At 56.3% G+C, this 206,675-nt stretch carries 188 protein-coding genes and 4 tRNA genes (1 of these 192 cut by a window edge); 112 read left to right on the forward strand and 80 right to left on the reverse strand.

Annotated elements, in window-relative coordinates; translation table 11 throughout:
• From hypF to GRX64_RS07625, 11 genes are all read right to left on the reverse strand, one after another.
• Window positions 1-2,123, reverse strand: partial view of a carbamoyltransferase HypF gene (hypF, locus tag GRX64_RS07580; RefSeq protein ID WP_235937561.1) — the 5' portion only. Its footprint begins 301 nt before the window's first position; the window shows 2,123 of its 2,424 coding nt (coding positions 1-2,123); it begins with the start codon at window positions 2,121-2,123; its stop codon lies beyond the left edge, outside the window.
• Between the two features lie 75 nt (window positions 2,124-2,198).
• Window positions 2,199-2,306, reverse strand: a complete 108-nt coding sequence (locus GRX64_RS19780) for a DUF6893 family small protein (protein ID WP_427901648.1) — start codon at window positions 2,304-2,306, stop codon at window positions 2,199-2,201.
• Window positions 2,307-2,379: 73 nt separating this feature from the next.
• Window positions 2,380-2,904 carry a hydrogenase maturation protease gene (locus tag GRX64_RS07585; RefSeq protein ID WP_166265503.1) on the reverse strand — a complete coding sequence of 175 codons (525 nt, stop codon included), beginning with the start codon at window positions 2,902-2,904 and terminating at the stop codon, window positions 2,380-2,382.
• On the reverse strand, window positions 2,901-4,328 hold the full coding sequence (locus GRX64_RS07590) for a hypothetical protein (protein ID WP_166265506.1): 1,428 nt from the start codon (window positions 4,326-4,328) through the stop codon (window positions 2,901-2,903). The genes GRX64_RS07585 and GRX64_RS07590 overlap by 4 nt, the downstream gene beginning before the upstream one ends.
• A complete protein-coding gene (locus tag GRX64_RS07595; RefSeq protein WP_166265509.1) occupies window positions 4,325-4,975 on the reverse strand; it encodes a DUF6084 family protein in 651 nt (216 codons plus the stop codon). The genes GRX64_RS07590 and GRX64_RS07595 overlap by 4 nt, the downstream gene beginning before the upstream one ends.
• Complete coding sequence (locus tag GRX64_RS07600; protein ID WP_207308752.1) at window positions 4,968-5,624, reverse strand: DUF5947 family protein; 657 nt, start codon at window positions 5,622-5,624, stop codon at window positions 4,968-4,970. The genes GRX64_RS07595 and GRX64_RS07600 overlap by 8 nt, the downstream gene beginning before the upstream one ends.
• 51 nt (window positions 5,625-5,675) lie before the next feature.
• Window positions 5,676-6,245, reverse strand: coding sequence for a hypothetical protein (locus GRX64_RS07605; RefSeq protein ID WP_166265512.1), 570 nt, complete (start codon window positions 6,243-6,245; stop codon window positions 5,676-5,678).
• Window positions 6,242-8,119 (reverse strand): nickel-dependent hydrogenase large subunit, encoded by a 1,878-nt coding sequence (locus GRX64_RS07610; protein ID WP_166265515.1) that lies wholly within the window; start codon window positions 8,117-8,119, stop codon window positions 6,242-6,244. Before GRX64_RS07610 ends, GRX64_RS07605 begins: the two co-directional genes overlap by 4 nt.
• 39 nt (window positions 8,120-8,158) lie before the next feature.
• Entirely contained in the window at window positions 8,159-9,226 is a 1,068-nt protein-coding gene (locus tag GRX64_RS07615) for an NADH-quinone oxidoreductase subunit B family protein (protein WP_166265518.1), read from the reverse strand.
• Window positions 9,227-9,477: 251 nt separating this feature from the next.
• The gene (locus GRX64_RS07620) at window positions 9,478-10,101 is read right to left on the reverse strand and encodes a response regulator transcription factor (protein WP_166265521.1); all 624 of its coding nucleotides are present in this window, start codon (window positions 10,099-10,101) and stop codon (window positions 9,478-9,480) included.
• Window positions 10,091-11,227: a sensor histidine kinase gene (locus GRX64_RS07625; protein WP_166265524.1), complete on the reverse strand. Its 1,137-nt coding sequence runs from the start codon at window positions 11,225-11,227 to the stop codon at window positions 10,091-10,093. Before GRX64_RS07625 ends, GRX64_RS07620 begins: the two co-directional genes overlap by 11 nt.
• Window positions 11,228-11,505: 278 nt before the next feature.
• Between GRX64_RS07625 and GRX64_RS07630 the strand changes: the two genes are divergently transcribed.
• The 22 genes from GRX64_RS07630 (at window position 11,506) to GRX64_RS07735 (ending at window position 37,313) form a co-directional block, all read left to right on the forward strand.
• The gene (locus GRX64_RS07630; RefSeq protein WP_166265527.1) at window positions 11,506-11,952 is read left to right on the forward strand and encodes a DUF2231 domain-containing protein; all 447 of its coding nucleotides are present in this window, start codon (window positions 11,506-11,508) and stop codon (window positions 11,950-11,952) included.
• A 144-nt stretch (window positions 11,953-12,096) separates the two neighbouring features.
• On the forward strand, window positions 12,097-13,104 hold the full coding sequence (locus GRX64_RS07635; protein ID WP_166265530.1) for a TAXI family TRAP transporter solute-binding subunit: 1,008 nt from the start codon (window positions 12,097-12,099) through the stop codon (window positions 13,102-13,104).
• Window positions 13,105-13,200: 96 nt separating this feature from the next.
• The gene (locus tag GRX64_RS07640) at window positions 13,201-15,366 is read left to right on the forward strand and encodes a TRAP transporter permease (protein WP_235937562.1); all 2,166 of its coding nucleotides are present in this window, start codon (window positions 13,201-13,203) and stop codon (window positions 15,364-15,366) included.
• Window positions 15,363-16,109, forward strand: a complete 747-nt coding sequence (locus GRX64_RS07645) for a sulfite exporter TauE/SafE family protein (protein ID WP_166265533.1) — start codon at window positions 15,363-15,365, stop codon at window positions 16,107-16,109. Before GRX64_RS07640 ends, GRX64_RS07645 begins: the two co-directional genes overlap by 4 nt.
• A complete protein-coding gene (locus GRX64_RS07650; RefSeq protein WP_207308753.1) occupies window positions 16,055-17,152 on the forward strand; it encodes a zinc-dependent alcohol dehydrogenase family protein in 1,098 nt (365 codons plus the stop codon). Before GRX64_RS07645 ends, GRX64_RS07650 begins: the two co-directional genes overlap by 55 nt.
• Before the next feature lie 119 nt (window positions 17,153-17,271).
• Window positions 17,272-17,751: a hypothetical protein gene (locus tag GRX64_RS07655; RefSeq protein ID WP_166265536.1), complete on the forward strand. Its 480-nt coding sequence runs from the start codon at window positions 17,272-17,274 to the stop codon at window positions 17,749-17,751.
• 686 nt (window positions 17,752-18,437) lie between these two features.
• Window positions 18,438-18,842 (forward strand): NADH-quinone oxidoreductase subunit A, encoded by a 405-nt coding sequence (gene ndhC, locus GRX64_RS07660; protein WP_166265539.1) that lies wholly within the window; start codon window positions 18,438-18,440, stop codon window positions 18,840-18,842.
• Window positions 18,843-18,936: 94 nt separating this feature from the next.
• Window positions 18,937-19,617, forward strand: coding sequence for a NuoB/complex I 20 kDa subunit family protein (locus GRX64_RS07665; RefSeq protein WP_166265542.1), 681 nt, complete (start codon window positions 18,937-18,939; stop codon window positions 19,615-19,617).
• Window positions 19,618-19,716: 99 nt separating this feature from the next.
• Window positions 19,717-21,516 carry an NADH-quinone oxidoreductase subunit C/D gene (gene nuoC / locus GRX64_RS07670; RefSeq protein ID WP_166265545.1) on the forward strand — a complete coding sequence of 600 codons (1,800 nt, stop codon included), beginning with the start codon at window positions 19,717-19,719 and terminating at the stop codon, window positions 21,514-21,516.
• A gap of 2 nt (window positions 21,517-21,518) precedes the next feature.
• Window positions 21,519-22,043 carry an NADH-quinone oxidoreductase subunit NuoE gene (nuoE, locus tag GRX64_RS07675; protein WP_235937578.1) on the forward strand — a complete coding sequence of 175 codons (525 nt, stop codon included), beginning with the start codon at window positions 21,519-21,521 and terminating at the stop codon, window positions 22,041-22,043.
• The gene (gene nuoF / locus GRX64_RS07680) at window positions 22,040-23,407 is read left to right on the forward strand and encodes an NADH-quinone oxidoreductase subunit NuoF (protein ID WP_166265551.1); all 1,368 of its coding nucleotides are present in this window, start codon (window positions 22,040-22,042) and stop codon (window positions 23,405-23,407) included. The genes nuoE and nuoF overlap by 4 nt, the downstream gene beginning before the upstream one ends.
• A 4-nt stretch (window positions 23,408-23,411) precedes the next feature.
• Window positions 23,412-26,186 (forward strand): NADH-quinone oxidoreductase subunit NuoG, encoded by a 2,775-nt coding sequence (gene nuoG, locus GRX64_RS07685; protein ID WP_166265554.1) that lies wholly within the window; start codon window positions 23,412-23,414, stop codon window positions 26,184-26,186.
• Window positions 26,183-27,163, forward strand: coding sequence for an NADH-quinone oxidoreductase subunit NuoH (gene nuoH, locus GRX64_RS07690; RefSeq protein ID WP_166265557.1), 981 nt, complete (start codon window positions 26,183-26,185; stop codon window positions 27,161-27,163). The genes nuoG and nuoH overlap by 4 nt, the downstream gene beginning before the upstream one ends.
• A gap of 13 nt (window positions 27,164-27,176) precedes the next feature.
• A complete protein-coding gene (gene nuoI, locus GRX64_RS07695) occupies window positions 27,177-27,716 on the forward strand; it encodes an NADH-quinone oxidoreductase subunit NuoI (RefSeq protein ID WP_166265560.1) in 540 nt (179 codons plus the stop codon).
• A 37-nt stretch (window positions 27,717-27,753) separates the two neighbouring features.
• Window positions 27,754-28,281: an NADH-quinone oxidoreductase subunit J gene (gene nuoJ, locus GRX64_RS07700; RefSeq protein WP_166265563.1), complete on the forward strand. Its 528-nt coding sequence runs from the start codon at window positions 27,754-27,756 to the stop codon at window positions 28,279-28,281.
• A gap of 5 nt (window positions 28,282-28,286) precedes the next feature.
• Window positions 28,287-28,601, forward strand: a complete 315-nt coding sequence (gene nuoK / locus GRX64_RS07705; protein ID WP_166266040.1) for an NADH-quinone oxidoreductase subunit NuoK — start codon at window positions 28,287-28,289, stop codon at window positions 28,599-28,601.
• A gap of 29 nt (window positions 28,602-28,630) precedes the next feature.
• Window positions 28,631-30,487: an NADH-quinone oxidoreductase subunit L gene (nuoL, locus tag GRX64_RS07710; protein ID WP_166266043.1), complete on the forward strand. Its 1,857-nt coding sequence runs from the start codon at window positions 28,631-28,633 to the stop codon at window positions 30,485-30,487.
• An 86-nt stretch (window positions 30,488-30,573) separates the two neighbouring features.
• Window positions 30,574-32,121 (forward strand): NADH-quinone oxidoreductase subunit M, encoded by a 1,548-nt coding sequence (nuoM, locus tag GRX64_RS07715; RefSeq protein ID WP_166265566.1) that lies wholly within the window; start codon window positions 30,574-30,576, stop codon window positions 32,119-32,121.
• Window positions 32,121-33,563: an NADH-quinone oxidoreductase subunit NuoN gene (gene nuoN, locus GRX64_RS07720; protein ID WP_166265569.1), complete on the forward strand. Its 1,443-nt coding sequence runs from the start codon at window positions 32,121-32,123 to the stop codon at window positions 33,561-33,563. Before nuoM ends, nuoN begins: the two co-directional genes overlap by 1 nt.
• A gap of 341 nt (window positions 33,564-33,904) precedes the next feature.
• Window positions 33,905-34,366 (forward strand): (2Fe-2S)-binding protein, encoded by a 462-nt coding sequence (locus GRX64_RS07725; protein WP_166265572.1) that lies wholly within the window; start codon window positions 33,905-33,907, stop codon window positions 34,364-34,366.
• 3 nt (window positions 34,367-34,369) lie between these two features.
• Window positions 34,370-36,664 carry a xanthine dehydrogenase family protein molybdopterin-binding subunit gene (locus GRX64_RS07730; protein WP_166265575.1) on the forward strand — a complete coding sequence of 765 codons (2,295 nt, stop codon included), beginning with the start codon at window positions 34,370-34,372 and terminating at the stop codon, window positions 36,662-36,664.
• A 13-nt stretch (window positions 36,665-36,677) separates the two neighbouring features.
• Complete coding sequence (locus GRX64_RS07735) at window positions 36,678-37,313, forward strand: Isoquinoline 1-oxidoreductase subunit (protein ID WP_166265577.1); 636 nt, start codon at window positions 36,678-36,680, stop codon at window positions 37,311-37,313.
• A gap of 33 nt (window positions 37,314-37,346) precedes the next feature.
• On the opposite strand, the gene GRX64_RS07740 is transcribed toward GRX64_RS07735, so the two are convergent.
• Together GRX64_RS07740 and acnB are read right to left on the reverse strand one after the other, a co-directional pair.
• A complete protein-coding gene (locus GRX64_RS07740) occupies window positions 37,347-37,799 on the reverse strand; it encodes a YchJ family protein (RefSeq protein WP_166265580.1) in 453 nt (150 codons plus the stop codon).
• Window positions 37,800-37,964: 165 nt separating this feature from the next.
• Entirely contained in the window at window positions 37,965-40,559 is a 2,595-nt protein-coding gene (acnB, locus tag GRX64_RS07745; RefSeq protein WP_166266046.1) for a bifunctional aconitate hydratase 2/2-methylisocitrate dehydratase, read from the reverse strand.
• 348 nt (window positions 40,560-40,907) lie between these two features.
• On the opposite strand from acnB, the gene GRX64_RS07750 reads away from it, so the two are divergent.
• Complete coding sequence (locus tag GRX64_RS07750; RefSeq protein WP_166265583.1) at window positions 40,908-41,513, forward strand: MiaE family protein; 606 nt, start codon at window positions 40,908-40,910, stop codon at window positions 41,511-41,513.
• A 23-nt stretch (window positions 41,514-41,536) separates the two neighbouring features.
• On the opposite strand, the gene GRX64_RS07755 is transcribed toward GRX64_RS07750, so the two are convergent.
• Window positions 41,537-42,418: a LysR family transcriptional regulator gene (locus tag GRX64_RS07755; RefSeq protein WP_166265586.1), complete on the reverse strand. Its 882-nt coding sequence runs from the start codon at window positions 42,416-42,418 to the stop codon at window positions 41,537-41,539.
• A gap of 121 nt (window positions 42,419-42,539) precedes the next feature.
• Between GRX64_RS07755 and GRX64_RS07760 the strand changes: the two genes are divergently transcribed.
• The 5 genes from GRX64_RS07760 (at window position 42,540) to GRX64_RS07780 (ending at window position 49,097) form a co-directional block, all read left to right on the forward strand.
• The gene (locus GRX64_RS07760) at window positions 42,540-43,310 is read left to right on the forward strand and encodes a ferredoxin--NADP reductase (protein ID WP_166265589.1); all 771 of its coding nucleotides are present in this window, start codon (window positions 42,540-42,542) and stop codon (window positions 43,308-43,310) included.
• Window positions 43,311-43,693: 383 nt separating this feature from the next.
• Window positions 43,694-44,137: a cupin domain-containing protein gene (locus GRX64_RS07765; protein WP_166265592.1), complete on the forward strand. Its 444-nt coding sequence runs from the start codon at window positions 43,694-43,696 to the stop codon at window positions 44,135-44,137.
• Between the two features lie 130 nt (window positions 44,138-44,267).
• Window positions 44,268-44,702: a hypothetical protein gene (locus tag GRX64_RS07770; protein WP_166265595.1), complete on the forward strand. Its 435-nt coding sequence runs from the start codon at window positions 44,268-44,270 to the stop codon at window positions 44,700-44,702.
• 78 nt (window positions 44,703-44,780) lie between these two features.
• Window positions 44,781-47,468 (forward strand): HAD-IC family P-type ATPase, encoded by a 2,688-nt coding sequence (locus GRX64_RS07775; protein ID WP_166265597.1) that lies wholly within the window; start codon window positions 44,781-44,783, stop codon window positions 47,466-47,468.
• Window positions 47,469-47,594: 126 nt separating this feature from the next.
• On the forward strand, window positions 47,595-49,097 hold the full coding sequence (locus tag GRX64_RS07780; protein WP_166265600.1) for a nitrilase-related carbon-nitrogen hydrolase: 1,503 nt from the start codon (window positions 47,595-47,597) through the stop codon (window positions 49,095-49,097).
• Here GRX64_RS07780 and GRX64_RS07785 read toward each other — a convergent pair.
• Window positions 49,075-49,650, reverse strand: a complete 576-nt coding sequence (locus GRX64_RS07785; protein ID WP_166265603.1) for a demethoxyubiquinone hydroxylase family protein — start codon at window positions 49,648-49,650, stop codon at window positions 49,075-49,077. The genes GRX64_RS07780 and GRX64_RS07785 overlap by 23 nt on opposite strands.
• Between GRX64_RS07785 and GRX64_RS07790 the strand changes: the two genes are divergently transcribed.
• The 3 genes from GRX64_RS07790 to GRX64_RS07800 all read left to right on the forward strand — a co-directional run bounded on the left by GRX64_RS07790 (window position 49,649) and on the right by GRX64_RS07800 (window position 51,558).
• Window positions 49,649-49,834, forward strand: a complete 186-nt coding sequence (locus GRX64_RS07790; RefSeq protein WP_166265606.1) for a hypothetical protein — start codon at window positions 49,649-49,651, stop codon at window positions 49,832-49,834. The genes GRX64_RS07785 and GRX64_RS07790 overlap by 2 nt on opposite strands.
• A gap of 71 nt (window positions 49,835-49,905) precedes the next feature.
• Window positions 49,906-50,412, forward strand: coding sequence for a pseudoazurin (locus GRX64_RS07795; protein ID WP_235937579.1), 507 nt, complete (start codon window positions 49,906-49,908; stop codon window positions 50,410-50,412).
• 231 nt (window positions 50,413-50,643) lie between these two features.
• On the forward strand, window positions 50,644-51,558 hold the full coding sequence (locus GRX64_RS07800; RefSeq protein WP_166265609.1) for a homocysteine S-methyltransferase family protein: 915 nt from the start codon (window positions 50,644-50,646) through the stop codon (window positions 51,556-51,558).
• Window positions 51,559-51,880: 322 nt separating this feature from the next.
• Here GRX64_RS07800 and GRX64_RS07805 read toward each other — a convergent pair whose 3' ends face one another.
• From GRX64_RS07805 to GRX64_RS07825, 5 genes are all read right to left on the reverse strand, one after another.
• On the reverse strand, window positions 51,881-53,089 hold the full coding sequence (locus tag GRX64_RS07805) for an efflux RND transporter periplasmic adaptor subunit (protein WP_166265612.1): 1,209 nt from the start codon (window positions 53,087-53,089) through the stop codon (window positions 51,881-51,883).
• A gap of 25 nt (window positions 53,090-53,114) precedes the next feature.
• A complete protein-coding gene (locus GRX64_RS07810) occupies window positions 53,115-55,493 on the reverse strand; it encodes an ABC transporter permease (RefSeq protein WP_166265615.1) in 2,379 nt (792 codons plus the stop codon).
• 4 nt (window positions 55,494-55,497) lie between these two features.
• Window positions 55,498-56,220, reverse strand: a complete 723-nt coding sequence (locus tag GRX64_RS07815) for an ABC transporter ATP-binding protein (RefSeq protein ID WP_166265618.1) — start codon at window positions 56,218-56,220, stop codon at window positions 55,498-55,500.
• Window positions 56,221-56,509: 289 nt separating this feature from the next.
• Window positions 56,510-58,141, reverse strand: a complete 1,632-nt coding sequence (gene groL, locus GRX64_RS07820; protein WP_166265621.1) for a chaperonin GroEL — start codon at window positions 58,139-58,141, stop codon at window positions 56,510-56,512.
• Window positions 58,138-58,443 (reverse strand): co-chaperone GroES, encoded by a 306-nt coding sequence (locus tag GRX64_RS07825; protein WP_166265624.1) that lies wholly within the window; start codon window positions 58,441-58,443, stop codon window positions 58,138-58,140. The genes groL and GRX64_RS07825 overlap by 4 nt, the downstream gene beginning before the upstream one ends.
• A gap of 221 nt (window positions 58,444-58,664) precedes the next feature.
• Between GRX64_RS07825 and GRX64_RS07830 the strand changes: the two genes are divergently transcribed.
• The 5 genes from GRX64_RS07830 to GRX64_RS07850 all read left to right on the forward strand — a co-directional run bounded on the left by GRX64_RS07830 (window position 58,665) and on the right by GRX64_RS07850 (window position 62,989).
• Complete coding sequence (locus GRX64_RS07830) at window positions 58,665-59,261, forward strand: hypothetical protein (protein ID WP_166265627.1); 597 nt, start codon at window positions 58,665-58,667, stop codon at window positions 59,259-59,261.
• 465 nt (window positions 59,262-59,726) lie between these two features.
• Window positions 59,727-60,998: a cyclic di-GMP phosphodiesterase gene (locus GRX64_RS07835; RefSeq protein ID WP_166265630.1), complete on the forward strand. Its 1,272-nt coding sequence runs from the start codon at window positions 59,727-59,729 to the stop codon at window positions 60,996-60,998.
• An 11-nt stretch (window positions 60,999-61,009) separates the two neighbouring features.
• Window positions 61,010-62,314 (forward strand): GGDEF domain-containing phosphodiesterase, encoded by a 1,305-nt coding sequence (locus tag GRX64_RS07840; RefSeq protein WP_166265633.1) that lies wholly within the window; start codon window positions 61,010-61,012, stop codon window positions 62,312-62,314.
• A 57-nt stretch (window positions 62,315-62,371) separates the two neighbouring features.
• Window positions 62,372-62,608, forward strand: a complete 237-nt coding sequence (locus tag GRX64_RS07845) for a hypothetical protein (RefSeq protein WP_166265636.1) — start codon at window positions 62,372-62,374, stop codon at window positions 62,606-62,608.
• A 105-nt stretch (window positions 62,609-62,713) separates the two neighbouring features.
• On the forward strand, window positions 62,714-62,989 hold the full coding sequence (locus GRX64_RS07850; RefSeq protein ID WP_166265639.1) for a hypothetical protein: 276 nt from the start codon (window positions 62,714-62,716) through the stop codon (window positions 62,987-62,989).
• Window positions 62,990-63,098: 109 nt separating this feature from the next.
• Here the strand turns inward: GRX64_RS07850 and GRX64_RS07855 are convergent, their stop codons facing one another.
• Window positions 63,099-63,293 (reverse strand): hypothetical protein, encoded by a 195-nt coding sequence (locus GRX64_RS07855; protein WP_166265642.1) that lies wholly within the window; start codon window positions 63,291-63,293, stop codon window positions 63,099-63,101.
• A 107-nt stretch (window positions 63,294-63,400) separates the two neighbouring features.
• Between GRX64_RS07855 and GRX64_RS07860 the strand changes: the two genes are divergently transcribed.
• Window positions 63,401-64,309 (forward strand): LysR family transcriptional regulator, encoded by a 909-nt coding sequence (locus tag GRX64_RS07860; protein WP_166265645.1) that lies wholly within the window; start codon window positions 63,401-63,403, stop codon window positions 64,307-64,309.
• A 106-nt stretch (window positions 64,310-64,415) separates the two neighbouring features.
• On the opposite strand, the gene GRX64_RS07865 is transcribed toward GRX64_RS07860, so the two are convergent.
• Complete coding sequence (locus tag GRX64_RS07865) at window positions 64,416-65,141, reverse strand: UDP-2,3-diacylglucosamine diphosphatase (protein ID WP_166265648.1); 726 nt, start codon at window positions 65,139-65,141, stop codon at window positions 64,416-64,418.
• A complete protein-coding gene (locus GRX64_RS07870; protein WP_166265651.1) occupies window positions 65,138-65,647 on the reverse strand; it encodes a peptidylprolyl isomerase in 510 nt (169 codons plus the stop codon). Before GRX64_RS07870 ends, GRX64_RS07865 begins: the two co-directional genes overlap by 4 nt.
• Window positions 65,648-65,795: 148 nt before the next feature.
• Between GRX64_RS07870 and GRX64_RS07875 the strand changes: the two genes are divergently transcribed.
• The 3 genes from GRX64_RS07875 (at window position 65,796) to GRX64_RS07885 (ending at window position 71,219) form a co-directional block, all read left to right on the forward strand.
• The gene (locus GRX64_RS07875) at window positions 65,796-67,472 is read left to right on the forward strand and encodes a glutamine--tRNA ligase/YqeY domain fusion protein (protein ID WP_166265654.1); all 1,677 of its coding nucleotides are present in this window, start codon (window positions 65,796-65,798) and stop codon (window positions 67,470-67,472) included.
• Window positions 67,473-67,495: 23 nt separating this feature from the next.
• On the forward strand, window positions 67,496-68,878 hold the full coding sequence (cysS, locus tag GRX64_RS07880; RefSeq protein WP_166265657.1) for a cysteine--tRNA ligase: 1,383 nt from the start codon (window positions 67,496-67,498) through the stop codon (window positions 68,876-68,878).
• 160 nt (window positions 68,879-69,038) lie between these two features.
• Window positions 69,039-71,219, forward strand: coding sequence for a malate synthase G (locus tag GRX64_RS07885; protein WP_166265660.1), 2,181 nt, complete (start codon window positions 69,039-69,041; stop codon window positions 71,217-71,219).
• 305 nt (window positions 71,220-71,524) lie between these two features.
• On the opposite strand, the gene folD is transcribed toward GRX64_RS07885, so the two are convergent.
• On the reverse strand, window positions 71,525-72,382 hold the full coding sequence (gene folD, locus GRX64_RS07890) for a bifunctional methylenetetrahydrofolate dehydrogenase/methenyltetrahydrofolate cyclohydrolase FolD (RefSeq protein WP_166265663.1): 858 nt from the start codon (window positions 72,380-72,382) through the stop codon (window positions 71,525-71,527).
• A 276-nt stretch (window positions 72,383-72,658) separates the two neighbouring features.
• On the opposite strand from folD, the gene GRX64_RS07895 reads away from it, so the two are divergent.
• From GRX64_RS07895 to GRX64_RS07940, 10 genes are all read left to right on the forward strand, one after another.
• A tRNA-Pro gene (locus GRX64_RS07895) sits at window positions 72,659-72,735 on the forward strand.
• Between the two features lie 36 nt (window positions 72,736-72,771).
• A tRNA-Arg gene (locus GRX64_RS07900) sits at window positions 72,772-72,848 on the forward strand.
• A gap of 154 nt (window positions 72,849-73,002) precedes the next feature.
• Window positions 73,003-73,078, forward strand: a tRNA-His gene (locus GRX64_RS07905).
• 166 nt (window positions 73,079-73,244) lie between these two features.
• Window positions 73,245-73,329 (forward strand) — tRNA-Leu (locus GRX64_RS07910).
• Between the two features lie 357 nt (window positions 73,330-73,686).
• Window positions 73,687-74,991, forward strand: a complete 1,305-nt coding sequence (tig, locus tag GRX64_RS07915) for a trigger factor (RefSeq protein WP_166265666.1) — start codon at window positions 73,687-73,689, stop codon at window positions 74,989-74,991.
• A gap of 164 nt (window positions 74,992-75,155) precedes the next feature.
• Window positions 75,156-75,791, forward strand: coding sequence for an ATP-dependent Clp endopeptidase proteolytic subunit ClpP (gene clpP, locus GRX64_RS07920; protein ID WP_166265669.1), 636 nt, complete (start codon window positions 75,156-75,158; stop codon window positions 75,789-75,791).
• Window positions 75,792-75,871: 80 nt separating this feature from the next.
• Window positions 75,872-77,155 (forward strand): ATP-dependent Clp protease ATP-binding subunit ClpX, encoded by a 1,284-nt coding sequence (gene clpX / locus GRX64_RS07925; RefSeq protein WP_166265672.1) that lies wholly within the window; start codon window positions 75,872-75,874, stop codon window positions 77,153-77,155.
• A 173-nt stretch (window positions 77,156-77,328) separates the two neighbouring features.
• A complete protein-coding gene (gene lon, locus GRX64_RS07930; protein WP_166265675.1) occupies window positions 77,329-79,746 on the forward strand; it encodes an endopeptidase La in 2,418 nt (805 codons plus the stop codon).
• A gap of 238 nt (window positions 79,747-79,984) precedes the next feature.
• Window positions 79,985-80,257, forward strand: a complete 273-nt coding sequence (locus tag GRX64_RS07935; protein WP_166266052.1) for an HU family DNA-binding protein — start codon at window positions 79,985-79,987, stop codon at window positions 80,255-80,257.
• Window positions 80,258-80,560: 303 nt separating this feature from the next.
• Window positions 80,561-82,420, forward strand: a complete 1,860-nt coding sequence (locus GRX64_RS07940) for a SurA N-terminal domain-containing protein (RefSeq protein ID WP_166265678.1) — start codon at window positions 80,561-80,563, stop codon at window positions 82,418-82,420.
• Window positions 82,421-82,830: 410 nt separating this feature from the next.
• Here the strand turns inward: GRX64_RS07940 and hexR are convergent, their stop codons facing one another.
• Window positions 82,831-83,703 (reverse strand): transcriptional regulator HexR, encoded by an 873-nt coding sequence (gene hexR / locus GRX64_RS07945; protein ID WP_166265681.1) that lies wholly within the window; start codon window positions 83,701-83,703, stop codon window positions 82,831-82,833.
• A gap of 206 nt (window positions 83,704-83,909) precedes the next feature.
• On the opposite strand from hexR, the gene zwf reads away from it, so the two are divergent.
• The 3 genes from zwf to GRX64_RS07960 are packed head-to-tail and all read left to right on the forward strand — an operon-like array spanning window position 83,910 to window position 86,810.
• Window positions 83,910-85,385, forward strand: a complete 1,476-nt coding sequence (gene zwf, locus GRX64_RS07950) for a glucose-6-phosphate dehydrogenase (RefSeq protein WP_166265684.1) — start codon at window positions 83,910-83,912, stop codon at window positions 85,383-85,385.
• Window positions 85,372-86,091: a 6-phosphogluconolactonase gene (gene pgl / locus GRX64_RS07955; RefSeq protein ID WP_235937563.1), complete on the forward strand. Its 720-nt coding sequence runs from the start codon at window positions 85,372-85,374 to the stop codon at window positions 86,089-86,091. Before zwf ends, pgl begins: the two co-directional genes overlap by 14 nt.
• A gap of 56 nt (window positions 86,092-86,147) precedes the next feature.
• The gene (locus tag GRX64_RS07960; RefSeq protein ID WP_235937564.1) at window positions 86,148-86,810 is read left to right on the forward strand and encodes a bifunctional 4-hydroxy-2-oxoglutarate aldolase/2-dehydro-3-deoxy-phosphogluconate aldolase; all 663 of its coding nucleotides are present in this window, start codon (window positions 86,148-86,150) and stop codon (window positions 86,808-86,810) included.
• Window positions 86,811-86,836: 26 nt separating this feature from the next.
• Here the strand turns inward: GRX64_RS07960 and GRX64_RS07965 are convergent, their stop codons facing one another.
• The 3 genes from GRX64_RS07965 to gap all read right to left on the reverse strand — a co-directional run bounded on the left by GRX64_RS07965 (window position 86,837) and on the right by gap (window position 91,252).
• Window positions 86,837-88,639 carry a monovalent cation:proton antiporter-2 (CPA2) family protein gene (locus tag GRX64_RS07965; RefSeq protein ID WP_166265687.1) on the reverse strand — a complete coding sequence of 601 codons (1,803 nt, stop codon included), beginning with the start codon at window positions 88,637-88,639 and terminating at the stop codon, window positions 86,837-86,839.
• A 100-nt stretch (window positions 88,640-88,739) separates the two neighbouring features.
• Window positions 88,740-90,188 carry a pyruvate kinase gene (gene pyk / locus GRX64_RS07970; protein ID WP_166265690.1) on the reverse strand — a complete coding sequence of 483 codons (1,449 nt, stop codon included), beginning with the start codon at window positions 90,186-90,188 and terminating at the stop codon, window positions 88,740-88,742.
• A 59-nt stretch (window positions 90,189-90,247) separates the two neighbouring features.
• Window positions 90,248-91,252, reverse strand: a complete 1,005-nt coding sequence (gene gap, locus GRX64_RS07975) for a type I glyceraldehyde-3-phosphate dehydrogenase (RefSeq protein WP_166265693.1) — start codon at window positions 91,250-91,252, stop codon at window positions 90,248-90,250.
• 305 nt (window positions 91,253-91,557) lie between these two features.
• Here gap and edd point away from each other — a divergent pair, with 305 nt between their 5' ends.
• Together edd and GRX64_RS07985 are read left to right on the forward strand one after the other, a co-directional pair.
• Entirely contained in the window at window positions 91,558-93,378 is a 1,821-nt protein-coding gene (edd, locus tag GRX64_RS07980; protein ID WP_166265696.1) for a phosphogluconate dehydratase, read from the forward strand.
• A complete protein-coding gene (locus GRX64_RS07985; RefSeq protein ID WP_166265699.1) occupies window positions 93,375-94,343 on the forward strand; it encodes a glucokinase in 969 nt (322 codons plus the stop codon). Before edd ends, GRX64_RS07985 begins: the two co-directional genes overlap by 4 nt.
• A gap of 286 nt (window positions 94,344-94,629) precedes the next feature.
• Here the strand turns inward: GRX64_RS07985 and GRX64_RS07990 are convergent, their stop codons facing one another.
• Both GRX64_RS07990 and GRX64_RS07995 read right to left on the reverse strand, forming a co-directional pair.
• Window positions 94,630-95,376, reverse strand: a complete 747-nt coding sequence (locus GRX64_RS07990; protein ID WP_166265702.1) for a nitroreductase family protein — start codon at window positions 95,374-95,376, stop codon at window positions 94,630-94,632.
• 17 nt (window positions 95,377-95,393) lie between these two features.
• On the reverse strand, window positions 95,394-96,560 hold the full coding sequence (locus GRX64_RS07995; RefSeq protein WP_166265705.1) for a mechanosensitive ion channel family protein: 1,167 nt from the start codon (window positions 96,558-96,560) through the stop codon (window positions 95,394-95,396).
• 118 nt (window positions 96,561-96,678) lie between these two features.
• Here GRX64_RS07995 and GRX64_RS08000 point away from each other — a divergent pair, with 118 nt between their 5' ends.
• Window positions 96,679-97,269: a uracil-DNA glycosylase family protein gene (locus tag GRX64_RS08000; protein WP_235937565.1), complete on the forward strand. Its 591-nt coding sequence runs from the start codon at window positions 96,679-96,681 to the stop codon at window positions 97,267-97,269.
• Window positions 97,270-97,319: 50 nt separating this feature from the next.
• Here GRX64_RS08000 and glpD read toward each other — a convergent pair whose 3' ends face one another.
• Both glpD and GRX64_RS08010 read right to left on the reverse strand, forming a co-directional pair.
• Window positions 97,320-98,810 carry a glycerol-3-phosphate dehydrogenase gene (gene glpD, locus GRX64_RS08005; RefSeq protein ID WP_166265708.1) on the reverse strand — a complete coding sequence of 497 codons (1,491 nt, stop codon included), beginning with the start codon at window positions 98,808-98,810 and terminating at the stop codon, window positions 97,320-97,322.
• Window positions 98,811-99,302: 492 nt separating this feature from the next.
• A complete protein-coding gene (locus GRX64_RS08010) occupies window positions 99,303-100,061 on the reverse strand; it encodes a DeoR/GlpR family transcriptional regulator (RefSeq protein ID WP_166265711.1) in 759 nt (252 codons plus the stop codon).
• 296 nt (window positions 100,062-100,357) lie between these two features.
• Here GRX64_RS08010 and glpK point away from each other — a divergent pair, with 296 nt between their 5' ends.
• On the forward strand, window positions 100,358-101,839 hold the full coding sequence (gene glpK / locus GRX64_RS08015) for a glycerol kinase GlpK (RefSeq protein ID WP_166265714.1): 1,482 nt from the start codon (window positions 100,358-100,360) through the stop codon (window positions 101,837-101,839).
• A gap of 46 nt (window positions 101,840-101,885) precedes the next feature.
• Here the strand turns inward: glpK and GRX64_RS08020 are convergent, their stop codons facing one another.
• Complete coding sequence (locus tag GRX64_RS08020) at window positions 101,886-103,772, reverse strand: sigma-54-dependent Fis family transcriptional regulator (protein WP_235937566.1); 1,887 nt, start codon at window positions 103,770-103,772, stop codon at window positions 101,886-101,888.
• A gap of 335 nt (window positions 103,773-104,107) precedes the next feature.
• On the opposite strand from GRX64_RS08020, the gene GRX64_RS08025 reads away from it, so the two are divergent.
• From GRX64_RS08025 to GRX64_RS08055, 7 genes are all read left to right on the forward strand, one after another.
• Window positions 104,108-105,196 carry an ABC transporter ATP-binding protein gene (locus tag GRX64_RS08025; protein WP_166265720.1) on the forward strand — a complete coding sequence of 363 codons (1,089 nt, stop codon included), beginning with the start codon at window positions 104,108-104,110 and terminating at the stop codon, window positions 105,194-105,196.
• 6 nt (window positions 105,197-105,202) lie between these two features.
• Window positions 105,203-106,303: an ABC transporter ATP-binding protein gene (locus GRX64_RS08030; RefSeq protein WP_166265723.1), complete on the forward strand. Its 1,101-nt coding sequence runs from the start codon at window positions 105,203-105,205 to the stop codon at window positions 106,301-106,303.
• Window positions 106,300-107,166: a carbohydrate ABC transporter permease gene (locus GRX64_RS08035; protein ID WP_166265726.1), complete on the forward strand. Its 867-nt coding sequence runs from the start codon at window positions 106,300-106,302 to the stop codon at window positions 107,164-107,166. Before GRX64_RS08030 ends, GRX64_RS08035 begins: the two co-directional genes overlap by 4 nt.
• 16 nt (window positions 107,167-107,182) lie before the next feature.
• Window positions 107,183-107,983 carry a carbohydrate ABC transporter permease gene (locus GRX64_RS08040; protein WP_207308754.1) on the forward strand — a complete coding sequence of 267 codons (801 nt, stop codon included), beginning with the start codon at window positions 107,183-107,185 and terminating at the stop codon, window positions 107,981-107,983.
• A 12-nt stretch (window positions 107,984-107,995) separates the two neighbouring features.
• Window positions 107,996-108,271: a DUF2160 domain-containing protein gene (locus GRX64_RS08045; protein ID WP_166265732.1), complete on the forward strand. Its 276-nt coding sequence runs from the start codon at window positions 107,996-107,998 to the stop codon at window positions 108,269-108,271.
• Between the two features lie 223 nt (window positions 108,272-108,494).
• Window positions 108,495-110,243, forward strand: coding sequence for an ABC transporter substrate-binding protein (locus GRX64_RS08050; RefSeq protein WP_166265735.1), 1,749 nt, complete (start codon window positions 108,495-108,497; stop codon window positions 110,241-110,243).
• 282 nt (window positions 110,244-110,525) lie between these two features.
• Window positions 110,526-111,734 carry an iron-containing alcohol dehydrogenase gene (locus tag GRX64_RS08055; protein WP_166265738.1) on the forward strand — a complete coding sequence of 403 codons (1,209 nt, stop codon included), beginning with the start codon at window positions 110,526-110,528 and terminating at the stop codon, window positions 111,732-111,734.
• 461 nt (window positions 111,735-112,195) lie between these two features.
• Here the strand turns inward: GRX64_RS08055 and GRX64_RS08060 are convergent, their stop codons facing one another.
• Window positions 112,196-112,678: a hypothetical protein gene (locus GRX64_RS08060; RefSeq protein WP_166265741.1), complete on the reverse strand. Its 483-nt coding sequence runs from the start codon at window positions 112,676-112,678 to the stop codon at window positions 112,196-112,198.
• An 11-nt stretch (window positions 112,679-112,689) separates the two neighbouring features.
• On the reverse strand, window positions 112,690-112,962 hold the full coding sequence (locus GRX64_RS08065; RefSeq protein WP_166265744.1) for a DUF883 domain-containing protein: 273 nt from the start codon (window positions 112,960-112,962) through the stop codon (window positions 112,690-112,692).
• 388 nt (window positions 112,963-113,350) lie between these two features.
• On the opposite strand from GRX64_RS08065, the gene GRX64_RS08070 reads away from it, so the two are divergent.
• From GRX64_RS08070 to GRX64_RS08085, 4 genes are all read left to right on the forward strand, one after another.
• A complete protein-coding gene (locus GRX64_RS08070) occupies window positions 113,351-114,151 on the forward strand; it encodes a C39 family peptidase (protein WP_166265747.1) in 801 nt (266 codons plus the stop codon).
• A gap of 244 nt (window positions 114,152-114,395) precedes the next feature.
• Entirely contained in the window at window positions 114,396-115,403 is a 1,008-nt protein-coding gene (locus tag GRX64_RS08075) for a transporter (protein WP_166265750.1), read from the forward strand.
• A 38-nt stretch (window positions 115,404-115,441) separates the two neighbouring features.
• Window positions 115,442-117,067 carry an OmpP1/FadL family transporter gene (locus GRX64_RS08080; RefSeq protein ID WP_166265753.1) on the forward strand — a complete coding sequence of 542 codons (1,626 nt, stop codon included), beginning with the start codon at window positions 115,442-115,444 and terminating at the stop codon, window positions 117,065-117,067.
• A gap of 68 nt (window positions 117,068-117,135) precedes the next feature.
• A complete protein-coding gene (locus GRX64_RS08085; protein ID WP_235937567.1) occupies window positions 117,136-118,206 on the forward strand; it encodes a MalM family protein in 1,071 nt (356 codons plus the stop codon).
• 48 nt (window positions 118,207-118,254) lie between these two features.
• Here GRX64_RS08085 and GRX64_RS08090 read toward each other — a convergent pair whose 3' ends face one another.
• From GRX64_RS08090 to GRX64_RS08100, 3 genes are read right to left on the reverse strand one after another with little or no spacing between them, the layout of a single operon-like run.
• A complete protein-coding gene (locus GRX64_RS08090; protein ID WP_166265759.1) occupies window positions 118,255-119,289 on the reverse strand; it encodes a polysaccharide deacetylase family protein in 1,035 nt (344 codons plus the stop codon).
• An 8-nt stretch (window positions 119,290-119,297) separates the two neighbouring features.
• Window positions 119,298-119,969, reverse strand: a complete 672-nt coding sequence (locus GRX64_RS08095) for a DNA-J related domain-containing protein (protein WP_166265762.1) — start codon at window positions 119,967-119,969, stop codon at window positions 119,298-119,300.
• A gap of 27 nt (window positions 119,970-119,996) precedes the next feature.
• A complete protein-coding gene (locus tag GRX64_RS08100; RefSeq protein ID WP_166265765.1) occupies window positions 119,997-120,641 on the reverse strand; it encodes a TetR/AcrR family transcriptional regulator in 645 nt (214 codons plus the stop codon).
• Between the two features lie 102 nt (window positions 120,642-120,743).
• Here GRX64_RS08100 and ttcA point away from each other — a divergent pair, with 102 nt between their 5' ends.
• Window positions 120,744-121,634 carry a tRNA 2-thiocytidine(32) synthetase TtcA gene (ttcA, locus tag GRX64_RS08105; protein ID WP_235937568.1) on the forward strand — a complete coding sequence of 297 codons (891 nt, stop codon included), beginning with the start codon at window positions 120,744-120,746 and terminating at the stop codon, window positions 121,632-121,634.
• On the opposite strand, the gene GRX64_RS08110 is transcribed toward ttcA, so the two are convergent.
• The 9 genes from GRX64_RS08110 to ccoN form a co-directional block, all read right to left on the reverse strand.
• A complete protein-coding gene (locus tag GRX64_RS08110; RefSeq protein ID WP_166265770.1) occupies window positions 121,631-122,317 on the reverse strand; it encodes a sulfite exporter TauE/SafE family protein in 687 nt (228 codons plus the stop codon). The two genes, ttcA and GRX64_RS08110, sit on opposite strands and share 4 nt — an antisense overlap.
• Entirely contained in the window at window positions 122,317-122,565 is a 249-nt protein-coding gene (gene ccoS / locus GRX64_RS08115) for a cbb3-type cytochrome oxidase assembly protein CcoS (protein WP_166265773.1), read from the reverse strand. The genes GRX64_RS08110 and ccoS overlap by 1 nt, the downstream gene beginning before the upstream one ends.
• Before the next feature lie 39 nt (window positions 122,566-122,604).
• Window positions 122,605-125,061, reverse strand: coding sequence for a heavy metal translocating P-type ATPase (locus GRX64_RS08120; protein ID WP_166266063.1), 2,457 nt, complete (start codon window positions 125,059-125,061; stop codon window positions 122,605-122,607).
• Between the two features lie 2 nt (window positions 125,062-125,063).
• Complete coding sequence (locus GRX64_RS08125) at window positions 125,064-125,585, reverse strand: FixH family protein (protein WP_235937569.1); 522 nt, start codon at window positions 125,583-125,585, stop codon at window positions 125,064-125,066.
• A gap of 36 nt (window positions 125,586-125,621) precedes the next feature.
• Window positions 125,622-127,055, reverse strand: coding sequence for a cytochrome c oxidase accessory protein CcoG (gene ccoG / locus GRX64_RS08130; protein ID WP_166265776.1), 1,434 nt, complete (start codon window positions 127,053-127,055; stop codon window positions 125,622-125,624).
• 110 nt (window positions 127,056-127,165) lie between these two features.
• Window positions 127,166-128,056: a cytochrome-c oxidase, cbb3-type subunit III gene (gene ccoP / locus GRX64_RS08135; RefSeq protein ID WP_166265779.1), complete on the reverse strand. Its 891-nt coding sequence runs from the start codon at window positions 128,054-128,056 to the stop codon at window positions 127,166-127,168.
• Complete coding sequence (locus GRX64_RS08140; RefSeq protein ID WP_166265782.1) at window positions 128,053-128,238, reverse strand: cbb3-type cytochrome oxidase subunit 3; 186 nt, start codon at window positions 128,236-128,238, stop codon at window positions 128,053-128,055. Before GRX64_RS08140 ends, ccoP begins: the two co-directional genes overlap by 4 nt.
• A gap of 5 nt (window positions 128,239-128,243) precedes the next feature.
• Window positions 128,244-128,852 (reverse strand): cytochrome-c oxidase, cbb3-type subunit II, encoded by a 609-nt coding sequence (ccoO, locus tag GRX64_RS08145; protein WP_166265785.1) that lies wholly within the window; start codon window positions 128,850-128,852, stop codon window positions 128,244-128,246.
• Between the two features lie 14 nt (window positions 128,853-128,866).
• Window positions 128,867-130,297 carry a cytochrome-c oxidase, cbb3-type subunit I gene (gene ccoN / locus GRX64_RS08150; RefSeq protein ID WP_166265788.1) on the reverse strand — a complete coding sequence of 477 codons (1,431 nt, stop codon included), beginning with the start codon at window positions 130,295-130,297 and terminating at the stop codon, window positions 128,867-128,869.
• Between the two features lie 223 nt (window positions 130,298-130,520).
• Here ccoN and GRX64_RS08155 point away from each other — a divergent pair, with 223 nt between their 5' ends.
• Window positions 130,521-131,177, forward strand: coding sequence for an alpha/beta family hydrolase (locus GRX64_RS08155; RefSeq protein WP_166265791.1), 657 nt, complete (start codon window positions 130,521-130,523; stop codon window positions 131,175-131,177).
• On the opposite strand, the gene GRX64_RS08160 is transcribed toward GRX64_RS08155, so the two are convergent.
• Window positions 131,174-133,027: a sensor domain-containing diguanylate cyclase gene (locus tag GRX64_RS08160; protein ID WP_166265794.1), complete on the reverse strand. Its 1,854-nt coding sequence runs from the start codon at window positions 133,025-133,027 to the stop codon at window positions 131,174-131,176. The genes GRX64_RS08155 and GRX64_RS08160 overlap by 4 nt on opposite strands.
• A 93-nt stretch (window positions 133,028-133,120) precedes the next feature.
• Here GRX64_RS08160 and rlmM point away from each other — a divergent pair, with 93 nt between their 5' ends.
• Window positions 133,121-134,200, forward strand: a complete 1,080-nt coding sequence (rlmM, locus tag GRX64_RS08165; protein ID WP_166265797.1) for a 23S rRNA (cytidine(2498)-2'-O)-methyltransferase RlmM — start codon at window positions 133,121-133,123, stop codon at window positions 134,198-134,200.
• 160 nt (window positions 134,201-134,360) lie between these two features.
• On the opposite strand, the gene GRX64_RS08170 is transcribed toward rlmM, so the two are convergent.
• Window positions 134,361-134,654: an antibiotic biosynthesis monooxygenase family protein gene (locus tag GRX64_RS08170; protein ID WP_166265800.1), complete on the reverse strand. Its 294-nt coding sequence runs from the start codon at window positions 134,652-134,654 to the stop codon at window positions 134,361-134,363.
• A 194-nt stretch (window positions 134,655-134,848) separates the two neighbouring features.
• Between GRX64_RS08170 and tusA the strand changes: the two genes are divergently transcribed.
• Window positions 134,849-135,088 carry a sulfurtransferase TusA gene (gene tusA / locus GRX64_RS08175; protein ID WP_166266069.1) on the forward strand — a complete coding sequence of 80 codons (240 nt, stop codon included), beginning with the start codon at window positions 134,849-134,851 and terminating at the stop codon, window positions 135,086-135,088.
• Window positions 135,089-135,113: 25 nt separating this feature from the next.
• Here the strand turns inward: tusA and dsbD are convergent, their stop codons facing one another.
• The gene (dsbD, locus tag GRX64_RS08180) at window positions 135,114-137,003 is read right to left on the reverse strand and encodes a protein-disulfide reductase DsbD (RefSeq protein ID WP_166266072.1); all 1,890 of its coding nucleotides are present in this window, start codon (window positions 137,001-137,003) and stop codon (window positions 135,114-135,116) included.
• A 239-nt stretch (window positions 137,004-137,242) separates the two neighbouring features.
• Between dsbD and GRX64_RS08185 the strand changes: the two genes are divergently transcribed.
• The 3 genes from GRX64_RS08185 to pdxB all read left to right on the forward strand — a co-directional run bounded on the left by GRX64_RS08185 (window position 137,243) and on the right by pdxB (window position 140,325).
• A complete protein-coding gene (locus tag GRX64_RS08185) occupies window positions 137,243-137,761 on the forward strand; it encodes an elongation factor P hydroxylase (RefSeq protein WP_282433942.1) in 519 nt (172 codons plus the stop codon).
• 117 nt (window positions 137,762-137,878) lie between these two features.
• Window positions 137,879-139,150 carry a DEAD/DEAH box helicase gene (locus GRX64_RS08190; RefSeq protein WP_166266078.1) on the forward strand — a complete coding sequence of 424 codons (1,272 nt, stop codon included), beginning with the start codon at window positions 137,879-137,881 and terminating at the stop codon, window positions 139,148-139,150.
• 20 nt (window positions 139,151-139,170) lie between these two features.
• Window positions 139,171-140,325 carry a 4-phosphoerythronate dehydrogenase PdxB gene (pdxB, locus tag GRX64_RS08195; RefSeq protein WP_166265803.1) on the forward strand — a complete coding sequence of 385 codons (1,155 nt, stop codon included), beginning with the start codon at window positions 139,171-139,173 and terminating at the stop codon, window positions 140,323-140,325.
• 16 nt (window positions 140,326-140,341) lie between these two features.
• Here the strand turns inward: pdxB and GRX64_RS08200 are convergent, their stop codons facing one another.
• From GRX64_RS08200 to GRX64_RS08215, 4 genes are all read right to left on the reverse strand, one after another.
• The gene (locus tag GRX64_RS08200; protein WP_166265806.1) at window positions 140,342-140,521 is read right to left on the reverse strand and encodes a PA1571 family protein; all 180 of its coding nucleotides are present in this window, start codon (window positions 140,519-140,521) and stop codon (window positions 140,342-140,344) included.
• A 215-nt stretch (window positions 140,522-140,736) separates the two neighbouring features.
• Window positions 140,737-141,621, reverse strand: coding sequence for a protease HtpX (gene htpX, locus GRX64_RS08205; RefSeq protein WP_166265809.1), 885 nt, complete (start codon window positions 141,619-141,621; stop codon window positions 140,737-140,739).
• Between the two features lie 95 nt (window positions 141,622-141,716).
• Entirely contained in the window at window positions 141,717-142,199 is a 483-nt protein-coding gene (locus tag GRX64_RS08210) for a hypothetical protein (protein ID WP_166265812.1), read from the reverse strand.
• A 16-nt stretch (window positions 142,200-142,215) separates the two neighbouring features.
• The gene (locus GRX64_RS08215) at window positions 142,216-143,430 is read right to left on the reverse strand and encodes a pyridoxal phosphate-dependent aminotransferase (RefSeq protein WP_166265815.1); all 1,215 of its coding nucleotides are present in this window, start codon (window positions 143,428-143,430) and stop codon (window positions 142,216-142,218) included.
• Between the two features lie 204 nt (window positions 143,431-143,634).
• On the opposite strand from GRX64_RS08215, the gene GRX64_RS08220 reads away from it, so the two are divergent.
• Both GRX64_RS08220 and GRX64_RS08225 read left to right on the forward strand, forming a co-directional pair.
• A complete protein-coding gene (locus tag GRX64_RS08220; protein WP_166265818.1) occupies window positions 143,635-144,120 on the forward strand; it encodes a glutathione peroxidase in 486 nt (161 codons plus the stop codon).
• A 3-nt stretch (window positions 144,121-144,123) separates the two neighbouring features.
• Window positions 144,124-144,591 (forward strand): MarR family winged helix-turn-helix transcriptional regulator, encoded by a 468-nt coding sequence (locus tag GRX64_RS08225; RefSeq protein ID WP_166265821.1) that lies wholly within the window; start codon window positions 144,124-144,126, stop codon window positions 144,589-144,591.
• Here the strand turns inward: GRX64_RS08225 and GRX64_RS08230 are convergent.
• Both GRX64_RS08230 and GRX64_RS08235 read right to left on the reverse strand, forming a co-directional pair.
• Window positions 144,539-146,821 (reverse strand): hybrid sensor histidine kinase/response regulator, encoded by a 2,283-nt coding sequence (locus tag GRX64_RS08230; RefSeq protein WP_166265824.1) that lies wholly within the window; start codon window positions 146,819-146,821, stop codon window positions 144,539-144,541. The genes GRX64_RS08225 and GRX64_RS08230 overlap by 53 nt on opposite strands.
• Before the next feature lie 124 nt (window positions 146,822-146,945).
• Window positions 146,946-147,722, reverse strand: a complete 777-nt coding sequence (locus GRX64_RS08235; protein WP_166265827.1) for a hypothetical protein — start codon at window positions 147,720-147,722, stop codon at window positions 146,946-146,948.
• Between the two features lie 240 nt (window positions 147,723-147,962).
• Between GRX64_RS08235 and GRX64_RS08240 the strand changes: the two genes are divergently transcribed.
• On the forward strand, window positions 147,963-148,955 hold the full coding sequence (locus GRX64_RS08240) for a LysR family transcriptional regulator (RefSeq protein WP_166265830.1): 993 nt from the start codon (window positions 147,963-147,965) through the stop codon (window positions 148,953-148,955).
• A 6-nt stretch (window positions 148,956-148,961) separates the two neighbouring features.
• Here the strand turns inward: GRX64_RS08240 and GRX64_RS08245 are convergent, their stop codons facing one another.
• From GRX64_RS08245 to GRX64_RS08275, 7 genes are all read right to left on the reverse strand, one after another.
• On the reverse strand, window positions 148,962-149,930 hold the full coding sequence (locus GRX64_RS08245; protein WP_166265833.1) for a GNAT family N-acetyltransferase: 969 nt from the start codon (window positions 149,928-149,930) through the stop codon (window positions 148,962-148,964).
• Window positions 149,927-151,078, reverse strand: a complete 1,152-nt coding sequence (locus tag GRX64_RS08250; RefSeq protein WP_166265836.1) for a cupin domain-containing protein — start codon at window positions 151,076-151,078, stop codon at window positions 149,927-149,929. The genes GRX64_RS08245 and GRX64_RS08250 overlap by 4 nt, the downstream gene beginning before the upstream one ends.
• Window positions 151,079-151,081: 3 nt before the next feature.
• Window positions 151,082-152,449: an adenylosuccinate lyase gene (gene purB / locus GRX64_RS08255; RefSeq protein WP_166265839.1), complete on the reverse strand. Its 1,368-nt coding sequence runs from the start codon at window positions 152,447-152,449 to the stop codon at window positions 151,082-151,084.
• A 112-nt stretch (window positions 152,450-152,561) separates the two neighbouring features.
• Window positions 152,562-153,203, reverse strand: a complete 642-nt coding sequence (gene hflD / locus GRX64_RS08260; protein WP_166265842.1) for a high frequency lysogenization protein HflD — start codon at window positions 153,201-153,203, stop codon at window positions 152,562-152,564.
• Window positions 153,200-154,369, reverse strand: a complete 1,170-nt coding sequence (gene mnmA, locus GRX64_RS08265) for a tRNA 2-thiouridine(34) synthase MnmA (protein WP_427901649.1) — start codon at window positions 154,367-154,369, stop codon at window positions 153,200-153,202. Before mnmA ends, hflD begins: the two co-directional genes overlap by 4 nt.
• Before the next feature lie 256 nt (window positions 154,370-154,625).
• A complete protein-coding gene (locus GRX64_RS08270; RefSeq protein ID WP_166265845.1) occupies window positions 154,626-155,075 on the reverse strand; it encodes an NUDIX hydrolase in 450 nt (149 codons plus the stop codon).
• Window positions 155,072-155,695 (reverse strand): pseudouridine synthase, encoded by a 624-nt coding sequence (locus tag GRX64_RS08275; RefSeq protein ID WP_166265848.1) that lies wholly within the window; start codon window positions 155,693-155,695, stop codon window positions 155,072-155,074. Before GRX64_RS08275 ends, GRX64_RS08270 begins: the two co-directional genes overlap by 4 nt.
• A 202-nt stretch (window positions 155,696-155,897) precedes the next feature.
• Here GRX64_RS08275 and icd point away from each other — a divergent pair, with 202 nt between their 5' ends.
• Window positions 155,898-157,160, forward strand: coding sequence for an NADP-dependent isocitrate dehydrogenase (icd, locus tag GRX64_RS08280; RefSeq protein WP_166265851.1), 1,263 nt, complete (start codon window positions 155,898-155,900; stop codon window positions 157,158-157,160).
• Window positions 157,161-157,373: 213 nt separating this feature from the next.
• On the opposite strand, the gene cspD is transcribed toward icd, so the two are convergent.
• Complete coding sequence (gene cspD, locus GRX64_RS19705) at window positions 157,374-157,676, reverse strand: cold shock domain-containing protein CspD (RefSeq protein WP_166265854.1); 303 nt, start codon at window positions 157,674-157,676, stop codon at window positions 157,374-157,376.
• A gap of 326 nt (window positions 157,677-158,002) precedes the next feature.
• Between cspD and clpS the strand changes: the two genes are divergently transcribed.
• Together clpS and clpA are read left to right on the forward strand one after the other, a co-directional pair.
• Window positions 158,003-158,362, forward strand: a complete 360-nt coding sequence (gene clpS, locus GRX64_RS08290) for an ATP-dependent Clp protease adapter ClpS (protein ID WP_166265857.1) — start codon at window positions 158,003-158,005, stop codon at window positions 158,360-158,362.
• Window positions 158,363-158,380: 18 nt separating this feature from the next.
• Window positions 158,381-160,654 carry an ATP-dependent Clp protease ATP-binding subunit ClpA gene (gene clpA / locus GRX64_RS08295; protein WP_166265859.1) on the forward strand — a complete coding sequence of 758 codons (2,274 nt, stop codon included), beginning with the start codon at window positions 158,381-158,383 and terminating at the stop codon, window positions 160,652-160,654.
• 158 nt (window positions 160,655-160,812) lie between these two features.
• Here clpA and infA read toward each other — a convergent pair whose 3' ends face one another.
• From infA to GRX64_RS08340, 9 genes are all read right to left on the reverse strand, one after another.
• Window positions 160,813-161,031: a translation initiation factor IF-1 gene (infA, locus tag GRX64_RS08300; protein ID WP_014421226.1), complete on the reverse strand. Its 219-nt coding sequence runs from the start codon at window positions 161,029-161,031 to the stop codon at window positions 160,813-160,815.
• A 254-nt stretch (window positions 161,032-161,285) separates the two neighbouring features.
• Window positions 161,286-162,002: an arginyltransferase gene (locus GRX64_RS08305; RefSeq protein ID WP_166265861.1), complete on the reverse strand. Its 717-nt coding sequence runs from the start codon at window positions 162,000-162,002 to the stop codon at window positions 161,286-161,288.
• A 21-nt stretch (window positions 162,003-162,023) separates the two neighbouring features.
• A complete protein-coding gene (gene aat, locus GRX64_RS08310; RefSeq protein ID WP_166265864.1) occupies window positions 162,024-162,746 on the reverse strand; it encodes a leucyl/phenylalanyl-tRNA--protein transferase in 723 nt (240 codons plus the stop codon).
• A gap of 78 nt (window positions 162,747-162,824) precedes the next feature.
• Complete coding sequence (trxB, locus tag GRX64_RS08315) at window positions 162,825-163,778, reverse strand: thioredoxin-disulfide reductase (RefSeq protein WP_166265867.1); 954 nt, start codon at window positions 163,776-163,778, stop codon at window positions 162,825-162,827.
• A 161-nt stretch (window positions 163,779-163,939) separates the two neighbouring features.
• On the reverse strand, window positions 163,940-164,851 hold the full coding sequence (locus tag GRX64_RS08320) for an AAA family ATPase (protein WP_166265870.1): 912 nt from the start codon (window positions 164,849-164,851) through the stop codon (window positions 163,940-163,942).
• Window positions 164,852-164,858: 7 nt separating this feature from the next.
• A complete protein-coding gene (locus GRX64_RS08325) occupies window positions 164,859-165,773 on the reverse strand; it encodes a carbon-nitrogen hydrolase (protein ID WP_166265873.1) in 915 nt (304 codons plus the stop codon).
• Complete coding sequence (locus GRX64_RS08330; protein WP_166266084.1) at window positions 165,770-166,807, reverse strand: agmatine deiminase family protein; 1,038 nt, start codon at window positions 166,805-166,807, stop codon at window positions 165,770-165,772. The genes GRX64_RS08325 and GRX64_RS08330 overlap by 4 nt, the downstream gene beginning before the upstream one ends.
• A 206-nt stretch (window positions 166,808-167,013) precedes the next feature.
• Window positions 167,014-167,322: a hypothetical protein gene (locus GRX64_RS08335; protein ID WP_166265876.1), complete on the reverse strand. Its 309-nt coding sequence runs from the start codon at window positions 167,320-167,322 to the stop codon at window positions 167,014-167,016.
• 141 nt (window positions 167,323-167,463) lie between these two features.
• A complete protein-coding gene (locus GRX64_RS08340; protein WP_166265879.1) occupies window positions 167,464-168,039 on the reverse strand; it encodes a PilZ domain-containing protein in 576 nt (191 codons plus the stop codon).
• Between the two features lie 118 nt (window positions 168,040-168,157).
• On the opposite strand from GRX64_RS08340, the gene GRX64_RS08345 reads away from it, so the two are divergent.
• Together GRX64_RS08345 and lolD are read left to right on the forward strand one after the other, a co-directional pair.
• Entirely contained in the window at window positions 168,158-169,399 is a 1,242-nt protein-coding gene (locus GRX64_RS08345; protein ID WP_166265882.1) for a lipoprotein-releasing ABC transporter permease subunit, read from the forward strand.
• Complete coding sequence (gene lolD, locus GRX64_RS08350; RefSeq protein ID WP_166265885.1) at window positions 169,392-170,105, forward strand: lipoprotein-releasing ABC transporter ATP-binding protein LolD; 714 nt, start codon at window positions 169,392-169,394, stop codon at window positions 170,103-170,105. Before GRX64_RS08345 ends, lolD begins: the two co-directional genes overlap by 8 nt.
• A gap of 8 nt (window positions 170,106-170,113) precedes the next feature.
• On the opposite strand, the gene GRX64_RS08355 is transcribed toward lolD, so the two are convergent.
• Complete coding sequence (locus GRX64_RS08355; protein ID WP_166265888.1) at window positions 170,114-170,635, reverse strand: DUF2062 domain-containing protein; 522 nt, start codon at window positions 170,633-170,635, stop codon at window positions 170,114-170,116.
• Between the two features lie 96 nt (window positions 170,636-170,731).
• Here GRX64_RS08355 and GRX64_RS08360 point away from each other — a divergent pair, with 96 nt between their 5' ends.
• From GRX64_RS08360 to murB, 9 genes are all read left to right on the forward strand, one after another.
• Window positions 170,732-173,113: a DNA internalization-related competence protein ComEC/Rec2 gene (locus tag GRX64_RS08360; RefSeq protein WP_282433943.1), complete on the forward strand. Its 2,382-nt coding sequence runs from the start codon at window positions 170,732-170,734 to the stop codon at window positions 173,111-173,113.
• Window positions 173,114-173,179: 66 nt separating this feature from the next.
• Complete coding sequence (locus GRX64_RS08365; protein WP_166265894.1) at window positions 173,180-173,806, forward strand: MotA/TolQ/ExbB proton channel family protein; 627 nt, start codon at window positions 173,180-173,182, stop codon at window positions 173,804-173,806.
• 5 nt (window positions 173,807-173,811) lie between these two features.
• On the forward strand, window positions 173,812-174,234 hold the full coding sequence (locus tag GRX64_RS08370) for an ExbD/TolR family protein (protein ID WP_166265896.1): 423 nt from the start codon (window positions 173,812-173,814) through the stop codon (window positions 174,232-174,234).
• Entirely contained in the window at window positions 174,224-175,999 is a 1,776-nt protein-coding gene (msbA, locus tag GRX64_RS08375; RefSeq protein ID WP_166265899.1) for a lipid A export permease/ATP-binding protein MsbA, read from the forward strand. The genes GRX64_RS08370 and msbA overlap by 11 nt, the downstream gene beginning before the upstream one ends.
• Window positions 175,996-177,006 (forward strand): tetraacyldisaccharide 4'-kinase, encoded by a 1,011-nt coding sequence (gene lpxK / locus GRX64_RS08380; protein WP_166265902.1) that lies wholly within the window; start codon window positions 175,996-175,998, stop codon window positions 177,004-177,006. The genes msbA and lpxK overlap by 4 nt, the downstream gene beginning before the upstream one ends.
• A 52-nt stretch (window positions 177,007-177,058) precedes the next feature.
• Entirely contained in the window at window positions 177,059-177,247 is a 189-nt protein-coding gene (locus GRX64_RS08385; protein WP_166265905.1) for a Trm112 family protein, read from the forward strand.
• Between the two features lie 37 nt (window positions 177,248-177,284).
• Window positions 177,285-178,049, forward strand: coding sequence for a 3-deoxy-manno-octulosonate cytidylyltransferase (gene kdsB / locus GRX64_RS08390; protein ID WP_166265909.1), 765 nt, complete (start codon window positions 177,285-177,287; stop codon window positions 178,047-178,049).
• Between the two features lie 76 nt (window positions 178,050-178,125).
• Entirely contained in the window at window positions 178,126-178,617 is a 492-nt protein-coding gene (locus GRX64_RS08395) for a low molecular weight protein-tyrosine-phosphatase (RefSeq protein ID WP_166265912.1), read from the forward strand.
• Window positions 178,604-179,650: a UDP-N-acetylmuramate dehydrogenase gene (murB, locus tag GRX64_RS08400; protein WP_166265915.1), complete on the forward strand. Its 1,047-nt coding sequence runs from the start codon at window positions 178,604-178,606 to the stop codon at window positions 179,648-179,650. Before GRX64_RS08395 ends, murB begins: the two co-directional genes overlap by 14 nt.
• A gap of 46 nt (window positions 179,651-179,696) precedes the next feature.
• Here murB and GRX64_RS08405 read toward each other — a convergent pair whose 3' ends face one another.
• Window positions 179,697-181,430 (reverse strand): proline--tRNA ligase, encoded by a 1,734-nt coding sequence (locus GRX64_RS08405; protein WP_166265918.1) that lies wholly within the window; start codon window positions 181,428-181,430, stop codon window positions 179,697-179,699.
• A gap of 263 nt (window positions 181,431-181,693) precedes the next feature.
• Complete coding sequence (locus GRX64_RS08410) at window positions 181,694-182,170, reverse strand: Lrp/AsnC family transcriptional regulator (RefSeq protein WP_207308755.1); 477 nt, start codon at window positions 182,168-182,170, stop codon at window positions 181,694-181,696.
• Window positions 182,171-182,324: 154 nt separating this feature from the next.
• On the opposite strand from GRX64_RS08410, the gene leuA reads away from it, so the two are divergent.
• Window positions 182,325-184,025, forward strand: coding sequence for a 2-isopropylmalate synthase (gene leuA, locus GRX64_RS08415; RefSeq protein ID WP_166265924.1), 1,701 nt, complete (start codon window positions 182,325-182,327; stop codon window positions 184,023-184,025).
• A gap of 95 nt (window positions 184,026-184,120) precedes the next feature.
• Here leuA and GRX64_RS08420 read toward each other — a convergent pair whose 3' ends face one another.
• The 3 genes from GRX64_RS08420 to xseA form a co-directional block, all read right to left on the reverse strand.
• Complete coding sequence (locus GRX64_RS08420; RefSeq protein ID WP_008169155.1) at window positions 184,121-184,330, reverse strand: cold-shock protein; 210 nt, start codon at window positions 184,328-184,330, stop codon at window positions 184,121-184,123.
• Window positions 184,331-184,718: 388 nt separating this feature from the next.
• Window positions 184,719-186,593 carry a propionyl-CoA synthetase gene (locus tag GRX64_RS08425; RefSeq protein ID WP_166265927.1) on the reverse strand — a complete coding sequence of 625 codons (1,875 nt, stop codon included), beginning with the start codon at window positions 186,591-186,593 and terminating at the stop codon, window positions 184,719-184,721.
• A 233-nt stretch (window positions 186,594-186,826) separates the two neighbouring features.
• The gene (xseA, locus tag GRX64_RS08430; RefSeq protein WP_166265930.1) at window positions 186,827-188,203 is read right to left on the reverse strand and encodes an exodeoxyribonuclease VII large subunit; all 1,377 of its coding nucleotides are present in this window, start codon (window positions 188,201-188,203) and stop codon (window positions 186,827-186,829) included.
• 154 nt (window positions 188,204-188,357) lie between these two features.
• Between xseA and guaB the strand changes: the two genes are divergently transcribed.
• From guaB to GRX64_RS08460, 6 genes are all read left to right on the forward strand, one after another.
• Window positions 188,358-189,821 (forward strand): IMP dehydrogenase, encoded by a 1,464-nt coding sequence (gene guaB / locus GRX64_RS08435; RefSeq protein ID WP_166265933.1) that lies wholly within the window; start codon window positions 188,358-188,360, stop codon window positions 189,819-189,821.
• A 69-nt stretch (window positions 189,822-189,890) separates the two neighbouring features.
• Window positions 189,891-191,468 (forward strand): glutamine-hydrolyzing GMP synthase, encoded by a 1,578-nt coding sequence (guaA, locus tag GRX64_RS08440; RefSeq protein ID WP_166265936.1) that lies wholly within the window; start codon window positions 189,891-189,893, stop codon window positions 191,466-191,468.
• A gap of 16 nt (window positions 191,469-191,484) precedes the next feature.
• Complete coding sequence (tadA, locus tag GRX64_RS08445) at window positions 191,485-191,988, forward strand: tRNA adenosine(34) deaminase TadA (RefSeq protein WP_166265939.1); 504 nt, start codon at window positions 191,485-191,487, stop codon at window positions 191,986-191,988.
• Between the two features lie 3 nt (window positions 191,989-191,991).
• Window positions 191,992-192,984 (forward strand): UDP-glucose 4-epimerase GalE, encoded by a 993-nt coding sequence (gene galE, locus GRX64_RS08450; RefSeq protein ID WP_166265942.1) that lies wholly within the window; start codon window positions 191,992-191,994, stop codon window positions 192,982-192,984.
• Between the two features lie 89 nt (window positions 192,985-193,073).
• Window positions 193,074-194,417, forward strand: a complete 1,344-nt coding sequence (locus GRX64_RS08455) for a UDP-glucose dehydrogenase family protein (RefSeq protein WP_166265945.1) — start codon at window positions 193,074-193,076, stop codon at window positions 194,415-194,417.
• A gap of 8 nt (window positions 194,418-194,425) precedes the next feature.
• Window positions 194,426-194,845 (forward strand): HIT domain-containing protein, encoded by a 420-nt coding sequence (locus tag GRX64_RS08460; RefSeq protein ID WP_166265948.1) that lies wholly within the window; start codon window positions 194,426-194,428, stop codon window positions 194,843-194,845.
• Between the two features lies 1 nt (window position 194,846).
• Here GRX64_RS08460 and fabR read toward each other — a convergent pair whose 3' ends face one another.
• Complete coding sequence (fabR, locus tag GRX64_RS08465) at window positions 194,847-195,479, reverse strand: HTH-type transcriptional repressor FabR (RefSeq protein ID WP_166265953.1); 633 nt, start codon at window positions 195,477-195,479, stop codon at window positions 194,847-194,849.
• Between the two features lie 305 nt (window positions 195,480-195,784).
• Between fabR and GRX64_RS08470 the strand changes: the two genes are divergently transcribed.
• The 13 genes from GRX64_RS08470 (at window position 195,785) to ybgF (ending at window position 206,549) form a co-directional block, all read left to right on the forward strand.
• A complete protein-coding gene (locus tag GRX64_RS08470; protein WP_166265956.1) occupies window positions 195,785-196,030 on the forward strand; it encodes an FmdB family zinc ribbon protein in 246 nt (81 codons plus the stop codon).
• 39 nt (window positions 196,031-196,069) lie between these two features.
• Entirely contained in the window at window positions 196,070-197,893 is a 1,824-nt protein-coding gene (aspS, locus tag GRX64_RS08475) for an aspartate--tRNA ligase (protein ID WP_166265959.1), read from the forward strand.
• A 34-nt stretch (window positions 197,894-197,927) separates the two neighbouring features.
• Window positions 197,928-198,677, forward strand: a complete 750-nt coding sequence (locus tag GRX64_RS08480; RefSeq protein WP_166265962.1) for a YebC/PmpR family DNA-binding transcriptional regulator — start codon at window positions 197,928-197,930, stop codon at window positions 198,675-198,677.
• Between the two features lie 34 nt (window positions 198,678-198,711).
• A complete protein-coding gene (ruvC, locus tag GRX64_RS08485; protein WP_166265965.1) occupies window positions 198,712-199,230 on the forward strand; it encodes a crossover junction endodeoxyribonuclease RuvC in 519 nt (172 codons plus the stop codon).
• Window positions 199,231-199,283: 53 nt separating this feature from the next.
• A complete protein-coding gene (gene ruvA / locus GRX64_RS08490; protein WP_166265967.1) occupies window positions 199,284-199,904 on the forward strand; it encodes a Holliday junction branch migration protein RuvA in 621 nt (206 codons plus the stop codon).
• A gap of 122 nt (window positions 199,905-200,026) precedes the next feature.
• Window positions 200,027-201,049 carry a Holliday junction branch migration DNA helicase RuvB gene (gene ruvB / locus GRX64_RS08495; RefSeq protein WP_166265970.1) on the forward strand — a complete coding sequence of 341 codons (1,023 nt, stop codon included), beginning with the start codon at window positions 200,027-200,029 and terminating at the stop codon, window positions 201,047-201,049.
• Window positions 201,042-201,464, forward strand: a complete 423-nt coding sequence (locus GRX64_RS08500) for a YbgC/FadM family acyl-CoA thioesterase (protein WP_235937572.1) — start codon at window positions 201,042-201,044, stop codon at window positions 201,462-201,464. Before ruvB ends, GRX64_RS08500 begins: the two co-directional genes overlap by 8 nt.
• 48 nt (window positions 201,465-201,512) lie before the next feature.
• On the forward strand, window positions 201,513-202,205 hold the full coding sequence (tolQ, locus tag GRX64_RS08505; RefSeq protein WP_166265976.1) for a protein TolQ: 693 nt from the start codon (window positions 201,513-201,515) through the stop codon (window positions 202,203-202,205).
• Between the two features lie 33 nt (window positions 202,206-202,238).
• The gene (tolR, locus tag GRX64_RS08510) at window positions 202,239-202,682 is read left to right on the forward strand and encodes a protein TolR (RefSeq protein WP_166266087.1); all 444 of its coding nucleotides are present in this window, start codon (window positions 202,239-202,241) and stop codon (window positions 202,680-202,682) included.
• Window positions 202,683-202,758: 76 nt separating this feature from the next.
• Complete coding sequence (gene tolA / locus GRX64_RS08515; protein ID WP_345790069.1) at window positions 202,759-203,739, forward strand: cell envelope integrity protein TolA; 981 nt, start codon at window positions 202,759-202,761, stop codon at window positions 203,737-203,739.
• Between the two features lie 17 nt (window positions 203,740-203,756).
• Window positions 203,757-205,106: a Tol-Pal system beta propeller repeat protein TolB gene (gene tolB, locus GRX64_RS08520; RefSeq protein WP_166265979.1), complete on the forward strand. Its 1,350-nt coding sequence runs from the start codon at window positions 203,757-203,759 to the stop codon at window positions 205,104-205,106.
• Between the two features lie 78 nt (window positions 205,107-205,184).
• Window positions 205,185-205,763 carry a peptidoglycan-associated lipoprotein Pal gene (pal, locus tag GRX64_RS08525; RefSeq protein WP_166265982.1) on the forward strand — a complete coding sequence of 193 codons (579 nt, stop codon included), beginning with the start codon at window positions 205,185-205,187 and terminating at the stop codon, window positions 205,761-205,763.
• Window positions 205,764-205,793: 30 nt separating this feature from the next.
• A complete protein-coding gene (gene ybgF, locus GRX64_RS08530; protein WP_166265985.1) occupies window positions 205,794-206,549 on the forward strand; it encodes a tol-pal system protein YbgF in 756 nt (251 codons plus the stop codon).
• The last annotated feature ends 126 nt before the right edge of the window (window positions 206,550-206,675 follow it).

A 206,675-nucleotide genomic window follows, 5' to 3' on the forward strand; every position in this document is an offset into this window, starting at 1 on the left:
ATCCCGGCGTCCAGGTCCCGCAGTAACGCCCGCCACATGGGCGCGGGCTCAAGCAAGGGCAAAGGCCCCGTAGTGTTCAGCGTGAACGGATAAGCATGGCCGTCGTGCAGTGCTTGCCGGTGGACGATGGCCTCCAGTTCCATCGCGGCCTGACCTTCGTAGCTGACGGTCTGGCGACCTTGGGTAACCGCGGCCACGGCATCGAACAGGCGCCCGCACGAGCTGGTCATGGGGCAGTTGAAACCGGCCGTCATCATGCGGTCCAGCATGGCAACAGGGTGGCTTGCCAGCGCCTGGAAAAAGGGCAGGCCACAATACCTGGCCTTCAGGGTTTGCCAGCCGAGGAGGCGACGAAGATGGGCATAAGCCATGCGCCAGGGCTGATGGACGGCCTGCTCGCCTCCCGGCATCGCAACCGGGGTAAACGTCGCAATCCGCCGAGCGCTGCGGTAATCCGCCAGTAAGAATTCACCGCCCCAGAGCGTGCCGTCATCGCCGTACCCACTGCCATCGAGGACAATGCCAAGTACTGGAGCCGCATCGGGCTCAATGCCGTTGTCCACCAGACAGGCGGCGATGTGGGCATGATGGTGCTGAACTTCCGTGAGCGGCAAGTGGTTCGAGTCGGCCCATTCGCGGCCTAATTGGCTTGACCGGTAACCGTAGTGCCGGTCGATGGCCAACCGTTGTGGCCAGTGGTCGAGCAGCTCGGTATACAGCGCCAGGCCCTTGCAATAGGCCTGATGAGCCTTGGCATTGGCCAGATCCCCCAGGTACTGGGACACGATCGCCTCACCGTCACGCAGCAGAGTAAAGGTATTTTTGGATTCGCCACCGAAGGCGAGAATGTCCGGTGCACCACGGAAGCCGGCCGGCAGCATCAGGGGCGCCGGGGCCAGACCCCGGCCCCGGCGCAGGACGACCGGACGCTCGGCAACCAACCGGATGACTGAATCGTCCAGGCGATTGACGATGTCCCGGTTATTGAGCAGCAGCACATCGGCAATATCGGCCAACTGTGTCCGGGCTTCGTCATTACCAATGCATTGCGGTTCCCCTGACCGATTGGCACTGGTCAGCACAATGGGGGCGTCGAGTTTGGCCATCAGCAGGTGGTGCAATGGTGAATAAGGCAGCATAACGCCGTGGCAACGTTGCCCTGGCGCCACGGCATGGGCCAGGCGCTCTGCGCCAGAGGCCTCGAGCAATACGATGGGCGCTGCCGGATCCTCCAGCAGTTGGGTCTCGTTGTCGTTCACTCGGCAATACCGACGCACCATCTCGACATGGCCCGCCATCACGGCAAACGGTTTGTGATGCCGCCGCTTGCGTTCGCGCAGCCGGCTCACCGCCGTATCGTTGCGGCTGTCGCAGGCCAGGTGAATACCTCCCATGCCTTTGACGGCGATAATGTGTCCGGCTTTCAGCAAGCACTGGGCAGCGGCAATGGCGTCGCCGCTGATTGCGCTGATATCGATGGCCGCACCCGTGGTGATTTCGAGCCACAGGTGCGGCCCACAGTCGGGGCAGGCAACAGGCTGGGCGTGGAAACGCCGGTTGGCCGGATCGTTATACTCCACAAGGCAGGCCGGACACAGGGCAAAGTCGGTCATGCTGGTGTTGGTCCGGTCATAGGGTATGCGGTGAACAATGCTCAGTCGCGGTCCACAATGAGTGCAGTTGTTGAAAGCATAACCAAACCGCCGATTGCGCGGGTCAAACACCTCTGCCACGCAGTCCGGGCAACTGGCGGTATCGGGGGGCACATGGGTGCGAACGGCCCCGGGAATACTGGTGACAATATGAAAGCCCGGCCGCTGCGCTTTGCCCTCCAGCGGGCTGTGTTCCATTGCCTCAATGCGGGCCAGTGGCGGTGTCTCGGTGCACAAGCGATCTATGAAGGTTCGCTGCGCAGACGGTGACCCCCATATGTGGATCAGTACCCCTTCAGCATCGTTGCCAACGTCTCCGCTCAGGCCGCAGGCATGGGCCAGCCGCCACACTGTGGGCCGAAATCCCACGCCTTGCACCAAACCTCGCACCCGAATAGTCGAACCGGGCGCCATGGCCAGCTCGGCTATACGCTGGCTGTCTGTATTGCTGTCGAACGCCATGATCGTCATGTTTATTACCCACAGGGGAATGTGCCGACCGTTACATCCTGCTGTTTCGAGTAGCCGCATCCGGTGCCGCAATGATCACATTGATCGTATTTTCAGATAACGTTTGATGTCTTTCAGGTTCAGTAGAATGCACCCAACAATCGCCACCAGTACAAGAAACCAGAAAACTCCCCATCCACTCATGTCCGTCCTCCCGGAGCAGGCTCGCTCCTCAGCATGTTGTTCCTGTCCTGGCGCTGCCTTTCAGTTCCTGCGGTCAGGCCTGGAGTTTCATCGGTGACACAGGTCTGAGCCTCTGGGTGGACCATTCTGCGGCAATGCGCTGGACCTCAGTAATGACCACGGGAATAGCCGCCTCAACCGGTTCACTCAAATCCATCCTGCCCTCGTCGTCGTTCAGGGTCTCCGGCTGGCACCCGATCAACAGTACCCGTGGGCATACCGTGCCGAGTGAGGCCGCAAAGCGCAGTACGGTGACCGGATCCATGGCGTGCGGGCTGAACATTGGCCGGTAGGTGTTGGCGGTGGTCGGGCTGTCGAGGTCGGGTTCAATCCGATAGACCGTGCCCGGCACGCCACCGCGGTCGACGGCGTCAATCAGGATGACACCGTGGTAGCCGTCCACCAGGGCATAACTCAGGTCCAGGCCGCGAATACCGAAGTCCACCACGTCGATTTCGGGCGCAAGAGTCCGTTGACTTAACCGTTGCGCCACTACCGAACCAAAGCCATCATCGCCCATAAAAATATTGCCGATGCCGCCAATCAGTATGCGTGTCATCGTGTCGTCTCCTGTCGGGCGCGGGGCGCCAGGGGTTCCAGTTCCTCGGGCGCAAAGAAAAAACGGTGACCGGGCATGCGTTCCAGTCCCCATTCGCGACCGGGGTCATCATCGACCGTTACCGCCACGTAGACCCGGTCCTCAAAGTCGCGCTCAATGGCTTCGATGACCGCGGTTTTGCCGGCCAATACCAGATCCATGACATCGCTTCGGTTGCCGGGGCGCAGACGCACTGGATCGCCCACTTGCAGCTCGCGATTGCCGAGCCGGCAAGACGCCGACTGCGGTTTGTCGGTGGGCGGCTCGAGTGGGTTAGGGGGGGCTGAGGTGTGGTCGGTCACCGCCGGATCGTGCTCAGGCGCGGGGTCGCGCACTGGGTCGCGAAGGGTACCGTGCAGGCGCATGAAAGCGTTGGCATCCAGCGCTTCAGTCCGTGCCAGCAGCTCGGCGGCTCGCGGTTCTGTGGCGGCCATTTCCTGCTTTTCGGCGTCGGTCATGGCGAGAATGCGCAAGCTCAGGATCTCGTCGATCTCGGTGGCGTCAAAAAAGTCTCCGGGACTTTCCGGCGCCACCTCGGGGTAGTCGTAAAGGATGATGGGCGACGATAGCAGGGTGTCGTGACTGCCGGGCCGACCCACGAGTACTGGGTACGTGCCTTGGTTTTCGCATTCGGCCGCCGCCTGTGCCAAATGTGAGGGCGGGTCCAGCAGGGACATAAAACGACCGCCACCTAGACCCAGAAGGGTGTGGGTGGAGGCAAAGGAGTAAAGGCTGGCTTCGTCACGATCGTCCACCACTGACGGGTCCATCGGTGTCCGGTTCTCGATTTTGACAGTGAGTCGGTAGGTGGTGTCAGTGAGGGTTGTCAGGCGGACGTCCACAGTCCCCTGGATAGCGTTTTGACGGCGCAGCAGCACACCCAGGATCAACCCGGACGAATCTGCGACCGGCTCCGATTCACACTGCCCCGGAAAGGCAAATGGTTGGGACACTGGCTGTTCAAACAACTCGGCCAATGAGCATTCGGCAATCACCAGGTCCCGTTCGACAACTTCCTGCCAGCTACAATACTGGCGGTCGCCCAGAGTTAAAGAGGGCACCCGTTTGAACTCCGGGGCCCAGGTCCGCGCCTGATGGGTTGGCCACGTGGTAAAGGGTGTGGTCAGTTTGCCCACCTCCCTGGCTAGCGGGTGCAGAAACCGTACCCGTACTTCCAGCCGGGTGTGGAGATCACCTTCCACAAGGCATTGGGTCTGCATGTGCCAGGGTTCGCTGGCGTCAGTGGCGTTGGCATAAGCCTTCGGGTAAATGCCGCCGAAAGTCCAGCGTTGACGATTCTTTGCCGCAGTGGGGCGGTAGGGATAAAGGATATAGCCTTCGTACAGCACCGCGTCGATCAACGGTTGTGCGTGTTCAAAGTTCATGACAGGGCCTCCGCAACGTTCTGAAGCAGACCGTTCAATGCCTCGTCGAAATTGGTATAGCCTTGCCGAACCTTGTAGCTATTGATGGCATCAAACACTTTGCGGTTGACGCACAGCCAGTTCTGGTTGGGGTAATAGAGGTCCATCATGTTGCGCCAAACCTGCACGGGCAGGTTGTAGCGGGATTCTTCGTGCCAGGAAATCAGGTCCATCGCCAACGCACCCTCGTCGTCGCGGTAAAATACGCTGCCGGAATAGAGCAACAATAACGGCACTTCGCCGTCTGCCAGACCGTAGAAGTATTTGGTGGCGGCGAGGTTGAAATCAAAACTGCACGGCACCGGCAGGTCCACCGCTGTGTGAAGGGTGTCGAATGCAGGAACCACCACGCCGGTGTGGGTCCATAGCATCGAATGCAGTGTCTGGTGCCAGCGTTCCGGGGCCCCGAACAGGTCCTTCAGATGGGCTTGTTCGGCGGGCGCATAGTGGCGCCGGGTGGTATCGATACGAATTTGGCACTGCAGTGAAATGCACTGTATGGCCAGCGCCTCGCCGCGCTGGTTGACCGAAAGCCTTAAATTCAGGGCCGGCGCTGCAGTGTGTCTGGCGGGATGGGCGCTCTCGACGTTGAAATGGATGTCAGGCATGGATGCGGTTCCTGTTAATGGTTGCTCCATCGGTCTCACTCCTCAGGCGGCTGAAAAACTGTTGAATGGCGTCCCGCGCTTCTTCACCACCGGACAAGCCCTGCCAGCGTTGGCGAATCAAGCCGACCAGCCCATAACAGCGGTCGATGGGGGTTCGGAAGTACTCACGTGCGCCATCCATACGATTGACCAGCAAGGCCTCAACATCGGCCTGCAATTCATTGAGAACAGGGTTGGCAATTGCCAGCTCGGCCCAGGCGGTCAGCGTCAGGGTGGATTCTGTTGCCCCGGCTGGACCCGGGTAGAAAGCCACCACACGGCCGGTTGGCGAGTTGTGAAAGAAAAATGCGATGTTGATAGGAATCAACAGGGCATCCCACTGAGCATCGGCCAGGTCGAATTCGGGCAGTCGTGTCACCCGTCCTGGGACGCGCCGATAACGCCGGGCCTCGGGATTGTCGAATAACAGTGCACACGCCTGACAGACACACGACAACTGTCGGGTTGCCGGTTCAATCAGATGGGGGTGGTCGCGCCCAATCTCTGTGCTGCAGAGCTCGCATCGTTCGGTGATCCGGGCACCGGCGTCCATAAAATTTTTCAGTGCGGCAACCCAGTCTTTCGGCTGCGTTCTGGTTCTCCCTTCCATTGGTTCTCGTCCTTGGTTGTAGCGCTGTTTGTAAGGTCTTTGTTGGTTCCATTATTTGGTGACGGCTCTGGAGCTGGTCACCCACACCAGGGGCTCCGCTAGCGTCAGTGCTCTGGTGGCGTCCAAGCCTTCGATCTCAATACCGCCAGCGTCGGGCGCCATCTCAAGCACGGTGGCTTCAATCTCCGCGCGCAGGGACGCCACCGGTGCGGTGCGGCCCTTTTGAGTGTCCTCACTGATACGAATGCGCACGACGTTATCCTCAACCCCCATTAATTCTGCACGAACCCCTTTCACCCCCAGATGAGGGCGCAGGCGCTCCACTGCGTTGCGGGCTCGGGTTGCCAGGTCGTCGGGGTGCAGGTCATGCAGCAGCAACAATCCCCGGACCCGGGGGTTGGCGGTAAATCGGGGTACCAGCGTGTCGGCGGGTTGCAAGCCCGCTTCCCGCACAATCGCTAACATATCCGCCAGTCCCAAGTGGTGCAGGCGCAGAACCACTTGCACCAACTCACGGGTGGCGGATTTGGCAGCCGGATCCTGCAGGGTCTCGAGGTTGGACATAAGACCCTGCAGGCGAGCGACCTCAGCATCCAGCTCGCGCTGGCTTTGCTCGCTCATGGCTGCTTTCCTGGTTTGGGTGCGTCTGCGTCACCCTTGTCTGGCGTCTTTGTTGCCTGGTGTACGCCACCGTTACCGGGAGCGTGAATAACGTCGAGGGTCTTGCCATTCCCGAGGTACATATGCACCCCGCACGGCAGGCAAGGGTCAAAGCTGCGCACCGCCCGCATGATGTCGATGCCCTTGAAGTTGTCGGGGCCGTTCTCCTCGAATATGGGCGTGTTCTGCACAGCATCTTCGTAGGGTCCAGGGGTGCCATACACGTCACGCGGGCTGGCATTCCAGGGGGTGGGTGGGTACGGGTGATAGTTGGCGATCTTGCCATTGCGAATCACCAGGTGGTGCGACAATACCCCCCGGACGGCTTCGTGGAAGCCGCAGCCAATCGCTTCGTCGGGCACGGTAAACTCGGTCCAGGTCTTGGTGTTGCCGGCCTGCAGTTCACCCAGCGCTTTCTCTACGAAGTGCAGGGCACAGCATGCGGCGTATACCTGGAAGTAGGTTCGGGCCCGGTTGCGCTCAATGGCGTTGCTCCATTTTGGCACGTGCCATTCGAATTCGACCTCGGGTTTGAGTGCGGTTTCCGGCAGGTACATTTTGATGCTTTCGCCGGTCGCCTTGATGTAGCCGATGTCGACCAGCCCCGCCAGTGCCGTGGACCAAAGCCGGGCCAGCGCGCCGCCGCCGGTATCCAGGGCCAGATGATCGCCGCTGCGCTTATCCAGCCAACGCGGTGACATCACCCAGGAGTATTTGTCGTCGAAGTTGCGTTTCTGTGGCCGCGGCACTGTGGTTTGATTCCACGGATGGTTGATATCCACGTCGTTGCCCAGAGGATCTTTGTCCACCAGCTTGGCGCGTTTTTCCCAACTCTCGTAGAAGGAACTGCCCAGCAGGATGCGCATCTGCAGATTGATCTCCACCAGGTCAGTGGTGACCAGCTCGCCATCAACCACAACTCCGGGCGTGACAAACATGGCCCGACCCCAATCGGTCATGTGCTTGTACTGGTAGTTGCACCGGTCGGGGTCATTGAACGCACCCCAACAGCCCAGCAAAATGCGCCGACGGCCCACTTCCTCGTAGCCGGGCAGTGCTTCGTAAAAGAAATCGTAGATGTCGTCGTGCAAGGGCAGGCACCGTTTCATGAACTCGCAATACTTCATCAGTCGGGTCAGGTAGTCGGTGAACAGCTGCACCGTGGGCACTGTGCCGACGCCGCCAGGGTAAATGGTTGAGGGGTGCACGTGGCGGCCTTCCATCAGGCAGATCATCTCGCGGGTGTACCGGGATACCTCCAGGGTCTCCCGGTAAAAGTCGCCCTCAAAAGGGTTGAGCGCGGTCATGATGTCGGCAATGGTTCTGTAGCCGTGTATGTCGGCGTTGGGGGATCCCGTGCGCTGGGCCTGCTCCCAGACACCGGGGTTGGTCTCCTGAACCATCTTGGCGCAGAAGTCTACCATCAGTAGGTTGTCCTGGAAGATGTTGTGATCAAACATGTATTCGGCGGCTTCGCCCAGGTTGATGATCCATTCCGCGATCGGTGGAGGTTTTATGCCATAGGCCATGTTCTGGGCGTAAACCGAACACACACAGTGATTGTCACCGCAAATGCCGCAGATACGGCTGGTAATGAAATGAGCGTCCCGCGGGTCCTTGTTCTTCATGAACACCGAATAGCCACGGAAGATAGAAGAGGTGCTGTGACATTCGGCCACTTCCCGGTTATCGAAATCGATCTTGGTGTAGATCCCCAGGCTGCCGACGATCCGGGTGATAGGGTCCCAGTTCATGTCGATGAGGTTGCCGCGAGGTTTTTGGGCGGCGTCGCGGTTCTGCTCTCCGACATCGGGTGCTTCTGTGGTGTTGGCCATGACAAGGCTCCTTCCTGACAGGTCCGTTGCGTCCGGTGCCTAACGTCGTACTTCCGAGGGCGGATTGGTGGTTAACTCGGCCCGGTTGTGGCGCCAGCGGGGTTCTTTGTTAAGGGTGTCGTTGGTAAAGCCCCGCAACCACTTGATCAACTTGCCATATGGCTTGACCAGGTTTGACGACAACACCGCACCAGGAGGCTCGTCCATAAACGGCATGAATTTGTCGGGGAAACCCGGCATGGTACAGCCAATGCAGATGCCGCCGACGTTTGGGCAGCCGCCAAGACCGTCCATCCACCCACGTTTGGGTACGTTGCACTGAACCACCGGACCCCAGCACCCGAGTTTGACGATGCACTCGGGCCGGCCGTATTCGGTGGCGAAAAGGCCCTGCTCGTAATAACCCGCCCGGTCGCACCCCTCGTGCACGGTTTTACCGAACAGCCACGTCGGGCGCCCCGCCGCGTCGAGTGGAATCATGGGGGCAACACCCGCCAGCTGGCGTAGCAGGTAGAGCAAGGTTTCCATAAAATTGTCCGGCTGTACCGGGCAACCCGGCACATTCACGACGGGCAAGCCGGCTTTGGATTTCCAATGCCAGCCGAGGTAATCATTTACCCCCATGCAACCGGTAACATTGCCCTGCATCGCGTGGATGCCGCCATAGGTGGCACAGGTGCCGCAAGCCACAACAGCCAGCGCCTTGGGAGTTAGTCGGTCAAGCCATTGCGGGATGGTGATGGGCTCGCCGGTATCGGGATCATTGCCCATATACGCCCAATAGCCCTCGCCACTGAGGTGCTCATTGGGGATCGAGCCTTCCATCACCAACACAAAATCGATTTCACCGCGAGCGGCCTGATGCCAATACGCCATCAACTCGTCGCCGACCTCGTAGCACAGATCGGGGTTGTGCAGGTGAACCTTGGGCAAACCGGGAATCGCGCCCAGCACAACATCTTCAATGCTGGGTAGGGTGGCGGCGGTGATCGAAATCGAGTCGCCATCGCAACTCATGCCGTCGTTGATCCAGATGATGTGCACTTCTTTCAGGTCGGGTTTGCGTTGCGTCTTACGCCCATAGGGGACAGTGGTCGTTTCGTCCATGGCTTGCCTCCTCCGCGAATCCCTCGCATCGTTCCGTGTGACATAGCCGCAAAAACAACAGGGGTATGGGCGGATGACAGCTCGGTTGTCAGACCGCAAGTCACAGATGATGTTAGTGATAACCCAGCCGGGAGAACAAAAACAGGGGGAAGGCTACCTAGGTAATACTCCTAAAGGGTTGGGGTTGACCATAATAAACAGGGGATTAAGTGCTTTATTGACGCATGTCGGTCCGCATTCAGGGCGTGGGACTAAAGATGCAGTTCTCGGATACCGCACAGCATGGCCATGGTTAACAGTTCGGTCGCGGAATGGGCCTGCATCTTGTGCATGACGTGTTCCCGGTGGTGCTCCACAGTGCGCGGACTGATTTTGAGCTGGCGGGCAATGAGTTTGTTGGGGAGATCCGATACCACCAGGCGAAAGACCTGCTGCTCCCTCGGGGTGAGGTTGGTATAACGTTCCCTGACGACCGCCTGTTCACCCGCCAGCCGGCGATCGATGAGGTTTTTTTGCAGGGCCTGGGCGACGCAGTTCAGTAAGTCTTTTTCGCTGAATGGTTTGGTCAGGAAATCCATGGCGCCGCCTTTTAACGCAATCACCGCTGTGGTGGCATCGCCGTGGCCGGTAATAAAGATGATGGGCAAGTGGCAGTGTCGCTTGTCGAGCGCTTGCTGTAATTCCAGCCCGTTCATGTCCGGCATACGCAGGTCGGTCACGATGCAACCGGGCTGGTTCAGATCAATCTCATCGAGCAGGGCACGGGCACAAGTATATCCCCGGACCGTTAAGCCGGTCGAACGCAAAGTGCGCTCGATGGCCGCCAGGAATGGCAGGTCATCGTCGACCACGTGAATAACCTGTTCAGTCAGCATGGGGTTCACCGACCGATGTTGGCGGGGTTGGCAGCGTGAACTCGACGGTAGCGCCGTGCAACATTCCTTGGGTAGCCCATAATTTGCCGCCGTGTGCCTCGATGATCGATCGGCTGATCGACAACCCCAGGCCCATGCCATGATTTTTGGTGGTGTAAAACGGACTGAAAATCTGCTCAATATCGTGGGGGTGAATGCCCGGTCCCGTATCCGTCACACTGACCCATATCCGGTCCGGAGGCAGCCGTTTCACGGCAATGACAACCCGTTTATTGGTGCAAGTCCGCTCATTGAAAGCTTCGATGCTATTGTGCGCAAGGTTGACCAGCACCTGGCCGATTTGCACAGGGTCGGCACAGATCGGCGGCAAATCGGGATCGATATCGATCTCAAGTTCAATGTCGTTATCTTTGGCTTCGGCTTCGATCAGTACGGAAACATCCTTGATCAACCCCGAAAACTCGCAGGCGCTGCTTTGTTCGTCCTCGTCGCGCAAAAAACTCCGCAGGTGGCGAACGATATCGCTGGCAAAGGTCGCCGCGCTTTTAGCTTGCGACAGCACTTCCATGACCTCATCCGTGCGGTAAGGGTCTGTGCCCAGCAGGCGCAGAGCGGCGTCACAGTTGAGCACAACAGTACCCAACGGCTGGTTGAGTTCGTGGGCAAGGCTGGCGGCCAGTTCACCTGCGGTATTCAGGCGCGAAAGGTGGGCCAGTTGCGATTGCAGGCTGCGCAGTTTTCGTGCGGACGCCTGTTCACCGGAAATATCGACCATGATGGTACGAATGATTGTATTGGCGTTGGTCTGTCCCATTACAACCTGGCTTTGTAGCCACAGTGTCAGGAGACGCCCTTGTCGGTTCTTAATCCTTAGCGTCGCGCTGTGGCCGCCGGCGCTGCTGCCCAGTTGGCGAAGGTGCGCAATGAAGGGTTCCCGGTCGCTATTGACCAGCCACCTGGAGAATGGCTGGCCGACCAGCCAATTGGCCTGCCAGCCAAGAAGTGCCGCACCGACATGATTGATTTTTTCAATGCAGCCGACGCCGTCAAGCACCGCGTAACCGGTGGGTGCATGCTCAAACAGATCAACGTAATCGAGTGTCTTATCTGACGGTTTGCTGTCCATATCCTTTGGCCTAGACGAAAGGCGCCTGATCCATATGCGGCCGGTGTCGCAAACAATACTGCCGTGAGGTCACTCATCTGAGTTAAGCAGTGGAACGGTTGAATGACAATATGCCGAGTGTCCGGATTGGTTCCTTGCGTCACGGTTCCGAGATTGTCACAGATGGTCGCCGAAGGTGTGGAAAGTTTTATAGGATGAGGAGGCGGCCGAATCGGCACCGACCTGAAGATACCGGTCGCTGTCACGGCTTGAGAAATTTCTAAGGAGGGCATGGACGCATGGGTAAGTTCCTGCCAAGACGCTTTCTTGGTTTGCCCCTTCACCCGATGCTGGTGCATTTTCCTCTGGCGTTCTGGCTCAGCGTGCCGGTGTTTGATGCGCTGGCACTGAGTCTGTCGCTGTGGCCATGGTGGGGTCTGGCGTTAGGGGCGACAGCGGTGGGTGTGATCTTTGGTGCCTTTGCCCTGATTACGGGCCTGTTGGATTATATTGAGCTGTCAGAGACCGACAGCAACGACGTCAGGCTGGCCGCCCGGCACGGGGTGCGGACTTCTGTAGTCTGGACTGTCATGACGATGAAACTGATGGTCGCCGGTCTGACCGAAACCCAGCCGTTGCTGGTGGCCGGCAGTCTGGTGATCGATGTACTGGTCAGCGCCCTGTTACTGCAGGGCGCCTTTTTCGGCACGAAAATAACCTATGGCCATTACCGGGACAAACCCTGATCAGCCCGGGGCGCTGATTCCGGCGGATAGCATGCGTAATTATAACGGTTCAGTTTGGCACCCCGGGTTATAAACGACTACTCTCAAGGGGGACCAGCTCGTGCCCGACACCGAACAATGACAACAAAAACGATGAGGGAAATCATGTATAAGCATCCACTAATAAAGTCAGCCGTTGGACTCGCGACAGCCGTTGCACTCGGGTTTTCAGGGCTTGCTCAGGCCGAAGGCAATTATGTTATGGGCACCGCCACCACGGGTGGCACTTATTATCCGGTCGGTGTCGCATTGTCGACCCTGATCAAGGTTCGTCTCGAACCCACCAGCAGCATTTCCGTTTCGGCCATCAGCTCGGCGGGTTCCGGAGAGAACCTGAAACTGATGGATGAAGATCAGATTCAGTTCGGCATCCTGCAAGGGCTGTATGGCGCCTGGGCCTGGAAAGGCAGCGGTCCCGTACCCAAGGCGTATAAAAACCTGCGTTCCGTGACGATGCTGTGGCAAAACGTTGAGCACTTTGTGGTGCGCAGCTCGCTGGCTAAAACCGGCACCATGGAAGACATGACCAATTTATACGGCAAGAGCTTTTCCATTGGTGCCCGCAATTCCGGCACCGAGGGGTCGGGTCGCTTTATCCTGGGTCAGCTGGGTGTTGACCTGGAAAAAGTGGACATCGCATACCTGGGTTATGGCCCTAGCGCCGATTCTATGCAAAATGGCAACATCGATGGCATGAACATTCCCGCCGGTGTGCCGGCCTCGGCGGTTACCCGGGCATACGCGAATATGGGCAAGGACATCACCACGCTGGATGTGACGGAAGATCAACTGGCCAAGATCAACAGCGAATTTGAGCTTTGGACGCCGTACGATATTCCGGCCGACACCTACCCCAATCAGGCCAAGGACATCCATACGATTGCCCAGCCCAACATTCTGTCGGTTCGGGCCGATGTGCCGGAAGAGGATGTCTATCAAATTACCAAGACAATCTACGCCAATCTCCCGTTCTTGAACAATATCCACCCGGCCACCAAGGCAATGGCGTTGGAAAAGGCCATTGCTGGCCTACCGATGCCGTTGCATCCGGGCGCTGCGCGCTTTTACCGCGAACAAGGGTTGGACATTCCCGAGCGCCTAATCGCCAAGTAAGCCGAATAACAGGCTAAATGGCCGTTGGTATACGAACCGGGGTTGGCAGCCGCCAACCCCCCATTCTGTGTCATTCCTTTTGGTCTGGAGCGTGTCGTGAGTTCCACTGAAACTCAAACCAGCCGTCCCGATGCAAACGCGTCGCTGGACAAGGTCCGGGATGAAAGTTCGTCGGCGTCGCCGGAGCGCCTGGATCACCCGGTCCTGGGCCGCTGCATCTTCGCTTTGGCCATTGTGATTGCCGTCAGTCACCTATACTTCAACACCTTGTCGACGCTTTCGGAGCTTTGGACCTCGGCGCTACATTTCGGATTATTCGGATTACTCTGTGCCCTCACCATGCCTATGATCCGGACCCGCAGCGCCGGTGGCCGGCGACTGATCCTGGGCGTAGACCTGGTTTTGGGGCTGGCGGCGCTGGGTTGCGCGTTGTACCTCATTGGGTTTGAAAATGCGCTTTACGCCCGTGGCGTCAACTTTTCCACCGCCGACTGGGTGGTGTCGGTCACCGCCGTATGTCTGATACTGGAGTTTGCGCGCCGCACGACGGGGTGGTTCATCCCCGTGTTGTGCATAGTGGCGCTGACGTACGTCGCCTGGTGGGGCCAGTATGTGGAGGGCCTGTTCAACTTCCCGGGGCTGACCTGGGAGACGGTGTTGTTCCGATCTTACATCGGTGGGCAGGGCATGCTCGGCTCAATTGCTCGTATTTCCTGGACCTACGTGTTCATGTTCATTCTGTTCGGCGCGTTCCTGGTCAAATCCGGGGCCGGCGACTTCATTGTCGAACTGGCCCGATGTGCCGCCGGGCGTTTCGTTGGCGGGCCGGGGTTTGTGGCGGTGTTCGCCTCCGGATTGATGGGTTCGGTGTCCGGGTCCAGTGTGGCCAATACCGTGTCCACAGGCGTGATCACCATTCCGCTGATGCGGAAGGCCGGGTTTCCGGCCCGCTTTGCCGCCGGAGTCGAGGCTGCCGCCAGCACTGGTGGCCAGTTGATGCCGCCAGTGATGGGCGCGGGTGCGTTTATCATGGCGTCTTACACCCAGGTGTCCTACCTCACCATCATCGGTGTTGCCGCGCTGCCGGCGTTACTGTATTTCCTTTCGGTGGCCATGTTCGTGCGCATTGAGGCCAAACGCAGCCATGCGGTCAGGCTGGACGATGACAGCACGCCAACACTGAAAGACGTGCTCAAGGGCGGCTGGCATTACCTGCTTCCGCTGATTGTGCTGGTGGCAGCCCTGATTTACGGGTTTACACCCACCTATGCGGCCGGTATTGCCATAGTCTCGGTGATTGTGGCGTCCTGGCTGTCGAAGAAGCCGATGATGCCCAGGGACATTCTGGATGCCATGGTGCAGGGCACTCGCAACATCATGACCACCGCGATTCTGCTCATTACCGTCGGTTTGATCGTGAATGTGGTGTCCACCACCGGCATTGGCAATACCTTCTCCCTGATGATCACCGACTGGGCCGGTGGTAGTCTGCTGATCACCATCGTGCTGGTGGCGTTGGCCTCACTGATACTGGGGATGGGTTTACCGGTAACGGCGGCCTATATCGTGCTGGCGACGCTTTCCGCGCCGGCAATTTACAATTTGATTGCCCAGAGCCAGCTGCTGGAGCTGCTGACCACCGGCCAGTTGCCGGAACAGGCCAAGGCTATCTTCATGCTGGCTGCGCCGGACAAACTGGCGCTACTCAACAGTCCGATGGAGATGGCGACGGCACAGCAGTTGCTGGCTCTGGTGCCGGAGAGTTTCAGTAGCCAGTTGCTGGAACAGGCGTTAACGCCCCATGCAATTTCCATGGCACTGGTGTCCGCCCACATGATAATTTTCTGGCTGTCCCAGGACTCTAACGTTACGCCACCGGTATGCCTGACGGCATTCGCCGCTGCGGCGATCGCCGGGACGCCTCCGATGCGTACCGGGTTTACCGCCTGGAAAATCGCCAAGGGGCTCTATATCGTGCCATTGCTGTTCGCGTATTCGCCGCTGATCTCCGGGGATTTCTCCGAAATGCTTCGGGTGTTTGTGTTTGGCCTCTTCGGGGTCTACGCCATTATCGCCGGGCTGGAAGGGTTTCTGGAACACCGGCTGGCCTGGTGGCTGCGCTTGCTGATGTTCCCCGTCGGGGCTCTGATGCTGTGGCCACACGGCACCTTATGGCTGGATTTGGCCGGGCTGGCGATCTTTATCTTGCTACTGGCGTGGAGCAGTAAACAGGGCAGGGGCGTTCAGCCGATCACCGTATGAGCCCAACCGATATCATCGCTTTACTGGTGCTGGGTGGGCTCGCCGGCTTTATTAACGTACTGTCGGCCGGTGGCTCGATGCTGACGCTGCCATTGCTGATGTTTCTCGGCTTGCCACCGCAAGTCGCCAATGGCACCAACCGGGTGGCCATCACGTTGCAGAGCATTACCGCCGTTGGTGGTTTTTTCCGCGGTGGTCATGGCAATCTGGCTATCAGCCTGCGGCTGGCGGTGCCTGCAATTGTGGGCTCCATGGTCGGAGCCTGGATGGCGACCGGGGTCTCCGATGCGGTGTTTGAATGGGTACTGGTGGCAGCCATGGTCGGGGCCTCGCTGTTTATGGTGTTGCCACAGCCCAAACTCGATACCCGGCCATTAACACCCGAGCGCCTGGGGACTGCCATCTACACCGGCATGTTCCTGATCGGGCTCTATGGCGGCTTTATCCAGGTCGGCGTCGGGGCGTTATTTATTGTGGTGCTGTATCGGGTACTGAAGATCGACCTGCGGCAGGTCAACGTGCTCAAAGTGGCGATTGTGTTGCTGTATACCTTGCCGGCACTGCTGATATTCGCACTCAATGACCAGGTGCGCTGGATCATGGGACTGACCCTTGCCGCCGGTAACATTGCGGGTGCAATCGTAGCGGTAAGAGTCAATATGAGTGCTCGTGGAGCCCAGTGGGTGAAATGGCTGACATTGGTGATGGTGGCGGCGATTCTGATTCGGCTTATCGGGTACTGACCCCCACCAATCCGGAGCGGCGGGTAGGGAAACGAAAGGAGTTCATCGTGAAAGCAATGGTAATTGAAGCATTTGGTGGCCCCGAGGTCTTTGTCGAACGGGAAATAACGACCCCTGAGCCGGGCCCGGGTCAGGTTAGGATTCGTGTAATGGCCTCCAGTGTGAATCCGATCGAAACCAAGATTCGTTCTGGACTGGTGCGCTCGGGCCCCGACATGCCCGCGATTCTCAACGGCGATGTGGCGGGAGAGATCGATAAAGTCGGCCCCGGTGTCAGTCGGTTTGCGGAGGGCGACAAAGTCTTTGGCTGCGCCGGTGGAGTGAAAGGATGGCAGGGTGCACTGGCGGATTTTATGGTGGCCGACGAACGGGTGCTAGCCAAGTACAGTCGTGAGATTCAACTGCCGCTGGCCGAATGCGCCGCTCTGCCGCTGGTCTTCCTGACCAGTTGGGCTGCATTGGTGGACCGGGCCGACCTTCGGTCCGGTGAGCATGTGCTGATACATGGCGGTGCCGGGGGCGTCGGCCATGTTGCCATTCAGATCGCCAAGGCCCTCGGAGCGCGAGTGGCTACCACGGTCTCGTCGCCCGAAAAAGCACGGGTGGCCGAGGCGCTGGGGGCTGACGACATCATTTATTATCGCGACGAAGCAGTCGCCGGTTATGTTGAACGGGTGACCGGCGGTCAAGGGTTTAACCTGGTGTTCGACACCGTCGGTGGAGACAACCTCGACCGGTCCATTGAGGCCACGGCGATTTCTGGCCGGCTGTGCTCGATCAACACCCGTTCCACCCATGACCTGACCCAGTTACACGCCAAAAATCTCAGCCTCCACGTGATTTTCCGATCGGTGCCCCTGCTGTATGGCATTGGCATGGACGACCAGCCCCGGTTGCTGGAAGCGCTGCGAACAATGCTGTTAAAACACCAGGTGCGTCCGCTATTGGACGACCAGCGTTTTGACTTCAACGACGTCGGCGACGCCCATCGCCGCCTGGAAGCCGGTGAGGCCACAGGGAAGATTCTCTTGCTGCACGGTTAATCGATCGAACACGGCAAATTTTTAGGCGCCTTAGGGCGAGGAGCAAGACAAGGTTTTCAGTCCGATTTAGAACGATGGTGAAAGTAATTGTTCCCAGGGAAGTGGATTGAAGTGGATTAATGAAAAAAGATAAATCTGATCTGATTGTCCCAGATTATACCCGAGCCATTTTTCCAAAGGGGTGGGCTCATTTTCTAGGTGCAGTGATGTCGATGATGCCGGCGCTGGTGCTTGTGTTTATGTCTTTTTCGACGCTTTTTTTGGAGGGGCAGAACGTAAGCGTCAGGGCCGGTGTCATTCTTGGTGGCATCCTTTTACTGGCGGTAATGCTTTCTCACTCGACTTTTTTGCTGACCCGAGGGAAGCGGTGGGCGAGACCTTTTGTGAGGTGGTATCACAATGCCTGTATTTTATTACTGCTCTTGGGCTTAGTAATACAGTTTTTTCAAGGGAATCAATCGCAGCATTATCCGGGACTGGTTGGATTGACTTTTGCCCTGGTCAGTTTCGCACTTTACCGCTCCAATGGCTTTGCCTTGTTTTGCGATCACTATTGCGAGTTATGGGAAGACTATCGCCAAAGACAGAAATCTGTTTGATGATGAATCCTTTGGCACACCTCCTGTCTAAGCGAACCATCAGGAATTAAGGACCATTGTCTACTGCAACAAACGCTCTCCTGGTATTGTCAGTTGCCGGTTCCAGAATATTTGCGACAGTGGCAGATAGGATTTCTCTGCTAAGCATGTCTGCACTGATCCTGGTTTTACGCCGGTTGTAAGGATTGCGGGCTGAAACGCAATCCTTTTATGTGTAACGGCCTCATAGTCCGCATTGATTGGGGAAAAGTCATAGGTCGGCGGGCACAATTTTTCCTTGAGTACGTCGTCCAAACCGACTGAGGGCATTTTAGATCGGATACGAACGGTCAATATTCCATTCAGGACAAAAGCGCCCTGACATTGAGCGTATCCATTGTCCTGACAATTCCCAGCCCACAAAAACCAATCCACTGCGTGTTTTACCCATCGCTCATCGATCCATGTACTTCTTTGCTCAATGGCGCAAATCCAGATGCCATAATAACCGAATATGAACATCCCTTTTTACCAAGGCAGAGGGGCTACTTTTCGGGGCCAGTGCAAGATTCTCACAACACATTCGCGCCAAGTCAGACTCGCTGCTAGTCTTTCAAGGAGCGTGCGGGTAATCCAAAAAGCACGGGATATTATCGCGAGAGAATTCTGGCACACAGGGAGAGGGTCGTCGTTGCCCTGGAGAACCTATGGAGCAGAATGTCACTGAGGTAGTCGCGCAACATTGGGCTGTCGGGCTCTTTGTGTTGGCGGTTATTGCGTTATGCGTTTTCATGATCGCAGTGTCCAGTTTGCTCGGTGGCCGAAGCCAGGGCCGCAGTAAAACCCTTCCATTCGAGTCCGGTGTTGTTGGCACCGGGCACCCGCGCCAACGTTTTTCTGTGAAGTTCTATTTAGTCGCAATGCTGTTCGTGATCTTTGATATCGAAGCGGTTTTTCTGTTTGCCTGGGCGGTGTCCGTTCGCGACGTCGGTTGGGCGGGGTTCTGGGGCGCTGCGGTGTTTATCGTTATTCTATTGGCGGGGCTGCTTTACGACAGTCGTGTCGGGGCGTTGGAATGGGCGCCGAAACCGCGCACGAAGCCAAAGCCGTGATCGGTTCCAAAGGTCTCCGGGCCCTGGCGGAAGCCAGGGTGCGGATATCCGATGAGACTGGGGTTTGAATCTGATCGTCTGAGGGAGGTTTGGTATGTCGTATACCTTGACCAGGGCCGATGATGCGTCAGCGTCCGGCACCGACCGTTACCCACTGGGTGACCACCGCTCGGCTGATGATCCCGTCAAGCAGCAACTCGACCGAAACGTGTTCACCGGCAAGCTCGATCAGGTCCTCAACTCGGCCGTAAACTGGGGCCGCAAGAATTCCCTCTGGCCCTACAATTTCGGGTTGTCCTGCTGCTATGTGGAGATGACCACCGCGTTCACCTCGCCCCACGACATTGCCCGCTTTGGCTCCGAAGTCATTCGGGCCTCGCCCCGCCAAGCCGATTTCATGGTGATTGCGGGCACCTGCTTTATCAAGATGGCGCCGGTTATTCAGCAGTTGTACGACCAGATGCTGGAGCCAAAGTGGGTGATTTCCATGGGCTCCTGCGCCAACTCGGGTGGCATGTACGACATTTACTCCGTGGTTCAGGGGGTCGATAAGTTTCTGCCGGTTGACGTTTACATTCCCGGGTGTCCGCCCCGGCCGGAAGCGTTTTTACAGGGGCTGCAGCTGTTGCAGGAATCGATCCAGGCGGAGCGTCGCCCGTTGTCCTGGGTGGTGGGTGATCAGGGCGTTTATCGCGCCAAGATGCCCTCCCAGCGTGAGAAGCACCGCGCGAACCGGATTGCGGCCACCGAGTTGCGCAGCCCGGACAGTCTTTAAAACGGATGAGTGTTGTTGTCGACCTCTTCGCAAAGCCAGGCAATTCAGTGTCGACAGCAAGTGAAGTAAGCCATTAAGGCAAGACAGTGAGGCAAGTCCATGACTGTTGTTACCCCGCCGGGCGGGTTGTCGAACGAGGCCGCCAAGGCCACAGACCGATACCGTGAGCCAGTGCTGGAGGCACTGCGGGAGCGCTTTGACACACTGAATCTGGTCGAGCAATCAACCCTGACGGGCATGCCTATACTGTGGATACCCCGTGAATCCTTGACCGAGGTGTTGGTGTTCCTGCGGGAACTGCCGGACCCATTCTCCTTGTTGTACGACTTGTCCGCCGTCGATGAGCGCTTGCGCAGCCACCGCAATGGTCTGCCCGATGCCGACTTTACAGTGTTCTACCATCTGCTATCGGTGACCCGAAACCGGGATGTGATGCTCAAGGTGCCATTGACGGAGGCCGATCTGAAACTGCCCACCTGCATCGCCGTGTTTTCCAACGCCAACTGGTATGAGCGCGAAGTGTGGGACATGTTCGGCATTGAATTCTCCGGCCACCCACACCTGACCCGGTTGTTGATGCCACCCACCTGGACCGGCCACCCGCTGCGAAAGGATTATCCGGCCCGGGCGACCGAATTTGACCCCTACACCCTGACCGTAGCGGGCCAGGAGCATGAGCAGCAGGCACTGAAATTTGATCCCGAAGCCTGGGGTATGAAACGGGAGCGAAGCGGCAACGAGTTCATGTTCCTCAATCTGGGACCGAATCACCCCTCGGCCCACGGCGCATTCCGTCTGATTCTGCAACTGGATGGTGAGGAAATCGTCGATTGCGTACCTGACATTGGTTACCACCACCGGGGCGCGGAAAAAATGGCCGAGCGTCAGTCGTGGCACAGTTTTATTCCTTACACGGATCGTATCGATTACACCGGCGGCGTAATGAACAACCTGCCGTATGTACTGGCCGTGGAGAAGCTCGCCGGCATCCGGGTGCCGCCGCGGGTCGAGGTGATTCGGGTGATGATGGCCGAGATGTTTCGCATCACCAGCCACCTGCTGTTTCTGGGCACCTACCTGCAGGATCTCGGTGCCATGACGCCGGTGTTTTTCACCTTCAGTGACCGGCAGCGGGCCTACAAAGTGATTGAGGGCATTACTGGTTTTCGCATGCACCCGGCCTGGTATCGCATCGGCGGGGTGATGCAGGACTTACCCTCCGGCTGGCAGGGACTGGTTCAGGAATTCCTCGACTGGATGCCCAAACGGTTGCGGGAATACGAACGCGCGATGATGCACAACGCCATTGTGCGTGAACGCACCCGCCACATTGCCGCATTCAATACCCGAGAGGCGCTGGCCTGGGGCGTGACCGGGCCCAACCTCCGGGCAACTGGGTGTGATTTCGATTTGCGTAAGAAACGCCCCTATTCCGGCTATGACCAGTTCGATTTTGAGGTGCCTCTGGCGGCCAACGGCGACGTATTTGACCGCGGTCAAATCCGTATTGAAGAGATGCGCCAGAGCCTGAGGATCATCCAGCAATGCGTGAACACTATGCCGACTGGGGATTACAAGGCGGACCACCCGCTGACTACGCCGCCGCCCCGGGAACGTATGCTGCAGCACATCGAAACGCTGATTACTCATTTTCTCCAGGTGTCCTGGGGGCCGGTGCTCAAACCCAATGAATCGGTACAAATGATTGAGGCCACTAAGGGCATCAACAGCTATTACCTGACCAGTGACGGTAACACCATGAGTTATCGCACACGAATTCGTACCCCCAGCTTTCCTCATCTGCAACAGATACCATCGTTGATGCGGGGCGGGTTTGTGCCGGACCTGATTGCGCACCTGGGCAGCATTGATTTCGTAATGGCGGATGTGGATCGCTGATGATGGCCAAGACAACCAGACGCAACGAGGCAAACGTGATCACCCGGGAGGGCGATGGCTTTCACCTGCACGGTGACGACCGCGAGGCGATCCTGCAGATTGTGGCGCATTACGAGCAGCCCCAGGCCGCCTGCATCGATGCCCTGAAAATCGTGCAGCGTCGCCATGGCTGGGTGCCGGACGGAGCCATTCCTGCCATTGCGGAGGTGCTCGGCGTGGGTGCCGCCAGTGTCGAAGGTGTGGCCACTTTCTACAGCCTGATTTTTCGCCAGCCGGTGGGCCGCCACGTGATCCTTGTGTGCGATAGCAGCTCGTGTTTCCTCACCGGCTACGACGCCCTGCGGGATGCGCTCTCCATTCATTTAGGTATTGGCTTCGGTGAGACCACCCCTGATAACCGCTTTACGCTGCTGCCGGTGTGCTGCCTGGGTGCGTGCGACAGCGGGCCGGCGTTGATGATCGGTGAGGATACCTATGCCCCGGTGACCCCCGACGACATCTCTGCACTGTTGGAGGCTTACCCATGATGCCTAAACTCGACCAGCTCCGCTATCGGTGTCAGCTCCATCAAAGTGCCACTGAGCGGCGAGAGGAAACCCACCCGCTCACCTGGCGGTTAAGAGACGACGGTATCTGGATTGATCTGGACGATTACCGGGCGATGGATGGCTACACCGCGGTCACCAAGGTCCTGGCGAATAGCAGCCCGGACGACGTAATCGAAGTGATGAAAGACGCCAATGTACGCGGCCGTGGCGGCGGTGGTTTTTCCGCCGGGGTCAAGTGGGGGCTGACCCTGAAAGGGCAGGGCCAGCCCCGGGGCTATCTGGTGTGCAACGCCGATGAAATGGAGCCTGGCACGTTCAAGGATCGTCTGCTGCTGGAACAGCAACCGCATTTGCTGATCGAGGGCATGATCCTGGCGGCCTATGCCAACCATTCCCGGTTTGGCTACGTGTTCCTGCGGGGGGAGTACGTGGCAGCGGCAAAGGCGGTCACCGCTGCACTGGGGGAGGCCCGGCACGCCGGGTGGCTGGGCGACAACATTGCCGGCTCGGGCTTCGATTTCGACATTGCCCTGCACACCGGCGCCGGCCGCTACATCTGTGGCGAAGAAACCGCCCTGATCAATTCGCTGGAAGGCTATCGTGCCAATCCCCGCGCCAAACCGCCGTTTCCCGGCCAGTCCGGGGCCTGGGGCAAACCCACCGTGGTCAACAATGTTGAGACCCTGTGCAACGTGCCTGCGGTTATGCGCCATGGCGCGTCGTGGTATCAGGGTTTGTCCGGCCAGCTCAGCGACGACGGCGGCACCAAATTGTATGGCGTCTCCGGGCTGGTCAATCGGCCGGGCCTGTGGGAGATGCCCATCGGCACCTCGGGTGAGGAACTGATGGACCGGGCCGGTGGGGTGCAGTCGGGCCATGCCCTCAAAGCCTGGTTGCCCGGCGGGGGCAGTACCGGTTTCCTGTTGCCCGAGCATCTGGCGTGTGCACTGGATTTTGACACCATCGGCAAGCAGGGCAGCCGGTTGGGCACCGGGCTGATCGCTGTGGTCACGGACCAGCAGAGTATGGTGGCGCTGGTGCGAAATCTGGAGGCTTTCTTTGCCCGCGAGTCCTGTGGCTGGTGTACGCCCTGCCGGGACGGGTTGCCTTGGACCGTCAAGTTGCTTCAGGCATTGGAGCGGGGTGAGGGCGAGCCGGAGGACATCGAACTGTTGGACAAGCTGGCGGACGACCTGGGGCCCGGCAAGACTTTTTGTGCCCACGCCCCTGGGGCCTCGATGCCACTGGCCAGCGCGATCCGGTATTTCCGGGCTGAATTTGATCAGGGTGTGCGACGCTCGCGCACGCCATCCGATGTTGATTCCGTCGGGGCGGGGGGGTAGCGGCATGACAACGATTCATGTGGACGGCCAGTCGTACCAGGTCGTTGGTGCCGACAATCTGTTGCACGCCTGCCTGTCGCTGGGATTGGATGTGCCTTACTTCTGTTGGCACCCGGCCATGGGCAGCGTTGGCGCGTGTCGCCAGTGTGCGGTTAAGCAGTACCGTGATGCAGACGACACCCAAGGCACGTTGGTGATGTCGTGCATGGCACCGGTCACCGACAATGCCCGCATCGCCATCAGCGACGAAGAGGCGGTTACCTTCCGCCAGAGCGTCATTGAATGGTTGATGATCAACCATCCCCACGACTGTCCGGTTTGTGAGGAGGGCGGCCACTGCCACCTGCAGGACATGACCGTAATGACTGGTCATGACCGGCGACGCTACCGCTTCCACAAACGCACTCACCGCAACCAGGACCTGGGCCCGTTCGTGGCCCATGAGATGAACCGCTGCATCACCTGCTACCGCTGCGTGCGGTTTTATAACGACTACGCCGGTGGGCAGGATCTGGGTGCGTTTGGCGCCAATGACAACGTCTATTTTGGCCGCTACAAAGACGGCACTCTGGAGAGTGAGTTTGCCGGTAACCTGACTGAGGTATGCCCCACCGGGGTCTTTACCGACCAGACCCACAGCGAACGCTACACCCGCAAATGGGACCTGCAATTCGCCCCCAGTATCTGCCACCAGTGCGCGGTTGGCTGCAACATCAGCCCGGGCGAACGCTACGGTGACATCCGCCGTATCGAGAACCGGTACCACGGTGAAGTGAACCGTTACTTCCTCTGTGATCGGGGCCGTTTCGGTTACGGCTACGTCAATCGAGAGGACCGGCCCCGGCAACCGGAATGGCATGGCCACAGTGGCGATGAACGGTTGACACTGGAAGTGGACGCCGCGCTCGACCGGGGCAGTGACGCCCTGCGGGATGCCTACCGGATAATTGGCATCGGTTCACCCCGCGCCAGCCTGGAAAGCAATCACGCCCTCAAGTTATTGGTGGGCGCGAACAACTTTGCCACTGGTATGACGGCGGCCGAGCAGGCCTGCGTCAGCTACATGGTCACGCTCAACCGAACCTGCGGGTTGCCCACCCCGACTCTGCGTGAGGTTGAGAGCCATGATGCCGTGTTGGTGCTGGGTGAGGACCTGATCCAGAGTGCGGCCCGGCTCGGGTTGGCGGTGCGTCAGGCGGCTCTGGGCAAGCGCGAGGAATTAGCCGTCGAGCGGGGCATCCCGGTCTGGAACGCCGAAGCGGTGAAGACCCTGGGGCAGGATCACTACCATCCCCTGTACACCGCATACCCCATCGCCACCGGGCTGGACGCAGTGGCAACCGGGCATTGGTCGCTGGCGCCCAGTGACATTGCCCGGCTGGGCTTTGCCATTGCCCACGCCATTGATCCATCAGCGCCGGCGGTCACCGATCTGGATGCCACCATGCAAGCCGACGCCACCCGCATTGCCGTCTCGCTCATGCAGGCCCGCCGGCCATTGGTGGTCAGCGGAGGGTCCCTCGGTTCGATGGCGATTCTCGAAGCCGCTGGCAATGTCGCGCGGGCGTTGGCCCGGCGCGCCCACGCCGGCGGTCTGGTGCTGGTCCGGCGGGAGGTCAACAGCACCGGCGTGGACCTGCTCGGGGGCGAGACGCTTGAGTGGGCGCTGGCGGAAGTGCGCGAGCACCGGGCCGATGCGGTGGTGGTTCTGGAGAACGATCTTTACCAACGGTTGCCGCCGGAGCTGGTCGATACCGCACTGCACCATGCCCGGACCCTGGTGGTGCTGGACCATCAGCGAACACCAACGCTGGCCCGCGCCCACCTGTCGTTGCCGGCGGCCAGCTTCGCCGAAGGCGATGGCACGCTGGTCAGCCTGGAAGGCCGGGCGCAGCGGTTTTTCCAGGTGTTTGATCCGCGTTACATTCGCCCGGAAACCCGCATCCATGAAAGTTGGCGCTGGCTCCACGCCTTGCGGGCCGGCCTGCGGCGCGAATCGGGTTCGGAAATCACATTGGACGCCATCACCTTGTCATGCGCACAACACAACCCGGCACTGGCAAAGATTGTTGATGTCGCCGAGCCGGCGGATTTTCGCGTCAGTGGGGTAAAGCTGGCTCGGGAGCCCCACCGCTACAGTGGCCGTACCTCAATGCGGGCCAATCTGAACGTCAGTGAACCGCGGACACCGCAGGATGTGGATACCGCTTTTGCGTTTTCCATGGAAGGCTACAACGGCTTTGAGCGGCCCCGTCGGGATGTCGCTTTTGCCTGGGCTCCCGGTTGGAATTCACCCCAGGCCTGGAATAAATTCACCGATGAGGTCGGTGGTCACCTGCGAGCCGGGGATCCGGGCGTGCGGTTGCTATCGCCACAGCCCGGGGCGTATCGGTATGGCAACGCGGTGCCGTCGGTGTATACGGCGAAGGATAATCACTGGCAACTGGTGGTTTTGCCACGGCTGTTTGGGGGAGAGGAAACCTCTGCCCGGGCGGCGCCCATTATTGAGCGGTCCGCCCCGGTGGTGATCAGCGTGCCCGCCAGTGATGCCGATCGCTTTGGGTTTCGTGACGGCGAACCGGTCACCCTGGTGACGGATGTCGGCGACTGGGTCTTGCCGGTCCAGGTCTCGCCGACGTTGGCCTCAGGATTGGTGGCGGTGGCCATGGGGGTCGCGCCGGCCTTGACATCGGGCCAGTGGGTTCGTCTGCGCCGGAGCGACAGCCCCGGAACTGCGTCGGATGCTGCCGGACAACCGTCGGGCGGGGCGTCATCATGAGCTGGCTGAGCCCACAGGTCATGGCCATCGTGATCGCAGTGGCCCAGGCCGTGATCATACTGCTGGCGGCCGTATTGCTGGGCGCCATTATGACGGTGGTCGAGCGCCGCCTGCTGGGCTTGTGGCAGGATCGCTACGGGCCGAACCGGGTGGGGCCGTTCGGGTCGTTGCAGGTGGTGGCGGACATGATCAAGATCTTTTTCAAGGAGGACTGGATTCCACCCTTCGCCGATCGCACATTGTTCGTGCTGGCCCCCGCCATTGCCATGGCCTCGTTACTGCTGTCGTTCATGATCATCCCGATTACGCCCGGCTGGGGCATTGCCGACCTTCACATCGGCTTGCTGTTTTTCTTCGCAATGGCGGGCATCAACGTCTATGCCGTGTTGTTCGGTGGCTGGGCCAGCGGCAACAAGTACGCCCTGATTGGCGCCATGCGGGCGTCGGCGCAAACCCTGTCGTACGAAGTGTTTATGGGGCTGGCACTGATGGGCGTGGTGGCCATTGCCGGGTCGTTCAATATGCGCGACATCGTGGCGGCGCAAGAGGGCCTGTGGTTCATCGTGCCGCAGTTTTTCGGATTCTGTACCTTCCTGATCGCTGGTATTGCGGTCACCCACCGTCACCCGTTTGATCAGCCGGAGGCTGAGCAGGAACTGGCCGACGGTTACCACATTGAATATTCCAGCATGAAGTTCGGCATGTTTTTTATCGGCGAGTACGTTGGCATGGTGTTGGTGTCGGCGCTGATCGTGACGCTGTTTTTTGGCGGCTGGCAGGGTCCCTGGCTGCCGCCGATTCTCTGGTTTTCGCTCAAGACCGGCGCGTTTCTGGTGTTTTTTGTGCTGCTTCGGGCTTCGCTACCGAGGCCCCGCTATGACCGGGTCATGAGTTTCGGCTGGCGCGTCTGCCTGCCATTGACGTTAATCAATCTGCTGGTGACCGGGGGCGTGATTCTGCTCTCGTCACCTCAGTAGAAGGAGGCCCTGCATGCTGAAGTGGCTGTTTGTCGGCACCTGGTCCCAGTTGCGCACGCTGGGCCTAGTGTTCATGCACACCTTTCACAAGCGCGAAACGCTCAATTACCCGGAGCAGGCGGTCGAGCTGCCGCCCCGGTATCGGGGCCGCATTGTGCTGACCCGGGACCCGGACGGGGAGGAGCGTTGCGTGGCGTGCAACCTGTGTGCGGTTGCGTGTCCGGTGGACTGTATTTCATTGCAGAAAGGTGAGCAGGATGACGGGCGCTGGTATCCGGAGTTCTTCCGGATCAACTTTTCACGCTGCATTTTCTGCGGCATGTGTGAAGAGGCGTGTCCGACCTCTGCGATTCAGTTGACACCGGATTTTGAGTTGGGAGAGTTCGACCGGCAGGAACTGGTGTATGAGAAAGAAGACCTGCTGATTAACGGGCCGGGCAAGGACCATGAGTACCATTTTTACCGGGTCGCCGGGCTATCAATCGCGGGCAAGGGCAAGGGGCAGGCCCAGAATGAAGCGCCACCCATCGACGTCAAAACGTTGTTGCCATAAGCCATACCACCTCGCAGAGCGGCACAAGGAGCATTGCATGACGTTGGCATTCTATCTCAGTGGTTTGGTCGCGGTGTTGGCCACCCTCGGTGTTATTGCGGGCACCAACGCCGTGCACGCGTTGCTGAACCTGATCGTCTCGCTGATTGCCGTCGCCATGGTGTTTTTTGCCTTGGGGGCCCCCTTTGCCGGGGCGCTGGAGATCATCGTGTACGCCGGCGCCATCATGGTGCTGTTTGTCTTCGTGGTGATGATTCTCAACTTGGGCGAGGGCGCGGCCGAGCAGGAACGGTTGTGGCTCCAGGCCCGCACCTGGGTGGCGCCGTCGCTGCTGTCGGCGGTGTTGCTGGTGACGATGGTGATGATGTTGTGGGGGCAGGACGGCGGTCGCCACATTACCGGCGACCTGCTGACTGCCAAAGCCGTTGGCATCACCTTGTTCGGGCCCTGGCTATTGGTGGTTGAACTGGCGGCCATGCTGCTGTTGGCGGCGCTGGTGACCGCATCCCACGTTGGCCGGATGGCGGAGGCCGGGACGACCAAAAGCGTGGGGAGCAAACCATGAGTGCCATGGCGGCGCAGGGTATCCCGATGGAGCACGGCCTCATTCTGGCGGCAATTCTGTTTGTCCTGGGCCTGACCGGATTGATGTTCCGGCGCAATATGGTGTTTGTGCTGATGAGCCTGGAGGTCATGCTCAACGCCGCTGGCCTGGCCTTTATTGTGGCCGGCACCGCCTGGGGCCAACCGGAGGGGCAAGCGATGTTCCTGCTGGTGATTACGCTGGCGGCCGCCGAGGCCAGTGTCGGGCTGGCGCTGCTGATCCAGCTGTATCAGCGCTTCCGCACGCTGGATACCGACGCAGTTAGCAGGATGCGAGGATAATGGACCATTCGCTGTCTGTGCCATGGGCGATGCTGCTGTTGCCGCTAACCTTTCTGCTGCCTCTGGCGGGCACCCTGGTCCTGGCGTTGTCGCGGGGGCGGCTGGGCCCCGGGGTCAGTGTTTGGATCGGCACCGCCAGTGTCGGGTTGGCGGCGGTGGTGACGGCACTGCTGGCGGCAGAGTACGCCGCCAGCGATGGCACTGCGATCAATCTCACGTGGTGGCGCTGGATTTCAGTCGGGGCGTTCGCGCCCACAATCGGGTTGAGGCTGGACGGCCTGGCGCTGACCATGCTGGGTGTCATTACCGGTGTTGGCTTTCTGATCCATCTGTTTGCCGGTTGGTACATGCGCGGAGAATTGGGTATTACCCGTTTTTACGCGTACATGAACCTGTTTGTCTTCAGCATGGTGTTGCTGGTGTTGGGGGACAACCTGTTACTGCTGTTCCTGGGTTGGGAGGGCGTGGGATTGTGCTCTTATCTGCTCATCGGCTACTACTACGAGCACTCCGCCAACGGCGCCGCAGCCTTCAAGGCATTCATTGTCACCCGCATTGGCGATGTGTTTCTGGCGATCGGGTTGTTCCTGCTGTTCAGTGAACTCGGCACCCTCAATATTGCCGTGATTCTGGAGCGTATCCCGCAGCTATGGGCTCAGGGCGATGCAACCGCAGAGCTGGCTGCGTTGCTGATTCTAGGCGGTGCGCTGGGCAAATCCGCCCAAGTGCCGCTGCACACCTGGCTTGCCGATGCGATGGCCGGCCCGACCCCGGTGTCAGCGTTGATCCACGCCGCCACCATGGTGACCGCCGGCGTGTACCTGATTGCCCGTCTGCACGGAGTGTTTGACCTGGCCCCCCATGCGCAGTACCTGGTGGGTGTAATTGGCGCCCTGACTCTGCTGTTGGCCGGTTTCGCCGCCTTGGCCCAGACCGACATTAAACGGGTACTGGCGTACTCCACCATGAGCCAGATCGGTTATATGTTCCTGGCGCTGGGGGTGGGGGCGTACGACGCTGCGATTTTCCATCTGATGACCCACGCGTTCTTCAAGGCTTTGCTGTTCCTATCAGCCGGTGCGGTGATCATCAGTTGTCACCATGAGCAGGACATGCGTCAGCTCGGCGGGCTGTGGCGCCGATTACCGCTGGCGTACGGCGGGTTCGTGGTGGGCGGTGCGGCGTTGGCGGCATTGCCGCTAGTGACGGCCGGTTTCTACAGCAAGGATGAAATTCTGTGGCAAGCCTTCGCGGCCGACCAGACCGGGCTGCTGGCCGCCGGCCTGATGGGGGCGGTACTGACGTCCATTTACACCCTGCGCCTGATCATCGGTACTTTTCACGGTGCCATGCGCAGTGACCACGCCCGCAAAGCCGAACCTGGTCGGGGACTGCAACATGGCCTGCCGCTGGTGGTGTTGGCGATACTCTCGACCTTGCTCGGCGGCTTGATCGTGCCCCCGCTGGCTAGCGTGCTGCCTGCTGGACCGGGTGAGGGCGTGACTGCCGGGCACACCGCCGTGGAGTTGCTGGCAACCGCCGCCGCGATGGCCGGTGTGGCCGCCGGGGTGTGGCTGTTTGTATTTCGCCGTCTCTGGTTAACGCAACAGGTCGCCCGGGGTTGGGCCTCCAAACTCTGGTGGTTGTGGCACGACGCCTGGGGCTTTGACCATGTGTTCGATCGCACCCTGGTGCAACCTTACCGCGCATTGGTGAACTGGCTGCGCAACGACCCGGTCGATGGCATCTTTAACGCCGTGGCCCGGACTGCGAAGCTGTTGAATACAGGCCTGACCCGCACCCAGACCGGCCGGGTAAGAACCTACGCCACCGGCATGGTGCTTGGTGCCACCGTGATATTGCTGACCTTGTCCTGGGGAGCCTGACAACGATGAGTGCACGTCATGATTGATCCAACAGCCTACAATCGCCGTCCTACCATGGGCTGCATGGTGTTGGGGGTGCCACGCCCATGATGCTGGTCTGGCTGATCCTGATTCCCTTCGTGGGTGGCTTATTGTCCTGGCAGGCTGACCGCTGGGGCGACAAGGCACCGCGCTGGATTGCGTTGGTGACCATGGTGCTGGTGTTGTTGATGACGCTGGCGCTCTGGCTGCACGGTGATTACGAATTGCCAGCACTGACCGGGGAGTCACAGGCCATACGCTGGGCCATGGAGTGGCGGGTGGCCTGGATTCCCCGGTTTGGCATCGACATTCATCTGGCGCTTGACGGTCTGTCGCTGGTGCTGATTGCACTGACCGGCTTCCTGGGCACGCTGGCGGTGTTGTGCTCGTGGAAAGAAATCGTCCACCGAGTGGGCTTTTTCCACCTCAACTTGTTGTTCATTCTGGCCGGTGTAGTCGGGGTGTTCCTTGCCATTGACCTGTTTCTGTTCTTCTTCTTCTGGGAAATGATGCTGGTGCCGATGTACTTCCTGATCGCCCTCTGGGGTCACAGTGGGTCGGAGGGCAGAACCCGAATCCGGGCCGCGGTCAAATTCTTCCTGTATACCCAGTCCAGCGGCCTGTTGATGCTGGTCGCCATTCTGGCACTGGTGTTCAGCCATCATACAGTGACCGGCACCTATTCCTTCAGCTACGAGGTGCTGCTGGACTCGTCGCTGTCGGAGGAGCTTGCAATGTGGCTGATGCTGGGTTTCTTTGTCGCCTTTGCGGTCAAATTACCGGTAGTGCCGTTACACGGCTGGCTGCCCGACGCTCACGCTCAGGCGCCAACAGCGGGCAGCGTGGATCTGGCCGGGATTCTGCTGAAAACCGCGGCTTACGGCATGCTGCGGTTTGCGCTGCCGCTGTTCCCCGAAGCCTCCCAGACGTTTGCGCCAGTGGCGATGACCCTGGGACTGGTCGGGGTATTTTACGGCGCGATACTGGCCTGCGGCCAGCAGGACATCAAACGGCTGATCGCCTACACCAGCATTTCCCACATGGGCTTTGTCCTGATCGGTATTTACTCCGGTTCGGCGCTCGCCCTTCAGGGCGTGGTGGTGCTGATGGTGGCCCATGCATTCTCGGCCGCCGGACTGTTTATTCTCAGTGGCCAGCTCTATGAACGCCTGCACACCCGTGATATGCGACACATGGGCGGACTCTGGGGCCGGCTGGGTAGCTTGCCGGGGTTTTCACTGGTGTTTGTGGTGGCTTCTCTGGGGATGCCGGGAACGGCGAATTTTGTCGGCGAATTCATGGTGTTGTTCGGTACCTTTCCGGTTGCCCCGGTGGTGGTGGTGATCGGTTGTGGCGGACTGGTGCTGGCGGCGATCTATTCACTGATCCTGATGCAGCGGGTGTACTTCGGCCCGGCGCAGGGGCACGGCGTGCTGGCGGATCTGGACTGGCGCGAGTACACCATGCTGCTGGGGCTGGTCGCGTTGGTGTTGCTGTTCGGGCTCTACCCGCAACCGCTGCTGGACACCACGGCCGCTTCCATGGCCGAAGTGGAGCAGTTGTTCCAGAACGCACCGCCGAAGGTTGGCCCTTTGCTTAGCGGGGGCCAGTGATGCTGAAACTGAGCTATTTGGTTGCTTTTGTGCCGATCATCCTGGTCTGTGCCACCGCCGTTACCGTGATGCTGGGCATCGCCTGGCGGCGTCAGCATGCGGTCACCGCCATTGTCACGGTGGTCGGGCTGAATCTGGCGCTGGTGACGGCGTGGCTGGTGGGACAGGCCGCCATTATTACCACGCCGTTGCTGGTGTTCGACGATCTTACCCTGTTCGCATCGGTGTTGATTCTGACCGCTACCCTGGCCTGCGCCACCTTTTGCCATGTGTATCTGGAAGGGTACCCGGGCGCCAAAGAGGAATTTTACCTGTTGATGCTGTGCGCGGCGGCCGGCGGCCTGGTTTTGGTGGCCAGCCGTCATCTGGCCACCTTGTTTCTGGGTCTGGAGCTGTTGTCGATGCCGCTTTATGGCATGTTGGCGTACACCTTCAGAGACCGGCGCTCACTGGAATCCGGCATTAAATATCTGGTGCTGTCGGCGGCGGCAACCGCGTTTCTGCTGTTCGGCATGGCGTTGCTGTATGCCCAGACCGGGCGCCTGGATCTGTCGGGGCTGATCAGCGGGCTGACCGCATCGACCGGGGTCTGGGGCCTGGCCGGCGCGGGCCTGATGCTGGTGGGCCTGGGTTTCAAGTTGTCGATTGTGCCGTTTCATTTGTGGACGCCGGACGTCTACGAGGGCGGGCCGGGGCCCGCCGCCACGTTTCTTGCCACGGCCAGCAAGGTGGCGGTCTTTGTGGTGGTGTTGCGGCTGATGCTGGCGGCGCCGGTATTCCAGGAGCGATGGCTTCACGATGTCTTGACGACCCTGGCGCTGCTCACCATGTTGGTGGGCAACCTGCTGGCGCTGCTGCAGTCGAACCTGAAGCGTCTGTTGGGTTATTCATCAATCGCCCATTTCGGTTACCTGCTGGTCGCCCTGGTGGTGGGCACCGGTCTGGCGGTTGAGACCGCCTGCCTTTATCTGGTGACTTATATGATCACCACCCTTGGCGCGTTCGGGGTGGTGACTTTGTTGTCGAGCCCCTACACCGGAGAAGACGCCTCGGCGCTGCATCATTACAGGGGGCTGTTCTGGCGTCGGCCCTACCTGGCGGCGGTCCTGACCGTGTGTTTGCTATCGCTGGCGGGGATTCCGTTCACCGCAGGCTTCATCGGCAAGTTTTATATCATTGCCCTGGGCGTTGATGCTCAACGCTGGTGGCTGGTCGGCGGCATCATTCTCGGCAGTGTCGTTGGATTGTACTATTACCTGCGGGTACTGGTGACGCTTTACCTGGTTGAGCCTGGCATGCGGCGCCGCGATGCGACCAACGACTGGGGTCTGCGTGCAGGCGGCCTGGTGGTGATTGGCCTGGCATTGTTGGTGCTGCTGATGGGCGTGTACCCATCGCCAGTGATTGAGTGGGCCGAAGCCATGGTGATTGCGGTGCTGTGATTTTGCCTCTCGTTCCCGGCGATCGTTTCCAGCCCTCTTTCCCTCTTTCTTGCTTTCATCTGATGAGGTGGTCTGACACCGGGCCGGATTAATTTTGTGTGAATCCCCTGCAGAATGGCGGCAGAGTGTCTAGACTGCGGTCATTACCAAGCCGACTGCTCCGCCCGTCGGGATCGGCCGCCAGCGTTTCAATGCGTAATCTGGGCGAACGAGCCTAAAAGTAATCAGAAACCCCCGCATGCTTCACCAATGACGACCACAGTGACTTTGTCGCAGGGTGTCGTTTGGATGCTTCATAACCTAATAGGGCGTTAAGCGCCCGAACAAGGGAGAATCTCGGCATGGCCGTCACATTTCAGCTCAACGGACAACAAGTCACTGCGGACGTCGAACCCGATACCCCATTGCTGTGGGTGATCCGCGATACGTTTCACCTTACCGGCACCAAATTCGGATGCGGTATTGCCCAGTGCGGAGCCTGCACCGTTCACCTCAATGGCATGACCCGGCGCTCCTGCGTCACGCCAGTATCCCAGGTGGAAGGCGGCACGGTGACCACCATCGAGGGTCTGGACAGTAAGGAAGCCAAGGCCATTCAGGACGCCTGGGTCGGTATTGATGTACCCCAGTGTGGTTTCTGTCAATCCGGCCAGGTGATGTCCGCGGTTGCGTTGCTGCGCGAAGTGCCGAAACCGACCGACGACAACATTGACCAGGCGATGGCGGGCAATATATGCCGTTGTGCCACCTATGTGCGGATACGGCAGGCAATCCACAACGCCGCCGACACGTTGGAGGGCTAAGCCATGACTGACCATTACAACGATACCCGCCCGCTGTTTGCCCATGCCGGACGTGCGGCGGATCAAACCGTTACCGGGCAGTTTCCGACGGACGACACGTTGACCGGCGCCGAGCGAACGGACCCGGCACTGTCGCGACGTCGATTCCTGCAAGGCACGGCAGCGATGACCATGGGCTTGGTGATTGGCATGCACCTGCCGTCTTCCGCCAAGGCACAGTCGGGTGCTGCCGTCGTCATGACAGACACCGTAGAAGGCGGATTTACGCCCAATGCATTTATTCGCATTGCACCCGACAACACGGTCACCGTCATCGTTAAGCACATTGAATTTGGCCAGGGTCCGGCCACGGGATTGTCCACGCTGGTGGCCGAAGAACTGGATGCCGACTGGGGGCAGATGCGGGCAGAAATGGCCCCGGCAAACAAGAAGAAATACGCCAACACCTTGTTTGGGTTGCAGGGTACGGGCGGGTCAACCGCCATGGCCAACTCCTACGAACAAATGCGCAAAGCCGGAGCGGCCGCCAGAGTCATGCTGGTGCAGGCGGCCGCTGACAAGTGGGGTGTGAGTGCCGAGGACATCAGCGTTGCCAAAGGCGTCATAAGCCACGGCGCCAGCAATCGCAGTGCCTCCTTCGGTGATTTGGCCGCCGATGCGGCGGCGCTGGAAGTGCCGGCCGAACCAACACTGAAAAATCCGGACCAATTCACCCTGATTGGCACCGATGTGCCCAAGCTCGATTCCCGAGATAAAACCACCGGCAAGCAATTGTTCACCCTCGACCTGTACCCGGACAACCTGGTCACCGCCACAACCTTGCACCCGCCACAGTTTGGCGCGACGGTGAAAGCGGTGGACAGCAAAAAGGCCCGGGCCATCAAGGGCGTCATTGATGTCAAAGCCGTGCCATCCGGGGTGGCGGTGTACGCTGAGAACACCTTTGCCGCGCTCAAGGGCCGACAGGCGTTAAGCGTGACCTGGGATGACCGCAACGCGGAAACCCGGTCATCGGCACAAATGCAGGCGGATTACAGCAAAGCGGTGCAGGGCGAGGGCGCCGTCGCCCGCAGTGAAGGCGATGCCAAAAAAGGGCTTGGCGACGCCGATACCGTGCTGGAAGCGGAGTACTTTTTTCCTTACCTGGCCCACGCGCCGATGGAAACCCTGGATGCCGTGGTGCAGCATAAAGAGGGCAAAGTGACCGTGTGGATGGGTTCGCAGATTCAGACCATGGATGTCGGTGCACTGGCGGGTGTCTTTGGGGTAGAGCCTGGGGCCATTACCCTGAATACCTTGTATGCAGGAGGAAGTTTTGGTCGCCGCGCCCAACCTGGCGGCGAGTTTGCCGCCGAGGCCGGAGAAGTGGCGAAGGCCTTGGGCAGTGACCGGCCGGTGAAATTGATGTGGACGCGGGAAAATGACATCCAGGGTGGCCGTTACCGGCCCCTGGCGGTGCACAGGATTCGTGGCGGGCTGGATAAAAACGGCGACATCGTCGCCTGGGATCAGCAGATCGCGGTGCAGTCGTTTCTGAAGGGCACCGCCTTCGAGGGTATGATTCAGGAAGGCATTGACGGCACCGCAGTGGAAGGGTCAAGAGATCTGCCGTACGCCATTCCCAACCTGCGCGTAGGCCAACATTTAATGGACAACGGCGTTACCACGTTGTGGTGGCGCTCGGTCGGGCATACCCACAATGGTTACGCCACCGAGACCTTCCTGGACGAGTTGCTGGAGAAAGCGGGTAAGGATCCGGTGGAAGGGCGGTTAGCCTTGTTGGGAGACAAGCACCCGCGGTATCGCGGTGTGCTGGAGAAAGTCGCAGCCATGGCGGCGGCCGCCGGTAAAGTACCGGCGGGACGCCAGCGTGGAGTTGGGCTGCATAAGAGCTTTAACACCTATGTGGCTGAAATCGCCGAAGTGTCCGATGCCGGTGACGGCACCCCACGGGTCCACAAGGTGTGGTGTGCGGTCGATTGCGGGGTGGCGGTCAACCCCAATGTGATCCGTGCCCAGATGGAAGGGGGTATTGGCTACGGCGCGGGTGCCGTGCTGTTTGATGCCATTACCCTGACCGACAATGGCCATGTGACGGAATCCAACTTCGATCGTTATCGCTCCCTTCGGATCAACGAAATGCCCTCGGTGGAGGTGGAAGTGATTGCGTCGGCGGAAGCACCGACGGGCGTCGGAGAGCCGGGTGTGCCGCCGGTGGGGCCAGCCATTGCCAATGCCTGGCGTCGATTAACGGGTAACAGTGTCTACCGCTTGCCCCTTGTTCCGCCCTCAGCTTAAGGAAAGCGCCATCATGAAAGATTCAAGCAGTTTCAGAGTCAGCGCGACGCTGGTCGCCGGGTTAATGGCGTTGGCAGCCAGTTCTGTGGTTGCGGATCGGCACAAAGGTGCCAGTGCGGAATTGAAATCGCCACTGGCCTTTCAATCCATCACTGATCCTGCCCAGCGCTCGATGGCGCTGTTTAAGGAGATGGGTAAGGTGATTACTCACCCCCGATGCATGAACTGCCACCCAAGGGGCGACAGCCCCACCCAGGGAATGATGAGTCAGAAGCATGAACCTCCGGTCGTGCGTGGGGCTGGAGGGCTCGGGGCGCCCGGTATGCGCTGCACGACCTGTCATGGTCCGGGCAACGTTGCCTACACTGCCAGTGAAGGCTCCATTCCGGGGCATCCGACCTGGCGTCTGGCGCCCCCGGAACAGGCGTGGCAGGGCAAGTCCCTGGCACAGATCTGCGAGCAGCTCAAAGATCAGAGCCGCAGCCACATGACGTTGGCCGAATTGCAGGCGCACAATGCTGAAGATTCCCTGGTGGGTTGGGGTTGGCACCCCGGTGAGGGCCGTCAGTCTGTGCCGGGAAGTCAGAAAGTGTTCGGGGCACTGACTCAGGCCTGGATCGATACCGGCGCGGTTTGCCCGGAAAACTAGCCTTTGTTGGGTGTCGGTCGCCGGCACCCACCGTCAGGCCAGACAGCAGTTTTTGTATTTGCGACCGCTGCCACACGGGCAGTGGTCGTTCCTGCCAGGTTTCAGAACGCCCTGGGTCGGGTTACCTGCCAGGTAATACCACACACCGAATTCCCTGATGAACTCAGACGCTTCCTCCAGATACCCCCAATCGGCCTGATCTTTATACACCGCCCGGAAATGAACGGTTCCCTGATCGCCGTGCTGGCTGGCTGACAACACCGACAGCGACTGCCACCGGGGCGAGTCGTCCAGGTTCAGCGATGTCGGGCGGGTTGAGGTGTGCCACGTCTGGCGCAGGTAGTCCGCTTTGCCCAGGACAAAGGCACTGAACCGTGATCGCATCAATGCTTCCGGGGTAGGCGCTTTGGCGCCCCCATGAAAGACGCCGCAGCAGGCTTCGTAGGGGTGATCACTGCCGCATGGGCAGGGCTGGTTGCGATCCATTGGTGTCTCCATATCCATCGCCGGGTGGGTATTGTCGCCGACGCACTATTATTCGCTTCGGGGACAGCGCACATGCCCGTGCGTTCACCCGCGTTGCATGAGCAAAAAAAACGCCAGCCCGAGGGCTGGCGTTTTCAGGTACTAACCCATGGGGTCATTCACCCGTCAGGCGACGTTCGCTTCGGATGCCTTGCTGGTGTAATTGTCCATCTTGTCGAAATTGAGATACTTGTAGATCTCTTTTGACATGCTGTTCAGGTCCTTGGCGTATTCCATGTACTCCTCAGGCGTTGGCAGCTTACCCAGCACGGCACCCACCGCCGCCAGTTCGGCTGAGGTCAGGTACACGTTGGCACCATCGCCCAGGCGGTTGGGGAAGTTGCGGGTCGAGGTGGACAGTACCGTCGACTTCGCCGCCACCCGTGCCTGATTACCCATGCACAGTGAACAACCCGGCATTTCGGTGCGCACCCCGGCAGTGCCGTAGATGTTGAAGTAGCCTTCTTCCATCAACTGGGCTTCATCCATCTTGGTCGGTGGTGACATCCACAGGCGGGTTTTCAGCGGCTCTTTGTTCATTGCCAGCAGTTTACCCGCTGCGCGGAAGTGACCGATGTTGGTCATGCACGAACCGATGAACACTTCGTCCACCTTGTCGCCGGCCACTTCGGACAGTACGCGGGCGTCGTCCGGATCGTTCGGGCAGCACACGATCGGCTCTTTGATGTCAGCCAGATCGATTTCGATCACGTGCGCGTACTCGGCGTCTTTGTCGGCGCGCATCAGCTTCGGATCCGCCAGCCAGGCTTCCATGTTCTTGGCACGACGCTCAAGTGTACGTGGGTCGCCGTAACCTTCGGCAATCATCCAGCGCAACATGGTGATGTTGGAGCGCAGGTACTCGGCCACCGACTCCTCTGACAGATTGATGGTGCAGCCGGCCGCCGAGCGCTCGGCGGACGCGTCAGACAACTCAAACGCCTGCTCAGCGGTGAGGTGCTCAAGGCCTTCGATTTCCAGGATTCGACCGGAGAATTCATTGATCTTGCCTTTCTTCTCAACGGTCAGCATGCCTTGTTTGATGCCGTACAACGGAATCGCATGAACCAGATCACGCAGGGTGATACCCGGTTGCATGTCGCCTTTGAATCGGACCAGAACCGATTCCGGCATATCCAGCGGCATCACACCGGTGGCGGCGGCAAACGCGACCAGGCCAGAACCGGCCGGGAACGAAATGCCCATTGGGAAACGGGTGTGAGAATCACCACCGGTGCCCACGGTATCCGGCAGCAGCATGCGGTTCAGCCACGAGTGGATGATGCCATCACCCGGACGCAGGGCCACGCCGCCACGAGTCTGGATGAAGTCCGGCATGGTGTGCTGCATTTCCACGTCGATCGGCTTGGGGTAAGCCGCGGTGTGGCAGAATGACTGCATGACCAGATCGGAGGAGAAGCCCAGACACGCCAAGTCTTTCAGCTCGTCACGGGTCATCGGACCGGTGGTGTCCTGGGAGCCAACCGTAGTCATCAGTGGCTCACAGTAAGTGCCGGGGCGCACGCCCTGATTTTCGTCCAGGCCACACGCCTTGCCGACCATTTTCTGGCCCAGGGTGAAACCTTTGGTGCCGGCTTCAGGGTCTTTCGGAAGACGGAAGATATCGGTAGCGCCAATGCCCAGGGTTTCACGGGCCTTGTTGGTCAGGCCACGACCGATGATCAGCGGAATACGCCCGCCTGCCTGAACTTCATCCAGGATTACGTCTGACTTGAAGTCAAACTCAGAAATGGTTTCGCCGGCTTCGTTCAGGACCTTGCCGTCGTAGGGACGGATCTCGATCACGTCGCCCATGTTCATATTGTCGACCGGCGCCTCAAATACCAGTGCGCCAGCATCTTCCATGGTATTGAAGAAGATTGGGGCCACTTTGCTGCCGATACAGACACCACCGGTACGCTTGTTTGGCACGCCCGGCATGTCGTCCCCGAAGAACCACAGCACCGAGTTGGTGGCAGATTTACGCGAGGAACCGGTACCCACCACATCACCTACAAAAGCAACGGGCAGGCCTTTGGCCTTGAGCTCTTCAATCTGGGCCATGGGGCCGGTGATACCGGGTTCATCCGGGTGCAGGCCGTCGCGGGCCATCTTATAGGCAGCGCGGGCATGCAGCGGGATGTCTGGGCGTGACCAGGCATCAGGTGCGGGTGACAGGTCGTCGGTGTTGGTTTCGCCGGTGACCTTGAAGACGATCATCTTGGTGCTTTCAGGCACTTTCTTTCTGTTAGTGAACCACTCGGCATTGGCCCAGGATTCCATGACGCTTTTGGCGACGGCGTTACCGGCGTCCATTTTTTCCTTCACATCGTTGAAGGCATCAAACACCAACAGTGTCTTTTTCAGTTGCTTGCCGGCCAATTCGGCCAGGTCTTTGTCGTCCAGCAATTCAACTAGGGCCGCGATGTTGTAGCCGCCCTGCATCATGCCGAGCCATTCGACCGCGGTTTCCTTGCTGATCAGCGAACAGGTGGTTTCGCTTTTCGCGATGGCGGACAGGAATGCCGCCTTCACATAGGCCGCTTCGTCCACGCCCGGTGGTACCCGGTTCCACAGCAGGTCAACAAGGGTATCTTCTTCACCTGCCGGTGGGTTTTTCAGCAACTCAACCAGTGCTGCAGTTTGTTCGGCGTTCAGAGGCTTCGGGGGGATGCCCTGAGCCGCTCGTTCGGCAACGTGTTCACGATAGGCTTCTAACACGATCAAGACCCTCATCAGTTGGGATGTCCCGCGCGTGCATCATTGCTGGCGGGAGCTTTATTGGCGGAAAAGGCCGCGAATTGGCGCTGGATTGTATAGGAATTCGGCCTGAAAGTTAAGGCGCCTCAGCACAACTCCTTGTGCACTCTGCCCGGCCTGAAGCACTCCGTGTTGCGCTATTTCGACAGGCGACCAATCTGCCGTCAAACGCACGCCTTCATCGCGAATCCGCCTAAACACCAGAGAGCGCAAGGCGTTATTCAAAGGCTCCTTGAGATCATGATAGGCTCAGCTCGGCATTTGCTTGTGTATAATGCGCCCCGATCACCGCTCTATGGATGTAACGACATGCCCGATGCCCTCAGTGAGATTATCCAGTTTCTACCGTGCCGTACCCCGGAGCGCTGGCTTGAAAATGCGTTGGCGGCGCCGGACATCATGCTCATTGACCACGCCCACTGCGAGAAAAAGGCGGCCTCGACCGCGCTCAGTCTCATGTATCGCTATGTCGACAGCCCGGAGTTGCTCAAAAAGATGTCGCGGCTGGCGCGGGAAGAACTGCGGCATTTCGAGCAAGTGCTGGCGATCATGAAAAAACGACAGGTCACCTACGATCACCTGACTCCGGCGCGCTATGCGGCCGGACTGCGTAAGGCAATCCGTACCGATGAACCCGCGCGGCTGGTGGACACCCTCATCGTCGGCGCCATTATCGAGGCCCGTTCCTGCGAGCGATTCGCCGCCCTGGCGCCACACCTGGACGAGACGCTGGCCGCTTTTTATACCGGCCTGCTGAAATCCGAGGCCCGCCACTACCGGGATTATCTGACCCTGGCCGAACAGGCTGCCGGCAAGGCCATTGACGACCGCGTTGCAGTGTTTACAGCGTTGGAAAAAGACCTGATTGAACAACCCGACACGGAATTTCGGTTTCACAGCGGTCCGGTGGCGTAGCCGGTCCCGCGTTCTCAACGCGCCTACAAATTCCGGCACAGTGCCATCCAGCGATCAATGCCCGCACTCCGATACTTCTGCTTGTGCAGGATGAAGTAGAACTGCCGGTCAAACCGGCGATGGTCCGGCACCACTAATGGCACCAGGCTGCCGCGCTTGAACGCATCCGCAAGGCAGACCTGGGACAGACAGCCAATGCCGAGCCGGGTTTCCACGGCGCGTTTGATCGCCTCGGTGTGTTCCAGTTCCAGAAGCACGGTTATATCCGGCAACAGTCCGTGCATGCCGCGCTCGAAGGTCTGGCGGGTGCCGGAGCCGGGCTCCCGCATGATCCAGGTGGCTTCCAGCAGGTCGGCATCGGTGAGAGCGGCACGCTTTGCCAGCGGGTGGTCCGGGCTACAGAAAACCACCAGCTCGTCGGAACGCCAGGGAATGACTTCCAGCTCGCTGGACTGCAACTCGCCCTCAATTAGGCCGATGTCGAGTTCAAAATCGCTGACCCGTTTGGCGATCGTGCGCGTATTGGCCACTTCGAGTGCGACTTTGGCATGGGCCTGGGTTTTCATGTATTCCGCCATCACGCCCACTGCGAGATAATTACCAATCGTCAGGGTGGCGCCGACTTTCAGGGCGCCGACTTCGGTGTGCTGGCTCAGTGCCCGCTCCAACTCCTGGGCCTGGGCCAGTAAGGCTTCCACCTGGGGGCGAAATAGGCGGCCGAGTTCATTAAGTTGCAGGCGTTTGCCGACCCGGTCGAACAATTGAATATCAAACTGCGCTTCCAGCTCTTTTAACGCACTGCTGGCCGCAGACTGAGACATGGCAAGGGCTTCCGCCGCACGCGTGATGTTTTGCGTGTGCGCTGCAGCCAGAAAAACTTCAAGTTGTCGGAACGAATATCGCATTATCGATTAAACCGAATAAGGTTATGAAAATATCCCATTTCATCGATAGGTTACTCTTGCGGTATTATACGCTCAACTATTAAACAGAATTTCGCGATCAACGCTTTGGAGAAGGCCCGTTATGAGCAACATGAACCGAGAGCGAGTCACCAGCGTCCGTCATTGGAACGACACCCTGTTCAGCTTCACCACCAGCCGGGACCCAGGTTTTCGCTTCAAGAACGGCCACTTCACCATGATCGGTCTTGAGACCGACGGCAAGCCGCTGATGCGCGCCTACAGTATTGCCAGTGCCAATTACGAGGAAGAACTGGAGTTCTTCTCAATCAAGGTACAGGATGGCCCGCTGACCTCGCGTCTGCAGCAAATTGAAGTGGGCGACGAGATCCTGGTCAGCCGCAAGCCCACTGGCACCCTGATTATGGACCACCTGCTGCCCGGGCGTAATCTGTACCTGATCAGCACTGGCACCGGCCTGGCACCGTTCCTGAGCATCATCAAGGACCCGGAGGTATACGAGCACTACGATAAGGTCATCCTGACCCACGGCGTACGTTACACCTCCGAGCTGGCCTACCAGCAGGACATCGACGATCTGCCCAACAACGAATTTTTCGGTGAAATGGTGCAGGGCAAATTGCTGTACTACCCCACCGTCACCCGAGAGGAGTTCCGCAACCAGGGGCGCCTGACCGACCTGATGGAAAGCGGTAAGTTGATGGAGGATCTGGGTCTGCCAGCGTTCGACAAAGAAAACGACCGCTTCATGATCTGTGGCAGCCCCAGTATGCTGAAAGACACCTGCGCCATACTCGACAAGCAGGGCTTCGTAGAATCGCGTCACGGCGACCTCGGCCACTATGTGATCGAGCGGGCATTTGTTGAGAAGTAAGGTGTAGACCGGCGCTAAACCAGCGGTTCAGGAAAACCCCGGCGTGACGAGCTCCGGGGTTTTTTTGGTCTGGATGAACGCTGTGTCCGACGTGCTGGCGTGATCTGACAAATACGGTCAAACCGCTGGCCAGGCCTCGTCAGGGTGCACGGTGTTTGCGCATTTTTGAGGCCTTGTAGGGGCTTCGTTTTGCTGCCAATCGGTGGAGAAGAAGAATGATAGGTGTCTGATTAAATTGAAGTCAGGCCTTGCCTTTTACTTCATAGCGCCAGCGTCAAAAGGCGAGATCCGGCTCTGGATTTCTCCAGAAAAACCTTGGAACCACGCCGCGCCGATGGGGGCGCATCGTCTATAATTAATACGGTGCGAAGGAGGTGGGGGCGATGAATAAAAAACACTTCATTGTGAAACCGGGCGACCGCAACGCTGCCCTCTGTGTTGTCGGTATCAATGTGACGGTTCTGGTTTCGGCCGCGGATTCGAAAAGCCAGCAGGTCACGCTCCAGTCAGGAGACGAAGGTGCCGGCCCGCCGCCTCACAGCCACGACTGGGATGAGACGTTTTACGTCATGAGTGGTGACGTTAAATTCACCTGCGCGGGCGAGACGACAGTGTGCGAGCCCGGCACCCTGGTGCATATTCCCGCAGGCACTGTTCACGCGTTCAGCTATGGCGCCGACGGCGGTGAAATGCTGGAAGTCACGGGCATGGGCAGCAACGCAGTCGAGATGTTTACCGCACTGGATCGAGAGATTCCGCCAGGTCCACTGGATGTCTCAAAAGTGGTCCGGGTAGCCGGTGAGTACGGCGTCACAGTTCAGCTGTAGTGACGCACGGAAATCGAGGGCGTTGGTATCCGCGACGGAATGTTGATCCGGCGTCTGATCGACTGATTTGACGCCGGCCTGGTCATGGCCGACCGGGATCCATAGGGAGAGAACAATCAGGGAGGGACTCATGCCTAATTGCACATCCGGATCAAAAATCACTTGCGAGTTTCGTTGCCTGGCTCCGACGGCTGTCCGAGAAGCATTAAGCCGGCTGGACCCGGCGGGCGTGCAATGGGTGTCGTACACCTGCCAAATCTCCGGTGCGACAGAGAGTCTCCTGCTGATTGGCGACGATCTGGCGTCCCGACTGGTCGGGTTTTTGCCGGAGGTTGATGATATCGGTGGGGTGAGGGTGCTGGCCGGTTTGTATTCAGCACAGTTGTGCGAATGTGACGTCGCAACGTTGACGGGGCTGCCGGAGGAAGAGGTGGTCTCGAAACTGACGCGGTTTGCCTCACATGGGTTGGTCGCCCACCAGCACATTTATGGCATGAACTATTATCGCCTGGACTCTGACATTGCCCGACGGACAATCGGCGCCGCTGTAGAGAGGGCGGACTGAGTTTCTTGACTACCCGCTGGCGCTCGTTCTGCCAGCATCGATCAGAACCGCAGAATGGACGTCTGAGCCGGGGTTTGAATGGACCATCAACGCAACTGGCATGAGCTGCCACAGGACACGGTGCTCGCTGAACTGGAGGTTACCCCAGCGGGACTGAGCGCCGACGAGGCGTCGGCCAGACTCCGGCTGCATGGCGCCAATCGTCTACCCCAGCCACCCCGGCGAAGTCTGTGGTGGCGACTCCTTTCTCAATTCAACAGCATCCTGATCTACGTTCTGATGGCTGCGGCGGTTATTACCGGACTGTTTGAGCACTGGCTGGATATGTCCGTGATTCTGGCGGTGGTGATCGTCAACGCCATCATCGGCCTGGTGCAGGAAGGCAAGGCCGAAAGGGCGATGGATGCCATCCGGCACATGCTGGCGCTTCGGGCGGCGGTGCTGCGGGGAGGGCAGCGTCACACAGTGGCAGGCGAACAGCTGGTGCCCGGCGACATTGTGCTGCTGGAAGCCGGCGACAAAGTCCCTGCCGACTTGAGGCTCCTCAAGGCCCATGGCTTACAGGTGCAGGAAGCCATTTTGACCGGCGAATCGGTGGCGGTGGAAAAGCAGATTGAACCGGTGGCGCCGGCTGCGGAGCTGGGGGATCGGTCCTGCCTGGCCTACAGCGGCACCACGGTTACCAGTGGCCAAGGCACAGGTGTGGTGGTGGCGACAGGCCCGGAGACCGAGATAGGGCGTATCAGCGGGCTGCTTGCCCACGTTGAGACCCTGACCACCCCTTTGGTGGCGCAAATGGGTATTTTCGCCCAGTGGCTTACGTTCTTTATTCTGGCCATTGCCGGGCTGATTTTTGCGTACGGGCTGTTTGTGCAACATCACAATGTCACCGAACTGTTCATGGCGGTGGTGGGGCTGACCGTGGCGGCCATACCCGAAGGCTTGCCGGCAGTGCTGACCATCACCCTGGCGGTCGGAGTGCAAGCCATGGCCGGGCGTAATGCGATTGTCCGCCGCCTGCCGGCGATCGAAACGCTCGGGTCGGTTTCGGTGATCTGTACCGACAAGACCGGCACGCTCACCCGTAACGATATGAGTGTGGTCTCCGTGGTTGTTGGTGGGCAGTTTTACACTGTTGAGGGCACGGGCTACGAACCACAGGGCGATATAAGGCTGGAGGGCCGTGCTATCTCGGTCCGGGATCATCCGGGTTTGGCGGAGCTGGGCCGGGTTGCGGCCCTGTGTAACGATGCTGAGCTTAAACGGCACAACGATGTGTGGACCGTCGAGGGCGATCCGATGGAGGGGGCCCTGCTGGCGCTCGCCGGGAAGGCCGAGCTGGACGGACATGGCGAGCGCCGTCAGTGGACACGAACCGATGTCATTCCCTTCGATTCGAAGCACAAATTCATGGCCAGCCTGCATCATGACCATGAAAACCATGCCTTTATCGCCATCAAAGGCGCGCCTGAAAAAATCCTCACAATGTGCAGGGCGCAACGGACCGTCGAAGGCGGCACAGCCCCGCTTGATGAAGCCTACTGGCATACGCAGGCGGGCAAGATTAGCCGTCAGGGTCAGCGGGTGCTCGCCCTGGCGATGGTGCCGGTGACGCCGGAGCACACCGTGCTGGAGCAGAGCGACGTTACCGGCACCTTGATCCTGCTCGGCATTACCGGGTTGATCGATCCGCCGCGCCCGGAAGCGATTGACGCGGTGGCGGAATGCCGTGCGGCAGGCATACGGGTGAAGATGATCACCGGTGACCACGCGGCCACCGCCGCCGCAATCGCCGCGCAGATAGGCCTGGAACATCCCGCCAATCCGATGACCGGAGCGGACATCGACAAGCTTGATGACGAAACGTTGGCGATGGTGGTGATGGACACCGACGTCTTTGCCCGGACCAGCCCGGAACACAAGCTGCGATTGGTAATGGCACTGCAGGCGCACGGCCTTATGGTAGCGATGACCGGTGACGGTGTGAACGATTCGCCCGCACTCAAACGCGCGGAAGTCGGCATTGCCATGGGAAGCAAAGGCAGTGAGGCCGCCAAGGAAGCCTCGGACGTGGTTCTGACGGATGACAACTTTGCCTCGATTGTCGCCGCTGTGCGTGAGGGCCGAACCGTTTACGACAACATCAAGAAGGTCATCAGCTGGACGCTGCCCACCAGCGCCGGTGAGGCCTTAACCATTGTGGTGGCGCTCTTGCTCGGCATGTCGCTGCCCATCACGCCAATCCAGATTCTCTGGGTAAACATGATCACCACTGTCTCGCTGGGTATTGCCATGGCTTTTGAGCCGACCGAGGAAAATGCCATGCGTCGGCCGCCGCGTCCCCGAAACCAGCCATTGCTGACCGGTACGCTTTTATGGCACATCGTACTGGTGGCGGCGCTGTTCCTCTGCGGTGTGTTCGGGATCTATGCCTACGCGCTCGATCAGGGCTATTCGCAGGACCTGGCACGGTCAATGGTGATGAATACCCTGGTGGTGATGGAAATATTCCATCTGTTTTTTATCCGCAACATGTTCGGTACCGTTTTGACCTGGACGGCCATGCGCGGTACGAGGGTCGTTTGGCTGGCGGTACTGGTGGTCTCTGCCGGTCAGTTCGCTGTGACCTATTTGCCGGCTCTGCAACCCGTGTTCACGACTCAAGCGATTGCCTTGATGGATGGGGTGCTGATCGTTGGAATCGGTGTGGCCTTATTTGTAATTATCGAAATCGAAAAACAGGTCCGGATGCGGGTGTCCAGCTGATGTATGGCTTTGACGCGTGGCCGACGACACGCCGTTTACGCCGGGCGTAAGGGCCCGCTAAGGTCGGGCAGGTACGGGAAAGCTCAGATCAAACGAATGCATGGCGTAGCCCATCAAGGAGAGCGCATGACGGCGTCTCGGCAGGTTTTGAAACCCACACGCGTGCCGGTGCGGACGGGATATTTTCTGGTATGCCTGCTTGCGGGTGGCGGTCTCATCGTCATGAGTTTTATGAGATACAGCTTGGCCGAGTTTGGATGGGTGACGTTTGCGCCGCTCCTCGCCGTACTTCACGAACGCGGCTCACTCGGCCGCCATCTGGCCGTGCTGGCGACACTCGTGGTGGCATTTCTCGCAGCGGTCAGCAAGATGGCGACGGCGGAAATCCCCTGGGCACCCGTTCCTATGTTCGCCATTCCGCTCGCCCTGTCGTATTTCCTGGCGCTGAGTTTCGCCAGCATGGCGCATCGCCGCCTGGGCGCGCGATGGGGCGCTTATGCTTTCGCATCGATGACCGTCGTCCTGGGCTGGGTGCAATACACATGGACACCAGGAAGCAGTTGGGGTGTGCTCGCGCATACCCAGTTGGACAATCTTCCACTTGTTCAGCTTGCGGCCCTGACGGGCGTCGGGGGCATCACGTTTCTCGTTGCACTCGGCTCCGGGCTAACCGCAGCTGCCTGGAGTCGGGGCCTGCAAGCCATCCGCACGGATATTTGGGTTTTTGGCGTGTTGGTGGTCTCGGCGTTGTTCTACGGGCAGGTGCGGTTGGGCGCTGCTGCACCCGGGGATTCGGTTCTTGTGGGGGGCGTGGTCTCACCCGTCACCCACAACGAGTTCCGCGCCGCTCACACAGACCTTGAGACCCTGCGCCCGCTGGATGATGAGCTGTTTGCCCGCAGTGCGCGAGCTGCTGACCGCGGCGCTCAGGTTGTGGTGTGGAACGAAATGGCCACGCTGGTGTCCGTGACTGGCGAAGGCGCTCTCGCCGCACGCGGTCAGGCCTTCGCGAGGGAGAGGGAGGTGATGCTGCTCATGGCGTATGGGGTTGTTGATTCGATGGACCCGTTTCACGATACGAACAAATACCGGATTTACCTCCCCGACGGAACGATGGCCGACGAATATGTCAAGCGCCACCCGGTTCCCGGCGACCCCGACACCGTTGGCACCTCGCACGCGCGAGTTGTTAATTACGGAGGGGTGAACTACGTCGGCGCCATCTGCTACGACTTTGGCTTCCCCGAGATCGCTCGTGACAACGCCAGCGATGGAGGAAGTGTGGCACTCGTACCCTCGTCCGACTGGCGGGGCATCGACCCGGGACACGGCAGGATGGCACGTATGAACGCCGTGGCGGTGGGCTTGTCGATGGTACGGCCGGTCCGGGCCGCTACATCGATCGCGACCGATCCATATGGGCGAATTCTGGGAAGCATGCGCGCCGATCGCCAGGGCGATGGCGTGATGGTCGTTGCGGTGCCGGGCCAGCGTGTTTCAACCGTTTACGCAACCACCGGTGAGATGGTCCCCATCGGCGCACTCCTCTTCTGCCTGCTGGTCGTCGTTCGAGCGCTGCGCTCAAGAAAGAACGGCGACACGACGTTTACAGGTGCCTCGCCAAGCTGACCGCGCCCTTGGAACCGGCGCCCACCAGCGTCGTCCACAGGATGAGGCGGCGCGGCGGTGTGACGGTGCGCTGTTGGGTGGCCTCGTCCCTGTGCGCAACCTCATCAAGACGACAGATTTCGAACAGGTTCAGTATCGCTCGCTCAGCTTCACGCTGGGTGCGTCGGTTGAGCGCTTGAATCTGGCCTTGGTAATGCAGGTCTACGAACGTCTCCACCGCCTCAATGGTGGCAAAGACGGCCTGTTTACCCGCAAGAGCGGGGATGAACCCTGTTAAAAATCCCGCCATCCGCCACAGTGGCAGCAGCAGGCTCGTTCGGTAACACCCTCGGAGGCTTTCGAACAAATGCAGATGCTGCTGTTCAGTCTTCAGATGTTCGGTCGCGAACGCCCGCAACGTCCCGGCGGGCCGTGTCGCCAGGATGCCACGATAAATCCACACCGCTCCGGTCTCACCGGCGTGACTGCATCGTAATTCCTGTTCAAATTGCCGACTGACGCCGGTCCTCGCGAGGCTGTCCTTGTGCTTCGGATCGATCCGCAGTGGATACATGGAAAGGCCTCTTGTGGTGATTAAGTCTCTGTTTACGAACGGCAGTGCCGGTGGGATCGCCGTTGAGGTGTGCGGGGCCGTGAATGAGCGGGGTGTGTGGGTGTGTTCTGCCAACGTCCGGGTGGCCGTCACGGGCGAAGTGCACCGCCGGGCCGGCCAGGTGGAGGCGTTCAGTGTTATTTAACATGTTGCCGGGTGGGGATCGTTACACATTCCCATAAGCACATGTGCTTAACAGGTTTAGCAATCTTGGCGATGCACGCCCCCGTAACGACTGGTGTTACACACGTAACCAACCAATCAGGTGAGGTCATAATGCAATTTACGGTTAGACAAGTCATTGCAGCGGCTACGTTGACAGCCCTCTCAAGCGCAGCCCTGGCAGCCGAGCACATTGTCGAAATGAAAAATGCCGGAGCCGACGGAGCGATGGTGTTTGAACCGGGTTATTTGAAAGCTGAGCCCGGCGATACCGTGAAGTTTGTACTCGTCGGTCAGGCACATAACTCCGCCTCCGTGGCGGTGCCGGAGGGTGCAGTGAGCTGGCAGGGTGCCATCAATCAGGGCATTACCGTCACGCTTGATAAAGAAGGTGTGTATGTTTACAAATGCACGCCCCATTCGGTTCTCAATATGGCGGGAATCATCCAGGTTGGCGAGCCCGTTAATTATGACAGCGCCAAAACGGCCGTCAGTGGATTGACTGCGGCCGCCGCCGCCAACAAAAATCGTTTGACCGGCTACTTCGGCCAAGTCCAGTAACCCAACGCCTGGAGTGAGGCGTTGTCGACCCCCAGTGCCAGCGCGGTCCTGGGGGTATTTTGTTATGGGGCGTTTTGTGTTGTGGGGTGCTTTGTTGTGGAGTATGCCATGGTAGGGTAGGTCATAGAGGGTGTTTGGGTGCTCCTCAGTCGGGTGATTTTTAGCAGAATAGGCTATCGCCAAGTGGCCAACGTTCAACTTCAGCCAAGTCTTTAAGGAATCAAAAGCGCTATGCGATCCGTGGTACTGCTTGATGGTGGTCTCGGTCAGGAAATTTATCGGCGTGCGCGCACCGTGCATTCCCCGCTTTGGTCTGTTGCAGTGATGCAGGAGCAACCGGAAGTTGTGACCGCGGTGCATGCCGAATTTATTCAGGCGGGGGCCAAAACCTTGTCGCTGAACACCTACGCGGCAACACCAACGCGTCTGCGGCGGCAGGGGTTGTCGGGTCAGATCGAGGCAATCCATCGACAAGCGTTTCGGGTGCTCAGGCAGGCGGTCGACGCGGTAGGTGTTGAGGTGGATATCGCCGGTTGCCTGCCACCTCTGACGGGCAGTTATCAGGGGCAGCCTGGACGTGACTTTGAGGATGTCAGGGCGGAGTATGCAACGTTGGTCCGGCTGCAGGCCGCCGCCGATGTGTTTCTGGTGGAAACCATGACCAATTGTCTGGAAGCCCGTGCAGCGTGTGATGCCGTCGATGATCTGGGCAAACCTTATGGCGTCGCATTTCGCCTGGAAGCGAACGGCAAACTCAAGTCTGGTGAAACCCTGGCTGAAGCCGTTGCGGCGGTCACGCCTTATGGTCCAACCGCGATCATGCTGAATTGCTTCGAGCCTGAGCAGATGTCTGCTTCCATGCCTGAATTGGTGGGTCTCTACCCATGTGTTGGTGGTTATGCGAACGCATTCAAGTCGGTGCAGACGTTGGCCAATGGAGGCTCAGTCGATGCCCTGGAAGCGCGGGAGGACGTGTCCCCGGAGATCTATGTGGCGCACTTGCAACGCTGGCTCGCCGCGGGTGCCCGCGTGGTGGGGGGGTGCTGTGAGATCACGCCGGGCCATATTCAGCAGGTGGCGAATGCGTTGGCCGGGGAGTTTGCCTTTATTCGCTTTTCCCAGTTGGGTCAGACCCAACCGGACTAGAGGGGGCAAGGCGCCCAGCGTCCAGAGTAGGTTGTAATCGGCAAACCGTCACATCGAACAACTGTGCGCCACGCGCATGGCATGCTCATTGAGTTGCTCACCATGTCAACAGACGAATACTCGTTCTGCCGCTTTTTCTGAACGAAGGACGCATGTGAGTTCGACAATTAAGGCCTTGCCGGGGCTGACCCACAATGCGCTGGCGGCTCTATTTGGCGTCATAAGATCTCCCTGGTGGTGCTGAATTGAAGCGACAGGGAGACAGGGTGGTGAGCAGGTCAGTGCCGTGCCGGGCTTAACCATGGGCGGAGGTTGCCAGTCATTACCTGACTTGAATGCGGTCACCGTCGTTCATTTCCCGGCCGGGGTGTCGCACTACCTGTGCGCCTTCCTCGACACCCGAATGCACCGCCGTCATCAGGCCATTGCTGCGGCCGGTCGCTACGGTTTGTATGACCGCCCTGTCGTCTATTGCCAGGAAGACCGCGGGCTGGTCGTGGTGCTGGAAGAGTGCCGATGCCGGGACCTGGAGAACGTCCGGCGATTGCCACAGAATGAATTCGGCATCCACACTATAGCCGTCACCCAACATCTGCCACTGCTCACGCGGGCTGACCATATCGGCAATCACCTTGACCCGCTGCTCTTCTACGCCCAAGGCTGATACATCCTCGAACCCCACCGGTTCCACCCGCCGTACGACAGCTTCCAGCGCAGTACCACCCCAGCCGTTGAGGCGGGTCTTCATGCCGGGTTCCAGTTTGACGGCATCAAAGCTCAGTACATCCACCACCACCTCCAGTGCGCCGGGGTCGCCGAGTTCCAGAATGGCCTCGCCCGCCTGGATTACCCCCTCGCTCTTGCGCAGGATGTTGAGCACGGCGCCGTTCACCGGCGATCGCACCGCCACACGCTCGGCCGGTTGTTCGCCCTCGGACCGGGCGGCTGAAACCTCAAGGCGGGTTCTGGCCGCCGCCAGTTCGTGAGCGGCCACTTCTTCGTCAAAGAGGGCGGAGCGCAGGATGGCCTCTGCACGGGTTGCAGTAGCGTGCGCCTGCTGGACACGCTCGCGGGACACAAATTTGGAACGTTCAAGCACCAGCATCCGCTGATACTCATTTTGGGCAAATTCGGCATCGGCCCTGGCGGCACTGACTTTCTGGCGAACCGAGTTCAGTGCCGATTGCGCGGCCTCCACCTTAGCCTCCGCCTCGGCTCGGGTGCGGGCATCCAGCATGCTTGCGGGCATCGGGTTCACGTTGGTCAACAGCTCACCCGGGATCACCAGGTCGCCTACGTTGAGGTCCACCCGGTGGAGGTAACCGGTAACCGGGGACGACACCACGTATCGGTCTTTCACCCGGGTGGTGCCTTCTTCCTGAATGGTCACCTGCATGGGGCCGCGTGATACGGGTGCAAGATCCACCCACACCGGTTCCGGGCGCAGGACATAGACCATGACGGTGATTGCCAGCAAACCGAAGACCGACCAGAACAACCATTTAGCCATCGAATGTTCGCTCCCAGCCATGACCCCATCTCCTTTGTTGCCAGATTCATTCCCGGGTTTTGAGCACCGCGACCAGATCCAGGTTACGCAGCCGCCACCAAGTGATGAAGCCGGAAACCAGTGCGGAAATGATCACCACATTGGCAGCCAAAGCCAGTGTTTTGTCGGTCATGATCAATGGCACACGATAAAGCTCGGTTTGCATAGCCGTCACGATCAAACTGGCGATCGCCTGGCCAAAAAACCAGCCAAGGGGGACGCCAAGTACCAGCAGGATAGCCAGTTCACCGAGTATGATGTGTGAGACTTCGTTGTGGCTGTAGCCCAGCACCCTAAGGCTGGCCAGGTCACGCCCGCGCTCGGCCAGCGAAATACGGACAGTGTTGTAGATCACGCCAAAGGCAATGATGCCGCCCAGCAGGCTGATGATGAAGGTGTAGGTCAGGAAGGTTTTGGCCAGGGTGTCGTAAAAACTGTCCAGCATCGCCTGGCGGATATTGATGGCCATTACCCGGGGGGCATCTCGCAGGTCCTGGTAAACGGTATCCGCTTGACCGGGCGTCAGGTTCATCAGCACCTGATTGACAACCGGTCCTTCCCTCATCACGCGGTTCATTGCGGCCAGGTCCATGTAGGCACTCACGCCGAGAAACTCACTGGTTACACCGGCCACGGGTAATGACAGCCTGGGACGGGGACCCTCAAGCACCCGAACCTGAAGGTGATCACCTGGACTGACCGCAAGTCTGGCTGCCAGGAAGTCGGTCAGTAACAGCCCCGCGGGTGGTATGGGTACGTCGTTGAGATGCTCATCCACCACGAATTGGAGTTTTGCATCGCTGGGGATGCCGGTCAGTGCCGTGCGCCATTTCCGATGGCCATTCACCAGTTCCGCCACCACCACCCGTCGGCCTTCGGTATAGCGAACGCCCGGCTGACGTGCCATGCCGAACAGCGCGGCCTGGCTGACCGGATCGGTCAAGGTGATTGCCAGGTCCTGTTTCTGTACTCGGGCAAACTGGGTATGGACCATCAGGGAGACGGAACTCAACTGAAAATTCCCCACCATTACCACCGCCGTCGCCATGGCCACGCCGGTTACGGAAAGCACGGTGCGGCCGAGGCGCCGGGCCAGTTGCCGGACAATCATGCGGGACGGCTGGGTGAAGCGAATCCATGAGAGCAGGCGTTCCGTGACGGTGACCCGGTACCTGGCCGGGCCTTCCGGTCGCATGGCCTCCGCCGGAGGCAGGGCGGCCGCCTGCCGAATGGCGCGCCAGCCACCCAGCCAGGCCACCATCAGAGTCAGCACGGCCAGCAACAATAACCACCAGGGGCTGACCCGGAACAGCAGACCGGGAAAACGGTAATAATCCATGTAGAGCTCGCCCAACGCGCGACCGAGCCAAAGGCCTGCAGCGGTTCCGATCAGCAGGCCAGTGATGGCAATGACGAGCACCAATTGACTGTAGTGCCAACCAATTTGCCGGTTGCTGTATCCAAAGGCCTTTAACACCGCAACGATGTCTCGCTGGGTGCTGATCAGCCTGCCGACCACCACGTTGAGCAGGAACATGGCGACACCCATGAAAATGGTCGGGAAGATGGTTGCCATGGTCTTCAGTTGGTTGAGCTCGTCGTTCAGGAAGCGGTGGGAAAACTGGTCCGCCCGGGCGTAGGCGCCGGTGCCGCCATAGGGGGCAAGCAGGCGGTCGAGTTGGTCAATCACAGCGGGGATGGGGACCGACGAGTCTACCTGCAGCACCAGGCTATTGAACGCACCGACCATGTCCATGGCCGGTGCCAGGGCATCCTGGGCCATCCAGAGCACGCCATAGCGCTTGAAATCCGGCAGCATGCCACCGGGTGGAATGACGTAAATGAACTCTGGAGACTCAACAATACCGACCACAGTCAGAGATTGCCGCCGGCCATTGATGATGGCGTCCAGCCGGTCTCCCAGCATCAGGTCATGAGCGTCGGCGAAGCTGCCAATGACCGCTGCCTCGTCGCTGCGGGAGGCTGCCGGTAAACGGCCATAGCGCAGGTAGAGTCGGTTGAGCGCTGGTTGTCCGGTAGCGGGCAGTGACACCAGGCGCGCGGAGACGGGATCGCTGAAACCGGGCACTTCCAGCGTGGCAGCGCCTTCCACGCGGCCACTTTGGCGTGTCACGCCGGGAATCGCTGCGACCTGCTGCAACGCGTGCCGGGGTGCTCGCTTGATGGTGACGAACACCTCTGCAAATTGGTAGTCCTGGTAGTACTGATTGCGGGTGGCGGTGAGTGAGGAATAATTCACCAGCGACAGCAAAAAGACTGCCACGCCGCCGGCAATCACCAGGGCGATGGCCAGCATCTGCCCGCGCATCTGCCAGAGTTCCCGACGCAGTTTGGTCTGAAGGGCACTGGCGCGAAAGAATGGCATGGTGTCACCAACTCAGTGTGCGCGGGTCTTGCCGTGTTGGGTTGTGGTACTCCTTGCTGATCTTGCCATCGGACAGGGTGATGACCCGGTCCGCCATTTGAGCAATCGAGGCGTTGTGGGTGATGATAACGGTGGTCGTCCCGGTTTCCCGGTTGGCCTTGTCCAGCGCCGCCAGAACCAGCACGCCGGTGGCAGAATCGAGGGCGCCGGTAGGTTCGTCGCACAGCAATACTTTCGGACGTTTGGCGATGGCTCGGGCGATCGCAACCCGTTGTTGCTCGCCCCCGGAGAGCTGAGCGGGAAAGTGATCCATCCGGTTGGCCAGGCCCACCAGCGCCAGGGCGGCTTCGGGGTCCATGGGGCTGCGGGCGATCTCGGTCACCGCCATGACATTTTCCCGTGCCGTAAGGCTTGGTATCAGGTTGTAGAACTGGAACACGAAGCCCACATAATCCCGGCGATAGCGGGTCAGTTCCCGGTCATTGGCACGGGTCAGGTCAATATCCTGGTAGTTCACCTCTCCGCTGGTTGGTACATCCAGGCCTCCGAGAATGTTTAGCAGGGTGGATTTGCCAGAGCCAGACGCGCCGAGCATCACCACCAGTTCGCCGGTAAACAGCTCCAGGCCGATCCCCCGTAAAGCCTGCACTTCCACCTCGCCCTGTCGATAGGTCTTGGTCAGATCCCGGGTTTGAAACACCGGCAGTGCTGGCGAGAGTCCATTCATGAATCATCTCCGTACTGAATCGTCCGGCGTCGGCCGGTGATGGCGCAAGCGGCCCCCCTGAACGTTTTCATCGTATAACATGTGGTAATAAGCGGGTTGATGCATATCAACAATCCTGCCTTCCCTGAATAATTTCAGGTGTTCTCTGTGTTCTCTGTGTTCTCTGTGTGCACAACGTTGCCAGGCTAGTTGTGTTAGCGGCTTTGACGAGCAAAATCTAACCAAAAGGAAGGGGGCCTTGAAGGCCCCCTGATATTGATGCCCCTCTGAATGGCTAACCCTCGCTGCACTAGAAATCGTAATCGGGTGCGGCCGGCTCCGGTGCGTTTTTGTCTGCGGGAGCCTCACTTACCATGGCTTCGGTCGTGAGCATCATGCCCGCCACAGACGAGGCATTTTGCAGTGCCGTGCGGGCCACTTTAGCCGGGTCAAGAATCCCCATGGCAAGCATGTCGCCGTACTCTTCGGTTTGAGCGTTGTAGCCCCAACAGACGTTCTTGTTACGACGGACTTTGTCCAGTACCACGCTGTTTTCCACACCCGCATTGGCAACAATCTGGCGGAACGGTTCCTCCATGGCTCGTAAGGCAATACGGATACCGGCCTGCTGATCTTCGTTAAGGGTCTTGAGCCTGGCCTTGCGCACGGCGTCGGCTGCACGCACCAGCGCGATACCGCCGCCCGGCACTGTGCCTTCTTCTACAGCAGCACGGGTTGCGTGCAGGGCGTCTTCCACCAGATCTTTCTTCTCCTTCATTTCAATTTCAGTGGCGGCGCCCACCCTGATGACAGCGACACCACCCGACAGCTTGGCCACACGCTCTTGCAGTTTGTCGCGATCATAATCGGACTTGGACGCTTTGCTTTCTTTACGGAGCAGGTCCACTCGGGCACTGATGTCGGCTTTTTTGCCAGCGCCATCCACGATGATCGTATGCTCCTTCGTGATGACAACACGCTTGGCGGACCCGAGCTGATCCAAATCTATTTTCTCCAGTGACAGGCCCACTTCTTCGGAAATCACCTGGCCGCCGGTGAGTGTGGCGATATCCTGCAGCATGGCTTTGCGCCGGTCGCCAAATTCCGGTGCTTTCACCGCCGCCGCTTTCAGAATGCCACGCAGGTTGTTCACCACCAGCGTGGCCAGAGCTTCGCCTTCCACATCTTCCGCGATCAACAGTAAGGGCTTGCCGGCCTTGGCCACCGTTTCCAGCACCGGCAGCAGGTCGCGGATGTTGCCGATCTTTTTGTCGAACAGCAGCACATAGGGGTTGTCCAGTTCCGCCTGCATCTTGTCTTGGCTGGTGATGAAGTAAGGTGACAGGTAACCGCGGTCAAATTGCATGCCCTCGACCACCTCGAGCTCGTTCTGCAGAGATTTGCCCTCTTCAACCGTGATCACCCCACCGCGGCCTACTTTTTCCATGGCCTGGGCCAAAATATCACCAATGTCGGTATCCCAGTTGGCGGAAACGGTGGCAACCTGGCCGATGGACTTGTTGTCGGCGCAGGGCTTGGCGAGTTTCTTCAGTTCGTCCACCGCAGCGCTGGTAGCGAAGTCTATACCGCGCTTCAGATCCATGGGGTTCATGCCCGCGGCGACGGCTTTGTGACCCTCCCGCACGATGGCCTGCGCCAATACAGTGGCAGTAGTGGTGCCATCGCCGGCGAGTTCGGCGGTTTTTGAAGCGACCTCTTTGACCATCTGGGCGCCCATGTTCTCAAATTTGTCTTTAAGCTGGATTTCCTTGGCTACCGTCACACCGTCTTTGGTGACCCGGGGCGCGCCAAAACCCTTGTCCAGAATCACATTACGGCCCTTGGGTCCCATGGTTACCTTGACGGCGTCTGCCAGTACATTCACGCCCGCTAACATGCTTTCACGGGCATTCCGTGAAAACGTGATCATCTTGCTGCTCATGCTGCTTTCTCCTGCGTCTGTGCGTCTTCGATGACGGCATGAATCTTGGATTCACGAACAATCGGATAGGTTTCGCCGTTCAGTTTGGTGTCGATGCCGGCGGTTGAGGCAAACAGCACGCGATTGCCCACTGTCAGCGGACGCGTCTCACCACCGTCCAGCAATGCCCCGACACCGGTGGCCAGCACTTTGCTCCGGTTGGGGGTTCCGACGGCCGAGTCGAGAATGACGATGCCGCGGTGGGTGGTTTCTGCGTCCAGTCGGCGAATTACACCCCGGTCGTAGAGCGGTGTGATGCGCATTGCTGGGTCCTCCTGAAGGAACTCCAAACTGTGAAAAACACGGCAGAAACCGGCTGTTAAGCCGGCCTTTGGTGACAAAATAGGTACAGTCCCGGTGCTTTCAAGAGCATGGAAAGCTCATTTTAATGACTATTTTTTTATAACCGGGGCGGGAGTTATGCCTTGAATTGTTCCTTGCCTGTTTTATAGTCAATAAAGGTCAACCTGTGGGAGGTGTCGACATGCTCGAACACGCAGTTCAAACCTTTGAGCGCACATTGGGTGATTATTTTCGAGAACGTCTTGTGGACTGTGCCGACGGTCTGGAGCCGCGCCCCGAAGAAGACACCCTGTGGTATGTCGGGTCGGTATTGGCTCGTCTGGGGGACAGCCGCCAGTTATTCAGTTACGACGACGGGCGCCTTAACCTGCGCCCCTTGGCCCTGTTATACAAAGATGCCCATGAAGCCGAGGCTGAATACGAACGTTGCCTGATCTTGCGGCAATTGGGGGATCAGGCATTGTTTGTGGGAGCGCTGTTTCCGGAAGGCTATGCCCGGAAGGGCTTCCGTCAGGATTATTTCGTCGGTATGGGCGGTGGAGCCTATGACTATCTGGCGGATAACGCCGTCAGTCACCGCCACGTGTTTGCCGAACTGGCAACACGTTTCGCTGCGTTTCTGGAACTGGTGGCCCAGGCCTGCCGGCGCAGAGTGAGCGACAACATTGAGGATGTGTTGGCGCTTTACTGGCAGTGGCGCGCTACCGGCGATCAACGGCTGGCCGACCAGTTGCGGGCGTTGGAGATCAGTCTGGGAAACGATCTGCAAGCGCATTGAAGTGCTTCAGGCAGAGCGGCCAGTTGACAACAAGCAAGGCTTCGTAAATCGCGCCACGTTCACTTCGGCCAGTACGTGATTGCGCAAGCTTTTGTAGCGCAGCAGGTTATTGGAAGGCACTGACGCCTGCGATCAGATATCCCTCGGAGTAGTGATATTCGAAGATTTTTACTGCTCATAGAGGGCAGGCGGGGCAACGTAATATTCGCAGAGCGGCTCATTCATTAGTTATGTAGTTATGTGGTTATGTAGTTATGCAGTTGTTTAGTTCTGTATTTGTCGTTATTGCGGTCAACCTCTTGGTAAATTAACTGTGCTGGTAAGCATTGGCCAAAGAGGGGTCGTCAATTTCAATGTCAGGGCTTAATTTGGCCAGTCGCCTTGCTTGGTTGTGGATGACAAACCATACTCGAGACGGAACGTGCCGTTCTTCCATGTAAAAAAATAATTATCGGAGCGTTTCAAATGTTCAAGGCAGAACAAACGAAAGCCGTCAAACTGCCTGTCGATAATCTTGACTTTGGTATGTACGTGAGCAAGCTGGATCGCCCCTGGCTGCAATCGCCATTTCTCATTCAGGGATTTTACATAAGAGACGAGAGCGAGCTCCGTAAACTTCAGGAAATATGCGACTACGTATGGGTTGATACCTCAACGATCCCTGCCGGTTTTATCCAAACCATACCGTCGCCAGTGCCTCATGCCGAGGCCAGTGACGAGGTGCAAATTGCCCGGCAGGGCGGTTCAGTGCCTGGGCGGGAAAAATCAGAGCGCTATGCCATAGAGCAGACTCTGGAGAATGAGCTTCCAAAAGCTGCCGCATCCATGGGTTACTTCAGCCAGATGGTGACGGAGACTTTTGACTCACTTGTTGATGGGAAAAACCTGGATCTGGGGAAGATCCGGAAAGCCACCCGCCCGATGATTGACAGCATGATCGCCAACCCCGATGCCATGATCTGGCTGGCTCGGATGAAGTCGAGAAACGATTATGTTTTCAAACACGCGTTATGCGTTTCTGTCTGGGTTGTTGCTCTGGGGCGACAGCTGGGCCTGCCAAAGCAAGAACTCACGGACCTCTCGATCGCTGGTTTATTGAGTGATATCGGTAAGCTTTGGGTTGACGATGCAATTTTGAATAAATCGGCATCTCTGACAAGGGAGGAGCGCGAGGCAGCCCACGAACACGTCAGTTTGGGCTTGTCAGCACTGGATAAGGCCTCAGCCGGTAGCATACCCCGCAATATCCGGGAGGCAATCCTTAGCCATCATGAAAGGCATGGAGGACAAGGCTACCCCAGTCAGCTGACCGGTAATTCCATCCCTCTTTACGCCCGGATTGTAGGCATCGCCGACTTTTACGATGCCGTTACATCCAAACGAGTCTATGCAGAGGCAATCTCCTCCGGCGAAGCCTTAAAACAGCTTTATGCATCGCGGAACATAGAATTCCAGGCAGAACTGATTGAAGAGTTTATTCAGGCGATTGGCATCTATCCTGCTGGTAGCGTCGTTGAGCTATCGGACAACAGCACCGCTATCGTTGTTGCTGCTGGCAGGGCGCACCGGTTGCGTCCACGAGTCATTATTGTGTTCGATGCCGACGGCCACCGAAACCGTAACCCGGTGATTGTTGATCTGGCCAAGCCGAGGGAGGACGGTGAGAGCAATCTGGAGATAATCAAAAGCATCCCAGCGAATAACCAACAATATGATTTTGATGATTTTTACATCTGAGGACCTGCGCCTTGCAATCAACCACCCATCAAAGCCTCCGCAACTCCATTCTCCCAAGACAATTAAAAGCGGCCGCTCAGCATCGTCGTTGCGTTGCCATTATTCTGATTAAGTTTCCTTCGTTACATGAGATAAATGCCAGGCGCAGTTATGACACGGGAGACTCAATTCTGAGGCAAGCTTGGTACAGAGTCTCAGCAATGGCGAAATACGATGACTGCTTGCACCAAACCGGCGGCGTGCAATTTTGCCTGGTGCTGCCTTTACTTGAAAATACCGTCATTCTGGAATTGGCCCTGGCAAAACTGGATGATGCGCTGTCCCTGCCTTACGAATTTGAAGGCGAAACGATTTTCATGCCTGCCAAGCTTGGCGCAAGTTCCAGTGCCGACATCGGGATACAGGCTGAGGATTTGTTGCTTGCCGCCGAGACGGCGCTCGCTTCAGTGCGTGGTTCCAGCCCCAGTTGGAAGATCCACCAAGCGCAACGGCCAAGGCCGGAATTATTCAGAGATATGCAATCAGAGCTAAGAAACGCAATAGAGAACAATGAACTGGAGTTATTTTATCAACCGCAGATTGATTTGAAGTCGGGGCGGTGCGTCGGCTTTGAGGCGCTCACTAGATGGCCGCATCTAGGTACCTATATCCCGCCCGATGTTTTTATTCCATATGCAGAGCAGTCAGATCTGATCTTTCTGATTACCAACTGGAGCATACAAAACGCGGTGCGCCAGCTACAGAATCTGGACAACATGGATCTCGGAGGTTATCCATTCTCTGTCAGTGTCAATATTTCTGGCCGCTGCTTAGGTGAAGAATGTCTCTATAATTCAATTAGTAATGCCTTATCCATCTGGAATGTTGCACCAGAAAGGCTGATCATAGAGCTTACCGAAACTGCGTTCATGGAAGATCTGGATGCCGCAGCAAAGTCATGTAATCGATTGAAGCATGAGCTCGGAGTGAAGATATCACTTGACGACTTTGGCATGGGCTATTCAGGAATGGAAATTATTCACAAGGTTTGTGCTGACGAGCTCAAAATCGATAAATCCTTTATTCAGGATCTTCACCGCAATGAACGCAGTGAAAAAATTCTGACGAGCCTGCTGGCATTGGGCGAGTCGCTTGGTATCTCCACTGTGGCGGAGGGTGTCGAGAGCTCGGAGAGTCTCCGAGCGTTGCAGGCCCTCTCCAATGGGCAGGCTCAGGGTTTTCTGTTTTCCAAGGCATTGAAAGGAAGATACCTAAAGGATTGGCTTAAAAACGATGCACGCCGACTGAGGGCCTCGATGCGAACGCAGCTGACATGACCAACGCCGGTTGCCTAAATACGCTACGAACTTTAAATCTTAAGACAAGAGCGCCCCTTGAGTCCCGAGCAACTGGATACACTGTTAGAAACCATTCCCGACGTCCGTGACGGTCTGACCCGCACGGAGCGGATTATTCTGTACGTGGTGCATGAAACCCAGCGCGAACGGAAGGGCCGCAATGTGCCGACCGCGATGCTTTATGGTCGCGTACTGGAGTACGTTAATCTCAGCGAGGCAGAACTTCACGTTTACCTGGACCGCCTCGGCGTGAGAGGTGACGGCCGTCCCTGATACGTTGATCTGCAATGAACGGTTGGCAAACGATGGGCCGTCAACCGTCAGCATGGGGCACCATTGTGGACCAGTGGCAACGTCTGCAGGCTTTCACTACGCTCCATGGATAATGGCGAAGGTGGCGTGCTGAAGCGCGGTTACAATGCAGAGGAAAAGCACGGACAGACATTCGGATGGACGGACCGTGCTGTTGGAGTCCGGGCACCCATACCGCTTCGGCTCGGCCGGTGGCAGTCGGACAATCCGTTCGTACCAACTGGACGTGCCTACCGCATGACGACCGGTGATGCTGAGCCGGCTTTGTTTGCTTGCGCCGGGGTGGGTGATGAGGTGAAGCTGGCGGATCAGAAAATGAATTTCGTGCGCGCGAAATCATAACCAACGGTTTATACACAAAAGAAATTTGGACAAAAAAAGAGGGGCCTGCGGTGGGCCCCTCTTTTTATTCTGTCAAACCTGTCAGGCGCTGTACCTGAAAAGTAGTCGCTTAGCTTGCTGGCATCGTGGGGTTTTTCAGAACCACACGTGCACGAATCTGGCGATACACCGAGCGCAGGTTTTTCTTGGCGATACCGGCGATCTGGCGTGCTGCCACCCGTGTGTACTGTGCCCGAACGTCTGCGCTGTTGTGCAGAACGCTGGAGGGGACGGATGATGTAATAAGATGTTGCTGCTGTGTCATGGATGGCTCCTCCATTCATTGGGTGACTTGTGGCGAGGAGTATAAAGCTATATTTTTGCAGTATGAATACGTTAAAACTCATATAACCTTGCAAAAGTGCAGTGACAATGGATTGGGATTATCTTCGGTACGTACACGCGCTCGCGACGGCGGGCAACCTCAGCCGCGCCGGCGAGATTTTAGGCGTCCACCAGACCACGGTGCTGCGTCGGCTGGACCAGATGGAGGAGCAACTCGGGGTGCAGCTTTTTGAGCGCACTCGCGACGGCGTCATGTTGACGCCAGCCGGGGAGACCGCTTTTTCGGAAGCAGAGCGATTCAGCAGTGATATGGCAGCGCTGGAACAGAAGCTGAAAGGGCAGGAAACGCTCCCGTTTGGAAAAGTGCGCCTGGCTACCACCGACACGCTGCTCACAGGTTTGGTCAATCCGATCCTGAGTGAGCTTGTGACCGCTTACCCGGGTATTCAGTTGGACATCAGTACTGGCAGCGATGTGCTCAGCCTCAGCCGGCGCGATACTGATATTGCCCTGTGCCCCACCAACCATCCCCAGGAAAATATGACCGGCCAGCGCATTGCGAACATCGAGTCCGCCATATACTGTGCCGTGCCATACATTGACTGCAATCCGGATTTCGACCCGGACCACCCCGAGGCGCAGGCCTGGGTAGTGCCGGACGACAGTTTCAATCATCTTGCGACGGGCCGTTGGTACGAGAAGCACCTGAAGGCATCGCAGCCAGTCATCCGGTGCAACAGTTTGCACACCATGTACACCTTGATTCGGGCCGGCAGCGGTGTCGGTGTCTTACCTTGCTACATGGGAGACAGCTGTGCCGAATTGCAACGGTTATCGGCGCCCTTGGAGGCTGAGGGCATTGAGCTTTGGTTGCTGACTCATCAGAACCTCCGGCAAAGGGCCCGGACGCGGTTGGCTATGGAGTTCATCGCGGGCAAGCTGCAGGCGCTGCAACCCCTGATTGAGGGCAAGCGCGAGGCCAAATCATCGACGTAGTGGCCACCGGTGCTGCACAGTTACACGGTTTTCACCAACTCGCCACTTGGCAGAGCGTTGGCGAAATCGGGATAGCCTCGGCTTGAGGTACCGGCCTGCGACAACGTTAGAGTGGGGTTTTCTTGAGCTCGGGTGGTTGGCCAGCGCTGGCCTCCACCCACCAGACGTTCTCACCCCAGTCGCCCAGCACGACTCGGTGTGCCGGTTGGCCATTGGCTGTGAGATCATGAATCGCAGGCCGGTGAGTATGGCCGTGAATCAATCGTTGCACGCCGTGTTCTTCCATCACCTTGACCACTTCTGCGGGCGTGACGTCCATGATGGTCTCTTCTTTGCCCTTGTTCTTGGCCATGCTGATCTCACGCAACTGGCGCGCAACCAGTTGGCGGTCTGCCAGCGGACGTTTCAGGAACATGCTCTGCCATTGTTCGTTGCGCATGCTGGTGCGAAACTTCTGGTACTCCACGTCAGCGGTGCACAGGCTGTCGCCATGCATGAGCAGGGTGGGGCTGCCATACAGGTCAATGACCGTGGGGTCTTCCAGCAAGGTGGCCCCAAAGCGGGCGCAGTAATCCGGACCGATCAGAAAATCACGGTTGCCGTGCATCAGTGAAATGGCCGTGCCCGAGTCATTGAGTGCTTTGAGCGCGGCGGCCACCTGTTCCTGCAGAGGGGTATGCTCGTCGTCACCGATCCAGGCTTCAAAAAAGTCCCCCAGAATGTAAAGGTGCTCGGCGCCTTGCGCTTTGCCACTGAGAAAATCCATGAAAGCCCGGGTGATGTCGGGGCGTGATTCCTCCAGGTGCAGGTCGGAAATGAACAGCGTGGTCAAACGGCCCCCCCGTCCTCAATCACTTCGGCTTTTTCGATGACAACGTCTTCTGCGGGGACATCCTGGTGGCCCTGGATCATGCCGGTTTTGACGAAGCGGATGGTGTTCACGACCTCAAGACCGTCAACTACTTTGCCAAACACAGTGTAACCCCAGCCTTCGGAGGTTTCAGCGGTGTGATCAAGAAAGCCGTTGTTCTCAACGTTGATAAAGAACTGGGCGGTGGCGGAATGCGGGTCCATGGTGCGGGCCATGGCAACAGTGCCGGCCATGTTGCTCAAGCCGTTGTTGGCCTCGTTCTTGATCGGCGCGCCGGTTTTGCGTGGCACCATGCCAGGCTCAAAACCGCCACCCTGAACCATGAAGTTACTGATCACGCGGTGGAAAATAAGACCATCGTAAAAACCGTCACGAACGTATTGCTCAAAGTTCTTGGCGCTTTCCGGGGCCTTGTCGTAATCCAATTCAATGGTGATGTCGCCATGGGTGGTTTTCAACCGAATCATTCTGGTGTCCTGTTCTGGGTGATTGTCAGGTTTCATGAAAGTTACAATATGACGCCATTGTACGGGAGAGTTTGTTCCTGTGCATGAGTTAGGCGAGCAAATATGCGTATAATACGCCGCTTAAGTTCATCCCATCAGTCGAGATCTTATGAGCGCCGAGTCAAAGAAAGCCCATAACTTTATCCTTAGCCTTATTGAAGAGGCTGTGCGTGAAGGCAAACACACCGGGAAAGTGGTCACCCGCTTCCCTCCGGAGCCGAATGGCTACCTCCACATTGGTCATGCCAAGTCGATATGTCTGAACTTTGGCATCGCGGAGGCCTTCGATGGGGAGTGCAATCTGCGTTTTGACGATACCAATCCTGAGAAGGAATCACAGGAATACATCGACGCCATCAAGCGCGATGTCACCTGGCTCGGGTACGAGTGGGCCGGTGAGGTGCGTTATGCCTCCGACTACTTTGACGCCATCTACGACTTTGCCGTGGAATTGATCGAGAAGGGGAAGGCCTATGTGTGCTCGCTGTCCGCCGACCAGATGGCGGAATACCGTGGCACTCTGAAAGAGCCCGGACGCAACAGCCCCTATCGCGACCGTCCGGTCGAGGAAAACCTGCAGCTGTTCCGCGACATGCGCGCAGGAAAATACGGCAATGGCGAAATGGTCCTGCGGGCAAAGATCGATATGGCGTCGCCGAATATCAATCTGCGCGATCCCATTCTGTACCGTATTCGCTACGCCGACCATCACCAGACCGCGGATAAGTGGTGCATCTACCCGATGTACGATTTCACGCACCCGATCTCCGACGCCCTGGAATACGTGACCCACTCCCTATGCACCCTGGAATTTGAGGATCACCGGCCATTGTATGACTGGGTGCTGGCGCACATTTCGGTGCCTTGCCGGCCACGGCAGATCGAATTCGCGCGGCTGAACCTGAACTACACCATAACCAGTAAGCGCAAGCTGAAACGGCTGGTGGATGAAGGCCACTGTGACGGCTGGGATGACCCGCGGATGCCGACCGTTTCCGGTATGCGTCGCCGTGGTTATACGCCGGAATCGATTCGCACATTTTGCGATATGATTGGCGTGAACAAAGCCGGCGGTACGGTGGATATGGGTATGCTCGAACACGCCATCCGCGAAGATCTGAACACCCGCGCGCCGCGCGCAATGTGCGTGATGCGCCCGCTGAAGGTGACGTTGGTCAATTACCCGGACGATCAAACTGAAACCCTGACCTTGCCGGTGCATCCGCAGAACCCGGACATGGGGACCCGTGAGGTGCCATGGACCAAGACGCTGTTTATTGACCGGGAAGATTTTGCCGAGGAGCCGCCCCGCAAGTGGAAGCGGCTGGCGCCGGATCAGGCCGTCCGCCTGCGCGGTGGTTATGTGATGACGTGTCGTGAAGTGGTGCGCAATGCCAGCGGTGAAATTGTTGAGCTGCGATGTGAATACGACCCCGCGACCCTGGGCGTGAACCCCGACGGTTACAAACCGAACGGTGTCGTCCATTGGGTGTCTGCGACCGACAGTGTCGATGTCGACATCAACCAGTATGACCGGCTGTTTAATCATGAATCACCCGACAGTGACAAAGAGGGCGATTTTGTCGAGCACCTGAATCCGGGTTCGTTGGTGCGTCTGACCGGCGCCCGGGTTGAAAAGAGCCTGGCCACGCCACGGCATGATCTGCCGTATCAGTTTGAGCGGGAGGGTTATTTCTTCTTTGATGAGCGGTTGTCCTCCGCCAGTCGGCCCGTCTTTAACCGAACCGTGACGCTCAGGGATTCCTGGGCAAAAGCCAAATCCTGACCCTGAAACCAGGTGAGTCCAACGTGATCAGAATTCATAATACCCTTAGCCAGCGCAAGGAAGAGTTCAAGCCACTGGAAGACGGCAAGGTGCGCATGTACGTGTGTGGCATGACCGTTTACGACTACTGCCACCTGGGGCATGCCCGGGTGCTGGTTGCTTTTGACGTCATCACCCGTTACCTGCGGCATCGTGGCTACCACGTGAATTACGTGCGCAATATCACGGACATTGATGACAAGATTCTGCGCCGCGCTGACGAGAACGGCGAAACGTTCACCGCCTTGACGGATCGCATGATCGATGCGATGCACGAAGACGAGCGGAAATTGAGCATTTTGCCGCCCACGGAGGAGCCTCGGGCGACCGCATTCATTGATGAAATCATTGCGATGATTCATGTGTTGATCAGCAAGGATTACGCCTATGAAGCGGACAATGGCGACGTCTATTTTGCAGTCAATGCCTTTGAAGGGTATGGCAAGCTCAGCAAGAAAAAGCTCGAAGATCTGCTGGCCGGTGCCCGTGTGGATGTGGCTGAAGCCAAACGGAGTCCGGCCGACTTTGCGCTCTGGAAAGCGGCCAAACCAGGGGAAGTGAGCTGGCCGTCACCCTGGGGCGATGGCCGTCCTGGCTGGCACATCGAATGCTCAGCCATGTCGACCTGTTGCCTGGGCAATACTTTCGATATTCACGGTGGCGGCCCGGACCTGATGTTCCCCCACCACGAAAACGAAATCGCCCAATCCGAGGCGGCAACGGGGCAGCCTTTTGCCCGGGTCTGGATGCATGCCGGTGCGGTGCGGGTGAATAAAGAAAAGATGTCCAAATCACTGGGCAACTTCTTCACCATTCGCGAGATTCTCGACAAATACCCGGCCGAAGTCGTGCGCTACTTTCTGGTGTCCAGCCACTATCGTAGTCAGGTGGATTATTCCGAAGACAACCTGGTGGAGGCCAGTCGTACGCTGACACGGCTCTATCAGGCGCTGCGTGGCCTGGTGCCCGCGAAAGACGTGCCGGAAACCGAACACGATCGGCGCTTCCTGGCGGCCATGGATGACGACTTTAACTCACCCGGCGCCATCACTGCGCTGCATGCAGTTGTTGCTGACATCAATCTGCATCGTCGCGAAGGCCGTGACGACGAGGCCCGCGCGGGTGCGGCCGTGCTGGTCCGGCTGGGCAAGATCCTGGGTATTCTGCAGCAAGACCCGGAAAGCTTCTTTCAGGGCGGTGCGGACGCGGAATTATCCGCGGATGACGTTGAAGTCATGATTGCCGCTCGCAAACGGGCTCGCGAGGATCGTGACTTCGCCGAAGCGGATCGCATCCGGGACGAACTGGCGGCGAAAGGCGTCATTTTGGACGACTCTCGCGACGGCACCAGCTGGCGCCGTGGCTGAGCGGGTATAACTTCGGAGAATGATTCTCTCTGCAATTTGGCGTAAACTATCGCCCTCAAATAAAACAGCCGCTCGCTCGATTCAGGTCGGGAGAGCGGGCCTGGCACCGGCTAACCTGTGCCAGGCCAACGAATTCAGCAAACCATCGAGGCAAACAACAATGACAGAACGCGTACAAGCCGGCGGCCTTCAGGTCGCAAAAGTCCTGTTCGATTTTGTGAATAGCGAAGCCATCCCTGGCACCGGCGTTGATGCCGACAAATTCTGGGCCGAATTCGGCGCCATCATTCACGAACTGGCGCCGCGGAACAAAGCGCTGCTCGCCAAGCGTGATGACCTGCAAGTACAACTGGATACCTGGTACAAGGATCACAAAGGTCAAGACCTTGATATGGCCGAGTACAAGTCGTTCCTGCAGGACATTGGCTACCTGGTCAACGAGCCCGCGGACTTCAGCATCGATACCACCAATGTCGATCCGGAAATCGCCACCATGGCGGGCCCTCAATTGGTCGTGCCGGTGATGAACGCCCGGTTTGCGCTCAACGCCGTTAACGCTCGCTGGGGCAGCCTGTACGACGCGTTGTATGGCACGGACGTGCTGTCAGAAGACGACGGTGCTGAGAAGGGCCGTGGCTACAATCCGGTGCGTGGCGCCAAGGTCATCGAATACGCTCGCAATGTGCTGGACACTTCCGCCCCGCTGGCTGTGGGCAGCCATAAAGATTCGATCAAGTACGCCGTAGACGGCGGCAAATTGGTGGTCACGCTGCAGAACGGCGACACCACCGGCTTGAAAGACGAGTCCGGTTTTGTTGGTTACACCGGTGCGGCGTCAGCGCCGACTGGCGTATTGTTGGTCAAGAACGGCATGCATTTCGAGATTCAAGTGGATGCTACTCATCCGATCGGCAAAACCGACGGTGCCCACGTCAAAGATGTACTGGTTGAGTCGGCCTTGACCACCATCATGGACTGCGAAGACTCCATCGCGGCGGTGGATGCGGACGACAAGACCGTTGTTTACCGCAACTGGCTGGGCCTGATGAAAGGCGACCTGCAGGAAAGCTTCGAAAAAGGCGGTGAGCAGGTTACCCGCAAGATGAATCCAGACCGCACCTATACCGCGAAAGATGGCAGTGAACTGACCCTGCCAGGCCGCAGCGTGATGTTTGTGCGGAACGTGGGTCACTTGATGACCATCAATGCGATTCTCGACAAAGATGGCAATGAAATTCCGGAAGGCCTGATGGACGGCCTGATGACGTCGCTGATTGCGATCCACGATCTGAAAGGCAAAGGCCCGTTGCACAACAGCAAGACCGGCAGCGTTTACATCGTGAAACCCAAGATGCACGGCCCGGAAGAAGTGGCCTTCACGAATGAGTTTTTCGGTCGTATCGAGGACGCACTGGGTCTGCCGCGCTTCACCGTCAAAGTCGGCATCATGGATGAAGAGCGTCGCACCACGGCTAACCTGAAAGCGTGTATTGAAGCGGCCAAGGATCGCACCGTCTTCATTAACACCGGTTTCCTGGATCGCACCGGTGATGAAATTCATACGTCTATGGAAGCTGGCCCGGTGGTCCCGAAAGGTGCCATGAAGCAAGCGACCTGGATTCAGGCCTATGAAAACTGGAACGTTGATGTCGGTCTGGAAACTGGCCTGAAGGGCAAGGCCCAGATTGGTAAAGGCATGTGGGCCATGCCGGATTTGATGGCGCAAATGATGGAAGCCAAGACGGCGCACCCGAAAGCCGGTGCCAACACAGCGTGGGTTCCGTCACCGACGGCCGCAACCCTGCACGCGCTGCACTACCACCAGATCAACGTTGCTGACGTTCAGGCCCAGTTGGCCAATCGAGAGCACGCCAAGCTGGAAGACATCCTGACCATTCCGCTGATGAAAGACCCGTCTTCACTCAGCGCCGATGATATCCAGAGAGAGCTGGACAACAACGCCCAGGGTATCCTCGGTTACGTTGTGCGCTGGATTGATCAGGGTGTGGGATGTTCCAAGGTGCCGGACATCAACGATGTTGGCTTGATGGAAGATCGCGCGACTCTGCGGATCTCATCACAGCACCTGTGCAACTGGCTGTACCACGGTATCTGCACCGAAGCGCAGGTTATGGAAACCTTGAAGCGCATGGCAGGTGTGGTGGATCGTCAGAACGAAAACGACCCGGCCTACCGTGCCATGGCGACGAACTACGACGACAGTGTCGCCTTCCAGGCAGCTCTGGATCTGGTTTTGAAAGGTCGCCAGCAGCCCAATGGATACACCGAACCGTTGCTGCACGCCTACCGCTTGAAGGCCAAGGCCAAGTACGGCCAGTAAGCCGGAAGCAAGATAAGACCCCGCCACGGCGGGGTTTTTTTATGGCTGGAATGCGCCGGTAAGTCAACGCTGACTCGATGCCGGTCGCACCTTCAGGGAGGAACACCTGAGACAGTCTTGCCTTCACACGACGGAGTAGCGGCTGCGTGGCGGGCAACCCAGGTGCTGATGGGCACTGATGGCACCTGTAGGCGCGGCTTCAGAGGCGAAGGAGGGCAACTCTGGACCGGAGTGGGTCCGCCGCCAAGACTGCCCGGACATCACCGCGATCGGCGAGTGCTGAGGGGTACTGGCGGCTTTTATGGTCAGTCTTTGTGCAGGACGTTGGCGGCGTGCAGGGTGTTCTGCAGCAGGGTGGCGATGGTCATGGGCCCAACTCCGCCGGGCACGGGCGTGATGTAAGCGGCGCGCTCGCAGGCGACATCAAATTCCACGTCACCCCGAAGCTTGCCGTCAGACATGCGATTGATGCCCACATCTATGACCGTGGCGCCGGGTTTAATCCACTCACCTTTTACCAAGCCGGGTTTGCCGACGGCAGCAATCACGATATCGGCGTCGCTGACGTAGCGAGCGAGGTCGTCGGTGAAGCGGTGGGTAACCGTGGTGGTGGCACCTCGAAGCAACAGTTCCATAGACATCGGACGACCAACAATATTCGAGGCGCCGACAATGACTGCGTGCTGACCTTTATAGGGCGTGCCGATGCTGTCGAGTAACGTCATGATGCCGGCAGGCGTGCAGGGTCGGAGTTCTGGTCGACGCTGTACCAGGCGGCCGATATTGAAGGGGTGAAAACCATCAACATCTTTGTCCGGCCGAATTTTTACCAGAATTGGATCGGCGTCCAGGTGGTCGGGCAGCGGCAGTTGCACCAGGATGCCGTCCACTGTGGGGTTGTTATTGAGTTCGTCAACCAGCGCTTCCAGTGCCTGTTGGGAGGTATCTTCAGGTAGGTCATAAGACAGTGAAACAATGCCGGCCTGGTCGCAGGCCTTGCGCTTGTTGCCTACATAGACGCGAGACGCTGGGTCACCACCGACCAGCACGACCGCCAGGCCCGGTGCCCGCAATCCTTGTTGTCGGCGCGCGTCGACCCCGGCTGCGACTTGTTGGCGAATGCCGGCGGCAATTTCTTTTCCGTTGATCAATTTGGCGGTCATGGTATTGTCTTGTGCGGTTGAGGCGTCGTAACCTGAGAAAACGTGAACGGGTCGCTCGAATGCGCAGCTTGAAAGCCCGTGCTTTAAGGGCACGCATTGTCGCATGCTTCGGTCACTTCGCCAATGTGTCGGGCGCAGGTGTTATAGTGTCGGTGTCAGAGCAGAGAAGTGGATAAGCACGAATGTTCGGGTTTTCCTGAATTCGGTATTGACGGACCCCATTCTCGTCGGTATTATTCGCGCCACTTTGCTGAGGTATCTGTTGTTCAGATCGATCGGGGTATAGCGCAGTCTGGTAGCGCGCCTGCTTTGGGAGCAGGATGTCGGGAGTTCGAATCTCTCTACCCCGACCACTTTTAATCTGATTCATCAGATGGGCGAAAGGTTAAGCGCCCGTAGCTCAGCTGGATAGAGCAACGGCCTTCTAAGCCGTGGGTCGCAGGTTCAAGTCCTGCCGGGCGCACCATCAGCCTTCGGCCAGGTCACCTTCAGCGCCCCAACGCCAGGCAAAGTAATTAAGTGGATAGGATGTTGTGCGAGTTGGCGGCGAAAGCGGCTGGCGTTGAGCATTTCGAAATTGCTCAAGACACGCCCAGCGTGCTCTGCAGGTAATGGATGTGGTGGGCGTAGCTCAGCTGGTAGAGCTCAGGATTGTGACTCCTGCGGTCGAGGGTTCGAACCCCTTCGTCCACCCCAACTTTTCTGCTTTGGTTTGATTTCCACTGGTATACAATCATAGACTTGAATCATGGGCCCGACAGGTTTGATCAAGGACGTTCAAGTGGGATTGATGTCCAAGTGGTTTTGGGAGCAGGTACGCGCTCTCGATGGTCTAAATGCGTAGCCGAAATTTTGGTTTTAAGCTCCGGTGGTGGAATTGGTAGACACGATAGGTTTAGGTCCTATTGCCGCAAGGTGTGGGGGTTCAAGTCCCTCCCGGAGTACCACTTTAAAAGGCTCTTAGATGATCTAAGAGCCTTTTTTTATGGCTGCGATTTTCCGGAGTCGGGGAGTGTCAGGCAGAACGCCATTCGAATTCGGGCACTTCTCCCGAAACAGTTTGTCTACGCCTTGATGGCCGGTATTGCGCAATCATAGGTCAGCCCATTTGGGCTCCCGTTCCGTGTTGATTTGGCGGTCCATGGTTGCCCGAAGAGGAACATTGGTTTGATGATTCTCTCTGCGAATAAAACCGTGGTAAACTATCGCTTTTAATTTTCGCGTGTTTTGTCTTGGCTGCGTTGATTAGCCAGTTTTTAACCCGCATTTATTCATTTACTGAAACGGCAATTTGAGGATTTTTCATGCAAGTGTCTGTTGAAACGACATCTAACATCGAGCGTCGGATGACGATTGGTGTGCCCGCGCAGGAAATTGACCAGGCGGTAGAGAAACGCCTCCAGCACACTGCACGCACCGTTAAAATGAACGGTTTTCGTCCGGGCAAGGTGCCGATGAGCGTCGTTAAGCGTCGTTTTGGTGACGGTGTTCGTCAGGAAGTTGTTAGCGAAGTCATGCGCGACAGCTATGTGAAAGCGATCGAAGAACAGGAAGTTGCGCCTGCCGGCTGGCCACGTTTTGAGCCTAAGACAATGGAAGCAGGCAAGGATCTCGAGTTTGTTGCCATCTTTGAAGTATTGCCAGAGATAGAGCTGGGCGATCTGAGCAAAATTGAAATCGAGAAGCCCAAGGCCGACATCACCGAAAAAGACGTTGATACGATGATCGATAACCTGCGTCGCCAGCAGGCAACCATGAAGTCGGTCAAGCGTAAGTCCAAGAAGAAGGACGTGGTTACTATCGACTTTAAAGGGTTTATCGACGGCGAGACCTTTGAAGGCGGTTCGGCTGAAGGCCACAAACTGACACTGGGCTCTGGCCAGATGATCCCCGGCTTTGAAGACGGCGTCACGGGTGGCAAGGCCGGTGAAGAGCTCGAAGTTGAGGTGACCTTCCCGGAAGACTATCAGAAAGAAGAATTGGCCGGTAAGCCAGCCAAGTTCGAGATTAAAATCAACGAAGTAGAAGAGCCTATCCTGCCTGAGCTGGATAAAGAGTTTTTCGAAAAGTTCGGCATTGAGGCGGAAGACGAAGCGGCGTTCCGTGAAGAAGTGAAAAAGAACATGGCCCGTGAGCTGAAGCAGGCAGTGTCTACCAAAGTTAAGAATGACGTGGTTGATGGATTGCTCGAATCGACCGAGCTCGAAATTCCACAGGCGTTGGTTGACCAGGAGATTGATCGTCTGCGTCAGGACGCGGTCCAGCGCTTCGGAGGTCAGATGGACCCTCAGCAACTGCCGGCAGAACTGTTTACCGATCAGGCCAAGCGTCGTGTCAAGACCGGCCTGCTGTTCCAGGAGCTGGTTAAGAAAAACGACTTGAAGGCGGCACCTGAACAAGTCGATGAAAAGATCCAGGAAATTGCGTCAACGTATGAGCAGCCAGAGGAAGTGATTGCGCACTTCAGCAATGACCCTCAGCAAAAGGCTCAGATAGAGTCTGCGGTTCTGGAAGACGCTGTCGTGGACTTCGTTCTGGCTCAGGCGAAGGTCAAAGAAAAGAAAGTGAAGTACGAAGAGGCGGTTCAGTCCGCTCAACAACAGCGTTAATTTTCTCAGGGTATTGAATTCAGACCCTGTGAGACGCATAAAGAGAACAGCCGGCAAGTCCGGCTGTTTTCATCTTGGCCACATGCTGGCACAGTATCGGCTGCAAACCGACAATAAGCTCAGCCATAAGGCTGTTTAACGTCCAGAAGGAGTGCAGGCGTATCATGACGCAGAAACCTATTGATGGTCCCGCTATGGTTACCAGCTCTGGCCTGGTGCCAATTGTTATCGAGCAGACAGCGCGCGGTGAGCGTTCGTTTGATATTTACTCCCGGCTGCTCAAAGAGCGGGTGATCTTCATGGTGGGTCAGGTCGAAGACCACATGGCCAACCTGATCGTAGCCCAGTTGTTGTTCCTTGAGTCTGAAAATCCTGACAAAGACATCCATCTGTATATCAATAGCCCGGGGGGTTCGGTGACTGCCGGTATGTCAATTTATGACACCATGCAGTTTATCAAGCCCGACGTTGCCACTTTGTGTGTTGGTCAAGCCGCCAGTATGGGCGCCTTTTTGCTATCCGGTGGTGCCGCAGGCAAGCGCGCCTGTCTGCCCAATTCCCGCGTCATGATTCACCAGCCGTTAGGTGGGTATCAGGGCCAGGCAACCGATATTGAGATCCATACTCGTGAGATTCTTAAGATTCGTCAGCAGTTGAACACAATTCTGGCGCATCACACGGGCCAGGATCTTGAGACCATTGCCCGGGATACCGAGCGCGATAACTTTATGGATCCACAGCAGGCTAAAGATTATGGCCTGATTGATTCGATACTTGATAAGCGCGTATCGAATACATAATACTTAATTTGATCGCTACACCTTTTGTCGGCGTATTGTTTAAATTCTAAACGCCGGCAAACCAAGACAGAGGTATTTCAATGGCAGATGAAAGAAACGGCAGGGGCGACGATAACGGCAAGTTGCTCTACTGCTCGTTTTGTGGAAAGAGCCAGCATGAAGTCCGTAAGCTCATAGCAGGGCCTTCGGTGTTCATCTGCGACGAGTGCGTCGATCTGTGCAATGACATCATCCGTGAGGAGATTCAGGAAAACGCACAGGAAGACGCCAGTGATCGTCTACCCACGCCGGCTGAAATCCGTGAAACGTTGAATGAATATGTGATTGGCCAGGACCGGGCGAAAGTCGTGTTGTCCGTAGCGGTCTACAACCATTACAAGCGTCTTCGCTACGGTGAGGGTAAGGCGGATGTTGAGTTGGGCAAGAGCAACATTTTGCTGATCGGCCCGACCGGTAGCGGTAAAACATTGCTGGCCGAAACGCTCGCTCGAATGCTGAACGTGCCGTTTACTATTGCTGACGCAACGACACTGACCGAAGCCGGTTATGTCGGTGAGGATGTTGAGAACATCATTCAGAAGCTGCTGCAGAAGTGCGATTACGATGTCGATAAGGCCCAGCGCGGCATTGTGTACATCGACGAAATCGACAAGATTTCCCGCAAGTCTGATAACCCATCCATTACCCGTGATGTGTCGGGTGAGGGTGTTCAGCAAGCATTGCTAAAGCTGATTGAAGGGACTGTTGCCTCTGTACCGCCGCAAGGTGGCAGAAAGCACCCGCAACAGGAGTTCTTGCAGGTGGACACCGGTAATATCCTGTTCATTTGTGGCGGCGCATTTGCGGGTCTGGATAAAGTCATCCAGGACCGGTCCGCCCGCAGCAGTATCGGCTTTTCGGCAGCAGTTGTGAGTGAAGCGGATCGCAAGAGCACGGGTGACATCATCAAAGATGTTGAAACCGAAGATTTGGTCAAATACGGTCTGATTCCTGAGTTTGTCGGTCGTCTGCCGGTTGTGGCAACGCTGACCGAGTTGGATGAAGATGCACTGGTGCAGATCCTGACAGAGCCAAAAAATGCCCTGAGCAAGCAGTATCAGAAGCTGTTTGATATGGAAGGGGTGGAACTGGATTTCCGTGAGGACGCCTTACGCGCTGTTGCCCGCAAGGCAATGGTGCGCAACACGGGTGCCCGTGGGTTGCGGTCCATTATGGAGGCGACGCTGCTGGATACCATGTATCAGATTCCCTCTGAGCACGATGTCTCAAAGGTAGTGATTGATGAGAGCGTCATCAGCGGTGATTCCGAGCCGTTTAAGATTTACGCCAACACTGATCGCGCCAAGGCCGTACCGGAGGACTGACTGAGCTTGTAGTTCGGGCAATAAAAAAGGGCGGCAACGCCCTTTTTTTTGTCCCGTAAATGACGCTGCTGGCCAGTTTGGCGGTGTAAAGATTGGTGTAAAAAGTTTGCAATTTCCAGAGGCGCCCCAATGATCGGTGGTATGCTGAAAGAAACGTCATCAGAGGATTGTCTATGACCCTGATACCTGAAGAGTCCGTAAAAGAGTACCCCATGCTCCCGCTTCGTGACGTGGTGGTGTTCCCGCACATGGTGGTGCCATTATTTGTGGGACGGGAAAAGTCCATCCAGGCGCTTGAAGCGGCCATGGATGGCGGCAAAGAAATTTTGCTGGTAGCACAGCGAGATGCCGGCACGGACGAGCCAGGTCCCAAAGATGTCTTTAATATGGGGACGTTAGCAACCGTTCTTCAAATGCTGAGGCTGCCTGACGGCACCGTTAAGGTGCTGGTTGAAGGCAATGCCAGGGCCAACCTGGACTCCATTGCGGAAGGCGAGTATCTGACGGCCCAGGCTGTATTGATGGACGAGGACACACTTCCTGAGCGCGAAGAAGAAGTGTTGGTCAAGACGCTGATGGAAGAGTTTGAGAAATACGTCAAGCTGTCCAAGAAGGTTCCCTCCGAAGTCTCCAATGCGTTGACCGGTATTACCGAACTGGAGCGCCTTGCCGACACAATGGCGGCGCATCTTGAATTGCGTATCCCCGAAAAACAGGAGCTGCTCGAAGCGCTGGATGTACGCAATCGGGTCGACCTTCTATTGGGTAAGCTCGATGGCGAAATCGACCTGATCGAGGTTGAAAAGCGTATACGTGGGCGCGTCAAAAAGCAGATGGAGCGCAGCCAGCGCGAGTACTACCTGAACGAACAGATGAAAGCGATCCAGAAAGAGATGGGTCAGATGGGTGAGGGTAACAACGACTTCGAAGAGTTGGAGCAAAAACTCGAAGAGGCCGGTTTGCCAGAAGAAGCTCGCAAAAAAACCGAAGTGGAATTGAACAAACTCAAGATGATGTCGCCCATGTCCGCGGAAGCGACGGTGGTGCGTGGATACATTGACTGGATGCTGGCAGTGCCCTGGAAAAAGCGTAGCCGCGTGCGCCACGATATCGAGAAAGCCCGCGAGATTCTGGACGAGGATCACTACGGACTGGATGAAGTTAAAAAACGCATCCTGGAATACCTGGCGGTACAGAGCCGGGTAAAGAAAGTGAAAGGTCCGGTCTTGTGTCTGGTGGGTCCTCCCGGCGTTGGTAAGACGTCCTTGGGCCAGTCCATCGCCCGGGCGACTAACCGGAAATACACTCGGATGGCGCTTGGCGGGGTCCGCGATGAGGCTGAAATTCGCGGCCATCGTAAAACCTATATCGGGGCTTTACCCGGCAAGTTGTTGCAGAAATTGTCCAAAGTTGGGGTAAAAAACCCGCTTTTCCTGTTCGATGAAATCGACAAGATGGGCATGGATCATCGTGGTGATCCGGCGTCTGCGTTGCTCGAAGTACTGGACCCGGAGCAGAACCACACCTTCAACGACCACTACCTTGAGGTGGACTACGATCTGTCTGATGTGATGTTCGTGTGCACATCTAACTCGATGGACATTCCTTCGGCCTTGCTGGACCGCATGGAGATCATTCGGATACCCGGTTACACCGAGGATGAGAAGGTCAATATTGCACTGAAATACCTGCTACCGAAGCAGATCAAAGCCAATGGGCTGCGAAAAAGCGAACTCGATATTCCCGAAGAAACGATGCGGGATTTGATTCGTTATTATACTCGAGAGGCGGGTGTCCGCGGGTTGGAGCGTGAAATCGCAAAAATCTGCCGTAAAGTGGTTCGTGAGCATGTGGAATCCGGCGAGAAAACCGCAATTGTATTGTCTCAGGAGCAGCTGGAAGAGTACTCCGGCGTGCAAAAGTTCAAGTATGGACTGGCTGAAGACAAAAACCAGGTCGGTCAGGTGACCGGATTGGCATGGACTCAGGTCGGGGGTGAATTGCTCACCATCGAGTGCGCCTTGACCAAGGGCAAAGGCCGTGTGGTCAAGACGGGCTCTTTGGGCGATGTCATGCAAGAGTCGATTCAGGCGGCCTTAACGGTGGTCCGGAGTCGGGCGCTGGGTCTGGGTATTGGTGATGACTTTCACGAAAAGTACGATCTCCACGTGCACGTTCCGGAAGGTGCGACGCCAAAAGATGGCCCGAGTGCCGGTGTTGGCATGTGCACCGCTCTGGTTTCTGCATTGACGAATATTCCAGTGCGGGCGGATGTGGCAATGACCGGCGAAATCACGTTGCGTGGGCGCGTTCTCGCCATCGGGGGGCTGAAGGAAAAGCTGCTTGCAGCTCACCGTGGTGGCATCAAGCGAGTAGTCATTCCGGATGATAATGTTAGAGATCTCAAGGAGATACCCGACAACATCAAGGAATCGCTCGAGATTATTCCGGTCAAATGGATTGATCAGGTTCTGGATGCGGCGCTGGAATATCAGCCTGAGCCACGGTCCGTCGAGTCGACCTCGAAAGCGACCTCCGGAAGCGCTCGAGATGACGACGGCGATGCGGCTGAGCGCATAAATACACATTAAACACGAAGTGTGTTGTTGACAGGCGCGAGAAGCCATTGGTATAACTGTTTTGCCGTGAAGCAGCCAATACCAAGGGCTCCCGCGCGACGAGTGCATATTCCGGACGTCGGTCGAACGCCGAAAGGAATAAGAAAAGTGAAGAATGGAATTCTCAAATCGCTTGTGCGATAGTCGAGAACGTCCGAAAAAATATAAACCAACCTATAACATCTTCAACCTGAAATCGAAGGGGTTTAGTGTGAACAAGTCCGAACTAATTGATGCAATTGCAGAGTCAGCAGATCTTTCCAAGGCAAACGCAGGTCGTGCCCTGGATGCGATGATTAGCTCCGTTAGTGGAGCTTTGAAAAGCGGTGATCAGGTTACACTGATCGGTTTTGGTACTTTTGCGGTAAAAGAGCGTGCAGCCCGCACCGGTCGTAACCCGCAAACCGGTGCTGAGATCAAGATCCCGGCCTCTAAAGTGCCTGGCTTCAAAGCAGGTAAGGCTCTGAAAGACGCCGTTAAGTAACGGTCTCTTTCGCGGGTGGTGCTTAGGATTGGCGCTGCCGAAGTGATCCCCGTACGCTTAAAGCCGCCCAGGTGCACGGATTGGCCGGTACGGAACTAAGATCGCTTCATACGAATTCGAGGCGCATTCCAAATCAGGATGCGCCTTTTTACGTTCAGCCCTTCACTTCCATCGTCCCCAAGCGTCTGTTGGGGTGGAGCGGGGGCTGGATACTCCAATGACAGTGAACGAGGCCTGACGCTGACAGAGCCTGACATCGCAACCACAAGGCGATGACCGCCAGTCCAGTAGTCCGGGAGGAACATGCTTCAAGATATTCGTGAAAACGCCCAGGGTACGATTGCCAAAGTCATAATCGGTCTGCTGATTGTATCGCTCTCCATCTGGGGCATGGATGCGATTATCGGCGGTTTTTCCGGTGAGCCGGAAGTTGCGACCGTCAATGGCGAAGACATTACCGAGCGGGATTTTTTAAGGGTGGTGCAGATGGAGCGTCAGCGCCATTTGTCCCAGATGGAAACACCGGACCCGGCACTATTAGACGATGACCAGATCAGGGCCGGTGTGCTGGAGTCGCTGATCCTGGAGCAGACCCTGACACAGGATGCCGCCGCACAGGGGCTTGAATTGTCCGACGAAGACATTGATCGGCTGATTACGCAGATGCCTCAGTTCCAGGTGGACGGCCAGTTCAACAGCGACCGGTTCGTTGCAGTGGTGCGTAATATGGGGATGGGCGTTGGTGAATTCCGCCGCGCCATGCGCAGTCAGTTTGTGGTGAATCAGATTCGCGGGGCGTTGGTTCAGAGCGGTATCGTGAGTCCGGAGATTGTCGAGAACCTGTTGCGCATTCAATACCAGACCCGTGATTTTCGAACCGTAGCCGTGTCCGCTGACAGCGTCAGTGATCAGGTTGAGGTGTCCGATGAGGATGTTGAAGCCTACTACGAGGCCAACGCGACCAATTTCAAAGTGCCTGAAACCATTGACGCGGAGTATATTGAGCTGTCGCTGAGTGAGCTTGCCAAGGATGAGGACGTCAGCGACGAGGCATTGCAGGCCTACTACCAGGCGAAAGTTGCTGAGGTATCAATGGAGGAGCGTCGAGCGGCGCATATCCTGATCGAAGCCGGCGACGACTCAGAGGCCAAGCTGACAGAAGTCCAGGAAAAATTGGCCGCTGGTGAAGACTTTGCAGAGCTGGCCAAAACCTACTCTGCTGATACAGTGTCAGCAAAAGAGGGCGGCGACCTGGGCTTTGTGGGCCGGGGCATGTTTGACAGTGGTTTTGAAGACGCCATGTATGGGCTGGAGGTCGGCGACGTGTCAGAGCCGGTAGAGACCAGCTACGGCATGCATATCATCAAGTTGCTGGATGTTCGTCAGGCCGAAGCGCCTTCAATGGCGGCACTGGAAAGCGAGCTCAGAACCGAGCTGGCCGAAAAAGCAGCGGGCGAGCGATACGCAGAACTTCGGTCAGAACTGGCGGACATTGCGTATTCGGAAGGCAACCTGACCGCGCCCTCGCAAGAGTTGGGGCTCGAAATTAAAGAGCAGTCCGGTATCACTCGTGAAGGTGGTAATGGGCCATTCCAGCATGCTGGGCTGGTACGCCAGCTGTTTTCTGATGATGTATTGCAAGACAAGTACAACACTGAGTTGATTGATGTGGGCGACAATGTATCGATTGTAGCTCGGGTTAAAAACTACCAGCCAGCCTCGCAGCGACCACTGGCCGAAGTGCGTAACGTTATTCGTGAGCGCCTGGTGCGGGAGCAAACCCGAGAGTTGCTGGACCAGCGGGCGCAAGATGTTATCGCAAAACTACAGGACGGAGAGAGCCTGAGTGATGTCGATATCCTGACTGATGGTTGGACCGACCACAAAGGCACGACTCGCAACGATTCGTCGCTCAGTGCGAATGTCAGAATAACTGCTTTCTCATTGCCGCGTCCGGACGAAGATGCAGTGACGTACGGGCTTGCTCCGTCGGATGAAATGGCAGTTATTATTGCGTTGGACAGTGTTTCAGACGGCGATGTTGAGCAGAAGCAAGATGAGCTCAAGCAGTTGCAGCAGTTCCTGGCCAGCCAGCAAGGGCAGCGGGAATATCTGGCCTATCAGCAGTTCCTGAGAGATCAGGCTGAGGTGTCGCGACCCTAGTCAATAGCGGCCGCGGACACAGCGGGTGTTACGCTCATGCTTGTAGAAACAGGCTGAGCGTACACCCCTCTGAACAATCAAAGAACCCGGGTTAGGCGCAGCGCCAGCCCGGGTTTTTTTGTTTTACCGCTTTGATATGGATTATTCAGGGCGTTTGTGGGAGGTGCCTTCTTTTATGTTTATTGGGGTATCCGATGAACGGATAGCCTGGCTGTATACTCCGGTCTTCCCAAATGATTCGCCAGATGAGCGGGGCCCCCGATTGCCAGCTTCCTGCCAATCGGATAAGGGGCAACCCGGTTTAATATTCCGCCAACGAGTGTCTGCCTTCGTCCTGACGGTTTCTCGCGGTGACCGGTCACGCATTGCGGGGTATGGCTCAGCTGGTCAATCACTGAACCAGCAGGGCGCTAGTCGCTGCTAAGGCGAGTCGCTTTCAAACTGTCTTTGATCTTCTTGAGGTGATGTTGAAAATCCACGCCGCGTTTCAGGGTCACGCCAGTGGCGAGAATGTCGATCACGGTGAGGTGAATAATGCGGGATGACATCGGCATGTAGACTTCGGTGTCTTCGGGTGCGGTAACACCCAGCACCACAGTGCAGTTGTCGGCCAGGGGTGAGTCTGGGGTGGTGATGCCAATAACCGTAGCACCGCTGTCCCGCGCAATACGGGCAATATCAATCGTTTCCCGGGTCCGGCCGGTATAGGAAATCACCACAATGACATCGCCAACACCGCTGCCAGCTGCCACCATACGTTGCATCAGGGCATCATTGTAGGACATGACCGGAATATTGAAGCGGAAGAATTTGTGTTGTGCATCCATTGCCACCGGTGCCGAGCCACCCATGCCGAAGAAGTTGATTTGTTTGGCCTGGATCAAATGGTCGATGGCAAGAGACAGGGCTTTGGAAGACAGCGCCTGACGGGCCTTATCGAGACCTGCAATGGTGCTAAGCACAATTTTATCGGCAAATTCTGACACCGAGTCGTCTGGACTGATGTTCTGGCCAACATAGGGCGTCCCCGTAGCAATGCTTTGTGCCAGGCGGATCTTGAAGTCGGGAAAGCCGGTAGCGGAGAAGCTCCGACAAAACCGGTTCACCGTAGGCTCGCTGACATCTGCCGCTCTCGCCAGTGCGGCAATGCTGTAGCGGGTTGCTGCGGTGGGGTCGCGCAGGATGGCCTCCGCTACTTTGCGTTCGGATTTGTTGAGGCTGTCCAGACGTATCTGAATGACTTCAAGAACATTGTCGTCATGATGAGAATGTTTGGCGGTCATGTTGCGGAGTCTCCGGTCGCACAGGTCGTATTGCCCTCTCGCGACGGATTATACCGGGTTTTTAAAGCAAAAGCGGTAGTAAAAATATCATATATTCGTATTTATAATTGGTTTCTGGCATTTTAGATGTCATTATTTGCATAATATTACTACAAAATCTGTTTGATAAACATTATGAGCCACCACTTTACGTGAGAGACAGAAGCATGGTCGACCAGAGTGACACCCGCTGTGACTTGATAATGTTCGGTGCGTTGGGCGATTTGGCGCAGCGTAAATTATTTCCCGCGCTGTATCAGCTTGAGCGGGCCGGCCTACTGGACGAGAACTCCCGAATACTGGCGCTGGCCCGGGATGACACCGACACCGCGGGCGCGCGAAAACAGTTGGCCGGGCGTATCTGGAGCCATGTGCGCAAAGAGGAGCAGGATGAGGCGGTCATGGCACGGTTACTCGAGCGCATCAATTACCAGTGTTTCGATTTCAGTGACGAAGCCGGCTATCCGCCATTGAATGAGTGGCGCAAGCAGGGCGGTGGCGCCCTGATCATCTATATGGCAACGCCCCCGTCACTGTATGGCATGATTGCCCGAAACCTGCGGGCCGGTCAGTGTTGTAACGAGAAAACCAGGGTGGTGGTTGAGAAACCCATTGGTCATGACCTGGCCTCGTCAAAGGTGATCAATGATCAGTTGGCTGAGGTGTTTTATGAAAACCAGTTGTTCCGGATTGATCACTACCTTGGCAAAGAAACGGTTCAGAATCTGATTGCGCTGCGGTTCGCAAATAACCTGTTTGCCACCCAGTGGAATCAGAACCACATCTCCCATGTGGAGATTACGGTGGCGGAAAGCGTTGGCATTGAAGGCCGCTGGGGGTACTTCGACAAGGCCGGCCAAATGCGGGACATGATCCAGAATCACCTGCTTCAATTGCTGTGCCTGATAGCCATGGACCCACCCTCTGACTTGTCCGCCGACAGTATTCGCGACGAAAAAGTGAAGGTACTGAAGGCGCTGCGCCCGATTACCCCCGATTTGATGGAGACCCACCTGGTGAGAGGGCAGTACACCGCCGGAACCAGTATAGGTAAGCCAGTACCGGGTTACCTTGAGGAAGAAGGGGCGGCCAAGGGCAGTAAGACCGAAACCTTTGTGGCGCTGAAGGCTGAGATTCATAACTGGCGCTGGGCCGGGGTGCCTTTTTACATTCGCACCGGTAAGCGTTTGCCAGAAAAATTGTCGCAAATCATTATTCATTTCAAGCCGGCACCGCACTACATTTTTGATCCGGATCAAAAGCACCTGGCCAACAATAAATTGATTATCCGTTTGCAGCCGGACGAAGGTATGTCCTTACAGATTCTAACCAAAGACCAAGGGTTGGATAAGGGGATGCGCCTGCGTCAGGGACCGCTGGAATTGACGTTTTCGGAGGCATTCAATGCCGAACGTATCCCGGATGCGTACGAACGTTTGTTGTGGGAGGTCATGAAGGGCAATCAGTACCTCTTCGTGCGCCGGGACGAGGTCGAATTCGCCTGGCGCTGGGTGGATCAGGTGATTTCCAACTGGGAAGACCATGCCGCGTCTCCCAAGCGCTACGCTGCCGGCACCTGGGGCCCCGTTGCTTCAATCGCCATGATTACTCGTGATGGCCGGGGTTGGTATGAAGATGTCTGATGTTACCTGGCCAGCTCATATTACGGCGGTCTCCCAGAGCCACGCCGATGCGCTGGCGCACCAGCTCGCAGACCACGTGGCACTGCAACTGACAACCGCGCTGGAAGAGCGTCCCCGGGCCAGTCTCGCCGTGTCCGGCGGCAGTACTCCGAAAGCATTTTTTGCGGCTCTGAGTCGGCAGGTGCTGCCCTGGGAGCGAGTTGATATCACCCTGGTGGATGAGCGTTGGGTTTCGCCCGATGATCGGGACAGCAATGAACGTCTGGTTCGGGAATACTTGCTCATCGGCTATGCCGCATCGGCGCGCTTTATTGGCCTTAGGCAGCCCGGTACATTCGGTGGTGATGGCCAGCAAGCCTGTGAGCAGGCCTTGCAGGCGTTTAGCTGGCCGCTTGACGTGCTGATCCTCGGGATGGGCAACGACGGCCACACGGCGTCGTTCTTTCCCGACGCGCCCGAACTTCCGCAGGCACTGGACCCCAATAATACCGCCCTAAGTCTGGCGCTGACCCCGCCGTCCCAGGCCCACAGGCGTGTTTCACTGACGTTCAGCGTAATGTCTCACGCCCGGTTCAGAGCCCTGCACCTGAAGGGGGATGACAAGCTCGCGACCCTGGCTCGGGCCTTTGCAGACCTGGAACAGATCCCTGAGATGCCTGTGCGCGCATTCCTGAAGGACCCCATGTTTGTGTTCTGGAGCCCTTGAGCTTTAGGTCAGGGCCATTGAGTTTTATCGCATCTTTGCCGCAAGAGAGAATGATTATGCCGAAGCCGTCCATGCAGTTAGCCATTGAAAAGCGTCAGCAGGTGCAAGCCTTGCTTGCCGCCTGTCCCCTGGTGCCGGTCATTACGATTGATGATCCTGATCAAGCCGTGCCGCTGGGCCGGGCATTGGTAGCAGGCGGTATTCGCATTCTCGAGATCACACTGCGCACAGCCCATGGTCTGGAGGCAATCCGTCAGCTGCGTAAGGCGCTGCCCGAAATCTGGGTCGGGGCCGGGACGGTGACCAACCTTGATCAGTACCGGCAGGTCGAAGCGGCTGGTGCACAGTTCGTGATTACACCGGGTGTTACCGAAGCACTTCTGAGTCACGGTCTGACGGCGCAGGCGCCTCTATTGCCGGGCGTTGCAACGATTTCAGAAATGATGCTGGGTTACGCCATGGGCTACCGTGAGTTCAAGTTTTTTCCAGCCGAGGTGTCTGGCGGCATCCAGGCATTGAAAGCCTTTGCAGGCCCGTTCGGCGACGTCACATTCTGTCCGACCGGAGGCATCCGGCGGGATACAGCAAAGCACTATCTGGCTCTGAAAAATGTGGCAGCGGTCGGGGGTACCTGGCTCACGCCACCGGAGCTGGTGGTCGCCGGTGACTGGGACGGTGTGACCAAGCTGGCTAGCGCAAGTCTGGCCGACTTGCGCTAGCGGCGCACGCCGCATTTGTTCGGGATTTAATCCCGGTTGGCGGATGGTGGGCGTTTCTGGCGTTCTTTCTGGTCGCCTTCGAAAAGGTCTTTTAATTCCAATGCCGTTTCCTGGGCCGACTGCAGAATTTTATCCGCGTCCTGGTGAAGCCCATGCTGGTGCTGCAACGTGCGCTCGTCGGTTTCTCGAAAGAGGGCCGTCAGGTCCTGTGCTTCATCGCGTTCCCGCCCCAAGACCACCAGCATTTCCTCGGCCATTAACAGCGCCGAATGAAATGTTTCCCGAACCAGCCAACTGACCCCGGCATCCATCATCAAGTGGGCATGACGTCGATTGCGGGCGCGCGCCAGGATGCGAACGCTGGGAAAGTGTTCTTTGACCAGTCGCACCGTGCGCAGCGAGGCATCGATGTCGTCGATGGCCAGGATCAGCACGCTGGCGTCGCCAACTTTGGCCGCACGTAACACGTCAAGCTGTGAAGCATCACCGTAATGCACGGAATTGCCAAACCGGCGTACCACATCGACTTGAGCCGGATTGATGTCGAGCGCGGTAAACGGTGTTTTGAGTGACGTCAGAATGCGCCCGCTGATCTGTCCGAAACGGCCAAAGCCGGCAATCACCACACCGGTGCGGCCGTCGTCGATGGAATCGAATGGCGGAGCGTCTTCAACCAAATGGTGGGCGGCCAGTTTTTCCAGTACGAACACCGCGGCGGGTGTCAGGACCATGGACAGCGTAATGATGGCCGTCAGTTGTTCGCGCAGGTCGGCGCTGATCAGATCAAGTTGCGACACCAGTGCGAACATCACAAAGCCAAACTCCCCGCCCTGACTCAATAGCAGCCCGAGCTTGAGTGCGCTGGCCTTGCCAAGGCCGCCACCAAAGTAACCGACGGCGCCGATGATCAGTGTTTTGACTACCATCAGCGCCACCGTTGCGGCGACCAAAAAGACGGGATCGGCCAGCACCTTTGTCAGGTTCAGTGTCATGCCGACCGAGATGAAGAACAGACCGAGCAGCAGACCCTTAAACGGTTCAATATCGGCCTCAAGCTGATGCCGAAACTCGGAGTCGGCCAGCAGTACGCCGGCGACGAAGGCACCCAGTGCCATTGATAGACCGACGGACTCCATGAGATAGGCGGTTCCGGACACCACCAGTAGGGCTGCAGCAATGGATATTTCACGAACTCGGGTGGCGTGTACAAACTGGAGTACATGGCGCAGCAGATAGCGCCCGGCAATCACAATGGTGGCAAAGGTCAGGATAATTTGGCCGGCATCCACCAAGAGTTCACGCCATGAGGTTTCCTCCCCCGACCCGGCCAGAAACGGCAAGAACGCGAGCATCGGTACGACCGCCATATCCTGGAACAGCAAAATGGTGAAAGCGAGTCGGCCGTGTCCGGTGGCCAGCTCCCTTTTTTCGGCCAGCAACTGTAGAACAAACGCGGTTGACGACAGGGCCAGCCCGCAACCGATGACCAGTGCGATGGTCCAGGTCTCGCCTGCCAGGTAGATGAGCGTGGCAATCACCACCAAACTGGTGACCACCTGCAGCGAGCCAAAGCCAAAGATGGGTTTGCGAAGAGCCCGCAGGCGGGAGAATTGCAGTTCAAGGCCAATGATGAACATCAGCAGTACGACGCCGAACTCCGACACATGCAGCATGTTTTTGATGTCGCTGAACACGCCAAACCCGGACGGGCCAATCAGGATGCCGGCGGCAATATAGCCGAGGATGGCACCAAGACCGGCGCGTTTAAATAACGGCACGGCAATGACAGCAACCAGAAACAGAATGACGACTTGGCCGAGCGGGTTCATCAAAATCCTTATTCGACGACAGCGAAAATACGGTGGAGCGGTGTGCGTAGTCTACCCGCTGTATTGTCGGTTGTCGTGAACCCGTAATCGGCCCGGGTGGTTAGCGGATATCGCTGCCCACGCGCACAATCTTCATGGTGTTTGTGCCGCCCTGGGCGTTTACGTAATCGCCTTTGGTAATGATCACCAGGTCGCCGTTTTTGACAACCTTGCGCTCCAGCAGTTCTGCGATGGCCTGGGCGTTGGTTTGCTCATTAGGCAGCGACTCCGAGTCGAACGGCACGGTTTGCACCCCTCGGTACATCGTGACCCGGTTCTGGGTACTCTGGTGCCGGGAAAATGCAAAGATCGGAAGGCTGGATTTGATGCGCGACATCATCAGTGGCGTGGCGCCAGTCTCGGTCATGCAAATGATGGCGTGCACGTCTTCCAGGTGGTTGGCGGCGTACATGGCCGACAGCGCAATCGCTTCGTCCACCTGTTCCATGGATTCATTAATCCGGTGTCTGGAGGTGTGGGTCGAAGGGTGTCGCTCGGCACCGATACAGATCCGCACCATGGCCTCGACCGCTTCCGTTGGGTAATCCCCAACGGCCGTTTCCGCTGACAGCATGACGGCGTCGGTGTAATCAAGCACGGCATTGGCGACATCCGATACTTCCGCCCGGGTAGGCATTGGATTCTCAATCATCGATTCCATCATCTGGGTGGCAGTAATCACGACTTTGTTGAGTGCCCGGGCCCGGTTGATGATGTGTTTTTGGACGCCGACCAGCTCGGCATCGCCGATTTCGACCGCCAGGTCACCGCGGGCCACCATGACCGCATCGGAGGCCTCAATCACTGCATCCAGTGCGTCGTTGTCATGGGCCAGTTCGGCGCGTTCGATTTTGGCGACCAGGCCAGCGGATGACCCCGCCTCTTTCAGCAGGGCGCGGGCGACATGCATGTCATCCGCCGTTCTGACAAAAGACACCGCGACATAGTCCGCGCCCAGTTTGGCGGCGGTTTTGATGTCCTGTTTGTCCTTCTCCGTCAGTGCGTCAGCGGACAAGCCCCCGCCGCGTTTGTTCAGGCCTTTGTTGTTGGACAGGGGGCCGCCGATCAGCACCCGTGACTGGATGCTGTGGTCACTCACCTGTTCCACTTCCATTTCGATACGGCCGTCGTCAAGCACCAGAATATCGCCAGGCTTGACGTCATTGATCAGCTGCTCGTAATCAATGCCGACACAGTCGCTGGTGCCGGCATCTTTGTCCATGTTGGCGTCCAGAGTGAAGGATTGCCCGCGTTTTAATGCCACCTTGTTGTCAGCGAAACGCGCCACACGCAATTTAGGGCCCTGAAGATCGGCCAGCAAGGCGACAAACCGACCCTGTGCGCTGGCGGCATCGCGCACCTGCTGGGCCCGCTGAATATGATCCTCGGCGCTACCATGGGAGAAGTTCAGCCGGGTAACGTCCACGCCGGCGGCAATAATGGCGGCCAGTGACTCGGTCGAGTCGGTTGCGGGTCCTAAGGTGGCGACAATCTTGGTGCGCCTGAGCATGGTTGAATCCTTCTGATGGAATTGGCAGTTAAGTGTAAATGGTGGGTCGCCGGTGGCAATTAGCCATTAGCCTCCATGAGCGCCATCGCGTTGTCCAGCATCCGGTTCGAAAACCCCCATTCATTATCGTACCAGGCCATGACTTTGGCATGACGGCCAAGTACTCGGGTGTGGTTGGCGTCGTAGATACTGGACAGAGCGTTGTGATTGAAGTCAACACTGACCAGCTTTTCCTCGTTATAGCCGAGGATCGGGCTGCTGGTGGCAGCCGCTTTCACTGCGGCGTTAATTTCTTCAATAGAGGTGTCCCGGCTGGCGATAAAGCTGAGATCGACCAGCGACACATTGATGGTCGGGACCCGCACCGCGAGGCCGTCCATTTTGCCATCCAGTTCGGGCAGAACCTTGCCTATGGCGGCTGCGGCACCGGTCTTGGTCGGAATCATGGACTGTGTCGCGGAGCGTGCCCGGTAGAGATCTGTGTGGTACACGTCGCTCAACTTCTGGTCGTTGGTGTAAGAGTGGATGGTCGTCATCAGTCCGCTCTCAATGCCAATGGCTCTGTGAATCGCCTGAGCCACGGGTGCCAGGCAATTGGTGGTGCAGGACGCGTTGGAAATGATGTGGTGGTCTGCTGTCAGGGTATGATGATTCACACCATAGACAATCATCGCATCGGCATCGCTGGACGGTGCCGAGATGATGACTTTGCGTGCACCGGCCGTGAGATGGGCGCCGGCAGCGTCGCGCGTGGTGAACAGACCGGTGCATTCCATCACAACATCAACATGATAATCTTTCCAGGGGAGCTCTTCCGGGTTTCGGATGGCGGTAATGGCGATGCGATCGCCATTGACCGAAAGGGATTCTTGATCGTGGCCGACGGTGCCGCTGAAACGACCGTGAACACTGTCGTATTTCAACAGGTGGGCATTGGTTTCGGCGTCGCCAAGGTCGTTGATGGCGACCACCTGAACCTTTTGACGGTAGTTATTCTCGTACAGAGCGCGAAGAACATTCCGGCCGATGCGACCGAAGCCATTGATTGCTATGCGAATAGTCATAACTGTACTCCGTGATTCCGAGAGAAATTTTGTTGTTGAGCTGACCTTATTATGTAGTAAATATAACAATAAAATCTCGATATATGAACTTTTAATCGTGTAAAAAGCTCAAAAAGAACGTAAAATTACATTCATAAAATCACGACGCATGAACGAACTGCGGGAATTCATTCCCGTAGTCGCGCACACTGGGAGTGGGTTTCGGATTGCCAGCGTTGCCTGGCGGCCGCTTGCAGTGCACCCCATCTGGTGTACTAAGACAGCTATGAGTTTCAAGAGTTCTGGTACCTAATAAGGAGCATCGAATGCACCCCACCGTCGAAATGGTCACTCAGCGCATCATCGAGCGCAGCCGAGGCACACGTCAGGATTACCTGGATTGTATGGCTGTGTTGAAGGCGCAATCCCCCCACCGCGGGGTGTTGTCCTGTGGCAATCTGGCCCATGGGTTTGCGGCCTGCAGCAGTGAAGACAAGAACACGCTAAAGTTTATGAACAAGGCCAATGTCGCCATTGTGTCGGCATACAATGACATGCTGTCTGCACATCAGCCGTACGAGCGTTTTCCGGACCTTATTCGCGAGGCGGCCCATGGTATGGGGTCGGTGGCTCAGTTCGCCGGTGGTACGCCAGCCATGTGCGACGGTGTCACCCAGGGGCAGCCGGGTATGGAGCTTAGCCTGTTTTCCCGCGACGTCATTGCTATGAGCACGGCGGTGGCCATGAGCCACAACATGTTCGATGCCACCGTGTTGTTGGGAATCTGCGATAAGATCGTGCCGGGTCTGTTGATCGGCTCGCTCAGCTTTGGCTATTTGCCCACCATACTGATTCCTGCGGGCCCGATGCCGTCGGGTTTGCCGAATAAAGAGAAGCAACGGATACGCCAGCTCTATGCCGAGGGCAAGGTGGGCAAAGGCGAGCTGTTGGAGGCGGAAATTAAGTCTTATCACAGCCCGGGCACCTGTACTTTTTATGGCACGGCCAACAGCAACCAGTTACTGGTTGAGGTCATGGGGCTGCATCTGCCCGGCGCCGCGTTTGTGAATCCGAACACGCCGTTGCGGGACCAACTGACCCGGGCGGCAACGGAGCAAGTCGTGCGCCTGTCCAGGCCCAATGGCGGTGAGCTGGGTCTGGGCGACATGGTCGATGAGAAGAGCATCGTTAATGCTCTAGTGGCTTTGTTGGTGACGGGTGGCTCCACCAACCACACCATTCACTGGATTGCCATCGCCCGGGCCGCCGGCATTGTGATTGACTGGAATGACTACGCGGATCTTTCCGCCGCGGTACCGTCCATGACCCGTATATACCCCAACGGCCAAGCCGATGTGAACGCATTCCATGACGCGGGTGGCACACCGTTTCTGATCCGGGAGCTACTGGCGGGCGGGTATCTGCACGAAGACGTGGAAACGGTAATGGGTCGCGGACTTGAGCAGTACACTCGCATGCCCACTCTGAAAAACGGCACCCTTGTCTGGTCACCGGTCGCTACCGAAACTCTTGACCCCGAGGTACTGAGCAGTGCATCCGAGCCGTTCGCGCCGGATGGCGGCATGAAGGTGCTGGACGGCAATCTGGGGCGTGGCGTTATCAAAGTGTCGGCCGTGGCCAAAGAGCACCACCGGGTGGAGGCGCCTGCTGTTGTCTTTAATGATCAGAATGACCTGGCGGCGGCATTTGAAGCCGGTGATCTGGATAAAGATTGTGTGGTGGTTGTGCGGTTCCAGGGCCCTAAAGCCAACGGTATGCCGGAACTGCACAAACTGACGCCCTATTTGGGCGTCGTGCAGGACCGCGGCTATCACGTCGCGCTGGTGACGGATGGCCGTATGTCGGGCGCGTCCGGCAAGGTGCCCGCGGCGATCCATGTCTATCCGGAGGCGGCCAATGGTGGCTTGCTAGCGAAAGTCCAGGACGGCGATGTTGTGTGCGTGGATGCAGAAGCGGGAACTTTGACATTGCTGGTGTCAGAACAGGATCTGGCCGCCCGACAGCCAGCTGAGGTGGATTTAAGCGCCTCCCATAGTGGTCTGGGCCGCGAGATGTTTGGTTGGCTGCGGCGGGTTGCCAGTAACCCGGAAGAGGGCGCGTCATTTTTTTGGAATCATGACGCATGAGCCTGCCCGATGTGGCTTTGGTTGGGGACATTGGCGGCACCAACGCGCGTTTTGCCTTGGTATCGGCCGGTGGCGTGCAGCCACAAGCCATTGAAATTCTGCCCTGTGTGGGTTACGCCAACTTGGACGATGCCGTTGTTGATTACCTTGAGCGCTCAGGGGTTGGCGCGGTGGCCAATGTCTGCCTCGCGGTTGCCTCGCCGGTTCGCGGAGCCGAGGTCCGAATGACCAACAACCATTGGCATTTTGATATCAATGAGATGCGCGATCGGTTTGGCTGGCAGGCGTTCAAGGTGGTCAATGACTTTACCGCGATGGCACTGGGGGTGCTCCATGTCGGCGCCGACAAGTTGATTCATGTCTGTGGCGGTGGCGGCAATCCGGCTCGGCCCAAGCTGGTGATCGGACCGGGTACGGGGCTTGGCGTGTCCGGACTGGTGCCGATCCACAATGGCTGGGTGCCACTGGTGACCGAAGGCGGCCATGTGGATTTCGCACCAACCGATGATATCGAGTCGGCCATCCTGACGATTCTCCGACAGCGATTTGGCCGCGTGTCAGTTGAACGCATTTTGTGTGGCCAGGGCTTGTTGGATCTGTATCAGGCACACGCCGAAATTCAGGGTGTCGCGGCCGCTCTTGATACGCCCGAGAAAATCACGGCAGCGGCGACGGGGCAAGGCGACCCGCTTGCACGTCAAGTATTGGGGCATTTCTGTGGAATTCTGGGTCGTGTTGCCGGCAATGCGGCACTGACGCTGGGTAGTTTGGGCGGGGTTTATCTTTGTGGTGGCATCGTGCCGAGGTTTGCCGACTTTTTGCTCGATAGCCCATTTCAAGCCGGGTTCGAAGACAAGGGGCGCATGCGGCCATTGATGGAAAGCACGCCGGTCCACATTGTCACTGAGCCATACACCGGATTACTGGGCGCGGCCGAAGCCCTCAATAATCCAGAAGTCGCTTGAGTAAAAAGGCTTAAAGTTATCGCGTTTCAGGTCGAATGCTCACGCGCATAATGGGCGATGCGTTCAATGTCTTTATTGAAGGATGCGAAGGCTTTATCGTCCAGTTGCAGGCGCTTTTTGTGCACGGGTCAACAGGTCAACATCGAAGTTGCCATCAAGCCATTCTTTTAAAATGGAATGCCTGATTTGGATCTATTGCGAAACCGAAATCCGCGCATTCACCGTAAGCCTTTGATAAATTGATGTATTAAGCTATTTTCAAAGCGCTTCGGTGTATCCGTAACGCTTACAGCGTGTGGATAAAGTCCTCCTTATCGAACCGGTATTGCTGGTTATAAACGCCGTTGTCCGCTCTTCGGCCTGCCGCCAGTACCATGATGACCTGGCCATCGCCGGGTACGCCGAGAATTTTCCTGACCCGATGATCATCAAAGCCTTCCATTGGGCAGGAGTCATAACCATGGGCTCGTAAAGCCAGCATCAGATTTTGCGCTGCCAGTGCGGTTGATTTTGCAGCCCAGACTTTCATTTCACACACGGAGTAAGGCCCACGAGGAACCGGTTTTTTTATCCCGGCAATCAGGCCAAGCCCTTTCTTGAGCACGCCAAATACCCCCAAGGGCCCCTGGTTGTAATGAAGGGGCGCAATTTTGGAGTAATACTTTTCAACAATGGGCGGCAGTTTTTCGTCCGGCCATTCGTCCAGATTGCGCTGGCTGTTCTGCCGCCAGGTGGCCGTGCGGGCAACGATGCCAATCAGTACCGGCGCTGTTTTGGCGGCATTTTGACCGAGGCACGCCGTTGCCAGTTGTTGTCGGATCGCCGGGGTTTTGACCACATAAAAAGACCAGGGCTGCAGGTTGCTGGAATTGGGTGCCAGCATGGCCAGCTCCAGGCAGTCATCCAGCACTGAGTCCGGAACCGGTTCGTCGGTGAAGCGACGAATGGAACGTCGGCTTCGCACCACTTTGCGAAATTCTTCCACGTCGATGGTTGGCAATGGATGGCTTTTAGGGTCGGTTGTTTTAGGCATGAAAAAAAAGGCTCTGGCTAACGGGTGTCTGGAGCGGTGGATGACGCATTGCGCGTCGAGTATAAAGGTTCGAACAGCGGTTTGAGCCCTTTTGCATCATCGATGAACAACTGAAGGTGGGGGAAGGGTATTTCGATGCCGGCAGTGTCCAGCGCTTCCTTGATGCTCTCGTACAATTCTGCGGATATCCCTGGTTGGAAATCAATGTCTTCAGGGCTGATCCAGGCTAGGGCCACCAGGTCTACCGAGGAATCACCGAGCCCGGTCATACGCACCATCGGAACCATGTCTGACGACTGAATGATCTTGGGGTGCTCGAGCAGAACCGGCATGATGATGTCCCTGGCCTGTCGCGCGGATTCCTTGTAGGCAATGCCAAGCGGCAGCCGGACGCGAATCGGGCCCTCGGCACTGTAATTAACGATATCGGAAGACGCCACGCTGTCATTGGGGATCATGGTGAAAATGTTATCGCGGGTGCGTAGCCAGGTCGTTCGCAGGGCGATTTTGATCACTTTGCCTTCCTGATCGTTAATCTTGACCCAGTCGCCAATACGAAATGGTCGCTCAATCAACAGCGTCACACCGGCAATGAAATTGGACAGGGTAGACTGCGCGGCAAAGCCGACTGCGATACCGACGATGCCCAGCCCCGCGATAATAGAAAAAACGTCAAAGCCGAATTGGCTAAGCACCATTACGGCGGCAAACACCGTCATCAATACAGACAGCATGTTTTTCAGGAGTTGACCGATGGACTTGTCGATTTGATATCGGTTAAGGCCTTCCTTCAGGATTTTTGAGCAAGCCAGCCAGGCAAGGTAAAAACCAAGCGCGACGAATCCGGCCCGGGCGGTGGCTTTCAGCACCGTATCGGGAACGTCATACTGCGCCATGATCGCCAGGGTGGTAAACAGAAGAAACAGGTATCGCAGCCCGGTCTGGAGGTGCCCAGGGCCGATGTGAGCAGATTGCAACCTGCGGGTTGCCAGCAGCACTGTTTTGTTCAGGCAGAGGTACAGAAGGCCAAAAAAAGCCAACAGCAGAGCCGATACCACCAGCTGGCCCATGGCATGGGCGGCGAGGGCATACCATTCGACCTGGGACAGCCCCAGCGCGTCGCTGGAGTCGGTGATGTTCTTCTGGACCTGATTCCATACGTCGGTAAAAAAAGTGCCGTCCATTCTGCATCCTGTAGGTTCATGCTGCGATCATGGTTGCGGTATTCTGTCTGAAAAGTAAAGCTGTAGACTCCCGTTCACGCCAGCATTCCGGGTCGGTGTGCCACAGTAGGGTGGTGTTGTGATTGATTCAGATCTAACATTTTCACAATTGATGGAGCGAGTGCGTCAATGCACGCTCTGCCAGGCCGTGCTGCCTCATGAGCCGCGACCGGTTGTGCAGGCCAGCCCGGAAGCAAGAATCCTTGTGGTAGGGCAGGCACCGGGACGTCGCGTGCATGAGACCGGATTGCCTTTTAATGACCCCAGTGGCGATCGCCTGCGTGACTGGATGGGGATCTCGCGGGCCGTGTTTTATGACGAGCACCAGTTGGCGATCCTGCCAATGGGGTTTTGCTATCCGGGGACCGGCAAGCAAGGAGACCTTCCACCACGGCCCGAATGTGCACCGGCCTGGCGGAAAGCCATTCTCTCGCACCTCACACACATCCAGTTGACCCTGGTGATCGGCCGGTACGCCCAGGCATGGCACCTTGGATCTCCGAAACGCTCAGTTACCGACGCGGTGCTCGAATGGGAGGCGCACTGGCCTGAGCTTGTGGCGTTGCCGCATCCGAGCCCCCGGAACAACCGCTGGCTAAAAGAGAACCCCTGGTTCGAGGACGCGGTACTGCCCAGGTTGAAGGCCCGGGTCCGGGATGTCCTGGGGTAACGTCCGCCACAGTTCTGGGCCGGGCTGCAAGCCATGCGTTGTATACAGCGTTAGTCAAAGGTATCCAGGAAGGCCTGCAAGTTCTTGACGTCGGCATCCTTGAGACGTAGGCCAATCTTGGTTCGTCGCCAGACAATATCTTCCGCGCTTATTGCCCATTCGTGCTCAACCAGATACCGGACCTCGCACTCGTAAAGATTGGCGCCAAAATGCTGGCCCAGACTCTCAGTCGATGTGCGGCCGATTAAAATGTCGTAGCTTTTGGTGCCATAGGTGCGGACGTAGCGCTTGGCCAGATCGTCAGGCAGCCACCGGTACTCGGCTTTTAAGGCGTCCAACAGAGCGGCTTGTTCGCTGAAATCTCCGCCCGGCAGGGGGGCATGTTTTGTCCACTCCGGGCCCGCCTCGGGGAAAAAGCGACAAATGCGATCGGTGGCGGCTTCCGCCAGTTTGCGGTAAGTGGTGATTTTGCCGCCGAACACCGAGATCAACGGGGCGTCGGTCTTACCCCCATCCACTTCAAAGGTGTAATCCCGCGATGCCTTTTGCGCGGCCCCGTGCTCATCATCCATCAATGGCCGAACGCCCGAGTAGGACCAGACCACATCCGCGGGGGTGATCTTGTGCTTGAAATGATGATTCACAATCGAGCACAGGTAATCGGTTTCTTCCGGTGAAATGACGGCTTTCTTCGGATCGCCTTCGTACTCCACATCGGTCGTTCCAATCAACGAGAAGTCATCCTCGTAGGGAATGACAAAGATAATGCGATCGTCGGCATTTTGCAGAATGTACGCCTCCGGCTCGTTGTGAATTTTGGGCACCACAATGTGACTGCCTTTTACCATTCGAATCTGTTTGGGGGAGGGAATCGTCATGGTGTCACTGAAGAGGCTGCTTACCCAGGGTCCGGCGGCATTCACCAGCGCCCTGCAATGATAGGACTGGCGTTCGCCGGTGCGCTGATCTTCCAGCGTTATATTCCACAGCTGACCGTCACGGGTCGCTTTCACACACCGTGTCCGCGTTTTAATCTGAGCGCCTTTTGTCTCAGCCGCTTTCGCGGTCAGCACGACCAGGCGAGCATCGTCTACCCAGCCGTCGGAGTACTCGAACCCTTTTACGATGTCGTCCACCAATGGGCCGTCGGGAGTGAAGCGAATGCTGTTGGAGCCGGCCAGGAGTTCACGTTTGGCCAGGTGGTCATACAGGAACAGTCCGGTTCGTATCATCCAGGCCGGACGCAGATGAGACTGGTGTGGCAGGCGGAAGCGCATCGGCCACATGATGTGAGGCGCATTTTTGAGCAACGATTCGCGTTCTGCCAGGGCTTTGCGAACCAGGTTGAATTCATAATGTTCAAGATAGCGCAGTCCGCCATGAATCAACTTGCTACTGTTGGACGAGGTTGCTGATGCCAGGTCGTTCATTTCACAGAGAATAACACTCAGGCCGCGGCCTGCCGCATCCATTGCAATGCCGGTACCGTTGACGCCGCCACCCACCACCATGAGGTCGACGATTTTGTGTTCAGAAGTCATGTATTACCGTCTCCAGGCGGAACATAAGGCAATCGCTGCGGATTGCCTGGGTGCGTTCGGAAAGTGTGTCGTCACTGTTTAAAAACCATTATGCGAAAAGAATCTGAATTCGTAAAGGAAAACAAAACAAATAAAACGAACATTTTAGAAATACTGTGAACGTGAACCGAAGGTGGGTGTAGCCAACACAAAGGGAGCTGTCACCCACAACTGTGGCGGTCATTCTCAGTCGGTGGTCGGCTGGCCCAAGGGGGTTCCGGTGCAGGGAACGCGGCGTCGAACGCCAATGCGGGCGTTAATAAGAACGCTGAGAAGAATGTTGAAGCGAGTTCCAATAAGAGTACTGACAAGAGTAATGATAAGAGTGCGGACGCTGCTGGCATCACAGTGAGCAAGACAGCAGCAGCCCCACGACGGGCAGGATTGACGGGAACTCACAGTGCCGGCTCAGTCACAGGGCGCCGAAGAGCCAATCAATCCAGCAAGGCAGGCTCAGACGATGTGGAGTTCAACGGCGTGCTCTTTCAGCATTTGCAGTATTTCGGCCGGGGGAGTTTGGTCGGTGAAGAAGTGGTCAGCCTGGGTGATATCGCCCAGCCTCACCATTGCGTTGCGGCCGAATTTCGAGTGGTCTGCGGCCAGCAGAACCTGACCGGAGTTGGCAATGATGGTCTGGGCGACGCGGACTTCCCGATAATCGAAATCGAGCAGTGAGCCATCGCTGTGAATGCCGCTGATGCCGATAATGCCAAAATCCATCTTAAACTGGTTAATGAAGTCCCGCGTGGCTTCGCCGACGATACCGCCGTCACGGTTACGGACTTCGCCACCGGCGATAATGACATTGAAGTCCTCTCGTGCGGAAAGAATAGAAGCGACATGAAGATTGTTGGTAACCACTCGGAGGTTGTTGTGGTTCAGCAGCGCACGGGCGATGGTTTCCGTGGTGGTGCCAATGTTTATGAACAGTGATGAATTGTCGGGAATGATTTTGACCAGCGCTTCCGCGATGTGCTCTTTGGCTTCAAGCTCCATGATTTTGCGGGCCTGATAAGCGGTGTTTACCGTGCTTGAATCGATACCAGCGCCGCCATGATGCCGACGAACCATGCTCTGCTTGGCCAACTGGTTCAAATCACGTCGGATCGTTTGCGGAGTGACCTGAAAATGCTCCACAAGTTGCTCGGTCGTTACAAAACCGTTCTTCTGTATCAGCTCAATGATCAGCTCTTGCCTGTGCCGCTGTGCCATGTGTTTGTACCTCTGAGGTGCGACCGGAACGATGGGGATTCGTTAGAACGCCGGTGGCCGATTTTCTGTGTTCGCAATCATCGTGCTCAAACAGGCTCGGAACATTATGATATCGCGAAAAATCAGACCGTTGCGAGATCAATGAAATAGTTTAAACCTGTTAGAGTCAATAGTATTTGCAATTACGAGCAGGTATTTTCGCTGAATCCGTAAAAAGCGAAAAATAACTTGGATTCTATGATCAGATTAGTAAAACTACGAACAAATAAGAAGATACTCATTGTAAGGCAGGCACCATGACGCGCTATATTCTTGCTATTGATCAAGGTACGACCAGTTCCCGGGCCATTCTTTTCACCGAATCCGGTGAGATCCATGCCGTCAGCCAGCGGGAATTTCCCCAGCATTTTCCTCACAGCGGTTGGGTCGAGCATGATCCGGAAGATATCTGGACGTCGGTTCTGGAAACCTGCCAGGAGGTCATTGCCAAGGGCGACATTGCGGCCTCTCAAATTATCGCAGCCGGCATTACCAACCAACGTGAAACGTCGATAGTCTGGGACCGGAAAACCGGTGCACCAATTTATCCGGCCATTGTGTGGCAGGACCGTCGCACGGCGGATTATTGTGAGGCGCTGCAGGATAAGGGTTTGGAGCCAATGATCAACAGCAAAACTGGGCTGCTGATTGATCCATACTTTTCCGCCACCAAAATACGCTGGATTCTGAATCAGGTACCGGGCAGCCGCGAACGCGCCGCGCAAGGTGAGCTGGCCTTTGGTACCGTGGATTGCTTTTTGTTGTGGCGACTCACCGGGGGCAGGTCACACTGTACCGATGCCACGAACGCCTCGCGCACGATGCTGTTTAACATCCATCAACAGCAGTGGGATGAGGAATTGCTTGAGTTGTTTGAAATCCCTGCAGAACTGTTACCGCAAGTGAAAGATTCTTCCGACGACTTTGGCACTGTCGATTCGGCGTTGCTGGGTGCGCCAATACCGGTATGCGGTGTTGCCGGGGACCAACAGGCAGCACTGTTCGGGCAAACCTGCTTTCGGGAGGGTATGGCGAAAAGCACTTACGGCACCGGCTGCTTTTTAATACTGAACACTGGCTCTCAGGCATTGGTGTCGGAGCATCGATTATTGACGACGGTCGCATACCGTCTTGATGGCGTGCCAACGTACGCCTTGGAAGGCAGTATTTTTATCGCTGGCGCCGCCATCCAGTGGCTACGAGACGGTCTTAAACTGATCAACATGGCCGGTGACTGTGAACCGCTGGCGGAGCAGACTCCGGTGGATCATGGTGTCTATCTGTTGCCCGCCTTTACCGGGTTGGGCGCCCCATATTGGGACCCCAATGCCCGTGGTGCGATTTTTGGACTGACCCGTGACACTGGCATCAAAGAAATTGTGACGGCCGGGCTGCAATCGGTGTGCTATCAAACGAAAGACCTTCAGAAAGCGATGGAGCGGGATGGGTTAAGACCCACGGCCTTGCGGGTGGATGGCGGCATGGTGGCCAATAATTGGGTGCTGCAATTTTTGGCGGACATCCTGGGCGCCACCGTCGACCGACCCAAAATGATTGAAACCACAGCCTTGGGTGTCGCCTATCTGGCGGGCCTCAGAGTGGGCGTGTTTGATTCACTGGAGGCGCTGGAGAAGCACTGGCAGCATGACCGACGGTTCGAGCCGGAGATGGTCAAGGACAAGCGGGATGCGCTCTACGAGGGCTGGGTTCAGGCGGTGAACCGACTCCAGAGTCACTGACTCACAAACCATCCACGGCCGATTGTTTCCGGCCGTGTTCCTGGTGTTAGCGGGCGCCCAGTTCCCGCAGGCGCTTGTATACCGTGTTTCGGCTGGCGCCGAGGTACCTTGCGGTTTTTGAAACATTGCCCTGGTAGTGGCTGTAGATCTCAAGCAGGTTGTCCGGGTGCGGTTTCGAGATAGCAGGCTCGCCGTCGACGACCGTCTTTGTCTCGGCAAGCGGGGACTGCGACGGGGCACCAACCTCCCTCAAAAAATCATCCGGCAGGTGCCACATGTTAATCGGGTCTTTGTCCGCCATTGCAAGCGCCACCTGCACCACGTTTATCAGTTGCCGGATATTGCCCGGCCATGGGTGCCGCTCAAACAGGTCCAGTATGCTGTCCGGTAACGAGGTCACCTGGTCGGGCTCCCGATAGCGGGCGTGGATCTGGCAAAATATTTGTCGGCGGTCGGTGCGGTTGCTCAAGGTCGGCAGGCCAACACTCAGGCCGCTGACCCGATAGAACAAATCCTGCCGAAAACGACCCTGGTCGACCTGAACGCGCAGTGAGCGATTGGTCGCGCAAATCAGCCGAATGTCCACAGGGTAGGTTTCGGTGGAGCCGAGTGGTGTGACTTCCCGTTCCTGCAGGACACGAAGCAGCCGCGCCTGGGCCTGAAGCGGCATTTCGCCAATCTCATCGAGAAACAGCACACCGCGATGCGCTTTTCGAATGAGCCCCATAGCACCACGGGTATTGGCGCCGGTAAAGGCCCCTTTTTCATAACCAAACAGCTCTGACTCGACCAGTTCTGCCGGAATGGCGGCGCAATTCACGGCCACCACTGGGTGCTCACGGCGATTACTGGAACGGTGCAGTGCTTTTACCAAAACCTCCTTGCCCACACCGGTGTCACCGTGAATCAGAATTGGGATATCTTTGTCGATCACCCGGGACGTCTGTTCTATGCAGCGTTTCATGGCCGGATCGCCAAACTCGATATCCTGCAGCCGTATGGGGGTGGTCGGCCCGGGTCTCTTGACGGACGACAGCGGGCTCGGTGTTTCCAGGGCCGTAACGGGCCGTTTCAAGTCCTGATTTGGCCGGCGCAAAATCCCGTAAAGATTCTGATTCAGATGGCTTTTCAGTGACAGCGAAACAAGGTCCGGTTGCTCATTCAGAGGCGAATCATTGCAGGCAAAGACGTCCGTCATCTGCCGTTGTTTCAAAGCGGTTTTCAATAGCGCTTCGGCTCTGCGGTTAGCGGCAACAATGGTGTTGTTGGCATCGAACGCAATCACCCCGGACCACTGGCTGTCCAGATTGTCGGCATTGGTATGAAAGGTCAGCAAAAAGTGTTCATCGCCAAAGTTTTTGATCAGAAGCCGGTTCTCCACCGACTGCGACATCAGTTTTACCATGCCGAGCGTATGGGCCTGGGGCAGATAGGCGTCACTCGACACATTCAGCACGCCGATCAGGTGACGGGCCACATCGAAGATAGGGGAGGCAGACCCGATCATGTAACGATGTGCCTTGAGGAAGTGCTCGTTGCGTTGTATCTGCACCGCGTGGCCACAGGCGATGGAGGTGCCAATGGCGTTAGTGCCGTTGGTCCGTTCCAGCCAGCTGGTGCCCGCCTGCAAGAAAGACTTTTTATCAGCGTCAATAAAGCGCTGGTCCCCCCAGCTGTTAAGAACCCGGCCCTGATGATCGGCCAGTAAAATAAGGCACTTGCTGTTGGACAGAATGTTCTCGTAGTAGGGCAGGACCTCGCATTCGGTGGTCTCCACCAGGAGCTTGTGCTGATCCTTCAGGTGCGCCCATGCTGTTTGATCAAGGGGCGTAGGCTGTGGTTGGCTATTATGCGACAGCCCAAACGCCCGGCAGCGATCCCATGAGGCGGCAATAACGTCGGCAAATTCTCGTTTCCTTGAAGCGCTGCTCACCGTGTGTGTTCCCATGTTCGTTTTATGCGTTGTTGTTTATTTCGGATGGCGAAGACGGCTGCTGAGTGTTCAGTATTGTGTTCACCAACTGTGAATGTCAATGTTCATATTGATCAAATAAATTCGTAACCGAACATGATTGTTGTTAAAGAAAAGTCGGAAATAAAAAAATAAATCATCTAAAACAAAAAGATATAAATATAGGTCAGGGGTTCTTGTGTTTTTGGTATGTTCATTGCCTTATTTGATTCGCAAGCGAACTTGATGCCGGTGTGCAGGCTTTAAAATAATAATCGCACAAGGGCATGTCCAGAATAAAAACAAGGACCAGATCTATGTCGTTAACACTGGAAAATGTTTCCCGTGTGGTGGATGGCGTACCCCATATTGACGGTGCGAACATTACGTTCGAAGCCGGGTCATTCAACGTCTTGCTGGGTCGGACTCTGGCCGGTAAGACCTCGTTGATGAGGTTAATGGCCGGGCTCGATAAACCAACAGAAGGTCGGATACTGGTGGACGATCGGGATGTGACCGACGAATCGGTCCAGCGCCGCAACATCTCCATGATCTACCAGCAATTCATCAACTATCCGAACCTGACCGTTCGGGAAAATATTGCCTCGCCCCTTCGCATTGCCAAGCTGCCAGAAAACGAAATAGACCGCCGGGTCCAGGAAACCGCCGCGATGCTTCGGATTGAGCCATTGCTCAAGCGATATCCATTGGAGCTTTCCGGGGGGCAGCAGCAGCGCACAGCCATGGCCAGAGCACTGGTGAAAGACGCCAGCCTGATTCTGTTTGATGAACCGCTGGTCAACCTGGATTACAAACTGCGGGAAGAGTTGCGAGCCGAGTTGCGTGACCTGTTCAAAGAGCGCAACTGCATTGCGGTCTATGCCTCGACCGAAGCCAACGAAGCACTCGCCCTGGGCGGCGTTACGACGCTGCTTCATGAAGGCCGGATCATCCAATCCGGTCCGGTCATGTCGGTTTATCGCCAGCCCGTCAATGTGACGGCGGCAGAACTGTTCAGCGAACCCCCGATTAACTTGATCGATGGCCGGGTGACCGCGACCGAAGTGACCTTCGACGAGTGCGCCCATCACCCCCTGACCCGCGAACTGGAACGTCTCAGTCCGGGTGAGTTCCGGTTTGGCATTCGCCCCAGCCATATCAGCCTGGTACCACAAAACGACGATGATCTTGAGCTCGCCATGACGGTAGAGCTGGGTGAAATCAGCGGATCGGAAACCTTCATGCATGTGACCAACAATCACTTCGAGCTGGTGCTGCAATTGATGGGAGTGCACGAATACCACACCGACACTCCGATCAAGGTTTATCTGCCGATCAGCAAACTGTTTGTCTTCGGGCACGACGGCAGCCTTGTTCATGCCCCATCGCGTTTGACCAGGGAGTAAGTGGCCATGGCTGAAATACAATTAAATTCATTGGCGCACAGTTACAGCAAAACCCCTTCGGGCCCCGAAGATTACGCCATTCGCCAGATGAGCCACGTGTGGCACAAAGGCGGCGCTTATGCCTTGCTTGGGCCGTCAGGCTGCGGCAAGAGCACCATGTTGAATATCATCTCGGGCCTGTTGGCGCCGTCCGAAGGCGAGGTGCTGTTCGACAACGTGAAAGTAAACGAGCTGTCGCCGAAGGACCGCAATATCGCTCAGGTGTTCCAGTTCCCGGTGATCTATGACTCCATGACGGTGTACGACAACCTGGCTTTTCCCCTGCGCAATGCAGGTATGCCAAAGGCTAAGATCCAGGCCAAGGTGGATGAAATAGCCGCCATTCTTGAACTCGGTGAAGTGCTGCACAACAAGGCCAAAAACCTGACCGCCGACGAGAAGCAGAAAGTGTCCATGGGACGAGGCCTGGTGCGCGACGACGTGTCAGCGATTCTGTTTGATGAACCGCTCACCGTGATAGACCCTCAGTTGAAGTGGAAACTCCGTCGCAAGCTCAAGCAGATTCACGAGCAGTTCAATATCACCATGGTGTATGTCACCCACGATCAGTTGGAGGCGTCTACCTTCGCCGACAAGATCGCCGTGATGTACGAAGGCCAGATCGTCCAGTTTGGCACTCCCCGGGAACTTTTCGAACGCCCCAACCATACCTTTGTCGGGTATTTCATCGGCAGTCCGGGCATGAACCTGATCGACGTTGAACGAGTGAGCGGAGGGGTCCGGTTCGATGACTTCACTGTTGCACTGAGTCAGGTGCAGCAGCGGGCCACCGAACATTCCCCGTCGCAGAATCTGAAAATCGGCATTCGTCCAGAGTTTCTCCACGTCTCCAACCAGCCCTCGGACGATACCTTTAAGTGCAAGGTCAAAGATGTGGAAGACCTCGGTACCTACAAGATTGTGTCGCTGCAATTGGGTTCCCAGGCCATTCTGGCTCGGGTTGACGAGGACCATGAGATCGCCGGGGATACCGTGTACGTGGGTTTTCCGCCCCAGTGGCTGAAACTGTACATCGATGAATTCCTGGTAGAGGAGCAGGACGCATGAACAAAGTAACCAACAACAAAGCCTGGTGGCTGGTGCTGCCGGTTTTTATTTTGGTGGCCTTCTCCGCACTCATCCCATTGATGACCGTCGTCAATTACTCAGTGCAGGATATTTTCGGGCCCAACAATGCCTATTTTGTAGGCACCGACTGGTTCCGGGAGGTGTTGCGTGACGACCGGCTCCAGGATTCCCTGATTCGGCAATTCGTGTTTTCCGGTGCGGTCTTGCTGATTCAGATCCCTCTGGGAATCGGTGTCGCGCTGATGATGCCGACCTCAGGCAAAAAGGCTTCGCTGTGCCTGATTCTCTTGGCCATTCCGCTGCTGATTCCCTGGAACGTCGTGGGCACCATCTGGCAGATCTTCGGTCGGGGCGACATTGGCCTGTTTGGCTGGGGCCTGAACGAACTAGGTATGGATTACAACTACACCGCCAGCACCGCGGACGCCTGGGCCACGGTGTTGTTGATGGATGTGTGGCATTGGACACCACTGGTGGCCTTGCTGTGCTATTCCGGTCTCCGGGCCATTCCCGAGGCGTTTTACCAGGCCGCCGAAATCGACCGTGCGTCAAAGTGGGCCGTCTTCCGCTACATCCAGTTGCCCCGTTTAAAGAGTGTGCTGGTGATTGCGGTGCTATTGCGATTCATGGACAGCTTCATGATTTACACCGAGCCGTTTGTGCTGACGGGTGGTGGCCCGGGCAGTTCCACCACCTTTCTAAGTCAGACTTTGACGACCATGGCGATAGGGCAATTCGATATCGGACGTGCCGCCGCGTTCTCGTTGATCTATTTCCTGATTGTGTTGTTGGTGTCATGGCTGTTCTTTACCGCCATTACCCACCTCGACAAGCAAAAGTGAGGGCCTGGTCATGACCATGAGTAAACGTAAAGGCTTTGGTATCACCGTTTATATCCTGTTTGTTCTGGCACCGATCTATTGGTTACTGAACATGTCCTTCAAGACCAATCAGGAGATTTTGAGTTCGTTGACCTTGTGGCCGGAGACTTTCACGCTGGCCAACTACGCGACTATTTTTACCGATCCCAGCTGGTATTCCGGTTACATTAACTCAATGATCTACGTGTCGATCAACGTGGTGATCACATTAGTGGTTGCGTTACCCGCAGCGTATGCGTTCAGTCGTTACAAGTTCGTTGGCGACAAACACCTGTTCTTCTGGTTGCTCAGTAATCGTATGGCACCGCCGGCGGTTTTCCTGTTGCCGTTCTTTCAGTTGTATTCCTCCATCGGTTTATTCGATACCCACATCGCAGTGGCCCTGGCGCACTGTTTATTCAACGTGCCGTTGGCGGTCTGGATACTGGAAGGGTTTATTTCCGGGGTGCCCAGAGAATACGACGAAATGGCCTATATCGACGGCTACAGCTTTCCGAAATTTTTCATCAAAATCTTCATACCGATGATTCGTTCGGGTATTGGGGTCACCGCGTTCTTTGCCTTTATGTTTTCGTGGGTGGAGTTGCTGCTGGCCCGCACCCTGACTTCGGTGGATGCCCAGCCAATCGGCGCGATCATGACCCGTACGGTGGGTGCCAGTGGCATCGATTGGGGCGTGCTGTCTGCGGCCGGGGTGCTGACCATTATTCCAGGTCTGTTGGTGATCTGGTTTGTTCGTAATCATGTTGCCACGGGCTTTGCCCTCGGCCGCGTGTAAAGGAGGTCGATTATGATTGCCTGGATGTCATGGACCTTACCGGTCGCTATTTTCTTTGCGGTAATTGCCGCCATTCTTCTGGTGATGACCGTCTATGAAGTGATCTCACCGTGTACCGAGCGCAAGGGGTTTTTGCCCATTGCGACAACCCGGGGTGACCGGTTGTTTATCGGCCTGCTAATGGCCGCCTACATACATTTGCTGTTTCTGGGATTGAGTGAACTCAGTCTCTGGATTGCCCTGGCAATTTCGGTGGTCTGGCTCGCCATTTTATTGCGCTGGGGGTGAAGTGAAAGAGGGAAATGAGCTGAAGTGGAACTATTCGGTTGAGAATGCTGTGTTGTTGATGTTCTTTCGAAACCGAACTAATGTTTGTTGTATGGTCGAAAACGAGCATTTAATTTTCGATCTGCTATCGGGCGGGTGACCGACGTTCAGATAGATCGGATGTGACAGCACGCGTTTCGGCGAAGTCGTCATCCTAATTCTAACAATACACATGAGGTTGGATATGTTTAAGAATAATAAGTATCCGAAAACGTTATTGCTGAGCGTGGCGGTGGGCGCCGCAGGTCTGGGGTTAAGCCTTCAGGCATACGCGGATCAATACTCCGACGCGGCCAAGAAGTGGGTGTCCGAAGAGTTTGAAACGTCAACGCTCAGCCAAGACGAACAGCTAAAGGAAATGGCCTGGTTTACCGAAGCCGCGAAACAGTTCCGTGGCATGGAAATCAATGTGGTGTCCGAAACCATTGCAACTCATGAGTATGAGTCCAATGTGCTGGCCAAGGCTTTTGCGGATATTACCGGCATTAAGGTGACCCACAACCTGATTCAGGAAGGTGATGTCATCGAGAAGCTGCAGACCCAGATGCAATCTGGACGCAATATTTACGACGCTTACGTCAACGATTCGGATCTGGTGGGTACGCATTGGCGTTACGGCAAGGTGGTGCCTATCTCCGACATGATGGCGGGTGACGGCAAAGCAGTTACTAACCCGATGTTGGATCTGGACGACTTCATCGGTCTCGAATTCACCACGGCCCCCGACGGCAAGATTTACCAACTGCCGGACCAGCAATTCGCCAACCTGTATTGGTTTCGCGCGGACTGGTTTGAACGCGCCGATCTTCGCAAACAGTTCAAAGACACCTACGGTTATGAGCTGGGCGTGCCCGTCAACTGGTCCGCCTACGAAGACATCGCCGAATTCTTTACCGATGGCGTGAAAGAAATTGATGGCCAGCGGGTTTATGGCCACATGGATTACGGCAAGAAAGACCCATCCCTGGGCTGGCGTTTTACCGACGCCTGGTTCTCCATGGCAGGGGCAGGGGACAAAAGCTTGCCAAACGGCTTACCGGTGGACGAGTGGGGAATTCGGGTTGAAGAATGCCACCCGGTGGGTTCCAGCGTGACCCGTGGTGGTGCCACCAACGGGCCAGCGGCCGTCTACGCCACCGAAAAGTACGTCGATTGGTTGCGCAAGTACGCCCCACCCGAAGCGCAAGGCATGACGTTCTCGGAAGCCGGCCCGGTACCGGCACAAGGCAATGTTGCACAGCAGATTTTCTGGTATACCGCGTTTACCTCCAGCATGACCAAGAAGGGCTTGCCGGTCGTGAACGAAGACGGCACGCCAAAATGGCGGATGGCGCCGTCCCCCCATGGTCCATACTGGGAAAAGGGGATGAAACTGGGTTATCAGGACGTGGGTTCCTGGACGTTCCTGGACTCGACGCCTAAAAAGCGCCGTCTTGCGGCGTGGTTGTACGCCCAGTTTACGGTGGCTAAAACCGTTTCCCTGGAGAAAACCCTGGTGGGTCTGACGCCGATTCGTGAGTCGGACATCAATTCCCAGGCGATGACCGATGCCGCACCCATGCTGGGCGGTCTGGTTGAGTTCTATCGCAGCCCGGACCGGGTGAACTGGTCACCGACCGGAACCAATGTGCCCGATTACCCGAAACTGGCCCAGTTGTGGTGGCAGTACATTGCCCAGGCTGCCAGTGGCGAGAGCACGCCTCAGAAGGCCCTGGACGGGTTGGCTGAAGCGCAGGACAAAGTCATGATGCGCCTGGAACGGGCAAAGGTGATGGCCACCTGCGGACCCAAGCTGAACGAGCCACGGGAAGCCAGCTATTGGCTTGACCAGCCGGGCGCACCGAAAGCCAAACTGGCGGATGAAAAGCCAAAGGGCGAAACCGTGCCTTACAACGACCTCCTGAAGAGCTGGGAAGACGCCCGCGAGGGATAACCGCCCAGGCAAGCCACCGACACGCAAGCGTGTCGGTGGCTTGCAACCCGTTATTGGTTTGCATCCCGAATTACCCAGCGGTCCGAACCCAGCCCCTAATCTATCCACGATGGTCAAAATCAGACGATACACGCCTCAGTACTGGTGATCCCTCTTGCCCTGTTCGCTCGCTGACGCCGACTTGATCGAGAAATGAATGAACGGTTTCAATGGTCAGTGACGCTATGAGGTAATTATGAATCCCGGACCAATCGACCCCGACAGCATCCGGAGCCAGTCCCAATGATCTCACCCCACGACAGCGCGAGAACATCACTTGCTGTGCAACCCTTCAACATCGGGGCATTACCGAGAATTGTTTTTGGTCACGGGGTGTTCTCCGGTCTGGCCGGGGAGCTGTCGTCGTTTGGCCGGGAGGTGATGGTGGTCACCGGCGGGCATTCGTTTCTGGCCAGCCGCCATTGGCCGTTGTTGCAGAAGCAGCTGGCCGAGAATGGAATGAGCTGGAGCCTGGTCCGTGTGCGTGGAGAACCTAGCCCTACTCAGGTCGATGATGTCGTGAGGCATCATACCAGCCATGTCCCCGATGTGGTGGTGGGAATCGGGGGTGGCGGTGCATTAGATGCAGGCAAGGCCATTGCGGGCTTGCTGAACTGCCGCCAGCCGGTGAAAGCGGTGCTGGAGGGTGTGGGCGACCCTGAGAGTTACCAGGGACCCTCGGTTCCGTTTGTGGCGGTGCCGACAACCGCCGGCACCGGCAGCGAACTGACCCGCAACGCGGTGATCACCGAGACTGGCTCACACGGCTACAAGAAATCCTTCCGCAACGACCAACTGCTGGCCCGGCTGGCACTGGTGGACCCGCAACTGCTGGAAAGCTGTCCGCCGGCAGTTATGCTGGCGAATGCGCTGGACGCGGTCACCCAGTTGATCGAATCCTATGTCTCGGTCCGGGCCAGCGTGCTGACGGACGCACTGGCCCTGGACGGGCTCAGTGCCTTTGCGAAAGGCTTTAAACCCGACCCACAGAACCCGGTACTCGATTATTCTCAGTTGGCTTACGCCGCCATGATCTCGGGTATCTGTTTGACTCAGGCCGGGCTAGGGTCTGTACACGCAATCGCCTCTCCCTTGGGCGCGATGTTTGCGGTTCCCCACGGGACAGCCTGTGGCACTATGCTGTCGGTATGCACGGACATGAACGTGCAACGACTACAGGAAAATGCCCCAGACCATCCTGCCCTGACGAAATACGCTCGGGTTGCCGGGCTCCTGTCCCCGGCGAATGCCGGTGAGGCCACCTGCGCAGACTTGGTGGCCTTGCTGCACGATTGGACCGCTCGGTGTGGTATACCCCGGTTGTCGGAAATGGGGGTTGGAGCCGGCGACCTTCCCCGTCTGGTGGCTGCCACCGGTGGCAGTAACCTGAAAACCAACCCCGTGGACCTGACGGATGGCGAACTGGAGATTCTGTTACGGCTACGGCTTTAACGGCTTGTTGCTGGCAACGGTGAGGCCCCGTTCGGCTCCCAGCCGTTTCGACCAGATTGCCGTTGCGCCTGCCAGGGAGCTCCGTCTTAACCCGGGCCAGGTAGTTGCGGGCTTTCACTTTTGAACCCTTCTCTTTCTCAATCTCAGTCAGTGCCGTGTAATACAGTTCGTGGGCACGGACGTCCTGGGACAGCGCCTCATTATTGTCGATGTCGACAAGGATGTTCTACGCTTCCTCGAAACCGTCGACAGTAGCCGGACTGTGTTCAATGAAGTCGTAGATTTTCTGGTTGATCTTGTACTCGTTGGGCTGACAGCATCGCCTGGCGTATGACGCAAACAATGCGGTTAAGGACAATCAGATTCGCCACCCCGGCAGAGTGTTTGCTGGTGAAGAGGAGGGAAGGGGCAGTAGGGGTAATTTCGATATCAAGCGTAACAATCAGGCACGACCCAGGGGCTCAGCTGTCTTGTTTCGATGATGTTTTCTCTGTCTTGTGACGGGGCTCATCAAACGCCATCTCAGACAGCACACGCCCCAGGGTATGCCGGGCGTTGGGGCTTACCCCAAGATAAAATCCCGTCGCGAACGCGCCACCGGCAGCCAGTGGATAATGCTTTTTGAGCGTGCCTTCCCAATGTTTTGCCAATCGGCTGAGGGCTTCGACATCCCGGAGACATTCCGATAATTCATCCGGAGGCGACCGCCCTACTGTGGTTGCCGGTGAGCGCACCAGCGAGCGACAGACTACCAGCATCGCCAGTGTCAGCAACAACAGCACAAAGCCGGTTGCGGCAGCGGCCCCGGCCGATGACAACCAGTGTTGCTCAAGTGCGAGGTACAATCCCGCCACTAAAAATCCCAGGCCAACCATGCCCACCAACAGCGATAGACACAGAATGGCCAGGGACAGCAGCGCTTGCAGCAGGGTGTCGCGCATCATAATGTCTAAGCCTAGCGGCGGGACTGGACCAGAAGCCCGGTAATCAGGCCAATAATGAAAGTCAGCAATACGCTGCTGAAGGGTTTCTCTTCTATTTGATGTTCAATGGCCTTGCCGGCTTGTTTGGCATTGTCGCGGGCGTGATCAACGCCGTCTTTTACTTTGTTGTAGCCTTGCTCACCGCGATCGGCCGCCATGGTTTTCAGCGTTTCGGTAATGCTGTGCATGTCCTCGCGCAGTTGTGATAGTTCGGTTCGCAGCTTGTCCATATCCTGATCTGCCATGATCATTCTCCTTGTTGCGGACGATGAGGTTGAAGAAACCGTTCTTCCCCACTCGTATACAGCATAGCTTAATGTCATCACGGTGAAGAAAATCATGGCTCGCCAATTCACTAGTGGATGACCGCGGAAATACTTTGGTCGATCTTAATGCAGGTTACCCCTCGCGGTTGCAACGCCATGAACCAGTTCTCAAATTGATCTGGCAAGGCCGGTTTTGCGCCGACAGATTTGAGGCACAGTTATCTTTCAGCCCGTTCTTATTCCGGTATCTTACCGTAACAAGATGTAACGGTGGTCTGGCGGGTCTCCTCTAATAAAAACATGGCCAGACATGGGTACGGGAACCCGCCATCGAGTCGACGAATGATAATAAGGAAAACCCCGAATCATGTTGCTGGTGCTGGCAGGATCGATACTGACATTCGCAATGGTGCAGGAAGCTACTGTTGTCGAGCCTCATCAGCGGGGCTCTATCATCATTGAGCACGACATCGACAGTGGCCCTGTTGAGTTCCGTACCGATATCCGTGTTGAACCCCTGGTTGAACAAAAATTCCGAAATATCGTACGCCAGGCTTACGACTACAGTTGCGGCAGCGCCGCGCTGACCACGGTACTGAAATTCTATCTGGGCCGGAACCTGGACGAGCGGCAGGTCATGGAGGGCTTGCTGCACTATGGCGAAAGCGAGCGCATTGTTGAACGTCGGGCATTCTCGATGCTTGATATGAAGCGCCTGGTGACGGCGCTGGGTTATCCGGCCGGTGGCTTTCGGGCGAGTATTGAGGACCTGAAAGAGCTTGACCATCCGGCGATTGTTCCAATCCAGCACGCGGGCTTCAAACACTTCGTTGTACTGCGTGCGATCCGCGATGATCGTGTGTTCCTGGCCGATCCTTCGGTGGGCAACATTTCCTTTACAGTCAACCAGTTCGCTGACAAATGGGACGACAATGTTCTGTTCATCGTTTTTCCTGGCAGTGAAAAACCGTTCGACGCGCTGGAGCTCAAAGAAGAAGACCTCCGTTATGTGGATGATCAGACGATGACGTTACTGGCACTGCAACGGATCCCTGAGTTCCATGAGGCGACCGAGCGCAGGATACAGAACCTGCTTGAGCGGCAAAAAAACAACCCCGATGGTTCAGTCGAAAACACCAGGAAGCAGCTGTTCTACCGTCGCAACTAGGACGCAGCTGAGCAACTCTTGATGCCGATAAAGCCCAGGCCGCAGGCGTGCCTCAGGCGAAGCATAACGCTCGGCAGGTTAATTATCGAACACTGCGCAACAACGCGCTTCGCCAGGGTCGGCGCTTCTATAAAGGTGCCCTGGTGCTTAATAAGTAGCTTTGGGCGTGGACTCAGGGCGCCTTGAATCACAGGGCGGGTACGATGCTCGGCCTTACAAATTACAAGTAGAAAAGGGAGCTGGGATGAATCGTTGGTTAGTGCGAGGTTTTCTCCTCTGTTCCGTGGCCGGCCTTCCGGCCGTGGGGTTGGCACAGGATTCAAACGTTGATAAGGCACGGGAGGCACTTGCTCAGCAAGAGGATGACGAGGATTCATCGCGCCAGCTGGAAGAAGTCTTTCAGGCAGCCGAGAAAAACTACTCGCTGCAGAAAAAAGGCTCGCAATCACTCAATTATTCCTTTGATTACTCCTATACGGGTGATCAGCGAATAGATCTTCAGATCACCGGAGGGTCGGTGCGTCAATTCGATGTGGTGCCTTCGGCCACCCACAGCTTTACCAATGCGTTCGCTTACGATTACGGTTTGCTGGACAACCTGACCATCGGCACCCGGGTGCCACTGGTGGTCAAATATGACACCCAGGACGAGCTCAACGTCTACGATCTTGGCGACGTGTCGATTACCGCACGGTGGCAACCCTGGTCTTATGTGCCGGGCACAATTTCAAGTACGTTGTTTGGCACCCTGACCACCAAAACCGGTGTCAGCCCTTATGAAATTGATATTAACCGGCAACTGTCCACTGGCAGCGGGTATTACGCCGTGTCCGGCGGTGCGAGTTTTAACAAGGTGTTGGACCCGGTGGTGCTGTTCGGCTCAACCAGTGTTGCCTACAACTTGCCGGTCGAGGACCTCAATCAAGTGCGGGGTGGCCGTGTTTTGCAGGAAGTTGAACCCGGTTTTGGACTTTCGGGCTCCGTTGGCTTTGCCTATTCGCTGTCGTACGACGTATCGCTGAGTGTGTCTGCGCAACTGAGTTATTCGGACGAAACGGTGCTGTCTTTCAACGATGGCAGTCAGGCTGTTGCCCAGGATCAGATGAGCGGTTTCCTGAGCATGTCGGTGGGTACTCGCGTCAGTGATACCACCATCGTGAACACCAGCCTGGGCATCGGGTTGACCGAAGACGCACCGGATTTCTCTCTGGGTGTCTCCTTACCTATTAACATCTCTGGCCTGAAGGATTGATGTGCGCCAATGACGGCATTTGGGAAGGGATGTTATTCATGGGATTGTTAAACCACAAAATACGCATTGCAGGCGCCGTTGCGGCCTCCATCGCTTCCTGTGGTGTGCACGGGCAGATGGCCCAGAATCTGATCAGTCACCCCAAAGCGTTGGCTCTGGGCAATGCGGTGACCGCCGATCCGCCCGGCATTATGGCGATTCACTACAACCCGGCAGGCCTGACCAAGCTTGACGGTCGTCAGTTGGAAGTGAACCTGACCAGTGCGTATCTGGACATCGACGCCGATTTCTATGCCCCGGAAGGCTATAACATTTTTGGTATTGACGGGCTGGAGATTGATCCACGGACAGGGCGGCAGCGCGATCCGGTCGCCAACACCCACAGTCACACCAATACGCTGGCACTTTATGTCCCCGGTGTGGGGATTCAGCGGTTGCCCCCGGGGCCTGGTCTGGCGCCCTCTGCGGGGATCAGTATCAATCCGCCGGGGTCAAAACTGACCTTTGGGAATGCATTTTATCTGCCCTTTGTTGCCGGCTTCGTGCGAGACAGCGATGACCCTGGCCGTTATCAGCCCAAGGCAGCGGCTTTGCAGCGCGCCACCTACTTGTCACCCACCATTGGCTACAAAATTAATGATGAATGGGCGGTTGGTGCCGGCATCCACTTATCGCACATGGCGATAGCGGCCGATCAGTTCATGCGGGCCCCGAATCTGTTGCTGGGGGTAGCCGAAGTACTGCAGGATGCGTTCAATTGCTCGTCCGGTGACGAGCCACTGGCGCCCTGGATTGCCTTGTGTGGGGGCAATGTCGGGCCCTGGGACGACATTGGCGCGCTGAGTCTGGATGTTCAGGAGAGCATTTCGCCGACCTATGCCCTCGGTGTCCTTTGGGAGCCCACGGACTGGTTCACCTGGGGAGCCAGCTATACGTCCGAAGCGGATATGAACTTGAAGGGCAAATTCTCCATTGAGTACACGGATGACTGGTCTGGTTTCTGGCAGAGCGTCAACAGTTCCATCCTCGGTGCCATTGGCTCCGCGATTCTGAGCTTGCCCTCCGGCGCACCGAGGGAGGCCGGCAATGTCTCGATGGATTTAACTTACCCACAACATTTCCAGACCGGCATCAGTGTGGATGTTCATCCCAAGCTGACGCTGAACGCCGACGTTGGCTGGACTGACTACAGCCAATGGGATGCGTTTAATCTCGAATTTGATCGAACCCTGGAATTTCTAAATGCCGCTCGCATTTTGTCACCGGAAAACGCAACACCCACGACCCTGAAATTGCCGCTGGGTTTCGAAGATGTCTGGAACTGGGGCTTTGGCGCTGAATTTCATGCCACGTCTCGTCTTGATCTGCGCGCGGGTGTTGAAATCCGGGATTCGGTCATTCCCGATGATCAGCGTCAGGTCATGGCACCTTTTGGCGACGCTAAACTTTACAGCGTTGGCATGGGATACCGTTGGGACAAGAAAACAGAAATTGACATGAACCTCAGCTACCTGCATTCGGTTGAATACATTCCCGCCAATACCAGTTGCAACTTAAACTGCGATAACATTTCTAACATTATCTACAACCCTTACGCGGCGTTGAACGTTAAAACATCGCTGCGGGTTGTGATGGCGGGTTTGAGTTTTCGTACTAAATTTTGATGCGTTCTCACGGTTGTTGTTAGAGAGGCGCATGACCACGGGAGGCGATCGTATTCATGGGGGCAGGATTGAGTGTTCGTCTGATGTTGCTGGGTTGGCTGGTGTTGTTAATGCTGGGTTGCCAAACGACAGAGAGTAAGAATGCGCCGGGCAAAGAAGGCTATTTTACCTGGGTTGACGAGAGCGGTCAGGTTCGAAGCAGCCCAATCCGACGCGATGAGGGTTCGCTGGAAGATCTGGAAGCAACCGCTCAGCGCGCCCAGAACACAACCGGTAATGAATTTAGGGCGCCGGCTGAAGAAACGTCCTCCAAAGCGCTGAATACTACTCCTGCAGTGGCGCAACCCGAGACGGAGTACACTCTCGAAAATTATCCGGACGGTGACGAACTTGCGAAGTCCGGGTTTCTCAGGCCCGGCGATCCAGTGCCGTATTTCACCTGGCGCGACACCGATGGCAATTTCAGGGTCAGCTATTATCGACCGGATACCCGATCAGAGGTTGAAAAAGGTCTCATCCGTCAACCCGTTGAATTGACGCCCGCGCAGGTTTTCGGCCCACAGTTGACCTCCGAGCAGGCATCGTCGGCCCCGTCGTCCCGAACCGAAGCCTTTGACGTGTTGGGCATAGAGGCCCTGGGGGTATCTTTCTTCGAGCAATGGCAAAACCATTGCTGTGAACAGCTGCTATTGGGTGACGTCAAAGAGTGGTCGTCGACGCGAGAGTTTGAGCTGGAGGTGGATGAAAACGATGAGACCCATGGGTTTTCGACCGGAATCAGCCCCTACCGTCTGGTTCGCTTACCCGATGCCGAAGGGTCGCCCAGTATGGTTGTGCGAGTCCGGTCTTTTGATACGGATGGGCTGTTTATTCCATCCATTGCCTTTCTGGATCATCGTTTAGGAACGGTTAGGGTGGTGACCGATCTCGCCGCAGTTTATCGGCCTGAGAGCTGGCATCGGGTGGGCTACATCGAGGCCTTCGTTCCTGCGTTTCCAAACCAGGGTGAGTACTGGATGCTAGTATTTACCCGCGATGACGATGTGGCCACTCAAACGGTTATCGAGACCAGGCGCGGGCCGAGAGCGATCCCACACCAGCGCAAGGGCCTGCTCAGTCTCACCGAAATGCAACCGTGATCAACCTCGGCGTTACCCCACCAGTTGAAGCCCCGGCCAGTTAAGGCGCTAGTCTTCGGGTTGGCTCAAATCCAGCCATTGGTGCGATAGCCAGAAATAGCGATCGTTGCCTGCCGGATAGGTGCAGTTGTAGCGAAAACGGCGGCTATCGAAGGGTTGCGCTGCCTGTACGACAACCCGTTGATCTTGGCGACGACTATCGTCGATTTTCCCCTGTCCTGAGGCGAAACAGGTCAGGCGATCAGGTGTCAGCGTGTCGGGGAGGTCCAGCGTCAGCGCCGGGGGATTCTCTTGCATGACACCACTGGGTAAGGTGCCGGGGTCGACCGGTAAGGCCTTGCTGAGCAGTTTGTTCTTCAATGCGTCAAGTTGACCGAACTTTGTGGCCATGGGGAAGCGTGGCAGCCTCGTGGGGCTGGATGAGGCGCCGATGGGGCCGGACTGTTGCCCGAAACCCAGCCACTGGCGGTCGGCAACGGCGTTTTCCAGTTTGTCGTCAAATTCACCGTAGGGGTAGGCGAGCATGGGCTCAATTGTCTTCAACTTCTTGATCAGGGTGGCTTGTGCATGGTCCAGACTGGCTGCGATCCTTGATTGCCATGCTTCGTTGGATTCACCCTGTTTTTGCGCCAGGTGGCCGTGATCTTCGCTATGGTTGGCGATTGATACCCCTTGTTTGGCGGCCAGCTCCTGGAGTTGCGGCCAGGTCATGTAATCCCTGCGACCCACGGCTCCGGTATTAACGAATACGGTAAAGGGGTAGTTTTTCTCCAGCAGTATGGGCGCGGCTTCGTGCCAAACCGAGTCATAGGCATCGTCAAAGGTTATGGCTACTTGTTCTCGGTCAGCCAGGTTGCCAGCCAGCGCCTGTTGGGTGCCTGTGTAAAGCGGCACGACGGTGAGGTTGAGTTGCTCAATCATCTCAAGTTGGGCTTTAAAGAGGGCAGGCCGGGTGCTTGTCGAGGCCGGAGTCTGGTCGCTGATGTGGTGATACTGCAGTACGGCCAAGTCGGCATGGGCGGGCGCTGCGGTTGCCAGCAGGGTGACAAGGCAAATGCGGAGACTCAGGGCAGGGATTCCCATAGCGGATCCTAGGGTTGGTTTTGGTTGAAATAGCGGCGCAGGGTGCCAAACGCTTCGTTCAGTTCCTGGACCTTGGCGGTGTCTCCACCGCGGTCTGGATGCAGCAGCATGACCGAGCGCCTGAAACGGTATTTGATCTCGTCAAAACTGTCTGGGAGTTGGCTGAAACCCAGGATCGAAGCAGCCTCGGCGGCCTCCTCGCTGGCGGGATAATGAAAGGACCGTCCCGACCAGAAATCATCCATCATTTTACCTATGGACGCTTCGGAAAGTTGGTATTGGCTCAGGTCGAGGTAGAAGGCGCGCAATTTGTCCGTGGGCTCGGGCCACCCCCGGCCAGAAACGGTCTGATCGCGGCCAAGCCGAATCGTCAGTGGGGAGATGTTGAGTTTTTCTCCCTGGCCCGACACTTCATCTCGCAGCCGATATAGCACATGGAAAACAAGAAAGTGAACCGGGTAGAGCCGTTCTGGCTGGCTGAAATCGACCTTGCCCAGCAGGTGCCAGGGTTTGCTTTGTAACGCCCGGATCAGCGCCAGCTCCGACAAACCCTCGGGCGTTGCCCTCAGTATTGATTCCACTGCGATCATCAGGTGCTGGACCTGTTCGTACAGCGCCGCCCTGGCAATCAGGCGGCCAGTATCGTCATCCTTGTCGGTTACGATGCGCAGTGATGTCATATCGCCATGGTATGCCAGCGGCTTCGATTACGAAAGTGTCTGCAATCGTTGCAGTCCCCCTAAAAACAGCGCCGCCGCGAAATCAGCGGCACGGTGGGGCTCGCGCTCTGCGGTCTCGGGCTGAAGGTGGGCGCGACGCGCAAGCCGTAAACTCATCTCATAGGCCACACCGAAAAATGCCGCGCAGAGATATTCCTGATCAATCGGTGGCAAAATGCCGCGTTCAACGGCGTCTCTTACATCCTCTTCAAGCGACAGCATCGCCAGGCCCAGGATGTCGGATCCAAATAATTCGCGGATGGCCTGGTCATTTCGGTACGCCAATTCATACACCAGGGGATCTGCGGCCGTGGCTTGAAAAAGTGCAAGGTAGGTTGAACGGATAAAATCCTGTCCGGAGCGCGCGGAGTTACGAAGTTCGCTGATGTTGTGATTTAGCTGATTGAGAAAGTCAGTCAACAGGGCGGCAAAAATATCGCGTTTGCTCGAAAAATAATTATAAAACGTACCCGCGGCGAGCCCGGTACGACGCACGATATCGCGTATGGTGGTCTTCTCATATCCCAGTTCGCGAAAACATTCCCGGGCTGCCAGCAGAATGGCGTTGCGGTTATTGATTCGATTTCGTTCGCGTTTTCCCTGGCGACCGGCTTCAGCGTGAGGCATGTCCATATGCAATCCTTTTTCCTATGGGTGTGACGAGGCCGGTCCCAGTCCCGTATAATTGCCGGCCTACTGATTGTTTGACTGTGTGTTCCTATTATGCCGGATTCTATGACTGCACCCCGTTCTGAAACGACCGCCACCGGCGATGACCTGAAGGCCACGTTGGCGCAGAACAAACTGCAAAAGCGGTTACGTCGCGAGGTGGGCCAGGCCATCGCAGATTTTTCGATGATCGAAGCCGGCGACAAAGTGATGTGTTGCCTCAGCGGCGGCAAGGACTCCTACGCCATGCTGGATATCCTGTTGCGACTGCAAAAAAGCGCGCCAGTGGATTTTGAGCTGATTGCCGTAAACCTGGACCAGAAACAGCCGGGCTACCCGGAGGACGTACTGCCAACGTATTTGTCGGGGCTTGATGTCGAGTATCACATCATCGAAAAAGACACGTACAGCATTGTTAAAGAAAAAGTGCCGGAAGGGAAGACCACTTGTGGTCTTTGTTCACGTCTACGTCGCGGAATTCTTTACAATTTTGCTGAACAGCACGGCGTGACTAAAATCGCACTGGGACACCATCGGGATGATCTGCTGGAGACTCTGTTCCTGAATATGTTTTACGGGGGTAAGCTTAAAACAATGCCGCCGAAACTCCACAGTGATGACGGTCGAAATGTGGTTATCCGGCCCATGGCCTACTGCCGCGAAAAAGACCTCGCGCGGTATGCCGCCATGCGGGAGTTTCCTATCATTCCCTGTAATTTGTGTGGATCACAGGACAATCTGCAGCGCCAGGTCGTCAAGGACATGCTGCAAACCTGGGACAAGCAGCACCCCGGCCGGTTGGAAACGATGTTCCAGGCCATACGCAACGTGGAACCCTCGCACCTGGCGGACTCGTCACTCTATGATTTTTCGGCCAATGCATTGGTTTCACGCAACAGTAACCCCGCGCAGGACGAGCACACGGATTACAGCCGTCTGGATGTGTTGAACCTTTAGCTGAGGATCGCCGTCAGAGGCAAGGTCCACAAGCCGAAAAGAATCAGCAGAAAACCGGCCACCTGACGAAAGTGGCAATGACGTTTCAATCGCGAAATCCAGGTTGCGGCAAAGCCGGTGGCCAGCATCGAGGGCAGTGTGCCCAAGCCGAAGCACAGCATGGTGGCGGCCGCCGACCCAATCGTCGGCTGCAAAGCGGCCCAGCCAAGTGTACTGTACACCAGCCCACAGGGTAACCAGCCCCACAAAGCCCCCAGGACCAGTGCCTGCCGCGTGTTGTTTACCGGCAGCAGGTGTTGGGTCAATGGCGAAAGTCGGGCCCATACCGGTGCCCCGAGCCGTTCAATATAACGGATCCCTTGCCACCATTGCCCCATCGACAGTCCCATGACAATGATCAGCATGCCCGCAACGGTGCGTAAAATGGGGCCCAGTTGTGCCCACTCGCTGGCCGCTTGGGTACTGATCACCGCGATTAGTGTGGCAATCAGCACGTAGCTACCGATACGACCACTGTTAAACGCCAGCAACATAACGGCCTGTCTCAATCGAAAGCCTGGCCCAACCGGCAGCGACATCGACAACGACGCGCTGATTCCGCCACACATACCCAGGCAATGCGTACTGCCCAGCAAACCGATCAGGAAGGCACTCGAATAACTAAGGTATAACCCCGGCTCCATCAGTGTTTGGGTTCCTGGGTATCGGTAGGCTGATGCGCGGAATTCCGGCTGGCGTCAGCGCTGTCGTCGGCCACGGGTGGCTGCCGGGATTCTTCAGGAATCATGTTTTTGTCGTCGTCGTAGAGAATCTGATGTGCGGGCCCTTCCAGATCATCGTATTGGCCATTTTTGACCGCCCAGGAGAACACCAGAACGCCCAGCGCGACAAGTATCAAGGTGATGGGCACCAGTATGAGTACGACCTCCATAACGCTCCTCGGATCAGTTCAGGTTCGATTATTACGGTATCAGGATGTTGCCTGGGGACCAACGACTGTGGACTCGGTTGAGCTTGGTTTTGCCGGTGACCCGCCACGTCCGAGTCTCAAGGCATTGAGTACCACCAACAACGAGCTCAGTGACATACCGATAGCGGCCAGCCAGGGTGGAACCAGCCCGGCGGCGGCCAGGGGCAGAGCACACAGATTATACGCCAGCGCCCATATCAGGTTCTGGCGAATAATCCGGCGAGTCTTGCGACTGATGTGAATCGCCGCCACCAGTTGCGTGAGTTGGCCATTAAGCAACACCGCATCGGCCCTGAGTCGTGTCAGGTCCGCGGCCGAGCCCATGGCTACCGAGACGCCAGCACCCGCCATTGAGGGCAGGTCATTGAGCCCGTCGCCGACCATCATGACCGTACGTCCCTCGGCACTCAGGGCTGTCAGAACATTCAGCTTTTGTTCCGGTGTACTCTGGCCAATGGCGGTCTTGATGCCAAGCTCATTGGCAATGCGCGTGACATGCCCCGAACGGTCTCCACTGAGTAGAATGGTTTCCAAGCCCATGGATTGCAGCGCGGATACGGCCTCGAACGCGTCACTCCGGGGCTGATCATCCAGCACGAAACACGCCAGCCACCGCGACTCTGTTGCCAGCCAGACTTCTATGCCATGACTGACCTGTAGGGCAGGTTTTGGGGCCGTTAACCGGTCCTGAACAAAATCGGCATGCCCAATAAATACGGCTTCACCATGGGCTCGGCCTTCAAGTCCGCCGCCGACATGGTTTCGGATGAGCGCCACGTCCACGGCCGGAAACGGGCGGAAAACCTGAGCGATAGGGTGCTCTGACGAATTTTCCAGACCTGCCGCAATGGCCAGACACTCGGACTTGCTGTGTGTTGAAAAAAGATGGACGTCGGTCATGGCCAGCGCGCCTTGCGTCAACGTGCCAGTCTTGTCGAACACAACGGTATCAACCTTGCCCAGCGTTTCCAGAGTGTGGCCTCGGGTGGGGAGAAATCCCAGTTTGCGCAATTGCATGGTGGCGCTGGTGATGGCAGTGGGAGTGGCCAGTGATAGTGCGCAGGGACAGGTGACCACCAGCACCGACAGCGTAATGCCGAAGGCATGGTCGGAGCCTGCAAGCCACCAACCAATCCAGACCAATGGCGCGATGATCAGTACCCGGCTCACGAAAGCGCCAGCCACTTTGTCCGCCAGGCGTGCAGCAGGGGGCTTTTCGGCCTGAACCCGGTCGAGGATCCGCAATATGCCTGAGATACGGGTTTGGGCACCCACACGTTCGACTCTCAAGGTCAGGGGGTTTTCACCATTGACGCTGCCGGCATGCGCCCGGTCGCCAGCGATTCGGGTTTCAGGGAGGTATTCGCCGGTGAGGGCGGCTTCGTTCAAGGTGGAGCTGCCGCTGCTGATGGTGCCGTCAACCGGAATGGTCTCCCCGGGTTTGATATCGATCAGATCTCCGGGTTTTAGGGTGTGAACCGCCACGATTTCAGTGTCGACCCCCGTTCGTAAGGTCGCAACTGAGGGCTGGATATTGCCCAATGCATCGCCGGTCAGACCGGCGCGATAGCGCGCCTGCATTTCAATGAAGCGTCCGAGCGACAGAAAAAAAGTAAACATACAAACCGACTCGAAGTACACCTCATCGCCGCCACCGATGGTGACCCAGACGCTGGCAACGTAAGCCAGGCCAATGGCGGTGGCAACCGGTACATCCATCGTGAAGTGGCGACTCCGTAGGTCGCGCAATGCGTTGCGAAAAAAAGGTTGGGCACTGTAAATAACCACCGGAGTTGCAACCAGCAGGCTGAACCAGCGAAACAGCTGCACGAGCTCATCGGAAAGGCCGTTGATCAGTTGAAAATACAGTGGAAACGCCAGCATCATGCTTTGCGTTGTGCCAAAGCCCGCAATGCATAGCCGGATAATGGCTTTGCGTTTTTCCGCTTGCAACGCCAACTCAGCCTCATCGGCCCGGTAAGGCCGGGCCTTGTAGCCGAGCTGATAGATGGCCATCACCAGTTCACTGAGGTTGGTCTGATCGGGCGCCCAAACCAGTCGGGCTCTCTGGGTTGTGTGATTAACGGTAAATTCGATAACCCCCTGCTTGCGGGCCAGGTGGTGCTCCAGGAGCCAGATGCACGCCGCACAGGTAATACCGTCGATCAGAAGGTGCGCTTCCAATCCAGCTTTGACTGGAACAACAAACGCCTCCTGCACCAATGCATGATCCAGTTCGCGTATGCGCTCGAGCTCAATACCCGTAAGTGCTTTGGGGGTGGCGGCAGGTTGCGTGCGGTGTTGATAAAAGCCGGTAAGCCCTTCGGAGCGAATCGTTTCACACACGGCTTTGCAGCCGTGGCAGCAAAAATGCCGAGTCTGGCCATCCAGTACAAGGGCTATTGCGGGCGAACCTGTAGCCGGTTCGCCACAATGAAAACAATCCGACCGATTCAGATTCACTCCCGACCTCTGACCTCGGCGTGGATTTCGAGCGGGGTCAGCGACGGCAGGTGAGTTTCACCTTTCAGGCGCCACTGGTTGCCTGGGTCGCGAAGATCAAAATACCAGCGGCCATCGAGATTCCGTGGCAAGGCCGCAGAGTAACGGCCATCGTCGGTGGGATTCAGCTGAATGGTGCGGTCGCGCTCGGACAATGTAGGATGAAACAGGTTGAGGATCAGATAGGGAAACTGCTGATCTCCGGAGGTGCTGTCCATGGTGAGCATCAAGCGCTCGCCGGAAAAGTCCAGCCGCGCCGACAGGCCCATGGCCGAGGCTTGGTCGTCCCGCGCAAATTCAGCGTTGATGCCGCGACCTTCTTTCGAGTAGTCGTCGGTAACCATGGCGTTGTCGGTGGTGACCGCCACTGTAATGGCCAGGGTGCACCAAATAACCGACATGCCTGGGAAAATCAGCAGAAACCAGAACCACGGTTGCCTGAACCAGGGCGCCACCATTTTTTCTTCATTTATCATCATGTTATTACCTGTGGATTGCGTTCGGATCGCCTCCATTCAGCGACGTTCCGGACCGACAAAGCGGCTTTCAGTCTCAATTGTCAGCGGTTCACCACTGATTGATTCAATGGTGAACGTGATCGTGTTATTGCTTTGGGTGATTGCCTCCGGATCCACTTCGACAACAGTGGGAACCTCGAGGTTTTCACCAACATCTACGTTGATGTTTTTGTTGTTCAATAGCCGCGCGGTTTCAAGCCCTGACACAGAAAGCTCGAAGGTTTGGCGCACCTGCGACAAATTGGCGATCTTGACCGTGTAGGAGTTTTCTACCATCCCACGCCCGTTGTATTTAAACAGCGCGCCACGATCGCGCAGAACATCGAGTTCGGCGGGTGACCGGGTCATCAGTGTAAAAATAATGGCGCCAATCATCACAACCAGGGCCGCCCCATAGCCAAACGTCCTGGGCCGAAGCAGTTTCGAGGGCATACCTTCCAGCTCGTTTTCGGTTGCGTATCGAATCAGGCCCTTGGGGTAGGCCATTTTTTCCATGACGTCGTCACACGCGTCGATACACAGCGCACAGCCAATGCACTCGTACTGGAGGCCATCGCGAATATCAATGCCGGTCGGACAGACCTGCACACAGAGGCCGCAGTCGATACAGTCTCCCAGCCCAAGCTCTTCGGGGGCCACGCCTTTCTTGCGGCCACCGCGGGGTTCACCTCGGCTCGCATCGTAACTGACGGTGCGCGTATCCTGATCGAACATGACCGACTGAAAGCGGGCGTAGGGACACATGTAAAGGCACACCTGTTCGCGCAACCAGCCCGCATTCATGTAAGTGGCGATGGTAAAGAAACCGACCCAGAAGTAGGCCCAGCCATTGGCATTCAGCGTGAACAGATCAACGCTGAGCTCCTGAACCGGGTAAAAATACCCGACAAAGGTGAGTCCGGTAGCAAAGGCTATCAGCAGCCACACCGCATGTTTCAACGCTTTCTTGATCAGCTTTTCACGAGAGCGGGGCGACTTGTCCAGTTTCATGCGTTTGTTACGGCTACCTTCGATGCGTTCTTCCACCCACATGAAGATAAAGGTCCAGACGGTTTGTGGGCAGGTGTACCCACACCACACTCGGCCAAAAAGCGTCGTTACGAAAAACAGTCCGAAGGCGGCAATGATGAGCATGCCGGACAGGAGAATGAAATCCTGAGGAAAGAAGGTGCCGCCAAACAAATGGAACTCGCGTGCAGGGAGGTCAAAATACACCAGCGGCTGGCCATCAATCGTGACCCAGCAGAAAAGAAAATACATGCCCATCAAAGCCCAGAGGCTGATGGTGCGAATTTTTTGATAGAAGCCTTTGACTTCCTTTACGTATATTTTCTTACGGCTGGCGTAGAGCTCTACCGTTTCGCCTTTTTTTTTCTTGTTGGAGGTGCCAGTCGAAGGGTCAATTTGAGTGACCGGAATTTGACGGGTCATTAAAGCCTCCTGAGGGAAAAGTCTTTTCAAGCCTGGGTCCAAGCAGTTCAGGCCCAGGATTCAACAGACTAAGTAGGGCTGACAGCGATTGCTGTCAGCCCGGGCCACCATCAGTTGGACAAGCTGTACACGTAAGCCGCCAGAATGTGAATCTGATCGCTGCTGAGGCGTTCACTTTGCTTCGGCATCCGGTTTTCGCGGCCGTACAAGACGGTTTCTTCAATCCACTCGTAGGTGCTGCCATAGAGCCAGGCATCATCGGTCAGGTTGGGTGCGCCCACCGCCTGATTGCCTTTCGCATCCTGGCCGTGACAGCCAGCACATCCTTGGGCGAAGACCTGAGCGCCGGCCTTGGCAGCCTTTGGGTCTTTTTCACGGCCGCTGAAGCTGAGGACGTAGTTTACCACCTGATTGACCTGCTCAGCGGTCATGTTCGGCATCAGGCCCTTGGCTGGCATGGCGCCCTGGCGCCCATTGTTCAGCGTATAAAGAATATTTTCCGGCTCACCGCCGTACAACCAGGCATCGTCTGCCAGATTGGGGAAGCCAATGGCACCCCGCGCGGCGGAGCCGTGACAAACGGCGCAATTATTGGAGAACAGTCGTTGACCCATCTTCAGTGCGTCTTCATTGGTGGCCAATTCTTTGACCGGCACTTCCCCGAACTGGGCGTAAAGTTCACCGTAGGTCGCGTCCGCCTGTTGCATTTCTTCTTCCCACTGATTGTATTGGCTCCAGCCCAGTAACCCCTGGAAATTGCCTAGCCCGGGGTAGAGCGCCAGGTAGCCCAGTGAAAATACGCAGGTGGCAACAAACAGGTGGAACCACCATTTAGGTAATGGATTATCCAACTCTTCGATGCCATCAAATGAATGACCAGTGGTGCGGTCGGTTTCCTGGTCATGCTTCTGGCCTTTGCGAGTCGCCATCAACAGCGCCCAACAGCCAAAGATGGTACCTAGCACGATCACGCTGACCCAGATGCTCCAGAAGGTACTCATTGCTTTTTCTCCGTCATGTCCTGTTCCCGGGTACGCTGATCGATCTCATCGTCGTCAAATGGCAGATGAGCGGCCTCGTCATTCGGTTTGCTGCGATGAGCGCTGTAGGCCCACCAGCAAATACCGAAAAAGGCAATCATAACGAGCAATGTGTGTATTCCACGTAACTCATTGATATCCATCGACATCACCGTTTGGTTGTGATCACTGTGCCGAGCTGCTGCAGATAGGCTACCAGTGCTTCGATTTCAAATTTACCTTTCACGCCTTCAACCGCCCCGGCGATGTCCTCTTCGGTATAAGGAACGCCGAGCCGTTGGAACACTTTCAGTTTCGCAACGGTGTCGGTGTGGTCGACCTTGTTTTCAAACAGCCAGGGGAATGACGGCATGTTTGACTCCGGCACCACACTGCGCGGGTCGTTCAGGTGCATCCGGTGCCAGGCGTCGGAATAACGCTCACCTACCCGTGCCAGGTCAGGGCCAGTGCGTTTGGAACCCCACAAAAACGGATGCTCATACACGAACTCGCCAGCAACCGAGTAGTGGCCATAGCGCTCGGTTTCAGCCCGGAAAGGGCGAATCATCTGGGTATGGCAGACGTGACAGCCTTCGCGGATGTAGATGTCACGGCCTTCCAGTTCCAGTGGCGTCAGTGGTTCCAGACCGGCGATGGGCTCATTGACGCTCTTGTTGAAAAACAGCGGCACGACTTCCGCCAGGAAGCCGCCACTGATCACAAAGAGGATCAGAACGACCATCAGGCCGATGTTCTTTTCAATTATTTCGTGATTCATCGAGTCCTCTCCCGTCAGGCCGCTTGAGCGACACTGTTGTCCAGTGCGACTGCATCTTTCTGTCGAATGGTCATGCGGACGTTGTACGCCATCACCAGCATGCCTGACAGGAAGATTGCACCACCCAGGAAGCGGACGAAGTAGCCTGGGGTCGAAGCTTCCAGCGCTTCGACGAAGCTGTAGGTCAAGGTGCCGTCTTCATTCACTGCACGCCACATCAACCCTTGCATGATGCCGTTAACCCACATGGCGACGATATAGAGCACTGTGCCCACGGTGGCCAACCAGAAATGCAGGTTGATCAAGGCGGTACTGTACATGGCCTGCACCCCCCATAATTTGGGGATCAAGTGGTAAATGGCGCCGATACTGATCATTGCCACCCAGCCCAAGGCACCGGAATGAACATGACCGATGGTCCAGTCGGTGTTGTGAGACAGCGCATTAACCGTTTTGATGGCCATCATCGGGCCTTCAAACGTTGACATGCCGTAGAAGGACAGGGATACCACCAGAAAGCGCAGAATGGGGTCCGTGCGGAGCTTATGCCAAGCACCGGACAGCGTCATCATGCCGTTGATCATGCCGCCCCAGCTGGGCGCGAGCAGGATAAGAGACATCACCATGCCGGCTGTTTGAGCCCAATCCGGGAGTGCGCTGTAATGCAGGTGGTGGGCGCCGGCCCAGACGTAGGTCGCAATCAGTGCCCAGAAATGCACGATTGAGAGACGGTAGGAGTAAACCGGGCGGCCTGCCTGTTTGGGAACGAAATAGTACATCATTCCGAGGAAGCCAGCCGTCAGGAAGAACCCAACCGCATTGTGGCCCCACCACCACTGCATCATGGCATCGGTCACACCGCTGTAGATGGAGTAGGATTTGAAGGCGGAGACGGGTAATGCCAGGTTGTTGCCTATGTGCAGAACCGCGACGGTGAGTATAAAACCACCATAGAACCAGTTGGCCACATAAATATGAGGTGTTTTTCGCTGGGTAATCGTGCCGAAAAATACAATGGCGTAGGATACCCAAACCAATGTGATCAGGATGTCAATGGGCCATTCCAGCTCAGCATATTCCTTGGTCGACGTCAGGCCCTGGGGTAGGGTGATGACAGCCGAAATCAGAACCAGTTGCCAACCCCAGAAGGTGGCGGCGGCCAACCCGTCAGAGAACAGGCGGGCCTGACAGGTGCGCTGAACAACATAATAGGAGGTGGCGAACAGGGCGCTGCCACCAAAGCCGAAGATGACGGCGTTCGTATGGAGTGGCCGCAGGCGGCCAAAGTGCGTAAAGGGTAAATCGAGGTTCACAGATGGCCACACGAGCTGTGCTGCGATCAGCACGCCCAGGCTCATCCCAACGATACCCCATACCACTGTCATGATGGCGAACTGTCTCACCACCTTGTAGTTGTACGTCAAGGTTGGATTTGCTGTGCTCATAGCCTTACCAATGGATTCAGAGTGGGAAATATGCGGGCGCAAGTATGGAGAAATCATAGGGCGTTTGCAATGACCCAGATCAAGTCACTATGCCGCTCAAATCAGCAACATGGACGACTATAATGCGCCGCTTCTTGGTTCAACATTGTTGCTTTTGAAGTCCTTTTTTATTCTGCGATTTAACGACCATCGTTAAGTAAGCGTAGTCAGTTTTGGAGTGAGTGTGAATTATTCAGAATTTTGGTCTGAGGGCACCGGTAAATCGGTCCTGTTGTTAGCTCACGGAGCCGGGGCGCCGGCCGATTCGAGTTATATGAATCGGCTGTCGTCGGCGTTGGCTGTAAAGGGCGTTACAGTTGTTCGGTTTGAGTTCCCGTATATGAAACTGCGACGTGAAAATGGCGGTCGGCGCCCGCCGGCGAGGGTTCCGAAACTGATGGACACGTTCCAGGAGGAGATTGCTCGTTTACGGTCCCTGATTGGTTGGGAGCGACCCCTGTTTATTGGGGGCAAGTCTCTCGGGGGGCGGGTGGCGAGCCTGTTAGCGGCAGAGAGTGGTCTTGGCGGTGCTGTTTCGGGTGTTGTGTGTTTTGGCTACCCCTTTCACCCGCCTCGAAAAGCCGATCGCTGGCGCACTGAGCATTTTGCCAGGCTGACGTTGCCGGTTTGTATTCTACAGGGGAGTCGTGATCCATTTGGCACTCAGGATGAGTTGATGCAACTCGGCAATCTGGGGCCACCTATCAAACTGCATTGGCTGTTCGGTGGGGATCACGATTTTAAGCCCTTGGTCCGGCATCGGACGAGCCAGAGCATACTCATCGACCGGGCGGCCGAGATAGCCGCCAGCTTCATCAACACGATAGCCAGCGGAGGTTAGGCTTCGGCATCCTGGTCTATAGTAGCCACTTCAAAACGGTTGCGGCCTTTAGCTTTGGCTCTGTAAAGTGCCTCGTCGGCCCGAGCAAAGAGCGCCGCGTCGCTTTCTCCGGTTTGCAGAACAGCGATTCCGGCACTAAGGGTCAGGCTGATCGCTCCGCCATCCGGCGTCTTGATCGTTGTTTTTGCCATGTCATGGAGTATGTTTGAGGCCACATTGGTTGCTCCGTCTTCTTCGGTATTCGGTAATACCAAGGCAAATTCCTCGCCGCCAAAGCGCGCCACGACATCCCGTGGTCGCCGGACATGTCGTGTAAGAATTTCAGCAATTCTCTGCAGGCACAGATCGCCGAACGGGTGGCCCCAGGAGTCATTCACTTTTTTAAAGTGGTCGGCATCCAGCAACACAATGGCAGCTGATTTGCCGATCCGACGCGCTTCAGCGCAAATGTCCGGCAGCATGCCGTCCAGGAACCGCCGATTATGAATCCCGGTCAGGTCGTCATGAGTGCTTAGTTCGGCCAGTTGACGATTGGCGCGCTCGAGGTCTCGCATGGTGTCCCGCAACTGCGCCGTGCGCTCGTATACTTTTTTCTCCAGATCATGCTTGACGTCGTATTCGACTTCGAGCAATTTTTGATTAAGCAAGCGCCAGCGCTGGACGATGGCATAGTTCAGCAAGAGCACTTGGCCACCAACGGCGCCCTGCATCAGAATTTCCTGTGCGACGAAGTCCGCCAGGAAGCCAAACGCGGCCAGAGCATAGACGCAGGTCCCGATAACCATCATGGACCATGACAGCACATACCACTTGGCCGGCCCGTAACCCTGTCGCCACCTCACAAGCCCGGTCATGAAAAGGCAGCCAATGGCAATCAGGCCAAACAGGGTGTTGATGATAATAGTCGTGGAGTATGGCAGGACCAACACCAGCGCCAGTAACACCACACTGACTCCGGCGATGGCGTTCAGTGCCCAATAGGCAATGCTCCGCTTGTCGTTGATGTCCAGAAATGAGCGTCCGAACAGGGTCATTGCCAGCGTGCCGAGTGCCTCAAACAAGGGGATCGCGGCATTGGCGAACCAGGGTGAATTGGGCCAGAAATACTGATAGGCAAAGCCCCCCATTGCGCACAGGAACAGGCCGGTTGAGACCATGTAGAAGGCGTTGTAGAAGTAATAAATCGTGCCGGAGCTGAAGAACAGTAATAAATTGAATACAGAGAAAATCAGTACGGCGCCATAGAAAATACCATGGGCAAGCGTCAGTTCGTTGCTCTCTGCAATCAGGTGTTCCGTGGTCTCCAGTGTCAGGGGAACGTTGAGTGCGCCGGCGCTTTGAATTTTAAGGGTAATGGTTTTGGATTGGCCGGATTCCAGTAGGATGGGCAGAAGGTAATAACGGTAATTAATGCCCCGTGAACCAAACGGCGTTTGATCGCCGGTAGCGATCTGTCTATCCTCTTGGCCCGAAGTCGCCCAGAATGTCACAAAATCGAGGGGCGCATAGTGCAGTTTGAGATACCACAAGCCTGCGTTCTCCGACGGGTTGTGTACCTTCAGTTGAATCCAATAGGTGTCGAGTGTGTGGGTGAAGGTCAGGTCATGACCGTCAGCCGACTGCCAATGTGCCAGCGACGCCAGTTGATCTGGGTGCGTGGCATTGCTGGCAACTGAGCCAAAAGGCGCGGCAAAATAGCAGAGATGGTCAGCAAGGTGCTGGCGCTGATCGGCGCTGGAGATGGCAAGGGAATCGCAGGGCGTGTTTGTTTCGGACGCGACTGCGCCATTGCAGATCATAATCAGCGTGAGCAAAAACAGCAGGATATTGCAGCGCTCGACCCGCTCCATTAAATCAGTTCCGTTACCAGGTAGAGCCTGGCAGTGTAGCGCAAGCTGGGCGAACGGGTTGTTAAACAGTTTAAATTATTAGACAGGTGTCTCATGAGTCGGATAATTGTGTTTTGTCGCCCTGGTTTTGAATCCGAGGCCGGGCGTGAATTGACCGACGCGGCCGCCTTGCTGGGAGTCTTCGGATACTTTAAAGCTCAAGCCGGCAGTGGCTGCGTGGAGTTTAGCCTCAGCGGCTCAGAAACCCCGGCGGAGCTCATGAAGATGTTACCGCTCAATCGTCTGGTGTTTGTGCGCGACTGGTTCGAACTGATTGTAGAGGTTCCTTTGCCCAAATCCGACAGGGTGGGTGCCGTCATTGATGCGCTGCGCGAGTCGGTTGCAGGTCCTAAGCATTGTGACCGGGTGGAGATTCGAGTTTCTGAAGATAATCCCGATCACGATCTCGGCAATTTCGCACGAAAATGGATTGCACCGCTGGCAAAGGCCTTGCGTGGTGCAGGGCTGATGGAGGACGCAACAACCGGTCAGGACCAGGATCGCCTGGAAATCTTCCTACCGGATTTTTCCACCGCGATGATCGGCATGAGTCACCGGAATAATCGTTCACCATTTCCCGGCGGGATACCAAGGCTTAGATTGCCTGCGGCCGCTCCTAGCCGTTCAGCACTGAAGCTTGAGGAGGCGTGGAAAGTCTTCCTGTCGCCAGACCGGAAGCTGGAAGTATTGGGCGGTGGCAAAAAAGCGGTAGATCTTGGAGCCGCCCCAGGCGGATGGACCTGGCAGTTAGTGCGCCAGGGAATGCTGGTGACGGCAGTGGATAATGGCCCGATGGATTCCGATTTGATGGCGAGTGGCCACGTGGAGCATGTGACCGCGGACGGTTTTCGGTGGCGGCCCCGCCGGGGCGTCGACTGGATGGTCTGCGATATTGTTGACCAACCAAGGAAAACGGCGGCGTTGGCCTCGGATTGGCTGGCGAACAAGCTTTGTCGTTACACTGTATTTAACCTCAAGCTACCGATGAAAAAACGCTATGAGGAGTGGCTTTTTTGCCAGCAGCTTATGGCTGACCGACTGGATGAAGCCGGTGTGCAATATCGGCTTCAGGCTCGCCATTTGTATCATGATCGCGAAGAAATCACGTGTTTTATAGAACGCTTGATAAGCTAGCGGCCTCTGTGTACCGCTGAGGCCGCTTTGCAGGCAGGTTATGGAATGCGGTTGGCCGTCTTGTTGCCTTTTGCCATGGAGTAACTCCGTCCAAGCGAGCGTCCAGGCTCCTGCCATCGATCGCACGCAGTCGCCGGAGACGTTGGCGATACGGAGCCAGTCAGTTTGTCTGACTTTGCTCGAGAACGGTAATTTTTTCATCCCGGTCCATCATCGGAATCAGATTGTTCATCAGTTCCTTACGCACAGGGGAGTGGTACCAGCGGTCCCAGTCCGCCGGTGATCGCCAGTTGCAGAGTGTCAGTCGGTGATTGGGATCATGGGCATCCACCAGAGTTTCCCCGGAGACGAACCCTGGTGCGTCAATCGCTTGTCTTAGCACAGAGCGTGAGCGCTCCTCGTAGGCGGATTCAAGCGTTTCGGCAATATGGCGTTCAATCAAAACCCGGATCATGGTTTACCTCTTTATGAGTCGACTATTTTGTATGTATTTTTATATTAGGTTCTTATAAACAATAATTTAGCATGAGAATAGGTATTTGGCACAGGCGACTTTAGCTGTTGTTGTTTAAACTGTTCCGAACATGCGGGCGGGCAGTACCGGATGCGCAATCATTGCGCGCGATCATCGCCAATAAGGGGGTATATGTGGGGCAGCCTGGATTTGAATTAGAGTTGGATGCGCGGGGGTTGATGTGTCCTGAACCCGTCATGATGTTGCATGCCCGTATTGAGGAGGTGTCCTCAGGAGGGGTTCTGAAGGTCGTAGCGACAGACCCATCAACCACTCGGGATGTGCCGCGATTTTGCCAATTTCTGCATCATGAGCTGATTGCAGAGGCACACACCGATGTTGAATATGTGTACTTTATTCGCCGAGGACATTAGAGCCAAAATCGCCGGGACATGGCGGTTACAGGGCAAGCAGGCCGCTGGCGCCCTTGATATGCTGCAAAAACTCCTCGCTGTCCATCTCGCCCAGAACTCGTAGCGATTTGGCTTCTTGGCCATCACGCTGGAAAAATAGGAGGGCCGGTGGCCCAAAGAGCCCGAGGCGATCAAGGTATGCTTGCTGGTCCGGAGTGTTGTCTGTCAGATCAATTTGCAGCAATGAGACTGGCTCAAGTGCAGCGATTACGCGGGGATCGCTGAATACCGTCCTTTCCATGACTTTGCAGCTGATGCACCAGTCTGCGTAAAAGTCCAAAAGGACCGGCTGGTTGTTGGCCGACGCCCGGTCCAGGTAGCGTTGAATATCGTTGGGTGCCGCCAGCCGCCTGAAATCTGCATGGGTCGTTGATAGCGCCGAGTCTGCTGTTACATTGGTCGCGATGTAGGGTTGAAGTGGCTTCAACGGGTCGCTGGCGCCGCCAATGGCACCCGCCAGCAGGGCCAGTCCGTAGGCAAAAAGCACCATACCCAGACCCTTCCAGGTCCGCTGCCAGCCCGGCTTGGCCTGGTCCAGTGCGCCGAGTTGCACGCCGGTGATGGCGGCCAATAACCCCCACAACGTGAGAGCCGTCCAGGCCGGTGCCAGTCGTTCAATCAGCCAGATGGCTACCGCGAGCAGCATGACACCGTAGAATGCTTTGACCACATTCATCCACGGACCGGATGTCGGCAGGAACTTACGTCCGCCGACGGCGACCAGAATGAGTGGAATACCCATGCCCAGACCCAACGCGAAGAGCGCGATGCCGCCTGCCACTGCGTCCTGGGTTGTACTGATGTAGAGCAAACTGCCTGCCAACGGCGCAGACACGCAGGGAGACACCACCAAGGCCGATACGGCACCAATCAAAAAAGTACTGAGGATACGACCGCCTGTCAGCTTCTCGCTTGCGGCGTTGAGACGATCCCGGATTGAGCTCGGTAATTGAAGGTCGAAGACGTTGAACATTGCGAGTGCGAACAAGGCAAAAAGTGCCGCAAAAAAGCTCAGGACCCAAGGCGACTGCAGTTGTGCTTGCAGGTTGAAACTGGCGCCAAGCAACCCGGTTATCACGCCGGCGGCGGCATAAGTCAGTGCCATACCCAATACGTAGCTGAACGAGAGCAGCAGGGCATGTATGTGCGTTTGGGTATTACGGCTCGATACCAGGGCCGAAATAATAGGCACCATGGGTAACACGCAAGGGGTAAACGTCAGTCCGAGCCCCAGCGCGAGAAAGAGCAGTGCGACCACGACCAGTGATTGCTCGGCGAGAAAACCTGCCAGCCCGCTGGCCGTTGCGGTATCGACAGAACCCTCGGTTTTGGCGGTCAGGCCGGCTTCCGTATCCGGAGCCGAATCTGCAGGGCCTGCCCCGGAGCCGGTGGTGGTGTAATAGAAGGCTTCCCGAGTTTGCGGTGGGTAGCAGAGCCCGGCATTGGCACACCCCTGATAGGAAACCTTAAGTTTGGCTTCCTTTATGCCAGCAGGCAGGGCGACGGGCACTTGGGCGGACACGGGCTCATAGAAAACCGTGACAAGGCCAAAATACTCATCCTCTGTCTCGGTGCCGGGGTAGGAGTAGTTGAGTTCCCCGATGTCTACGCCGTCGGTTTCAGATGAGATGGATATGCGTCCACGATACAGGTAGTGTTCCGGTGCAATGTCCCAAGACAGCACAACACCTTGATCACCTGAGGTAAAGCTGAACGGCAGTGCTTCATCAACCGGGAGAAACTCGTCATCGGCCTGCGACGACAGCCAGCCGCCTGCGGCATGCGCGGGACCAGCGGCAAGGCACACTAACGCCAGCGCCAGGGCACCAAAGCGTGAGGCCATCGAAGAGAGTGCGTAGGCGCCAGATCGGGCCATTATCGCAGCATCATGCTGGTACGTCTGGGTCATAGTGGGATCTGTCTGGTTGCTGGAGCCGACGGGCCTGTTGAGCCAAGGCACTGACATTGGAAACAAATTGTCATCGCCAGGCAGTGATTGTTCAAGTGTCAAAGTGTAATGTTGATGGCCGGAGTCAAAAAAAGTTCCCACTGGTATTGCGGGCGGTAAAGTCGCACAATAGTCGCCGCATGAGCCACCATTCAGATGATCTTATCATGCTGTTCAATGACCTTTTTCGGGAATCATGCCGAACATTGTTGGTCAAAGGCGGCGAAGAACCAGAATACTGTCCTGCGAAAGGAGCCGATAGCCTCGCCAGGATAGTGTTTGCCCACGATTATTTTGCCAGCGCATTGCATGAGGTAAGCCACTGGTGTATCGCGGGACAACAGCGCCGCACGCTTCCTGACTATGGTTACTGGTATAGCCCCGATGGTCGTTCAGTGGAACAGCAGCAAGCTTTTGAGAAAGTTGAGGTCAAGCCTCAGGCTCTTGAATGGTTGTTTTCAGTCGCGGCGGGTACGCGTTTCCATATTAGTGTGGATAACTTGTCGGGCAAAGGCGCGGTTGATGAGTGTGCCTTTCGCCAACAGGTTCGGAGTCAGGCAAACGTCTATTTAACTCAAGGCTTACCGGCACGCGCTGCGCTTTTCCATCAAACGCTATTGGTTTTTTACGGGAGACAGCGCCATTTTAACCAAGAATGGCTGACCCAGTCCGCCGACAAGGCTTGATGAGAACATGGCATAAGCCGTGACAATCAGCCGTCGATTAAACTTGAATTATCAGTCCGGTTTCGGGCTGTGGAGATATCCGTGTCAGCACAGAGAGACCGAACGCCTGAACAAAAACTGGAAGTGCCGGTTATAGAGGGCAAAACCCGTTTTATAGACCTTGGGCTTGATGAACGTTTACGGGATGCCATAACCGATATTGGTTTTGAGTATTGCACCCCCATTCAGGCAGAAACGCTACCATTCACTCTTTCCGGTAAAGACCTGATTGGTCAGGCCCAAACCGGAACCGGGAAAACCGCGGCGTTCCTGATAAATGCCATTCAGCGAATGCTGTTAAACCCAATTCCCGAAGCCGATCGCTTCGCGTCCGAGCCGCGGATCCTCGCCCTTGCGCCGACCCGGGAACTGGCGATGCAGATTGCCAAGGACGCAGAGCAGCTTTGTGGCTATACGGGCCACAATGTCGTGACCGTGGTCGGTGGCATGAATTACGACAAACAGCGTGACCAGTTGCAAAATGAAGTGGTCGACATCCTGGTAGCAACGCCGGGCCGGTTAATCGATTTTCTCGGCTCACAGGATGTGTTCCTGGATCAGCTGGACCTGCTGATTCTGGACGAAGCAGACCGAATGCTCGACATGGGCTTTATTCCCGACGTAAAACGCATTATCCGCAAGTGCACGCCCAAGGAAGAGCGTCAGACACTGCTGTTCAGCGCAACGTTCAATCAGGATGTGCTCAATCTGGCTTCTATGTGGACACGTAATGCGGAATTTGTGGAAATCGAGCCTGAGCAGAAGACCGCTGAGCGAGTTAAACAAACGGTCTACTTTGTGGGCGGTGAAGAAAAACTAACGGTGCTGGTGAATTACCTTCAGCAGGGTGGTGTGGATAAAGCGTTGGTATTTGCCAATCGCCGGGATCAGTGCAGGGATCTGGATGAGGATTTGCGCAACCAAGGCATAAAAACGGCATTGATGTCGGGCGAGATTGCCCAGAACAAGCGCCTTAAGACCCTTGAGCAGTTCAAGCGCGGCGATATTCAGGTGCTGGTGGCGACGGATGTCGCGGGTCGAGGTATTCACGTTGATGGCGTGACCCACGTGTTTAACTACAACCTGCCCGACAACGCCGAGGATTACGTTCACCGTATCGGGCGAACCGGTCGAGCAGGCCAGGAGGGAACGTCTGTCAGCTTTGCCAGTGAGGACGACGCTTTCTCGCTGCCAGCGATTGAGTCCTATATTGGCCAAAAGCTAACCTCAAGCGTGCCCGAAGAAGAGCTCATGACGCCGCTGCTAAAGCCCGTCATTGCTCGCCGTCGCAGTTCGAATCGCCGGCCCCCGGCTCGAAATCAGCAACGCCCTCGACAACGCAGAGCCTAACGGAATAACCGGATACTATTATGTTAATCGTTGCTGATGAGAACATTCCGTTGCTGGATGCCTTTTTTGAGGATATTGGTGAGATCCGGCAGGTGTCTGGGCGCGGAATGACGTCAGAGGATGTGCGTGACGCTGATATTCTGCTGGTTCGTTCAGTCACCACGGTTAACCGGACCTTGCTTGAGGGCAGTCGGGTTAAGTTTGTTGGCACTGCAACGATCGGCACCGATCATGTTGATCTGGATTATCTTGCTGGGGCCGGTATTACCTTTGGCTGCGCGCCCGGTTGTAATGCGAATAGCGTGGTTGAGTACATCCTGAGTGTATTGTCATTGTTCGCTGAGCGTTCAGGGCGAAACAATTGGACGACACTCAGCGTAGGAATTATAGGCGCCGGTAACGTCGGCGGTGCGCTTTGGCGTACGCTGGACAAACTCGGCTTCGACGTTAAGGTCTGTGATCCGCCCAGGGCACAAGATGACGAGGATTCCGGGACCCAGTTTGTGAGTCTGGATGAAGCGCTGACCTGCGATGTAATCAGCCTGCACACGCCGCTGACCCGAAAGGGTGACTACCCTACTTTTCATATGATGGGGGCCGAGCGGCTGTCGAAATTGACATCGGAGCAGTTGTTGATCAATTCCAGCCGGGGGGAAGTGATTGACGAAACGGCTTTGCTGGCGTGTCTGGCCGAGCCGGATGCGCCTTTAGTGGCGCTTGATGTCTGGGAAAATGAACCTGCGGTCAACCCTGAAACGTTGCGTCAGACCTGGCTGGCCTCCCCGCATGTTGCCGGGTATAGCCTGGAAGGAAAGGTGAAGGGCACGGAGGTTATATACCGGTCACTGTGCCGGTTCCTGGGTTTGCCGGCGCGCAAACAAAGCGGTCAGTTTTTGCCCGAACCGGCCCTCAGCAAGCTGGCCTTTACCAGTTCCGCCCAAGCGCCGGATGCCGCGAGCATCGCTATTAGGGCCTGCTATGACCCGCGGCGGGACGATGTGCGTCTGCGACGGCTGCTCACGCTTGATGCACCCGAACGTAGTACTGGATTTGACGCACTACGCCGGGACTACCCAGTCAGGCGCGAATTTTCGAGTGTGAAAATTCAACTCAAGGGCACCAGTCGTGCACTTCAGGACAGCTTTAAAGCGTTGGGCTTCAAACTGAAGCTCTGAGGCCCACGCGCGGGGGTTATGCGTCTTTGGCGGCCGCCTGGTCGTCAGGCCCCGAGTGAGTCAATGCATCCAGAGATTTGCGGACCATCGTATCGGTGATGGGCACTTCCCGGCCATCAGATAACACGATGGCTGCGCCGTTCATCCAAGGTTCTGACTGCTGCCGTTCCTGCATCATATTGGTTAACTCCGTCATTGTGTTCCTCCAGGTTTCCATCGCAGAATATCTGGCCAATATGTCTGAAATATGACGCTGGACGGTAAACCCGGCAGTAATTATGGCGTCATACAGCCATTGTCGCTATCAGACTATGGACTCATAACACCAATCCCAAACGGTCATTAACCGTTGGCCACAAAAAGGCTTGCGGCCGAGGGCGAGGTGTACTGTGGCCGTCCGTAACAGGCGCGTCAGGTAAGATCGACGGTTTTCAGTGCGGCGATCCGGCTTTCCAGGGGCGGGTGGGTCATAAACAGGGCGCTTATACCGCCGCGGGCACCCCGGTTAATACCAAACGCCTGCAGGGAGTCGGGCATTTGATCCGGCAGTTCGCTTTCTTTTCGCAAGCGTTCCAGGGCATTCACCATGGCGCCTCGTCCGGCGAGCTGCGCGCCGGCAATATCGGCGCGGAATTCCCGGCGGCGAGAGAACCAGAACACTATGGTGCTGGCGAGTATGCCAAGAACCACTTGGGCGACCATGCTAACCACAAAAAAGCCAACGCCATGGCCACTCTCGTTGCGAAAGATCAGTCGGTCGACCAAAGATCCGATCACACGGGATGCAAAAATCACAAAGGTGTTGACCACGCCCTGGATCAGCGTCAGCGTGACCATATCGCCGTTTGCCACATGACCAATTTCGTGACCCAGGACTGCCTGGATTTCGTCTTTGCTGAAGCGTTGCATCAGGCCTTCGCTGACCGCGACCAAGGCGTTATTTTTGTTCCAGCCGGTGGCAAAGGCGTTGGATTGGGCGGTCGGAAATATGGCCACTTCCGGCATTCCGATGCCTGATTGTCTGGCCAGTTGAGCGACCGTCTCTAGAAGCCAGCGCTCGGCCGGGGTGCGAGGTGTTTCGATCACTTTGGCCCGGGTGCTCCACTTCGCCATGGGTTTGGATATCAGCAGTGAGATGAATGAGCCGGCAAAACCGAAGATGGCGGCGAATATCAGTAGCGATTGGTAATCAATACCGTACTGCGTCAGATAACTGTCTACGCCCAGTACTCGCAGGGTGATGCTGGCAACCAGCAAAACCGCAAGGTTGGTTGCCAAAAACAGCAAGATTCGCATGGGGTATTCCTCTCGGGCTGGAATTAAAACGTCGTGGTCAACATTACTCAGTAGGTGAGGGCGACCAGCGCCGCCTTCAACAGGCTAACTGCATTTTAATGGTCTTCGGCCTTGGGTGTTGCGCGGTCAAACAGGGTCGCCCGGGCAATCCGGCTGATACGGGCTGAGCTGCCATGGGATAGGGCTTCCCGAAGGAGGTGGATGTGGGTGGAAAAATCTTCCTGCACCGTGGGTGGGGCCTTGGCAGCCGATTCAAGTGCACGGGGTGCCACCTCCGCTGCCAGGGTGGCGCTGGCCGGCGCGCTGAGCCGGATAAATGCGGCCTGGGTCAGGACCGCCTGACCGAGCGCGTCCTGCCGTATGGTGTCGATATAGCGCAGGAAGTTTTCCTCTCCAAGCCATAACAGGGTGCCAAACCCCGCCATGTGGCGCCGGCTGTGCAGACCAAACTCGTCCGGTTCGTCCGGCCCCGCGATGTCTTCCACATACAAATCGACTCGGCGGGGGAAGGCATTGTACAGTTGCACCAGAGCGATTGCCGCGTCCTTGTAAAATTCTTCAATATGAATATCGGCCATCGTCCGTCCTCACCCCCTACTGCTGGTACGTCGAAAGGAAATGCGCAAGCCGTTTTATGGCGTCTTCCAGTGAATCCTCGCGTGGTAGGAACACAACACGCAGATGTTGTTTGTCATCGATGTTAAATGCCGATCCCTGAACCAGAAGAATGCGTTCCTGGAGCAACAGATCCAGAACCAGGCGCTCGTCGTTCTGGATTGGGAACCGCTTGGGGTCAAGGTGAGGGAACAGGTACAGGGCACCTTTGGGTTTTACGCAGCTCACCCCCGGAATATCATTAAGCAACGACCAGGCCGTTTCCCGCTGTTCATACAGCCGCCCCCCGGGCGCGACCAAATCATTAATCGACTGATACCCCCCCAAGGCGGTCTGGATAGCAAGTTGCGCTGGCACATTGGCGCACAGTCTCATGGACGCTAGCATGTCGATGCCTTCAATCAGGTCTCTGGCCTTGTGTTTCGCACCACTGATGATCATCCAACCGGACCGGTAACCCGCTGCACGGTAATTTTTGGACAGACCGTTATAGGTGAAAAACAGCACGTCGTCAGCCAGTGAAGCCGTAGGTAGATGCTCGATGCCGTCGTACAGAATCTTGTCATAAATCTCATCGGACAGGATGATCAGGTTGTGCTGGCGGGCAACTTCAATGACTTGCTCCAGCAGTTCCCTTGGGTAAACCGCGCCGGTCGGGTTGTTGGGGTTAATCAACACAATCGCCCGGGTACGTGAGGTCAGCTTGCTCTTGATGTCATCAATGTCCGGGTACCATTCTTGCCGCTCATCGCAACGATAGTGGACCGGTTTGCCACTCGACAACGTCACGGCGGCGGTCCAGAGTGGGTAGTCCGGGGCCGGGATAAGCACCTCGTCGCCGGTGTTCAACAGGGCTTGCATGGACATAACGATCATTTCGCTGACGCCATTGCCGAGATAGATGTCATCGATGTCGACTTTGTCGATGCCTCGCTGCTGGCAATAATGCATCACGGCTTTCCGGGCCGAAAACAGACCTTTGGACTCCACGTATCCCTGTGCGGAATGCATGTTATAGATCACATCCTGTTGTATTTCTTCAGGGACATCGAGTTCAAAGGCCGCAGGGTTGCCGATATTGAGTTTGAGGATGCGGTGACCTTCTTCTTCAAGACGACGCGCTTCCCGGAGAACTACGCCACGTATTTCGTAACACACGTTATCGAGCTTGGCGGATTTCATGTAGTTCTTCATAAACGGAAAGATCCTGAATGTATTGGTCAAACCCCCATTCTAGCGGAGCTGGGCTGGCAGACAACAGTGCAATAGTGATGATTTGTGATGAAAAAAGCGTATTGGCATAAGAGTTTGCCGATAAATAGCGCGGTATCGATCCGTTCTTCATTGCGCTGATAGATTGCGCACAATATAATTGTTAAAAATATAAAGGAGACGGTAATGACAGCGCAAACACTCTATGACATCGACGTACAGGACATCAGCGGTGACACACACACTCTGGCCGACTACCAGGGCCAGGTGCTACTGATTGTGAATACCGCCAGCAAGTGTGGCTTTACACCCCAGTTTGAGGGCCTACAAAAGCTTTACAAGGACTTCCAGGACAAAGGCTTTAATGTCTTGGGTTTTCCCTGCAATCAGTTCATGAATCAAGATCCTGCCGATAACGATGCTATTAGCCAATTCTGCAGTTTGAACTACGGCGTCGATTTCCCGATGTTCGCCAAGATTGAAGTAAATGGGCCGAATACCCATCCTCTGTATGAATTCTTGAAATCCGAGGCTAAAGGCTTGCTGGGGTCCGAGAAGGTTAAATGGAATTTCACCAAATTTCTGGTTAATAAAGACGGGCAGGTGGTAAAGCGCTACCCGCCAACGGCGAAGCCGGAATCGATTCGCAACGACATCGAAAAACTGCTTTAAGCGATGACTGATGTCGATGTGCTGGCGCTGGACAATCAGGTCTGCTTTGCCTTGTACGCGGCGAACAGGGCCGTCACGGCCCGCTATCGGCCTCTGCTCAAGACGCTGAACCTGACTTACCCACAGTATTTGGTCTTACTGGTATTGTGGGAAGCGGACGGGGCGGGTGTTCGAGTCCGAGTTTCGGACCTTGCGCGTCGCCTTCGACTGGACACCGGCACGCTTACGCCGCTGCTCAAGCGGCTGCAGGTGCGGCATTTGGTGCGGCGCATCCGAAGCGATCAGGATGAGCGGGTGGTGGTGATTACGTTAACGGATTCAGGTCGCGCACTGCGCGAGCAGGCCCGCACTGTGCCAGGCCAGTTGCTGGGGGGCAGCGGGCTCGATCCGGCACGGGTGGCGGCGCTGCGTGATGAGCTCAAGAGTCTGCTTCAGAGTCTTGAGGACGCCGATGAGACCAGCGTTCGATGACCGTTTTCAGGTCACGCTTGTCATAGGGTTTCGTGATGTAATCGTTCATGCCTGCCGATATGCAGTCGTCCTTGTCACCCTGCATCACGTTGGCCGTGACCGCTATGATGGGTATGTGCTGCCAATCTGGATTGCAACGAATCCGCCGGGTCGCTTCGTACCCATCCATCACCGGCATCTGGCAATCCATGAGCACCATGTCGTAATGCGCTTTGCCGAGAGCCCCTAGTGCCCGTTCTCCATTCTCTGCCAGATCAACTGTGTAGCCCAATTTTTTCAGAATTCCGCTGGCCACAATCTGATTGACACGGTTGTCTTCGACCAGCAACAGATGCAGTGCATGGGTGATGTCGCCGGTTTCAGGTTCCGCTTCGCGTTGCGGTATGGGTTCTCCAACGGCAGTGCAAAGGCAGCGATATAACTCATTTCTGCGTAGCGGCAGCGCCAATGATAGCCAAGTGTCCTGGCTGTGTTCTTTGGATATCTCCTCCAGCTGTATCACATGTTGCGCGGGCCAGCGCTTCGCCTTGGAGCGTGCCCCCGGATCGTTGGGGTCTACAAACAAGATAGGTTGGCTGTCTTGCGGAGAGCCTTCCGCCACTTCGATGGCGGCATCATGAATGCAGATATTCCAGGCCGCCAATTGGCGCTCCAGTGGCAGTCTGTGAGGGTTTCCGTGTGGAATCATAAGCACGGCACCCGATCGGATCACTTGCTCCGGCATCTGAAAGGATGAATCGTCGGTCTGATGGACAGGCAGTGGCAGGAGGACAGTGAAATGAGTACCGCGCCGCTCTTCTGACTCAACCATGATCTGGCCGTGCATTCGTTCCACCAGTTGACGGCAAAGTGTCAGTCCCAGGCCCGTGCCACCGTATCGACGCGTGGTGTCTGTATCGGCTTGGGAAAATGGTGTGAATATTCGGCGCATGCCGTCGTCGGACATGCCGATCCCGGTGTCGATAATATCTATGCGGGCATTGCCCCCGATCTGCCGGGCCTGGATGCGGACTTCGCCTTGATTGGTGAATTTGATGGCGTTGCCCATGAGGTTGTTTATGATTTGACGGGTGCGGGTCGGGTCGCCCAGGAAGACTTCCGGCAGGGCGGAGTCGATGTCCGTCACCAAATGGATATTTTTCAGGCGAGCCTGCTGCGCATGCAACGTCGCACACTCTTCAACCAGCTCGCGTAACTTGAACGGAATGGTTTCCAGGTTGAGCTTGCCGGCTTCGACTTTGGAAATATCGAGGATGTCGTTGAGCAACCCCAGTAGGCTTTGACCGGCATTCTGGGCAATTTCCAGCCGATTTTTCTGCCCGGGGTCCAGTTCGCCTTCAAGCGCCAGGCTGAGCATGCCCAGTACGCCGTTCAGGGGCGTCCTGATCTCATGGCTCATGCTGGCGAGAAAGTTAGCGCGGGATCTAGCCCGTCGAACGGCGTCCTCTTTCGCTCGAATCAGGGCGCGGTTACCCCGTTGCAGGGCATCGTTCTTATCCGAGATTTCCCGCGTGCGGTCTTCAACCTCTTTCTCCAGTTTGCCGGAGTAGTTCTTCATGGTGCTCTGGGCGTCGCGTAACTGGTCCAGGCTAGAGTCAATGGTGTCCAAGTGTTGATTGATGATGGCAACCATCTGACCTATTTCATCGTGCTCGTGGCTGTGGGGGACTGGAAGGCGAGCCTTTTCAGGCGCCTCAGGCTCGACCTCACTCAGCGCCTCAATGACTTTGAGCATGGGTTTGGTGAGCAGAAAATAGAAAACAAACAGCAGCATGATGGAGAGCGCCAGGCTTTTCACGAAGCCACTAACAACCGTGTAGCCGGCCCGGTTCAGAAATTCCGTACCGTAATGGTAGGTATCGATGGTAATAGCCAGTTCCCCGAGGGGGATTTCGGCGAGTTGGGGCACCCTCAAATTCACAGCGTAGAATTGACTGGGTTCAAACAATAAATCGCTCAGCCAGCGGTAACGGGATTCGGGGCTGTTTCGGCTGGCTGCGGCAAGTGTACGATCTTCCGGGTCCACAATGCGGGCATCGACAATCGCTGGGTGTTTGACCAGTCCGTCCAACAGCTCTTCTGCGAGCCGGGCGTCAATGTTGTAGGCAATTTGGGAGGCTGGGCTATGGCTGATCTCCATGAGCGCCCGAATCTCATCGTCCATGGCGTGGCGGGCATGGAAAAAGTCCAGGGTAACTTGAACGACATTGAGGGCCAGTCCCAGCAACATGGCTAACACCACGGTATTTCGCGTCAGTCTGAACGATAGACGTTTACTGAATACTGTCCTCAAAGCGCGTTACATCCCTGTGTCTCGTAATCGGTACCGTGCAGGCGCACGGCAGTATGGGTTGCTAGCCATCGTCATAGTCGGCTTTTTTCTTCCAATCGCCTTCATGCATAAAGTTGTCCCATTCCTTATCCAGCTTTTGTTGCTTTTCAACGCTTTCGGACGCTTCGCCTTCCACTAACATGGCTTCCAGCTCTTTGATGCGAGTACGAAAGCTCTTCACCGCTTTTTTTGCCAGTGGGTTGTCAGTCGATTTGCCAAGTTCGGTGCTGGCAAGGTGATAGGCATGAATGGCTTTTCTCAGCTCATTCTGCCGAATATAGTCCCGAGCTTGGAAAACATGGAAGTCAGCGTGGGTTTTGTGGACGAGAAACAAGACAAATTTCAGGTTTTTCCTCGCAGTTGCATTATCGATTCGCCCCGCTTTGTGCTGCGCTTCGATCATTTTGAACAGGTTTTGCAGCAACTCTTTTACATAGGTTGATTTGTCCGGCGAGTCGATTTTCATCGGCGCACGCTGATCCTGGCCGTCAATAACCTGCTTTTTCAACTGTTGCGCTTCGCTTGCCCACTGGGCGACCGGTAGCTGAGTTTTGAGCGTCATCAACTGGCGGCAAATATCTTCCTGTCGAAGAATCAACAGCAGTTTCAGGTCTTGAGTCAGGTACTGACCGGGAATTTCATTAAGCAGTCGATTGGCGCGCTTGTAGCTATCTTCCAGCGCAGTCACTTTGCGGGCCCGCTCAAGCTTCGCCCGTTCTCGCAATTGGCTGGTCACAATAAGCGTGATCGAAACCAATACGATAACTGCGAAAAATATAACAATCGTTGTGGTGTCCATGCAGCTTAGCGTTACCTTATCCGAATGGGGAGTGGGGTGCCCTCGCGAGTGGGCGCACGTTGATGGGCAAATATCAGGAAGATTAGCAGAATTTGGAGAGTTAATCCGTTATCTGTTTTCCAGCTACGCCCGAGAATAAAGTTTGTGAATTAATTTACGTTATTGATAGTGTATCTAATATTCACACAAAAAATAGTGCTTGCGCCGCAGGCGCTCCTACCGAAAGTGAGAAGATCCCGAATGGACATTTCTCGAGTTGATTTGAACCTACTGGTCTATCTGGATGTTCTGTTACGAGAAAAGAATGTTACCAAATCCGCCAATCATTTGGGCATTACCCAGCCCGCCATGAGTAATGGCTTGCGCCGCCTGCGAAATTTGTTCGGCGATCCGCTGTTGGTTCGGACCAGCGAAGGCATGACCCCTACGGAACGGGCCTCAGAACTGCAGCCTTTGGTACGAAGTATTCTATCGGACATTGAACAAGCCGTTCAGCAAAAAACGCCGTTTTCCGCCATCGACAGTCAACGCGTGTTCAGGATCATGGCCAGCGATTACGCGGAGTCCTGCTTGATGCCCAGAGTACTGCGGCGCATCCGGCAAGAAGCGCCCCAGGTAACACTGGATGTACTAACGCCCAGTGATGTCAGCTTTCTGGATGTGGAGCAGGGCAGGTTGGATATGGCGATTAATCGGTTTGATACCATCCCCCAGTCTTTCCACCAAAAAACCCTGTGGACGGAGTATTTCGCCTGCCTGGTGAATGCCCGCAATCCGATTCTGAATGCCCGGTTTACGTTGGACAGCTATCTGGAGGCGAGTCATATCTGGGTCAGTAAAACCGGCTTTGGCGTCGGCGTCGGTGTTAACCCAAAAGACGTCCAGCGTCTTGGGTGGGTTGATGAGGCATTGTCGCGGATGGGTCGTAAACGACAGATTTCGGTGTTCACCCGTCACTATCAGGTGGCCATGCTGCTTGCCGAGCAGCATGATTTAATCGCGACATTGCCCAGCCGGGCGGCCTGGCTGCAAAAAGACAACGATGGCCTGGTTGTTAAAGTGCCGCCTTTCGATATTCCACCGTTCGAACTGAAAATGGCGTGGAGCCCGCTGCTTCAACATAACGCTGATCACCAATGGCTCCGGCGTCTGATTGTAGAGGTCGCAGAAGACGTGGACGCCGAATTTGCTCCCTTTGGTCGTCAATTCGAGGCGCTGGACACCGACGCTTAATGGCTATCACAGGGGCAGTTGGCGCAACTCTACTGATGGCCTGCCGGCATCCCACATCCGCTGGAAGCTCTCGGCCTGACGCTTAACGTGGCCCGGGGCTGAAAAGTTGGCGAAGCCTTCAGGTTGGTCAAACCCATGGCGCACGATCAGCGCCCCTCGATCGGCGATCATAAAGGCCCGGTCATCAGTGGGGTGGTCTGGACTCACCAGTCGCAGCTGAATCTTGCTGGGTAACCTTCGCATCAATTCAATGATCTGATGGCGCCTTTGAACCAGGGGTTTGTCGTGATGAATCAGCAGCTTGACCTCGCTCAGCCGGTGGCGACGGGCCAGGTTAGACAGCAGTTCCCGAAAACGCAGGCGATCGAAGTGGTCGTGATCCAGAAGCCGGTCATAAAGCCAGAGCCGCTGTCGGGCCTGGCTGGCAATGGAGTCTGTGAGGGCAATGAAGTCCCGTTCGGAACTGAACAACCAGGACTCGTTGTCTTGGCCAACAACGAGCGGACGGGGTCTTAGGTTCGGTTGAGCATTGATGGCAAGCGTCGGTGCGAAGCAGCGCATATCCACGTGTGGAATACCCGCATCGTCGTAAGGCTCTGAGCAAACGTGAAAGCCTGCGCGTTGGTAAAAGGGAATGGCCTTTACCTGAGCGGACAGGTAAAAATCGTCAAAATCCGGGGCTGCTTCGGTCACCATGTGACGCAACAGCCGTTGGCCATAGCCCCGCCCGCGATAGGTTTTTACGACGGCCATTCTGCCAAAGTGTGCCGTGTCGGTGATTGACGGATACATCCGCGCCACTGCCACGGGGGTGTTGTCCGGCAACAAGGCAATAAAATGGTCGGCAATGGCGTCTGTGTCGTCCCATTCCAGCTCAGGGGGGACTCCCTGTTCGTCGATAAACACGCTCAGACGAATGTCTTTAACCGCGTCTGGAGCCAATTGCCAGCTGTATTTGCGGATTTTCAGTGTCATTCCAGCGTCAGATTTCCCTGATTGAAAAGGTTGGTCAGCAGGCCCAGCAGGGCACTATCGGTGATCAGCTCCAGCACATCAACGGTGGCAATGCGGTTACCACGGCACAGGGTAGGTGCCAGACCTTGAGCATCACCACGCAACATGTACCGTTCGCCATCGACAAACAGCGCTGTTTCATGATCGAACGAATAAAACGCATAGCGCGAGCCTTCATTCCACCTCAGCGTGGCGCCGGCGTCAATCTCCGCGGCCAATGCTTCGGGGGTGATTGGTGCCTCGGGCGGGACAACAATGTTGGCATTTTTGGGAGCGGTAGAGAACTGGCCAAACCACAGTGCCAGTTGCTGCGTGTCCCCCAATTGCTGGACGATTACCTGTTGAAGGCGCTCGATGGTGCGTTGGTCGATTGCGCCCGGATTCTCGGGGCATTGCAGCGCCGGATCGCTGAGGGGCACAGAGGCTGTGGCCTGGCCGCATAGAAAATCGGTATAGCCGGTCAGGATGTCGTCGATGGATGGTGCTCGGAAGCCAATGGACAGGGTAATGCAATCATCTTCGGCGATGCCGTGGTGGCCAACACCTGGCGGCAGGTAAAGCATGTCGCCGGGCGCAAGCGTGGTGCTCTCGTCACCTTGCCAATCTTTCAGTATTCGTAACGGGGTGCCGTCGACTCGCGGGGAGGCCTCGTCGCATTGGCCGCCAAATTGCCATCTCCGGTGCCCTTCGGCCTGGAGTAGAAAGACGTCGTACTGGTCGAAATGCGGTCCGACACTGCCGCCCGCAGGCGCGTAGCTGGCCATGATGTCATCCAGCCGCCAGTTGGGTACGAATCGAAACGCTTCCAGCAGGTCCGCCGCTTCCGGAACCCAATGATCGAGTCCCTGTACCAGCAACGTCCAGTGAGTTGCCGGAAGCTCTTCAAACCGCTCGGGCGGAAAAGGCCCATTGTGCAACTGCCAGGGCTTACCGCGTTCGTTTTCAATGACGATGCGAGACTCCACGGCTTCTTCACAGGCCAATCCGGCCAATTCATCGGACGAAACCGGGCTGATAATGCCCGGAAACGCCTGTCGAATTACCAAAGGCTTCTTCTGCCAGTAATCCCGCAGGAACACATCTGCGGGCAGTCCGCCAGGGAGTTCCATAAACTAGATAGCCCGTGCCTGATCTTCTGCGTTACCGGCGTAGGAGCCCGGTGAAAGCTCACGGAGTTCAGCTTTCGCTGACTCTGGAATATCCAAAGTCTCCACAAACGCCTGGATCACATCGGGTGTCATCGCCTTGCCTCGAGTCAGGGCCTTCAGCTTCTCATAGGGCTTTTCGATGTTGTAGCGCCGCATCACCGTTTGAATGGGCTCGGCCAGCACCTCCCAGGCATGGTTCAGGTCATCGTCCAGGCGTGTTGGGTTAATTTCCAGTTTGCCCAACCCCTTGAGGGTCGATTCGTAGGCAATCAGGCTGTGGGCAAACCCCACCCCCAGATTGCGCAGCACGGTCGAATCCGTCAGGTCACGCTGCCAGCGGGAGATGGGTAGTTTTGCGGATAAATGTCCGAGTAGGGCATTGGCGATGCCGAGGTTGCCTTCCGAGTTTTCAAAGTCAATGGGATTGACCTTGTGGGGCATGGTCGACGAGCCCACTTCACCCTCTACCGTCTTCTGTTTGAAGTAACCGAGTGAAATGTAACCCCAGATGTCCCGGTCCAGGTCGATCAAAATGGTGTTGAACCGGGCGATCGCATCGTACAGTTCGGCAATGTAGTCGTGTGGCTCAATCTGAGTGGTGTACGGGTTCCAGTCCAACCCGAGGCCTTCCACAAAGCTCTTGGCACTGGCTGCCCAGTCAATGTTGGAGTAGGCGGACAGGTGCGCATTGTAGTTGCCTACGGCACCGTTAATTTTGCCCAAGAGTTCAACGCCGCGAATTTGCTTGAGCTGACGTCGTAAACGGTGGACAACGTTGGCGAACTCTTTGCCCACGGTGGAGGGTGAGGCGGTCTGACCGTGGGTACGGGATAACATGGGCTGGGCGGCATGTTCGTGCGCAAGGTCGGTCAGCTGTTCGGTGATTCTGTCCATGGCCGGCAACAAACCATGGTCCAAGCCTTCCCGCAGCATCAGGGCGTGGGAGAGGTTGTTGATGTCTTCTGAGGTGCAGGCAAAGTGAACAAACTCAGTCACTGCGTGCAGTTCCGGCACGTCTGCAATCTTGTTTTTTATAAAATATTCCACGGCTTTGACGTCGTGATTGGTGGTGCGCTCAATGTCTTTGATCTGACCGGCGTCCTCAAGGCTGAAGTCGCTGACGATGGTGTTCAGGGCGCTGTTGGCAGCTTCTGAAAAGGGCGGCACTTCGGTTACTTGAGGGTGGGCTGCCAAGTGCTGCAACCAACGGACTTCCACCGTCACCCGGTTTCTGATCAAGCCGTATTCACTGAAGATTTCGCGAAAGACGCGAACTTTGTTTCCATAGCGGCCATCGACCGGCGAAATGGCTGTCAGGGCAGTGAGTTCCATCGAAAACCTCTCAATTCATGACGGGTGACGGCCTGGACGGACACAAACTTGCCGCACTCAAAGCCAGTCGGTTAAAAAAGGAGCCTAATGATACACCACCGGCGCAGGGGAATCAGTCGTAAACCGACTGGTTTGCCTGTTCCGCCAGCGCGTGTGCGGTCTCAATAATTTTCTTGCGGTTAAAGATCAGATTCCAGCGCCGGCCACCGGTTTGACGCCACAAAACGGCGGAACGGATGCCCGCCAACAAAAGAGTGCGGACCTTGGCGGCATTTTCTTCCACCCGCAGTTGATTGGGGTCGCCGGTGACCTGAATGCGCAGTTTGAAGGTGCTGATGGTGTCCGTGTAAACCGACGCCAGATTACTGGTCAGGTTGCTGTGGCCGTAGCCGAAGTGCCCGGCGGTGTGTCGAGCCTGATCGATACGGCTGGACAGAATATCGAGCATGTCCGAACGCTTATTGAGCTTGGATTCAAGCTGGATCAGATTGAGCCCATAACGCAGCACCTCAATGTCCAGTTTTTTGTTCTGTTCGGTCAAACCGTTGGCCAGGGCATTCAAACCCTCACGCAAATCCTTGAGTTCACCGAATACTTCCAGCGTGGATTCCGGATTGGTGGCGAACAGTGATCGTACGCAGGTCTCGTAAGTTGACGGTGAACATTGGCCCTGATGGGCGATTTGCTGAACGAGCGCTGCCGCCTGAAAAACGCCGGCCAGAGCGAGCGTTTGGTCATGAATAGTTCGGCTCAAGAGGGATTGCCTGCGGTTTGAAGTGGCACGGGACGGCCATCTGGTTCGGCTTCGCCATCACGCCATGTGTGTTCAATAACGCCACCACCAAGGCAGACGTCATCGCGATAGAAAACAACAGATTGCCCAGGTGTCACCGCGCGCTGACCCTCATCAAAGATAACTTTGAGGCCATCGCCAAATACTTCGACCTCACAATCCTGGTCGGGCTGGCGATACCGTGTCTTGGCTTTGCATCGAAAGTGCTCAGCGGGTGCTTGACCGGCCACCCAGTCAATCGGGCCGCTGATCAGGCCTCGTGAAAACAGCAGCGGGTGTTGTTTGCCCTGCACCGCGATCAGGACATTGCGGCTCAGATCTTTTTCGGCTACGTACCAGGGGTCGTCCCCGTGATTACTAAGGCCGCCAATACCAAGCCCTTGACGCTGGCCGATGGTGTGATACATCAAACCTTGATGGCGGCCGATAACCTGGCCCTCCGGCGTTTCAATGTCACCCGGTTGGGCAGGGATGAATTGTTTTAGGAAATCCCGGAACTTGCGCTCACCAATGAAACAGATACCTGTGGAGTCTTTCTTGTCGTGGGTAACAAACCCTTGTTCGGCGGCGATCCGTCGGACTTCGGGTTTTTCGATTTCACCCACTGGAAAGAGTGTGCGGGCGATACGATCCCCGGACACGGCGTGAAGGAAGTAACTTTGATCCTTGTTTGGGTCAAGCCCTTTCAACAGTTCGGCTTTTCCAGAACCGTCGGCACAAGGGCGCTGGCGGGTGTAATGCCCCGTGGCGATGTAGTCGGCTCCGAGGGTGACGGCGTAGTCCAGAAAGGCCCGGAACTTCACCTCCTTGTTGCATAAAATGTCAGGATTGGGCGTCCGCCCGGCCTTATATTCGGAGATGAAGTGTTCAAACACCCGATCCCAGTATTCTGCGGCGAAACTGGCGGTGTGGAGCTTGATGCCAATTTGGTCTGCCACCGCCTGAGCATCAGCCAGATCCGTCATGGCGGTACAATACTCAGTTCCGTCGTCTTCATCCCAGTTCTTCATGAACAGGCCTTCCACGGCATAGCCCTGCGTTTTCAGAAGCCAGGCTGCAACTGAGGAGTCGACGCCGCCGGACATGCCGACTATCACGCGGGTTTCTTGAGAGGCTCTGTTCATCATAGGTTCAGTATGCGGTTACTCGTGCTTTGACGGTTAAAACTTGCCGGGAATATGTCGACACCGGCACGCCCTGCAAAGCACGGCAGTCTATCACTTTCGAAGGTGTTTTGTCTGGCCCAATCATTGCCCCGTGACGTTGCCGAATACTGCCGGCGTCTGTCGCCATGACGAGCCTGGCGTGGTTCCGGGCAAGCCTGTAGAGCGGACGCGTGGCAACCGCTGCACCCAATGCTGGGGAAACCATTAACACGTCAACTCAGACGGGCGATTCCACAATAATGTCGAGCGGGAACCGCCTGCCATTTCGGAAATCCTCTATGCACTGAAGGACCAGAGGGCTGCGGAGTTGAACGTGGCGGGTCTTAATCTCGTCAAGGCTCAGCCAGTGGGCGGCAATAATGCCGGTGTCCAGATCGTCTGTCAGTTTCGAGACGGCACGTGCGGCGAAACAGAAGCGGTAATAGGTGACGCCATTGGAAGGCGCAGTGTAAGTGTACATGCCAATAAATTGTTCTGGCTCCACGTGCCAGCCCGTTTCTTCCAGTGCTTCACGACGCGCGGCTTCGATAATCCGCTCGCCGGGCTCGATATGGCCTGCTGGTTGGTTAAAAACTACCTCGCCAGCGCTGGTTTCTTCAACCAGAAGGAAGCGGCCAAGATGATCTTCCACAACAACGGCGACGGTAGCATGGGGGGTCCAGGTCATCGTGGTTTCCTTTTAGAGGTTTGCTTGTTCGAGCGTTCCAGGCGGCGGGATCTTTGGGTGTCTGTTGTCGCTTTGGGTAGGTGCAGTTCGAGCATTCGGGAGGCACCGGGTGCCAGGCCGTCAAGGGTCCAGTCGCCAATGCGGTAACGGACAAGTCTGAGAGTTGGGAAGCCGACGGCGGCGGTCATACGGCGGACCTGCCGATTGCGACCTTCCTTGATGGACAGTTGCAGCCAGCTCGTTGGTATTGCTTTTCGCTCCCGCACGGGCGGGTTTCTGGGCCACAACGTTGGCGTCGCCATGCGTGCTGCACTTGCGGGCCTGGTCAGGCCGTCCTTGAGCTCGACGCCGGTTTCGAGCCATCGCAGAGCCTGATCGGTAATGTCGCCTTCAACCTGCACCCAGTAGGTTTTCGTCATTTTGTGTCTGGGCGCCGCAATTTGCTGTTGTAGTTGGCCATCGTCGGTCAGCAAAACCAAGCCTTCGGAATCAAAATCAAGACGCCCGGCAGGGTAGACCCCGGATCGATCGACATAGTGGGACAAGGTTTCACGACCTTGGTCGTCGGTGAACTGACACAGCACGTTGAACGGTTTGTTGAGAATTACCAAGGTAGCCATCGCAGAAGACGATCCTGTTGAGGTAAGCCCTGAAAGTTGTTCGGATGCGGAGCGCTCAGCCATTGTTGGCCGGCTACCAAAGCCACCGATGTTCACTATAATTTAAGTCACTCTAACATCCTCAAGCGCACCTGAGTATGGCCCGACTTGGCCGGTTTATATTACGTACGATCACACTGGGTTGACTGCCGCGGAGACACTCATGGGATTTCAGAAAATTACAGTGCCGTCTGATGGTGACAAAATAACGGTCAATGCCGATTTGTCGCTCAATGTTCCGAATCATCCGATTATCCCATTTATCGAAGGCGATGGTATTGGTGCGGACATTACACCGGTTATGAAAAAGGTCGTCGATGCGGCGGTCTTAAAAGCCTATGGCGCCAAGCAGTCGATTTCATGGATGGAGGTTTACTGTGGCGAGAAAGCGGTTCGAACCTACGGCAGTGGCCAGTGGATGCCTGAGGAAACGTTTGAGGCGTTGCGGGAATACCCGATCAGTATCAAAGGGCCGTTGACGACGCCGGTCGGCGAAGGCTTCCGGTCCCTGAATGTGGCATTGAGGCAGGAGCTGGATCTTTATGCCTGTATTCGCCCTGTCCGTTACTTTAAGGGGGTGCCAAGCCCGGTGAGTCACCCGGAGCTGACCGACATGGTGATTTTCCGGGAGAATTCCGAGGATATCTACGCAGGTATTGAGTGGAAGGCCGATTCGGAACAGGTTGGTAAGTTGATCCGGTTTTTGCGAGAGGAAATGGGTGTTACCAATATCCGGTTTCCCGACACCTGCGGCATTGGTATCAAACCGGTTTCCAGAGAAGGGTCACAGCGTTTGGTCCGCAAAGCGATTCAGTATGCAATCGACAATGACCGTCCATCTGTCACCCTGGTCCACAAGGGCAATATCATGAAATTCACCGAAGGCGCCTTCAAGAATTGGGGTTACGAATTGGCCGTGGAGCGCTTTGGGGCTGAGCCATTGGATGGAGGCCCCTGGCACCTGATGAAAAATCCCAGGACCGGGCGAGACATCATTATCAAAGATGTGATTGCCGACGCCTTTTTGCAGCAAATACTGATGCGACCGGACGAATACAGTGTGATCGCAACGCTGAATCTGAATGGCGATTATATTTCGGATGCTTTGGCTGCAGAAGTCGGGGGGATCGGCATTGCGCCGGGAGCAAACCTGGGTGGCTCTATTGCTAACTTTGAGGCCACCCATGGGACGGCACCCAAATATGCGGGGCAGGACAAGGTGAATCCGGGCTCGCTGATTTTATCGGCTGAAATGATGCTTCGGCATATTGGCTGGACGGAGGCTGCGGATTTGGTTATCAAAGGCGTTGAGGGCGCGATTGCGGATAAGACGGTGACCTACGATTTTGAACGCTTGATGCCGGATGCCACGTTGCTGAAATGCTCCGAGTTTGGCGATGCTATCATCCGGAGAATGGAGGCGTAGGCGGTTGCATTTATTGCCTCAAACATGGCACTGCAAACGATTGAATGTCTTAAACAACGAGAAGCGCCGTTAACCGACGCTTTTTGTGAGGCACACGTTGATCCATTGCTCTGGCTCAGTGGCGGAGCACCCAAAGTTGTTTTTCCCACGCTAGGCCATTGTGAGCGCGTTCACATCGCTGCGCTGTAATGCCTGGCACCAAGATCAATCAACTTAAGCGTTTACGGCACGCGGATGATCCGGAAGTGCAGAGTCCTCTTCCTCTGGTGCATCGGATTGCTCACCCGCACTGGAGGATTGTTTTTGAGGCTGTTCTACCGGAACAATATTGACTGCGTGGACGCCCTTGTCACTTGGCTTCTTGTCAAACGTGACCGCTTGGCCGGCTTTAAGGGTTTTATAGCCCTCCATTTGCACGGATGAAAAATGTGCAAACAAATCGTCGCTACATCCTTCTTCGATAATGAAGCCATAACCCTTGGCGTTGTTGAACCATTTTACTTTGCCTGTAGGCATGTTGAACTCCCTTGTTCTGTCATTACCCATCATTATTATTCGAGTCGGTAAGCCGTTTTTCTGAGAGACTGAGTGACCGAGAGCTTTGTCCAGGAGCGCCTATACCCGGAAACCCAGTCGGCTTGACTACATAAACCCTGTACGACTTAACACAAATTTACATTTCCAGGGTAACTGTTGACCAATAATCGCCCAGAGTCAATACCCAAATCTCTGGTTGCGACAGGGGCTGAGGCGTTATCATAGGATAAGCTTACGGGGGGTCCTTGAAATCAGTCACCCTTACAACCATCTTATGCAAAGGCACCGACATTCGGTAAAGAATCATGCGGACTATCGAGAATTCTCTACTAGTATTAAATCAGGAGGGCAATGATGAACCAGGGCGTCAGGATGACCTCAGCGTTGCTCCGGCCAAGCCTGCTTTAAAGCGGCCCGCCCGCTTCAGGGTCTTGCTACTGAACGACGACTATACGCCCATGGATTTTGTCGTTGACGTACTGATGACGTTCTTTGGTATGAACGAAGAGAAGGCGACGCAGGTAATGCTGCTCGTCCATACGCAGGGAAAAGCCGTCTGTGGGGTATTTACCCGCGACATCGCGGAAACGAAAGCGGCACAGGTGAATCAGTATTCCTCGGAGTGCGAGCACCCTCTGCTTTGCGAGATTGAACGTGCGGACTGACAAACCTTGGGGTGGCATATGCTTAGCAAAGATCTTGAAATTACGCTGAATACCGCCTTTAAAAGTGCGCGCGACAAACGTCATGAATTCATGACCGTCGAGCACCTTTTGCTGGCATTACTGGACAACGACTCCGCTCTGGGCGTTCTCAAGGCCTGTGGCGCTGATTTGCAGCGGCTGCAGGAAGAGCTGGTGGAGTTCGTTGATTCCACAACCCCTTTGATTCCCAGCAGCGACAGCGAGCGAGAAACCCAGCCAACACTGGGCTTCCAGCGTGTCCTGCAGAGGGCTGTATTTCATGTGCAGTCCTCCGGTAAGAAAGAGGTTACCGGGGCGAATGTTCTTGTGGCAATTTTCAGTGAGCAGGAAAGCCAGGCGGTTTATGTTCTGAAAAAACAGAATATAGCCCGCATTGATGTGGTGAATTTTGTGTCTCATGGGATTTCACGGGTTCAGGGCGCGGAAGATCAGGAGGGAGCGGCCGATCAGGCGTCTCACGAAGAAGCTGGAGAAGAGGGTAGTTCGTCTAAGCCCTTGGAGAGCTACGCCACCAATTTGAACGAACAGGCGCGCCTGGGTCGGATTGACCCACTGATTGGGCGCGAACACGAGGTTGAGCGTGTCGTGCAGATACTGGTCCGTCGCCGTAAAAACAACCCACTGTTGGTGGGCGAGGCCGGTGTCGGTAAAACGGCCATTGCCGAAGGTTTGGCCCGCCGCATCGTGGACGGTCAAGTGCCAGAGATTATTTCCGATGCGATTGTTTACTCGCTGGATCTCGGGGCGCTGCTGGCCGGAACAAAATACCGCGGTGATTTTGAAAAACGACTGAAAGGGTTGTTGGCGGATCTTAAGAAAGAGAAGCATGCCATCCTGTTTATTGACGAAATTCATACCATCATCGGAGCGGGTTCAGCATCGGGTGGCGTCATGGATGCCTCAAACCTGCTCAAGCCAATGCTGGGCTCGGGCGAAATTCGGTGCATTGGCTCAACAACATTCTCTGAGTTCCGCGGAATTTTTGAGAAAGACAGTGCGCTTGCACGTCGCTTCCAGAAAATAGACGTGAACGAGCCGAGCGTCGAAGATACGTACCAGATTCTCAAGGGGTTGAAGCCTCACTTTGAAAAGCACCACGACCTGAAGTACACCGATAAGGCGCTGCGGGTTGCGGCCGAGCTGGCCGAGCGTTACATAACCGATCGGCATTTGCCCGACAAAGCGATTGATGTCATCGACGAAGCCGGGGCAAGGCAACGACTCATGCCAGCCGCCAAGCGCAAAAAAGTAATTGGTGTGTCGGCCATCGAAGACGTCGTTGCAACCATCGCGCGAATTCCGCCGAAGAACGTGTCGTCCAGTGATAAAGATCTGCTGCGCAACCTCGAGCGTGATCTCAAAATGGTGGTCTTCGGTCAAGATCGGGCAATTGAGTCTTTGTCTACCGCCATCAAGCTTGCTCGGGCCGGCTTGAAGGCCCCGGAGAAGCCTGAAGGTGCGTTCTTGTTCGCAGGTCCCACGGGCGTTGGTAAAACCGAAGTAACACGTCAGCTTGCGAAGGTGCTGGGGATTGAATTGGTTCGGTTTGACATGTCTGAGTACATGGAGCGTCACACCGTGTCGCGTTTGATCGGTGCGCCTCCGGGTTATGTCGGGTTTGATCAGGGCGGCTTGCTGACCGAGTCGGTGAGTAAACACCCTCACTGCGTGTTGTTGCTGGATGAGATTGAAAAGGCGCATCCAGAAGTGTTCAATCTGCTGCTGCAGGTAATGGATCATGGCACGCTGACCGACAACAATGGCCGCAAAGCGGACTTCCGTCATGTGATTCTTGTCATGACAACCAATGCCGGGGCTGAAAATATGGCTCGTCGCTCTATCGGGTTCAGTGAACAGGATCATAGTTCGGACGGTATGGAGGTCATCACCAAGACCTTCACCCCGGAATTCCGTAACCGCCTGGATGGCATAATCCAGTTTGCCGATCTGCAGAGAGAAACCATTACTCATGTTGTCGACAAATTCCTCACCGAACTGCAGGCGCAATTGGATGAGAAGCGCGTTGTCCTGCATGTTGATGAGCCCGCGAAACTCTGGCTTGCGGACAAGGGTTATGACGTTAAGATGGGTGCACGCCCAATGTCTCGCTTGATTCAGGATAAGATCAAACGACCACTGGCCGAGCAAATATTGTTCGGTAGCCTGTCAGAAAATGGGGGCGAGGTGCACGTACGGCTTGAAGGTGATGAGCTGGTATTTCAGTACGAGAACGAACCTGCGGAAGCCGTCTAGCTTAGAGAGTGTTCTGTGTCTCAGATAGAGACGGAGATGAATAGAAGTCTCAACCGATCAGGGTTGAGACTTTTTTTTTGGAGAAGTGTGGTGGTTGCAGGGAAGTCCGCCATAAAAAAAAGCCCCGAAAGAGGGGCTTCTTTGATGTCACATCGGCTTTAACGGGCGCGGTACACAATACGACCCTTCGAAAGGTCATAAGGGGTCAATTCAACTTTGACCTTATCACCGGTCAAAATCCGAATGTAGTTCTTGCGCATTTTGCCGGAAATATGAGCTGTCACCACATGGCCGTTGCTGAGCTCGACCCGGAACATGGTGTTGGGCAGGGTATCTATTATAACCCCTTCCATTTCAATGACATCTGATTTCGCCATTCAGTAAAAACCTCGCTTTTATAATCGCTTGTGATGTTCGTTAACTGCGAGTAGCCACGTGTTCTAACCGGGATACGACTAAAAACCAAATCGGAACCAGCCCAATGATATCGGTCGTCTAGGAGTTCGCGGCTACTTTTTCGCTTTTGTGTAATTTTAAATTGCGCAATTCTGCCTGAATTACCGGCGTTTGGCAAAAAAACGCCAACATTTTAATCAATTGTGGTGGTTCGCGGACACGCGGTCAGACCCATTCACCCATCGTTTGGAAGGGTTTGCCAATGTCCGTTAAGCAGCGCTTCTATAGGCCGAAAGCGAGTCTTGTAACTCATTTTGCGACACTCCCGAATCCAATAGCCCAGATAGAGGTAAGGCAGTTGGCAGCGCCTGGCTTCGTCAATTTGCCAAAGTACAGCCATGGTGCCCAAACTTCGGTGCTCCTCATCGGGGTCAAACACTGTGTAAATGGCGGAAAGGCCATCGTCGAGAGCGTCGATAACAGCCAAACCGATCAGGGTCTTATTTTTACGCATTTCCAGGAAATAACTTTCCGTGGCACCCTCCACGAGGAACGATGAAAACTGCTCCCGGGAGGGTGGGTACATATCACCATCATGGTGCCTCTGCTCAATATACCGTGCGTACAACTCATAATAGGCTTCGGTTAACTCAGCCCGCACCAGGTTAAAGGTTAGGTCTTCGTTCTGACGCACAACCCGACGCTGCCCGCGATCCGGACGAAAGTGGTTAACGTTCAACCTGACCGGAATGCACGCACTGCAGTGTTCACAATGGGGACGGTAATAGTGCGAGCCGCTGCGCCGAAACCCGAGCGCTGTCAGCTGTGAGTACAATTTTTTATCAACGGTGGCCCGCGGGTCAACAAACATAGTGGTCGCATCCCGATCATCGAGATAGCTGCAATCATGTGGTGGTGTTGCAAAAAATACGAGAGTTTTCAGGCTGCTCATGTGCCGAACCCCTGAGCCGATCTATTCACCATGTTTGACCATTGCTCCCGGCCACCGCCAACGGATGGACCATGAGTCCTGGTCAGGTTGTGAGTCCACGTTATTACTGAGTATAGATAAAAAGTCTGAGCGTGGAATGGTGCGGGCGCCCATTCGTAACAAATGGCCACTTTCGACCTGGCAGTCCATCATTTTATAGCCCCACAAACCTAGTTGGTGGGCAATGGTCACCAGCAGCACTTTTGAGGCATTGGGCTCCAGGGAAAACATGGATTCACCGAAGAAGCAGCGCCCCAGTGCAATACCATAAAGCCCGCCGACCAGCTTGCCGTCACTATTCCAGGCCTCAAACGAATGCGCTATTCCCTGGACATGAAGCTGCCGGTAAGCGGTCATCATTTCCGGGGTAATCCAGGTGCCTTCTCGACGAGCGGCACAATGCTGGATTACTTGGTTAAAGGCACGATCGGTCGTGACCCGGAATCGACCCTGGTTGAGGGTCCGTCGCAAACTACGAGAGATATGAACCTCGTCCGGAAACAGCACGCAGCGAGGGTCGGGAGACCACCACAGGATCGGTTGCTCGTCGCTGTACCAAGGGAAAATACCGCTGTGGTAGGCAAGTAGCAGCCGTTCCTGAGACAGGTCTCCGCCCAGTGCAAGCAAGCCATCGGGTTCATCGAGTGCTTGCTCGGCGGGTGGAAACCACAGGTCGTCGCTGTCTATCCATGGTAGAGAGGTCATGGTTTTGCGCCTAGTGTCCCGGCTCGGACGTCAAGGCAGAGGGTAACTTTGACGCCCGCGGTGTCCGCAATGACTCGCTCAGTCTTGCTGATCGAGAAACCGCTCGGCATCGAGTGCCGCCATGCAGCCAAAACCAGCAGAGGTGACCGCCTGGCGATAGACATGATCAGCCACATCGCCTGCCGCGAACACGCCTGGAACACTGGTTTGGGTTGCCATGCCTTCGAGACCGGACTGAATCGTCAGGTAGCCGTTTTCCATCGCTAACTGGCCTTGAAACAGGTCTGTATTGGGCTTGTGACCAATGGCTATGAAGACGCCCGCCAGGTCAATGTCCTGGGTAGTATCGCTATGGGTGCTCTTGATGCGCATACCGGTGACTCCGGTTTCATCGCCCAGCACTTCATCCAGTGTATGGTCCCAGATTAAACGGACGTTGCCGTTTTTCGCTTTTTCAAAGAGTTTATCCTGAAGAATTTTTTCCGCGCGCAAACTGTCGCGACGGTGGACCAGGGTCACTTCGTCGGCAATATTGGACAAGTACAGCGCTTCTTCTACCGCGGTGTTGCCGCCACCAATAACCGCAACTTTTTGTTTGCGATAGAAAAAGCCGTCACAGGTGGCGCACGCTGAGACACCTTTACCCTTGAAGGCTTCCTCGGAATCAAGACCGAGGTACATGGCGGTGGCGCCAGTCGCAATAATCAGTGAGTCACAGGTAAACTCGCCGCTGTCACCCTTGAGCTTGAACGGGCGCGACTGTACATCGACTTCATTGATCGTGTCGTAAATGACTTGGGTTTCAAACCGTTCCGCGTGCTTAAGCATACGCTGCATCAGTTCAGGGCCCTGCACACCATCATTGTCACCCGGCCAGTTATCGACGTCGGTTGTGGTGGTCAGCTGGCCGCCGACTTCAATGCCGGTGATCAGGGTTGGCTTCAGGTTGGCGCGGGCGGCGTAGACGGCGGCTGTATAGCCAGCCGGACCGGAGCCAAGGATGATCAGGCGGGAATGTTTGCTTGCTGTCATTGTCAGTCTCTCATTACTGGTTCCGCATACTGTGCTGTCAGTTGTCAGCATCAGGGCGGATGTGATCATGAATCGATTATAAGCGGCAGGGCGGTGAGCCTACCATGGCTTAGTGTTTGAGCTATTTGATTTGGCTAATCTGGTTGATAAATTGCTGCTATTTACGCAATGACGGGCACGGTATTGAGCAGTTCGCGGACTCGCTCCACGCTTTTGCCGGCTTCACCCTGTTCCAGGCGGTGTTCAGCGACCGAAGGGAATACCGCCTGAATATCATCGGGCAGAACATGGTGGCGGCCATCCATCAGGGCCCAGGCCCGGGCTGCCCTGACCAGCCCGAGGCCGGCTCTAGGTGACAGACCATAGACCACGCCGGGCATCCGGCGACTATGATCAAGCAGGCGTTGGACATAGTCCAGCAGCGCGGGGCTGGTGCTCACACGGCTCACCGCATCCTGCAGGGTCTTGAGGTCACTGTGGCTGAGTTGTGGCTGCATTTTGGCCGTCAACGTCCGGCGATCTTCGCCCTCAAGAAGTTCTCGCTCCGCCCTCGGATCAGGGTACCCCAATCTAAGGCGCATGAGAAAACGGTCAAGTTGGGATTCCGGTAACGGGTAGGTGCCGCCCTGCTCAAGAGGGTTTTGGGTGGCGATAACGAAAAAAGGCTTGGGCAAGGGGCGAGTTTCACCTTCGATAGACACCTGCTGCTCTTCCATGGCTTCCAATAATGCGCTTTGAGTTCGGGGAGAGGCCCGATTGATTTCGTCGGCCAACACCACCTGAGCGAAGATAGGACCCTTGTGGAAGACCAGTGCGCCGGCTTCCTTGTCGTACATGGAAAAACCAAGCACATCAGCGGGTAGCAGGTCACTGGTAAACTGGATGCGTTGATAACTCAGCCCGGTGACTCTTGCCAGTGCATGGGACAGGGTGGTTTTGCCCATTCCCGGGATGTCTTCAATGAGCAGGTGGCCGCGCGCAAGCAACCCACACAGCGACAGTCTCACCTGCTTGTCCTTGCCCAATAAAATGTTATTGAGTTGGGCGACCGTCGCGTCGGTCAGTTTTTTCATAGAGTGCTCAGTCCCTAACCCGTTTCAGAATATCGCCATAGGCGTCGATACGCCGATCACGGAAGTAAGGCCAGATCCGGCGAATCGATTCACTGCGGTTGCGGTCCAGAGTGGCCGTAAGCAAGGTTTCACTGTCTTTATCTGCGCGCGCAAGAAATTCGCCCTGGGGCCCGCAGATAAAACTATTGCCCCAGAACGTAATGCCTTCGCCCTGCTGTGAGGGGTCAGGTTCCGTGCCTATGCGGTTTGGCGCGATCACCGGCAGGTTGTTGGCGACGGCGTGGCCGCGCTGAACCGTTACCCAGGCGTCCAGTTGCCGCGCCTGTTCGGCGGTGTCGTCGGTCACGTCCCATCCGATAGCCGTCGGGTAGATCAGCACATCGGCGCCGGCCAGAGCCATCAGCCGGGCCGCTTCGGGATACCATTGGTCCCAGCACACCAGAACACCCAGCCGCCCAACGGATGTATCAATGGGGGTAAAGCCATTGTGTCCGGTGTTGGTTGTTGCATCCCCCGGAGTAAAATAGAATTTCTCGTAAAAGCCAGGGTCGTCCGGGATATGCATTTTCCGGTAGCTGCCGGCTATGGAGCCGTCCGATTCGAACACCACTGCCGTGTTGTGGTAAACACCATTCATTCGGCGCTCAAAGATCGATCCAACAATCACCACGCCAAGTTCGGCTGCCAGTGACGAAAGGCGTCGACTGGTAGGGCCAGGGATCGGCTCGGCCAGTTCAAAAACCGTTGTATCCTCGGTTTGGCAGAAATACAGTGTGGCATGAAGTTCCTGCAACACGATTAATTGAGCGCCGCCCTGTGACGCTTGCCGCACCAGCCGCTCGGTTGTTTCAAGGCTGATGTCTTTGTCTGCGTTACACGTTTGCTGAACGGCCGCCACATTGAGATCGGCTGGCAAACTCATAGCGACACGACTCCTGCGGGTAGCTGCATGGTGACACAATGCAGGCTGCCATGTTGAGCAATCAATGGGCGGCACGGGATAGGAATTATTTCCCTGTCGTTAAATGCCCCTGCCAGTATTTGCACCGCTTCGTCATCCTGGGGCACACCGTAGACAGGCACGAGAACGGCACCGTTGATAATCAGGAAGTTGGCGTAGGTGGCGGGTAGGCGCTCGCCATCAGCGTCAAACAGAGGGTCGGGCCAGGGCAGCGGGGTCAGGCGATAAGGGGTGACGTTGTCGGCGCGTCGAAATTGCTGAAGCTCTTCCTCCATTGCGGCGAGGGCGCCGTAGTGCTCGTCCTGTTCGTCATCACAACGAACGTAGCAAATGTGGTCAGGGGCGCAGAATCTGGCCAGTGTGTCTATGTGGCTATCGGTGTCGTCACCGGCCAAATAGCCATGGTTGAGCCACAACACACGCTCGCTGCCCAAGGTCTCCGCTAGCAGTTTTTCAATGCGGGTTCTATCGTGCGACGGGTTGCGGGACGGGGCCAACAGGCATTCACTGGTGGTGAGAAATGTGCCTTCGCCGTCTGATTCCAGCGACCCGCCCTCCAGCACGAAGTCGACTGACATCAGGGGCGTCCGACCAAACGCACCCTTACTGGCAAGTACCTGATTTAGGGCATTGTCTTTGGCATGAGGAAACTTGCCCCCCCAGGCATTGAACCGGAAATCGCACAACTGCAGACCGTCCTGGCTTTCAATGGCCAGTGGCCCGTGATCGCGCGCCCACGTGTCATCCGCCGGCGCCTGCCATGCACACACTCTACCGGGCAGTTGCTGGTCTGCAGCGTAGCGGTTCAATTCAAGGGCAAGTTCATTCGCACGATGGCCATCTTCGCAACTGATGAGCACATGCTGAAAACGCAGCGTGGCCCGGGCGATGTCGAAAAACACCGGCTCAACTTCAGAAAGAATCTCTCGCCAGTCCGTATCAGCGTGCGGCCAGGTCAGCATTATGGCGCTTTGCGGCGCCCATTCGGCTGGCATCAGACGTGTCGTGCTCAAATCTTAATCACCTTAGCTAAAAGCTTAATCGGGTGTCTGGTTCCTCCAGATCATGGGCATCCGGACACCGCAACATGTGGGGCGAAAATTCGGCGCTGCCGAGGCAGCGTAAACACGTCATTCTACTGATAGAACTTGCTCGCGTCAGGGCTGTGACTCAGTTTTTTCAGCCAACCCCCACTTTTTAATCAGCGTTTCGGTTTTAATACGGTATGGATCACTTTATCGCCTTCAAAATAGACGACAAAATCATCATAAAACCATTGTGTGATAGGTGGGGTGCCGACCGGACCCTTGATGTCTTTGGGAGCGCCAAACCGGGCTTCGACTGCCGAGTGGGCCTGACCGGTGCGGGGGACGTCAATATTACTGCGTTCTGATTGCGACATGATTGGCACAGCGACCTGTTCGGCACTGCTGGTCAACGCGAAAAACAGCAGGCCCAGTGTGAGGGAAGCCGTTACTGCCTTTCGAATCATGCTGGTGGTTTTTTTCATTATTGCCTGGCTCCAGATTATCGTCTGATGGACTCGGGTGACAAAATTGTATCCAAGACCGGTCCCAGTGTCGGTGTATTTGGTCGATGTGTACAAAGCGTAATCTTAATAAAACAAGCCACTTGCCGCCATCTTTTGATCTTACGAGGATTCTCCCTGCTGTTGTCTTTGACGGATTTGCCAGCGCATTACATGACGGGCGATGTGTTGTCGTGCGAGATCATGGATGTCAGTGAATTCAGCGTGAACCCTTGTGCCGCCAGAGCCGCAGGGCTGTGAGTCAATAACACGGGCCAGTGCCTGGGGGCGGTACAGTTCTGGTGGCAGTGTCATTCGAAGCGCAATTGCGTCACCCACCGTCAGCGCATTGTCGGGGGCAACGAATGCAATCCCGCCTTCGCTGAGGGTCACCTCTTGCCAGTCCTCCGGTTGCAACGGATTTTGCTCAAAGGCCATAATGCGCGCCAGCGTATCTACCTTACCATTGAGCGACTTGAGGAGTGTCGTCAGCAGACGGTCTTTTTCAGAAAGGCTGGCGAGATGATTGCGGACGTCCGTGTCAAGCTTGCGTAGTTCGGCTTTAAGCCCATCCAGGTGGCCGTCACCGAATGGGTCGGCAGGAACGTTTTGGCTCGGTTTGTAACGTCGGTACTCAAGTCCTATCAGGTCTTCGATACGAAAGTAATCGCGTCGTTCCGAGGGCGGTGTGGCAGGCATTGGCACTCCGTTAATGATGTGTTTTTTGTTTTGTAACACAAGTTTAGCAGCTTCCGACGGGCCTGTGCCCCGGTGGCGTTTTTCATGACTATAACCGGGCAGCGGTAGGCTCCTCCACATGTTCAAACCATTATCGTTGTACATCGGCTTGCGATACACCGCTGCCAAACGGCGAAATCACTTTATCTCCTTCATCTCGCTGACCTCCATGATTGGCCTGATGCTGGGCATCGCTGTGCTGATCATCGTGTTGTCTGTAATGAACGGCTTTGACCGGGAGCTTAAACAGCGAATCCTCGGCATGGTGCCGCACGCGGTAATTCAGGGCGACGATTTGCTGGACGACTGGCAGAGCGTTGATCTTAATGTCAGCAATCACCCATCCATCTTGGCGGCTGCCCCCTTCATTCAGGGGCAGGGTATGGTCACCGGTGGTGGCAATGTCCGGGGCGTTGCGCTGAATGGGATTCTGCCGGACGAAGAGCGCACCGTTTCCATTATTGAAGACCATATGGTCCAGGGGCGGCTTGACGATCTTAGGTCCGGTGAATTCGGTATCATTGTTGGCAAATTGCTGGCGGCCAATCTGCGGTTGCAGATCGGAGACCGGGTGACGGTGGTATTGCCGGAGGCATCCGTAACGCCTGCCGGTGTGTTGCCCAGGTTAAAGCGCTTTACCGTAAAGGGCATCTTCAGTGTTGGCGCTGAGCTGGATGGCAATTACACCCTGGTTCACATGGACGATGCGGCCAAGCTGATGCGCACGGGAGGCAAAGCCCAGGGCGTTCGTATCCTGGTGGATGATCTTTTCAAGGCACCAAAGGTGGCCGAGGAGGCAGCGCGAAGTCTGGGTGGTCGGTACTATGTGTCTGACTGGACACGAACCCATGGCAATTTGTTTCAGGCCATCCGAATGGAAAAAACCATGATCGGTCTGCTGTTGATGTTTATCGTGGCCGTGGCGGCGTTCAATATCGTGTCAACGCTGGTGATGGTGGTGACGGATAAAACCGCCGATATTGCGATACTGCGGACAATGGGTGCCACTCCTGGTCGTATCATGCGGATTTTCATTGTTCAGGGGGCGGTTATTGGTATTTTTGGCACCTTGGTGGGCACTACGCTGGGCGTGTTGGGGGCCAATAACATCAGTGCTTTCATCAGTTGGATTGAGAGTATCTGGGGGCAGCAATTTCTGAATGCAGATGTGTACTTCATCAGTTACTTACCTTCGCAACTTCAGTGGGCAGATGTATTGATTATCAGTGGCTCGGGCATGGCCATGAGCCTGCTTGCGACCATTTATCCGGCATGGCGTGCTTCGCGCATTGATCCGGTGGAGGCCCTCCGCTATGAGTAATTCCAATCCGTCGCCAGTTTCGGGCAAATGGGTGATCGAGTGTGAGAAAATCACCCGCACGTACAAAGAAGGTCCCGGAAAGCTAACGATTTTTTCTGATATTTCGCTGCAGGTGGGCGCGGGCGAAACCGTGGCCATTGTAGGCAGCAGTGGTGCCGGTAAGACGACATTGCTCAACCTGTTGGGCGGCCTGGATAAGCCGTCTACCGGGCACATCGAAATTTGCGGGCAGGAGATACACAAGTTGTCGGAGGCCGCGCGGGCGCGGTTCCGGAATCGATATCTGGGGTTCGTATACCAATTCCATCATTTGTTGCCCGAGTTCACGGCGTTGGAAAACGTCATGCTGCCATGCACTTTGGGGGGCATGTCGGTCCGGGAAGCAAAGAGTCGGGCCGCGCTGATGCTGGCACAGGTCGGGCTGGAAGCCAGAGTCGCGCACAAGCCAGGTGAGCTTTCCGGTGGCGAGCGCCAGCGGGTGGCGATTGCGAGGGCGTTGGTCAATGAACCCGAGTGCGTGCTCATGGACGAGCCTACTGGCAATCTGGATGAGCAGACCGGTGAGGGCGTACGGAGGTTAATAGAGTCGTTGCGTGATCGGCTGGGTATTGCCTTTGTGGTGGTAACCCACGATATGACCATGGCACAGAGCTTGGGGCGAGTATTGCGACTTGAACAGGGGCAGTTGGTAACGCTTGTCAATTAAAGGTTCGGTCAGGCAGTGGGCCGAACCTGCCGCCGTTTGCTCCAGTCTGAGCGAATCTTGCGACGCCATAAAAACTGGATAACCAGGTAGCTGACGCAAGCGCCGACGGTGGCGACGATGATTGAGCCGAAATACAGCGGTATCCCAATTTCGACAATCCGGTGACTGATCCACGACCAATTGAGCTGAAACTCAAATGTGATCACCGGCCTACCTAAAATCCAGGCGCCTATTTTGTAATTGAAATAAAAAATGGGCGGCATGGTGAGCGGATTACTGATCCAGACCAGTGCGACCGACAACGGCAAATTGGCGTTGAACCAAATGGCAAAGAAGGCCGCTGCCACCATCTGGAATGGCATCGGTACGAAACACCAGAAGATACCGATAAAAAAAGCGCGTGAGACGCCGTGCCGGTTGATGTGCCACAAATTGGGCTCATGCAGAATATCACCGAGAAAGTGCAGCGAACGGATCGACCGTACTTTTTCGGGTGTCGGCAAATAGCGCTTCATGAACTTCTTCGGCATGTCGACGGGCTGCCTGTTTAGTGTGGTTCAGCTGGATTATAGATGCCGAGCCGTGAGAATTCGTCGAAAGGACAAGGATCGTCCCAGGAGTAAATTGTGCGAGCAAGGATTGCTGCGTTTTCGTGCGGCGTCATCTTACTGTATTGCAGCGGGCCGCTGCCACCTTGGGCTGGCCTGATTTTGACTTTGATGGCTCTGTTGTTCCTGACGCTTACCCAAAAGAAGTCATCTATCTCGGTATCCTCTGGCGTTTTTGCCAGTCTGGTCTTTGGTGCCTTATGGGCGGGCTGGCACATAGCAGATCGCCAGAATATGTCGCTTCCCGCTGCGCTTGAAGGGCGTGAGCTATCGGTCGAGGGTTATTTGTGTGACATTCCCTCGCCCGGTGTCTATCGCAGTGTTCGGTTCACTTTTTGTGTGACTCAGTGGTTTTCACTGCCACAAGATACCGAGAATGAACTTCCTGATACCCTGAAATTAGCGTGGTATGGGGAAAACGCTACTCTCAAGTTACCACACCTGATGACACTTGCGGTGTCGCTCAAACAACCCCACGGTGCCGTCAATCCTGGCGGTTTTCGCTACGAAACGTGGTTGTTCCGCCATGGTTACCGGGCCACCGGCACGGTCAGGTCCATGCAACACGCTCCCTCGGTCAGTTGCAGCCTTGATTGCCGGTATCATCAGTGGCGAACTCTGCTGGCAGACCGGTTAGAGACGGCGCTGGGACAGACCGACCATTACCCTCTGGTGGAAGCCCTGTTGATTGGCCAGCGTGGACACATGACCCCTGATCACTGGCGAACGTTGCAGGCCACGGGCACCATTCATCTGGTGGCTATCTCAGGCTTACACATTGGTCTGGTGGCTCTTGGTGTGGGGATTGTTTTTCGATACGGGTTGGTGCGACTGCCGCAGCACTGGTTGTCCCCATCGACTCGGCGTGCGGTCTGCTACATCGCTGTGGTGGGGGGAAGTTTGCTCTATGCGCTAGCTGCCGGATTCACGGTGCCAACCCAGCGCGCCCTGATTATGGTGGTCGTGGCAGGCTGGATGTTGTTCAGGGCGCGGCAGGTCGGCATTTGGAGTGGTTGGCTCATGGCATTGGGCCTGGTGTTGCTGACGGATCCGTTTGCTCCTTTGGATCGGGGTTTCTGGCTCTCCTTTACCGCTGTCGCTGTCCTGATGATCACTTTTTCAGCTCGTCTGGCAGCACTGCACGCTCTGGCAGGGCTGGTGGTTGCCCAATGCGCGGTATTCGCCGCACTCTGGCCGGTTCTCGGCGCCATGGAGCAGGCGCCGGTGGCGGCAGGTTGGTTGGCAAACCTGGTGGCGATTCCCTGGGTGTCGTTGGTGGTGATGCCCGTGCTGATGATCGGCGTCTGTGTGCTGGTGTTCATGCCCGGTCTATCCGGCCTGGTGGGCGAGGTCTTTGATGGCGTAGTGGGCGCACTGTGGTGGGTGCTGTCGTGGCTCGCGGAGGCCCCGGTGCCAGCATTGACTGGCTCCGTAACCGTTGCAGTCGCCTTTGCCGCGCTGACTCTGGTGGGACTGGTGTTTCCCGTCGCAGGTGCCAGGTGGGGTGCTATTGGATTATTCCTCGGATGGTTGGGGCTCTCCACCCTCGCAGGCGAGGCCGCCAACAATCGCTTGGTCAGCGAACCTGAACTGTGGGTTTGGGATGTGGGGCAGGGCTTGTCGGTGATGTTTCGTCACAGGGACCAAGTATTGCTCTACGATTCTGGCCCGGCAACGCCGTCAGGCTATTCTGCGGTGGACACTGTCCTCAAACCCAATCTGGGTCTGTTGGGAGTCAGGCGAATCAATACGTTGATTCTCAGTCATGGCGACTCCGACCATTCCGGCGGTCTTGCGTCACTCTATAAAAATTTTCCGGTGGAAAAAACAATCTCCGGAGAACCCCGGCGCATAGCCGCCAGCCTGCCGGAGCGTGATTCTTCAATAACCGTGCAGCCCTGTCGGCCAGGGCATAAGCTTCATGTCGGAGATGCGAAAGTTGAACTCTGGCAAGCCCCACGCGAACCCGGCAAGGCGGGTAATAGCAACGATGCCTCTTGTGTTGCTGTCGTTCGTTTTCGGGACGTGATGATCGTGTTGCCCGGCGACAGTTCCAGGGACATTGAACGCCAGATTCCGGCTTCATTGACGTCACATGCCAGCAAGCACCGAATTCTGATCGCCGCACATCATGGCAGCGACACCTCATCCGACCCACTGTGGCTGGATATCTTGCGGCCGGATACGGTGATCTACAGTGCCGGATACCGGCATAGATACGGTCATCCGCACCCAAATGTCGTAGCGCGCTTCGCGGCTGTTGGTGCCAGGCAGCTCAACACCGCCTTTTCCGGAGCGCTCAGGCTGGGTCTGTCCGACACCGGAGTATCCATCACGGAATGGCGGACGCAGGCGCCGTTCTGGATCGCGCCGGTTGCGGAACATTGGAAAGCCCGGTGAGGGTGTGGCCTAACGCCATGGCTATGCTAAAGTAGCGCGGCTTGTTACTAATCAGGGAGACCAAGCGTGTTCGAGCTCTTGAAAGCGGGTGGCATCATCATGGTGCCGATTGTTGCCTGTTCCATACTTGCCCTTGCCATTATTCTGGAACGATTCTGGACTCTGCGTGCAACCAGAATTGCGCCTCAGTCTACCATCAACGAATTGTGGCGCTGGATAAAGAAGAAAGAACTGAATGGGCGGAAACTGAAGGCATTGCAGGGATCTTCGCCGCTCGGACGAGTATTGGCCAGCGGGCTGATGAACGCCAAGCATGGCCGCGAAATCATGAAAGAAAGCATTGAGCATGAAGCCAGCCAGGTCATTCATGAACTGGAACGTTTCCTTAACCCGCTGGGCACCGTGGCGACCATTACACCCTTGTTGGGCTTGCTTGGAACGGTCATCGGCATGATCAAAGTATTTGCGGAAATTCAGCTTGCCGGAGTCGGCGATGCCGGTAACCTGGCGGGCGGTATCTCCGAGGCGTTGATGACAACGGCCGCGGGTTTGAGCGTCGCTATTCCTGCCCTGATTTGCCACCGTTATTTTATCCGCCGTGTGGATGAGCTGGTAGTCAGTATGGAACAAGAGGCTATCAAGCTGGTTGAAGTGGTCCACGGAGACCGCGAAATTGACGTTGAAGGAGCCTGAGCGCCGTGAAGTTTAAGCGCCAGAGAAGTCAGGAAGTCGGGGTTGATCTTACACCGCTGATCGACGTTGTTTTCCTGCTGCTGATATTTTTCATGGTGTCGACAACGTTCACCCGTGAAAGCCATCTCCAGGTTGATCTGCCCGAAGCCAATGGCGAACCAGCCACCTCTGAGGTCAAGCAGGTTGATGTGGTGATCAACGCCGAAGGGCAGTACGTGGTAAACGATCGTACGCTGGTTAATAATCAGCGTGAGACCTTGCAGCGCGCCGTGAAAGAGCTGGCCGCAGGCGACACCAGCATGCCCTTTATTATCACCGCGGATGCGCGAACACCGCATGAGTTTGTGGTTCGGGCCATGGACATCGCGGGCAAGCTTGGCTTCGCGAAACTCAGTATTACCACAGAACGGGCCGGTGATGAGCGTTGACTCTCCTGAAACCTCACCGGTAGGTCACGAACGCTCCAATTGGGAGACTTACAAGCGACTACTGGCGTATGTTAAGCCGTTCTGGCTGGCGTTCACGCTGGCTGTGATTGGCAATGTCATTTACGCCGCCGCCTCCACCGGTATGGCGGCGGCAATGGAATACGTCATTACCGCGATTGAGAATCCCACCGAGCAAAATCGGATTCTGCTGACTGGCTTAATCGTCGGGGTATTTGCTTTTCGTGGTCTCGGAACCTTCATGAGTCAATACTTCATCAGCTATGTCGGGCGTCAGGTGATCAATGCGCTCCGTACGGAAGTGTTCGACAGGCTCCTGACCTTGCCGTCCCGCTATTTCGATGACAACGCGGCGGGCCGCCTGGTATCCAAGTTGACCTTCAATGTTGAGCAAGTGGCGGAAGCCACCACCAATGCCATCACGATCTCGCTGCGGGAAGGCCTGACGATTGTCGGTTTGTTGGGCTTTATGCTGTACACCAACTGGAAATTGACTTTGGTGTTCATTGCAGTCGGGCCCATTATCGGGTTTGTCGTGAGTTACGCCAGCAAGCGCTTCCGTAAGCTGAGTCAGCGAATTCAGGGGTCGATGGGGGACATAACCCATGTGGCATCGGAATCCATCAGTGGTTATCGCGTGGTGCGCACCTTTGGTGGCGAAGACTATGAGCGCCAGCGGTTCGGGGACGTTTCCCAGCGCAACCTCACCCAGAGCCTGAAACTGGCGTCCGCCCAAGCCATCAGTGTGCCGGTCATTCAGGTATTGGTTGCGTTCGCGATTGCGGCTTTGGTTTGGACAATGTTGGCGCCGGGAATTCGGGGTGAGATGTCGACCGGCGAACTGGTCGCCTTTATTACTGCAGCGACCACAATGGCCAAGCCGATCCGGCAGGTTACCTCCGTTCATGCCAAGATTCAGAAAGGGGTGGCGGCGGCCGACGATGTTTTCAGTACGATGGATGAAAAACCGGAGGAGGATAAGGGCACTTACGCGCCCGCTCGGGTGAAGGGTGACATCGAGTTCGCCAATGTCGCGTTTCGGTATCGGGATCAGCTCGATAACGTTTTGGAAGATATTAATATCAGCATTCCCGCCGGCCAAAGCGTGGCCCTGGTTGGTCGTTCGGGCAGCGGCAAATCGACATTGGTCAGTCTGCTCCCTCGATTCTACGAATACTCCGATGGTGATGTTCAAATTGATGGTCATTCTCTGAAGGAGTACCGATTGGACGCCCTGCGGGCTCAGATTGCACTGGTGACCCAAAGCGTGGTGCTGTTCAACGACACCATCGCCGCCAATATTGCCTACGGAGCACTCAGGGATTGCAGCCGGGAAGCGATTCGAGATGCCGCAGCCAAAGCCCACGCGCTGGAGTTTATTGATCGCATGCCGGAAGGGCTGGACACCATGATCGGTGACAACGGTGTCATGCTGTCCGGTGGTCAGCGTCAGCGTTTGGCGATTGCCCGGGCGCTGCTGAAAGACGCGCCGATCCTGATTCTGGATGAGGCCACGTCTGCTCTGGATACAGAATCGGAGCGCCATATACAGGCCGCGCTGGACACTGTCATGGAAGGGCGTACGACTTTGGTCATTGCACACCGCCTGTCGACGATTGAAAACGCTGATCGAATTCTGGTGATGGACGCCGGGCGCATCATTGAATCCGGTCGCCATGATGAATTACTGGCCTCCGGTGGGGCATACGCCCAATTGCATCAAATGCAGTTCAGCGAGCCGGCATGATGGGGCAGGTTGACCGCCTGTGGTATGGCACCGGGCGACCGCTCTGGATGTTGTGGCCACTGGCCTGGCTCTACCAGGCCATTGCCGGGCGTCGCAGAAAGCGGGCGCTCAAAGCCAATGAATCCGAACCCCCATTGCCCGCACCGGTGATCGTGGTTGGCAATATTACCGCCGGCGGGACAGGGAAATCGCCATTGACCGCCTGGCTGGCAGCCTTGTTAAAGGACGAGGGCTGGCACCCGGTGATTTTAACTCGCGGCTATGGCGCGCGTGCCACCCAATACCCTCTGCTCGCAGGCCCGGATACGCCAGCAAGCCAAGCGGGTGATGAGCCGGTGATGCTGGCTGCCATCACGGGATGCCCGGTTGTTGTCGACCCAAAGCGGGTAAGAGCGGCCCGCTGGGCCGTAAGCCAGCATTTGGGTAACATCTTTATTTGTGATGATGGTCTGCAACACTACGCCTTACCGCGAGACATTGAAGTGGTGGTGTTTGATGGCGAGCGGGGGTTTGGCAATGGGGCTCCCATCCCTGTCGGCCCACTCCGGGAACCCAGAAGTCGTCTCGCAACGGTCGATTTCGTGGTTTGCAATGGCTCGGCCGTTGAGGGTATCGAACACCCCAGCCAATACGTCATGACTCTCAACCCGACGCTGCTCCGACACCTCCAAACCGGAAAAACCCGTCCTGTAGACTGGCTTGCCGGGCAGCGGGTCAAAGCCGTGGCGGGTATTGGCAACCCAGGCCGGTTTTTCTCCACACTGACGGCCCTGGGTGCGCGAGTGAATGGCCAGGCATTTCCCGACCATCACCGTTTCGCCCCGGAAGACTTGAACGTCGCGCCGGGTGAAGTGCTGGTGATGACGGCGAAAGACGCCGTAAAATGTAAGGCATTCGCGCAGGATGATTGTTGGGTGCTGGAGGTATCCGCCAGTTTTCCTGATCATTTCAAAAAGTCGGTGATGTCCGCTGTTGCCGGGATTCGGGTAAGTAGCCCGAGTGAATAATGGTGGTGCGGGCGTTACAAGATATCTCATAGAGTCAGCAAGGAATTAATCGATGGACAAGAAATTACTAGCAATGTTGGCATGCCCGGTCTGTAAAGGTGAGTTAAAGCTGGATAGAGAGCGCCAGGAACTGATTTGCCATGGTGATGGGATGGCTTTCCCGATCCGTGAAGGTATTCCGGTCATGCTGGCGGTTGAAGCACGCACGCTCTCAACGGACGAACGTCTCGGGGCGCGTTAGTTCACAACACCATTCACCGAATAATCAGGAAGTCAGCATGTCTTTTACGGTGGTGATTCCAGCTCGATACGCCTCGACACGTTTGCCAGGTAAACCTCTGGCGGATATTGGCGGTAAGCCAATGGTTCAGCACGTATGTGAGCGTGCCGCGATGAGTCAGGCTTCAAGGGTGGTTGTGGCGACCGATGACGATCGAATTCGTCAGGTTTGTGAAGGCTTTGGTGCCGAGGTGGTCATGACATCTGCCAACCACGTCAGCGGCACTGACCGGTTGGAAGAGGTTGTCCGCAAGCTGGGCTTTGACGCCGACGCCCGAATTGTCAATGTGCAGGGTGATGAGCCGCTAATCCCGCCCTCGCTGATCGATCAGGTGGCTGCCAATCTGCAGGCGCATCCGGATGCAGCCATTGCGACACTGTGTGAATCAATTACCGATGCGGACACTCTGTTTAATCCCAATGTGGTAAAGGTGGTGTTTGGCTTCCAGGGCATGGCGCATTATTTCAGCCGGGCGCCGATTCCCTGGGCCCGGAATGAATGGGCTAGTATTGATCGTCAATACTCTATGCCTGAAGGGGTGAGCTACTATCGCCACATTGGCATCTACGGGTATCGGGTTGGGCTGTTAAAAGATTTTGTCACTTGGCAGCCAGCACCGGCGGAACTGGCGGAGTCGCTCGAGCAACTCCGGGCGCTGCATAATGGCGCCCGTATTCATGTCGATATTGCCTGTGAAAAACCACCGGCCGGCGTCGATACGGAAGCGGACCTGCACCGTTTACGGGCGCAAATACCCGGCTAATAGGAATCGGCCAAAAGGTTACTTGATTCACGGACGTTTTTTTTAACTCATGTTTGATTTGAAGGGAGCGTGAAGCGTGACCGAGTCTACCAGTGTTTTGTTCGTTTGCATGGGGAATATATGCCGATCACCCACGGCGGAGGGCGTGTTCCGACGCGCGGTGGAGCAGACTGGATTGATGGGGCGTATCCGTATTGAATCTTGTGGTACTGGGGGTTGGCATGTTGGTAAAGCACCTGACCGGCGCGCTGTGGCAGCCGCAAAAGCCCGAGGCATTGATATCGCGGGTTTGCGAGCCCAGCAGTTCGCCGATGAGGATTTGCAGCGGTTTGATTATGTGCTGGTAATGGACAGGGCGAATCTGGCTGATTTGGTGCGGGTTTGGCAGCGACGCGGTGGCACTCAACCGGAGTTGTTTCTTACTTATGGCTCAGCATTCGATGTGGAGGAGGTGCCCGACCCTTATTACGGCGGAGAGCAGGGCTTCGACTATGTGCTGGATCTGATTGAGGATGCAAGCAAGGGATTGCTAAACCATATTCGGAGTGTGCACTTTGAGCCAAGATGAACCGGAGATCACCCCGTCTGCTGACCTGAGCCATCTTAATACGCTCAATGTGGCAGCGACCGCCGAATATTTCATTGCGGCTCATACGGTTAGCGAACTTAGTTACGCACTTGGGTGGGCGAAAGAAAGAGCGATCGACTGTCTGGTTCTGGGTGGCGGCAGCAATCTGGTTTTTGCCGGCACTCACGTCCCAGGCCTGGTGATTCGAATGGCCATTGCCGGTCGCCAGTGGGAAAACGCCGGTGATGACGGTGCGACGCTGGTGTTAGGGGCCGGTGAAAACTGGCATGACGCCGTTCTGTATGCGGCTTCGTCCGGCTACCGTGGCATTGAGAATCTGGCGCTCATTCCCGGTACGTGCGGCGCAGCGCCGGTTCAGAACATCGGCGCCTACGGTGTGGAACTGCAGGATACGTTGTTCAGTGTTACCGCTTTGGACACTCAGACCGGGCAAGTGGTTACGCTCTCCAACAAGGAGTGTCAGTTTGCGTACCGTGACAGTCTGTTCAAACAAATACCGGGGCAGTACATCATTCTTCAGATCCGTTTGCGGTTGTCCAGGACCAAACCGTTGTCCCTCGGTTATGGCGACTTGGTGGAGTATTTTTCGGATCACTCGGCCCCCTCGTCGTTAACGGCGTTGGATATTGCCGAGGGGATAATGGCGGTGCGCCGCCGTAAATTGCCAGACCCGGAGCAGATGCCGAACGCGGGCAGTTTTTTCAAAAATCCGGTCGTACCGCTGGAGACGTGGGATCAGCTTAAAACAGCCTTTCCCAATATCGCGGCGTATCCAGGCGAGAGCAGTGTCAAATTGGCTGCGGCCTGGTTAATTGACCAATGCGGCTGGAAAGGGTATCGCAATGCCACGGTTGGGGTACACAGTCGTCAGGCGCTGGTACTGACCAACCACTCCCATGGCAGCGGTGAAGACATTCTCGCGTTGGCGGAACGTATTCAGAACGACGTGAAGGAACGGTTCGGGGTGGCTTTGGAGATTGAGCCGAGAATTGTGCCTGCCGCAGCACGTTAAAAAAGGTCCAGACAGGACATTGCTGCCCCGTCTGGTTGGTATCGGCTTACAGCCCGCGGCGTGGCGATGCTTTGATCAGGAAGGGTAAGACATCTTCCAACGGAAGGTCCTGCTTGTCCGCATCCTGACGGCCCTTGTATTCCAGAGTGCCGGCAGTCAGCCCGCGATCGGAAACGACAACTCGGTGGGGAATGCCAATCAACTCCATGTCGGCAAACTTAACGCCGGGTCGCTCATTCCGGTCATCCAGCAGCACATCAAAGCCCGCCTGCCGCAATTGCTCATAGAGTTTTTCTGCGGCCTCCATAACGACCGGCGATTTATGGGCGTTGAGGGTCACAATGACCACTTCGAACGGGGCAATGGCGTCGGGCCATAGAATGCCACGGTCATCGTAATTCTGTTCGATGGCGGACGCGACAATCCTAGATACGCCGACACCGTAACAACCCATCTCCAGAATCGCGTTCTTGCCATTCTCATCCAGAACGCTCGCGTTCATGGCTTTGCTGTATTTGTTGCCGAGCTTGAATATGTGACCGACTTCGATGCCGCGACGGATTTCAAGTGTGCCTTTACCGTCCGGGCTCGGGTCACCGCTTACCACGTTGCGGATGTCTTCCACTCGGGCCAGTTCCACATCCCGCTCCCAGTTGACGCCCGTCAGATGAATGCCTTCTTTATTAGCGCCACACACAAAATCCGCCAAATGGGCTGCGCTGCGGTCGACAATAACCGGTACCGACAGATTGACCGGGCCAATGGAGCCAGGTGCGCAACCAGTGGCGGCCTGAATTTCGTCGTCAGTGGCCATGGTCAGGGGCTCCGCCACGCCTGCAAGGTTTTCGGCCTTGATTTCATTCAGGGTATGGTCACCGCGCAGAATCAATGCCACCAAGCCTTGCGGGGCGTCTTCAACGGCGGCTGCGTGCACCAGCAGTGTTTTCACACAGTCCGATGGGGCCACGTTTAAAAACGTTGCCAGAGCGTCAATGGTTTTCTGCCCAGGGGTAACGACTTCCGTCATCGCTGCGGCAGGCGCGGGGCGTTCACCGGATGGCGCTAAGGCCTCCGCCTTTTCGATGTTGGCGGCGTAGTCACTGCTGGTGCTGAACACAATGGCGTCCTCGCCAGAGGAGGCGAGGACATGGAATTCATGGGAAGCGCTGCCGCCAATAGCGCCGGAATCCGCCTGCACCGGCCGATAATCAAGTCCCAGACGGTCAAAAATGGCGCAGTAGGTCGAATGCATCACACGATAGGTTTCATCCAGTGACTCGGCATTCAGGTGAAAGGAATAGGCATCTTTCATCAAAAACTCGCGGGCACGCATCACCCCGAACCTTGGTCGACGCTCATCCCGGAATTTGGTCTGAATCTGGTAAAAATTGGCGGGGAGTTCTTTGTAGCTTTTCAGCTCATTACGAATGAGGTCTGTAATGACTTCCTCATGGGTTGGCCCGAAACAAAAGTCGCGACCATGGCGATCATTCATGCGCAGCAGCTCGCCGCCGTATTGCTCCCATCGGCCGGACTCCTGCCATAACTCGGCAGGCTGTACGGCCGGCATCAGCAACTCTTGCGCACCACTCTTGTCCATTTCCTCGCGTACGATGCGCTCAACCTTGCGCAGCACCCGAAGCCCCAGTGGAAGCCAGGTGTACAGGCCTGCCGCCAGTTTTCGGATCATGCCGGCTCGGAGCATCAGTTGGTGACTGATGATTTCGGCATCGGCGGGGGTTTCTTTTTGGGTGGCAATCAGATAGCGGCTGGCTCTCATCGTATATCCCGTGGGAGGTTGTTCTGAATTTGTTTTGAAAATCTGTCCGTATTGTACGGAGCTCATCAGATAAGGTACAGATCGAAGGCTCTGACCGGACGCCTTTGTCGGCGCTGCGAGTCACAGGTTTTTGACGGGTGGCAACGATTCGCCAGTTGGATGGCCAGCAGGCCCGATCACGATGGAAAAACCATGGACGTAACGCCTCGCCGGCAACCCCTGCAAGCCGAGGCGCAAGGAGTCCGTCACCACCTCGGTGTTGGTCAACTCAAATAGCGGAGCGGCAGTGCGGAGCTGTCGATGACCCGCCTCAGAACAAAGCTGGAATGCACGCCACTGACGCCCTGAATCCGGGTAATGTGATTCAGCAGGAAGTGATGGTACTGATCCATATCCGGCACCACGACTTTGAGCATGTAGTCCGCATCCTGCCCGGTGATCAAGTAACACTCCTGAACCTCCGGGTATTCCGCGACCTTGGCTTCAAAGGTGGCAAAGCGTTCAGGTGTATGTCGGTCCATGCCAATCAGGATAATGGCGGTCAAGGCCAGGCCCAGTTTTTTATGGTCCAGGAGGGTAACGCGTTTGACGATGATGCCTGCCTTTTCCAGCGCCCGTACACGTCTCAAGCAGGGCGAGGGAGACAGTCCTACTTTGTCCGCGACTTCCTGGTTTGTGAGTTCGCCATTGTCTTGAAGCAGTTCAAGTATACTTCGGTCGATGCGATCAATTTTAATCATTGATTGAGATTTCTTTGGCATTATATGCCTCATAAAGTTAATAAAAAGGCAGAATAGATCTAAAATATCAAATTAAAGGCAAACAAAGCAATCATTGACTCTTCCCAATGCCTTAACCTATCACGAGTCATTAATTTATCGGGGAATCTGTACCATGGCTTTTGACCATCGCAAATACGTTGCCTTTAAACCTGTTGCAAAAACTAACCGGCGTTGGCCTGATCGGGTAATAACACGGGCCCCAAACTGGTGTGCGGTTGATCTCAGGGATGGCAATCAGGCTCTGGTCAAGCCCATGGGCGTGGCCCAAAAACAACGACTGTTTGAATTGCTGGTAAAGCTTGGGTTCAAGGAGATTGAAATTGGTTTTCCCGCCGCAAGCCAGCCGGATTTTGACTTTTGCCGCAAGTTGATTGAGGAAAACCGAATTCCCGCGGACGTTCATATTCAGGTACTGACCCAGGCCCGTCCCGAATTGATTGAACGCACCTATGAGGCGCTTGAAGGTGCGCAGCGGGCTATTGTGCATGTCTACAACTCGACGTCTACGGTCCAGCGCGAGCAAGTATTCGGGCTTGACCGGGAGGGTATCCGGGATATCGCAGTGAATGGCGCCCGAATCGTCAAGGCCCATGCAGCCAAACGGCCTGCAACGGAGTGGACCTTTCAATACTCTCCGGAGAGCTTCACGGGTACCGAGCTTGATTTCGCGGCCGAGGTTCTGGACGCCGTGAGCGATGTCTGGCGTCCGGACCAGGGCCAGCGCGTCATCTACAATCTGCCGGCAACGGTGGAGATGGCGACGCCAAATGTATTCGCGGATCAGATCGAGTGGATCTGTGACCACATCAAATACCGTGATCACCTCAGTATCAGTGTCCATACTCATAATGACCGGGGTTGTGGTGTCGCTGCCGCGGAACTGGCGGTGATGGCCGGTGCCGATCGTGTCGAAGGTACCTTGATGGGCAATGGTGAGCGCACTGGTAATATGGACCTGGTCACCATGGCAATGAATTTGTACTCTCAAGGCGTCGATCCCCGGCTGAATTTGTCAGGGATGGCTGAAATTACCGACGTCGTGGAAGCTTGTACCGAAATTGCCACGCACCCCCGCCACCCCTATGCCGGGGAGCTGGTGTTTACGGCTTTTTCCGGCAGTCACCAGGATGCCATACGCAAATGTCTGGCGCTGCGCGAAGACAATGATCCATGGCACGTGGCGTATTTGCCGATTGATCCACGTGATCTTGGCCGGCGGTACGAAGAAGTTGTTCGGATCAACTCGCAGTCGGGCAAGGGCGGTGTGGCCTACGTACTTGAACGGGACTACAACATAAGCCTGCCCAGGTGGTTGCAAATCGAATTCAGTAAAGTGGTCCAGCGAGAGGCCGAGACCGGAGGGGGAGAAATCGACTCACGGACTATTCACCGTTTGTTCGAAGAGCGGTACCTGAAGGTCAATCCCAGCTGGGCGCTGAAGGGTTATGACTTGCATCGAGATGCAGACGGTGTTCACGCCAAAGTCACGTTTGGGCTGGACGAAGAGCCGTATCACCTGGAGGGCCGGGGCCTGGGGGCGGTAGAAGCGCTTGCGGCGGCGATCGAGGATACCTTTAAGGTTTCGTTGGCGGTGGAAGCGTACGACGAGTTTGCCCTCGGAGAAGGCACCAATGCCAATGCGCTGGCTTGTATTCGAATCTTGATTGATGGGCAGCATTTCAGCGCTGCAGCCCTCGCCGAAGATACGACCTCCGGCACATTGCAGGCATTGCTGTCTGCGGTGGCGCAGCAGGTGGATGCAAACCCGGTTACTGCGGCAACATCGCGTGCTGACGGGATTTCCTCTCATTAGCCCGATTGCGTTAAAGCGGACACTAAAAAGCCGGCCTGAAAGCCGGCTTTAACGTATCCAATGCCCGTGAGGGGCAATGGCCGGAAAACATAACCTCAAACCGGGGTTACGTTTTCCGCCTGGGGACCTTTCGGGCCCTGGGTCACGGTAAACTGCACTTGCTGGCCTTCAGTCAGCGTGCGGAAACCGCTCGCGTTGATTGCACTATAGTGAACGAAAACGTCACTGCCACCGTCCTGGGCGATGAAACCAAAGCCCTTCGATTCATTGAACCACTTTACGTGTCCAGTTTTTGTATCAGACATTGATCTTTCCTGTATTTCTGAGATTTTTGCCCTCACGGGACCTTCAATTGTTGCGGTGTAGGCACCGCAACAACGTGTGCTGAGAAATCGAAAGAGTACTGAGGAAGGAGCAACGAAGAGCACAAACGCAGGACGTTGAAACGCTTTCACCGAATACCGCTGTCTTTTCACAGCAATTTCAGTATAGACCGTGTTCTGGGTCCGTCAACGGTTTTTTTGAAGAGGTAACTCTCCGTTTTTACTAAACTTTATATCAAAGCACCCCTATGCCACCCGTTCGGATGTGGCGTTATATGGTTTGTCTACTCTCGGCGCGTGCTGAAGCTCAAGGAGACCGGGCTTTGAGCCATCGCGCAGCTGTATCAATACGGGTGCTCACTGCAAAGCGTCAGTGTTTGAGGTGTTGGCTGATCTCCTCCAGAATTGCGGGATCATCAATGGTTGAGGGGACCGAGTAGGATTCACCATCGGCTATCTGCCGTATGACCCGACGAAGTATTTTTCCGGATCGGGTTTTGGGTAGCCGATCCACTATCAGGGCCTGGCGAAAATAGGCAACCGCACCAATCCGGTCCCGAACCATATCGATCAACTCTTCCTCAAGCTCGTCCTGTGTGATTGTCGCGCCGTCTTTAACAATGACCAGGCCAAGTGGAACCTGCCCCTTGAGCTCGTCACGCGCTCCGACCACGCAGCATTCAGCAACGGCAGGATGAGCCGCGATCACTTCTTCCATTTGGCCGGTGGACAAGCGGTGGCCCGATACATTGATGACATCATCCGTGCGTCCCATGATAAAGACATAGCCGTCTTCGTCAATGTAGCCGCCGTCGCCTGAACTGTAGTAGCCGGCTACCGGTTGGAGGTAGGTTTTTACAAAGCGAGTGTCATCACCCCAGACCGTTGTCATACACCCCGGTGGCAACGGCAGTTTAACGACGACTTGCCCCTGGTCGCCTTGCCGCGCCGGTTGCCCTTTGTGGTTTACGACCTGAACGTTGAAGCCTGGAGTCGGTACGGTGGGAGAACCGGCCTTTACAGGTAGCGCTTCGATACCGATAGGGTTGCAGCAGATGGCCCAGCCGGTTTCTGTTTGCCACCAATGGTCCAGCACCGGCAGCCCCGTATGTTCCGTGAGCCAATCGTAGGTCGGAGGATCAAGTCGCTCACCGGCAAGGAAAATAGTTCTTAATGAACGGGTGTCGTATTGTTTGAGTTTATCGGCTTCCGGATCCTCTTTTCGGACCGCCCGAAACGCGGTTGGGGCCGTGAATAACAGGTTCACTTTGTGATCCTGGCAGACGCGCCAAAAGGCTCCGGCATCGGGAGTCTTGACCGGTTTCCCCTCAAACAGCACGCTGGTGCAGCCGGAAAATAAAGGTCCGTAAACGATGTAGCTGTGACCCACGACCCAACCCACATCGGATGCGGCCCAAAACACATCACCGGCTTTGGCACCATACACGACGTTCATGCTGTATCGCAGCGCAACGGCATGTCCGCCGTTGTCACGAACGACACCCTTTGGCTTGCCGGTTGTGCCCGATGTGTAAAGTATGTAGAGCGGATCCGTGGCCTTGACCGGCACCGCGCCTGTCGGCTTGGCGTTTGCCATCAGTTGATGCCAATCATGATCGCGACCGGGAGTCAGCTCTGCTGTGACCTGGGGGCGCTGGAATACGACACAGTACTCTGGTTTGTGGCTGGCCATCTCGATGGCGTCGTCGACCAGAGGTTTGTAAGCAATGAGTTTTTGGACTTCGATGCCGCAGGAGGCAGTAACGATCGCCCTGGGCGTTGCATCATCAATGCGGACCGCCAGCTCGCGCGCAGCGAAACCACCAAACACCACGGAGTGCACGGCGCCGATACGGGCGCACGCCAGCATGGCTATGATGGTCTCGGGAATCATGGGCATGTAAATGATGACCCGGTCGCCTTTCTCAACGCCCCGGTCCAGCAGAGCGCCGGCGAAAAGCGCCACCTGATCTGTTAACTCGCGGTACGTGAGGTGGGAAACCTGACCGGTGACGGGAGAGTCGTAAATGATCGCTTTCTGGTCACCTCGGCCGGCTCGGATGTTGGCGTCAAGTGCCACGTCCGAGCTGTTGAGCGTGCCATCTGGAAACCACTCGCCATGACCGTTGCTTTTAGGCTGCCAGATTACAGAGGGCGGGGTCATCCAGTTGATGAGCTCTGACTGTTCCCGCCAGAAATCGTCGGGATGCTCTATCGAGCGTTGAAACTCGGAGTGATAGCCCATTCGTCCACCTCTTTCGCCGTGTCATGACTTATGATTTTTTTTTATGGTGTGACTTATGACTTTAGGCATTGTGAAAACCACGGCTACTAGACCATAGGCTAAGAGCTCGAAAGGAAGGCGCAGTGCGGGCTGGCGAGCGCCCGGCAGCACTGGCAATTCAGCCAGTGAAGACCCGCTCAGGTGTCCTTGGCGTAATGTGGCAGGCTAAGGAACGCAGGGGCTTGCGTGAGGCATTAAAACAGCGTGGTCTGGTTCCCGTGGTCGTCCTGGTGGGTACGGATGACGGATGCGTCTACGGTGCCATTCGCCAGCCTCGCGGTGAGGGTGTCGCCGGGTTTCAGGTCCGCTGCGTTCCGGACAACGGCCTGATGTTCCGTTTGAACAATCGCATAGCCGCGCCCCAGGGTCGCCAGTGGACTGACGACATGCAGTGTCTGGCTGAGGTGACTCAGACGTTCCTGATGCCGGGTAAGTTGCCGTTGCATGCCCGTGTGTAAGCGTTCTGAGGTTTGAGCCAGATTGTGGGCATAGACACCTAACTGACGGGCGGGGGACTGCATGGCCAGCCGGTTCTCGAGATTTTCGGTGCGTGTGCGTTCGCGCGTCAGGCGCTGTTGAATGCCGGCGCGCAAACGCAATTCCAGCTCGTCCAGTCGCTGCGCCTTTTCCATCAGCTCGCGACGGGGGTCGCGAAGCCGCGCGCCGAGATGCTCAAGCTGCACACTCAGCTTCCGTATAACGGCCTGCATCGACTGCTTTAGTCTAAGCTCCTGGCGGTTTAGCTGTCGGAGCCAGTCGAGTTGGTCGGGTGACAGGCTTTCTGCCGCGGCAGAGGGTGTAGGCGCCCTAAAGTCGGCGACAAAATCGGCGATGGTGAAGTCAACTTCGTGACCGACTGCACTAACGGTCGGCAAGCGACAGTTTGCGATCGCTCGAGCCACTTTCTCATCGTTGAAACACCACAAGTCCTCCAGCGAGCCGCCGCCTCGGCCAATAATCAAAACATCGGCTTTGCCGTGACGTTGAGCCAGCTCAATGGCGGCAACTATGTCGGCTGAGGCTGCAGCACCCTGCACTGCGGTGGGGTAGAGGGTGATGGGTATAGCTGGAAACCGTCGGGCCAGCACGGTCACTATATCGTGGATGGCGGCGCCGGTTGGCGATGTCACCACGCCGATATGGCGAGGCACATCGGGTATTGGCTTTTTACGGGCCTGGTCAAATAAACCTTCTGACTGGAGTTTCTGCTTGAGCTCATCAAATGCCTGCTGGAGTGCGCCGGCGCCGGCTGGCTCGATATGCTCTGCAATAATCTGATAGTCGCCGCGATTTTCATACAGGCTCACCTTACCGCGAATGCGGACTTGATCGCCTTCCTTCGGAAGGGTTCGGATGCGTTGGTTGAAGCTGCGGAACATGGCGCAACGAACCTGGCATTTGGCGTCTTTGAGGGTGAAGTACCAGTGGCCGGAACCCGGGCGTGAAAAGCTGGAAAGTTCACCGACCACCCAGGCCTGCATGAAGCTGGTTTCAAGCAAATGTCGGACTTGATGGTTGAGCTCGCTGACCGTCAGTGCCCCCGGTCGGGCAGGAATCGCAGGTATATCCATAAAATATAGGGAATTTCCGAAAGGGCTAATGTATCAAAAATTTATAAAAAACATAAAGATGCAGTGTATGGGCTGAACTGTGCCGGTTTACTGTGAACCGCCACGGATTTATAATACGTCGATTAAACTTAGCACGTTCAAAAGGCGGGTCCCAATGTTGCGTATTGCCGAAGAAGCCCTCACATTTGATGATGTCCTGCTCATCCCGGGATATTCAGAAGTTCTGCCTCATCAAGTTAACCTCAAGACCCAGTTGACTCGGGGCATTGCGTTGAACATTCCGCTTGTTTCGGCGGCCATGGACACTGTCACTGATGCCGACCTCGCGATCGCCATGGCCCAGGAGGGCGGCATCGGCATCATGCACAAAAACATGAGCCCGGAGCAACAGGCGTCGGCAGTCCGCAAAGTCAAAAAGTACGAAAGTGGTGTGGTTAAAGACCCCATCACGGTATCTCCGGACACCACCGTGCGAGAGTTGCTTGATATTACCACCGCCAACAATATTTCGGGACTCCCTGTTGTGGCCGGTCGCGATCTCGTTGGTATTGTGACAGGTCGCGATATTCGCTTTGAAAGTCGGCTTGATACCCGTGTCTCCGATATCATGACGCCGAAAGAAAAACTGGTGACAGCCCCGGAAGGCGCTGATCTGGAAGAAGTTAAAAACCTGCTGCATCGCCACCGAATCGAGAAGGTGCTGGTGGTCAACGACGAATTCGAGCTGAAAGGACTGATTACCGTCAAGGACATTCAGAAGGCGAAGGATTATCCACTTGCCTGCAAGGATGAGCAGGGTCGTTTGCGGGTTGGCGCTGCAGTGGGGACCGGCAGCGATACCGAAGCGCGGGTCGCTGCTCTGGTAGAGGCCGGTGTGGATGTCATTGTGATTGACACGGCTCACGGTCATTCCAAAGGTGTTATTGATCGGGTTCGCTGGGTGAAACAGACTTACCCTGAAGTGCAGGTCATTGGTGGCAATATCGCAACGGCTGACGCCGCCATTGCGTTAGTCGAGGCGGGCGCTGACGCGGTCAAGGTCGGCATCGGCCCGGGTTCGATCTGCACGACCCGAATTGTGGCCGGTATCGGTGTGCCTCAAATTACGGCGGTATCCAATGTCGCAGCCGCACTGAAAGACCATGGTGTGCCGTTGATTGCTGACGGCGGGGTCCGCTTTTCCGGCGATATCGCCAAGGCCATCGCCGCGGGCGCGTATTGTGTCATGGTTGGCGGCCTGCTGGCCGGCACCGACGAAGCGCCGGGCGAAATTGAGCTGTTCCAGGGCCGGAGTTACAAAGCCTATCGTGGCATGGGCTCAATTGGCGCGATGGGGCAGGGTTCAAGTGATCGTTACTTTCAGGATGCCAGCAAGGGCGTGGACAAACTGGTGCCAGAGGGCATTGAAGGACGGGTCGCCTGTAAAGGTCCGATGCGCAACATCGTGCATCAATTGATGGGTGGTTTGCGGGCGTCGATGGGCTATACCGGCAGTGCCTCCATGGAAGACATGCGCACCAAGCCGCAATTCGCCCGAATCACCAATGCCGGGATGCGTGAAAGTCATGTTCATGATGTGACCATCACCAAAGAATCCCCCAATTACCGCGTCGGCTGATTCAGCGCAACCACTTCTGCGCGGTTCAGGCTATGGAACCGCGCTGCATAACACTGACCTGAGGATCTCATGGCCCAGAATATCCACGACCACCGCATCCTGATTCTTGATTTCGGCTCCCAGTACACCCAATTGATTGCCCGCCGAATTCGGGAAATCGGTGTCTACTGCGAAATCAAAGCGTTTGATATCACCGACAGCGAGCTCAATGATTTCAACCCCAAAGGTATTATTCTTGCCGGTGGCCCTGAATCGGTCACCCAATTGGGTGGACCAAGGGCGCCGGACGGCCTGTTCGACCGGGGCATTCCGGTACTGGGTATTTGCTATGGCATGCAGACTATGGCGGAGCAACTCGGGGGCAAGGTGGCCAGCTCCGATAAGCGTGAATTTGGATACGCCCAGGTCAAGGTCCGCGCGGAAGGGACGTTGCTGAGAGACATCAAGGATCATCTCACCAGTCAGGGCGATTCCTTGCTGGATGTCTGGATGAGTCACGGCGACAAGGTTGTCACCTTGCCTGAGGGGTTTGAGCTTCTGGCCTCCTCTGAGAGTGCGCCGATCGCGGCCATGCAGGACCTGAGTCGCCAGCTCTATGGCGTGCAATTCCACCCGGAAGTGACTCATACCCTTCAGGGTCAGCGCATTCTGGAGCATTTCGTCCAGGACATATGCCAGTGCGAGGCGCTGTGGACGCCGGCCAAAATTGTTGATGACGCGGTGCGTCAGATCCGGGACCAGGTAGGTTCCGACAAAGTATTGCTGGGACTGTCGGGCGGCGTTGATTCGTCAGTGACGGCGGCCTTGCTGCACAAAGCGATTGGTGACCAGTTAACCTGCGTGTTTGTCGACAATGGCTTGCTGCGCCTGCATGAGGGCGATCAGGTGATGGACATGTTCGCCCGTAATATGGGCGTCAAAGTGATTCGATCCGACTCCGAAGAGCTGTTTTTGTCGCGCTTGAAAGGTATCAGCGATCCAGAACAAAAGCGCAAGGTAATCGGCAATACCTTTATTGAGGTGTTTGACGAGGAAGCAACGGGCATTACAGACGTCAACTGGCTTGCGCAAGGCACTATTTATCCGGATGTTATTGAGTCCGCCGCGGCCAAAACCGGTAAAGCGCATGTGATCAAATCGCACCACAATGTCGGTGGTTTGCCCGAGACCATGAAGATGAAGCTGGTCGAGCCACTGCGGGAGCTGTTCAAGGATGAGGTTCGGCGCATTGGCCTTGAGCTTGGGCTGCCGTATGACATGGTTTATCGCCATCCTTTCCCGGGGCCCGGTTTGGGTGTCCGAATCCTGGGCGAAGTGAAAAAGGAATACGCTGAAATCCTCCGTCGTGCCGATGCTATTTTCCTGGAGGAGCTTCATCGGGCGGATTTTTATCATAAAACCAGTCAGGCATTTGCGGTTTTCTTACCCGTGAAGTCCGTCGGTGTGGTCGGTGATGCCCGTCGTTATGAGTACGTGATAGCGATCCGGGCCGTTGAAACCATCGATTTCATGACCGCCCGCTGGGCACGACTGCCGTATGACCTATTGGAAACCGTTTCAAATCGGATCATCAATGAAATTTCCGGAGTGTCTCGCGTGACCTACGACATCTCTTCCAAACCCCCAGCTACCATTGAGTGGGAGTGACGCAGGTCGTTAAAAAATGACGGATGCGGACGATGACTATTGGATGAGTCGGGCTCTCGCCATGGCCAAGATGGCGGGTGACCGTGGCGAGGTACCGGTCGGTGCGGTGGTGGTGAAATATGGCCGCGAAATCGGTGCCGGTTCCAATGCGCCAATTGGCGACTGCGACCCCACGGCGCATGCGGAAATACGAGCATTACGTGATGCAGCCCGCCGAGTGGGAAATTATCGTTTGTCAGGTGCTACACTTTACGTGACGCTGGAGCCCTGCACGATGTGCGCGGGCGCCATCGTGCATAGCCGGATCTCCTGCTTGGTGTTTGGTGCGAGAGAGCCCAAGGCGGGCGCGATCGTGTCCATCCGCCGGACCCTTGAAGAGGCGGCATTCAACTGGCGAGTGTCCGTTCGGGAAGGAGTGATGGAAGCACCTTGCAGGCGTATGTTGACCGATTTTTTTGCTGCGCGGCGAGAGCAGATACGCCGACAGCGTAACGCCAATTCAGGGACAGATCAGGGGTAAGCGATGAAAGTGCTTGTAACCGGTGGGGCGGGATACATTGGCAGTCATGTCGTACGCCAGTTGGGTAAAGCGGGCCATGACATTGTTGTGTTTGATAATCTGTCCACGGGCTATCGCTGGGCCGTCACGTGCGGTGAGTTGGTGGTGGGGGACCTTGCTGATGAAACGGCCGTTGACGGCGTATTCAGTAGCCATCGGTTTGATGCAGTGCTGCATTTTGCCGCCAACATTGTGGTGCCGGAATCCGTCTCTAACCCCCTCAAGTATTACAGCAACAACACCCGAAATACCTTAAACCTGCTCCAAGCCGTTGCGCGACACCAAACCTCGTATATGGTGTTTTCCTCCACCGCTGCCGTGTATGGCATGCCAGAAGAAACCGTGCTGGCTGAAGAGCGGCCGCTCGCACCAATCAATCCTTACGGTGCCTCGAAGATGATGAGTGAGCGGATGATCATGGATTACGCCGCCGCGTCCTCGCTCAACTATGTGATCCTGCGCTATTTCAATGTGGCCGGTGCCAATCCGGACGGGCTGTTGGGTCAGGCCACCCCGGAGGCAACGCACCTGATCAAGGTGGCTTGTGAATGCGTAACCGGTCAGCGACCAGGCATGAGTGTCTTTGGAACCGATTACGCCACGCGGGACGGCACCTGTGTTCGCGACTACATTCACGTGGAGGACCTCGCCAAGGCGCATGTGATGGCGCTGGACTATATGGCCAATGGTGGCAAGTCGAACGTGCTGAATTGCGGTTATGGCCGTGGCTTCACGGTGCAGGAGGTCATTGACGTGGTCAAGCGCCTATCCGGTGTCGACTTTCCCGTTGAAAGGACCGGCCGCCGCGCGGGTGATCCCGAAGCACTGATGGCGGATAATCGGAAGATCGTGAATACCTTGGGCTGGACTCCGGATTACGACAATCTTGATACCATCGTAGGGACGGCTCTGGCTTGGGAAGACAGTTGGTTGGCCCGTCGTCAGAACGATCGTTAACGGGCTGTGTCGGCGTGGACGTCTAACAAGCGTGAGCCGGCTGTGAACCGGCGGCAAATCAAAACTATGGAAAGGTTTGAGAAAAAAGCATGAAAATCACGATATTTGGTACCGGATACGTAGGGTTAGTGACAGGCGCCTGCCTGGCGGATGTGGGTCACGACGTGCTTTGCATGGACGTGGATGAGGGCAAAATCCAAAAGCTGGAAAATGGCCAGATACCTATTTACGAACCAGGCCTTGAGAACATCGTAAAGCACAATGTTGAGTCGGGCCGCCTGACCTTTACCACCAGTGCCGAAACGGCCGTTGCGCACGGTGTGCTGCAGTTTATTGCGGTTGGAACGCCTCCCGATGAAGATGGCTCTGCGGATCTGCAGTATGTGACGGCGGTGGCGCGATCCATCGGCCAGAATATGACCGAATACAAAGTGATTGTTGATAAGTCGACGGTGCCGGTAGGCACGGCAGATAAGGTGCAGGCCGCCGCCAGGGCCGAGTTGGACCGTCGAGGTGTTGAATTTGGCTTCGATGTAGTGTCCAACCCTGAGTTTCTCAAGGAAGGCGCTGCCATCCATGATTTCATGAAACCGGACCGGATCGTTGTTGGCACGGACAGCGAGCGTGCGCGGGAATTGTTGCGGGAGGTGTATTACCCCTTTAATCGCAACCATGACCGGATGATCTACATGGATACCCGCTCGGCTGAGCTCACGAAGTACGCCGCGAATGCCATGCTGGCCACCAAAATCAGCTTCATGAATGAGATCGCCAATCTGTCTGAGCGGTTGGGTGCGGATATTGAATCGGTTCGTCGGGGTATTGGTTCGGACCCGCGTATCGGTTATCACTTCATTTATCCTGGCTGCGGGTATGGTGGCTCCTGTTTTCCCAAAGACGTGACAGCGCTGGCCCGAACGGCCAGGGATTGCGATTACAATGCGCGTTTGCTCGCCGCGGTAGACGAAGTGAACTCCGCGCAAAAGCATGTGTTGTTCGATAAGGTGAGTCATTATTTCCAAGGTGACGTCCGGGGCAAGGTAATCGCGCTGTGGGGGCTCTCGTTTAAGCCCAACACCGACGATATGCGAGAGGCGTCTGCCCGGGCATTAATGGAAGACTTGTGGGCAGCCGGCGCGCGCGTCCAGGCGTTTGACCCGGAAGCCATGGAAGAGGCACAGCGTATTTATCGGGATCAGGAGAGCCTGCAGCTGAGTGGCACCAAAGAGCAGGCGCTGAAAGGTGCCGATGCCTTGGTGATTTGTACCGAATGGAAAGAGTTCCGGTCTCCCGACTTTGCCAATATAGCGTCGACGCTGAAGGAGCCCGTGGTGTTTGATGGTCGTAACCTTTACGAGCCGCAGATGCTGGCGCGTTACGGTCTGACCTACTACGCCATCGGCCGCGGCCGTAACCAGTTTTACGCAGGCTGAGGGCAGCGATGTCTTTTCAACTTCATGAACGGCTCGCCGCCGATACGATCAGTCTGGGCCGCACGGAGTTGTGCGAGTTGCGTCTGATGAATGATTCGTCCTGGCCCTGGGTGCTGCTGGTTCCGCGCCGCCCGGATATCCGTGAAATCTACGAACTGTCGGAGGCGGACCAGATACAGTTGCTTAAGGAGTCGTCAGCGCTCGGTCAGGGTATGATGGCGGTATTTGCCGGGGACAAGCTGAATGTGGCCGCGCTGGGCAACATGGTGCCGCAATTGCACCTTCACCATATTGTACGATTTGAAGGTGATTCAGCCTGGCCGGGGCCGGTTTGGGGCAAGCAGGCAGCGATGCCCTACACGGACGATATGTTGCAGCGCCAATTCGAACGGTTCGAACCGATTCTGGCGGCGGTCAGAAACTGCTAGTTTACCGCTGAGACGGGTCGGTTGCGTACTTGGCGAGGGTTTGAGCGCCAACCAAGATCATACGCAATTCGGTTTTTAGTTTGGCTTTCAGTACTTCCCGGTGTTTGGCGGAAGCATCCAGCGCTTCCGCGCCGTGGTTAAAAACCAATGTGACCATGGCCTCTGCCACCAGGCGTGCGTCGTACAGTGGTTTTTGCTGTTCGTCAGCAAATCGGCGCAGATCATCCGCAAGCTCAGTGACGAAGTGATCAATTTCAGCCTGTATGGCGGTTCGGAAGGTTTTGGAAACGCCCGTACGTTCTCGAAGCAACAATCTGAAAAGATTCGCGTTGTTGCCCAGATATTCCATGAATGTCTCAACCGACGTATTGATCGCGCTGCCATTGCGAGCGATGCGCTTGCGGGCCTGCCGCATGAGTTGTCGCAACGCCAGGCCGCTTTCGTCCACCAACGCCAGGCCAAGTTCATCCAGTTCCGCAAAGTGCCGGTAAAACGATGTCGGTGCAATGCCCGCTTCGCGTGCCACTTCGCGAAGGCTCAAGCTGCTAAACCCGCGGTCGGCGCTTAACTGGGCCAGAGCGGCGTCCATCAAAGCGCGGCGGGTTTTCAGTTTTTGCTCGGCTCGGGCTGACAATGAAATTCTCCACTGTAAGTAAAAGGGCGGCTCATTCTAGCGTCCGAGCGTCACTGCGTCATCTTTGTCCCTAACCCCTTGCCTGGGCGGGCTCAATGCCGTCCTCAAAATTCAATCAAACAGAGGCCCTGATTTTAAGGTCGATTGTGTTTATAATGACCGGCTTTTTAGAGGGTCCGCCAAAACCTGAGCGTTCGTTGTCATTTCAGCGACCACCACAGTGACTCAAGGCGGTATCGGATGATGTGAGTAGGGCTGGGTTCGAGACCGAATGCCAGTGTTGTTTATATTGTGGGGTACAAAAGATGCCGATTTACGAATATGTGTGCGACGACTGTGGTTTTGAGAAAGACGTTATCCAGAAAATGAGCGATAAGCCACTGACTGACTGCCCGTCTTGTCAGACCGCCAAGTTCAGGAAGCGGATATCCGCAGCGGGTTTCCGGCTGTCCGGCACCGGTTGGTACGAAACCGATTTTAAAACGGGGGCGAAAAAGAACCTCGCCGATAAGGGCACCTCAAAAACGTCCTCAGAATCAGCTGCAGGCTGATAACACATTCATACGAATACAGAAACAGCGGGAATGGGTATGCGCAGTCATTATTGCGGTGGAATCAACGAATCTCACATTGATCAGGACGTCACATTGTGTGGCTGGGTCCACCGACGCCGCGACCACGGCGGTGTTATTTTTCTCGACCTTCGTGATCGGGACGGCATTTCGCAGGTCGTTTTTGATCCGGATACACCCGACAGCTTCTCGTTGGCTGAGAAAGTTCGCAGTGAATTTGTGATACAGGTTACGGGTCGCGTTCGCCGCCGCCCGGCAGGCACTGAGAATGCGAACATGCCGACGGGCCAAGTCGAAGTGCTGGGCACCGCAATGACCATTCTCAACGCCGCTGCAACCCCTCCGTTCCCGTTGGATGAGCACGTCGACGTTGGTGAAGATGTACGCCTGCGTTACCGCTTTGTTGACCTCCGGCGCCCGGAGATGCTGAACCGCCTGCGTTTTCGCTCAAGAGTTACCAGCTACATTCGTAACTTCCTGGACCGTAACGAGTTCATGGATGTCGAAACGCCGATCCTGACTCGCGCCACACCGGAAGGTGCGCGGGACTATCTGGTGCCAAGCCGGACCCAGGAAGGCTCATTTTTTGCGTTGCCGCAATCCCCGCAGCTTTTCAAACAGCTGCTGATGGTGTCCGGTGTCGACCGTTATTACCAGATCGCCAAGTGCTTTCGGGATGAAGATCTCCGAGCTGATCGTCAGCCTGAGTTCACTCAGATTGATATTGAAGCCTCATTTGTCGATGAAGAAAGCCTCATGGGAATGACTGAGTCGATGATTCGCGAGTTGTTTCGCGACGTCCTCCAGGTTGACCTGCCCGAGTTCACGCGCATGGCGTATTCCGAAGCCATGAAGCGTTACGGCAGCGATAAGCCGGATCTTCGTATTCCGCTGGAATTGATTGATGTGGCCGACTTGGTGTCCAGTGTCGACTTCAAGGTGTTTGCCGGCCCGGCCAAAGACCCGAAAGGACGCGTGGCGGGCTTGCGGGTGCCCCGCGGTAACGAACTGACGCGCAAGCAAATTGACGAATACACCAAGTATGTCGGTATCTACGGCGCCAAAGGCCTTGCCTACATCAAGGTCAACGACCTGAGCAAAGGCGCGGAAGGTTTGCAATCTCCCATTATTAAGTTCCTCGGTGACGACGTCGCTCTGGCCGTGATTGAGCGGGTAGGCGCGGAAGACGGAGACCTCGTGTTCTTTGGCGCTGACAAGACCACGGTGGTCAATGAAGCGTTGGGGGCACTGCGGATCAAACTTGGTCACGACCTGTCGTTGTTGACATCGGAGTGGGCGCCAATGTGGGTAGTGGACTTCCCCATGTTTGAAGAGACATCGGACGGTGGGCTGCACGCCATTCACCACCCGTTCACCGCACCTTCCTGTACTTCGGAAGAACTGGCGGCGTCGCCGGAAACCGCACTATCCAGAGCCTACGACATGGTTCTCAACGGTACCGAACTGGGTGGCGGCTCCATTCGTATTCATGACGAATCCATGCAGCAGGCTGTGTTCCGTATTTTGGGCATCGATGAGGAAGAGGCGCGTGCCAAGTTCGGGTTCTTGCTGGATGCGCTGAAGTACGGATGTCCTCCACACGGTGGTTTGGCGTTCGGTCTCGACCGATTGGTTATGCTGATGACGGGGGCTTCCTCCATCCGCGACGTGATCGCCTTCCCGAAAACGCAAAGCGCCACGTGCCTGATGACGCAGGCGCCAGGGGCTGTGGATGAGAAACAATTGCGGGAGCTGCATATTCGCTTGCGCAAACCGGCCACGAAGCCGTCGGCCAGCGCTGTCGAGACCAGTAACGAAGGCGAGGCCAACAGCGAATCCTGACCGGGCTCACAAAGCAAGTGATTTGGAGTGATGTATGGCGGGTCATAGCAAATGGGCCAATATCAAGCACCGCAAAGCGGCGCAGGATGCCAAGAAGGGCAAAGTGTTCACCAAGATGATCCGTGAGTTGACGGTCGCGGCCCGGCAGGGCGGCCCGAATCCGGCGGACAACCCGCGCTTGCGGACCATCATGGACAAGGCCCTGACCGCCAACATGAAAAAAGACACCATGGATCGTGCGATTGAGCGCGGTGCCGGGAGTGGTGACGATACCAATTACGAAGAGCTGACATACGAAGGCTATGGCCCGGGCGGCGTTGCGATTTATGTCGAAGTCATGACCGACAACAAAAATCGGACGGTTGCGGACGTCCGGCATGCGTTTAGCAAACAGGGTGGCAACCTTGGAACCGACGGCTCGGTCGCTTACCTGTTCAGCAAGCAAGGTATTATTACCTTCGGACCGGGTGTTAACGAGGAACAACTTATGGAAGCCGCGCTGGAGGCCGGTGCGGAGGACGTCGCTGAACAGGACGACGGCAGTTATGAGATAGTGACGAGCCCCGACCAATGTCTGGATATCAAAGAGTCCCTGGTCGCCGCCGGCCTGGTGCCTGATAGTTCAGAAGTCACGATGGTGCCGTCAACGTGGGCGACACTGGACTTTGACACAGCGGAGTCTGTGCTGAAGCTGATTGACACCCTGGAAGATCTGGATGATGTCCAGAACGTTTACTCCAACGCGGATATCCCTGACGATGTAATGGACGCCTTGAACGGCTGAATTCGTCTTATGCACTGATCATCGAGGAGCGTATGTGGCGATCATACTCGGAGTGGATCCGGGCTCACGTATTACCGGCTATGGGTTGATCCGATGTGAGGGGCGCCGCACGGAATACCTCGATAGTGGCTGTATTCGGGTGGGTGAAAAGCCGATGGCGCAACGCCTGCAAACAATATTTCACAGCCTTGCGACGCTGATCGGCGAGTACCGTCCGGACGAGTTTGCCATCGAGCAAGTGTTTATGGCGCGAAATCCGGACTCGGCACTCAAACTCGGACAGGCCAGGGGTGCGGCTATTGTGAGTGCCGCCAACAGCGGCCTGGCCGTCTTCGAATACTCGGCCCGTCAGGTTAAGCAGGCGGTGGTGGGCAATGGTGGTGCTGATAAGGCGCAAGTCCAGCACATGGTTCAGACGCTGCTTAGCCTGTCACGCAAACCCCAGGCTGATGCAGCCGATGCTCTGGCCATCGCCTTGTGCCATGCGCACATGAACCAGAGTATTAGTCGGATATCCGCCGGAAGCCGTGTACGGGGTGGTCGCGTTCGCTGACATGCCCCCTTTGTTGTTGGTAACACAGGGTCCATCCCCAAAGGAGAATTCATTTGATTGGTCGAATCCGCGGGCTGCTTGTCGAAAAATCTCCTGGTCAGGCGCTCATCGAGTGTGCCGGTCTTAGCTATGAAGTCGATATTCCTTACACCACGTTTTTCCACCTGCCAGATGCCGGGCAGGAGTTAACCCTTCATACCCACTTTTCAGTGCGCGAAGACGCCCACAGCTTATTCGGCTTTGCGGCACGCCTGGACCGTGATTTATTCCGACTATTAATTAAGGTTAACGGGGTAGGTCCCCGGCTGGGGCTGGGCATTCTTTCTGGCCTCGATGCGCATCAGTTCATTCGGTGTGTCGAGTCGAAAGACACCAACTCGCTGGTCAAGCTGCCTGGGGTTGGTAAAAAAACTGCGGAACGGTTGCTGATCGAGATGGCCGATCGCATTGGTCAGTTGGAAGGGCAGTTTACGCCGGGCAGCGCACCCGGCTCTCAATCCGCGCCAGCCGTCACTGTCGCCCATCGTCCGGAAGACGAAGCGGAGGCTGCGTTGATCGCTCTGGGGTATAAACCCCAGGAAGCGGCCAAGGCGGTCAGTAAAGTTGCAAGCGGCGGATTGAGCCGCGAAGAGCTAATCCGGCTTGCTCTTAAGAACATGATTCCAGCCGGTTAATGCGCAAAGCACTGGTGGTCTTTCTGTCGAGAGCGTAACGTGACAGTCAAATCGCCCCTTGTACAATACGTCGTCTAAGGAAACATAAGAGCCAATGTCGATCTCGAGTTGTGGGCACATAGATGATTGAATCGGACCGTCTAATATCCGCTCAGCCGGGGCAGTACGAGGAAGTTCAAGATCGGGCTATTCGGCCTGCGTTACTGACCGAATACGTTGGCCAGCCGTCCGTGCGGGAGCAGATGGAGATTTTCATCTCAGCTGCCCGGGGCCGTGAGGAGGCGCTTGATCATGTGCTGATATTTGGCCCGCCGGGATTGGGCAAAACAACACTGGCCAATATCATCGCCAATGAAATGGGCGTTGCGATCAAGACAACGTCCGGGCCGGTGCTGGAGAAGGCCGGTGATCTGGCGGCGATGCTGACCAATCTCGAAGAAGGCGATGTGCTTTTCATCGACGAGATCCACCGGCTCAGCGCGGCGGTTGAAGAAGTGCTGTACCCGGCGATGGAAGACTATCAGCTTGATATCATGATTGGCGAAGGTCCTGCTGCAAGGTCCATTAAGCTGGATCTGCCACCCTTTACCCTGGTGGGGGCTACAACGCGGGCAGGCTTACTGACGTCACCCCTGCGGGATCGCTTCGGCATTGTGCAGCGTCTTGAATTCTACAACACCGCCGATTTGACACACATTGTACAGCGATCCGCCAGTCTGTCCGGTGTCAGTCTCGAGCCTGGTGGTGCGCTTGAAATTGCCCGGCGCTCAAGGGGTACGCCCCGAATCGCAAACCGCTTGCTGCGACGGGTAAGGGATTATGCGGAAGTGCGTGCAGACGGCTTGATTAGCGAACAGATCGCTGATCAAGCCTTGAATATGCTGAAAGTAGACAGCCAGGGCTTTGATCACATGGACCGACGCCTGTTGTTGGCAATGATTGAAAAGTTTGATGGTGGACCGGTTGGAGTGGAGAGTCTGGCGGCTGCGATCAGTGAAGAGCGGGGCACTATAGAAGACGTGCTTGAGCCCTTTCTGATTCAGCAGGGCTATATGCTACGAACCCCACGGGGGCGGATGGTGACCTCTCACGCGTATCTGCATTTTGGCCTGGAAGCCTCTGGCCAGGGGGATGTTCGTGACTGATAACGCTGTTCACGACAATGGCTTCCGTTTACCGGTCAGGGTCTACATTGAGGATACCGATGCGGGTGGTATTGTATTTCATGCCAAATACCTGCATTACATGGAGCGAGCTCGCACGGAGTGGGTGCGCAGTCGTGGCGTTGGATTGAGGCAGGGGCTGACCGACAATGTCAGTTACGTAGTGCAGCGTTTGTCCATCCATTACGCCGTGCCTGGTAAACTTGACGATCAGTTGGAGGTTACGGCCGACCTTGTTCGTTGTGGGCGGGTCTGGATGGAGTTCGATCAGAAAGTAGTAAGACAGACCGATGGCGTACTGCTCGCCGAGGCGACAGTAAAAATTGCCTGTATTGCCTTGGACAGTGGTCGTCCGCGAATATTACCCGATGCGATGCGAGAACTGGTTGCCGAATAGCGACACAGGGCGTCGACCCAAATAACCGGAATAAGCCAGGAGTAAACGGTGGATTCAGAACTTTCAGTTTGGTCTCTTATTGCCAACGCGGGTTTGCTGGTACAGCTTGTAATGTTGTTGTTGGCGCTGGCGTCCATTATCTCCTGGGCATTGATCTTTCAGCGCCTGCAGGTGTTTCGTAAAGCTAAACAGGCGCAGCTGGCGTTTGAAGAACGATTTTGGTCGGGTATGGATCTGGGTCAGCTTTATCGGGATGTGAACGCCAATCCGACGCCATTTTCTGGCATGGAGGCGGTCTTTCGGGCCGGATTCAAAGAGTTTTCCCGCCTGCGCCAGCAGAGTCGCGATGCGGATGCTGTTATGGAAGGAGCCCAACGGGCAATGAGGGTGGCGTTTTCCCGTGAGCAGGAACGCCTCGAAATGCATTTGCCGTTCCTGGCAACCGTTGGCTCCACCAGTCCTTATGTCGGTCTCTTCGGCACCGTGTGGGGCATTATGAATTCATTCCGAGGGTTGGCGCAGGCCCAGCAAGCCACGCTCGCAACGGTTGCTCCCGGTATCTCGGAAGCGTTGATCGCAACGGCAATGGGTCTGTTTGCGGCGATTCCGGCGGTTATCGCGTACAACCGTTTTGCCTCAATCTCAGATGCATTGTTGAAAAACTACGAAACCTTTGCCGAGGAATTCTCCAGCATCTTGCACCGCCGTGTTCACAACAGTGAAAAGACCGCGGTCGCTTGAACCTGATCGCTTGAAGGGAGAACGCGTGTGAGCATGAAAGGTATGGGGATGATGCCCCACGAACGCCGCAAACCGATGTCGGACATCAATGTGGTTCCGTACATCGATGTCATGCTGGTGTTGCTGATTATTTTCATGGTGACAGCACCCATGTTAACCCAGGGTGTCAAAGTGGATTTGCCCAACACAGTGTCGGATCCGATTCAGGCGGAGAAAGACGTAGAGTCGGTTATCGTCTCGGTAGATACCAACGGGGCTTACTATTTGGAAGTGGGTGGAAAGGGCAGTGATCCCATGGCCCTGGAAGAGATCCAGACGAACGTTCAGAAGATCCTGTCTGGACGGAGTCGGAATGAAGTGCTTGTACGCGGGGATGAGAACGTTGATTACGGCGTTGTGGTCCGCTTGATGTCGGTGTTGCAGGCGGCAGGTGCATCAAGTGTCGGCTTAATTACCGAGGACACAAAGCTTGAGTAGGGGTTAATGGTTGGTGACTGATCAAGATCGAGAACAGACCACGAGCACAGGCCGGCCTGCCTGGAAGTCGCCTGTCGTGCTGTCATTGGTGCTACACAGTTTGATTGTGGGGGTGGCGCTGGCAAGTTGGAGTTGGAGTTCGCCAGTCAGTGAGCCGCCACCAAGAAGCATCTCAGCGCGTCTGATCACTAATCAGCCACCGCCACAAATGCAAGAACAAGCGCCACCCAAAGCGGCCCCCCAACCGAAACCTGAGCCTGATAAAAAAGCTCAGGAAGAGGAAGTCAAACGTAAAGCCGCGGAAGAGAAAGCACGACAGATTGAGGCGGAGCGGGTGAAGCAGGAGGAGCGGCAGAAAAAGGAAGCGCTTGCCGCCAAAGAACGCGAGCAGAAGGCCCGGGAAGCCAAACAGAAACAGGCGGAAGCGGCGCGAATCAAAGCCGAAGCTGAGGCCAAAGAGCAAGCTCGCAGAAAAGATGAAGAGGAACGCAAGCAGCGGGAGGCGGAGGAGGAGCGCAAGCGACAGGAAGCCGCCCGAGTGGCTGCCGAGGAAGAGCAACGCAAAAAAGAAGCAGCAGAGCGTAAGCGTAAAGAGGAAGAAGCGAAAGCCAAGCGAGAGGCTGAAGCCAAGCGACGCGAGGCTGAGCGCAAATTGCGTGAGCAGCAGCTGGAGGCATTGGCTCAGTCGTCACGAGAGTCTCTCGAGGCAGAGCGACGTAAAGCCGAGGCGGCCGTTGCCGCCAGAGCAAGAGAAGCTCAAATGATGACAGAGACTGAAAAATACAAGGCGCTGATAGCCCAGAGAATTAAGGAAGCGTGGTACAAGCCACCGTCTGCGACCGAGGGAATGACGGTGAGAATGCGCTTGACTCTGTTGCCTACTGGCGAATTGACCTCCGTCACCATCACTGACAGTAGCGGCAATGCGGCGTTTGATAACTCTGGTTTGAGTGCCGCACGAAGTATCAGTCGCTACCCGGTTCCAGAAGAACGCGATACGTTCGAAAAGTACTTCCGACAACTCACGCTTGAATTTACGCCTGAGGGGCTGAGATAACCATGGATTTTGAGACTATGAGCAATCGAAAAGCAGCACGCCAAGAGTCTGGCGCCTCTCGGTTCGTGAGTCTTCGAGGTATCTGGCGATGGCTGTCTGCCAGTTTGCTTGCGATATCGTTTGCGCTGCCAGTGCAGGCGGAACTGCTGATCCGCATCACCGAAGGGGTGGATGCAGCAATTCCGTTAGCCGTCGTGCCCTTTTCAAAGTCGGGGGATTTCCCGGCAGGTGACGATGTCGGTGATATTGTACGGGACGATCTGACCATGAGTGGCGAATTCAAACCATTGGCCGCCAGCAGAATGCTTAGTCTTCCGTCCCGCAGCGAAGACGTTTACTACCGTGACTGGAAAATGTTGGGTCAGCGTTATCTCCTGGTGGGTGAGCTGACGCTTGAGGCGGGCAAGGTCAACGCGCGGTATGAGTTATTCGATGTGAATACCGAGAAACGCCTTCTGGGTGAGACGTCATCCGCACCCTTGAAAGGTATGCGTGGACTGGCTCACCACATCAGTGACAAGGTGTATGAGGCGATCACAGGCATACCGGGGGCGTTTTCTACCCGGCTGGCATTTGTGACTCTGGAAACCGGTGGTGGTAAACGAATTTACAAACTCCAGGTCAGCGATGTGGACGGCCAGCGAGCCAGCGTGCGGCTTGAAAGCAATGAGCCCATCCTGTCGCCGGCTTGGTCACCGGATGGCAAGAGTCTGGCCTATGTTTCTTTTGAAACAGGACGACCAGCGGTTTATATCCACGAATTATCCAATGGTAAACGGACCATGATTGCGTCCTTTTCGGGGCTGAACTCTGCCCCCGATTGGTCTCCTGATGGACGATCTTTGTTGTTGACGCTGTCTAAGGATGGCAACGCCGAAATTTATAAAATGGATATTGCCTCACGCTCGCTTAAGCGTCTGACCAATCATTGGTCTATCGACACTGAAGGTAACTGGGATGCCAAAGGGCGCGGGTTCCTGTTTACCTCGGACCGGTCGGGTGGGCCCCAGGTATACCTCAAAACTTCCGAAACAGCTGAACCAAAACGACTCACCTTTGGCAGTCGGTATAATGCCAGGCCTCGCTTTGGTCCGGAGGGCAAATATTTCTATTATGTCCATCAGCGCGATGGCTCGTTCCATATCGCCCGCATGAACATCGAGACTGGTAACGAGACGATACTAACGAAGACGAACCTGGATGAATCACCCAGCGTGTCTCCGAATGGACGTCTCTTGATCTACGCAACCAAGCAAAACGATAAGAGCGTATTAACCGTGATTTCATCGGATGGTGGAGCCAATTATACGCTGCCGGCGGCCATAGGTGACGTTAGGGAGCCGGCCTGGTCGCCAATGCTAAACTGAGTCAAAAAAAGTCAACCCAGGTCCTCGGACGCTGGGTTGGAACACTGAGTCATACACACTGAGCAAGAAGGAAAGAAAATGATGTTATCGATGCAACATAAAGCGTTCGCCCTGGCACTGTCTCTGAGCGTACTGGCCGGCTGTAGTTCAACTGGCGATACCATGGAAGATGAAGGTTATGGTTCCGATGTATCTGCAGTGGATCAAGAAGGCGGCAGCACTGTCTACGGTGGCGACGACGGCAGTGGCGTTTCGTCGACTGGCCTGACGGACTCCGAGCGTTTGGAAGCCCGTGAGCAGGCTCAGAAAGCCGAAGCAGCAGCAATGCGGAAAATCACCACGTTCTACTTCGATTTCGATACCGCGGAAATCAACTCCGAGTCCCGCGATGTGTTGATTGCGCATGCCGCCTTCCTGGCCTCCAGCCCACGCACAAATGTTCGCCTGGTAGGTCACGCAGATGAGCGCGGCACCAAGGAATACAACCTGGCACTAGGTGAGCGCCGTGCCAACGCGGTCCAGCGCTTCCTGGTTGTTAATGGGGCTTCCCGTGACCAGCTCGAAACCGTAAGCTACGGGGAAGAAAGTCCAGCGGTCTCGGGATCGACTGAGAGTGCCTGGGCTCAGAATCGCCGCGTGGAAATGATTTTCCAATAAGTACTGGCGCTCTAACCAACAGGATCAACCATGAGACATATCCTCATGGCGACAGTCGCGCTATCGCTTGCCGGTAGCGCGCTGGCGCAATCAACTGCACCGGTGTACCAAAACAACCAGTCTGAGGCGCAACGCAAGGCCGGCGGTAATCAGGCCAATGCCGAGTTATTCTTCATGATTGAGCAATTGCAGGGTGAAGTTCGGCGCTTGCAAGGTGAACTGGAAGAGCAGCGTTATCAGCTCAATCGATTGTCAAAGCAGTCGAAGGAGCGATATATCGATCTCGACCAGCGACTGCTGGACGTATCGAAAGAGCTGCATGCCGCGCCCAAGCCGTCAGACGGTTCGGTCGGTTCCAAAGGTGTAACGACGCCGGCGACAGTGGAGAGCCGACAGTATCGCCAGCCATCGGAAGAAGAGCGGCAAGCTTACCAGCGAATCCAGGCATTGATTCAAGAAGATAAGAATTATGATGCGGCCATTGACGGCTTGTATGCCTTCATTTCTGAATATCCCGAAGGTGACTTGACCGTCAATGCCTATTATTGGCTGGGAGAGGTTTATTTGGTCAAGCCTCAACTGGAGCAGGCCAAACAAGCATTTACCATCGTTGCGACTAGGTTTTCTGACCATCGCAAGGCGGCGGATGCGGTCTACAAATTGGGCCTGACCTACGATCGCATGAAAGACGTTACCGAAGCCAAAAAACGCATGAGGGCCGTGGTGTCGGATTACCCTGGAACTCAGGCAGCGACTTTGGCGGAACGGTATCTGAATTCAAACTGAAACACCGGGCGTTGAAATAATCCCTCAAAGGGGTTGAAGCGCGGCGAAAAATCCGTACTATATGCGCCTCGCTTGGGTCGTTAGCTCAGTTGGTAGAGCAGTTGGCTTTTAACCAATTGGTCGATG

Source organism: Marinobacter caseinilyticus (genome assembly GCF_011074955.1).
Classification (GTDB): domain Bacteria; phylum Pseudomonadota; class Gammaproteobacteria; order Pseudomonadales; family Oleiphilaceae; genus Marinobacter; species Marinobacter caseinilyticus.

Bases quoted from the DNA above. Each gene is read 5' to 3' on its own strand.
- GRX64_RS19780 (WP_427901648.1), bottom strand. From the start codon at position 2,306: ATGAGTGGATGGGGAGTTTTCTGGTTTCTTGTACTGGTGGCGATTGTT.
- GRX64_RS07585 (WP_166265503.1), bottom strand. From the start codon at position 2,904: ATGACACGCATACTGATTGGCGGCATCGGCAATATTTTTATGGGCGAT.
- GRX64_RS07590 (WP_166265506.1), bottom strand. From the start codon at position 4,328: ATGAACTTTGAACACGCACAACCGTTGATCGACGCGGTGCTGTACGAA.
- GRX64_RS07595 (WP_166265509.1), bottom strand. From the start codon at position 4,975: ATGCCTGACATCCATTTCAACGTCGAGAGCGCCCATCCCGCCAGACAC.
- GRX64_RS07600 (WP_207308752.1), bottom strand. From the start codon at position 5,624: ATGGAAGGGAGAACCAGAACGCAGCCGAAAGACTGGGTTGCCGCACTG.
- GRX64_RS07605 (WP_166265512.1), bottom strand. From the start codon at position 6,245: ATGAGCGAGCAAAGCCAGCGCGAGCTGGATGCTGAGGTCGCTCGCCTG.
- GRX64_RS07610 (WP_166265515.1), bottom strand. From the start codon at position 8,119: ATGGCCAACACCACAGAAGCACCCGATGTCGGAGAGCAGAACCGCGAC.
- GRX64_RS07615 (WP_166265518.1), bottom strand. From the start codon at position 9,226: ATGGACGAAACGACCACTGTCCCCTATGGGCGTAAGACGCAACGCAAA.
- GRX64_RS07620 (WP_166265521.1), bottom strand. From the start codon at position 10,101: ATGCTGACTGAACAGGTTATTCACGTGGTCGACGATGACCTGCCATTC.
- GRX64_RS07625 (WP_166265524.1), bottom strand. From the start codon at position 11,227: ATGGACAGCAAACCGTCAGATAAGACACTCGATTACGTTGATCTGTTT.
- GRX64_RS07630 (WP_166265527.1), top strand. From the start codon at position 11,506: ATGGGTAAGTTCCTGCCAAGACGCTTTCTTGGTTTGCCCCTTCACCCG.
- GRX64_RS07635 (WP_166265530.1), top strand. From the start codon at position 12,097: ATGTATAAGCATCCACTAATAAAGTCAGCCGTTGGACTCGCGACAGCC.
- GRX64_RS07645 (WP_166265533.1), top strand. From the start codon at position 15,363: ATGAGCCCAACCGATATCATCGCTTTACTGGTGCTGGGTGGGCTCGCC.
- GRX64_RS07650 (WP_207308753.1), top strand. From the start codon at position 16,055: ATGGCTGACATTGGTGATGGTGGCGGCGATTCTGATTCGGCTTATCGG.
- GRX64_RS07655 (WP_166265536.1), top strand. From the start codon at position 17,272: ATGAAAAAAGATAAATCTGATCTGATTGTCCCAGATTATACCCGAGCC.
- ndhC (WP_166265539.1), top strand. From the start codon at position 18,438: ATGGAGCAGAATGTCACTGAGGTAGTCGCGCAACATTGGGCTGTCGGG.
- GRX64_RS07665 (WP_166265542.1), top strand. From the start codon at position 18,937: ATGTCGTATACCTTGACCAGGGCCGATGATGCGTCAGCGTCCGGCACC.
- nuoC (WP_166265545.1), top strand. From the start codon at position 19,717: ATGACTGTTGTTACCCCGCCGGGCGGGTTGTCGAACGAGGCCGCCAAG.
- nuoE (WP_235937578.1), top strand. From the start codon at position 21,519: ATGGCCAAGACAACCAGACGCAACGAGGCAAACGTGATCACCCGGGAG.
- nuoF (WP_166265551.1), top strand. From the start codon at position 22,040: ATGATGCCTAAACTCGACCAGCTCCGCTATCGGTGTCAGCTCCATCAA.
- nuoG (WP_166265554.1), top strand. From the start codon at position 23,412: ATGACAACGATTCATGTGGACGGCCAGTCGTACCAGGTCGTTGGTGCC.
- nuoH (WP_166265557.1), top strand. From the start codon at position 26,183: ATGAGCTGGCTGAGCCCACAGGTCATGGCCATCGTGATCGCAGTGGCC.
- nuoI (WP_166265560.1), top strand. From the start codon at position 27,177: ATGCTGAAGTGGCTGTTTGTCGGCACCTGGTCCCAGTTGCGCACGCTG.
- nuoJ (WP_166265563.1), top strand. From the start codon at position 27,754: ATGACGTTGGCATTCTATCTCAGTGGTTTGGTCGCGGTGTTGGCCACC.
- nuoK (WP_166266040.1), top strand. From the start codon at position 28,287: ATGGCGGCGCAGGGTATCCCGATGGAGCACGGCCTCATTCTGGCGGCA.
- nuoL (WP_166266043.1), top strand. From the start codon at position 28,631: ATGCTGCTGTTGCCGCTAACCTTTCTGCTGCCTCTGGCGGGCACCCTG.
- nuoM (WP_166265566.1), top strand. From the start codon at position 30,574: ATGATGCTGGTCTGGCTGATCCTGATTCCCTTCGTGGGTGGCTTATTG.
- nuoN (WP_166265569.1), top strand. From the start codon at position 32,121: ATGCTGAAACTGAGCTATTTGGTTGCTTTTGTGCCGATCATCCTGGTC.
- GRX64_RS07725 (WP_166265572.1), top strand. From the start codon at position 33,905: ATGGCCGTCACATTTCAGCTCAACGGACAACAAGTCACTGCGGACGTC.
- GRX64_RS07730 (WP_166265575.1), top strand. From the start codon at position 34,370: ATGACTGACCATTACAACGATACCCGCCCGCTGTTTGCCCATGCCGGA.
- GRX64_RS07735 (WP_166265577.1), top strand. From the start codon at position 36,678: ATGAAAGATTCAAGCAGTTTCAGAGTCAGCGCGACGCTGGTCGCCGGG.
- GRX64_RS07740 (WP_166265580.1), bottom strand. From the start codon at position 37,799: ATGGATCGCAACCAGCCCTGCCCATGCGGCAGTGATCACCCCTACGAA.
- GRX64_RS07750 (WP_166265583.1), top strand. From the start codon at position 40,908: ATGCCCGATGCCCTCAGTGAGATTATCCAGTTTCTACCGTGCCGTACC.
- GRX64_RS07755 (WP_166265586.1), bottom strand. From the start codon at position 42,418: ATGCGATATTCGTTCCGACAACTTGAAGTTTTTCTGGCTGCAGCGCAC.
- GRX64_RS07760 (WP_166265589.1), top strand. From the start codon at position 42,540: ATGAGCAACATGAACCGAGAGCGAGTCACCAGCGTCCGTCATTGGAAC.
- GRX64_RS07765 (WP_166265592.1), top strand. From the start codon at position 43,694: ATGAATAAAAAACACTTCATTGTGAAACCGGGCGACCGCAACGCTGCC.
- GRX64_RS07770 (WP_166265595.1), top strand. From the start codon at position 44,268: ATGCCTAATTGCACATCCGGATCAAAAATCACTTGCGAGTTTCGTTGC.
- GRX64_RS07775 (WP_166265597.1), top strand. From the start codon at position 44,781: ATGGACCATCAACGCAACTGGCATGAGCTGCCACAGGACACGGTGCTC.
- GRX64_RS07780 (WP_166265600.1), top strand. From the start codon at position 47,595: ATGACGGCGTCTCGGCAGGTTTTGAAACCCACACGCGTGCCGGTGCGG.
- GRX64_RS07790 (WP_166265606.1), top strand. From the start codon at position 49,649: ATGGAAAGGCCTCTTGTGGTGATTAAGTCTCTGTTTACGAACGGCAGT.
- GRX64_RS07785 (WP_166265603.1), bottom strand. From the start codon at position 49,650: ATGTATCCACTGCGGATCGATCCGAAGCACAAGGACAGCCTCGCGAGG.
- GRX64_RS07795 (WP_235937579.1), top strand. From the start codon at position 49,906: ATGCACGCCCCCGTAACGACTGGTGTTACACACGTAACCAACCAATCA.
- GRX64_RS07800 (WP_166265609.1), top strand. From the start codon at position 50,644: ATGCGATCCGTGGTACTGCTTGATGGTGGTCTCGGTCAGGAAATTTAT.
- GRX64_RS07805 (WP_166265612.1), bottom strand. From the start codon at position 53,089: ATGGCTGGGAGCGAACATTCGATGGCTAAATGGTTGTTCTGGTCGGTC.
- GRX64_RS07810 (WP_166265615.1), bottom strand. From the start codon at position 55,493: ATGCCATTCTTTCGCGCCAGTGCCCTTCAGACCAAACTGCGTCGGGAA.
- GRX64_RS07815 (WP_166265618.1), bottom strand. From the start codon at position 56,220: ATGAATGGACTCTCGCCAGCACTGCCGGTGTTTCAAACCCGGGATCTG.
- groL (WP_166265621.1), bottom strand. From the start codon at position 58,141: ATGAGCAGCAAGATGATCACGTTTTCACGGAATGCCCGTGAAAGCATG.
- GRX64_RS07825 (WP_166265624.1), bottom strand. From the start codon at position 58,443: ATGCGCATCACACCGCTCTACGACCGGGGTGTAATTCGCCGACTGGAC.
- GRX64_RS07830 (WP_166265627.1), top strand. From the start codon at position 58,665: ATGCTCGAACACGCAGTTCAAACCTTTGAGCGCACATTGGGTGATTAT.
- GRX64_RS07835 (WP_166265630.1), top strand. From the start codon at position 59,727: ATGTTCAAGGCAGAACAAACGAAAGCCGTCAAACTGCCTGTCGATAAT.
- GRX64_RS07850 (WP_166265639.1), top strand. From the start codon at position 62,714: ATGGATAATGGCGAAGGTGGCGTGCTGAAGCGCGGTTACAATGCAGAG.
- GRX64_RS07855 (WP_166265642.1), bottom strand. From the start codon at position 63,293: ATGACACAGCAGCAACATCTTATTACATCATCCGTCCCCTCCAGCGTT.
- GRX64_RS07860 (WP_166265645.1), top strand. From the start codon at position 63,401: ATGGATTGGGATTATCTTCGGTACGTACACGCGCTCGCGACGGCGGGC.
- GRX64_RS07870 (WP_166265651.1), bottom strand. From the start codon at position 65,647: ATGATTCGGTTGAAAACCACCCATGGCGACATCACCATTGAATTGGAT.
- GRX64_RS07875 (WP_166265654.1), top strand. From the start codon at position 65,796: ATGAGCGCCGAGTCAAAGAAAGCCCATAACTTTATCCTTAGCCTTATT.
- GRX64_RS07885 (WP_166265660.1), top strand. From the start codon at position 69,039: ATGACAGAACGCGTACAAGCCGGCGGCCTTCAGGTCGCAAAAGTCCTG.
- folD (WP_166265663.1), bottom strand. From the start codon at position 72,382: ATGACCGCCAAATTGATCAACGGAAAAGAAATTGCCGCCGGCATTCGC.
- tig (WP_166265666.1), top strand. From the start codon at position 73,687: ATGCAAGTGTCTGTTGAAACGACATCTAACATCGAGCGTCGGATGACG.
- clpP (WP_166265669.1), top strand. From the start codon at position 75,156: ATGACGCAGAAACCTATTGATGGTCCCGCTATGGTTACCAGCTCTGGC.
- clpX (WP_166265672.1), top strand. From the start codon at position 75,872: ATGGCAGATGAAAGAAACGGCAGGGGCGACGATAACGGCAAGTTGCTC.
- lon (WP_166265675.1), top strand. From the start codon at position 77,329: ATGACCCTGATACCTGAAGAGTCCGTAAAAGAGTACCCCATGCTCCCG.
- GRX64_RS07940 (WP_166265678.1), top strand. From the start codon at position 80,561: ATGCTTCAAGATATTCGTGAAAACGCCCAGGGTACGATTGCCAAAGTC.
- hexR (WP_166265681.1), bottom strand. From the start codon at position 83,703: ATGACCGCCAAACATTCTCATCATGACGACAATGTTCTTGAAGTCATT.
- zwf (WP_166265684.1), top strand. From the start codon at position 83,910: ATGGTCGACCAGAGTGACACCCGCTGTGACTTGATAATGTTCGGTGCG.
- pgl (WP_235937563.1), top strand. From the start codon at position 85,372: ATGAAGATGTCTGATGTTACCTGGCCAGCTCATATTACGGCGGTCTCC.
- GRX64_RS07960 (WP_235937564.1), top strand. From the start codon at position 86,148: ATGCCGAAGCCGTCCATGCAGTTAGCCATTGAAAAGCGTCAGCAGGTG.
- GRX64_RS07965 (WP_166265687.1), bottom strand. From the start codon at position 88,639: ATGAACCCGCTCGGCCAAGTCGTCATTCTGTTTCTGGTTGCTGTCATT.
- pyk (WP_166265690.1), bottom strand. From the start codon at position 90,188: ATGCTCAGGCGCACCAAGATTGTCGCCACCTTAGGACCCGCAACCGAC.
- gap (WP_166265693.1), bottom strand. From the start codon at position 91,252: ATGACTATTCGCATAGCAATCAATGGCTTCGGTCGCATCGGCCGGAAT.
- edd (WP_166265696.1), top strand. From the start codon at position 91,558: ATGCACCCCACCGTCGAAATGGTCACTCAGCGCATCATCGAGCGCAGC.
- GRX64_RS07985 (WP_166265699.1), top strand. From the start codon at position 93,375: ATGAGCCTGCCCGATGTGGCTTTGGTTGGGGACATTGGCGGCACCAAC.
- GRX64_RS07990 (WP_166265702.1), bottom strand. From the start codon at position 95,376: ATGCCTAAAACAACCGACCCTAAAAGCCATCCATTGCCAACCATCGAC.
- GRX64_RS07995 (WP_166265705.1), bottom strand. From the start codon at position 96,560: ATGGACGGCACTTTTTTTACCGACGTATGGAATCAGGTCCAGAAGAAC.
- glpD (WP_166265708.1), bottom strand. From the start codon at position 98,810: ATGACTTCTGAACACAAAATCGTCGACCTCATGGTGGTGGGTGGCGGC.
- GRX64_RS08010 (WP_166265711.1), bottom strand. From the start codon at position 100,061: ATGGCACAGCGGCACAGGCAAGAGCTGATCATTGAGCTGATACAGAAG.
- glpK (WP_166265714.1), top strand. From the start codon at position 100,358: ATGACGCGCTATATTCTTGCTATTGATCAAGGTACGACCAGTTCCCGG.
- GRX64_RS08025 (WP_166265720.1), top strand. From the start codon at position 104,108: ATGTCGTTAACACTGGAAAATGTTTCCCGTGTGGTGGATGGCGTACCC.
- GRX64_RS08030 (WP_166265723.1), top strand. From the start codon at position 105,203: ATGGCTGAAATACAATTAAATTCATTGGCGCACAGTTACAGCAAAACC.
- GRX64_RS08035 (WP_166265726.1), top strand. From the start codon at position 106,300: ATGAACAAAGTAACCAACAACAAAGCCTGGTGGCTGGTGCTGCCGGTT.
- GRX64_RS08040 (WP_207308754.1), top strand. From the start codon at position 107,183: ATGAGTAAACGTAAAGGCTTTGGTATCACCGTTTATATCCTGTTTGTT.
- GRX64_RS08045 (WP_166265732.1), top strand. From the start codon at position 107,996: ATGATTGCCTGGATGTCATGGACCTTACCGGTCGCTATTTTCTTTGCG.
- GRX64_RS08050 (WP_166265735.1), top strand. From the start codon at position 108,495: ATGTTTAAGAATAATAAGTATCCGAAAACGTTATTGCTGAGCGTGGCG.
- GRX64_RS08055 (WP_166265738.1), top strand. From the start codon at position 110,526: ATGATCTCACCCCACGACAGCGCGAGAACATCACTTGCTGTGCAACCC.
- GRX64_RS08060 (WP_166265741.1), bottom strand. From the start codon at position 112,678: ATGATGCGCGACACCCTGCTGCAAGCGCTGCTGTCCCTGGCCATTCTG.
- GRX64_RS08065 (WP_166265744.1), bottom strand. From the start codon at position 112,962: ATGGCAGATCAGGATATGGACAAGCTGCGAACCGAACTATCACAACTG.
- GRX64_RS08070 (WP_166265747.1), top strand. From the start codon at position 113,351: ATGTTGCTGGTGCTGGCAGGATCGATACTGACATTCGCAATGGTGCAG.
- GRX64_RS08075 (WP_166265750.1), top strand. From the start codon at position 114,396: ATGAATCGTTGGTTAGTGCGAGGTTTTCTCCTCTGTTCCGTGGCCGGC.
- GRX64_RS08080 (WP_166265753.1), top strand. From the start codon at position 115,442: ATGGGATTGTTAAACCACAAAATACGCATTGCAGGCGCCGTTGCGGCC.
- GRX64_RS08090 (WP_166265759.1), bottom strand. From the start codon at position 119,289: ATGGGAATCCCTGCCCTGAGTCTCCGCATTTGCCTTGTCACCCTGCTG.
- GRX64_RS08095 (WP_166265762.1), bottom strand. From the start codon at position 119,969: ATGACATCACTGCGCATCGTAACCGACAAGGATGACGATACTGGCCGC.
- GRX64_RS08100 (WP_166265765.1), bottom strand. From the start codon at position 120,641: ATGGACATGCCTCACGCTGAAGCCGGTCGCCAGGGAAAACGCGAACGA.
- ttcA (WP_235937568.1), top strand. From the start codon at position 120,744: ATGACTGCACCCCGTTCTGAAACGACCGCCACCGGCGATGACCTGAAG.
- GRX64_RS08110 (WP_166265770.1), bottom strand. From the start codon at position 122,317: ATGGAGCCGGGGTTATACCTTAGTTATTCGAGTGCCTTCCTGATCGGT.
- ccoS (WP_166265773.1), bottom strand. From the start codon at position 122,565: ATGGAGGTCGTACTCATACTGGTGCCCATCACCTTGATACTTGTCGCG.
- GRX64_RS08125 (WP_235937569.1), bottom strand. From the start codon at position 125,585: ATGATGATAAATGAAGAAAAAATGGTGGCGCCCTGGTTCAGGCAACCG.
- ccoG (WP_166265776.1), bottom strand. From the start codon at position 127,055: ATGACCCGTCAAATTCCGGTCACTCAAATTGACCCTTCGACTGGCACC.
- ccoP (WP_166265779.1), bottom strand. From the start codon at position 128,056: ATGAGTACCTTCTGGAGCATCTGGGTCAGCGTGATCGTGCTAGGTACC.
- GRX64_RS08140 (WP_166265782.1), bottom strand. From the start codon at position 128,238: ATGGATATCAATGAGTTACGTGGAATACACACATTGCTCGTTATGATT.
- ccoO (WP_166265785.1), bottom strand. From the start codon at position 128,852: ATGAATCACGAAATAATTGAAAAGAACATCGGCCTGATGGTCGTTCTG.
- ccoN (WP_166265788.1), bottom strand. From the start codon at position 130,297: ATGAGCACAGCAAATCCAACCTTGACGTACAACTACAAGGTGGTGAGA.
- GRX64_RS08160 (WP_166265794.1), bottom strand. From the start codon at position 133,027: ATGGAGCGGGTCGAGCGCTGCAATATCCTGCTGTTTTTGCTCACGCTG.
- rlmM (WP_166265797.1), top strand. From the start codon at position 133,121: ATGAGTCGGATAATTGTGTTTTGTCGCCCTGGTTTTGAATCCGAGGCC.
- GRX64_RS08170 (WP_166265800.1), bottom strand. From the start codon at position 134,654: ATGATCCGGGTTTTGATTGAACGCCATATTGCCGAAACGCTTGAATCC.
- dsbD (WP_166266072.1), bottom strand. From the start codon at position 137,003: ATGGCCCGATCTGGCGCCTACGCACTCTCTTCGATGGCCTCACGCTTT.
- GRX64_RS08185 (WP_282433942.1), top strand. From the start codon at position 137,243: ATGCTGTTCAATGACCTTTTTCGGGAATCATGCCGAACATTGTTGGTC.
- pdxB (WP_166265803.1), top strand. From the start codon at position 139,171: ATGTTAATCGTTGCTGATGAGAACATTCCGTTGCTGGATGCCTTTTTT.
- GRX64_RS08200 (WP_166265806.1), bottom strand. From the start codon at position 140,521: ATGACGGAGTTAACCAATATGATGCAGGAACGGCAGCAGTCAGAACCT.
- htpX (WP_166265809.1), bottom strand. From the start codon at position 141,621: ATGCGAATCTTGCTGTTTTTGGCAACCAACCTTGCGGTTTTGCTGGTT.
- GRX64_RS08210 (WP_166265812.1), bottom strand. From the start codon at position 142,199: ATGGCCGATATTCATATTGAAGAATTTTACAAGGACGCGGCAATCGCT.
- GRX64_RS08215 (WP_166265815.1), bottom strand. From the start codon at position 143,430: ATGAAGAACTACATGAAATCCGCCAAGCTCGATAACGTGTGTTACGAA.
- GRX64_RS08220 (WP_166265818.1), top strand. From the start codon at position 143,635: ATGACAGCGCAAACACTCTATGACATCGACGTACAGGACATCAGCGGT.
- GRX64_RS08225 (WP_166265821.1), top strand. From the start codon at position 144,124: ATGACTGATGTCGATGTGCTGGCGCTGGACAATCAGGTCTGCTTTGCC.
- GRX64_RS08230 (WP_166265824.1), bottom strand. From the start codon at position 146,821: ATGTTGCTGGGACTGGCCCTCAATGTCGTTCAAGTTACCCTGGACTTT.
- GRX64_RS08235 (WP_166265827.1), bottom strand. From the start codon at position 147,722: ATGGACACCACAACGATTGTTATATTTTTCGCAGTTATCGTATTGGTT.
- GRX64_RS08240 (WP_166265830.1), top strand. From the start codon at position 147,963: ATGGACATTTCTCGAGTTGATTTGAACCTACTGGTCTATCTGGATGTT.
- GRX64_RS08245 (WP_166265833.1), bottom strand. From the start codon at position 149,930: ATGACACTGAAAATCCGCAAATACAGCTGGCAATTGGCTCCAGACGCG.
- GRX64_RS08250 (WP_166265836.1), bottom strand. From the start codon at position 151,078: ATGGAACTCCCTGGCGGACTGCCCGCAGATGTGTTCCTGCGGGATTAC.
- purB (WP_166265839.1), bottom strand. From the start codon at position 152,449: ATGGAACTCACTGCCCTGACAGCCATTTCGCCGGTCGATGGCCGCTAT.
- mnmA (WP_427901649.1), bottom strand. From the start codon at position 154,369: ATGATGAACAGAGCCTCTCAAGAAACCCGCGTGATAGTCGGCATGTCC.
- GRX64_RS08270 (WP_166265845.1), bottom strand. From the start codon at position 155,075: ATGACCTGGACCCCCCATGCTACCGTCGCCGTTGTTGTGGAAGATCAT.
- GRX64_RS08275 (WP_166265848.1), bottom strand. From the start codon at position 155,695: ATGGCTACCTTGGTAATTCTCAACAAACCGTTCAACGTGCTGTGTCAG.
- icd (WP_166265851.1), top strand. From the start codon at position 155,898: ATGGGATTTCAGAAAATTACAGTGCCGTCTGATGGTGACAAAATAACG.
- cspD (WP_166265854.1), bottom strand. From the start codon at position 157,676: ATGCCTACAGGCAAAGTAAAATGGTTCAACAACGCCAAGGGTTATGGC.
- clpS (WP_166265857.1), top strand. From the start codon at position 158,003: ATGCGGACTATCGAGAATTCTCTACTAGTATTAAATCAGGAGGGCAAT.
- clpA (WP_166265859.1), top strand. From the start codon at position 158,381: ATGCTTAGCAAAGATCTTGAAATTACGCTGAATACCGCCTTTAAAAGT.
- infA (WP_014421226.1), bottom strand. From the start codon at position 161,031: ATGGCGAAATCAGATGTCATTGAAATGGAAGGGGTTATAATAGATACC.
- GRX64_RS08305 (WP_166265861.1), bottom strand. From the start codon at position 162,002: ATGAGCAGCCTGAAAACTCTCGTATTTTTTGCAACACCACCACATGAT.
- aat (WP_166265864.1), bottom strand. From the start codon at position 162,746: ATGACCTCTCTACCATGGATAGACAGCGACGACCTGTGGTTTCCACCC.
- trxB (WP_166265867.1), bottom strand. From the start codon at position 163,778: ATGACAGCAAGCAAACATTCCCGCCTGATCATCCTTGGCTCCGGTCCG.
- GRX64_RS08320 (WP_166265870.1), bottom strand. From the start codon at position 164,851: ATGAAAAAACTGACCGACGCGACGGTCGCCCAACTCAATAACATTTTA.
- GRX64_RS08325 (WP_166265873.1), bottom strand. From the start codon at position 165,773: ATGAGTTTGCCAGCCGATCTCAATGTGGCGGCCGTTCAGCAAACGTGT.
- GRX64_RS08330 (WP_166266084.1), bottom strand. From the start codon at position 166,807: ATGCCAGCCGAATGGGCGCCGCAAAGCGCCATAATGCTGACCTGGCCG.
- GRX64_RS08335 (WP_166265876.1), bottom strand. From the start codon at position 167,322: ATGAAAAAAACCACCAGCATGATTCGAAAGGCAGTAACGGCTTCCCTC.
- GRX64_RS08340 (WP_166265879.1), bottom strand. From the start codon at position 168,039: ATGCCTGCCACACCGCCCTCGGAACGACGCGATTACTTTCGTATCGAA.
- GRX64_RS08345 (WP_166265882.1), top strand. From the start codon at position 168,158: ATGTTCAAACCATTATCGTTGTACATCGGCTTGCGATACACCGCTGCC.
- lolD (WP_166265885.1), top strand. From the start codon at position 169,392: ATGAGTAATTCCAATCCGTCGCCAGTTTCGGGCAAATGGGTGATCGAG.
- GRX64_RS08355 (WP_166265888.1), bottom strand. From the start codon at position 170,635: ATGCCGAAGAAGTTCATGAAGCGCTATTTGCCGACACCCGAAAAAGTA.
- msbA (WP_166265899.1), top strand. From the start codon at position 174,224: ATGAGCGTTGACTCTCCTGAAACCTCACCGGTAGGTCACGAACGCTCC.
- lpxK (WP_166265902.1), top strand. From the start codon at position 175,996: ATGATGGGGCAGGTTGACCGCCTGTGGTATGGCACCGGGCGACCGCTC.
- GRX64_RS08385 (WP_166265905.1), top strand. From the start codon at position 177,059: ATGGACAAGAAATTACTAGCAATGTTGGCATGCCCGGTCTGTAAAGGT.
- kdsB (WP_166265909.1), top strand. From the start codon at position 177,285: ATGTCTTTTACGGTGGTGATTCCAGCTCGATACGCCTCGACACGTTTG.
- GRX64_RS08405 (WP_166265918.1), bottom strand. From the start codon at position 181,430: ATGAGAGCCAGCCGCTATCTGATTGCCACCCAAAAAGAAACCCCCGCC.
- GRX64_RS08410 (WP_207308755.1), bottom strand. From the start codon at position 182,170: ATGATTAAAATTGATCGCATCGACCGAAGTATACTTGAACTGCTTCAA.
- leuA (WP_166265924.1), top strand. From the start codon at position 182,325: ATGGCTTTTGACCATCGCAAATACGTTGCCTTTAAACCTGTTGCAAAA.
- GRX64_RS08420 (WP_008169155.1), bottom strand. From the start codon at position 184,330: ATGTCTGATACAAAAACTGGACACGTAAAGTGGTTCAATGAATCGAAG.
- GRX64_RS08425 (WP_166265927.1), bottom strand. From the start codon at position 186,593: ATGGGCTATCACTCCGAGTTTCAACGCTCGATAGAGCATCCCGACGAT.
- xseA (WP_166265930.1), bottom strand. From the start codon at position 188,203: ATGGATATACCTGCGATTCCTGCCCGACCGGGGGCACTGACGGTCAGC.
- guaB (WP_166265933.1), top strand. From the start codon at position 188,358: ATGTTGCGTATTGCCGAAGAAGCCCTCACATTTGATGATGTCCTGCTC.
- guaA (WP_166265936.1), top strand. From the start codon at position 189,891: ATGGCCCAGAATATCCACGACCACCGCATCCTGATTCTTGATTTCGGC.
- tadA (WP_166265939.1), top strand. From the start codon at position 191,485: ATGACGGATGCGGACGATGACTATTGGATGAGTCGGGCTCTCGCCATG.
- galE (WP_166265942.1), top strand. From the start codon at position 191,992: ATGAAAGTGCTTGTAACCGGTGGGGCGGGATACATTGGCAGTCATGTC.
- GRX64_RS08455 (WP_166265945.1), top strand. From the start codon at position 193,074: ATGAAAATCACGATATTTGGTACCGGATACGTAGGGTTAGTGACAGGC.
- GRX64_RS08460 (WP_166265948.1), top strand. From the start codon at position 194,426: ATGTCTTTTCAACTTCATGAACGGCTCGCCGCCGATACGATCAGTCTG.
- GRX64_RS08470 (WP_166265956.1), top strand. From the start codon at position 195,785: ATGCCGATTTACGAATATGTGTGCGACGACTGTGGTTTTGAGAAAGAC.
- aspS (WP_166265959.1), top strand. From the start codon at position 196,070: ATGCGCAGTCATTATTGCGGTGGAATCAACGAATCTCACATTGATCAG.
- GRX64_RS08480 (WP_166265962.1), top strand. From the start codon at position 197,928: ATGGCGGGTCATAGCAAATGGGCCAATATCAAGCACCGCAAAGCGGCG.
- ruvB (WP_166265970.1), top strand. From the start codon at position 200,027: ATGATTGAATCGGACCGTCTAATATCCGCTCAGCCGGGGCAGTACGAG.
- tolR (WP_166266087.1), top strand. From the start codon at position 202,239: ATGAAAGGTATGGGGATGATGCCCCACGAACGCCGCAAACCGATGTCG.
- tolB (WP_166265979.1), top strand. From the start codon at position 203,757: ATGAGCAATCGAAAAGCAGCACGCCAAGAGTCTGGCGCCTCTCGGTTC.
- pal (WP_166265982.1), top strand. From the start codon at position 205,185: ATGATGTTATCGATGCAACATAAAGCGTTCGCCCTGGCACTGTCTCTG.
- ybgF (WP_166265985.1), top strand. From the start codon at position 205,794: ATGAGACATATCCTCATGGCGACAGTCGCGCTATCGCTTGCCGGTAGC.